Origin of the sequence: Pseudomonas sp. PS01270 (assembly GCF_029959775.1) — a bacterium.
Classification (GTDB): domain Bacteria; phylum Pseudomonadota; class Gammaproteobacteria; order Pseudomonadales; family Pseudomonadaceae; genus Aquipseudomonas; species Aquipseudomonas atacamensis.
On the sequence record NZ_JASCPT010000001.1, the window covers coordinates 1 to 199,703 of the forward strand.

The 199,703-nt window shown below is 60.7% G+C and carries 151 protein-coding genes, 2 tRNA genes and 1 riboswitch; of the genes, 89 read left to right on the top strand and 64 right to left on the bottom strand.

The window, feature by feature from the left end; all coding sequences use genetic code 11:
- Positions 1–358: 358 nt before the first annotated feature.
- The gene (locus tag QMX86_RS00005; RefSeq protein WP_282385729.1) at positions 359–2,806 is read right to left on the bottom strand and encodes a penicillin-binding protein 1A; all 2,448 of its coding nucleotides are present in this window, start codon (positions 2,804–2,806) and stop codon (positions 359–361) included.
- 216 nt (positions 2,807–3,022) lie between these two features.
- Between QMX86_RS00005 and QMX86_RS00010 the strand changes: the two genes are divergently transcribed.
- The 11 genes from QMX86_RS00010 (at position 3,023) to hemE (ending at position 19,098) form a co-directional block, all read left to right on the top strand.
- Entirely contained in the window at positions 3,023–4,087 is a 1,065-nt protein-coding gene (locus QMX86_RS00010) for a pilus assembly protein PilM (protein WP_024011266.1), read from the top strand.
- Positions 4,087–4,653, top strand: a complete 567-nt coding sequence (locus QMX86_RS00015; protein ID WP_056787334.1) for a PilN domain-containing protein — start codon at positions 4,087–4,089, stop codon at positions 4,651–4,653. The genes QMX86_RS00010 and QMX86_RS00015 overlap by 1 nt, the downstream gene beginning before the upstream one ends.
- Positions 4,650–5,273 carry a type 4a pilus biogenesis protein PilO gene (gene pilO, locus QMX86_RS00020; RefSeq protein ID WP_071174143.1) on the top strand — a complete coding sequence of 208 codons (624 nt, stop codon included), beginning with the start codon at positions 4,650–4,652 and terminating at the stop codon, positions 5,271–5,273. Before QMX86_RS00015 ends, pilO begins: the two co-directional genes overlap by 4 nt.
- A complete protein-coding gene (locus tag QMX86_RS00025) occupies positions 5,270–5,794 on the top strand; it encodes a pilus assembly protein PilP (RefSeq protein ID WP_073471601.1) in 525 nt (174 codons plus the stop codon). Before pilO ends, QMX86_RS00025 begins: the two co-directional genes overlap by 4 nt.
- Before the next feature lie 13 nt (positions 5,795–5,807).
- On the top strand, positions 5,808–7,886 hold the full coding sequence (pilQ, locus tag QMX86_RS00030) for a type IV pilus secretin PilQ (protein WP_282385721.1): 2,079 nt from the start codon (positions 5,808–5,810) through the stop codon (positions 7,884–7,886).
- A gap of 4 nt (positions 7,887–7,890) precedes the next feature.
- Positions 7,891–8,409 (top strand): shikimate kinase AroK, encoded by a 519-nt coding sequence (aroK, locus tag QMX86_RS00035; protein WP_024011270.1) that lies wholly within the window; start codon positions 7,891–7,893, stop codon positions 8,407–8,409.
- Positions 8,410–8,561: 152 nt separating this feature from the next.
- Complete coding sequence (gene aroB / locus QMX86_RS00040; protein ID WP_282385719.1) at positions 8,562–9,662, top strand: 3-dehydroquinate synthase; 1,101 nt, start codon at positions 8,562–8,564, stop codon at positions 9,660–9,662.
- Positions 9,663–9,672: 10 nt separating this feature from the next.
- Positions 9,673–11,265, top strand: a complete 1,593-nt coding sequence (locus QMX86_RS00045) for an AAA family ATPase (RefSeq protein ID WP_130928238.1) — start codon at positions 9,673–9,675, stop codon at positions 11,263–11,265.
- Positions 11,266–11,880: 615 nt separating this feature from the next.
- A complete protein-coding gene (gene gltB / locus QMX86_RS00050; protein WP_150638042.1) occupies positions 11,881–16,326 on the top strand; it encodes a glutamate synthase large subunit in 4,446 nt (1,481 codons plus the stop codon).
- 33 nt (positions 16,327–16,359) lie between these two features.
- Positions 16,360–17,778: an FAD-dependent oxidoreductase gene (locus QMX86_RS00055; RefSeq protein WP_007909438.1), complete on the top strand. Its 1,419-nt coding sequence runs from the start codon at positions 16,360–16,362 to the stop codon at positions 17,776–17,778.
- A 252-nt stretch (positions 17,779–18,030) separates the two neighbouring features.
- Entirely contained in the window at positions 18,031–19,098 is a 1,068-nt protein-coding gene (hemE, locus tag QMX86_RS00060; RefSeq protein WP_243241430.1) for a uroporphyrinogen decarboxylase, read from the top strand.
- A 176-nt stretch (positions 19,099–19,274) separates the two neighbouring features.
- On the opposite strand, the gene QMX86_RS00065 is transcribed toward hemE, so the two are convergent.
- A complete protein-coding gene (locus QMX86_RS00065) occupies positions 19,275–20,549 on the bottom strand; it encodes an MFS transporter (protein WP_282387874.1) in 1,275 nt (424 codons plus the stop codon).
- A 118-nt stretch (positions 20,550–20,667) separates the two neighbouring features.
- Between QMX86_RS00065 and QMX86_RS00070 the strand changes: the two genes are divergently transcribed.
- Positions 20,668–21,570 carry a LysR family transcriptional regulator gene (locus QMX86_RS00070; protein WP_076565243.1) on the top strand — a complete coding sequence of 301 codons (903 nt, stop codon included), beginning with the start codon at positions 20,668–20,670 and terminating at the stop codon, positions 21,568–21,570.
- 103 nt (positions 21,571–21,673) lie between these two features.
- Here QMX86_RS00070 and QMX86_RS00075 read toward each other — a convergent pair whose 3' ends face one another.
- From QMX86_RS00075 to QMX86_RS00180, 22 genes are all read right to left on the bottom strand, one after another.
- Positions 21,674–22,111 carry a hypothetical protein gene (locus tag QMX86_RS00075; RefSeq protein WP_024011278.1) on the bottom strand — a complete coding sequence of 146 codons (438 nt, stop codon included), beginning with the start codon at positions 22,109–22,111 and terminating at the stop codon, positions 21,674–21,676.
- Positions 22,112–22,646: 535 nt separating this feature from the next.
- Positions 22,647–23,090, bottom strand: a complete 444-nt coding sequence (locus tag QMX86_RS00080) for an excinuclease (protein WP_122705121.1) — start codon at positions 23,088–23,090, stop codon at positions 22,647–22,649.
- Positions 23,091–23,119: 29 nt separating this feature from the next.
- Complete coding sequence (locus QMX86_RS00085) at positions 23,120–24,346, bottom strand: beta-ketoacyl-ACP synthase (protein ID WP_024011280.1); 1,227 nt, start codon at positions 24,344–24,346, stop codon at positions 23,120–23,122.
- Complete coding sequence (locus tag QMX86_RS00090) at positions 24,346–25,074, bottom strand: 3-ketoacyl-ACP reductase FabG2 (RefSeq protein WP_110644845.1); 729 nt, start codon at positions 25,072–25,074, stop codon at positions 24,346–24,348. Before QMX86_RS00090 ends, QMX86_RS00085 begins: the two co-directional genes overlap by 1 nt.
- On the bottom strand, positions 25,067–25,531 hold the full coding sequence (locus tag QMX86_RS00095; protein ID WP_073471610.1) for a hotdog family protein: 465 nt from the start codon (positions 25,529–25,531) through the stop codon (positions 25,067–25,069). Before QMX86_RS00095 ends, QMX86_RS00090 begins: the two co-directional genes overlap by 8 nt.
- Positions 25,528–26,724 carry a beta-ketoacyl-[acyl-carrier-protein] synthase family protein gene (locus tag QMX86_RS00100; protein WP_282386843.1) on the bottom strand — a complete coding sequence of 399 codons (1,197 nt, stop codon included), beginning with the start codon at positions 26,722–26,724 and terminating at the stop codon, positions 25,528–25,530. The genes QMX86_RS00095 and QMX86_RS00100 overlap by 4 nt, the downstream gene beginning before the upstream one ends.
- Positions 26,721–27,191 (bottom strand): hypothetical protein, encoded by a 471-nt coding sequence (locus QMX86_RS00105; protein WP_348776304.1) that lies wholly within the window; start codon positions 27,189–27,191, stop codon positions 26,721–26,723. The genes QMX86_RS00100 and QMX86_RS00105 overlap by 4 nt, the downstream gene beginning before the upstream one ends.
- Before the next feature lie 122 nt (positions 27,192–27,313).
- On the bottom strand, positions 27,314–28,039 hold the full coding sequence (locus QMX86_RS00110; RefSeq protein ID WP_282386845.1) for a class I SAM-dependent methyltransferase: 726 nt from the start codon (positions 28,037–28,039) through the stop codon (positions 27,314–27,316).
- Complete coding sequence (locus QMX86_RS00115; RefSeq protein ID WP_282386846.1) at positions 28,036–29,283, bottom strand: NAD(P)/FAD-dependent oxidoreductase; 1,248 nt, start codon at positions 29,281–29,283, stop codon at positions 28,036–28,038. Before QMX86_RS00115 ends, QMX86_RS00110 begins: the two co-directional genes overlap by 4 nt.
- The gene (locus tag QMX86_RS00120; protein ID WP_282386847.1) at positions 29,270–30,433 is read right to left on the bottom strand and encodes a sodium:proton antiporter; all 1,164 of its coding nucleotides are present in this window, start codon (positions 30,431–30,433) and stop codon (positions 29,270–29,272) included. The genes QMX86_RS00115 and QMX86_RS00120 overlap by 14 nt, the downstream gene beginning before the upstream one ends.
- Positions 30,430–32,760 (bottom strand): MMPL family transporter, encoded by a 2,331-nt coding sequence (locus tag QMX86_RS00125; RefSeq protein ID WP_282390375.1) that lies wholly within the window; start codon positions 32,758–32,760, stop codon positions 30,430–30,432. Before QMX86_RS00125 ends, QMX86_RS00120 begins: the two co-directional genes overlap by 4 nt.
- Positions 32,744–33,346: an outer membrane lipoprotein carrier protein LolA gene (locus tag QMX86_RS00130; protein WP_071174163.1), complete on the bottom strand. Its 603-nt coding sequence runs from the start codon at positions 33,344–33,346 to the stop codon at positions 32,744–32,746. The genes QMX86_RS00125 and QMX86_RS00130 overlap by 17 nt, the downstream gene beginning before the upstream one ends.
- Positions 33,343–33,768 (bottom strand): acyl-CoA thioesterase, encoded by a 426-nt coding sequence (locus tag QMX86_RS00135; protein WP_071174164.1) that lies wholly within the window; start codon positions 33,766–33,768, stop codon positions 33,343–33,345. The genes QMX86_RS00130 and QMX86_RS00135 overlap by 4 nt, the downstream gene beginning before the upstream one ends.
- Positions 33,761–35,305, bottom strand: a complete 1,545-nt coding sequence (locus QMX86_RS00140) for an aromatic amino acid ammonia-lyase (protein WP_282384891.1) — start codon at positions 35,303–35,305, stop codon at positions 33,761–33,763. The genes QMX86_RS00135 and QMX86_RS00140 overlap by 8 nt, the downstream gene beginning before the upstream one ends.
- On the bottom strand, positions 35,286–36,233 hold the full coding sequence (locus QMX86_RS00145) for a glycosyl transferase (RefSeq protein WP_073471618.1): 948 nt from the start codon (positions 36,231–36,233) through the stop codon (positions 35,286–35,288). The genes QMX86_RS00140 and QMX86_RS00145 overlap by 20 nt, the downstream gene beginning before the upstream one ends.
- On the bottom strand, positions 36,230–36,964 hold the full coding sequence (locus tag QMX86_RS00150) for a glycosyltransferase family 2 protein (protein WP_151551123.1): 735 nt from the start codon (positions 36,962–36,964) through the stop codon (positions 36,230–36,232). Before QMX86_RS00150 ends, QMX86_RS00145 begins: the two co-directional genes overlap by 4 nt.
- The gene (locus QMX86_RS00155) at positions 36,957–38,636 is read right to left on the bottom strand and encodes an acyl-CoA synthetase family protein (protein WP_282384884.1); all 1,680 of its coding nucleotides are present in this window, start codon (positions 38,634–38,636) and stop codon (positions 36,957–36,959) included. Before QMX86_RS00155 ends, QMX86_RS00150 begins: the two co-directional genes overlap by 8 nt.
- The gene (locus QMX86_RS00160; protein ID WP_076565270.1) at positions 38,633–39,178 is read right to left on the bottom strand and encodes a hypothetical protein; all 546 of its coding nucleotides are present in this window, start codon (positions 39,176–39,178) and stop codon (positions 38,633–38,635) included. Before QMX86_RS00160 ends, QMX86_RS00155 begins: the two co-directional genes overlap by 4 nt.
- Positions 39,175–39,429 carry an acyl carrier protein gene (locus QMX86_RS00165; protein WP_016772026.1) on the bottom strand — a complete coding sequence of 85 codons (255 nt, stop codon included), beginning with the start codon at positions 39,427–39,429 and terminating at the stop codon, positions 39,175–39,177. The genes QMX86_RS00160 and QMX86_RS00165 overlap by 4 nt, the downstream gene beginning before the upstream one ends.
- Positions 39,430–39,438: 9 nt before the next feature.
- A complete protein-coding gene (locus QMX86_RS00170) occupies positions 39,439–39,714 on the bottom strand; it encodes a phosphopantetheine-binding protein (protein WP_024011294.1) in 276 nt (91 codons plus the stop codon).
- Entirely contained in the window at positions 39,692–40,504 is an 813-nt protein-coding gene (locus tag QMX86_RS00175; protein ID WP_282384880.1) for a lysophospholipid acyltransferase family protein, read from the bottom strand. Before QMX86_RS00175 ends, QMX86_RS00170 begins: the two co-directional genes overlap by 23 nt.
- Entirely contained in the window at positions 40,480–41,205 is a 726-nt protein-coding gene (locus tag QMX86_RS00180) for a beta-ketoacyl synthase chain length factor (RefSeq protein ID WP_282384878.1), read from the bottom strand. Before QMX86_RS00180 ends, QMX86_RS00175 begins: the two co-directional genes overlap by 25 nt.
- A 356-nt stretch (positions 41,206–41,561) precedes the next feature.
- Here QMX86_RS00180 and QMX86_RS00185 point away from each other — a divergent pair, with 356 nt between their 5' ends.
- Positions 41,562–42,332 carry a ParA family protein gene (locus tag QMX86_RS00185; RefSeq protein WP_024011296.1) on the top strand — a complete coding sequence of 257 codons (771 nt, stop codon included), beginning with the start codon at positions 41,562–41,564 and terminating at the stop codon, positions 42,330–42,332.
- Positions 42,333–42,462: 130 nt separating this feature from the next.
- On the opposite strand, the gene trxC is transcribed toward QMX86_RS00185, so the two are convergent.
- Complete coding sequence (gene trxC, locus QMX86_RS00190; protein ID WP_024011297.1) at positions 42,463–42,897, bottom strand: thioredoxin TrxC; 435 nt, start codon at positions 42,895–42,897, stop codon at positions 42,463–42,465.
- A gap of 236 nt (positions 42,898–43,133) precedes the next feature.
- Here trxC and QMX86_RS00195 point away from each other — a divergent pair, with 236 nt between their 5' ends.
- Entirely contained in the window at positions 43,134–43,403 is a 270-nt protein-coding gene (locus QMX86_RS00195; protein ID WP_008077592.1) for a hypothetical protein, read from the top strand.
- Entirely contained in the window at positions 43,403–43,765 is a 363-nt protein-coding gene (locus QMX86_RS00200) for a type II toxin-antitoxin system PemK/MazF family toxin (protein ID WP_041477600.1), read from the top strand. The genes QMX86_RS00195 and QMX86_RS00200 overlap by 1 nt, the downstream gene beginning before the upstream one ends.
- A 5-nt stretch (positions 43,766–43,770) precedes the next feature.
- Here the strand turns inward: QMX86_RS00200 and selO are convergent, their stop codons facing one another.
- The 4 genes from selO to QMX86_RS00220 all read right to left on the bottom strand — a co-directional run bounded on the left by selO (position 43,771) and on the right by QMX86_RS00220 (position 52,333).
- The gene (selO, locus tag QMX86_RS00205; RefSeq protein WP_273528415.1) at positions 43,771–45,234 is read right to left on the bottom strand and encodes a protein adenylyltransferase SelO; all 1,464 of its coding nucleotides are present in this window, start codon (positions 45,232–45,234) and stop codon (positions 43,771–43,773) included.
- Between the two features lie 48 nt (positions 45,235–45,282).
- Positions 45,283–48,636 (bottom strand): mechanosensitive channel MscK, encoded by a 3,354-nt coding sequence (mscK, locus tag QMX86_RS00210; protein ID WP_160768478.1) that lies wholly within the window; start codon positions 48,634–48,636, stop codon positions 45,283–45,285.
- A gap of 34 nt (positions 48,637–48,670) precedes the next feature.
- Complete coding sequence (locus tag QMX86_RS00215) at positions 48,671–50,413, bottom strand: potassium/proton antiporter (RefSeq protein WP_024011302.1); 1,743 nt, start codon at positions 50,411–50,413, stop codon at positions 48,671–48,673.
- Between the two features lie 294 nt (positions 50,414–50,707).
- Positions 50,708–52,333 carry a methyl-accepting chemotaxis protein gene (locus tag QMX86_RS00220; protein ID WP_122751660.1) on the bottom strand — a complete coding sequence of 542 codons (1,626 nt, stop codon included), beginning with the start codon at positions 52,331–52,333 and terminating at the stop codon, positions 50,708–50,710.
- 277 nt (positions 52,334–52,610) lie between these two features.
- On the opposite strand from QMX86_RS00220, the gene QMX86_RS00225 reads away from it, so the two are divergent.
- The 3 genes from QMX86_RS00225 to QMX86_RS00235 all read left to right on the top strand — a co-directional run bounded on the left by QMX86_RS00225 (position 52,611) and on the right by QMX86_RS00235 (position 55,177).
- Positions 52,611–52,841: a hypothetical protein gene (locus tag QMX86_RS00225; protein ID WP_016772015.1), complete on the top strand. Its 231-nt coding sequence runs from the start codon at positions 52,611–52,613 to the stop codon at positions 52,839–52,841.
- Positions 52,838–53,140: a cell division protein ZapA gene (locus QMX86_RS00230; protein ID WP_016772014.1), complete on the top strand. Its 303-nt coding sequence runs from the start codon at positions 52,838–52,840 to the stop codon at positions 53,138–53,140. Before QMX86_RS00225 ends, QMX86_RS00230 begins: the two co-directional genes overlap by 4 nt.
- Before the next feature lie 99 nt (positions 53,141–53,239).
- Complete coding sequence (locus QMX86_RS00235; protein WP_282384870.1) at positions 53,240–55,177, top strand: methyl-accepting chemotaxis protein; 1,938 nt, start codon at positions 53,240–53,242, stop codon at positions 55,175–55,177.
- 91 nt (positions 55,178–55,268) lie between these two features.
- Here the strand turns inward: QMX86_RS00235 and QMX86_RS00240 are convergent, their stop codons facing one another.
- Both QMX86_RS00240 and putA read right to left on the bottom strand, forming a co-directional pair.
- A complete protein-coding gene (locus QMX86_RS00240; protein WP_282384869.1) occupies positions 55,269–57,071 on the bottom strand; it encodes an acyl-CoA dehydrogenase in 1,803 nt (600 codons plus the stop codon).
- Positions 57,072–57,329: 258 nt separating this feature from the next.
- Positions 57,330–61,283, bottom strand: coding sequence for a trifunctional transcriptional regulator/proline dehydrogenase/L-glutamate gamma-semialdehyde dehydrogenase (gene putA / locus QMX86_RS00245; protein WP_282384844.1), 3,954 nt, complete (start codon positions 61,281–61,283; stop codon positions 57,330–57,332).
- A 458-nt stretch (positions 61,284–61,741) separates the two neighbouring features.
- On the opposite strand from putA, the gene putP reads away from it, so the two are divergent.
- The 4 genes from putP to QMX86_RS00265 all read left to right on the top strand — a co-directional run bounded on the left by putP (position 61,742) and on the right by QMX86_RS00265 (position 66,945).
- Positions 61,742–63,226 carry a sodium/proline symporter PutP gene (putP, locus tag QMX86_RS00250; protein WP_016772011.1) on the top strand — a complete coding sequence of 495 codons (1,485 nt, stop codon included), beginning with the start codon at positions 61,742–61,744 and terminating at the stop codon, positions 63,224–63,226.
- Between the two features lie 348 nt (positions 63,227–63,574).
- On the top strand, positions 63,575–65,590 hold the full coding sequence (gene tssI / locus QMX86_RS00255) for a type VI secretion system tip protein TssI/VgrG (RefSeq protein ID WP_282384842.1): 2,016 nt from the start codon (positions 63,575–63,577) through the stop codon (positions 65,588–65,590).
- Positions 65,580–66,293, top strand: a complete 714-nt coding sequence (locus QMX86_RS00260; protein WP_282384840.1) for a DUF4123 domain-containing protein — start codon at positions 65,580–65,582, stop codon at positions 66,291–66,293. The genes tssI and QMX86_RS00260 overlap by 11 nt, the downstream gene beginning before the upstream one ends.
- A 331-nt stretch (positions 66,294–66,624) precedes the next feature.
- Positions 66,625–66,945: a hypothetical protein gene (locus tag QMX86_RS00265; protein ID WP_122751665.1), complete on the top strand. Its 321-nt coding sequence runs from the start codon at positions 66,625–66,627 to the stop codon at positions 66,943–66,945.
- Positions 66,946–66,962: 17 nt separating this feature from the next.
- Here the strand turns inward: QMX86_RS00265 and QMX86_RS00270 are convergent, their stop codons facing one another.
- Positions 66,963–67,394 carry a hypothetical protein gene (locus QMX86_RS00270; protein ID WP_122705078.1) on the bottom strand — a complete coding sequence of 144 codons (432 nt, stop codon included), beginning with the start codon at positions 67,392–67,394 and terminating at the stop codon, positions 66,963–66,965.
- 424 nt (positions 67,395–67,818) lie between these two features.
- On the opposite strand from QMX86_RS00270, the gene rlmJ reads away from it, so the two are divergent.
- Positions 67,819–68,658: a 23S rRNA (adenine(2030)-N(6))-methyltransferase RlmJ gene (gene rlmJ, locus QMX86_RS00275; RefSeq protein WP_151552934.1), complete on the top strand. Its 840-nt coding sequence runs from the start codon at positions 67,819–67,821 to the stop codon at positions 68,656–68,658.
- A gap of 124 nt (positions 68,659–68,782) precedes the next feature.
- Here rlmJ and msrA read toward each other — a convergent pair whose 3' ends face one another.
- The 5 genes from msrA to aceE all read right to left on the bottom strand — a co-directional run bounded on the left by msrA (position 68,783) and on the right by aceE (position 78,893).
- Positions 68,783–69,448 (bottom strand): peptide-methionine (S)-S-oxide reductase MsrA, encoded by a 666-nt coding sequence (msrA, locus tag QMX86_RS00280; RefSeq protein ID WP_122705076.1) that lies wholly within the window; start codon positions 69,446–69,448, stop codon positions 68,783–68,785.
- 195 nt (positions 69,449–69,643) lie between these two features.
- Positions 69,644–72,340, bottom strand: coding sequence for a GGDEF and EAL domain-containing protein (locus QMX86_RS00285; protein WP_282384836.1), 2,697 nt, complete (start codon positions 72,338–72,340; stop codon positions 69,644–69,646).
- Positions 72,341–72,594: 254 nt separating this feature from the next.
- Positions 72,595–73,992 (bottom strand): alkaline phosphatase D family protein, encoded by a 1,398-nt coding sequence (locus QMX86_RS00290; protein WP_282384835.1) that lies wholly within the window; start codon positions 73,990–73,992, stop codon positions 72,595–72,597.
- Positions 73,993–74,268: 276 nt separating this feature from the next.
- Complete coding sequence (aceF, locus tag QMX86_RS00295) at positions 74,269–76,236, bottom strand: dihydrolipoyllysine-residue acetyltransferase (RefSeq protein WP_282384834.1); 1,968 nt, start codon at positions 76,234–76,236, stop codon at positions 74,269–74,271.
- Positions 76,237–76,247: 11 nt separating this feature from the next.
- A complete protein-coding gene (aceE, locus tag QMX86_RS00300; protein WP_024011316.1) occupies positions 76,248–78,893 on the bottom strand; it encodes a pyruvate dehydrogenase (acetyl-transferring), homodimeric type in 2,646 nt (881 codons plus the stop codon).
- A 262-nt stretch (positions 78,894–79,155) separates the two neighbouring features.
- On the opposite strand from aceE, the gene QMX86_RS00305 reads away from it, so the two are divergent.
- The 17 genes from QMX86_RS00305 (at position 79,156) to QMX86_RS00385 (ending at position 98,230) form a co-directional block, all read left to right on the top strand.
- Complete coding sequence (locus QMX86_RS00305; RefSeq protein ID WP_256205860.1) at positions 79,156–79,281, top strand: hypothetical protein; 126 nt, start codon at positions 79,156–79,158, stop codon at positions 79,279–79,281.
- Entirely contained in the window at positions 79,278–82,217 is a 2,940-nt protein-coding gene (gene glnE, locus QMX86_RS00310) for a bifunctional [glutamate--ammonia ligase]-adenylyl-L-tyrosine phosphorylase/[glutamate--ammonia-ligase] adenylyltransferase (protein WP_282384831.1), read from the top strand. Before QMX86_RS00305 ends, glnE begins: the two co-directional genes overlap by 4 nt.
- 192 nt (positions 82,218–82,409) lie before the next feature.
- A complete protein-coding gene (gene waaF / locus QMX86_RS00315; RefSeq protein WP_282385251.1) occupies positions 82,410–83,444 on the top strand; it encodes a lipopolysaccharide heptosyltransferase II in 1,035 nt (344 codons plus the stop codon).
- 1 nt (position 83,445) lies between these two features.
- Positions 83,446–84,507 (top strand): lipopolysaccharide heptosyltransferase I, encoded by a 1,062-nt coding sequence (gene waaC, locus QMX86_RS00320; RefSeq protein ID WP_282385252.1) that lies wholly within the window; start codon positions 83,446–83,448, stop codon positions 84,505–84,507.
- Complete coding sequence (locus tag QMX86_RS00325; RefSeq protein ID WP_110644871.1) at positions 84,507–85,628, top strand: glycosyltransferase family 4 protein; 1,122 nt, start codon at positions 84,507–84,509, stop codon at positions 85,626–85,628. The genes waaC and QMX86_RS00325 overlap by 1 nt, the downstream gene beginning before the upstream one ends.
- The gene (gene rfaP, locus QMX86_RS00330) at positions 85,628–86,434 is read left to right on the top strand and encodes a lipopolysaccharide core heptose(I) kinase RfaP (protein WP_282385253.1); all 807 of its coding nucleotides are present in this window, start codon (positions 85,628–85,630) and stop codon (positions 86,432–86,434) included. The genes QMX86_RS00325 and rfaP overlap by 1 nt, the downstream gene beginning before the upstream one ends.
- Positions 86,434–87,168: a lipopolysaccharide kinase InaA family protein gene (locus QMX86_RS00335; RefSeq protein ID WP_110644873.1), complete on the top strand. Its 735-nt coding sequence runs from the start codon at positions 86,434–86,436 to the stop codon at positions 87,166–87,168. Before rfaP ends, QMX86_RS00335 begins: the two co-directional genes overlap by 1 nt.
- The gene (locus tag QMX86_RS00340) at positions 87,165–87,917 is read left to right on the top strand and encodes a lipopolysaccharide kinase InaA family protein (RefSeq protein WP_110644874.1); all 753 of its coding nucleotides are present in this window, start codon (positions 87,165–87,167) and stop codon (positions 87,915–87,917) included. Before QMX86_RS00335 ends, QMX86_RS00340 begins: the two co-directional genes overlap by 4 nt.
- Positions 87,917–89,368, top strand: a complete 1,452-nt coding sequence (locus QMX86_RS00345; RefSeq protein ID WP_282385255.1) for a lipopolysaccharide kinase InaA family protein — start codon at positions 87,917–87,919, stop codon at positions 89,366–89,368. Before QMX86_RS00340 ends, QMX86_RS00345 begins: the two co-directional genes overlap by 1 nt.
- Before the next feature lie 174 nt (positions 89,369–89,542).
- Positions 89,543–89,878, top strand: a complete 336-nt coding sequence (locus QMX86_RS00350) for a YceK/YidQ family lipoprotein (protein WP_282385257.1) — start codon at positions 89,543–89,545, stop codon at positions 89,876–89,878.
- 172 nt (positions 89,879–90,050) lie between these two features.
- Positions 90,051–91,808, top strand: a complete 1,758-nt coding sequence (locus tag QMX86_RS00355; protein ID WP_282385259.1) for a carbamoyltransferase — start codon at positions 90,051–90,053, stop codon at positions 91,806–91,808.
- A complete protein-coding gene (locus tag QMX86_RS00360; RefSeq protein WP_282385261.1) occupies positions 91,792–92,922 on the top strand; it encodes a glycosyltransferase in 1,131 nt (376 codons plus the stop codon). Before QMX86_RS00355 ends, QMX86_RS00360 begins: the two co-directional genes overlap by 17 nt.
- Complete coding sequence (locus tag QMX86_RS00365) at positions 92,922–93,818, top strand: antimicrobial resistance protein Mig-14 (protein ID WP_073471650.1); 897 nt, start codon at positions 92,922–92,924, stop codon at positions 93,816–93,818. The genes QMX86_RS00360 and QMX86_RS00365 overlap by 1 nt, the downstream gene beginning before the upstream one ends.
- Positions 93,819–93,826: 8 nt before the next feature.
- Positions 93,827–95,227: a PIG-L family deacetylase gene (locus QMX86_RS00370; protein ID WP_282385275.1), complete on the top strand. Its 1,401-nt coding sequence runs from the start codon at positions 93,827–93,829 to the stop codon at positions 95,225–95,227.
- A gap of 81 nt (positions 95,228–95,308) precedes the next feature.
- Positions 95,309–96,265 carry a glycosyltransferase gene (locus tag QMX86_RS00375; protein WP_273528647.1) on the top strand — a complete coding sequence of 319 codons (957 nt, stop codon included), beginning with the start codon at positions 95,309–95,311 and terminating at the stop codon, positions 96,263–96,265.
- Between the two features lie 54 nt (positions 96,266–96,319).
- Positions 96,320–97,081 (top strand): hypothetical protein, encoded by a 762-nt coding sequence (locus QMX86_RS00380; protein WP_024011332.1) that lies wholly within the window; start codon positions 96,320–96,322, stop codon positions 97,079–97,081.
- A gap of 54 nt (positions 97,082–97,135) precedes the next feature.
- Positions 97,136–98,230, top strand: a complete 1,095-nt coding sequence (locus tag QMX86_RS00385; protein ID WP_282390376.1) for a glycosyltransferase — start codon at positions 97,136–97,138, stop codon at positions 98,228–98,230.
- Here QMX86_RS00385 and QMX86_RS00390 read toward each other — a convergent pair.
- The gene (locus tag QMX86_RS00390) at positions 98,225–98,791 is read right to left on the bottom strand and encodes a lipopolysaccharide kinase InaA family protein (RefSeq protein ID WP_224787295.1); all 567 of its coding nucleotides are present in this window, start codon (positions 98,789–98,791) and stop codon (positions 98,225–98,227) included. The genes QMX86_RS00385 and QMX86_RS00390 overlap by 6 nt on opposite strands.
- A gap of 150 nt (positions 98,792–98,941) precedes the next feature.
- Here QMX86_RS00390 and QMX86_RS00395 point away from each other — a divergent pair, with 150 nt between their 5' ends.
- The 3 genes from QMX86_RS00395 to hldE all read left to right on the top strand — a co-directional run bounded on the left by QMX86_RS00395 (position 98,942) and on the right by hldE (position 103,456).
- Positions 98,942–100,114, top strand: coding sequence for an O-antigen ligase family protein (locus QMX86_RS00395; protein ID WP_073471654.1), 1,173 nt, complete (start codon positions 98,942–98,944; stop codon positions 100,112–100,114).
- Positions 100,115–100,129: 15 nt separating this feature from the next.
- Positions 100,130–101,935: a lipid A export permease/ATP-binding protein MsbA gene (msbA, locus tag QMX86_RS00400; RefSeq protein ID WP_016771984.1), complete on the top strand. Its 1,806-nt coding sequence runs from the start codon at positions 100,130–100,132 to the stop codon at positions 101,933–101,935.
- A 99-nt stretch (positions 101,936–102,034) separates the two neighbouring features.
- Positions 102,035–103,456, top strand: a complete 1,422-nt coding sequence (gene hldE, locus QMX86_RS00405) for a bifunctional D-glycero-beta-D-manno-heptose-7-phosphate kinase/D-glycero-beta-D-manno-heptose 1-phosphate adenylyltransferase HldE (RefSeq protein ID WP_282385273.1) — start codon at positions 102,035–102,037, stop codon at positions 103,454–103,456.
- Positions 103,457–103,534: 78 nt separating this feature from the next.
- On the opposite strand, the gene QMX86_RS00410 is transcribed toward hldE, so the two are convergent.
- The 4 genes from QMX86_RS00410 to QMX86_RS00425 form a co-directional block, all read right to left on the bottom strand.
- Positions 103,535–104,503 carry a metal ABC transporter ATPase gene (locus QMX86_RS00410; RefSeq protein WP_073471655.1) on the bottom strand — a complete coding sequence of 323 codons (969 nt, stop codon included), beginning with the start codon at positions 104,501–104,503 and terminating at the stop codon, positions 103,535–103,537.
- Between the two features lie 32 nt (positions 104,504–104,535).
- Positions 104,536–105,348: an aldo/keto reductase gene (locus QMX86_RS00415; RefSeq protein WP_282387722.1), complete on the bottom strand. Its 813-nt coding sequence runs from the start codon at positions 105,346–105,348 to the stop codon at positions 104,536–104,538.
- Positions 105,345–106,520 (bottom strand): FAD-dependent oxidoreductase, encoded by a 1,176-nt coding sequence (locus QMX86_RS00420; RefSeq protein WP_217864530.1) that lies wholly within the window; start codon positions 106,518–106,520, stop codon positions 105,345–105,347. The genes QMX86_RS00415 and QMX86_RS00420 overlap by 4 nt, the downstream gene beginning before the upstream one ends.
- Before the next feature lie 202 nt (positions 106,521–106,722).
- Entirely contained in the window at positions 106,723–107,055 is a 333-nt protein-coding gene (locus tag QMX86_RS00425; RefSeq protein ID WP_150638310.1) for a multidrug efflux SMR transporter, read from the bottom strand.
- 107 nt (positions 107,056–107,162) lie between these two features.
- Here QMX86_RS00425 and QMX86_RS00430 point away from each other — a divergent pair, with 107 nt between their 5' ends.
- Both QMX86_RS00430 and waaA read left to right on the top strand, forming a co-directional pair.
- Positions 107,163–108,059 (top strand): LysR family transcriptional regulator, encoded by an 897-nt coding sequence (locus QMX86_RS00430; RefSeq protein WP_282385084.1) that lies wholly within the window; start codon positions 107,163–107,165, stop codon positions 108,057–108,059.
- A gap of 11 nt (positions 108,060–108,070) precedes the next feature.
- Entirely contained in the window at positions 108,071–109,345 is a 1,275-nt protein-coding gene (gene waaA, locus QMX86_RS00435) for a lipid IV(A) 3-deoxy-D-manno-octulosonic acid transferase (protein ID WP_130928210.1), read from the top strand.
- Positions 109,346–110,931: 1,586 nt separating this feature from the next.
- On the opposite strand, the gene QMX86_RS00440 is transcribed toward waaA, so the two are convergent.
- Entirely contained in the window at positions 110,932–112,365 is a 1,434-nt protein-coding gene (locus QMX86_RS00440) for a TolC family outer membrane protein (RefSeq protein ID WP_282385082.1), read from the bottom strand.
- Between the two features lie 204 nt (positions 112,366–112,569).
- Positions 112,570–112,675, top strand: a riboswitch (TPP riboswitch).
- A 144-nt stretch (positions 112,676–112,819) separates the two neighbouring features.
- Here QMX86_RS00440 and thiC point away from each other — a divergent pair.
- Both thiC and cytX read left to right on the top strand, forming a co-directional pair.
- Positions 112,820–114,709 (top strand): phosphomethylpyrimidine synthase ThiC, encoded by a 1,890-nt coding sequence (gene thiC, locus QMX86_RS00445; RefSeq protein ID WP_110644886.1) that lies wholly within the window; start codon positions 112,820–112,822, stop codon positions 114,707–114,709.
- A 140-nt stretch (positions 114,710–114,849) separates the two neighbouring features.
- Positions 114,850–116,142 carry a putative hydroxymethylpyrimidine transporter CytX gene (cytX, locus tag QMX86_RS00450; RefSeq protein ID WP_282385079.1) on the top strand — a complete coding sequence of 431 codons (1,293 nt, stop codon included), beginning with the start codon at positions 114,850–114,852 and terminating at the stop codon, positions 116,140–116,142.
- On the opposite strand, the gene QMX86_RS00455 is transcribed toward cytX, so the two are convergent.
- Positions 116,111–116,857, bottom strand: a complete 747-nt coding sequence (locus QMX86_RS00455) for an RsiV family protein (RefSeq protein WP_282385077.1) — start codon at positions 116,855–116,857, stop codon at positions 116,111–116,113. The genes cytX and QMX86_RS00455 overlap by 32 nt on opposite strands.
- Before the next feature lie 228 nt (positions 116,858–117,085).
- Here QMX86_RS00455 and QMX86_RS00460 point away from each other — a divergent pair, with 228 nt between their 5' ends.
- The 9 genes from QMX86_RS00460 to QMX86_RS00500 all read left to right on the top strand — a co-directional run bounded on the left by QMX86_RS00460 (position 117,086) and on the right by QMX86_RS00500 (position 126,585).
- Positions 117,086–117,703, top strand: a complete 618-nt coding sequence (locus QMX86_RS00460) for an NUDIX domain-containing protein (RefSeq protein WP_024011344.1) — start codon at positions 117,086–117,088, stop codon at positions 117,701–117,703.
- Positions 117,694–118,146 carry a DUF1249 domain-containing protein gene (locus QMX86_RS00465; protein ID WP_016771972.1) on the top strand — a complete coding sequence of 151 codons (453 nt, stop codon included), beginning with the start codon at positions 117,694–117,696 and terminating at the stop codon, positions 118,144–118,146. The genes QMX86_RS00460 and QMX86_RS00465 overlap by 10 nt, the downstream gene beginning before the upstream one ends.
- A gap of 97 nt (positions 118,147–118,243) precedes the next feature.
- Positions 118,244–119,059 (top strand): 3',5'-cyclic-AMP phosphodiesterase, encoded by an 816-nt coding sequence (cpdA, locus tag QMX86_RS00470; RefSeq protein ID WP_282385075.1) that lies wholly within the window; start codon positions 118,244–118,246, stop codon positions 119,057–119,059.
- 290 nt (positions 119,060–119,349) lie between these two features.
- Complete coding sequence (locus QMX86_RS00475) at positions 119,350–119,958, top strand: YqiA/YcfP family alpha/beta fold hydrolase (RefSeq protein WP_282385073.1); 609 nt, start codon at positions 119,350–119,352, stop codon at positions 119,956–119,958.
- Between the two features lie 41 nt (positions 119,959–119,999).
- A complete protein-coding gene (gene parE, locus QMX86_RS00480) occupies positions 120,000–121,907 on the top strand; it encodes a DNA topoisomerase IV subunit B (RefSeq protein ID WP_282385071.1) in 1,908 nt (635 codons plus the stop codon).
- Complete coding sequence (locus tag QMX86_RS00485; RefSeq protein WP_110644889.1) at positions 121,907–122,896, top strand: esterase-like activity of phytase family protein; 990 nt, start codon at positions 121,907–121,909, stop codon at positions 122,894–122,896. Before parE ends, QMX86_RS00485 begins: the two co-directional genes overlap by 1 nt.
- The gene (locus tag QMX86_RS00490; protein WP_024011348.1) at positions 122,893–123,417 is read left to right on the top strand and encodes a TIGR02281 family clan AA aspartic protease; all 525 of its coding nucleotides are present in this window, start codon (positions 122,893–122,895) and stop codon (positions 123,415–123,417) included. The genes QMX86_RS00485 and QMX86_RS00490 overlap by 4 nt, the downstream gene beginning before the upstream one ends.
- A gap of 7 nt (positions 123,418–123,424) precedes the next feature.
- Complete coding sequence (gene parC / locus QMX86_RS00495) at positions 123,425–125,689, top strand: DNA topoisomerase IV subunit A (protein ID WP_024011349.1); 2,265 nt, start codon at positions 123,425–123,427, stop codon at positions 125,687–125,689.
- Positions 125,690–125,874: 185 nt separating this feature from the next.
- Positions 125,875–126,585 (top strand): PqiC family protein, encoded by a 711-nt coding sequence (locus QMX86_RS00500; RefSeq protein ID WP_024011350.1) that lies wholly within the window; start codon positions 125,875–125,877, stop codon positions 126,583–126,585.
- Positions 126,586–126,932: 347 nt separating this feature from the next.
- On the opposite strand, the gene QMX86_RS00505 is transcribed toward QMX86_RS00500, so the two are convergent.
- Positions 126,933–128,444, bottom strand: a complete 1,512-nt coding sequence (locus QMX86_RS00505) for an AhpA/YtjB family protein (protein WP_110644890.1) — start codon at positions 128,442–128,444, stop codon at positions 126,933–126,935.
- Between the two features lie 134 nt (positions 128,445–128,578).
- On the opposite strand from QMX86_RS00505, the gene serB reads away from it, so the two are divergent.
- Positions 128,579–129,793 (top strand): phosphoserine phosphatase SerB, encoded by a 1,215-nt coding sequence (serB, locus tag QMX86_RS00510; protein ID WP_041477650.1) that lies wholly within the window; start codon positions 128,579–128,581, stop codon positions 129,791–129,793.
- Between the two features lie 104 nt (positions 129,794–129,897).
- On the opposite strand, the gene QMX86_RS00515 is transcribed toward serB, so the two are convergent.
- The 4 genes from QMX86_RS00515 to QMX86_RS00530 all read right to left on the bottom strand — a co-directional run bounded on the left by QMX86_RS00515 (position 129,898) and on the right by QMX86_RS00530 (position 134,988).
- On the bottom strand, positions 129,898–131,646 hold the full coding sequence (locus QMX86_RS00515; protein ID WP_110644892.1) for a molecular chaperone: 1,749 nt from the start codon (positions 131,644–131,646) through the stop codon (positions 129,898–129,900).
- 66 nt (positions 131,647–131,712) lie between these two features.
- The gene (gene asd, locus QMX86_RS00520) at positions 131,713–132,573 is read right to left on the bottom strand and encodes an archaetidylserine decarboxylase (RefSeq protein WP_024011354.1); all 861 of its coding nucleotides are present in this window, start codon (positions 132,571–132,573) and stop codon (positions 131,713–131,715) included.
- Positions 132,574–132,591: 18 nt separating this feature from the next.
- Positions 132,592–133,407: a thiosulfate sulfurtransferase gene (rhdA, locus tag QMX86_RS00525; RefSeq protein ID WP_110644893.1), complete on the bottom strand. Its 816-nt coding sequence runs from the start codon at positions 133,405–133,407 to the stop codon at positions 132,592–132,594.
- Positions 133,408–133,449: 42 nt separating this feature from the next.
- Positions 133,450–134,988 (bottom strand): HDOD domain-containing protein, encoded by a 1,539-nt coding sequence (locus QMX86_RS00530; protein ID WP_110644894.1) that lies wholly within the window; start codon positions 134,986–134,988, stop codon positions 133,450–133,452.
- A 166-nt stretch (positions 134,989–135,154) separates the two neighbouring features.
- Here QMX86_RS00530 and motA point away from each other — a divergent pair, with 166 nt between their 5' ends.
- Entirely contained in the window at positions 135,155–136,006 is an 852-nt protein-coding gene (gene motA, locus QMX86_RS00535; RefSeq protein WP_024011357.1) for a flagellar motor stator protein MotA, read from the top strand.
- Between the two features lie 3 nt (positions 136,007–136,009).
- Positions 136,010–137,050 carry a flagellar motor protein MotB gene (gene motB, locus QMX86_RS00540; protein ID WP_110644895.1) on the top strand — a complete coding sequence of 347 codons (1,041 nt, stop codon included), beginning with the start codon at positions 136,010–136,012 and terminating at the stop codon, positions 137,048–137,050.
- A 106-nt stretch (positions 137,051–137,156) separates the two neighbouring features.
- Here the strand turns inward: motB and QMX86_RS00545 are convergent, their stop codons facing one another.
- From QMX86_RS00545 to rsgA, 3 genes are all read right to left on the bottom strand, one after another.
- Positions 137,157–137,642, bottom strand: coding sequence for a toll/interleukin-1 receptor domain-containing protein (locus QMX86_RS00545; protein WP_016771960.1), 486 nt, complete (start codon positions 137,640–137,642; stop codon positions 137,157–137,159).
- Positions 137,642–138,601: a caspase family protein gene (locus tag QMX86_RS00550; protein ID WP_110644896.1), complete on the bottom strand. Its 960-nt coding sequence runs from the start codon at positions 138,599–138,601 to the stop codon at positions 137,642–137,644. The genes QMX86_RS00545 and QMX86_RS00550 overlap by 1 nt, the downstream gene beginning before the upstream one ends.
- A gap of 312 nt (positions 138,602–138,913) precedes the next feature.
- Positions 138,914–139,945 carry a small ribosomal subunit biogenesis GTPase RsgA gene (rsgA, locus tag QMX86_RS00555; RefSeq protein WP_110644897.1) on the bottom strand — a complete coding sequence of 344 codons (1,032 nt, stop codon included), beginning with the start codon at positions 139,943–139,945 and terminating at the stop codon, positions 138,914–138,916.
- Between the two features lie 107 nt (positions 139,946–140,052).
- On the opposite strand from rsgA, the gene orn reads away from it, so the two are divergent.
- From orn to QMX86_RS00585, 6 genes are all read left to right on the top strand, one after another.
- Entirely contained in the window at positions 140,053–140,595 is a 543-nt protein-coding gene (gene orn / locus QMX86_RS00560) for an oligoribonuclease (protein WP_110644898.1), read from the top strand.
- 102 nt (positions 140,596–140,697) lie between these two features.
- Positions 140,698–141,312 (top strand): trimeric intracellular cation channel family protein, encoded by a 615-nt coding sequence (locus QMX86_RS00565; RefSeq protein WP_174823854.1) that lies wholly within the window; start codon positions 140,698–140,700, stop codon positions 141,310–141,312.
- Positions 141,313–141,487: 175 nt separating this feature from the next.
- Complete coding sequence (locus QMX86_RS00570) at positions 141,488–142,522, top strand: hypothetical protein (protein ID WP_282383726.1); 1,035 nt, start codon at positions 141,488–141,490, stop codon at positions 142,520–142,522.
- 177 nt (positions 142,523–142,699) lie between these two features.
- Positions 142,700–145,222 (top strand): hypothetical protein, encoded by a 2,523-nt coding sequence (locus QMX86_RS00575; RefSeq protein ID WP_282383728.1) that lies wholly within the window; start codon positions 142,700–142,702, stop codon positions 145,220–145,222.
- 340 nt (positions 145,223–145,562) lie between these two features.
- Positions 145,563–146,549: a hypothetical protein gene (locus QMX86_RS00580; RefSeq protein ID WP_151551023.1), complete on the top strand. Its 987-nt coding sequence runs from the start codon at positions 145,563–145,565 to the stop codon at positions 146,547–146,549.
- 80 nt (positions 146,550–146,629) lie between these two features.
- On the top strand, positions 146,630–151,378 hold the full coding sequence (locus QMX86_RS00585; RefSeq protein WP_282383735.1) for an RHS repeat-associated core domain-containing protein: 4,749 nt from the start codon (positions 146,630–146,632) through the stop codon (positions 151,376–151,378).
- Between the two features lie 56 nt (positions 151,379–151,434).
- Here the strand turns inward: QMX86_RS00585 and queG are convergent, their stop codons facing one another.
- Positions 151,435–152,535, bottom strand: a complete 1,101-nt coding sequence (gene queG / locus QMX86_RS00590; RefSeq protein ID WP_073471674.1) for a tRNA epoxyqueuosine(34) reductase QueG — start codon at positions 152,533–152,535, stop codon at positions 151,435–151,437.
- 63 nt (positions 152,536–152,598) lie between these two features.
- Here queG and QMX86_RS00595 point away from each other — a divergent pair, with 63 nt between their 5' ends.
- From QMX86_RS00595 to hflC, 9 genes are all read left to right on the top strand, one after another.
- Positions 152,599–154,098: an NAD(P)H-hydrate dehydratase gene (locus tag QMX86_RS00595; RefSeq protein WP_282383741.1), complete on the top strand. Its 1,500-nt coding sequence runs from the start codon at positions 152,599–152,601 to the stop codon at positions 154,096–154,098.
- The gene (tsaE, locus tag QMX86_RS00600) at positions 154,086–154,556 is read left to right on the top strand and encodes a tRNA (adenosine(37)-N6)-threonylcarbamoyltransferase complex ATPase subunit type 1 TsaE (RefSeq protein WP_016771950.1); all 471 of its coding nucleotides are present in this window, start codon (positions 154,086–154,088) and stop codon (positions 154,554–154,556) included. The genes QMX86_RS00595 and tsaE overlap by 13 nt, the downstream gene beginning before the upstream one ends.
- Positions 154,557–155,987, top strand: a complete 1,431-nt coding sequence (locus QMX86_RS00605) for an N-acetylmuramoyl-L-alanine amidase (protein WP_024011366.1) — start codon at positions 154,557–154,559, stop codon at positions 155,985–155,987.
- The gene (mutL, locus tag QMX86_RS00610; RefSeq protein ID WP_041480730.1) at positions 155,984–157,891 is read left to right on the top strand and encodes a DNA mismatch repair endonuclease MutL; all 1,908 of its coding nucleotides are present in this window, start codon (positions 155,984–155,986) and stop codon (positions 157,889–157,891) included. Before QMX86_RS00605 ends, mutL begins: the two co-directional genes overlap by 4 nt.
- Positions 157,891–158,862 (top strand): tRNA (adenosine(37)-N6)-dimethylallyltransferase MiaA, encoded by a 972-nt coding sequence (miaA, locus tag QMX86_RS00615; RefSeq protein WP_071174239.1) that lies wholly within the window; start codon positions 157,891–157,893, stop codon positions 158,860–158,862. The genes mutL and miaA overlap by 1 nt, the downstream gene beginning before the upstream one ends.
- 95 nt (positions 158,863–158,957) lie before the next feature.
- Positions 158,958–159,224 carry an RNA chaperone Hfq gene (gene hfq / locus QMX86_RS00620; protein ID WP_016771947.1) on the top strand — a complete coding sequence of 89 codons (267 nt, stop codon included), beginning with the start codon at positions 158,958–158,960 and terminating at the stop codon, positions 159,222–159,224.
- Positions 159,225–159,236: 12 nt separating this feature from the next.
- Entirely contained in the window at positions 159,237–160,538 is a 1,302-nt protein-coding gene (gene hflX, locus QMX86_RS00625; protein ID WP_041480728.1) for a ribosome rescue GTPase HflX, read from the top strand.
- Between the two features lie 96 nt (positions 160,539–160,634).
- A complete protein-coding gene (gene hflK, locus QMX86_RS00630) occupies positions 160,635–161,801 on the top strand; it encodes an FtsH protease activity modulator HflK (protein ID WP_024011368.1) in 1,167 nt (388 codons plus the stop codon).
- Positions 161,801–162,670 carry a protease modulator HflC gene (gene hflC, locus QMX86_RS00635; protein WP_016771945.1) on the top strand — a complete coding sequence of 290 codons (870 nt, stop codon included), beginning with the start codon at positions 161,801–161,803 and terminating at the stop codon, positions 162,668–162,670. The genes hflK and hflC overlap by 1 nt, the downstream gene beginning before the upstream one ends.
- A 17-nt stretch (positions 162,671–162,687) precedes the next feature.
- Here hflC and QMX86_RS00640 read toward each other — a convergent pair whose 3' ends face one another.
- Entirely contained in the window at positions 162,688–162,894 is a 207-nt protein-coding gene (locus QMX86_RS00640) for a hypothetical protein (protein WP_150638270.1), read from the bottom strand.
- An 88-nt stretch (positions 162,895–162,982) separates the two neighbouring features.
- Here QMX86_RS00640 and QMX86_RS00645 point away from each other — a divergent pair, with 88 nt between their 5' ends.
- The 3 genes from QMX86_RS00645 to QMX86_RS00655 all read left to right on the top strand — a co-directional run bounded on the left by QMX86_RS00645 (position 162,983) and on the right by QMX86_RS00655 (position 167,588).
- The gene (locus QMX86_RS00645; protein ID WP_016771944.1) at positions 162,983–164,170 is read left to right on the top strand and encodes an ATP phosphoribosyltransferase regulatory subunit; all 1,188 of its coding nucleotides are present in this window, start codon (positions 162,983–162,985) and stop codon (positions 164,168–164,170) included.
- A 54-nt stretch (positions 164,171–164,224) separates the two neighbouring features.
- Entirely contained in the window at positions 164,225–165,514 is a 1,290-nt protein-coding gene (locus QMX86_RS00650; protein ID WP_016771943.1) for an adenylosuccinate synthase, read from the top strand.
- A gap of 139 nt (positions 165,515–165,653) precedes the next feature.
- Entirely contained in the window at positions 165,654–167,588 is a 1,935-nt protein-coding gene (locus tag QMX86_RS00655) for a methyl-accepting chemotaxis protein (protein WP_065615501.1), read from the top strand.
- Positions 167,589–167,678: 90 nt separating this feature from the next.
- Here the strand turns inward: QMX86_RS00655 and QMX86_RS00660 are convergent, their stop codons facing one another.
- The 4 genes from QMX86_RS00660 to QMX86_RS00675 form a co-directional block, all read right to left on the bottom strand.
- Positions 167,679–169,244 (bottom strand): iron ABC transporter permease, encoded by a 1,566-nt coding sequence (locus QMX86_RS00660; RefSeq protein ID WP_282383749.1) that lies wholly within the window; start codon positions 169,242–169,244, stop codon positions 167,679–167,681.
- Positions 169,244–170,254: an extracellular solute-binding protein gene (locus tag QMX86_RS00665; RefSeq protein WP_282383751.1), complete on the bottom strand. Its 1,011-nt coding sequence runs from the start codon at positions 170,252–170,254 to the stop codon at positions 169,244–169,246. The genes QMX86_RS00660 and QMX86_RS00665 overlap by 1 nt, the downstream gene beginning before the upstream one ends.
- A 311-nt stretch (positions 170,255–170,565) precedes the next feature.
- Positions 170,566–170,652: transfer RNA gene (locus tag QMX86_RS00670), tRNA-Leu, on the bottom strand.
- A gap of 180 nt (positions 170,653–170,832) precedes the next feature.
- Positions 170,833–170,919: transfer RNA gene (locus QMX86_RS00675), tRNA-Leu, on the bottom strand.
- Between the two features lie 225 nt (positions 170,920–171,144).
- Here QMX86_RS00675 and rnr point away from each other — a divergent pair.
- The 7 genes from rnr to dnaB all read left to right on the top strand — a co-directional run bounded on the left by rnr (position 171,145) and on the right by dnaB (position 178,436).
- Positions 171,145–173,775 carry a ribonuclease R gene (gene rnr / locus QMX86_RS00680; RefSeq protein WP_282383754.1) on the top strand — a complete coding sequence of 877 codons (2,631 nt, stop codon included), beginning with the start codon at positions 171,145–171,147 and terminating at the stop codon, positions 173,773–173,775.
- Entirely contained in the window at positions 173,772–174,536 is a 765-nt protein-coding gene (rlmB, locus tag QMX86_RS00685) for a 23S rRNA (guanosine(2251)-2'-O)-methyltransferase RlmB (RefSeq protein ID WP_024011372.1), read from the top strand. Before rnr ends, rlmB begins: the two co-directional genes overlap by 4 nt.
- A gap of 305 nt (positions 174,537–174,841) precedes the next feature.
- Complete coding sequence (gene rpsF / locus QMX86_RS00690; protein ID WP_016771938.1) at positions 174,842–175,264, top strand: 30S ribosomal protein S6; 423 nt, start codon at positions 174,842–174,844, stop codon at positions 175,262–175,264.
- Between the two features lie 29 nt (positions 175,265–175,293).
- Entirely contained in the window at positions 175,294–175,524 is a 231-nt protein-coding gene (gene rpsR / locus QMX86_RS00695) for a 30S ribosomal protein S18 (RefSeq protein WP_002551829.1), read from the top strand.
- A gap of 36 nt (positions 175,525–175,560) precedes the next feature.
- Complete coding sequence (locus QMX86_RS00700; RefSeq protein WP_016771937.1) at positions 175,561–176,454, top strand: hypothetical protein; 894 nt, start codon at positions 175,561–175,563, stop codon at positions 176,452–176,454.
- Between the two features lie 18 nt (positions 176,455–176,472).
- Complete coding sequence (gene rplI, locus QMX86_RS00705) at positions 176,473–176,919, top strand: 50S ribosomal protein L9 (RefSeq protein WP_003221136.1); 447 nt, start codon at positions 176,473–176,475, stop codon at positions 176,917–176,919.
- Positions 176,920–177,038: 119 nt separating this feature from the next.
- Positions 177,039–178,436: a replicative DNA helicase gene (gene dnaB, locus QMX86_RS00710; protein WP_016771936.1), complete on the top strand. Its 1,398-nt coding sequence runs from the start codon at positions 177,039–177,041 to the stop codon at positions 178,434–178,436.
- A gap of 38 nt (positions 178,437–178,474) precedes the next feature.
- Here dnaB and QMX86_RS00715 read toward each other — a convergent pair whose 3' ends face one another.
- The gene (locus QMX86_RS00715; protein WP_282385336.1) at positions 178,475–182,350 is read right to left on the bottom strand and encodes an NEL-type E3 ubiquitin ligase domain-containing protein; all 3,876 of its coding nucleotides are present in this window, start codon (positions 182,348–182,350) and stop codon (positions 178,475–178,477) included.
- 830 nt (positions 182,351–183,180) lie between these two features.
- Positions 183,181–185,820, bottom strand: a complete 2,640-nt coding sequence (locus QMX86_RS00720; protein ID WP_282385338.1) for a hypothetical protein — start codon at positions 185,818–185,820, stop codon at positions 183,181–183,183.
- A gap of 225 nt (positions 185,821–186,045) precedes the next feature.
- On the opposite strand from QMX86_RS00720, the gene QMX86_RS00725 reads away from it, so the two are divergent.
- The 4 genes from QMX86_RS00725 (at position 186,046) to QMX86_RS00740 (ending at position 195,489) form a co-directional block, all read left to right on the top strand.
- Positions 186,046–188,349 carry a YgiQ family radical SAM protein gene (locus QMX86_RS00725; protein ID WP_016771932.1) on the top strand — a complete coding sequence of 768 codons (2,304 nt, stop codon included), beginning with the start codon at positions 186,046–186,048 and terminating at the stop codon, positions 188,347–188,349.
- A 399-nt stretch (positions 188,350–188,748) separates the two neighbouring features.
- Entirely contained in the window at positions 188,749–192,024 is a 3,276-nt protein-coding gene (locus QMX86_RS00730) for a transglutaminase family protein (RefSeq protein ID WP_282385341.1), read from the top strand.
- An 88-nt stretch (positions 192,025–192,112) separates the two neighbouring features.
- Positions 192,113–194,599: a circularly permuted type 2 ATP-grasp protein gene (locus QMX86_RS00735; protein WP_282385343.1), complete on the top strand. Its 2,487-nt coding sequence runs from the start codon at positions 192,113–192,115 to the stop codon at positions 194,597–194,599.
- Entirely contained in the window at positions 194,599–195,489 is an 891-nt protein-coding gene (locus tag QMX86_RS00740; protein ID WP_073471699.1) for a transglutaminase family protein, read from the top strand. The genes QMX86_RS00735 and QMX86_RS00740 overlap by 1 nt, the downstream gene beginning before the upstream one ends.
- A 208-nt stretch (positions 195,490–195,697) precedes the next feature.
- Here QMX86_RS00740 and QMX86_RS00745 read toward each other — a convergent pair whose 3' ends face one another.
- The gene (locus tag QMX86_RS00745) at positions 195,698–195,886 is read right to left on the bottom strand and encodes a hypothetical protein (protein WP_016771927.1); all 189 of its coding nucleotides are present in this window, start codon (positions 195,884–195,886) and stop codon (positions 195,698–195,700) included.
- Positions 195,887–195,954: 68 nt separating this feature from the next.
- Positions 195,955–196,542 (bottom strand): TIGR00730 family Rossman fold protein, encoded by a 588-nt coding sequence (locus QMX86_RS00750; RefSeq protein WP_110602756.1) that lies wholly within the window; start codon positions 196,540–196,542, stop codon positions 195,955–195,957.
- Positions 196,543–196,884: 342 nt separating this feature from the next.
- Between QMX86_RS00750 and azu the strand changes: the two genes are divergently transcribed.
- A complete protein-coding gene (gene azu / locus QMX86_RS00755; protein WP_282387632.1) occupies positions 196,885–197,328 on the top strand; it encodes an azurin in 444 nt (147 codons plus the stop codon).
- Positions 197,329–197,452: 124 nt separating this feature from the next.
- On the opposite strand, the gene nadE is transcribed toward azu, so the two are convergent.
- On the bottom strand, positions 197,453–198,280 hold the full coding sequence (nadE, locus tag QMX86_RS00760) for an ammonia-dependent NAD(+) synthetase (RefSeq protein WP_071174248.1): 828 nt from the start codon (positions 198,278–198,280) through the stop codon (positions 197,453–197,455).
- A 4-nt stretch (positions 198,281–198,284) separates the two neighbouring features.
- Positions 198,285–199,508, bottom strand: a complete 1,224-nt coding sequence (gene pncB, locus QMX86_RS00765; RefSeq protein WP_024011382.1) for a nicotinate phosphoribosyltransferase — start codon at positions 199,506–199,508, stop codon at positions 198,285–198,287.
- Between the last annotated feature and the right edge of the window lie 195 nt (positions 199,509–199,703).

Genomic DNA, 199,703 nt, shown 5'->3' on the forward strand with positions numbered 1-199,703 from the left:
TACGAAGTTGCATGGTGGATGCCTCTTGCCAGGACACAGGTCATTTCCTTGATGATGAGCAATGTGCCTATTAAAAAGTGTCCACCATGTCTCCGAACACCTGTCCACCATGTGTCCGGTACATACACTCCCAGAGGGAGAGGGGACTGATTGGGGGACGCTTGGGAGCTACGCCGACCTGAATGTATGGTTTTGAATCCATAATCGACACCACACTTTCAGGTCGGTGTTTGACCCCAGACAACTCGGTAAGTCCCCTCTCCCTCTGGGAGAGGGTTAGGGTGAGGGGCTTTTGATCTTCGGGTAATAAAAAGCCCCGCACTTCTCACGAAGGCGGGGCCTTTTTGCGGCATCAGGATCAGAACAAATCGATCGGCGCCTGTTCATCCGCCGGCAGCGGGCTGCCAGGCACAACGCCGTTGCCCAGTTCGTTCACCGATGGCGGTGTGTCTTCGGCCTTGAACAGTTCAAAGTATGCCCCCGGTGTGCTCGGCGTTGCTGCACGGCCGCTGACCGGGTCCACCCGCAGGCTGAGCAGGCCTTCTGGCTCAGGCTGCACATGCGGCGGCTTGTCTTTCAGCGCGGCCGACATGTAATTCATCCAGATCGGCAGCGCCACGGTGCCACCGAACTCACGGCGACCGAGGCTTTCCGGCTGGTCGAAACCGGTCCACACCGTGGTTACGTAATCAGCGTTGTAGCCGGAGAACCAGGCATCTTTCGATTCGTTGGTGGTACCGGTCTTGCCGGCGATGTCGCTGCGGCCCATGGCCAGTGCGCGCCGGCCGGTGCCGAGTTTGATTACGTCCTGCAGCATGCTGTTGAGGATGTAGGTGGTACGTCCATCGACAATCCGCTCAGCGACGGCCGGCGCTTGCGGCACTGCCGGATTGCCCGACGCTTCACCGGCAACCGGAGCGGCATTGACCGTGAACGACTCGGTAGCCGGCGCAGCGATACCGTCGGTCGCCGCACCACCCTGTGGCACGGTCGGCGGGTTGGCGACGAACAGCGTGTCGCCGTTACGGCTTTCGATCTTGTCGATGATATACGGGGTGATCTTGTAGCCGCCGTTGGCAAAGGTGCTCCAGCCAGTGGCGATTTCCATCGGCGTCAGCGTTGCGGTGCCGAGTGCCAGCGACAGGTTCGGCGGCAGGTCCTGCTTGTTGAAGCCGAAGCGAGTGATGTAATCGATGGTCTTGCCCACGCCCATGGCCTGCAACAGGCGGATCGACACCAGGTTGCGCGACTTGTACAGCGCTTCACGCAGGCGGATCGGGCCGAGGAAGGTGTTGGTGTCGTTCTTCGGCCGCCAGACCTTGTCCAGGTACTCGTCGACGAACACGATCGGCGCATCGTTGACCAGGCTGGCAGCGGTGTAGCCGTTATCCAGCGCGGCGCTGTAAACGAATGGCTTGAAGCTCGAACCCGGCTGACGCTTGGCCTGCATGGCGCGGTTGTAGTTGCTCTGCTCGAAAGCGAAGCCACCTACCAGCGAACGGATCGCACCGTTTTGCGGATCCAGCGACACCAGCGCGCCCTGAGCCTGCGGAATCTGACTGAATTTCAGCGAATTGTCGGTCTGGCGCTGCACGCGGATCAGATCGCCGACCTGCGCGACATCCGACGGCTGGCGCGGGTTGGCGCCCATGCTGTTGGTATTGAGGAACGGTCGCGCCCATTTCATCGTGTCCCAGGCAACGTGCTCTTCACCGGTGCGGGTCAACACTTGCAGGCCGGTTTTATCGACTTGGGTAACGATCGCAGGTTCGAGGCTGCTGATGGTGCGCTGCTTGGTCAGTTCGCTGGCCCAGGCTTCGCGGGTCTTGCCTGGCAGGCGCGACTCGGGGCCACGGTAGCCGTGGCGCTGGTCGTAAGTCATCAAGCCTTCGTGCAGTGCGGTGTTGGCCATTTCCTGCAGATTGCTCGGCACTGTGGTGGTGACGCGGAAGCCTTCGGTGTAGGCCTCGCTGCCATAACGACCGACCATTTCGGCACGGGCCATTTCGGCGATGTACGGTGCGTTCACTTCCGGGGTCGGCACGTGGTAGCTGGCGTTCAGCGGCTCGTTGATCGCGGCGGTGTAGTCGGCTTCGCTGATCTTGCCCAGCTTGTACATGCGCCCGAGGATCCAGTCGCGGCGTTCTTTGCTGCGTGCCGGGTTGGCCAGCGGGTTGAAGCGCGACGGAGCTTTTGGCAGACCGGCAATCATCGCCATCTGCGCGAGGCTGATGTCACGGATCGATTTACCGTAATACACCTGCGCCGCCGCCTCGATGCCGTAGGCGCGGTTACCCAGGTAGATTTTGTTGACGTACAGCTCAAGGATCTCGTCCTTGGTCAGCTGCCGTTCGATCTGCAAGGCGAGGAGAATTTCTGTGGTTTTACGCGAGAAGCTGCGCTCGCTGGTGAGGAAGAAGTTCTTCGCCACCTGCATGGTGATGGTGCTGCCGCCGGACTGAATGTGCCCACTCTTGACCAATTGCGTTGCCGCGCGCATCAGGCTGCTCGGATCGACGCCATAGTGATTGGCGAAATTGTCGTCTTCAGCACTTAGTAACGCATTGATGAAATTGGGTGGAATGTCGGCGAAACGGATCGGTGTACGGCGCATTTCGCCAAATTCTGCGATCAACTTGTTGTCGCTGCTGTAGACGCGCAGAGGAATCTGCAACTGAATGCTTCTCAGCGCCTCCACAGACGGCAAACCCGGACTAAGGTAAAGAAAGGCGCCGCTGAGACCTAAGAGCAGTCCGCAGAAAACGGCGACGATGGACCAACCGAAAAATTTCAGCAGACGAATCAAGGCTTTTGGACATCCAGGGCAAAGAATGAATTTGGCACGGGGCTACGGTTACACACAGAGCCATCCGCGCTGGCAGTAAAAAGCGGAAAAAATCGCTGGGCATTATAAGCACTTTTCCGTCGGAGGCGTCATTGGCGCTTCTGTCAAGACGGGGGTGAAGGAACGCAATGCGTATTACAGAGTCCGTAACTCACGGAAAGTCATAGGGAATTGGTAGTGCTGGGACTCTTCAATAAAAAGACCAATGCGTTACTGGGGATCGACATCAGCTCCACGTCGGTGAAGCTGCTGGAACTGAGCCGTCAGGGCGAGCGCTACCGGGTCGAGGCCTACGCGGTGGAGCCGTTGCCGGCGAACGCTGTGGTCGAAAAGAACATCGCCGAACTCGAGGGCGTTGGCCAGGCACTGAGCCGCCTGCTGGTCAAGGCGCGTACCGGGGTCAAGAGCGTGGCAGTGGCGGTGGCCGGTTCGGCGGTGATCACCAAGGTCATCGAGATGGACGCCGGGCTGTCCGACGACGAACTGGAAAACCAGCTCAAGATCGAGGCCGACCAATACATTCCCTATCCGCTGGACGAAGTCGCCATCGACTTTGAAGTCCAGGGCGTCTCGCCGCGCAACCCGGAACGGGTCAACGTGCTGCTCGCCGCCTGTCGCAAGGAAAACGTCGAGGTGCGTGAAGCGGCGCTGGCGCTCGCCGGCCTGACCGCGCGGGTGGTGGATGTCGAGGCCTACGCGCTGGAGCGCTCGTTCGGCCTGCTGGCGACGCATCTGGCGGCCTCCCAGGAGCGCCTGACCGTGGCAGTGGTCGACATCGGTGCGACCATGACCACCCTCAGCGTCCTGCACAACGGCAAGATCATCTACACCCGCGAGCAATTGTTCGGCGGACGCCAGCTCACCGAAGAGATCCAGCGCCGCTACGGCCTCACGGTCGAACAGGCGGGCCTGGCGAAAAAACAGGGCGGGCTGCCTGACGATTACGTCAGCGAGGTCCTGCAGCCATTTCGCGAGGCGCTGGTGCAGCAGGTCTCGCGCTCGCTGCAGTTCTTCTTCGCCTCCGGCCAGTACAACGCGGTCGACCATATCCTGCTGGCCGGCGGCACCGCCTCGGTGCCCGGCCTGGACCGTCTGATCGAACAGCGGCTGGACACGCCGACGCAGGTCGCCAACCCGTTCGCCGACATGGCCTTGGGCAGCAAGGTCAATGCTGGGGCGCTGGCCAGTGATGCGCCAGCCTTGATGATTGCCTGCGGGCTCGCGCTCAGGAGTTTCGACTGATGGCGCGGATCAACCTTCTCCCCTGGCGCGAGGAGCGCCGCGAAGAACGGCGCAAACGCTTTCTGCTGGTCCTGATCGGCGTGCTGGCCGGCTCGATCGGCGCGGTGCTGATTGCTGACCAGATCATCACCGCAGCCATCGAGCGACAAATGGCGCGCAACGATTACATCGGCAAACAGATTGCCGTGGTCGACGAACGCATCAAACAGATCAGCGAGCTCAAGGCGCGCCGCCAGCAATTGGTCGAGCGCATGCGCATCATCCAGGACCTGCAGGGCAACCGGCAGATCAGCGGACGGGTCTTCGACCAACTGGCGCGTACCCTGCCGGACGGCGTGTATTTCACCGATGTGAAAATGGCCGGCAAGACCCTGTCCATCAGTGGCGCGGCGGAGTCGAACAACCGGGTCTCCGAGCTGATGCGCAATCTCGACGCGTCCGACTGGTTCGACGCGCCGAGCCTGAATGAGGTCAAGGCCACCAGCGCCGATCAAGTCGAACAGGCCAACGTCTTCCAGCTGACCGTTCGTCAGACCCAGCCCAAGGTTGTGGAGGACGAGCAATGAACGCCTCCGAGTGGCTGCAAAGCCTGCGCAACATCGATTTCAACGACCTCGACACCAGTAACATCGGTTCCTGGCCGCCTGCCGTGAAAACCCTGTGCGGTGCGCTGGTGATGGTGTTGATCCTCGCGCTTGGCTATTACTTCTTCATCAGCGACATGGAAAATCAGCTCGACCTCAAGCGCGAAGAAGAAATCACCCTCAAGGAACAATTCGCCAGCAAGGCGCGGCTGTCGGCGAACCTTGAGCTCTATACCCAGCAAATGAAGGAAATGGAAAACACCTTCGGCGTGCTGCTGCGGCAATTGCCCAGCGACACCGAAGTGCCGGGCCTGCTTGAAGACATCACCCGCACCGGTCTGGGCAGCGGCCTGGAATTCGAGGAAATCAAGCTGCTGCCGGAAGTGACCCAGCCGTTCTACATCGAGCTGCCGATCCAGATCACCGTAACCGGTGCCTATCACGACCTCGCCACCTTCGTCAGCGGCGTCGCCGGCCTGCCACGAATTGTCACTCTGCACGATTTCGAACTGGCGCCGGCCAATCCCGAGGGCGGGACGAAGCTGCGCATGAGTATTCTTGCCAAGACGTACCGCTATAACGACAAGGGGCTGGAGAAATGACCCCGATCCGTTATCTCGTCCTGCCCATGCTGCTGGCGTTGAGCGGCTGCGGTGGCGGCGATGACTTCAGCGACCTCGACGCGTACCTCAACGAAGTGCGCCTGCGCCCGGCGGGCAAGATTGAACCAACGCCGACATTCCGGTCTTACCCCACATTCACTTACAGCGCCGCCAACCTGCGCAGCCCGTTTTCGCGGCAGGCGCGGGTCGATCTGGCCGGGCAGAAACACGGTTCGCGCAACGTCAAACCCGACCCCAATCGGGTCAAGCAATACCTTGAAGGGTTCAATATCGAGCAGTTCGAAATGGTCGGCACGATTGCCAATGCCTCGGGCTCGTTCGCGCTGTTGCGCGGCGCAGGCGGGGTGCATCGCCTGAAGGTCGGCGACTACCTGGGCCGCAACGACGGCCGCATCGTCGCCATCAGCCCTACCCAGGTCGATGTCGTGGAGATCGTGCCCGACGGCGCCGGCGCCTGGCTGGAGCGGCCGCGCACCATTCCTTTGAAAGAGCACTCATAGTGGAAGTCGAATAATGAACAGGATTTTCTCCACCCTCGGTTTTTCGCTATGGATAGCGCTGGTGTCACCGATGGTAATGGCGGCCAGTCTGAAAGCGCTGGATGTTGCCGCGCTGCCGGGTGACCGCGTCGAACTGAAGCTGTCTTTCGACGGCCCGCCACCACAGCCCAAGGGCTACACAACCGAGTCGCCTGCGCGCATTGCACTGGATCTGCCGGGCGTGACCAGCCAGTTGTCCAGCAGGAATCTTGATCTGGGCAGCGGCAACGCGCGCACGGCCACGGTGGCCGAAGCCAAGGATCGCACGCGGCTGATTGTCAGCCTGACGCAATTGGCGCCGTACAGCACGCGGGTCGAGGGCAATAATCTGTTTGTGGTGGTCGGTCAGGGCGCCTCCACGACTGCGCCGCGCCCGGCTGCCGTTGCACCGCGTGCCGCCACGGCCGCTGAGGCACCTGCCAGACCAGCCGCGCAACGAAGCAGGGCGATTCGCGGCGTCGATTTCCAGCGCGGCACCGAGGGCGAGGGCAACGTGGTCATTGATCTCTCTGATCCGACCATCGCCCCGGATATCCAGGAGCACGACGGCAAGATCATCCTCAGCTTCGCCCGTACGCAATTGCCGGAAAAGCTGCGCGTGCGCCTCGACGTCAAGGACTTCGCCACGCCGGTGCAGTTCGTCAACGCAGCGCTCACCGGCGATCGCACCGTGATCAGCGTCGAGCCCAGCGGCACCTTCGACTACTCCACGTTTCAGACCGACAACAAGCTCACCGTCAGCGTGCGGCCGATGAGCATCGACGACCTGCAAAAGCGCAACGCCGACCGTCAGGCCTATGTCGGCGACAAGCTCTCGCTGAATTTTCAGGACATCGACGTGCGTTCGGTACTGCAACTGATCGCGGACTTCACCAACCTCAACCTCGTAGCAAGCGATACGGTGCAGGGCGGTATCACCTTGCGCCTGCAGAACGTGCCGTGGGATCAGGCGCTGGATCTGGTGTTGAAAACCAAGGGCCTGGACAAGCGCAAGATCGGCAATGTGCTGCTGGTCGCGCCGGCCGATGAAATTGCCGCTCGCGAGCGCCAGGAACTGGAATCGCAGAAGCAGATCGCCGAGCTGGCGCCCCTGCGTCGCGAGTTGCTGCAAGTCAATTACGCCAAGGCAGCGGACATCGCCAAGCTGTTCCAGTCGGTGACCAGTGCCGAGGCCAAGGTCGACGAGCGCGGTTCGATTACCGTCGATGAGCGAACCAACAACATCATTGCCTACCAGACCCAGGATCGCCTCGACGAACTCCGGCGGATCGTCGCGCAGCTGGATATTCCGGTACGCCAGGTGATGATCGAGGCGCGCATCGTTGAGGCCAACGTCGATTACGACAAGAGCCTGGGCGTGCGCTGGGGCGGTTCAGTGCAGAACAAGGGCAACTGGAACGCCTCCGGGGTCAACGGTTCATCGAGCACCATCGGTACGCCGGGCAGCACGAGTACCAACTCGCCGTTCGTCGACATGGGCACGGTCAACAATACCTCGGGGATCGGCATTGCTTTCATCACCGACAACGTGTTGCTGGATCTCGAACTGACGGCGATGGAAAAGACCGGCAACGGCGAAATCGTCTCGCAGCCGAAAGTGGTTACCTCGGACAAGGAAACCGCGAAGATCCTCAAAGGCACCGAGATTCCCTATCAGGAGGCCAGCTCCAGTGGCGCGACCTCGGTGTCGTTCAAGGAGGCCTCGCTGTCGCTGGAAGTCACTCCGCAGATCACTCCGGACAACCGCATCATCATGGAGGTCAAGGTCACCAAGGATGAGCCGGACTACCTGAACAAAGTGCAGGATGTGCCGCCGATCAAGAAAAACGAGGTCAACGCCAAAGTGCTGGTGAATGACGGCGAGACCATCGTAATTGGCGGTGTTTTTTCAAATACTCAAAGCAAGGTCGTAGATAAGGTGCCATTTCTTGGCGATGTGCCGTATCTTGGCCGCCTTTTCCGGCGTGATGTGGTTTCGGAGAAAAAATCCGAGCTGCTGGTATTTCTCACTCCGCGTATCATGAATAACCAGGCGATTGCTGTGAGTCGTTGATTCTGTGCGAAATTTGATACTTGTAGGACCGATGGGTGCTGGCAAAAGCACCATCGGCCGATTGCTGGCCAAAGAGCTGCGCCTGCCGTTCAAGGATTCCGACAAGGAAATTGAGCTGCGCACGGGTGCCAATATCCCATGGATCTTCGACAAGGAAGGCGAGCCCGGCTTTCGTGACCGTGAGCAGGCGATGATTGCCGAGCTGTGCGCGTTCGATGGCGTGGTGCTGGCGACCGGCGGCGGCGCAGTGATGCGTGATGCCAATCGCAAGGCCCTGCATGAAGGCGGGCGCGTGGTGTATCTGCACGCCTCCGTCGAGCAGCAGGTCGGCCGCACCTCCCGTGATCGCAATCGGCCGCTGCTGCGTACCGCCGATCCGGCGAAAACCCTGCGCGACCTGCTCGAGATCCGTGATCCGCTTTATCGGGAAATTGCCGATCTGGTGGTGGAAACCGACGAGCGGCCGCCACGCATGGTGGTGCTCGACATTCTCGACCGCCTCGCGCAGTTGCCGCCCCGTTAAAGCATCGTCCGAAATGCGCTATCCTCGGCGTCCTGTCAGCGTCCGCCGAGGGTGTGGCGGATGCCGGGCGAGCGGCGTCATACCGCTACAGGCCGCAGAACACCAATAATTTCAGGGCAGGACGCCTGCTTCCATCTTCACTGTGGGGACACATGCAGACACTCAAGGTCGATCTAGGCGAGCGCAGCTACCCGATTCATATTGGCGAAGGTCTGTTGGATCAGCCGGAACTGCTGGCGCCGCACATCCACGGGCGGCAGGTGGCAATCATCTCCAACGAAACCGTCGCGCCGCTCTATCTCGAACGTCTGACCCGCAGCCTTGCGCAGTTCTCGATGATCTCGGTGGTGTTGCCTGATGGCGAAGCCTTCAAGAACTGGGAAACCCTGCAACTGATTTTCGACGGTCTGCTGACCGCCCGTCATGACCGCCGCACCACCGTGATCGCCTTGGGCGGCGGGGTGATCGGCGACATGGCCGGTTTCGCTGCCGCCTGTTATCAGCGCGGTGTCGATTTCATCCAGATTCCTACCACGCTGTTGTCGCAGGTCGATTCCTCGGTCGGCGGCAAGACCGGCATCAACCATCCGCTGGGCAAGAACATGGTCGGCGCGTTCTATCAGCCGAACGTGGTGCTGATCGATACCGCATCGCTGAAAACCCTGCCGGAGCGCGAGTTGTCGGCGGGCCTGGCGGAAGTCATCAAGTACGGTCTGATCTGCGACGAACCGTTCCTGACCTGGCTGGAAAAAAACGTCGACGCTCTGCGCGCGCTGGACCAGACCGCGCTGACCTATGCGATCGAGCGTTCCTGCGCGGCCAAGGCTGCGGTGGTCGGTGCCGATGAAAAGGAAACCGGCGTACGCGCCACGCTCAACCTCGGCCACACCTTCGGCCACGCCATCGAAACCCATATGGGCTATGGTGTCTGGCTGCATGGCGAGGCGGTGGCGGCGGGCACGGTGATGGCGCTGGAAATGTCCGCGCGCCTGGGATGGATCAGCGAGCAGGAGCGTGATCGCGGCATTCGTCTGTTCCAGCGTGCCGGTCTGCCTGTCATTCCGCCTGAAGAGATGAGCGAAGCCGATTTTCTCCAACACATGGCAATTGATAAAAAAGTGATCGACGGTCGTCTGCGCCTGGTGCTGCTGCGCCGGATGGGCGAAGCGGTAGTGACCGACGATTATCCGAAAGAGGTTCTACAGGCCACGCTGGGAGCGGATTACCGCGCCCTGGCTCAGCTTAAAGGTTAAAACGATTCCGATGACTAGTTTGCATGCCGACGAGGCGTTTCTCGGCCATTTCCAGTTAAGTCACGACCCGTTCGCGCCACGGGTGCCGGGCTTCAAATTCTTCCCGGCCCAGCGCAAACCGGTGCTGGGTCAACTGCATCACTTGGCGCGTTACAGCCAGTTGCTGCTGGTGGTCACCGGCCCGCAAGGCAGCGGCAAGACCCTGCTGCGGCAGGCGCTCGTTGCCAGTACCAACAAGCAATCGGTGCAGAGCGTGGTGGTTTCCGCCCGTGGCGCCGGTGATGCGGCGGGCGTGCTGCGCCAGGTGGCGCAGGCGCTGGATGTCGCTCAGGCCGAAGTCGGTGCGATTCTCGAGCAGGTGGTGCAACTGGGTCTGACCGGGCAGGAAGTCTATCTGCTGGTGGACGATGCCGAGCAGCTCGACGAGTCCGCGCTGGAAGCGTTGATGGCGCTCGGCGCCGGCACGCCGGAAGGTCGTCCGCATGTGTTCCTGTTCGGCGAGTCGTCGCTGATCGCTCAGCTTGAGGCGTTGCAGCTCGAAGAAGAGCGTTTCCACGTCATCGAATTGCAGCCGTACACCGAAGAAGAGACCCGCGAATATCTCGACCAGCGGCTGGAAGGCGCGGGCCGGGGTGTCGAACTTTTCACCGCAGATCAGATCTCTGATATTCACGAAAGCTCCGAGGGCTGGCCGGGCAACATCAACCAGGTCGCTCGCGATGCACTGATCGAAGTCATGATTGCCAGCCGCTCCGCGGTCAAGCGTCCAAGTATGGGGTTCAACATGCCGAAGAAACACGTATTGGCGATTTCCGCCGTCGTTGTGGTCGCGGTTGCCGCCGCCTGGCTGATGCCGGGTCGCAGCAAGGCACCGACCACCGGTGCTCCGGCCAATGAACAGGCGCAACTGCCACTGGGTCAGGGTGCAGCGAATGGCGCCAACCCGTCCGTCGAATTCGCCGGCAACACCCAGCCGATGCCGCTGCCATTGGTCGGCAACTCGCAGCCGGTCATGCGGGGCCCGCTGGCGGAAGCGGCCGGTGGCATCACCGAAGGCGACGACGGCGTGCCGCTGGAAGGCTCCAGCGATACGCCGCCGACCGTAACCACCTCCGCGCCGCCTGCTGGCGTTCCGGCCGGTCCCGCGCCGACACCGGTTCCGACTCCTGCCGCCAAACCGGCACCAACCCCGGCACCGACGCAGATCGCCACAGCCAAGCCTGCTCCGGCCACCCCGGCGCCAGCTGCGAAACCTGCTCCTGCTCCTGCTCCGGCCAAGCCTGCCGACAAGCCCGTTACCGTGGCCAAGGCTGCCGGTGGCAGCTGGTACGCCGGTCAGCCGACCAGCAATTACGTGGTGCAGATCCTCGGCACCAGCTCGGAAACCGCCGCGCAGAACTTCGTCAAGGAGCAGGGCGGCGAGTACCGTTATTTCAAGAAAGTCCTCAACGGCAAGCCGCTTTACGTGATCACCTACGGCAACTTTGCCAATCGTGATGCGGCCGTTTCTGCCATCAAGGCCTTGCCAGCGAAGGTTCAGGCTGGTAAACCTTGGCCTCGCACTGTCGCCAGCGTCCAACAGGAACTGGCAACAACTCGCTGAAGATTCGGCGGCCTTACCCAGGCCGCCTCTCCCGGCACCTCAAAATCTCCATGAGTGCGCGCCGCCTCCAGGGACGGTTGGCGCTTGCTGACGACCGCGACGCCGCCCCATTTTTTGCTGGGCAAGGCGCGAGGAACGTAGTTTGGTTTTTCCAAATAAGTTCCGAGCAACGCTGCCCAGCGAAAAATGGGGCGCGTCCCTTCGGGTTGCGCCCCAACGTGTGCGAGGCTGCGTTGCGGGATTTGCCAAGGGAACAACCATTGGCAGCATCCCGCGCCTTGCCTCGCACACGTTGGCGTGCAACGCGGTTCGCCAGCAAGCGCCAACCGTCCCTGCGGCCGCGTGCCTTGTGGTGTCTGCGTCACAGTAGTTTTTGAGTCGTTGCGGTCAGAATTTAAAAAAGTTTTGACTAGCACAGCCGATCGCTTTAAACCTTTCACAAATGCGACATGAATTTACGACAGTTCGTCGTCAAATTTGTGAGCCTCTGTGTCGCTGTGTACAATGACCACCCTTTTGCCCCCGCTAAGCCGGCGTACGTTCGGCGCGGAACGCAAGTGGTTGAATTGAAAAGAAATTTGCCTCGAATAGAGGCAGCCTGGTGAGAAAGTGTCTATGAAAGCAGGTCTGTACCAACCAGATGAATTCAAGGATAACTGCGGTTTCGGCCTGATAGCTCATATGCAGGGCGAGCCCAGTCATACCCTTTTGCAAACGGCCATCGAGGCCCTGACCTGCATGACCCACCGCGGTGGGATTAATGCCGACGGCAAGACCGGTGACGGTTGCGGTCTGCTGATTCAAAAACCCGACGCCTTCCTGCGAGCCATTGCCCAGGAAAGCTTCGGCGTCGAAATGCCCAAGCAATATGCCGTGGGCATGGTGTTCTTCAATCAGGATCCGGCCAAGGCCGAAGCCGCTCGCGAGAACATGAACCGCGAGATCCTCGCCGAAGGCCTGCAACTGATCGGCTGGCGCAAAGTGCCGATCGACACCAGCGTCCTCGGCCGCCTCGCCCTTGAACGCCTGCCGCAGATCGAGCAGGTCTACATCGGCGGCGAAGGCCTGAGCGATCAGGACATGGCCGTGAAGCTGTTCAGCGCCCGTCGCCGTTCGTCGGTGGCCAACGCCGCTGACACCGACCACTACATCTGCAGCTTTTCGCACAAGACCATCATCTATAAAGGTCTGATGATGCCGGCCGACCTGGCCGCGTTCTATCCGGACCTGAGTGACGAGCGCCTGCAAACCGCGATCTGCGTGTTCCACCAGCGCTTCTCTACCAACACCCTGCCGAAATGGCCGCTGGCGCAGCCGTTCCGCTTCCTCGCCCACAACGGCGAAATCAACACCATCACCGGTAACCGCAACTGGGCGCAGGCCCGTCGGACCAAGTTCACCAACGATCTGATGGATCTGGAAGAACTCGGCCCGCTGGTCAACCGTGTCGGGTCCGACTCCTCGAGCATGGACAACATGCTCGAACTGATGGTCACCGGTGGCATCGACCTGTTCCGTGGCGTGCGGATGATCATTCCGCCTGCGTGGCAGAACGTCGAAACCATGGATCCGGATCTGCGTGCGTTCTACGAGTACAACTCGATGCACATGGAGCCGTGGGACGGCCCGGCCGGCGTGGTAATGACCGACGGTCGCTACGCGGTGTGCCTGCTCGACCGTAACGGTCTGCGTCCGGCGCGCTGGGTCACCACCAAGAATGGTTTCATCACTCTCGCCTCGGAAATCGGCGTGTGGAACTACCAGCCTGAAGACGTGCTCGCCAAGGGTCGCGTCGGCCCGGGCCAGATCTTCGCCGTGGATACCGAAACCGGGCAGATCCTCGATACCGATGCGATCGACAACCGTCTGAAATCCCGTCATCCGTACAAGCAATGGCTGCGCAAGAACGCCCTGCGCATTCAGGCGACCATGGAAGACAACGACCACGGTTCGGCTTTCTACGACGTCGATCAGCTCAAGCAGTACATGAAGATGTATCAGGTCACGTTCGAAGAGCGTGATCAGGTGCTGCGTCCGCTCGGCGAGCAAGGTTACGAAGCCGTGGGCTCGATGGGCGACGACACGCCGATGGCCGTGCTGTCCCAGCGTGTACGCACGCCGTACGACTATTTCCGCCAGCAGTTCGCGCAGGTCACCAACCCGCCGATCGACCCGCTGCGTGAAGCGATCGTGATGTCGCTGGAAATCTGCCTCGGTGCCGAGCGCAACATTTTCCAGGAGTCGCCGGAACACGCCTCGCGCGTGATCCTCAGCTCGCCAGTGATCTCGCCGGCCAAGTGGCGCTCGCTGATGAACCTCGACCGTCCGGGTTTCGAACGGGCGATCATCGACCTCAACTACGACGAAAGCCTCGGCCTCGAAGCGGCGATCCGCAACGTTGCCGATCAGGCTGAAGAAGCCGTGCGCGCCGGGCGTACCCAGATCGTCCTGAGCGACCGCCATATCGCACCGGGCAAGCTGCCGATCCACGCCTCGCTGGCGACCGGTGCCGTGCACCACCGCCTGACCGAGAAAGGCCTGCGTTGCGATTCCAACATCCTCGTTGAAACCGCGACCGCCCGTGACCCGCATCACTTCGCGGTGCTGATCGGTTTTGGCGCCTCGGCGGTGTATCCGTTCCTGGCCTACGAAGTGCTGGGCGACCTGATCCGTACCGGTGAAGTCCTGGGCGACCTCTACGAGGTGTTCAAGAACTACCGCAAGGGCATCACCAAAGGCCTGCTCAAGATCCTGTCGAAGATGGGTATCTCGACCATCGCTTCGTACCGTGGTGCGCAGCTGTTCGAGGCCATTGGTCTGTCTGAAGAAGTCTGCGAGCTGAGCTTCCGTGGCGTGCCGAGCCGGATCAAGGGCGCGCGTTTCGTCGACATCGAAGCCGAGCAGAAAGCGCTCGCCGTCGAAGCCTGGAGTCCGCGCAAGCCGATCCAGCAGGGCGGTCTGCTGAAGTTCGTCCACGGTGGCGAATATCACGCCTACAACCCGGACGTGGTCAACACCCTGCAAGCCGCTGTGCAGCAGGGCGACTACGCCAAGTTCAAGGAATACACCTCGCTGGTGGACAACCGTCCGGTGTCGATGATTCGCGACCTGTTCAAGGTCAAGACCCTCGACACGCCGCTGGACATCAGTGAAGTCGAGCCGCTGGAGTCGGTGCTCAAGCGCTTCGACTCCGCCGGTATCTCGCTGGGCGCACTGTCGCCGGAAGCTCACGAAGCCCTGGCCGAAGCCATGAACCGCCTCGGCGCGCGTTCCAACTCCGGCGAAGGTGGTGAAGATCCGGCGCGTTACGGCACCATCAAGAGTTCGAAAATCAAGCAGGTTGCCACCGGCCGTTTCGGTGTAACCCCGGAATACCTGGTCAATGCCGAAGTGCTGCAGATCAAGGTCGCCCAAGGCGCCAAGCCGGGCGAGGGCGGGCAACTGCCGGGCGGCAAGGTCAACGGGCTGATCGCCAAGCTGCGTTACGCAGTGCCGGGCGTGACCCTGATTTCGCCACCGCCGCACCACGACATCTATTCGATCGAAGATTTGTCGCAGTTGATCTTTGACTTGAAGCAGGTCAACCCGCAGGCGCTGGTTTCGGTGAAGCTGGTAGCAGAAGCGGGCGTCGGCACCATCGCCGCCGGTGTGGCCAAGGCCTATGCCGACCTGATCACCATTTCCGGCTACGACGGTGGCACCGGTGCTTCGCCGCTGACCTCGATCAAGTACGCCGGCGCACCGTGGGAACTCGGCCTGGCTGAAACCCACCAGACCCTGCGCGGCAACGACCTGCGCGGCAAAGTCCGGGTGCAGACCGACGGTGGCCTGAAAACCGGCCTCGACGTGATCAAAGCCGCGATCCTCGGCGCCGAGAGCTTCGGCTTCGGTACCGCGCCGATGATCGCACTGGGCTGCAAATACCTGCGCATCTGCCATCTGAACAACTGCGCCACTGGCGTCGCGACGCAGAACGAGAAATTGCGCAAGGATCACTACATCGGCACCGTCGACATGGTGGTGAATTTCTTCACCTACGTCGCCGAAGAAACCCGTGAGTGGCTGGCCAAACTGGGTGTGCGCTCCCTCGAAGAGCTGATCGGTCGCACCGATCTGCTGGAAATCCTCGAAGGCCAGACCGCCAAGCAGCATCACCTGGACCTGACGCCATTGTTGGGCAGCGATCACATCCCGGCGGACAAACCGCAGTTCTGCGGCGTTGAGCGCAACCCGCCGTTCGACAAAGGTCTGCTGGCGGAGAAGATGGTCGAGCTGGCCGCGTCGGCGATCAACGACCTCAGCGGTGCTGAGTTTGAGCTGGATATCTGCAACTGCGACCGTTCGATCGGCGCCCGGATCTCCGGCGAAATCGCGCGCAAGCACGGCAACCAGGGCATGGCCAAGGCGCCGATCACCTTCCGTTTCAAAGGCACGGCCGGGCAGAGCTTCGGTGTGTGGAACGCCGGCGGTCTGAACATGTACCTGGAAGGCGACGCCAACGACTACGTCGGCAAAGGCATGACCGGCGGCAAGCTGGTCATCGTGCCGCCGAAGGGCAGCGTCTACAAGACTCAGGAAAGCGCCATCATTGGCAACACCTGCCTGTACGGCGCCACTGGCGGCAAGTTGTTCGCCGCCGGCACCGCAGGCGAGCGTTTCGCCGTGCGTAACTCCGGTGCCCACACGGTTGTGGAAGGCACTGGCGATCACTGCTGCGAGTACATGACCGGTGGTTTCGTCTGCGTGCTGGGCAAGACCGGTTACAACTTCGGCTCTGGCATGACCGGTGGTTTCGCCTACGTGCTCGATCAGGACAACACCTTCGTTGACCGGGTCAATCACGAACTGGTGGAGATCCAGCGGATCAGCGGCGAGGCGATGGAAGCCTATCGCAGCCACCTGCAGAACGTGCTGAACGAGTACGTCGCCGAAACCGACAGCGAGTGGGGTCGTGAGCTCGCTGAGAACCTCGACGATTACTTGCGGCGTTTCTGGTTGGTCAAGCCCAAGGCTGCCAGCTTGAAAACCCTGCTTTCCAGCACTCGTGCCAACCCGCAGTGATATGCGCCTGAAGAGTTTGATGAGGTTTTAACAATGGCTGAACGTCTGAATAACGACTTCCAGTTCATCGATGTCGGGCGCAAGGATCCGAAGAAGAAACTGTTGCGTCAACGCAAGAAAGAGTTCGTTGAAATCTACGAACCGTTCAAACCCCAGCAGTCGGCCGATCAGGCCCACCGCTGCCTGGGTTGCGGCAACCCGTATTGCGAATGGAAGTGCCCGGTGCACAACTTCATTCCCAACTGGCTCAAATTGGTGGCCGAGGGCAACATCCTTCAGGCCGCCGAGCTGTCGCACCAGACCAACACCCTGCCGGAAGTTTGCGGCCGGGTGTGCCCCCAGGATCGCCTGTGCGAGGGTGCCTGCACCCTCAACGACGGCTTCGGCGCGGTGACCATCGGTTCGGTCGAGAAGTACATCACCGACACCGCGTTCGCCATGGGCTGGCGCCCGGACATGTCCAAGGTCAAACCGACCGGCAAACGCGTGGCGATCATTGGCGCAGGCCCGGCGGGTCTGGGTTGTGCCGACGTGCTGGTGCGTGGCGGCGTAACCCCGGTGGTGTTCGACAAGAACCCGGAAATCGGTGGCCTGCTGACCTTCGGCATCCCCGAGTTCAAGCTGGAAAAGACCGTGCTGAGCAATCGTCGCGAAGTCTTCACCGGCATGGGCATCGAGTTCCGTCTCAACACCGAAGTCGGCAAAGACGTGACCATGGAACAACTGCTCGCCGAGTACGATGCGGTGTTCATGGGCATGGGCACCTACACCTACATGAAGGGCGGCTTTGCCGGTGAGGACCTGCCAGGCGTTTATGACGCGCTGGACTTCCTCATCGCCAACGTCAATCGCAACCTGGGCTTTGAAAAGTCGCCGGAAGATTTCGTCGACATGAAAGGCAAGAAGGTTGTGGTGCTCGGCGGCGGCGACACGGCGATGGACTGCAATCGCACCTCGATCCGTCAGGGCGCCAAGTCGGTGACCTGCGCTTATCGTCGTGACGAAGCGAACATGCCCGGCTCGCGCAAAGAGGTGAAGAACGCCAAGGAAGAAGGCGTGAAATTCCTCTACAACCGCCAGCCGATTGCCATCGTCGGTGAAGACAAGGTCGAAGGCGTGAAAGTGGTCGAGACCCGTCTCGGCGAACCGGACGCCCGTGGCCGTCGCAGCCCCGAGCCGATCCCGGGTTCCGAAGAGATCATCCCGGCCGACGCCGTGGTCATCGCCTTCGGCTTCCGTCCGAGCCCGGCACCGTGGTTCGAACAGTTCGAGATCCAGACCGACAGCCAGGGCCGCGTTGTTGCGCCTGAGCAAGGTCAGTACAAGCACCAGACCAGCAACCCGAAAATCTTCGCCGGTGGCGACATGGTGCGCGGTTCCGACCTGGTGGTGACGGCGATCTTTGAAGGGCGCAATGCGGCTGAAGGCATCCTCGATTATCTGGGTGTCTAACCCCGGCGCCTGAGCCAAACGCAATACTCCTGTGGGAGCGAGCCTGCTCGCGAAAGCGGTCTGTCAGCCAACTTCAATGTTGGATGTGCCGGCCTCTTCGCGAGCAGGCTCGCTCCCACAGTTGTTTCTCGGTGTTGCTGATAGCGCATTCCAACGCAATAAATTGACCCGATAGACAAAAGGCTGACCCACATCCGTGCCTTTTGCCTCGCGCTCTGAGAAAATGCCCGCACTTTTTTTCCGGATGCCGACATGACTGCCCTGAAGAACGACCGTTTCCTCCGCGCCCTGCTCAAGCAACCCGTTGACGTCACCCCTGTGTGGATGATGCGCCAGGCCGGTCGCTACCTGCCGGAGTACCGCGCCAGCCGCGCCCATGCCGGCGACTTCATGAGCCTGTGCATGAATCCGGAGTTCGCCTGCGAAGTCACCCTGCAACCGCTCGACCGCTACCCGCAACTGGACGCGGCGATCCTGTTTTCCGACATCCTCACCATTCCCGATGCCATGGGCCAGGGTCTGTACTTCGAGACCGGTGAAGGCCCGCGCTTCAAAAAAGTTGTCAGCACCCTGGCCGACATCGAAGCCCTGCCGATCCCGGATCCGCACAAAGACCTCGGCTACGTGATGGACGCGGTCAGTACCATCCGTCGCGAACTCAACGGCCGTGTGCCGCTGATCGGTTTCTCCGGCAGTCCGTGGACCCTGGCGACTTACATGGTTGAAGGCGGCTCGTCGAAAGACTTCCGCAAGACCAAGGCGATGCTCTACGACAACCCGCAAGCCATGCACCTGTTGCTGGACAAGCTGGCGCAATCGGTGACTTCGTACCTCAACGGCCAGATCATGGCCGGTGCGCAAGCGGTGCAGATCTTCGATACCTGGGGCGGCAATCTGTCGGCGGCGGCGTATCAGGAATTCTCCCTGGCCTACATGAAGAAAATCGTCAGCGGCCTGATCCGCGAGAATGACGGGCGCAAAGTGCCAGTGATTCTGTTCACCAAGAACGGCGGCCTGTGGCTGGAAAGCATCGCCGAAGCCGGCGCCGACGCCCTTGGCCTGGACTGGACCTGCGACATCGGCAACGCCCGTGCCCGCGTCGGCGACAAGGTCGCGCTGCAAGGCAACATGGACCCGACCGTGCTCTACGCCAAACCGGAAGCGATCCGCACTGAAGTCGGGCGCATTCTGGCCAGCTACGGCAAGGGCAGCGGCCATGTGTTCAACCTTGGTCATGGCATCACCCCGGAAGTTGATCCGGAACATGCCGGCGCCTTCTTGCGCGCGGTGCATGAGCTGTCGGCGCAGTATCACGCGTGATCAGCGCACAATAAAAAACGCCCGGCCAATACCGGGCGTTTTCTTTTGCACGATCTAATGTCGTACCCAAATCAACTGTGGGAGCGAGCCTGCTCGCGAAAGCGGTGTGTCATCGAACACTGATGTTGCCTGACACAGTGCATTCGCGAGCAGGCTCGCTCCCACAGGGTTTTATGTCAGGCTTTGACACCCTGCAACGGCGGCAACTTCGCCAGCTTCAACGCCACCAGCAGCGCAATCAGCAACAACGCCCCAATAAACAGCCCGATCCCGTTCCACCCGCCCATATGCCAGAACACCCCGCCCGCCGTCCCGGCAATGCTCGAACCGGCGTAATAACTGAACAGATACAGCGACGACGCCTGACCCTTGGCGGTCAACGCGCGCCGGCCGATCCAGCTGCTCGCCACCGAGTGCGCGGCGAAGAAGCCGAAGGTGAACACCAGCATGCCGACGATCACCAGCAACAACGAGGTGAACATGGTCAGTGCCAGTCCGGCGAACATCAGTGCAATGGTCGCCCAGAGCACTCTGCGCCGCCCCAGTTTGTCCGCCAGCGAACCGATCTTCGCCGAGCTGTAGATCCCCGACAGGTAGACCACCGAGAGCAATCCGACAAATACCTGATCGAGGTTGTACGGCGCGCCCAGCAAGCGGTAGCCGATGTAGTTGAACAGCGTGACGAACGCGCCCATCAGCACGAACGCTTCAAGAAACAGCAGCGGCAGACCGGCGTCGCGAAAGTGCATGGTGAAGCCGTCGAGCAGGCTGCGCGGGTGCAGTGAGCGGGCGCGGAAGTTGCGCGACTCCGGGAGGATCTTCCAGAACACCGCCGCCGCGACCAGCGCCAGACCACCTATCACCAGCATCGCCGTGTGCCAGCTGACGAAGTCGATCAGCACGCCGGTTATCAAGCGCCCGCTCATCCCGCCGATCGCGTTGCCGCCGATGTACAAACCCATCGCCAGGCCGATGTGCTGTGGATGGATTTCTTCGCTCAGATAGGTCATCGCCACCGCTGCCAGGCCGCTCAACGACAGGCCGATCAGCGCGCGCATGATCAATACGCCGTGCCAGCTCGGCATCATCGAACTGGCGATGGTGCACAACGCGGCAGCGAACAGCGCCGCGACCATCACCGGTTTACGGCCGATGCGGTCGGAGATCGGCCCGGTGATCAGCAGGCCGAAGGCCAACATGCCGGTTGCCACCGAGAGGATCAGACTGCTCTGCGCCGCGTTGATCCCGTATTCGTGGGACAGCAGCGGCATCATCGGTTGTACGCAGTAGAGCAGGGCAAACGTCGCAAAGCCGCCACAGAACAGCGCCAGCACCGTGCGCATGAATGCCGGCGTGCCTTTTTCGATGTAGATCTCTTGCAGCTCGGCGAGGGTATCGTCGCCGGCAGCGGGCGGGATTTCGTGGGCAAGGGGCGCGACAGCAGTTTTCACTTCAGACCTCGGAAAGCACAGCCGGGCAGGCAATGAAAAAATCATATAGCTGGCTAATGTTTCTATCCAATATATTGTTCGACCTGTTTGATAGCTTCAGCGACCTAATGGAAATCCTATGGAACTGCGTCATCTGCGTTACTTCATCGCCGTCGCCGAAGAACTGCATTTCGGCCGGGCCGCACAGGTGCTGGGCATCTCCCAGCCACCACTGAGCCAGCAGATTCAGGCGCTGGAGCAACAGCTCGGCGCGCGCTTGTTCGAGCGCACCAATCGTCGGGTCGAGTTGAGCGAGGCCGGTCGCCTGTTTCTGCAGGAGGCGCGGCTGGTGCTGGCGCAAGTCGACAAGGCAGCGGATGTCGCCCGCCGTGCGCAACTTGGCGAGCTGGGTGAATTGAAGATTGGCTTCACCTCGTCGGCGCCGTTCAATTCGACGATTCCGCAGGCGATTTTTTCCTTTCGTCAGCGCTTTCCGGCGGTGCATCTGAACCTGCGCGAAATGAGCAGCACCATGGTCGCCGATGCTCTGGTGGACGAGTCTATCGAAGTCGGGATCATGCGCCCGCTCGGATTGCCGGATTCACTGAGTGTTGTGGAGTTGATGCGCGAGCCATTGGTGGCGGTGCTCAGTTCCAAGCATCCACTGGCCCAAAGTAGCGATGAAGGCCTGTTTCTATCGGCGCTGGCGCTGGAGCCATTCGTGTTTTTTCCGCGCAGCTATGGCAGCGGGCTCTACGCACAACTGCTCAGTCTGGCCCGTGACGCCGGCTTCAGTCCGCACTTTGCCCAAGAGGCTGGTGAGGCGATGACCATCATCGGCCTGGTCGCAGCGGGCCTCGGTGTATCGGTGCTGCCAGCGTCCTACCAACGCATGCGCATCGACGGCGTGGTCTACCGCCCGCTGCTCGATCCGGAGGCAATTTCAGCGGTATGGCTGGTGCAGCGCAAAGACCAGAAATCGCCGATGGCCAAGGCGTTTGTCGAACTGCTTACCCGCAAGGTTGAACCGCTGACGGTGTGAAGGCGGCTGGCGCTTTCGCGAGCAGGCTCGCTCCCACAGGGAAACGCATTCCAAGGTGGGAGCGAGCCTGCTCGCGAAGGCGTCGGCCCAAACATCACAGATTTCAGGGCAACCGCACCAAATCCCCCTTCAAAGCCACCCGGGTAACAAAAACTCCTGCCCGGCACTCGTACGTATTCAAATCCTTGCGCACATGCTGGTCGTAGTAACTGACGATATTCACAACCGCATTCGCCCCGACCCGCTTGGCATCAGCCTGCAATTTGATCAGATTCGACTGCAACACCCATTCACACGAAGCCTGGTCGCTCTTGTTGAAACCGTTGGTTTTCAAATCACTGACCACCCCTTGGCGCAGCAACTGCTGAGTGCCCTGCGGCCCGTTGCCGATCAGGTAGAACTTCACACTGCCATCCAGCCGACCGGCGCGAATGGCGTCCGACAGCACGGTTTCGAAAGGCATGTACATGAGGTTGGTGGCATGGCTGGCACTGGGCAGCAGGGCGATAAGCGCAGCGGCCATCAGGGCTTTCACTTGCATGGTCATCTCCTTTGACGGTGAAAGGGAACTGCGAGGGCAGGTACTGAGCCGGGACCTGCTTAAGCGAGTGTAGATGGTGCAAGGGAGCGAGGGGATTGCAGAGAGCTACATTTCCCGTTACGGATCTGCCTTAGGGGAACGCTCGATTTTTGCGCAAACTCGCCTCTTTTCCAGTGAGTGCCACGGATGCCTCTTCGATACCAGCCCAAGGAGGGCAGCGTGCTGATTTGCGATTTCAGAGGCTATGAAGTGCCTGAGACGTTAAAGTCAGGCCTGTTGTCGTTATGCGTAAACACCGCAGCAATAGTCTGTTGGTGGGGCTGTGATGGCGCTGGATATCGCGCCGAGAGGCGAAACGCCAGCCGTTGTCTGCCGATGCATTTCAAGCAATACTGCCTGCGTTCCCGAAAGGGGCTTGTGAGACTCTGAGGATCCTGGGCAACCAGCCATCGCAGAGCCAGGCAGGTAATCGGCGATGACAAGCCAACCTGTCTGTGAAAGGGCGCCGAATGGCGCCCTTTGTCATTTCTGGCGCTTACTGAACCTTCGCCAGATCACCCTTCAGCGCAACGCCCGCCATGATCGCGCCGGCGTGGCATTCGTAGGTTTGCGCGTCCTTGCGCTCGTTGCGCTTGTAGAAGCTGACGATGTTGGTCACGGCGTTGGCGCCGGCGTTTTTCGCGGCCTGGTGCAGGCTGATGATTGCCGATTGGGCGACCCATTCGCAGGCGACTTCGTCGGACTTGTTGAAGGCGTTGGTTTTCTTGTTGGTCACAGCGTCGGGGCTGACCACGGTGACTTTGCCGGCCGGGGTGTTGCCGGCCAGATAGAATTTCACGCTGCCATCGATCTTGCCGGAGCGGGTGGCTTCGGCGACGGCTTTGTCGAATGGCAGGTAGACCGCCGTGTCGCGTGCCTGGCTGACCGCTGGCAGGACGCAGAGCAGCAGGGTAAAGGCGGCGAATTTCTTGAAGTGCATGTAGGTCTCCTTGACCTGGATTGATTCGGTTATGCCCAGCGGCGGAAGATCAACGAAGTGTTGACGCCACCGAAAGCGAAGTTGTTGTTCATCACGTAGTCGTGGTGCATCTGACGAAACTCGCCGCGCAGGTAATCGAGCTTGCCGCAGTGCGGGTCGACCTCGTCGAGGTTGAAGGTGTGCACGTAACGGTCGCTGTTGAGCATCTCGATGCTGAACCATGACTCCAGCGCACCGCAGGCACCGAGGGTGTGGCCGAGAAAACTCTTCTGCGAGCTGATCGGCATGTGCTCACCGAACAGGCTGCTGGTCGCCAGCGTTTCGGCGATGTCGCCCTGTTCAGTCGCGGTGCCGTGGCCGTTCACATAGCCGATGGCGTCCGGGGTGAGGCCGGCATCTTCCAGGGCCAGCTCCATGGCGCGGCGCATCGTGACCTGTTCCGGGCGGGTGGTGTGCTGGCCGTCGGCGTTGCTGCCGAAACCGACGATTTCCGCGTGAATGTGCGCGCCACGGGCGAGGGCGTGTTCCAGCTCTTCAAGCACGAGCATGCCGCCGCCTTCGCCGATCACCAGACCGTCGCGGCCCTTGTCGTACGGGCGTGGGCTGGTCTGGGGTGCATCGTTTTTCAGGCTGGTGGCGTAGAGCGCGTCAAACACCATGGCTTCAGTCGGGCACAGCTCTTCGGCACCGCCGGCGAGCATCAACGGCAGGCGGCCAAACTTGATTGCTTCGTAGGCGTAGCCGATGCCCTGGCTGCCGCTGGTGCAGGCGCTGGACGTCGGAATCAGGCGGCCGGTGAGGCCGAAGAAAATGCTGATATTGGCGGCGGTGGTGTGCGGCATCATCCGCACATAGGAGTTGGCGTTCAGGCCCTCGGCCACCGAGTTGAGCAGCATGTTGCCGAACGCTTTGATTTCGTCAGTGCTGCCAGTGGACGAACCACAAGCGACGCCCATGCGCCCGTCCTTGATCGATTCGTCACCGAGCAGGCCAGCATCGGCCAGAGCCTTTTCTGCTGCGCCGACCGCCAGTCGCGAAACCCGGCCCATGCTGCGCAACTGCTTGCGGGTCCAGTGCGACGGTACGAGAAAATCATCGATAGGCCCGGCCAGACGCGTGTTCAGCTCAGTGAAGCGATCCCACTCGTCCATGCGGCGAATGCCGCTGCGATTGGCCGCGAAATTGCCGGCAATGGTCGGCCAGTCGCTGCCCAGCGAGGTGATGCCGGCCATGCCGGTGACGACGACGCGCTTCATCAGCACAGGCCTCCGTTGACCGCCAGCACCTGGCGAGTGATGTACGAGGCTTCCGCCGACATCAGGAAATTCACCGCAGAGGCCACTTCTTCCGGGGTGCCCATGCGCTGCGCGGGGATCATTTTCATCAGTTCCTCCACCGGCACGTTTTCGTCGAGCATGGCCGTGTCGATCAGGCCAGGGGCGACGCAGTTAACCGTAATTTTGCGCTTGCCCAGCTCGATCGCCAATGCCTTCGCGGCGCCAATCACCCCGGCCTTCGAGGCGCTGTAATTGACCTGGCCACGGTTGCCGATCAGGCCCGACACCGAGGTGATGCAGACGATGCGCCCGGCGGCGCGACGACGGATCATCGGCATCATCACCGGGTGCAGGACGTTGTAGAAACCGTCGAGGTTGGTGCGCAGGACCACGTCCCAATCGTCATCGCTCAGCGCCGGAAACGCGCCGTCGCGGGTCAGCCCGGCGTTGAGCACCACGCCGTAATAGGCGCCATGGTTTTCAACGTCGGCTTCGAGAATGCTTCTGCAGGATTCGCGGTCGGCGACGTCGAATTGCAGGATGCGCGCGCGGCGGCCCAGCGCTTCGATTTCGGCCTGCACCGCTTGGGCTTCGGTCATGCCGCTGCGGCAATGCAGGACGATGTCATGCCCGGCCTGCGCCAGACGCAAGGCAATGGCGCGGCCGATGCCCCGGCTGGAGCCGGTGACCAGTACGGATTCAGTCATCGTGCGACTCCTTTGTCTGTTGCAGATATTGGTTGGCTTGCGGCGGACGGAACACGTTCAGGCGGGCGCTGGCATGAATGCCGTCGCCGTGGATGTGACATTCGAATACGCCCATGCCGTTGTCGTCTTCCAGTGAGCGCAGGCCGTGGATGGTCAGCTCGCTGCCGGGCGCAAAGGCTTCGACGTTGCACTCGAATTTGCGCGTGCCGAGGAGAAAGCCCAGCTCCGGCGGATTGCCTTTTTGCCGGGCGTGGCAACCGGCGAAAGCGGCGACGCTCTGCGCCATCAGCTCGACGCCGACCCACGCCGGCAGGCTGCCATCGGGCAGGTTGAACAGGCCATCGGGCTTGACCGTGAGGCGAGTGAAAATCTGCTCGTCATCGAAGCGCTCGATGGCGTCGATCAGGATCATGTCGCCGGCATGCGGCAGCAGTTCGGCGAGCGGCCAGTGGCTCATGGGGCGTCTCCGATAATCAGGCTGACGTTGTTGCCGCCGAAGGCAAACGAGTTGCTCATCAGGTAGCGCGGTGCAATGGACGTCAGGCGTTCGCTCGCGGTCACCCACTTGAGTGGCGGCAGCGCGGGATCGGCCTGGCCGTCCCAGATGTGTGGCGGCAACGCCTGTTCAGGGTTTTCGGCACTCAGGCTCAGCCAGCAGAACGCCGCTTCCAGCGCGCCGGCCGCGCCGAGGGTGTGACCGGTCAGCGGTTTGGTCGACGAGCAGGCGACGCCTTCGGGAAAAAGCGCCGCGACCGCCAGACTTTCCATCGCGTCGTTGTGCTGGGTCGCGGTGCCGTGCAGGTTCAGGTAGTTGATTTGCCCGGCTTGCAGATGCGCGCGGCCAAGGGCTTTCTGCATCGCTTGCAGAGCGCCGCGACCGCTCGGCTCCGGCGCGGAAATATGGTGCGCATCCGAGCTGGCGCCCGTCCCCAGCAGGGCGATGCCCGGGCCTTCGCCGCGCTGTTTGCTCATCACGAACAGCACCGCTGCTTCGCCGATATTGATGCCTTTGCGGTTGGCGGAAAAAGGATTGCAGCGTTCGTCTGAAACGGCTTCCAGCGAAGAGAAACCGTTCAGCGTGAGCTTGCACAGACTGTCGACGCCGCCGCACAGCACCGCATCGCACAGACCCAGATCGAGCAGACGCTGAGCGCTCATCAGCGCGCGGGCGCTGGAAGTGCAAGCGGTAGAAATCACGTAGGCCGGGCCGCTCAGGCGCAGCCACTCAGCGAGGAAATTCGCCGGGGCGCCGAGTTCCTGCTGGCGATAGTCGTACTCGGGAGGAAATTGCTGTTCGCGGATGTAATGCGCCAGACCCCGGCTGGCCTCGTCGATACCCGAGGTGCTGGTGCCTAGCACCACGCCTATGCGCTCGCGGCCGAAGGTCTGGATCGCACGATCGATGTCGTCTCGAATCTGCAGCGCTGCTTCCAGCAGCAGCTGATTGTTGCGGCTGCTGTGCTCGATCAGTTCGACCGGGATCGGCGCCAATTCACCGTGTACGCCGGCCACAGGCAGCTCACGCTCGGCGACCCAGCCGGACTCGCGGCGCATGCCCGAACAGTCGCCGGCAAACAGATTGCGCGCGACTTCAGACTTGTCGCGGCCCAAAGCGCAGATCACGCCGAGGGCATTCAGGTAAGCGGTCATGGCGTCGATTCACCTAACTGGGAAACGCGATAGTGCGGGCCTTGGGGCAGATTCAATTGGAAGCTCAACGGTTGTGAATAGCGGATGTTCCAGCGCGCCGGCAGTGAACGCTGATCGGCCTGTTGCCGGGCGTCGGGATAATTGCGCAGCAGTTCGGCGGAAGGCGTCAAAGCGAACAGCAATGCGGCGAACAGCTCCCGAGCTTCCGGGTTCGGCGGCAGCAGACCGTCGGCCTGCCAATGCCCGTCGATCAGTTGCTGGCGGGCCTGGGGAATGCCCAGCGGATCCATCATCGACCAGCGCGTGCCGGCGCCTTCGCGCTGGATCACCAGCAGCCAGTCCTGACGTTGCCCGGCCTGCTCGCGCTCGATGTGCAGTTGCAGCGGCAGAGGCAGTGTCGGGTTGGCCGCTGGTAGCGGTGGCTGGCTGGCGCAGGCACTGAGCAATAGGGCGCAGAACACCATCATCAGCCACACTGAAATCCCTGTGGGAGCGAGCTTGCTCGCGAATGCCGTCTCACATTCAAATTTTTTGATGGCTGAAGCACCGCTTTCGCGAGCAAGCTCGCTCCCACAAGTGATGTGTGGCATCAGGAAACTTCCACTTTTGGTTTGCGCGCGACGACATTCACCAGCGTCTCTTCACGCTCACCGAACTGCTTGGGCTTGCTCAACCCCAACCGCTCCAGCAAACCAAAATCCTTCGACCGGCTCCACCACAGATACGGGTAGGAAACATTGCGCTCGGCAAACTCGAAGCCCTGCTCGCGAATCATCTGCAGGTAGCCGGCGGCGCTCTTCTGCACATGCATCGGATGGCGGAACAGCCAGCGAATCACCCAGGTATCAATGTAAGCCTCGGTGGACTCGGCGAACAGCAGATAGCCGCCCGGTTTGAGCACGCGATAGAACTCGGCCAAGGCCTTTTCCTGCTCGACCAAGTGGTGGAAGGTCTGGTGGCAGAACAGCAGGTCGACGCTGGCATCGGCGACGTTGAGCGTGGCGCAATCGCTGCCGATCAAGTCGACTGGCATGCCCAGGCGCGTGGCCTCTTCGGCGCTGAGTTGCAAACTGTGCGGGTCGGCGTCGACGCCGATCAGGCGCTGCGGGGCGAAGGTCTGGCGCAGGTGGCCGAAGGACTTGCCCTGACCGCAACCGGCGTCCAGCAGCACCGGGTGTTCCGGCAGCGCTTCACTGAACAAGCCACGCAAATCGTTGATCGCCACGCGCAGCACGTGGTGCTGCCAAGTGTGGCTGCGCAGGAACCAGAGGCCGAAGCGGGTTTCCTCGACGTAACTGTCGCTCAGGTAATTCATGAGGCGTCCTGCGCGCAGAGTTGGGAAATCATCTTCAGCCGGCGCCGCGCTTCGCTGACGAACGGGTTGCGCTCGTCCCAGGCGTAACCGGCGAGGATCGAGCAGATCATCCGGCGAATCTCCGCCTGGCTGTCCTCGTAGAAAATCACGTCCTGGAAGGTGCCGGCGTACCAGCCTTCGACGTAGCAGCGGAAGGTGTCGACGCCGCGTTTCAGTGGCTCGGCAAATTCGCTTTGCCAGTCGACCGTTTCACCCTGCAACTGACGGTGCAGCACACCGGCGGCCATGCTCGCCGAACGCATGGCGATGGTCACGCCGGAGGAGAACACCGGGTCGAGGAATTCTGCGGCGTTGCCCAGCAGCGCGAAGCCCGGGCCATGCAGGGTTTTCACATTGGCCGCGTAGCCGCCGAGGGTGCGCGCCGGGGTGTCCCAGACCGCGTTGTTCAGAACCCCGGCGAGGCTCGGCGTCTCGGCGATAAAACTGCGCAGGCAGGCATCCAGGTCGCTGTCGCGGCCCTGAAAGTGTTCCTCAGCCGCGACCACGCCCACCGAGCAGCGGCCATTGCTGAACGGGATGGTCCAGAACCACACATCGCGATGCTCGGGATGGGTGGTGACAAGGATCTTTTCGCGGTCGAACGCCGGATTGTCGATGTGATCTTCAACGTGGGTGAACACCGCTTGGCGCACCGGGAAATTCGAAGGCGCTTCGAGGTCGAGCAGACGCGACAGCACGCGGCCGTAGCCGCTGGCGTCCAGGACGAAATCGGCTTCGACACGGTACTCGCTGCCGTCTTCGCGACGCACATCAAGGAGTGGTTTCGCCTGATCGAAATCGACGCTGACGATCGCATCGCCATAACGGATTTCCGCACCTTGCAATGCCGCTTGATCGGCCAGCAACTTGTCGAAATCAGCGCGCTGCACCTGGAACGTGGTCGGCTTGCCGGCGGTGAAGGTGTCGCCAAAATCGAAAGCGCTGTAGCGCTCGCCCCAGGCAAACGCCGCGCCGGTCTTGCGCTGGAAACCGGCGGCGTTGACGGCGTCGAGCATGCCGGCTTCTTCGACGAAATCCAGGCAGTGGCTGAGCAGGCTCTCGCCAATGGAGAAGCGCGGGAAGTGCTGGCGCTCGAGCACCAGCACATCGTGGCCCTTGCGTTTGAGCAGGGCTGCGGCGATAGCACCGGACGGGCCGGCACCGATGATCACGACCTGACGGGATTCCATTTCAACGATTGGCACGTGAGCTCCGGGGCAAGGGACTGTTCAGATTCAGGGGCGCGCGATGCAGGCCGATAAGGGCCGGCAGTAGCGTCGCGATCAGGCCCATCAGCATCAGCGCGAAATACAGCGCCGGGGTGATGAGCTGTTGTTGCAGCAACAGATTGAGAAAGACGATTTCGCTCAGGCCGCGAATGTTCAGCAGTACGCTTTCGCGCCAGCGGCTGGCACCCGCGAACGAGGCTCCAGCCCAACCGAGGCCGAGCCAGTTGCCGAGCAGTTTACTGGCAATCGGCAACAGCAGCAGCGCCGCCCACTGCCCGGCGCCAAGGCTGGCGAGGGCGCTGTGCACGTCGATCTGGACGATACCGAACGTGAGGATCAGCGGGATCGCGATCCACGTCTGCAAGCGGCTCATCCAGCGTGCCGGCAACGGCAGCACCAACGGCACTTTCAGCAGCGCCATGCACAGCAGATAGCCGATGCCGAAAATCAGCGCGTTGAGTTTGTAATGCTCGGCCATGACCAGCAACGCGAAGAAGCCGAGGCTGTAAGTCAGCGGGCGACGCACGCGCAGCAGGTGCAAAAGCAGCGGCGCGCCGGCCATGGCTACAGGCAGCAACAGGCTGCTCAAGTGCAGGCTGCCCTGGGCGAGGCCGAACAGCGTCCAGCAGGTCAGGTCGATAAGGATCGCGGTTTGCACCAGACGCCGGGTGGCAGCGGGCGGGTAATCGATGTGACGCAGATACAGGTACAACACCGGGATCGCCGTTATGGCGAAGACCAGTCCGATGGCCAATGCGCTGAGCCACGGCTGCGCCGGCAGCAACAAATACGCGACCGCCAGTCCGCAAGCGAACGGCACAGCGAAACTCGGTACAGCGATTTTTACGCTTTGGCGATCCAGACGCAGATCGATGACATCGCTGAGGATGTGCCCGAGCAGCAAGGCGAAGCTCAGGCTGTAGAGATCTTTCAGCCAGTGCGGCGCGATCAGTTGTGCGCCGCTGAGCTGCCAGCCCGGCTCGATCCAGAAGTACATCAGCAACGGCAAGCCGAAGCTCGCCAGCAGTAACTGGCTGACGATCGGAATCAGGCCGAAGTGACGGCCGACCCGGGTCGCCAGGGCGAACAGCGCCAAGGCCAGCAACCAGAAGCCGAAGACCATCATGCGGCTGGCTCCGCAACCGGATCATGGCGCCCGGCCCACGGCGCGAGCATGAAGCTGAACGCCAGGCCGAGGCTCACCGACAGGCCGAAATTGCTCACCGCCGGGGTGCTGGACACCGCCAGCAGGCCGAACGACAGCCACGTCGTCACCGCTGCGAGCAAGGTGCCGAGCAGGCTCACCGCCGCGCCGCCGACCTGTTCACGCATGAGGATTGCGTAATCGACGCTGATCGCCGTCACCAGCAACAGGCCGAACAGGCTGAACAGGGTCAGCGGCTGACCGAGCCAGCCAAGGCTGGCCAGACTGCACAGCGCCGCCAGCAGCGGCAGGGCGACGATACGCAGGGCGCCGGTCAGGCCGAACGGCAGCATCAGCACCAGCACGATCAACACGCAGGAGGCCAGTTTCAGTTCGGCGGCGCTGATCTGCGTGGCGGCAAAGACCGTGTTCAGGTCACCGAGGCGATCGACCAGCACCACCCCCGGCAAATCGAGCGCTTGCACGCGCAACAACGACGGATTGTTCAAGCCCTGCAAACTGGTCATCGCTGCGACGCCGTCTTCAGTCGGTCCAAGCCACAGTGTCCGATACGGCTCACCGAGCGGGCCGGCCAGCGCGGCGTCGATGTCTTCGGCGGGCAGGGTCTGCAATTGCTGCAATTCATTTTGCAACGCAGCCACCGGCACGCCGAGATCGAGCAGCGGTTGCCAGAACGACGGCAGCTTGTTCAGTGATTCACGCACTTGCTGTTGCTGGCTCGGCGCGCTGACCAGTTGATCGAGGGCCATATAACCTTGCAGTTTGTCGAGGTTGACCAGTTGCTGCAGGCGCTCGCTCAGCGCTGCCTGGCGCTCGAGCAATTGCTCCTGATTGGCCGCACGGACGAGGAAGAACTGGCTGGTCGGTTGATACCCGGTGATGCGCGCGATGGTCTGCGCTTCGTCGGTCAGATGCTGCGGCGCGCCGACCCATTGGCGGATATCGTTTTTGCTCTGCAACTGCATCAGGCCGCCGACGCAGAAGGCGATCAGCAGGGCCAGCAGCGCGGGCGTGCGAATGCAACCGAGCAGCGCCTCACGCAGATGAATCAGGCGTTCGGCCAGGCGCAGCGGCCATTGCGCCGGGCGCAGTTGGACATTTTTCAGCAGCGCCGGCAGCAGGCAGACCGCCGACAGATAGGCACCGAGCAAGCCGGCAGCGGAGAACACGGCGATCTGCGTCAATGCCGGGAACGGCGTCCACGCCAGCGCCAGGTAGCCGATAACGCTGGTGATCAGGCTCAGGGTCAGCCCCGGCAAGGTCAGGCGCAGGGCCGGCCAGCTGCGCCAAGGCTTGAGACTCCAGCTCTTGGACAGATAGTGCAGCGGGTAATCGACGGCAACGCCGATCAGACTCGAGCCGAGCACCAGCGTCATCACATGCATGTGGCCGAACAGCGCAACGCAGGCCACCGCGCCGAACAGCATGCCGACCAGCACCGGGACGAACGCCAGCAACACGCCCCAACGGCGAAACGCCAACAGCAGCAACAGCAGAATGCCAACCGTCGCACCACCGCCGACCCAGGTCATTTCGCGGGTGGCTTGTTGCTGGCCGTTGGCGGCGTAGAGCAGGCCACTGGCGGCGAGCAACTGCACGTCGCTTTTCGCCGCTTGTTCGCGGCTGTGCTGGAGCAGCTCTGCCACTTGCAACGGCAGGTTCATGTCGAAGGCATTGCCGGTGGTGCGCGCACGCAGCATCACCCAGCTCTTGCCGTCGGCATCGGCGACCAGTGCGCCGCTGCCGATGTCCAGTTGCACTGCGCCATGTTTCGGCTGGCTGTTCTGGATGCGCCCGGTCAGGCCGAGCCAGTCGTCCTGGCTCGGCACCAGGGTGAAGCCGTTGAACGGATCGAACAGCGCCTGCACCCGCTGCTGGATGAACGCGTCGGGGTGCTCGCTGAGTAGCTGCCGATCATCCGCCGAGAGCATCGCCAAACGCCCTTGCAGCAATTGCTTGCGCAGCGCCGGCAAGTCGGCTTGCAGGTTCCATTGCACGGTTTCGAACAGACCGCTGGCCTGCCATTGTTCGCCCAGTTGCTGAGCCATGTTCAGTGCTTGCTGGCGATCGGCGTGACCGACCAGCACCAGCATTTCGCGATTGAGCGGTTCTTGCATGCGCTGTTCGGCGCGCGACTCCAGCGCATCGGGACTGGTCCCGGGTACCAGCTCCATGAGATTGGCCGACAGCGGCGCACCGTCGCGCCACTGCCAGGCAGCCAGCGCGACGACGGCCAGCAGCAGGCTCAGAAACAGCCAGGGCAGCTTGCGTTCACTCGGCAAAGTCATGTTGCTCCGCTTCGCTCAGGGGTTGCTCGGCCGTGCTGTCCTGCATGCGCAGCAGGGTGCTGTCGCCCTGGGTTTCCAGCAGCTCGATGGTTTGCACAAGGGCGCCGCCATCGATATTGATCTGCTTGAACACTTGCTTGAGCAGCATCGAACGCGGCGTCAGGGTCAGTTGCCACTGCTGCGCCGTGCCGCTCAGGGCCAGTTCGAAATCGCGCTGCAAACCGCTGCTGTCACCTTGCAGCACGGCGAGGAACAAACGGTTCTGCTCGGCGCCGGCGCTCTTGTTCGGCAGCAGTTGCCAGCCGTTGCTGTCACGGCGGGCGATGCCATTGGCGGTGATGCGGTAATCCTGTTGCAGCGGAGTTTTCAACAGCCACAGCAAGCCATGATTTTTCGCGAGGACGAAGCTGCCCTTGCTGATCAGCGGCTGCGGCAGGGCGCGCAGGTGTTTTTCCTGGATGAACTGGCCGTGGATAACATCCGGTTTCGCCAGTTGTTCACTGAGTTGTTGCAGGTCGAAGGCATTGGCCCATGACGACAAGACCAGCAGCGTCAACGCGCCGAGGCTTCTGAAAAACACATTCATCGCAGCATCCTTTCTACGGCATCGGTGAAGACTTTGGGTGAAGCCAGTTGCATCTCTCGGCTGCTGACTTCGACAGCGACCTGCACGGAGCTTGCGCGGGTCAGGCGTTCGCCGGTCTGCAGGTCGCTGATCAGATAGTTGATCTTCAGACGGTTTTCCCACTCGACCAGGCTGGCGCGCACGTTCAGCCGCTGGCCGAACACCGCGCTGCGCACGTATCGCAGTTGCAGGTCGATGATCGGCCAGGCGTAACCCGACTCGACCATGTGCGTGTAGTTATGGCCGATCTTGTCCAGCAGCGCACAGCGCGCCACTTCGAGGTATTTGACGTAATGGCCGTGCCAGACCACGTGCATAGTGTCGACGTCGAAAAACGGCACCAGAATCTCGGTATCGGCATGAAGCACTCCGGCACTACGCATGCAGCCTCCAGTGTTGCGCGGCGATGCGTTGCAGGCACAGGCGCAGTTCGCCTTCCAGCGCACGGTCTTCGATGACCGGCGGGAAGTCTTTGCCGAGTTCTTCGTGCATCGCCGCCAGTGCCGGCGGCAGCGGACGCGCATCGAAGGCTTGAGCGCGCAGCCACACGCCCTGGTTGGCGGCGAGCAGGGTGGCGGCGGCGACCTGTTCGGTCAGCTCCAGCACGCGAATCGCATCACGGGCGGCGATGGTGCCCATGCTCACCTTGTCCTGGTTGTGGCATTCGGTGGAGCGCGAGAACACGCTGGCCGGCATGGTGTTCTTCAACGCTTCGGCGGTCCAGGCGCTGGTGCCGATCTGCACCGCCTTGAAGCCGTGATTGATCATGGCCCGATCGGCTGGCGCGCCGGATAGGTTGCTCGGCAAGCCATGGTTGTAGCGCTCGTCGACCAGCAACGCCAATTGCCGATCGAGCAGATCGGCGACGTTGGCCACGAGGTTTTTCAGGCTGTCCATAGCGAACGCAATGTGCCCGCCGTAGAAGTGCCCGCCATGCAGAACGCGCTCGGCTTCGGCATCGATGATCGGGTTGTCGTTGGCGCTGTTCAGCTCGGTTTCGATGAAGCCGCGCAGCCAGTTCAGGCTGTCGGCCAGCACGCCGAGCACATGCGGCGCGCAACGCAGCGAATAACGATCCTGCAGACGATGCAGTGGCGCGGTCGGCGCGTCGATCGCCAGATCCTTGCGCAGCCACGCGGCGACCTGCATCTGCCCCGGGTGCGGCTTGGCGGCGAACAGGCGTTCGTCGAAGTGCTCCGGATTGCCTTGCAGCGCGACGACGTTGAGCGCGGTGATGCGCGTGGCCAGTTGCAGCAGATAATCGGCGCGAGCGAAGGCGAGGCAGGCGAGGCCGGTCATCACCGCCGTGCCGTTCATCAGCGCCAGCGCCTCTTTCGGGCGCAGCACCAGCGCTGTCCAGCCGAGCTCGCGATGCACGTCGGCAGCCTGACGACGTTCGCCACGGAACAGCACTTCACGCTCGCCGGACAGGGTTGCGGCGACATAGGAAAGAGGCGTCAGATCGCCGCTGGCACCTACCGAACCCTCTTCGGGAATCAACGGCAGGATGTCGTATTCGAGAAACGCATGCAGACGCTCCAGCAGTTCGACGCGCACCCCGGAAACGCCGTGACACAACGACTGCAAACGCGCCGCCAGCACCGCGCGGGTTGCCTGCGCGTCGAGCAGTTTGCCCAGGCCACAGCCGTGGAAGGTGTAGAGATGACGCGGCAGCGCCTCGACGTGATGCAGCGGCACCGCGACCACGCAGGAATCGCCGTAACCGGTGGTGACGCCGTAGATCACACCTTCCTTATCCAGCAGCGAATCGAGAAACCGCGCGCCCTTGGCGATGCGCTCGCGATAGTCGGCGTCAGCCTGCAACTGCACGGGCGCCTGACGGTTGGCCAGGGCCAGCACGTCTTCGATGCGCAAAGGGCGTTCGCCGAAGGTTACCGGCTCATGGGTTGGCGTCGTCATCGGTCTTCCAGAAAGGGTAAAAGTTGAACCATTGCTGCGGGGCTTCGAGGCAATAGTGACTCAGGCGCTGCGCGTAGCGAGTGGCCCACTGATGAATGACCTGCTCGCGCTCGCGGCGTGTCCACACCACCGCGTCGGCGAACGGTTCGAGGGTCAGGCGATAGTGGCCGTCGGGTTGCTTGAGACACATCAGCAGGTTGACCGGGCACTTGAGCAGGCCGGCCAGCAACCATGGGCCTTGCGGAAATGGCGCCGGATGGCCGAGAAAATCCACCGTCACGCTGCGCCCGCCATGCAGTGGCACGCGGTCGCCGGCAATCGCCAGCCACTCGCCGCGTTCCAGTCGTTCATGCAGTTGCAGCATGATCACCGGGTCGAGTTCGCTGACCTGAATCAGGCGCAGATTGGTCGCCCCGGCCTCGCCAAGCAAGCGGTTGAATTGTTCGGCGTGCTTGGTGTGCACCAGCACGTTCATGGTGACCTTTTCGCCGATCTCCGCCAGCGCCCGGCACACTTCGAGATTGCCCAGATGCGCGCCGACCAGCAGTTGCCCGCGACTGCCGCGCAACTGCTTGCGCAGCAGCGCCGGGTCGATGATTTCGATCTGCTCGATGCTCAGCTTGCCGTTCCACACATCGAGCTTGTCGAGCAGCGAATCGGCAAAGGTCATGAATTGGCCGAACACCCGCCAGTGGCTCGGGCGCAGGTCGTCGCGCCGGCTCCACGCGGCCAGCCGCTGCTGGTACTGCCAGGCACTGCGCCGGGCGATCCGGCCGAACAAAAAGAAATACAGGACGATGCCGTACAGCAACGGACTGAGCAGGCGCCGGCCGAGGACTTTGGCGGCGAATGCAGTGAATTTCATCAGCAGGAAACTGCCGCGCTCTTCGCGGTCGGCCCAGTGCTTCTTGTCGACTTCTTCACTCATGGTTTCCACCGCCGCCAGAGAATCAGCGGCCAACGCAGCAACATGCCGAAGAACAGCCGCGTGTGCATGCTGGAAATCAGCGCGTTGTCATGGAACAGGCGAAAGTGCGATACACCGTCCAACGGGTAATGCACGCTGGTCTGCAGCCAGCGCATCGGCTGATTGCGCCAGGCCAGCCGCACAAGGATGTCCGAGTCGAAATCCATGCGCTTGCCGACCTTGGCCGAATCGATCACCGCCAGAGTCGGCGCCAGCGGATAAACACGGAAGCCGCACATCGAATCGCGAATCTGCAACGACAGGGTGTTGATCCACACCATCACGTGGGTCAGGTAGCGTGCGTACAAACGCCCTTTCGGCACGCTCTCGTCGAACAGCGGATAGCCGCAGATCATCGCCTCGGGATGAGCGCGGGATTCGCCGACGAAGCGCGCGACGTCGTGCAAATCGTGCTGGCCGTCGGCATCGACCTGCAAAGCATGGCTGTAACCCAGACGCGAGGCTTCACGCAGACCGGTCATCACCGCGCCGCCCTTGCCCTGATTGGCTGTGAGACGCACCAGGAAAACCCTGTCGCGCTCGGCCAGAGTGTCGAGCACCCGTGCGCAGGACTGCTCGCTGGCGTCGTCCACCAGAATGCACGGCAGACCTTGTGCAAGCAGGGCATCAACCACGGTGGTGATCGCGGTTTCGTGGTTGTACACCGGGATTACGGCGCAGGGGTTATGCATGGGCAGGCCCCAGGAGAATGCGTCCGCTGGAACACGTCGCCGTGTCGTTGCGATAGGCGAAGTACAACTTGCCGCGCTCGGCATCGAAACGCAGATGCAGCTGGATTTCATCACCCGGGCGCACCAGTTGCTGGAATTTCAGCACTTCCATTCCGGCAAACGCGCCGTCCAGCTTCAGCAACTGCCGACCCAGATTCAGCGCCCACTCCACCTGCACCACACCGGGCAACACCGGTGCCTTGGGAAAGTGTCCGCTGAAGTAGGCCAGATCCGGCGGCACGCTGAGTTGCAGGCTCCATTCGCCGTCGCTTGCGCTCTGCTCCAGCACTTCGGGGGCTTTCGGCCGTGCGGCCAGCAGCAGCGCTTCGACGTCGGCTTGCGCCAGTTTGCCCTGGCTGTTCAACGGCATCTGCCGCAGCAGGCGCCAGCGCCGGGGCAGGGCGAGGGCTTCGCAATGCTGGCTCAAATGTTTGCGCAGGGTTTCGGTCAGGTCGCGGCGACCGTGCTCGCGCAGGGCGAACAGGCCCGATTCGCTGAGCACCAGCAGCGCACCGAGCGAAGCGCGGTTTTCCTGCACGACACCGAGGCGCGCTTCGGCGACCCAGTCATGGGCTGCCAAGGCCTGCTCGAGCATCGGCAGCGAGATGCGTTTTTCTTCCAGTTTGACGATGCGGTCCAGTCGCCCCAGCAGTTCGAAGCGACCATCGGCGGCAATGCGTGCGGCGTCGGCGCTGTGTTCGACATGGCCGGCAGGCAGGTAAGGCGAAGAAATAAGCAGGGCGCCGTCGCTGTCCTGGCTCAGTTCGACGCCAGCAAACGGCCTCCACAACGAATCGCCCTGACGCCAGGCGATGCCGCCAGTTTCCGAGCTGCCGAGGATTTCCGTCGGCCATTGCTGCAAGCGCTGTTGCAGACTTTGCGCCGCTTCCGACGGCAACGCGCCCCCGGAGGAAAACACCCGGCGCACCGCGCTCAGGGCCGGCCAGTCGAGGTTGTCGCCCATGCGCTTGAGCAGCGCCGGGCTGGCGACCCAGGCAAAGGCCGGATGCTCGCGGCTGGCGCGTTGCAGGTCTTCGGAAAAGGCCAGTTGCCGGCGCACGAACGGGCGCCCGGCGCACAATGGCCACAACACGCGAAACAGCAGGCCATAGATGTGTTGGGTGGCGACACTGCCGATGATGCAGGCTTCACCGAGGTCTGCGCCCCACAACAGCTCCAGCGCTTCGACCTCGTTGGCCAATTGGCGCAGGGTCTTGTCGATGCGCTTGGGTTCGCCGCTGGAGCCGGAAGTGCACAGGCTCAGGCGGCATTGATCGAGATCCAGTTCTGCACCGGGCAGGCCGGGCTGAGTGAAGTCGTGCAACTGGGCGTCGCCGGGTTGATCGGTCAGCCATAGATCGACTTCCTGCGACCAGCGCTGACGCGTCTGCGCTTGCAGATCCGCCGGCAGCAATACGCTGACGCCGGCACGCCAGGCACCGAGCAGGGCGATGGCAAGGTCGGCGGCATCTTCCAGCTGCACGGCCAGCCTTTTCACGCCTCGGCTTTGCAGACCCGCGGCGACGCTCAAGGCCTGCGCTCGCAGTTGCGTGTGATCGAGTGCCGGCGCCTGGCAGATCGCCCGTGCCGGCAGTGCCTTGAGCAACAGCTGCTCAAGTTTTATCCAATTCATGTACGGCCTCTTACCCGTTGTCGTATCAGCCATTCAATGGCAAACATCAGGCCGATCAATCCGTAGGAGATCAGGCCGGTGTACAACATCCACCAATCCAGCGGCGCCCACAGGGTGAGGAGGGCGGCGCACAAACCGTTGCAGAAGAAAAACACGCTCCAGGCCAGCGTGACCTTGCGCGTATAGCGAATGGCAACCTGCGGCAGTTCCGGCTCGCGCAAGCGCGCCAGACGCTCGACCATTGGCGGGCCGTATTTCAGGCTGGCGCCGAACAGCACCAGCATGAATGCGCTGATCAGCACCGGGTACCAGCGCAGCAGCTGCGGGCTGTCGAACACCGCCAGCAGCAGGCAGAACACCATCGCCACGCACGCCATCCACAGGCTGCCGGGCTTGCGTTCGCCGGTCAGGGCGCGCGCCAGCCACAGGCTGCCCAGCAGCAGCGCAAATTGCCACGGGGCGAAATGCTCCATGCCGAAATACACCGCAAAGGGGTACAGCAGACCGGCCAGCAGCAGGCCCAGGCCGATCAGTCGGCTCATGCGGCCGGTTGAACCAGACGGAACACCGCCTCGACCACGTCACCGACGGTGCGCACCGATTTGAATTCTTCGGCGGCGATTTTCTTGCCGGTCTGGCGTTTGATGTGATCGATCAGGTCAACCGCATCGATGCTGTCGATTTCCAGATCCTGATACAGATTGGCGTCCATGCTTACGCGGGCCGGATCCAGCTCGAACAGCTCGACCAGGGCATCGCGCAGGGTGTTGAAGATATCGTCACGAGTTTGCATGGTCCGGTCTCAAGCTGCCTGTTTTGCCGTGACGAATGCCGCAAGGCTGGCCACGTTGGTGAAATGGTTGCGGGTGTCTTTGGCATCGGCGTCGATCTTGATGCCGTATTTTTTCTGGATCGCCAGGCCCAGTTCGAGCGCGTCCACGGAGTCCAGGCCGAGGCCTTCGCCGAACAATGTCTGCTCGTCGCCGATGTCCTCGGGGCTGATGTCTTCGAGGCCCAAGGCGTCGATGATCAGCAGTTTGATGTCACGCATCAGGCTAGCGGTGTTCTGATCGCTCATCTGCGGCGAGCTCCTTAATGAAATAGTCATGCAAATAATCGTTGAGCTTGCGCGAGGCCTGCGGTGCGGGGCCTTGCGCGGCGAAGGTCTGTGGGTCTATATCGGCCCCCACGCGAAAACTGAAGTGCACGCGGCGATGGGGGATGCGATACCACGGCTCGGCTTTGGTCAGGGTGGTCGGGCTGACCTTGATGATCACCGGGGTAACGATTTTCGCACCGCGCAGGGCAATTGCCGCCGCCCCCCGATGAAAGGCCGGCGCCTGCCCCGGCTGGGTGCGCGTGCCTTCGGGGAAGATGATCAGGGTCTGGCCGTCCTGCAACGACTGCGCGGCGGCGTCGAGCATATCCATGCTGCCGTCGTTGCTGATGTACTCGGTACGGCGCAGCGGGCCACGGGTGAACGGGTTTTCCCAGAGGGTTTTCTTCACTACGCAATTGGCGTGGCGCACCAGACCGATGAGAAACACCACATCGATCAGCGACGGGTGGTTGGCGATGATCATCTGCCCAGGTCGGCCGAGGCGCTCGGCACCCTCGATGGCGTAGGTGAGCACGCCGGTGCGGGCCATGAAACGCACGAAAAACCAGAACAAGCGACTGACCGTACGCCGCGCGCGCAGGCGATGGACCAACGCGTCACCGGGCAGGCAGGCGAGCAGCGGAAATACCAGCAGGCGCAGACACAGCCCGCCTAGCCCGAACAAGGCGAAGCTCGCAGCAGTGGCCAGCAGGCGCCAGTAGTAGGCGTCGCGGTGTTTGGCGGTCACGGGTTGCGATGCCAGGTCCATACACGATTTTTCCACGCATGTTGGCAGTCAGGTTGCTGGCCGAGCAGGGTTCGCAGCAGGTTGAGCGCGTGCGGCCAGTGCGCCTTTGACCGGGTTTCGGTGCTGCTGTTCAGGGTCAGCCGCCAGTCGGTACCGGGCGTGAGCAATAAACCCAGCGCATAAGGGAACGGCACATCATCGACCCACTGCGAATACGCCTCGGGCGGCTGCTCTTCGGTGATCACCAGCAGCACCGCCGGGGCGCCTTCATCAAGCAATGCCGCCGCTTCGAGCATGCCATGTTCCAGACCATCGCCAGCCGCCGCGAGGGCGGTCATTTCGCTGGTTTCACCGCGCATGATCGACCACAAACCAATGATCGCGTTATGCACTGAAAGGCTGAATTGGGTCGGCGACAAGGGCTGTTCGGTGGCCAGATCGCGGAGGATTTCAAACGTGCGTGGGGTTTCGCCGTGCCGCGAGACGAACACCAGTGGCAGATGGCCCCGGCCTTCGGCCAGCGGCCAGCCAACGCTGAAGGCCATCCGCGCCAGGCGGCTGAGGCGACGGCGTTGCATGGCCGGCAGAAACGACACATCGGGCGCGGCATCACTGCTCTGCAGCACGACCGGTTGTCGGCTCCAGGCCTGCCAGGCGTCCACGCTGTCGAGCCCCGGGGCCCACGCGCGCCATTGGGCGATGTTGAAGTTGATCACGGACATTCATCCCGCCCCTGCGGGCTTTCGTTGACGCGTTGAGTCGCCAGCGCCGCAGCAGGCTTGGCTTGGCGCAGGGCGCCGGGTGGCGCGCATTATCCCGGTGCGACGGGTGTGTAGCAAATGTTGGTTACATTTTGCCCAACAAAATGTACCGAGCGGTTCGCTGCATGGCTATCACTTGGCCATTATCCAGATTTGACGCGGCGTGTCTGTCAGGTGTCTCTGCGATGGCTGGCGGTTTTTTCCATGCCTGGGCGTCGATTTTTACACCTGACGGCGTAGTCCATGTCCGTGAAGGTAGCGAAGCGCGGTCACCGCCAACTACACTCGGTCATTCTTTGATACACGGAGGTTTGGTCATGCGGCGCGTGGTGTTCAATCAGAAAGGTGGCGTGGGCAAATCCAGCATCGCCTGCAATCTGGCGGCGGTCAGCGCCAGCGAGGGTTATCGCACGTTGTTGGTCGACCTCGATGCCCAGGCCAACTCCACTCAGTATCTGACCGGGCTCACCGGCGATGACATTCCGATGGGCATCGCCGATTTCTTCAAACAGACGCTGTCGTCCGGGCCGTTCTCGAAAAAGAATCAGGCGGACATCTACGAAACCCCGTTCGATAACCTGCACATCATTACCGCCACCGCCGAACTGGCCGACCTGCAGCCCAAGCTCGAGGCGAAACACAAGATCAACAAGCTGCGCAAGTTGCTGGACGAATTGTCCGAGGACTACGACCGAATCTATCTCGACACCCCGCCTGCGTTGAATTTCTACGCGGTATCGGCGCTGATTGCCGCGGATCGCGTGTTGATTCCCTTCGACTGCGACAGCTTTTCCCGTCAGGCCCTGTACGGCCTGATCGCCGAGATCGAAGAGTTGAAGGATGACCACAACGAAGGACTGGAGGTGGAAGGCATCGTGGTCAATCAGTTTCAGGCGCGGGCCAGCCTGCCGCAGCAGATGCTCGATGAGTTGATCGCCGAAGGCTTGCCGGTACTGCCGGTGTACCTGAGCAGTTCGGTGCGCATGCGCGAGTCGCACCAGGCCAGCATGCCGCTGATCCACCTCGACCCACGGCACAAGCTGACGCAGCAGTTTGTGGAACTGCACAATCTGCTGGAAGACCACTGATTCCCCGACTCACACGCAAATCCTGTGGGAGCGAGCCTGCTCGCGAAGAGGCCGGCACATTCAACATCGGCGCTGAATGATCGACCGCCTTCGCGAGCACGCTCGCTGCCACAGGGTGGTCTGTGTTGGGTCAGATGCCTTGGCTACGCAGCCACGCCATCAACTGCGGCAATGGCAACGCACCGCTCTGCCGCGCCACTTCCCTGCCGTTTTTAAACAGAATCAGACTCGGAATCGAGCGAATCCCCAACTGCGCCGACAACTGCTGATTCGCTTCGCTGTCGAGCTTGGCCAGCCGACACTTGCCCGCCAGCTGCGCCGCAGCCTGTTCGAACACCGGCGCAAACGACTTGCACGGCCCGCACCAGTCCGCCCAGACATCCACCAGTAACGGCAGATCGCCCTTGATCTGACTGGCGTAATCGCCCTGCTTGAGTTCGAAGGGTTTGCTCAACAACACCGCAGACTTGCAGCGCCCGCATTTGGGCTGGTCAGCCAGGCGCTCGGCGGGGATGCGATTGAGGCCGTTGCAGGTGGGGCAGGGGATGAGGAGTGGGGTGGTCATGATTGGTTCTCTGATAGGCAGTCTATAGAACTGATTTGGAGTCGATCTGCTAACTTATCAATGTCGCAACTGCTCACATTTTTCTTAAAACCGTTCCGGGATCGATGGCTAGTCTGAAGACCAATTCGGCGTTTTACGCTTGTCGTGAGGAGATCGCTTTGTCTTTATCTGCGTGCTACTTTTGTTGCACTAATCCAGGAATCGATGATTCCTATGCATCAAATCGGAGCGACATAATGTCCGTAACTTCCAAGATACGCCGCCAAGGCGGCGCTGCCGTCATTACGATTCCGCCCACGCTTTTAAAGTTGTTGCATCTGGAGGTTGGCGCACAGCTAGAGCTGAATGTGGTCGATGGCGAACTGATTGCTCGTCCAGCCGTAGCCGCTACCCGTAAGCGTTATAGTTTGTCAGAGCTACTCGAAGGCGCAGAAGAATTGCAGAAACTTAACGCCCAGACTAGCGAGACCCTTGAAGGTGATTCTGTCGGCCGGGAGCTGGGTTGATGGTGCGCCGACAGCCCCCTCAGCGGGGTGACGTTTACTGGATTGATCCAAACCCAGTGGCGGGGCGGGAGATGATGAACAGACATCGCTTTGTGGTGATCACGCCCAGAGAGATCAACGCATTGGGCGTGAGCATGACGGTGCCTGTTACTAGCGGTGGGAATTTCAGCCGGAATATGGGTTTGGCGGTCGCCATTACTGGCCACGAAACCAATGGTGTAGCGGTGTGTAATCAGGTTCGCAGTTTTGACATAGAACAACGGGTACGAGACGGCACGGCCAAATTCATCGAGCGACTGGATGACGTGACAATGTCTGACATCGTCGACCGTGTAATCAGTGCAATCGACCCGCTAAGCTGAAGCGCCTACGACGAACAACTGATCTCCATATGCTTGCCCCACTCTGGCGGTCGCTCGGCGTAATTTTCCATCCCCGGCTGCTCATCGAACGGTTTGCTCAGCACCGCATGCAGCCGGCGCACCTCGGAATAATCGCCTTGCTCAGCCGCATCAATCGCTTTTTGCGCAAGGTAATTGCGCAGGATGTACAGCGGATTGACGGCATGCATCCGTGCGCGGCGTTGTTCCTGATCGGCATTGCCGTCGCGGCCGACCCGGGCGACGTAGCGCTCGCCCCAGGCATCGAACCCTTTGATATCGACAAAGTCATCGCGCAGGTAGGCGATGGCCTGTTCGGCTGACTCTTCACCGAGGCGGCGGAAGAACAGCGTGTAGTCGACGCCGCTGTTCTGCATCAGTTGCAGCAGGTTTTCCAGCAGTTGCTGATCGTCGTCCTCGGCGGTGGTGAAGCCGAAGCGGCGGCGCATCAGGTCGAGGTAGTGCGCCTGGAACAGCGGCAGGTACAAGTCGAGGGTTTCACGCAGGGCCTCGACGCTGATGAACGGCGTCAGCGCTTGGGCGAGCGCGCTGAGGTTCCACTGGCCCACCGGCACCTGATTGCTGAACGAGTAGCGGCCCTGATCATCGGAGTGGTTGCAAATGAAATGCGCGTCGAAGTCATCGAGGAAGGCAAACGGGCCGAAGTCGAAGGTGATGCCGAGGATCGACATGTTGTCGGTGTTCATCACGCCGTGACAGAAGCCGTAGGCCTGCCACTTGGCGATCAGCTCGGCGTTGCGCTCGACGATCTCGCGAAACATCGCCAGATACGGTTCCGGTTGCTCCAGGCATTCGGGGAAGTGCATCGCCAGCACGTGCTCGCCGAGCTGTTTCTGCTGCTCGGGGCGTTTGGTGTAGTAGAAATATTCGAAGTGGCCGAAGCGGATATGGCTCGGCGCCAGACGCAGCACCATCGCCGCGCGTTCCTGCTTTTCCCGCCAGACCGGCGTGTCGGAGCCAATCACGCAGGCGGCCCGCGAAGACGGGATGTTCAGCGCGTACAGCGCTTCGGAAGCGAGAAACTCGCGAATCGATGAGCGCAGCACCGCGCGACCATCGCCCATGCGCGAAAAGGGCGTTTGCCCGGCGCCCTTGAGGTGCAGGTCCCAGTGCTCACCAGCGTTGTTGTACACCTCGCCCAGCAGCAGGCCGCGCCCGTCACCCAGTTGCGGGGTATAACCGCCGAACTGATGGCCGGAATACACCATCGCCCGTGGCTCGGCGTCGGCCCACAGCTTGTGGCCGCCAAACAGTTGCGCGAATTCTTCGGTGTCGGCGCTGGCCGCATCGAGATCGAGCAAGGCCAGAGCGGCCGGGCTGGCGACCACCAGACGCGGGTTGTCGATCGGCTCGGGCAGCACGTGCGCAGAGAACGCGTCGCCCAGGCGGGCAAAGCGGTTGTCGAAAGTCAGTTCGTCGAGGGCTTTCACGGGCCGGCTCCAGCAGAATGTCCGAGCATTCTGCTGGGACCATGTCGGTTAGTCGAGTTTGCTCGGTGGCGGTTCCTGCGACGGTTTCTGCCCGTCGACGATCGGCACGATGGTTTTGTTCTCGGGTTCCACCGGCACCATCTTGTATTCCTGGCCGTGAAGGTTCTTCAGATAAACCTCCATCTGCCGGAACGAGATGTTGATGTGCTGCTTCTTGAACTCGCGATTGATGAAGCGGTTGACCTCATCCAGCACCGGGTTGCGGTCGCCAAGATCGCGCACATGCATGCGCAGTTCGTGGTCGAGGGTACTTTCGCCGAAGTTGAGGAAGTACACGTGCGGCTCTGGTTCTTTGAGCACACGCGGGTTTTCCCGGGCCGCTTTGAGCAGCAGTTCCTTGACCAGATCCAGATCCGAGCCGTAATCGACGCCCAGTTTCAGCGTGACGCGGGTGATGGTGTCGGTCAGCGACCAGTTGATCAGTTGCCCGGTGATGAATGTCTTGTTCGGGACAATGATGTCCTTGCGGTCGAAGTCGGTGATGGTCGTGGCGCGGATGCGGATCTTGCTTACCGTGCCCGAGAGGTTGCCGATGGTGATGGTGTCGCCGATCCGCACCGGGCGTTCGAAGAGGATCATGATGCCGGAGATGAAGTTGGCGAAGATCTCCTGCATACCGAACCCCAGGCCTACCGACAGCGCCGCCACCAGCCACTGCAACTTGTCCCAACTGACGCCGAGGGTCGATAGCGTGGTGACGAAACCGACGCCCGCAATCACGTAGGACAGCAGCGTGGTTGTCGCATAAGCGCTGCCCTGAGCCAGATTGAGTTTGGACAGCACGAACACTTCGAGCAGACCGGGCAAGTTGCGCGCCAGCGCGAAGGTGATGCCGATGATGATCAGCGCGCCGAGCATGTCGCCGATGCTGATCGGCACCATGCTCATGTTGGCGCCGGTGCCGCTGGTGTATTCGTAGAGGGTGATGTTGTCCAGATACGAGAACACCGAAATCAGGTCCGACCAGACCCAGTACAGCGCCGCGATGAAGCCGCCGAGCAGGGCCAGACGAATCAGGCGCAGGGACTGCTCGTTGACCTTTTCGATGTCCAGGGTCGGCTCTTCGATCACCGCTTCGCCGTCGCCGGCCTCTTTCGCCGCCTGCCGCTTGGCCAGCGCGCGCTGGTAAGCCAGACGCCGCGCGGCAACGCTCAGGCCCCGCACAAAGGTGGCCTCGATCACCAGCCAGAACATCAGCAGGTACAGGGTGTTGATCAAGCGATCGCTGAGTTTCAGCGCGGTGTAGTAGTAGCCGAAGCACACCGCGACAAACAGGGCGATCGGCAGCAGGGTGAACATCACTCCGACGGCTTTGCGGAACAGCGAGGCATTCTGGTGCGTCGGGCTGCTGATCAGCAGGCGACTGAGCAGCCATGCCATCAAGGCGTAGCAGGTCAGCACCACCGGCATGCCGAGCACGTCATCGGCCAGCGCCGCCGGTTGCAACTCGGCGACGGCCACCACGGCGACCAGCGCCATTACTACCAGGCCGAGTCGACGCACCCAGCCCTGAAGGAACTCGACCTGCGGTTTTTCCCAGCGGAAGTGCAATTCCGCCACGCCACCCGGCGCGAGGATCCGGTACGCGGTGTAGAACACCAGCCAGGCCTGGCCCATCTGCAACAGCGCCGCGCCCATGTTGGCGTTCTGCCCCCGCGCGTCAATCTGCAAGGCCAGGCCGCACAGCGCCAGACCCAACGCCACCGGCATCGCCAACAGGATGTTGATCAGAATCGCCTGCGGCGTGTGCCACTGGCTGTCGCGCTTGAAGTGGCCGATGTCCTGGTGAACCTTGTTGAGTCGTCCGTACAGCGCCTTGCGGCGCCACAACAGGGCGCCGATCAGCAGCGCCAGAGGCAAGAACAGCAATGGCCGCTGGGTCAGGCCGTCAGCCAGTTCGCTCAGGCTCGATGCCCAAGGCAGGGTGTTGACCTGTCGCTCGAGACGCTCGGGCACACCGCGCATCCATTCCACATCCAGCGGTTTGTTGCTGGGGATCCAGAACATCTGTTCGTCGAGGGTCGCGCGCAGGCTTTGCGCGGTGCTCAGCAATTGTTTCTGGTTGAGCTGCAGGGTGATCGATTCATTGAGCATCGCGCTCAACTCGCGGTTCAGCCGCTCGAGCAGATCAGCGCGGGTGTTAGCCAGATCGAGCAGGCTTTTGCGCAATTGCGGCGTGACCTGCTCCGGCGGCTGCGTGGCCAGCAAATTGTCGACGTAGGTCGCCGGATTGCTCAGCAGCTCCCGCTGTTGGCTGACATCGAACTGATACAGGCGAATATCGGCAATCTGGTCGGCGAGGTCGCGGTCGACCTTCAAGTGCGGCAGCGCCTGCTTCTGTTTGTAGAGGATTTTCGACAGCAGCAGGCTGCCCTTGAGCACGTTGATTTGCTCGTCCAGTGCCGAATCGCTCTGGGTCAGGGTGTCGAGTTGCTGTTTGGTCTGCAGGTTCTGCTGCGTGACTTCGTTGAGACGGTCGGTGCTCTTGAGCAAATAGTCGGAAAGCTTGAGGTTGGTCGCGCTCTCGCTCGCCAGCAGGCTGCTGCCGCCGGCCTTCTGCGCTTCGATCGATTGCTGGGTAACGGTTTCCTGCGACTGCGCCAGACGTTTCTGGTTGATCAGGGTTTGCAGTTCCTGGATCTCGCGGTCGAGGCGGTCGGATTTCTCCGAAAGCAAGTCGTGCTGGGCATTGCCGAGATCCTGCAACTGGGTGTTGCCGGCCAGTTCCTGGCGGCGCAGCGGAATCAGCGCATTGAGTGCGGCCAGTTCGGCGTTCAACTGGTCGCGCTGTTCGGCGGTGACCGTTTTGCCGGTGTCCTTGCCGGATTTGAGGATGGTGTTGATCTGCTGGATGCGCGTCTGGCTGGCGGAAATTTCCGCCTGCGCACGCTCGGGGCGAGTCTGTGCGGTGATGATCAGGCTGTTGGCTTCGGCCAGGGCTTTTTGCAGATCGCTCTGCTGGGTCGAGCGATCGGTAAGGATCTGCTCCAGTTGCTGAATCGACTCCTTAGGAAAACGCTGCGCGACCGGCACCGGTGCGGTGGCCTTGAGGCGGCTCAGTTCGCGGGTATTTTCAATCGTCTGCTTCGGCGCGTTGGCCAGCTGACGCTTGAGATCGATCAGTTTCTGCTCGTAATCACGCTGGTTGTTCAGCTGATTGAGGGTGTTCTGCAGCACGGTCTGCAGGGTCTTCTTGTCGGCGTCCGGCAGTTTGCTGTCGGCCAGCTTGTCGAGGCTGGCCTGCACGGCATCGCTGGACGGTGGTTCGGCAGCATGCAGCGGGCCGACGACAAGACTGAGGCCCAGCAGGGCCGCGGCGAAAAAGGAGCGCAGGGTAGGCATAGAGACCGGTCAAGCAAGTGAGAGTGGGAGCAGTTTAGAGGAAGAGTCCGGGGCCCGGGCGACTTCCTTCGGGGAATCTGACGCCCACTTTGCCGATCTTGTTCCCGTCCATGACCGCCACCGTCCAGTGGGTGTTGTTCCACTCCACCTGGTCGCCGACGATGGGAGCACCCCCGACTTTTTGCGCAATGAACGCACCCAGGGTCATGTCCGGATCGATGCCTTCGGCCGGCAAGCCATACAGCGCTGCAACCGCTTTAAGCTGGGCGTCTCCTTCGAGCACGAAGTCGCCGAAGAAACGCAGATCGAGGCCGCGTTGCGGTGCCTGGCTGAACAGTTTGCCGAGGGCCGGCAAGTTGTGTTCATGGCCAATAACACACAGCAAATCATCGACTTCCAGCACCGTACTACCCGACGGATGGAGCAGTTGCTGGCCACGAAACAGCGCCGCGATGCGTGTGCCCTCGGGCATTTTCAGCTCACGCAGGGGCGAGCCGATGCACCATTTCTCCGCGCCGAGCTTGTAAACGAACAGTTCCCACTCGCTGGTGACGTGCACTTCCAGTGCCGCCCGGGAAATCGGCGCGGGTTCTGGCGGCACCGTCACCTTGAGCAATTTGGCCACCCACGGCAGGCTTGTGCCCTGCACCAGCAGCGACACCAACACGATGAAGAACGCCAGATTGAAATACAGCTGCGCTTGCGGCAGCCCGGCCATCAGCGGGAACACCGCGAGAATGATCGGCACCGCGCCGCGCAGGCCGACCCAGGAAATAAAGGCTTTTTCGCGACCGTGGAAGGCCTTGAACGGCAGCAGGCCGACCATCACCGACAGCGGCCGCGCGAACAGAATCATCCACAGCGCCAGACCGAGGGCGGGCAGGGCGATCGGCAGCAGATCGTGGGGCGTGACCAGCAGGCCCAGCACCAGGAACATGCCGATCTGCGCCAGCCAGGCCATGCCGTCGAGCATATGCAGAATGCCGTGGCGGCTGCGCACCGGGCGGTTGCCGATCACCAGACCGCACAGATAGACAGCGAGGAAGCCGCTGCCATGCAAGGCGTTGGTCAGCGCGAACACCACCAGACCGCCAGCAATGATCAGGATCGGATAGAGCCCGGCGGCGAGATTGATGCGATTGACCAGTTGCAGCATCACCCAACCGCCGCCCAGACCGATCACACCACCGATGCCGAATTCGCGGATCAGGTGGGTCAGCAGGCTCCAGTGCAGGCCGGTTTCGCCGCTGGCGAGCATGTCGATCAGGGTGACGGTGAGAAACACCGCCATCGGGTCGTTGCTGCCGGATTCGATTTCCAGACTGGCGCTGACCCGTTCGTTGAGGCCTTTACCGCCGAGCAGCGAGAACACCGCAGCGGCGTCGGTCGAACCGACGATGGCGCCGATCAGCAGGCCCTGAATCAGATTGAGGTCGAACAGCCACGCTGCGGCCATGCCGGTCAGCCCAGTGGTGATCAACACCCCGACCGTGGCCAGCGACAGCGCCGGCCACAAGGCCACGCGGAAACTCGACACCCGCGTACGCAAGCCGCCGTCGAGCAGGATCACTGCCAGGGCGAGGTTGCCGACCAGATAGGCCGTCGGGTAGTTATCGAAAATGATCCCGCCACCATCGACCCCGGCAGCCATGCCGACCGCGAGAATGATGACCAGAATCGGAATGCCGAGACGTGAAGAAAGAGAACTGACAAGAATGCTTGCGCCTACCAGCAACGCGCCGATCAAGAACAGGCTGTTGATGGTCGTCGCATTCAAAGGCAGTACTCCAGAAGCGTAAAGACGAGGCACAAACTGACCATGCAGTCTGCGTGCCAGCGATTCTAACCTGTTGAAATGTGATGCTGTCAAAAAGCTTTTCTGCAGAATCACCCTGGAAATGCGGCGAGTGATGACTGTGGCGAGGGGATTCATCCCCGTTCGGCGGCGCAGCCGTCGTAAAACCGCTGTACGCGGATCCTTAAAGGGAACCGCATACGCTGCTTTTGGGGCGGCTTCGCCACCCAACGGGGATAAATCCCCTCACCACAGGGGAAGCTCCAGCGAGGTGTGTTACAGGCTGAACCGCCCAACCATGTTGTTCAGATCCAGCGCCAAGCGCGACAGCTCATTGCTCGCCGCGCTGGTCTGATTCGCGCCGGTCGCCGATTGCACCGACAGATCGCGGATGTTGACCAGATTGCGATCGACTTCCCGCGCCACCTGCGCCTGCTCTTCGGCGGCGCTGGCGATGACCAGGTTGCGCTCGTTGATTTCGACGATGGCGCTGTTGATGGTGTCCAGCGACATCCCGGCGCCACGGGCGATGTTCAGCGTCGATTCGGCGCGCTCGGTGCTGTTGCGCATCGAATCCACGGCGTGTTCGGTGCCGCTCTGGATGCTGCCGATCATGCGTTCGATTTCGCTGGTCGACTGCTGGGTGCGATGGGCCAGAGCGCGCACTTCGTCCGCCACTACGGCGAAACCACGCCCGGCCTCACCGGCGCGCGCCGCTTCGATCGCTGCGTTCAATGCCAGCAGGTTGGTCTGATCGGCGAGGCCACGAATCACGTCGAGCACCTTGCCGATGTCGCGGGACTCATTGGCCAGGTCGCCGATCAGCGACGCGGTGCTCTGCACATCGGCGCTCATGCGTTCGATGGCGCTGACGGTTTCCTGCACCAGATCACGACCGTCGCCCGCCGAAGTGGTGGCGTTTTTCGAGGCTTCCGAAGTGCTGACCGCGTTGCGCGCGACCTCTTCGACAGCGCTGGTCATCTCATTGACCGCAGTGGCGGCCTGCTCGATTTCGTTGTTCTGCTGAGTCAAGCCGCGAGCACTTTCGTCGGTGACGCTGTTCAGCTCTTCCGCAGCAGACGCAAGCTGTGTGGCCGAACCGGAGATGCGCTGCAGGGTGTCGCGCAGCTTCGATTGCATCTTCGCCATCGCCGCCAGCAGGCGCCCGGCTTCATCTTCGCCGTCGACATGGATCGGCTGGGTCAGGTTGCCTTCGGCGATGGTTTCCGCCGCCTCCAGTGCCTTGGAAATCGGCTTGGTAATGCTCACGGTCAGCAACCAGGCGAACAGCAGGGTCAGGCCGCTGGCGATCACCAGCAGGGTCACCACCAGATTGAACGACAGCGAGTACTGATCCTTCGCGCCCTGATCAGTCTCGGCGATCTGCTGGGTGTTGATCTCCAGCAAGCGCGCCAGCGCGGTATTCACCGCTTCCGAATTGCTCAGCAAATCGCTGTTGAGCATCTGCCGCAACTCGTCGATCTGATTGTTGCGCGACAGGGTTTTCATGCGCTCTTCGAGCTGACGGTACTGCGCCAGCAATTGCACGTACTGATCGTACGCCGCACGTTCTTCAGACCCGGAGATCAGTGGCTCGTAGGCGCGTTGCGCATCGGCGATCTGGCGGTTGCGCATGTCGAACAGTTCGATGGTTTTCTGCTGCACGTCGGGCTCGCGGTTGATCAGCAAACGGTAGGACAGCACGCGCAGGCGCAGGGTCAGCTGGGTGAATTCGTCCAGAGCCTTGATCGACGGCACGCTGGCGGTAGCGATGTCTTCGCCGGCCGCGCGGATCTTGCTCATCTGGTTCAGCGCAAACACGCCGAGGATCAACATCAGGCCGCCGATCAGGGCGAAGCCGGTGAACGCCCGTGGGGCGATATTCATATTGCGAAGGGACATGGGCGGATACCGAAAAGGGCCGCATCCATGCGGGCTGAGACTGCTGTATGGGTGACTTATCGGTCATACGACTAAAGTCTTGAGGTGGTGTGCGTATTTGTCGCAGACAGGCTTGAGCGACGAAGTGCAGGAACCAGATCGATCAATCACAGTCTTTTAAACTCGCGAGAAGCTTCGCCACCCAGGAAAATCAAGGCCTTGCGCCGGTTTAACCCTGGCATCCGTGGTGACTTTTCTTTATCGTACGCGCCCTTTGAAAAACGCTTGGAAGATCAAAATGTTGGAAGCATCCCTCAGCCAATTGGAACAGCTCGTCAGCGACCTGGTGCAACAGAACCAGACCTTGCTGCAGACCAACCAGACCCTGTCCACGGAACTGGCCCAGGCCAAGGATGAAAACGAAAACCTGCAGCTGAACCTGATGGAGCAGGAAGAAAAACACGGCGCCACCGCCGCGCGCATTCAGGCGCTGGTTGATCGCGTCAATGCCGGTCCTGTCAGCGCATGAACCACGGCACAGCAGGGGTAAAAGTCATCTCCATTCTCGGCGAGGACTATTCGATCAAGGCACCGGCCGGGGAAGAACAGACCCTGCTGGACGCGGCGATGATGCTCAAGGCCACGCTGGAAGACACCAAGCGCAAATACCCGACGCTGATCGGCGACCGTTTGCTGGTGCTGGCGGCGATGAATCTGTGCTCGCAGCAGATCGAAATGAAGAAGCAGCACAAAGAAGAACTCGAGCGTTATCAAGAGCAAGTCAGCGCCACGGTCGAGACGATTGCCAAGACCATCAGTCAGGGCTGATGGGGTTGCGCACAACCAGGGAATAGATTGTCGGTTGGCTTGTATACAATCGGCACGGCTGTTGCAGTATTTCGGCCACTTATTCCTTGGGGGTGCTCCATGCAGTGGTGGCGACGCAGTATTCAGTGGCAGTTGATTCTCGGCATGGGCGCGGCCCTGCTGATCAGCATCGTGATTGTGGTTGGCATTTATACCCTGGTGGTCAACCGCCTCGCCCAGAGCTATCTGGTCGAACAAGCGCTGCCGTCGAGCATTGAAGCGACGCGCAACGATATCGAACGCATCCTCGTGCAACCGCTCACCGCCGCCAAGGACATCGCCAGCAACACCATGGTGCGTGACTGGCTGGCGACAGGCGAGGACAGCAGCAAAACTGCGCTCTTCGCCCAGTATCTGGAAGGCATCCGCGCCGAACACAAGGCCTTCACTGCGCTGATCATCGGCACCGAATCCAACCACTACATCACCGAAAAAGGCCTGGATCGCACCCTCAGTCGCGCGAAACCGGCCGACGCCTGGTTCTATTCCTTTCTCGACAGCAATCAGCCGCGCACCCTCAATATCGACAACGACGCCGCCACTGGCGAGCTGGCCCTGTTCATCGATCTGAAGGTCGAGCAGGCCGGTAAAGTCGTCGGTGTCGCCGGGCTGGGGCTGAGCATGAAAGAGCTGTCGGAGCTGATCCACAATTTCAGTTTCGGTGAACGCGGCAAGGTCTATCTCGTGCGTTCCGACGGTCTGATTCAGGTCCATCCTGAGGCGCAGTTCAGCGGTAAACGCACCTTGACCGAGCAGATCGGTGCCAATGCGGCGCAAGCGCTGATGGGGCACAAGGATGCAGTCAACAGCAGCTTCCAGCGCGACGGTGAAGACTTCCTCGCCTTCAGCCTGCCGCTGCGCGATCTCGGCTGGACGCTGGTGGCCGAAGTGCCGCAGTCGCAGATCTACGCCGAAGCACGGAAAGCGATGTGGATGAGTGGCGGCATCGGTCTGGTGGTGGCGTTGGTCTGCCTGGCGTTGGTGGTGTGGCTGGCGCAGGGGCTGGTGCGACCGATTCGACAAGTAACACGGGCGCTGGTGGCCATCGGTAGCGGTGGTGGAGATTTGACTCACCGGTTAGATTCCAGCCGTGCCGATGAGCTGGGCGACCTCGCGCGCGGCTTCAACCGTTTCCTCGATAGCCAGCGCGCGATGATCGGTGAAGTGCTGACCACCAGCGAGCGCCTGCGCACGGCCGTAGGGCAAGTGGCGACGGTGGTGGACAACACCGCCGAGCGTTCCGGCCGGCAGCAGGAAATGACCGACATGGTAGCCACCGCCGTCCACGAAATGGGCCTGACCGTGCAGGAGATCGCCCAAAATGCCGGCAACGCCGCGCTTGCCTCGCAAACCGCGCGCGATGAGGCGTTGCAGGCACGGGAAGTGGTCGGTGGCTCGATCCGTCATATCGAAAGCATGTCCGACGAGATCGGCGTGGCGGCAGGGGCGGTGGGTGAGCTGGCGCAGCAAGTGGCGTCGATCGATTCGGTGCTGGCGGTGATTCGTGGCGTTTCCGAACAGACCAATCTGCTCGCGCTCAACGCCGCCATCGAAGCTGCCCGCGCCGGCGATATGGGCCGTGGCTTCGCGGTGGTCGCCGATGAAGTGCGCACCCTCGCGCGCAGGACCCAGGCCTCGACCGACGAAATTCAACTGATGATCGGCAGCCTCAAGCAAGGCGCGGAAAACGCCGTGTCATCGATGCGCACCGGCCAGGCCGCGACCGGCACCGGGGTTGAATCGAGCCAGCGTACCGGCGCGTCGCTGACGGCGATCACCGGCCAGGTTGAGCGCATCAGCGATATGAACCATCAGGTGGCGACGGCGACCGAAGAACAGTCGGCGGTGACCGAAGAGATCAACCGCAACGTGCAGGGGATTTCCGATCTGGCGCGGGCGACGGCGGGGGAGGTCAGGGCTTGTCGCGAAGACTGCCAGATGTTGCAGAAACTGGCGGATGATCTGGCGCGGCAGATGGGTGGGTTCAAGTTGAGCTAAAGGATCAAGATCAAAAGATCGCAGCCTTCGGCAGCTCCTACATTGGAATGCGTTTCCTGTAGGAGCTGCCGAAGGCTGCGATCTTTTGCTTTTAGAACCACGCGTCCTGCATCGCCAGACACGTATCATCCCGCGCCTCCAGCAAGTCCAGCTCATGCTGGCAACCCGGCACTTCCCATGTCAGGAAATACCGCGCCGCCTGCAACTTGCCCTTATAGAAGTCGACATCCGCCGCATTCCCTTTGGCCAGGCCTTCCTCGGCGCGAATCGCCTGCTCCAGCCAGCGCCAGCCGATCACTGCGTGGCCGAACACTTTCAGGTACAGCGCCGAGTTCGCCAGGCTGCTGTTGACCTTGCCTTGGGCCAGATCGGTGAGCAGGCCGATGGTCACGGTTTGCAGGCGGGCAACGAGTTTTTCCAGTGGTTCGCGCAGTGCGCTCAGCGAGTCGTACGCAGTCGCGCGTTCGGCCGTGTTGGCGATCAACCGAATCAGTTGCTTGAGACCGGCGCCACCGTTCTGCGCCAGTTTGCGCCCGAGCAAATCCAGTGACTGGATGCCGTGGGTGCCTTCGTGGATCGGATTCAAGCGGTTGTCGCGGTAGTACTGCTCCACCGGGTACTCACGGGTGTAGCCGTGGCCGCCAAGAATCTGGATCGCCAGTTCGTTGGCTTTGAGGCAGAACTCCGAAGGCCAGGATTTGACGATCGGCGTCAGCAGGTCCAACAGCTCATGAGCCTGTTTGCGTTCGGCTTCGGTTTCCAGCGTGGTGGTGTCATCGAACAACCGCGCGGCATACAGGCCGAGGTCAAATGCCCCTTCGACGTAGGACTTCTGCGTCAGCAACATGCGTCTGACATCGGCGTGCTGAATGATCGCCACCGGCGCTGTGCTTGGATCCTTGCTGTCCGGCACCCGGCCCTGCGGCCGCTCACGCGCATATTCCAATGAGTACAGGTAACCCGCATAACCGAGCATCACCGCGCCCATGCCGACGCCGATTCGTGCTTCGTTCATCATCTGGAACATGTAGCTCAAACCATGGTGCGGTTTGCCTACCAGATAGCCGACGCACTCGCCGTTATCGCCGAAGTTAAGCGCCGTCGATGTGGTGCCGCGCCAGCCCATCTTGTGGAACAAGCCGGCGAGCAGCACGTCGTTGCGCTGGCCGAGGCTGCCGTCGTCGTTGACCAGAAACTTCGGCACGATAAACAGCGAAATACCTTTCACCCCCGGTGGGGCGTCGGGCAGTTTGGCCAGAACCATGTGCACGATGTTTTCCGACAGCGGATGGTCGCCACCGGAAATGAAAATCTTGTTGCCCTTCAGGCGATAGGTGCCGTCGGATGCAGGCTCGGCGCGGGTACGAATATCCGACAGTGACGAACCGGCATGCGGCTCGGTCAGGGCCATGGTGCCGAAGAAGCGTCCGTCGATCATCGGTTGCAGGAAGCGCTGTTTCTGCTCTTCGCTGCCGAAGCTCTCGATCAGATTGGCCGCGCCCATGGTCAGGAACGGGTACGAGGTCGACGCTGCGTTGGCGGACTGAAAATGCGCGAAGCAGGCTTGCGACAGCAGGGTCGGCAATTGCATGCCGCCGGCCTCGAAGCTGCGTGCGGCGTTGAGGAAGCCGGCCTCGAGAAAGGCATCCACCGCCGGTTTCACTTCGGGAATCAGAATGGCCTGGCCATCTTCATAGCGCGGCTCGTTTTCATCGCCCTTGCGGTTGTGCGGGGCGAAATACTTTTCGGCGATGTTGCGCGCGGTGCCGATTGCGGCGTCGAAGGTCTCGCGATTGTGCTCGGCAAAGCGCTCGCGCCGGGTCAGGCCCTCGGCATCGAGGACTTCGTACAGCTCGAAAGCCAGATTGCGGGAACTGAGCAGCGTCTCGGACATGGCGGCTTACCTGGAAATTGGGTTGGGCCGAGTCTAGGCGTGCTGATAAAGACTGAACAGGATGATTGATAAGCGTGATGTTGGAGCCGCGCGCGGACTTAACAAACACCGAAAACAACTGTGGGAGCGAGCCTGCTCGCGAAAGCGGTGGGTCAGACAACATTGATGTCGACTGAAACGCCGTCTTCGCGAGCAGGCTCGCTCCCACAGAGTATTGCGTACCAGGCGACCATCGGGGTCGCCTGGATTTACAGCGGTTTAACCGATCGTCATCAAGCTGGCATTACCCCCCGCCGCAGCGGTGTTCACGCTCAATGCCCGTTCGATCACCAGACGCTCCAGGGCAATGTTGGTCTCGCCCTGGGACAGGCCCTGAACGCCAACGATTGCACCGCCACGCTGGGCGATCTGCTGGCAGACGCCGCGCAACTGGTCGGAGTGGCCGTGATGCAGCACGGCATCGAACACCACTTCGTCCTTGTTCCAGTCGGCAACGCGTTTGATCCGCGCCTGCACTTCCTTCGGCAGACGGGCGAACAACGACTTGGTCAGCTCGGTTTCCGGCCACACCGCCGAACCGCCCACCGCCAGCACCGCCGCCAGTTGCGTCAGCAGATCACCTTCAACTTCCGCCAGGCACAGCACGTGCTCGCGCGGCAGGATCGCGTAGCTGTTTTTCTCGCCGGTGGGACCTGCCAGCACGCGGGTGATGCCGCTCTGCGATTGCGCTGCGTATTGCACGCACAGGGTGCTCAGGTCGGCGAACTTGTTGTTGTCGGCCCAGGCTTTCAGCGCGTTCAACGATTGGCTCATGGCATCGCGCAAACGCACGTCCGGGGCGACGATGGCATCACCGCGGGCGAAGGATTGTTCGATGGCGTCGGCAGGACGCGTCGACAGCAGGCGGTACAGATACAGCGGGCCGCCGGCTTTCGGGCCAGTACCCGACAGGCCTTCGCCGCCGAATGGCTGCACGCCGACCACGGCACCGACGATGTTGCGGTTGACGTAGACGTTACCGGCGTTGACGTTGTCGATCACCTTGGCGATGGTCTCGTCGATGCGCGTGTGCACGCCCAGCGTCAGGCCATAACCGGAGGCATTGATCTGGCCGATCAGTTGATCCAGCTCTTTGCGCTTGTAGCGCACCACGTGCAGTACCGGGCCGAAGATTTCGCGTTGCAGTTCGTCGAAGCTTTCCAGCTCGATCAGGGTCGGCATGACGAAGGTGCCGCGCTTGACCTCTTCGCTGTCGGCAATCGCCACCTGGTAAACATTGCGACCTTTGTCGCGCATGCCCTGGATGTGCTTGTCGATGCCCGCCTTGGCTTCGGCGTCGATCACCGGGCCGATGTCCACGGACAGACGCTCCGGGTTGCCGAGACGGCTTTCGGCCATGGCACCTTTGAGCATTTCGATGACGCGATCGGCGGAATCTTCCTGCAGGCACAGTACCCGCAGCGCCGAGCAGCGCTGACCGGCGCTGTCGAAGGCCGACGACACCACGTCGATCACCACTTGTTCAGTCAGTGCCGAGGAATCGACGATCATCGCGTTCTGGCCACCGGTTTCGGCGATCAGCGGAATCGGACGGCCCTGGCTGTCGAGACGGCCAGCGATGTTGCGTTGCAGCAAGCGCGCGACTTCGGTGGAACCAGTGAACATCACGCCTTTGACGCGTTCGTCACCGACCAGACCGGCGCCGACGGTTTCACCACGGCCCGGCAGCAGTTGCAGCACGCCTTCCGGGATGCCGGCTTCGAGCATCAGGCGCACAGCCTGAGCCGCTACCAGCGGAGTCTGCTCGGCCGGTTTGGCCAGTACCGGGTTGCCTGCGGCCAGAGCGGCAGCGACTTGACCACTGAAAATTGCCAGCGGGAAGTTCCACGGGCTGATGCACACCACCGGACCGAGTGGGCGGTGGGCGTCGTTGCTGAAATCGTTGCGCGCCTGCACTGCGTAATAACGCAGGAAATCGACGGCTTCGCGGACTTCGGCGATGGCGTTGGCGTAGGTCTTGCCGGCTTCGCGAGCCAACAGGCCCATCAGCGGCTGGATCTCGCCTTCCATCAAGTCAGCGGCACGTTCCAGAATTGCCGCACGTTCGGCCGGCGGGGTGGCCTGCCAGATCGGCGCGGCGTTCAGCGCGCATTGAATGGCGTTGTCGACGTCTTCGACGGTAGCTTCTTGAACGTGACCGACCACATCGCGGTGATCGGACGGGTTCAGCACCGCAACCGGCGTTTCGTTGCTGGAAGCGCAACCAAGCATCGGCGCGGCTTTCCAGTCATTGTGCGCGGTGGCGAGCAGGGCGCAGGACAGCGAGGCCAGGCGATGTTCGTTGGCCATGTCGATGCCGCTGGAGTTGGCGCGCTCGGCACCGTACAGATCACGCGGCAGCGGAATGCGCGGGTGCGGCAGGCCGAAACCGCCTTCCACGGTGGCCATCTGCTCGATCTGTGCCACCGGATCGGCCACCAGTTCCTGAATCGAAATCGACTGGTCGGCGATGCGGTTGACGAACGAAGTGTTCGCGCCGTTTTCCAGCAAGCGACGTACGAGGTAAGCCAGCAGGGTTTCGTGAGTGCCGACCGGTGCGTACACGCGGCACGGACGGTTCAGCTTGCCCTCGGAAACCTTGCCGACAACCTGTTCGTAGAGCGGTTCGCCCATGCCGTGCAGGCACTGGAATTCGTACTGGCCCGGGTAATAGTTCTGACCGGCGATGTGGTAAATGGCCGACAGGGTGTGGGCGTTGTGCGTAGCGAACTGCGGATAGATGACTTCCGGTACCAACAGCAGTTTGCGTGCGCAAGCAATGTAGGAAACGTCGGTGTACACCTTGCGGGTGTAGACCGGATAGCCTTCCAGGCCTTCGACCTGGGCGCGCTTGATTTCGCTGTCCCAGTACGCACCTTTTACCAGACGGATCATCAGGCGATGACGGCTGCGGCGGGCCAGATCGATCACGTAGTCGATCACGTACGGGCAACGCTTCTGGTAAGCCTGGATGACGAAACCGATGCCGTTCCAGCCGGTCAGTTGCGGCTCGAAGCACAGACGTTCGAGCAGATCCAGCGACAGCTCGAGCCGGTCGGCTTCTTCGGCGTCGATGTTCAGGCCGATGTCGTATTGCTTGGCCAGCAGGGTCAGCGACAGCAGACGCGGGTACAGCTCGTCCATCACCCGCTCGTACTGCGCACGGCTGTAACGCGGGTGCAGTGCCGAGAGCTTGATGGAAATGCCCGGGCCTTCATAAATCCCACGGCCGTGGGACGCTTTGCCGATCGAGTGGATCGCCTGTTCGTACGAGGCCAGGTATTTCTGTGCGTCGACTTCGGTGAGTGCCGCTTCACCGAGCATGTCGTAGGAATAGCGGAAGCCTTTGGCTTCGAACTTGCTCGCATTGGCCAGCGCTTCGGCGATGGTTTCGCCGGTAACGAACTGCTCGCCCATCAGGCGCATGGCCATGTCGACGCCCTTGCGGATCATCGGCTCGCCGCTCTTGCCGATGATGCGGCTCAGCGACGAAGTCAGGCCGGCTTCGTTGTGGGTGGAGACCAGTTTGCCAGTCAGCAGCAGGCCCCAGGTCGCAGCGTTGACGAACAGCGAAGGGCTGTTGCCCAGGTGCGGATGCCAGTTGCCGGTGCTGATCTTGTCGCGGATCAGCGCATCGCGGGTGCCTTTGTCCGGGATGCGCAGCAGCGCTTCGGCCAGGCACATCAGCGCCACGCCTTCCTGGGACGAGAGGGAGAATTCCTGCAACAGACCTTGAACAATACCGGCACGACCGCCGGCACTTTTCTGGTTACGCAGTTTTTCGGCGATGGTCGCGGCGAGTTTGTTGGTGGCTTCGGCCATCGGTGCCGGCAGGCGCGCCTGCTCGATCAGCATCGGCACCACTTCCGGCTCAGGGCGGCGGTAGGCGGCGGTGATCGAAGCACGCAGAACCGATTGCGGCAGGATGCTTTCAGCGAATTCGAGGAAGCATTGGTGAGCGTGATCGGTCTGCACTTCGCCTGCGTCATCGGCGTCTTTGGCGGTCAAACCGTTCAACTCGGTCAGGGTTGCACCACCCTCGAGTTTTTCCAGGTAATTGAAAATTGCCTGCTTGATCAGCCAGTGCGGCGTGCGATCAATCGAGGTTGCGGCAGCCTTCAGGCGCTCGCGGGTCGGGTCATCGAGTTTGACCCCAAGGGTGGTGGTAGCCATATTTTTATCCTCATGGTTGCCACAGTTGCGTGGCATCAGCTGGCCGCAAGATTAGCCGTGCGTTGAATGAGGTGCAACCGGGTGCAACCCTTTTTTTGCCGGAATAATACGCAGCTCGTCAGGAAATAATTTCTGGTACGAAAGTGCTGCTCCTGCTTGGTGCTTTTGCTTCTAGCAAAGAGCCATGACTGCCACAAAAGGGAGCAAAAACGGGGCGATCGTCGATTAATCCGACTGGGTGCAACTAATTCTCGCGAAACTGGTTGCACCTTATTTGCTTTGTTGCATAGCATTCGCCGCCAAGGTGCAACCGGGAATAACCCGGTGCATCGGCTGATGGCTTTCCTGGGGAAACATCAGTCTTAAATGCGCGGAATCCCGGATCGTCTGCCAAACGTCGTCGTTTGCGAGCGGTTCACCACCGCCGCTACATAAAAACAAAGCCAGGGCGTAACTCAATGAGCGTAAGCAATCCAACCCTGATCACGTTCGTGATCTACATCGCAGCAATGGTGCTGATCGGCTTGATGGCCTATCGCTCCACCAACAACCTTTCCGACTATATTCTCGGTGGTCGCAGCCTCGGCAGCGTAGTCACCGCGCTGTCTGCCGGTGCCTCCGACATGAGCGGCTGGTTGCTGATGGGCCTGCCGGGCGCCATCTACATGTCCGGTCTGTCCGAAAGCTGGATCGCCATCGGCCTGATCGTCGGTGCCTACCTGAACTGGCTGTTTGTCGCCGGCCGTCTGCGTGTGCAGACCGAGCACAACGGCGATGCCCTGACTCTGCCGGATTACTTTTCCAGCCGTTTCGAAGATAAAAGCGGCTTGCTGCGGATTATCTCGGCGATCGTGATTCTGGTGTTCTTTACCATCTACTGCGCTTCCGGCATCGTCGCTGGTGCCCGTCTGTTCGAAAGCACGTTCGGCATGACCTACGAAACGGCGCTGTGGGCCGGTGCTGCGGCGACGATTGCCTACACCTTCATCGGCGGTTTCCTCGCGGTGAGCTGGACCGACACCGTCCAAGCCACGCTGATGATCTTCGCGCTGATCCTTACGCCGATCATCGTCCTGCTGGCCACAGGCGGCGTTGACACCACGTTCCTCGCCATCGAAGCGCAAGATCCAAGCAACTTCGACATGCTCAAAGGCACCACCTTCATCGGCATCATCTCGCTGATGGGTTGGGGTCTGGGCTACTTCGGCCAGCCGCACATCCTCGCGCGTTTCATGGCGGCGGATTCGGTGAAATCGATCGCCAAGGCGCGTCGCATTTCCATGGCCTGGATGATCCTGTGCCTGGGCGGCACCGTTGCGGTGGGCTTCTTCGGTATCGCCTATTTCTCGGCGCACCCGGAAGTCGCCGGTCCTGTGACCGAGAACCCGGAGCGCGTGTTCATCGAACTGGCGAAAATCCTCTTCAACCCATGGGTAGCCGGTGTACTGCTGTCGGCCATTCTGGCTGCGGTGATGAGCACCCTGAGCTGCCAGTTGCTGGTGTGCTCGAGCGCCCTGACCGAAGACTTCTATAAAGCCTTCCTGCGCAAATCCGCTTCGCAACTGGAGCTGGTCTGGGTCGGTCGTGCCATGGTGCTGCTGGTAGCCCTGATTGCTATCGCGCTGGCTGCCAACCCGGAAAACCGCGTATTGGGCCTGGTGTCCTACGCCTGGGCCGGTTTCGGTGCTGCATTCGGTCCGGTGGTGCTTATTTCGGTGGTCTGGAAAGACATGACCCGCAACGGCGCACTGGCCGGTATTCTGGTCGGCGCGATCACCGTGGTGGTCTGGAAGCATTTCGAACTGCTGGGTCTGTACGAAATCATTCCGGGCTTCATCTTCGCCAGCCTGGCCATCTACTTTGTCAGCAAGGCGGGTGAGCCGACTCGCGGCATGGTTGAGCGTTTCGAGGCAGCGGAAAAAGACTTCCATCTGAACAAGTGATGGACTGAGCTTCGGCTCACATGAAAACGGCCCGTTTCCTACAGGAAGCGGGCCGTTTTTTGTTGCCTGTAATTCTTCAACAACACTGGAGAACCCTGTGGGAGCTGGCTTGCCAGCGATGACGGAGTGTCAGTCAGCGATAAGTTGAATGTGCCGACCTCATCGCTGGCAAGCCAGCTCCCACAGGGTGGGTGGCAGGTTTGATTGAATTGTCTGTAGTCGAACGGCCGAATTAACAAGGTCCTTTCAGCAATCCACGTAGGGCAAATCTGAATTTCCCGTCACCTGCTCAGCACCCCTTGCCCCTCATGCAGAATCGCCCGCCCTCACACTGCAGAGAGACATCGGATGTTCGCGCCTGCCAATCAACCGCGTTTCACGTTGACACTCGAAGGCGCCCGGCATGACCTCAAAGTCCTTGAGTTCACGGGCAGGGAAGCCATCAGCCAACCTTTTCGCTTCGAGCTGGAACTGGTCAGCGAGCGGCCGGACCTGGATCTGGAAAGCCTGCTGCATGGTCAGGCGTTTCTAAGTTTCGATGCTCAGGGTTGCGGTATTCATGGTCAGATTTATCAGGTCGGGCAGGGCGATTCCGGGAAACGTCTGACACGCTATCACCTCAGCCTTGTCCCGCGTCTGACGTATCTGGGGCATCGCATCAACCAGCGGATTTTTCAGCATCAGAGCGTGCCGCAGATAGTCACGCAGATCCTCAAGGATCATTCGATCCTGCGCGATGCCTTTGAATTTCGCCTGGGCAGCGAATACCCGGAGCGCGAGTACTGCGTGCAATACGCCGAAAGCGATCTGGCCTTTATCCAGCGCCTGTGTGCCGAAGTCGGCATTCATTACCACTTTCAGCACAGCCCCGAAGGCCATTTGCTGGTGTTCGGCGACGACCAGACTGTGTTCCCCAAGCTGCCCGAGCCGACGCTGTATTTGCCGGGCAGCGGCATGTCGGCTGGCGCGCCGGCGATTCAACGGTTCAACGTGCGCGTGGAAACCCGCACCAGCGTCGTCACCCGGCGCGACTACAACTTCGAAAAACCACGCCTGTCTCTGGAAAGTCGCAGTGACGGCGAGCAGCGTCCGGTGCTGGAGGACTATCACTTCCCCGGCCAATTCAGTGATCGTGAAACCGGCAGACACCTGACGCGCCGTGCGCTGGAACGGCACGTTGCCGATTACCGTCAGGCCGAGGGCAGCAGCGACGAGTCTTCATTGGTCTGCGGGCATTTTCTGCAACTCACCGAGCATCCGCGCAGCGACTGGAATGATCTGTGGTTGCTCACCTGTGTCGAGCATCGCGGCCGTCAGCCGCAGGTGCTTGAGGAATCGGTGACCAGCGATGGCGAATCCTTCCAGGGCTACCGCAATACTTTCGTCGCCACGCCGTGGGACGTGGTCTTTCGTCCGGCGCTGTGCCTGGAAAAACCGCGCATGTCGGGCTATCAACCTGCCGTGGTCACCGGCCCGAAAGACCTGGAAATCCATTGCGATGAATATGGCCGGGTCAAAGTGCAACTGGCCTGGGATCGTGATGGCGAACTCAATGAGCACTCCAGTTGCTGGCTGCGCGTCGCGACCGGTTGGGCTCACGATCACTATGGCAGCGTGTTGATTCCGCGAGTCGGCATGGAAGTGCTGGTCGGCTTTATTGATGGCGATGCCGACAAGCCGCTGGTCATGGGTTGCCTGCCGAATGCGGCAACCCCGGTGCCGCTGGATCTGCCGGCAGACAAGACCCGAAGCGTGTTCCGCAGCCAGAGCAGTCCCGGCGGTGGCGGTTATAACGAACTGCGCATCGAGGATAAAAAAGGCGCCGAGGAAATCTACCTGCGTGCCCAGCGCAACTGGACCCAGCATGTGCTCAATGACCAGCAGTTGCAGGTTGATAATCAGCGCAGTGTGGTGGTCACAGGGACTGCCCGCCATGAACTCAAGGCCGACGAACAGCGCATCACCCACGGCCAGCGCCAGACCGAGGTCCGACAGGATGATCATTTGTCCGTGCTTGGCGACCGACAGGTTCGGGTAAACAGCCAGGCCACCAGCGCCTCGGCGCAGATCCATATCAGCGCAGGCCAGCAAGTGGTCATTGATGGCGGCGCGAGCGCGACGATTCAGGCCGGCGGACAGTGGATCAACATTGGTCCCGGCGGAATTTTCAGCAGCGTGCCGATTGTTGTGGGCGGCGCGCCAATGGCGGCAACGAGTGCGGCACCGGTGGTGCCGGGATTGCCGGAGAAACTGGCCGCTGCGCCGACGGCGATTCTCACCGCCGCACAGATCATGAGTCTCAAAGGTGATGCGCCATTCTGCGAGGAGTGTGAGCGTTGTAAGGATGGTGTTTGTGCAGCGTGAGGAATTGACGCCCGAACAATGGCTGGCCCGGCAGCCGCTGCATGCGTCGGAACAACTGTTCGCCATTTTCAGTCGCGCCAGCGACGCCGATGCCTTCAAAGCCTGGCAGGGGATAGCGAATCCGGTCTGGGCCGAGACCATTTATGCCGAGTGGGACGCGGTGATGCCCTACGTGGGAATTGTCGCTGCAGACAGTGAGTTTTTACGTTGGGTGGCGGAAACAGAATCCCGGGATTGGGGATGGTTGGCGGTGTCTTCGGCGGATCTTGACGTGCTGGTCGAGCATTTCCGCAGCCTCACTCAGGTGCTGATGCCGGACGGTAAAACCGTGTTTTTCCGCTTTTGGGATGGTCGGTTTCTGCTGCCTCTTTTGCACTCTGACGAGGTCATTCCCGCGCAATGGCTGCCAGTCGTTTCACGAGCCTTGATCAATGGCCAGGCCATTGAAATCGGGGGCCGTGCGCTGGTTTCGGGGCGGGTCTTTCCGTGGTGGAGCGTGCCGCAATCGCTCTTGGCGCAGACTGATGCAAGCGTACGCATCGCCAATGCTTTGCAATGGCTGAGCGAGGAGCAACCGGCCGTGTTCGAGGCGTTTCCCGAGGCTGTTTTGCGCTGCAAGGTCGGGCAGTTTTTCAAATTATCGATGTCGGAAGATTCGTCACGATCGGCGCTTCTGGAGTTTTTGCTGGCAGAGACAGAGTGAAATTTCGGGGCAAACGCTTCGGACGTTTCCTTCGAATCGCGGCGGTTTTCATGAACTGGTGCGTGGTGGGTTGCAGGGATAGTCTTTTCATTGTCACCGCGAGAGTGGTGGCAGGGTGAAGGATTCCCGCATTCATGACGTTACAGTTCGTTGGCTTTTTGCGGCACTTGGTTCAAGTCCGTAAGATCGTTCGCGGTGGCTGTGCGTGGGGCACGCTTCGGCGTGGCCGAGGTCCATGATTGCTCGGTTCCTACTCCCGCGCACAGCTGCCACCCTAACCCGTAGGAAGGTGTGATGGCGGCTCACGTTTATCAATCATGGGACCCGGAAAATGACCAATATGCATACTGATTCACCCTACGAAAAAATCACTCCTCACCCCGACAACCGCTTCATGGCCCTCACCGGCAATTGCAGCGACATGCCCAGCCTGTTCGTCGACACCCACGTGCCCCTCGACATCCTCATGGACGCCGCCAACCATCGCATCCGCGCCGTGGTCCAGGTCCTGGAAAACATGTGCATGCGCGGCTCGATCGAATGCGACTCCGTGATCCTCAGCGACTTCGCCCTGCTGTGCGCCATCCCATTGCGCGATGGCTGTGATGTGCTGGATGTCATCGGCAAGCGCTTGCGCAGCTTGCCCGCCTGAAAAAGATCAACAGATCGTTAATAGATATCAACGCGTCGGTCGGAAATGTACGCATCCTGAGTTTTGATAAAAATGTTGAACGCCTCGGAGTTGTAGACATGCAGGCACCCAAGAAACACTACTTTTTCATTCGAGTATTTGCTGTTTGAAGGTGTCTGCTCGTAAGCCGCCAACACGTAGTTTCGGGTTTCTTTATAGGGATCGTGCAGCACCTGCAGCGTGTCTTCATTTTGCAGGATGGTATGCATGCCTTTGCCCATGAACGAATAGGCATTGGCGGACAGTGCAATGTCTTTTTCCAGCGCTGAGCGTTCGTTGAATGGCTTCAGGATGCAGTGGCTCAGCCCGTAGTTCTTTAGTGTCTGGCGTGCCTGTTCAATGTGGGTTTCGTCGGCAAGGGCGAGGTATGGACTAAGAAGGCTGAGTAAACAGATGATCAGATATCGCATGAGTTTTTGACTTCCTGTCGTTCATGGTTTGCCAGTTTAACGCTATAAAAGCAAAGCCCCTCACCCTAGCCCTCTCCCAGAGGGAGAGGGGACTGACCGAGCTGTCTGGGTGATGTATCCCGACCTGCGACTTCAGGGGTGAACTTCGCTTGGCCAAGCCTGGATGGTGGTGTTCTTTCGGGGGACTGACCGAGTTGTCTTGGTGTTGTACGCCGACCTGCGACTTCAGTGGTGAACTTCGTTTGGCCAAGCCTGAGATCAAGTCGATCACTCAGGTCGATGTAACTCGCAAGATCACCACCGTCAGTCCCCTCTCCCTCCGGGAGAGGGTTAGGGTGAGGGGCAGGCTTTTGTCCGCTCAGCCGCCAACCCCTGACTTGCCGCCCGGTAAAAGGTAAACTTTGCGGCCCTCGCAGGAGCAGCCATGAATTATCGTCACGCCTTCCATGCCGGCAATCACGCCGATGTGTTCAAACACCTGACCTTGACCCGCCTCATCGCTCTGATGTCGCGCAAGGAGCAGCCGTTTGCCTATCTCGACACGCACGCCGGCATTGGTCTGTATGACTTGCACGGCGATCAGGCCAATCGCACCGGCGAGTACCTGGAGGGCATTGCGCGGTTGTGGGATCAGCCGGACCTGCCGGCGCTGACCGCTGATTACATGAAGGTGCTGCACGAGATGAACCCGGATGGCCAGTTGCGCTACTACCCGGGTTCGCCGGAGCTGGCGCGGCGCCTGACGCGGCCGCAGGATCGGGTGACGCTCAACGAGAAGCATCCCGAAGATGGCGTGTTGCTCAAGGACAACATGGCCGGCGATCGTCGGGTAAAAGTGCATCTGGGCGAGGGCTGGCACGTGGCGCGGGCGATGTTGCCGGTGCAGGAGAAGCGCGCGGTGATGCTGATCGATCCGCCGTTCGAGCAACTGGACGAGATGCAGCGTTGCGCGGCGTCGATGAAAGAAGCCATCGGCCGCATGCGCCAGACCGTGGCAGCGATCTGGTATCCGGTGAAGGATCAGCGTGCACTGCGGCGTTTCTATCAGGACCTGGCAGGCACGGGTGCACCGAAGTTGCTGCGTGTGGAGCTGCTGGTGCATCCGCTGGACACGCCGAACAGCCTGAACGGTTCCGGGCTGGCGATCGCCAATCCGCCGTGGGGGCTGGAAGAAGAATTGCGTGAGTTGCTGCCGTGGTTGTCGAAGAAGCTGGGGCAGACTCAGGGTGGCTGGCAGATGGATTGGCTGATTGCCGAGAGCTGATCGCCGAGCGATCGTTCCCACGCTCCGCGTGGGAATGCCTCAATGGACGCTCTGCGTCCGCTGTCAGGACGCGGAGCGTCCCGGGCTGCATTCCCACGCAGAGCGTGGGAACGATCAGGCGGGGTTAGTTGCCCGCAAGGCTTGCTGGCATGCAAACGCCGGTGCCGCCAATCCCGCAGTAACCTTCAGGGTTTTTCGCCAGATACTGCTGGTGATACGCCTCGGCAAAGTACACGGGCGGGGCCTGGTCGATCTCGGTGCTGATTTCACCCAGACCGGCCTTGGCCAGTTCCGCCTGATACACGTCTTTGCTTTTCAGTGCCGCATCCAGTTGCTCCGGGGTGGTGGCGTAGATCACTGAGCGGTACTGAGTGCCGATGTCGTTGCCCTGACGCATGCCCTGAGTCGGGTTGTGCAGTTCCCAGAACATCGCCAGCAGCTCTTCATAGCTGACCTGGGCCTTGTCATACACCACCAATACCACTTCGGCGTGCCCGGTCAGGCCCGAGCAGACCTCTTCGTACGTCGGGTTCGGCGTGAAGCCGCCGGCGTAACCGACGACTGTGCTGACCACGCCTTCGCGCTGCCAGAAACGTCGTTCCGCGCCCCAAAAGCAACCCAGACCGAAGATTGCAAAGTCGACGTCCTGAAAGAATGGACCGAGCAGCGGGGTGTCTTCGAAGACGAAGTGTTTTTCCGGCAGGATCATCGGGGTTTCGCGGCCGGGCAGGGCTTGTTCTTTGGTTGGAAGCACGTTTTTGTTCACCAGAATTTCCGAGCGCAGAACCATGAGCGTTCCTCTCAGTCAGGTTGGAGGTAAAAAGTCAGACCGCCAGTGTGCCGAATGATGCCGGAATTCGCACTATCCAAAATGTGGGAGCGAGCTTGCTCGCGAAAGCGGGGTGTCAGGCGAAGAAGATGCCATCGGATTTATCGCCTTCGCGAGCAGGCTCGCTCCCACAAGGGATCTTCATAGAAGCCGGCGTTAAAGACAGAGCGGCCCACGCGGATAGCGCCTGAGCGCTTTGATCAGTTCATCACCGGGAATCGGTCGGTCGAACAGATAACCCTGACCGACGTCGCAACGATGCCGGCGCAGGAACGCCAGCTGCTCGGCGGTTTCGATGCCTTCGGCGACAACTTTGAGTTTCAGGTTGTGGGCCATGGCGATCACCGCAGAGGTGATTTCCATGTCGTCCTGGTTGTCCGGGATTTCATGGATGAAGCTGCGATCAATCTTGATGATGTCGATCGGAAATTTCTTCAGATAGCTCAGCGACGAGTACCCGGTGCCGAAGTCATCCATGGCCAGGGTCAGGCCCAGGCGCTTGAGCTGGTCGAGTTGCAAATGCGTGTCTTCGGTGGCTTCCAGCAGCAGGCCTTCAGTCAGCTCGAGTTCGAGCAGATTGGCCGGCAGCGCTTCTTCCCTGAGGATGTTGGCGATCGAGGCGACCAGATCCGGATCGGAGAACTGTTTCGGTGACAGATTGATTGCCACTTGCAGGTTGCCCAGGCCGGCAGCGGTCAGGGATTTGCTCATGCGGCACGCCTGACGGGCGATCCATTTGCCGATCGGAATGATCAGGCCGGTTTCCTCGGCGACGCTGATGAACTGGTCCGGGCGAATCATGCCGCGTTCCGGATGGTTCCAGCGCAACAGCGCTTCCATGCCCAGCAAGCGACCGCTGCGCAGGCACAGTTTCGGCTGGTAAAACACGTCCAGCTCGTTCTGGGTCAGGGCGCGGCGCAGGTTGTTCTCGACGAAAAGTTTGTAACTGGCTTCGGCGTTCAGCGCTTCAGTGAACACCTGCAACTGGTGTTTGCCGTTGGCCTTGGCCTTGTGCAGTGCCAGACCGGCGTTGCGCATCAGGGTCTGCGGGTCGCGCCCGTGTAGCGGCGCGCAGGCCAGGCCGACGGAGCCGGTGACGCTGATCAGCTGGTTGTCGACGAACATCGGCTTGTCGAGGGTCATCAGCAACTGACTGGCGATCTGCTGCCCGGCTTCAAGATCGGTGTCGTCGAGCAACACGGCGAACTCGTTACTGGCAAAACGCGCCAGGCTGCCACTCGGGCTGAGGCTGTTGCGCAGGCGCCGGGCGAGGCTGATCAACAGTTTGTCGCCGGTCTGGTGGCCGAGGCTGTCGTTGATCCGCTTGAAATTGTCGATGTCCACCAGCAACAGGCTGATCGGCGTGTCGCTGTCGCGGGCGAAGCGCTCATCGAGATTGCGGATGAATGCCGGACGGTTGCCGAGGTTGGTCAGGTTGTCGGTATAGGCCAGGCGCTCGATACGTTGCTGCGCGAGTTTGGTCTGGGTGATGTCTTCGTAGATGCCGATGTAATGCGTCAGCTCACGGTTATCGCCATAGACCTTGGAAATCGACAGCTGGCCCCAGTACGGTTCGAGGTTCTTGCGGCGGCTTTTGAATTCGCCCTGCCAGCTGTTGCTCTGGGCCAGCGCCGAGGGCGCGTCGAACAGCAGTTCGCTGAGGTTTTCCAGCGCCGGCAACTCCGACAGGCGCTGACCGTGGACTTCCTCGGTGGTGTACTGGGTGATCGCGGTGAAGCTCGGGTTGACGTACTCGACCACGCCGTCGCAGTTGACCAGCAAGAAGGCGTTGGCGCTTTGCTCGACCGCGCGCTGAAACAGGTGCAGGGCGCTGGTGGCGGTGCGCCGGTTGTGATTGTTGATCACTTGTGCGAACTGGTCGGCCAGTTCGCCGGCAAAGGCGATTTCGTCGGACTGCCAGGCGCGGGTGACGCCGGTCTGTTCCAGGCACAACACGCCGACTACCTGGCCGTCGACGCGAATGCTGGCATCGAGCATGGCGTTGACGTCACGCGGACGCATCGCCTCGGCCATCTCGCGGGTGCGCGGGTCGTGCATGGCGTTGTGCGCATCGATGGCGCGGCTGCTGTGCAGCGCTTCCATGTAATCGGGGAAGCCGCTGATATCGATCGGCTCCGGCAGCAGGTATTCCTGAGTTGCGCGGTGGTAGGCGGAGATCGGCAGCAAGCGCTGGCCTTCGAGGTTCCACAGGCTGGCGCAGTCGATTTCGTAGATATCGCAGGCGCAGCGGGTGATCAGCTCGGCGGCTTCCTGCAGCGAGTTGTGCGTGCTGTAGCGCTGGCGTGCGAGCAGCAGAATCAGATCCTGCTGAGCGCGCACGCGTTCCAGATGCTGCAGTTGTTCCTGCTGGGCACGCTGGTTCAGCTTAAGGGCGATTTGCAGGCGCGAGTTCTGGGTTTCCAGATCCACTGAAGGCAGCGCCTGGGTTTCGTCGAACACCTCGTCGACGGCCAGCAGGTAGCCGCGCAGCAAATGCCGGTTGTGCTGTTTGTAGGCTTCGCCCAGCTCGAGCATGTTCAACGCGCCGGCGGCGGTGTGCAGGGTGTAGCGCACCACGTAATGCGCGCTTTTGCTTAGTTGCTGCTGGATCGCGTCATGCAGTTGATAGCGCGCTTCGGGCTCCATCAGGCTGGCGTAGGGCGAGCCGACCAGTGCGCAGAGCTCGACGGCCGGCTGGCCGAACTGGCGTTCGCAGTTGGGATCAAGGAACAGCATCGCCCAACTGGCTTCATTCAAGCGCTCGAAACGCAGCATGCCGAGCCGCGAGGGCACAGGCAACTGCGTCACTACCTCGGCCGCCATACGGCTGGCGGCATCGGGCTGGCTCTTCATGAAGGAAACTCGCTTGGAAATATGCTGAATGCGCCGGGCTCTCGCCCTCTTGTCTGTTGGCTGCGGCAAGGTTGCATCATTGCGGCACCGACTGACAAGAGAGATGAAGGCCAAGTGCTATAAGAATATGTCGGCTGCAGTGAACATTTCTCCAGTGCACAACTGAAATGAGCAGAAGATCGCAGCCTTGAACAACTCTTGCAGGCGCCACGTAGCCATATAGGAGCTGCCAAAGGCTGCGATCTTTTGGTGTTTCAACGCAATTTCATACTGATCGACTGCAACTTCTTGCCATCGCGGTCATGGTAATTGACCAATATCTGATCAGCCTCAACGACCACATGCGCAAAATTGTCCTGACTCACCACCGCACTGGTGAGCTCGTGCCGATAATCCCCGGCTGCCGTGCGCACCAGCGGTTGATCGAGGATAAACGTTGAAGCCTTGGCATACGGCAGCAATTTGCTGTTGTGCAACGGCGAGGACACGATGGTGTGCACCTCGAAATCGGCGTCCTCGCTGTGACTCAAGCGACTGGTCAGCGAGCCATGGACGTCGCCGGAGACGAACACCACGTTCTTGATCCGGTGAGTGCGGATGGTTTCCAGCAGGCGCAGACGCTGCTCGGGAAAAGCTTTCCAGGCATCGTCACCGTTGAACTTGCGATCGGGATAGAACATCACGCTGGTCACCACGAACTTTACCCGTGCCGGGCTATGGATCAGCCATTGCAGCAGGGCCTGTTCCTGCTCGATGTCGAGAATGCGCCGGTCATCCTTCGACAAGTTGCGTCGGGTGCGGCTGTCGGTGACGAACCAGGCGATATCGCTGTCGCCAAACTGATACCAGTAATGCTTCAACGTATCCCGGTCTATCTGACCCTTCTCATTACATGCATAAACCGGGCTGTGGCTGGCTTGATAAAGTTCATAAGCGGCCATGGCGTTGCGATATAAGTCCTCGTCCGCTGCGGTGGCATTGGCGGGCCAGTTATCTTCTATTTCATGATCGTCGAGCATCATGTAAGTCGATGTATTAGACATCAATCGTTGAATATTCGGTTGCGAGAATGCCGTTCGATACTTCTTCAGAATGTCTTTGGCTTCGCGATCCGGTGCAATGATATTCAAATCATCTACATACACTTGATCGCCGGTCATGATCACTGCGCTGACGGGTAGATGACTGTTCTCGACAAGTTGATTGATCGAGCCAAAGATGCGATCGCCCAGTTGCGGCAACGAAGCGATGCCTGCGGTAATCCGCAGATAACGGCAAGATCCGACGATAAAGCCCCGGGGTTGGCTGGCTTGCGCGGTGCGGGTACGAAAGCGATAGAGCTGTCGCGGCCATTGCAGTGGAAACTCCACCACTGTGTCGATGGTGTGTACCGGATTCATCGGGCTTAACCAGCCGGCTTGATATTCGTATTCACAATCGGCGTCCAGATCCTGTAATACCAGTACGCCCGACATGTCGTTGGCTGAATGCAAAAGTGTAAATACGCTGTTGGACCATTTTTCCGTTCCTGCCTTGCGAACGCGAACTCCGGCAAATACGCGTTTTTTGTCCTGTTGTTCGCCGCGCATGAAAATGCGAACTTCGTTAGTTGTGGCGTGGCCCACGATGGGGCCGATAGTCGGTTTGAACATGATCGATTCCGTTCGAGATTTTAATAAGATGAATTAAATAAGCGGAGCGCATTGAAGCAACTTTCCTGAGCAGAGGTTAGTTGGCCGGCGGCAGAAAATATTGGCGTTAAGTGGACCAGACCTGTGGCCGATGTCAGCGCAGGTTGTAGGAAAGAGGCGCGATCCGGTTTATTTCAGGCAAAAAAAAGCCCCGTCAATTGACGGGGTTGAGGTACGAGCGTGTGGCGCTCGAAAGGGTGCAGCAAGCGGCCCTCCGTCGCCGGAGGGCCGTTTGGGTTACAGCAGGATGGTGCGGATGTCGCCCAACAGGCTGCCCAGACGCTGAGTGAAGCGTGCAGCAGCAGCGCCGTTGATCACGCGGTGATCGTAGGACAGCGACAGTGGCAGCATCAGCTTCGGCTGGAAGGCTTTGCCGTCCCAGACTGGCTGGATGGTTGCCTTGGAAACACCGAGGATCGCCACTTCCGGCGCGTTGACGATCGGCGTGAAGCCGGTGCCGCCAATATGACCGAGGCTGGAAATGGTGAAGCAGGCGCCCTGCATCTCGTCCGAGGACAGCTTCTTGGTGCGGGCTTTTTCAGCCAGCGAAGCCGCTTCAGCAGCCAGTTGCAGCAGGCTCTTCTGATCGACGTTCTTGATCACCGGCACCAGCAGGCCATCCGGAGTGTCGACGGCGAAGCCGATGTTCACGTATTTCTTGCGGATGATCGCCTTGCCGCTTGGTGCCAGCGAACTGTTGAAGTCCGGCAGTTCCTTGAGCAGGTGCGCGCAGGTCTTGAGCAGCAGCGGCAGGATGGTCAGCTTGACGCCAGCCTTCTCGGCCACGGCTTTTTGCGCAACACGGAAGGCTTCCAGCTCGGTGATGTCCGCCGAGTCGAATTGCGTGACGTGTGGCACGTTCAGCCAGCTGCGGTGCAGGTTGGCAGCGCCGACCTGCATCAGGCGGGTCATCGGCACTTCTTCGATTTCGCCGAAACGGCTGAAATCGACCACCGGGATCGGCGGGATGCCTGCGCCACCGGTAGCGCCGCCAGCAGCGGCCGGTGCTTCCTTGGCCTTCTGCATCATCGCCTTGACGTAAACCTGCACGTCTTCCTTGAGGATGCGACCGTGCGGACCGCTGGCGCCAACGGCGCTCAGCTCGACGCCGAACTCACGAGCCAGTTGACGCACGGCAGGGCCGGCGTGAACTTTGGCGCCCGGTTTCGCTGGTGTAGCAGTCGGCGCTGCGGCTGCAGCGGCAGCAGGTGCAGCGGCAGCCGGAGCAGCAGCGGCAGGTGCCGGAGCGCTCGGTGCAGCAGCCGCAGCCGGGGCAGCAGCAGGGGCCGCGCCTTTGACTTTGAGCTTGAGGATCAGGTCGCCGGTACCGACTTCGTCATCCAGCTTGATCGAAACGCTTTCGACCACGCCAGCGGCAGGCGATGGAATTTCCATGCTCGCCTTGTCGGATTCCAGGGTGATCAGCGACTGGTCGGCTTCGACGGTATCGCCGGCCTTGACCAACACTTCGATGATCTTGGCTTTGCCAGCCGAGCCGATGTCCGGAACGTGGATGTCCTGAACGCTGTCGGCAACCGGTGCAGCCGGAGCAGCAGCCGGGGCTGGCGCAGCGGCAGCAGCAGGCGCAGCAGCCTGAGCCGGAGCGGCCGCAGCAGGGGCCGCAGCACCCGCCACTTCCAGATCCAGAATCAGATCGCCAGTGCCGACTTCGTCGTTGAGCTTGACGCTGATGGCTTTGACCACGCCAGCGGCAGGCGACGGGATTTCCATGCTGGCCTTGTCGGATTCCAGGGTGATCAGCGATTGATCAGCTTCGACGCTGTCGCCGACCTTGACCTGAATCTCGATGATCTGTGCCTTGCCCGACGAACCGATGTCCGGCACGTGCACTTGCTGTACCGAAACGGCAGCAGGAGCAGCGGCAGGCGCGGCAGCAGCAGGTGCCGCAGCCGGTTTCTCTTCGGCTTTCGCAGCAGGAGCGGCGGCAGGTGCCGGGGCCGCTTCAGCGGCGCCCTCGACTTCCAGCTCGAGCAGTTCGTCGCCTTCTTTCAGACGGTCGCCCAGCTTCACTTTCAGGCTCTTGATGACGCCGGCTTTCGGGGCTGGCACTTCCATGCTGGCCTTGTCCGATTCCAGGGTCAGGATGCTCTGGTCGGCTTCGATGCGGTCGCCGACCTTCACAAACAGTTCAATTACTTCACCTTCACCGCTGCCGATGTCAGGTACGCGAATGAGTTCGCTCACAAAATGTCTCCTCAGCAGTCCAGTGGGTTGCGTTTTTCCGGGTCGATGCCGAACTTGGCGATGGCTTCGGCCACAACCTTAGGTTCGATATCACCACGGTCAGCCAGTGCTTCCAGGGCTGCCAACACCACGAAATGACGGTCGACTTCGAAGAAATGACGCAGTTTCTTGCGGCTGTCGCTGCGGCCGAAACCGTCGGTGCCCAGGACTTTGAATTCCTTGGACGGTACCCACTGACGGATCTGCTCGGCGAACAGCTTCATGTAGTCGGTAGAAGCAATGACCGGACCTTTACGGCCGTTCAGGCACTCTTCGACGTAGCTCAGCTTAGGCTTCTGGCCAGGCTTGAGACGGTTGCTGCGCTCTACGGCGAGGCCGTCGCGACGCAGTTCGTTGAAGCTGGTAACGCTCCACACGTCAGCGCCGATGTTGAACTCTTCACGCAGGATCTTCGCCGCTTCACGCACTTCACGCAGGATGGTGCCGGAGCCCATCAGCTGAACGTGGTGCGCCGCATCGCGGGTGTCTTCCTCGAGCAGGTACATGCCTTTCTTGATGCCTTCTTCGGCACCGGCCGGCATGGCTGGCTGCTGGTACGACTCGTTCATCACGGTGATGTAGTAGAAGATGTCCTGTTGCTCTTCGGTCATCTTCTTCATGCCGTCCTGAATGATCACCGCCAGCTCGTAGCCGTAGGTCGGATCGTAGGTGCGGCAGTTCGGGATAGTCGCGGCCAGCAAGTGGCTGTGACCGTCTTCGTGCTGCAGACCTTCACCGTTCAGGGTGGTACGGCCAGCGGTGCCGCCGATCAGGAAGCCACGGGTACGGCTGTCGCCAGCGGCCCAGGCCAGGTCGCCGATACGCTGGAAGCCGAACATCGAGTAGAAGATGTAGAACGGCAGCATTGGCTGGTTGTGACTGGAGTACGAAGTACCGGCAGCGATGAACGAGCTCATGGCGCCTGCTTCGTTGATGCCTTCTTCAAGGATCTGACCTTTCTGGTCTTCCTTGTAGAACATCACCTGGTCTTTATCGACTGGCTCGTAGAGCTGGCCGACGGAGGAGTAGATGCCCAACTGACGGAACATGCCTTCCATACCGAAGGTACGGGCTTCGTCCGGGATGATCGGGACGATGCGCGGGCCGATTTCCTTGTCCTTGACCAGCTGCGCGAGGATCCGCACGAAAGCCATGGTGGTGGAAATTTCACGGTCGCCCGAGCCATCGAGGATGGCTTTCAGGGTGTCCAGATCCGGGGTCGGTACGCTGAAGCTCTGCGCGCGGCGCTGCGGCACGAAACCGCCCAGTGCGGCACGGCGCTCGGCGAGGTAGCGGGCTTCGGCGCTGTTTGGCTCTGGCTTGAAGAACGGCAGGTTCTCCAGCTCTTCGTCCTTGACCGGGATGTCGAAGCGGTCGCGGAACAGCTTCAGGCTGTCGACGTCGACTTTCTTGGTGTTGTGCGCAGTGTTTTTCGCTTCGCCGGCACCGGTGCCATAACCCTTGATGGTCTTGGCGAGGATGACGGTCGGTTGTTCCTTGTGGTTGACCGCTTCGTGGTACGCCGCGTAGACCTTGTACGGGTCGTGGCCGCCACGGTTGAGTTTCCAGATCTCGTCGTCGGACAGATCGGCAACCATTGCCTTGAGTTCAGGCGTGTTGAAGAAGTGCTCGCGAACGAACGCGCCGTCTTTGGCTTTGTAGTTCTGGTACTCGCCGTCGATGACTTCGTCCATGCGACGTTGCAGGATACCGTCGACGTCTTTGGCCAGCAGCGGGTCCCAGAAACGGCCCCAGATGACTTTGGTCACGTTCCACTGAGCGCCGCGGAACACGCCTTCGAGTTCCTGGATGATCTTGCCGTTGCCGCGAACCGGGCCGTCGAGGCGCTGCAGGTTGCAGTTGATGACGAAGATCAGGTTGTCCAGCTTCTCGCGGCCGGCCAGGGAGATCGCGCCCAGGGATTCCGGCTCGTCGCACTCGCCGTCGCCCAGGAAACACCAGACTTTCTGTTTGCCCGGCTGGATGAAACCGCGGTGCTCCAGGTACTTCATGAAGCGCGCCTGGTAGATCGCCTGGATCGGACCCAGACCCATCGATACGGTCGGGAACTGCCAGAAGTCAGGCATCAGCCAAGGGTGCGGATAGGACGACAGGCCTTGACCATCGACTTCCTGACGGAAGTTGTTCATCTGGTCTTCGGTGATGCGGCCTTCCATGAATGCGCGGGCGTAAACGCCTGGCGAGGTGTGGCCCTGGAAGTAGATCAGGTCGCCGCCGTGTTCGTCGGTCGGGGCCTGGAAGAAATAGTTGAAGCCGATGTCATACAGGGTCGCACTGGAAGCGAAGCTGGAGATGTGACCACCCAGGTCCGAATCTCGCAGGTTCGTGCGCATTACCATGGCCATCGCGTTCCAGCGTACCAGCGAGCGAATGCGGCGTTCCATGAACAGGTCGCCAGGCATGCGTGCTTCGTGGGTAACGGGGATCGTGTTGCGGTAAGGCGTGGTGATCGCGTAAGGGAGCTGCGAGCCGCTGCGGGTCGCGAGTTCGCCCATACGGGTCATCAGATAGTGAGCACGGTCTTCGCCTTCTTTGTCGAGAACCGATTCCAGGGCGTCCAGCCATTCCTGGGTTTCGACGGGATCGAGGTCTTGCATGGCTTGCTCCAGGGCGGAAAGGCTTCCAGAATCGGTTGCCTGAGTTTGCGACTGGCCTTGTGGGCAGACGATTTAAAATTCTTGGATTGCCGACAGGTTGTTCCGGCGGCGTGTAGTTTTACTACAAATCTTCCGGCATTTCAGCCTTTCGAATGTATAGACGAGTAGTAAAACTACAGATGAAAGGCTTGTGGCCTCCGACTGCGTTGTGAGAATAATCGTTAAGGCGGGTCGATTTCCATCCGAATAAGGTGAAAGTTTGATGCTGGATGCCAAAGAAGAAGAAATTTCAGCTATTTCTAACTTTTGTTCGACAGTCCTTCACGTAGCGGGTTTTCATCATTCACTACAAGCGGCCCTCAATACGCCGATCAAGGATAGACCATGACCCTGCCCGTGCCTGCCGAACTGCCCGCCATTCTCCTGCCGTTGGTCAGCCGATCCGAGCAGTCGTTCCGTACGTCCGTCGCCGCCCTTGAAGACGATCATGGGTTGTCGAACTGGTCGCCTGAACGCTGGGCGCAGTTCGCCCGCGTCAGCGCCGCCAGCGAATTTGTCATTGAACAGAGCATTCGTGACCCTTTGATGTTGTTGTCGCTGGTCGCGTCCGGCGAACTTGATCGAGCGTTTGCGCCCGGCGAGCTGTGCGCACAGATCGCCGCCGCCGTGAACAGCGCGCAGAGCGAAGACGAACTCGGCCGCGCCTTGCGCCGCCAGCGCGCACGCCATCAGGTGCGGATCATCTGGCGCGACCTGACCCGTCAGGCCGATCTGGTGCAGACCTGCCGCGACCTCTCGGACATGGCGGACGCCACCATCGATCAGGCTTATCAATGGCTGTACAGCCGTCATTGCGAGCAATTCGGCACGCCTACCGGGCGGCGCAGCGGTGAGCCGCAGCAGATGGTGATCCTCGGCATGGGCAAACTCGGCGCGGTCGAGCTGAATCTGTCTTCCGACATCGACCTGATCTTCGCCTACCCCGAAGGCGGCGAAACCGTCGGCGTGAAACGCTCGCTGGATAATCAGGAATTCTTCATCCGCCTCGGCCAGCGTCTGATCAAGGCGCTCGATCCGATGACCGTCGACGGCTTCGTCTTCCGCGTCGACATGCGCCTGCGTCCATACGGATCGTCTGGTGCGCTGGTGCTCAGCTTCAACGCGCTGGAGCAGTATTACCAGGATCAGGGCCGCGACTGGGAACGCTACGCGATGATCAAGGCGCGGGTGGTGGCTGGCGATCAGGTCGCCGGCGCGCAGTTGCTCGATATGCTGCGGCCGTTCGTTTATCGGCGCTATCTGGACTTCTCGGCGATCGAAGCGCTGCGCACCATGAAGCAGTTGATCCAGCAGGAAGTGCGGCGCAAGGGCATGGCCGACAACATCAAGCTCGGCTCCGGCGGCATCCGCGAGGTCGAGTTCATCGCTCAGGCCTTTCAGTTGATCCATGGTGGCCGCGATCTGAGCCTGCAACAGCGTCCTCTATTAAAGGTGTTGAGCACGCTTGAAGGGCAGGGCTATCTGCCGCCGGCGGTGGTCAGTGAGCTGCGCGAGGGTTACGAGTTTCTGCGTTACACCGAACATGCCATTCAAGCGATTGCCGACCGTCAGACGCAGATGCTGCCGGACAGCGCTCAGGATCAGGCGCGGATCGCCTTCATGCTGGGCTTCGCCGATTGGTCGGCGTTCCATGAACAACTGATGTACTGGCGCGGGCGCGTGGCCTGGCATTTCGCCCAGGTGATCGCCGATCCCGATGAGGAAGAGGGCAGCGAAAGCGAAGTGGTGGTCGGTGGTGAGTGGCTGCCGCTGTGGGAGGAAGAACAGGACGAGGAGGCCGCGTGCCGGCAGTTGCAGGAGGGCGGTTTCGTCGATGCCGGCAAAGCGCTGAAGGCGCTGGCAGGTTTGCGCGGCAGTCCGCAACTGCGCGCGATGCAGCGGTTGGGACGTGAACGTCTGGATGCCTTTATTCCGCGACTGCTCGCGCAAGCGGTGGAGCATGACAATCCCGATCTGGTGCTCGAGCGCGTGCTGCCACTGGTGGAAGCGGTGGCGCGGCGTTCGGCGTATCTGGTGTTGCTCACGGAAAACCCCGGCGCGCTGCGCCGCCTGCTGACTTTGTGTGCGGCGAGCCCGTGGATTGCCGAGCAGATCACGCGCTTCCCGCTGCTGCTCGACGAATTGCTCAACGAGGGTCGGCTGTTCAAGCCGCCGCTGGCGCCGGAACTGGCGGCCGAGTTGCGCGAACGCCTGACGCGAATTCCCGAGGACGACCTCGAGCAGCAAATGGAAGCCCTGCGCCATTTCAAACTGGCGCACCGCTTGCGCGTCGCCGCCTCGGAAATCGCCGGCAGTCTGCCGTTGATGAAAGTCAGCGATTACCTGACCTGGCTGGCCGAGGCGATTCTTGAACAAGTGCTGGCCCTGGCCTGGCGGCAGACCGTGGCCAAGTACGGCACGCCGCTGCGCACCGACGGTACGCTGTGCGATCCCGGCTTCATCATTGTCGGTTATGGCAAAGTCGGCGGTATCGAATTGGGGCATGGTTCCGATCTGGATCTGGTGTTCATCCATGACGGCGATCCGCAGGCGGAAACCGACGGGCCGAAATCCATCGACGGCGCGCAGTTCTTCACGCGCCTGGGGCAGCGGATCATTCACCTGCTCACAGCGCAGACCAACTCCGGTCAGCTGTATGAAGTGGATATGCGCCTGCGGCCGTCCGGCGCTTCCGGGCTGTTGGTGAGCTCCCTCGGCGCATTCGCGCGCTATCAGGAAAACGAAGCCTGGACGTGGGAGCATCAGGCTTTGGTGCGCGCGCGGGTGCTGGTGGGCAGTCAGGATGTTGGCCACGCTTTTGAAAAAGTCCGCGCGCAGGTGTTGGGCAAACCACGGGATCTGGCCAAACTGCAACAGGAAGTCAGCGAGATGCGCGCGAAGATGCGCGACAACCTCGGCACCCGCAGCACCGCAGCCGGCACGGCGGCGAATGCGTTCGACGCGGGCGTGCCGTTTGACCTCAAGCAGGACGCCGGAGGTATCGTCGATATTGAATTTATGGTGCAATACGCGGCCCTTGCGTGGTCGCACAGCCATCCACCGCTGCTGCGCTGGACCGATAACATCCGCATTCTGGAAGAGCTGGAACACGAACGGCTGATGCCCGCCGAAGATGCCAGTCTGTTGCGTGAGGCCTACAAGGCCTACCGCTCCGCCGCCCACCGGCAGGCCTTGCAGAAGGACGCCGGGGTGATACCGGGCGACCAGTTTGCCGACGAACGCCTGCAGGTTTTGCGGATATGGAAAGAGATGGGGCTAAGCTGAAAGCGGTTTATGCAGCACCCAATACCCTGTGGGAGCTGGCTTGCCAGCGATAGCGGAGTATCAGACGACAATAATGTTGAATGTGAAGACCCCATCGCGGGCAAGCCCGCTCCCACAGTAGATCTACAGTGTTTGTAGAATTATCGAGGCGGGGAGGCGTAAATGCCTCCCCGGTTCGTTTTTGGAAACCACATGAATATTCTGATCGTTGGGCCCAGTTGGGTCGGTGACATGGTGATGGCGCAGACACTGTTTCAGTGTCTCAAACAGCGCCACCCGCAATGCGCAATCGACGTGCTGGCGCCCGAGTGGAGCCGGCCGATCCTCGAGCGCATGCCCGAAGTGCGCAAGGCCTTGAGCTTCCCGCTCGGCCACGGCGCGCTGGAACTGGCGACGCGCCGACGCATCGGCAAGGCCCTGCGCGGTCAGTACGATCAGGCGATCCTGCTGCCCAACTCGCTGAAATCGGCACTGGTGCCGTTTTTTGCCGGCATCCCGAAACGCACTGGCTGGCGTGGCGAGTTCCGCTATGGCCTGCTCAACGACGTGCGCACTCTCGACAAAGAACGCTACCCGCTGATGATCGAGCGTTTCATGGCGCTGGCCTATGAAGCGAACGCCGAGCTGCCGAAGCCGTACCCGCGCCCGAGTCTGCAAATCGACCCGGTGACCCGCGAAGCGGCACTGGCCAAATTCGGCCTGACTCTCGATCGCCCGGTCCTGGCTTTGTGCCCCGGCGCCGAGTTCGGCGAATCCAAGCGCTGGCCGTCCGAGCACTACGCCAAGGTCGCCGAAGCGCGCATCCGCGAAGGCTGGCAGGTGTGGCTGTTCGGCTCGAAAAACGATCACGCGGTCGGCGAAGACATTCGCGCCCGGCTGATCCCGGGCCTGCGCGAAGAATCGGTCAACCTCAGCGGCGGCACCTCGCTGGCCGAGGCCATCGACCTGCTGTCCTGTGCTGATTCGGTTGTATCCAACGATTCCGGCCTGATGCACGTCGCTGCGGCATTGAATCGTCCGCTGGTCGCGGTGTACGGCTCGACCTCGCCGGGCTTCACCCCGCCGCTGGCCGAGCAGGTCGAGATCGTGCGCCTGGGCATCGAATGCAGCCCGTGCTTCGATCGAACTTGCCGGTTCGGCCATTACAACTGCCTGCGCCAGCTGATGCCGGACGCGGTCAACGATGCCTTGCAGAAGTTGCAGGGCTCCGTGGTCGAGGTTCATTAACTTGCGGGTATTGCTGATCAAGACTTCATCGCTGGGCGACGTGATTCACGCGTTGCCAGCGCTGACCGACGCCGCACGGGCGATCCCGGGCATCAAGTTCGACTGGGCGGTGGAAGAGGGTTTCGCCGAGATCCCGAGCTGGCATCCGGCGGTCGATAAAGTGATTCCGGTGGCGATCCGCCGCTGGCGCAAGAATCTGTGGAAAACCATCACCAGCGGCGAGTGGAAACGCTTCAAGCAAAGCGTGCGCGCCAATAAATACGATCTGGTGATCGACGCTCAAGGCCTGCTGAAAAGTGCCTGGCTGACCCGCTACGTCAAAGCCCCGGTGGCCGGCCTCGATAAAACTTCCGCGCGCGAGCCGATGGCTGCGCGCTTCTACGATCGTAAACTCGCTGTCGCCCGAGGCCAGCACGCCGTCGAGCGCGTACGCCAGTTATTCGCCATCGCTCTGGGTTACGACTTGCCCAAAGGCCTCGGCGATTACGGCCTCAACGTCGAGCGACTGGTCGAGTTGCCACGTAAGAACGCTTACGTGGTGTTCCTCCACGGCACCACTTGGGATACCAAGCACTGGCCGGAAATCTACTGGCGCGAGCTGACCGAGCGGGTCGGCTACCTCGGCGTTGGCGTGAAGCTGCCGTGGGGCAACCCGCAGGAAAAGGCCCGCGCCGAACGCATCGCTGCCGGCTTCAAACACGCCGAAGTGCTGCCGAAGCTCAATCTGGCCGGCGTCGGCAAAGTCCTCGCCGGCGCGCAAGCCTGCGTGGCGGTGGACACCGGGCTCGGCCATCTGGCCGCTGCGCTGGATGTACCGACGATTTCGTTGTTCGGCCCGACCAACCCGGGCCTCACCGGCGCCTACGGCAAGCTGCAGATTCATCTGGCCAGCGACTTCCCGTGCGCGCCCTGCATGCAGAAAAAATGTACCTATCAACCGACCGAGCAGGATGCCCGTCAGTTTGACCTGAAACGCGAGCAGCCTTTGTGCTTCACGCGTGTGAACCCCGAGCGTGTCGCCAGCCGACTGAGCACGTTGTTAATGGCTGAGGAGTTGCGCTGATGCAATTGGCATTTGTCCTGTACAAATATTTCCCGTTCGGTGGCTTGCAGCGCGACTTCATGCGCATCGCCCTCGAATGCCAGAAGCGCGGCCATCAGATTCGCGTCTACACGCTGATCTGGGAAGGCGACGTGCCGCCTGGTTTCGAGGTGCTGGTGGCGCCGGTCAAGGCGTTCTTCAATCACCGTCGCAATGAAAAGCTCAGCGCGTGGATGGCCGCGGATCTGGCCAAGCGTCCGGTCGATCGTCTGATCGGTTTCAACAAGATGCCGGGCCTGGACGTCTACTACGCCGCCGACGGCTGCTTCGAAGACAAGGCGCAGAACCTGCGCAACTCGCTGTATCGCCGCTGGGGCCGCTATCGCCATTTTGCCGAGTACGAGCGCGCTGTGTTCGCCAAGGACGCGAAGACCGAAGTGCTGATGATTTCCGAAGTGCAGCAGCCGCTGTTCATCAAGTATTACGACACGCCGCTCGAGCGCTTCCACCTGCTGCCGCCGGGCATTGCCCAGGATCGTCGGCGGCCGGCGGATGCCGATGAGATTCGCGCCGGTTTCCGCGCTGAATTCAATCTCAAGGACGACGAGTTGCTGCTGGTGCAGATCGGCTCCGGCTTCAAGACCAAGGGTGTCGATCGCAGCCTCAAGGCACTGGCCGCCCTGCCGGCCGAGTTGAGAAAACGCACCCGGCTGTTTGTAATCGGCCAGGATGACCCCAAATTGTTCCAGATGCAGAGTGCGACGCTGGGCCTGGGCGACAATGTGACCTTCCTCAAAGGGCGCAGCGATATCCCGCGTTTCCTGCTCGGTGCCGACCTGTTGATTCACCCGGCCTACAACGAAAACACTGGCACCGTGCTGCTTGAAGCGCTGGTGGCCGGTTTGCCGGTGTTGGTCAGCGCGGTCTGCGGTTACGCCCATTACATTGCCGAGGCCGATGCCGGGCGCGTGCTCGACGAGCCGTTCGAGCAGGCGCAGCTGACGCAATACCTGACCGAGATGTTGAGCAACGACGCTGCACGTGCGGCCTGGAGCCGCAACGGTCTGGCCTTCGCCGAGACGGCCGACCTCTACAGCATGCCGCAGCACGCGGCGGATGTGATTCTGGCGGAGCACGCTTAATGAAGTTGATGCTGGCTGAACCGTTCAAAAGCCTTTGGGCGGGACGCGACCCGTTCGCCGAAGTCGAAGGCTTGCAGGGCGAGGTGTACCGCGAGCTGGAAGCGCGCCGGACATTGCGCACGGAAGTCGACGGCCATGGTTTTTTCGTCAAGATCCACCGTGGCATCGGTTGGGGCGAAATCTTCAAGAATCTGCTGACCGCCAAGCTGCCTGTGCTCGGCGCCGGGCAAGAGTGGAAGGCCATCCAGCGCCTTCAGGAAGTCGGCGTGCCGACCATGACCGCCGTCGCCTACGGCGAGAAGGGCGGCAACCCGGCGGATCAGCATTCGTTCATCGTCACCGAAGAGCTGGCGCCGACCATCAGTCTCGAAGACTTCAGCATTGACTGGGTCAAGCAGCCGCCGCAGCCAACACTCAAGCGCGCATTGATTGCCGAAGTCGCGCGGATGACCGGGATGATGCACCGCGCCGGGGTCAATCACCGCGACTGCTACATTTGCCATTTTCTGCTGCACACCGACAAACCGGTCACGCCGCAGGATTTCAAACTCTCGGTGATTGACCTGCACCGTGCCCAAACCCGCGCGAAAATCACTCAGCGCTGGCGCAACAAGGATCTGGCGGCGCTGTACTTCTCCGCGCTGGACATCGGCCTGACTCGCCGCGACAAGTTGCGTTTCCTCAAAGGCTATTTTCAGCAACCGCTGCGGCAGATTCTGGCGGAGGAAGCACCACTGCTGAGCTGGCTGCAAGGCAAGGCCGACAAACTCTACGCGCGCAAACAGCGTTACGGGGATGCGCTCTGATGGCGGGCTGGACACTTGAGCCGCAGTACGGCGAACTCGCGGAAGATTTCGGCAGCCTCGAAGCGGTGTTTGCCTTGCAGGGCGAACGCCTGACCCGCGATCCGCTGTCGGAGGTGGTTCGGGTGCAGCGCGACGGGGTCAATTATTACGTCAAACGCTACGTCGGCGCCGGTAAGGGCCTGCGCCGTTACCTCGGCAAGCCGCGGGTAAAAATGGAATGGCAGAACCTCAAGCGCTTCGCCAAGTGGGGCATCCCCACTGCCGAGGTGGTGGCCTGGGGCCTGGAGCGGCGGGGGGCGGCCTACGATCGGGGTGCGATGATCACCCGTGAGCTGCCCAATACCGAAGACCTTTCGGCGCTCGCCGAGCGCAAGGATCCCAGGCTCAAGGATCGCGCTTGGGTCGACGGTGTCAGCCGGCAACTGGCTGGCTACACCCGGACCATGCACGACCATCGGTTTACGCATAACGATTTGAAATGGCGCAACCTGCTGATCGACGATCAGGCGCGCATTTTCCTCATCGACTGCCCCAACGGCGAATTCTGGCGTGGCTTCTGGCTCAAGTACCGGATCACCAAGGACCTCGCCTGTCTCGACAAACTGGCCAAATATCACCTGTCCAACACCCAGCGCCTGCGCTTCTACAAGCAGTATCGCCAGTGTGATCGGCTCGATGTCGCCGACAAGAAACGGATTCGCCACGTGGTGAGATTTTTTGAGGGGCGCGAATGACTGATTTTCTTGCCGAACAGGACCGCGCACTGCTGGAGCGCCACGGTCTCGGCAATTTCGACGCACTGTGGGCCAAACAGCTTGAAGCTGTGGATGAGCCCAACACTGCCGGTGGCGGCTGGAGCAGCGTGTTCCGCCTGGATCTTGAAGGCCAGGGCTATTACCTCAAGCGACAGAGCAATTACCTGACGCGGACCTTGCAGGCGCCGTTTGGCGAACCGAGCTTTGCCCGCGAATTTCGCAACATCAGCCGTTATCGCAAGTTGGGCATACCGGCATTGCAGGCGGCATTTTTCGGTGAGCGCAAGGTCGCCGGGGAAGTGCGCGCCATTCTGCTCACCCGCGCCCTGGATGGCTGGAGCGACCTGGATTCGTTGCTGGCGCGCTGGACGCAGCTCAGTGCCGCGCAGCATTCGGCCGTTCTCACCGCTTGCGGGCTGTTGGCGCGGCGGCTGCACGGCGCGCGTCAGGTGCATGGCTGTTTCTATCCCAAACATATTTTCCTGCGCGCCACCGGCGACGGCTATGAGGCGCAACTGATCGATCTGGAGAAAACCCGGCCGCTGCTGTTCGGCATGCGTGATCGGGTCAAGGATCTGGAACCGTTGCAACGTCGCGCGCCGCAGTGGAGCGAGGCCGACTTGCGCCAATTGCTCGCGGCTTATCTCGATCAGCCGACTGACAGCTCGCTGCTCGACAGCTGGCTGAGCCGACTGACAGCGCGGCGCAGCCACAAGGAGACCCGTTGATGCAATTGTCTGAGCTGGCCCGCTCCGGGCGCGCACCCACACTGCCGCTGACCGTGACCCTGGCGGACGCTGCCGGCGCGGCGGATTTGCAGTTGCTGAGTCTGCTGAGGGTGTTGCCCGGGCAGCGTTACGTTGGCGCAGGTGTCTGGCGCGGTCGGCCGGTGCTGGCCAAGTTATTGGTCGGCAGCAAAGCTGCGCGGCATTTTCAGCGTGAGCTGCAAGGCGTGCGCTTGCTCGCTGCGCAGGGTATGACCACGCCGCTGTTATTGGCCGATGGGCTGAAGGACGGCGAGGGTGGCTGGCTGCTGTTCAAATTTATCGAGGGTTCCGAGAGCCTCGGTGATGCCTGGGCCGAGGTCGAGTCTCTGCCGGCGCTGGCCGATGAGCAGACCGCTGTTCTGGCCGAAGCACTGGATGCTATCGGTCGGCTGCACGGCAAAGGGCTCTGGCAGGAAGACTTGCATCTGGACAATCTGCTGCGCCACGGCGGTCAGTTGTACCTGATCGATGGCGCCGGCGTTCGTGCGGAAACGGCGGGGCAGCCCTTGTCCCGGCAGAAAGTGCTGGAAAATCTCGGCGTGTTTTTCGCCCAGTTGCCAAAATCACTCGAACCGTTCACCGAAGAACTGCTGGTGTATTACCTGCTGAGCAACAGCGAGCATGCGTTGCCGCTGGAGGCGTTGCAAAAACAGATCGACAAGGTGCGCAACTGGCGACTCAGGGATTACCTGATCAAGGTTGGCCGCGACTGCACGTTGTTCGCCGTGCAGCGCGGCGCATTTGCCCTGCGCGCCGTTCGCCGTGAAGAAGAAGCGGTCATGCTGCCGGTGCTTGAGCAGGCTGACGCCTTGCTTGATCAGGGGCACCTGTACAAGACCGGCGGCGCGGCCAGCGTCGGCAAAGTCGAGATAGCCGGGCGGGCTCTGGTTATCAAGCGCTACAACATCAAGAATTTCGCCCATTGGCTCAAACGCTTCTGGCGCCCGAGTCGGGCCTGGCATTCCTGGCGTGAGGGCAATCGCCTGGCGTTCCTTGGCATCGCCACGCCGAAACCGCTGGCGGTACTGGAGAAGCGCTTCTTGTGGCTGCGCCGCAGTGCCTATCTGGTCACCGAATACCTGCCCGGGCCGGACATTATCGAGCGCTTTGCGCCGTACGTGGAAAATGGCCAGGCGCCGGAAGCCGAGTTGCTGGCGCTTGATCAATTGTTTGCCCGATTGATCGCCGAGCGCATCAGTCATGGCGACTTCAAGGGCCACAATCTGTTCTGGCAGACGGATCGCTGGGCGCTGATCGATCTCGACTCGATGCGTCAGCACGCATCGGTCGGCAGTTTTGCCCCGGCCTACGCCCGCGATCGCGCGCGGTTCATGCGCAACTGGCCTGAAAGCAGCGCGTTGTACCAGGTCATTGATCAGCGGTTGCCGAAAGAAGTCTCCAGCGCAGGGTGATTCCCTCTCACGAGCAGACTCGTTCTTGCAAAGGACCTGGTCCACTGCGAAACGCAGTCTGTGGGCAGTAGCGGACAAAATACAGCGATCTGTCCTACAACTTCTCCAGAAGCCATGAACTGTGCCCTGCTCGGGCTCGATGCTAATTTGCCTGACGATCTCGGAGGGCGAATCTTGAGCATGAAAAAAATTCTGATGCTGGGCGTAATTTCTGTGGTGCTCTCAGGCTGTGGCAGTGTCTCAACCGTGTTACAGGCCGACGCCGATGCTGCCCGCGACTTGCGCAAAAAGAAGACCTACTGCCAATCGATTCCGCGCATCTACAGTGGCGTGGCCTTCGATTTTTGCACTTTGAATGCGCCGCCCGATCCTACGGGTATGCTGGCGCCCTTCGTGTTGTTCGATCTTCCGCTGTCCGCCGTGTTCGATACGCTTTCGCTGCCTTACACGGTCTATCGGCAGATTACCGATTCAAATCTGAGTATTTACTGGCGCAAAGACGGCTATTGAGTCGTTGAACCTGTTGATTCGGACCAATCGTGCAGGTGGCAATTCGCACAAGGTAATTCCCGTCATGTTTACGCTATAATCCCGCCCTTTAGCTGTCACTCGCCCTGTGCGAGGGCACATCAATTTTCAAGGCGCATCGCGCCTGCATGCAGACTAAAGAGGCTAGACCCCTGTGGCATTGACGATTCTTGGCCTGTCCGGCGCCCTTAGCCATGATCCCTCCGCAGCCTTGTACGTCGACGGCAAGCTGGTCGCGGCGGCTGAGGAAGAGCGCTTCGTACGCGATAAACATGCAAAGAACCGCATGCCCTACGAATCGGCGAAATTCTGCCTCGAGCAGGCCGGTATCAAACCTTCCGACGTTGATGTGGTGGCGATTCCTTTCGCTCCGATCAGCCTGTTCGGCAAGGCCCGCTGGCACTACGCCAAGCGCTACTGGTACGCCCCGGATCGTGCTCTTGATGCGATCCTGATGGGCAACCGTCGCTACAAGCGCTATCGCAACAAGATCGTCTGGTGCCTCGAACAACTGGGCTTCGATCCGAAGAAAATCAAGATCGAGCCGGTCGAGCATCACCTGGCACACGCCTCCAGTGCTTATCACTGCTCCGGTTTCAAGGAAAAAACCGCAATCCTCGGCATCGACGGTAAAGGCGAATACGCCACGACCTTCTTCGGTTACGGCGAAAACGGCAAGATCCACAAGATCAAGGAATTCTTCGACCCGGATTCCCTCGGTGGTTTGTACGGCGCGATCACCGAGTTCCTCGGTTTCGAGATGCTCGACGGCGAGTTCAAGGTCATGGGCATGGCGCCATACGGCGATGCCAGCAAGTACGATTTCTCGCGTCTGGCCTCGTTCGAAAATGGCGAGCTGGTGATCAACACCGACTACGCCAACGTGATCGGCCTGCGTCGCTATAAAGAGAAGGGCAAAGGCTTCTACTTCTCGCCGAAGCTGATCGAGTGGCTGGGTCCGAAGCGCGAAGGCGACATCGCCGACGAGCCTTACATCCACTACGCCGCGAGCATGCAAGCGCTGTTCGAGAAGCTGGCGTTGCAGATGATCGACTACTACCTGGGCGACGTGCTCAAGGAAACCGGCAAGCTGGCTTTCGCCGGCGGCTGTGCGTTGAACGTCAAGCTGAACCAGAAAATCATCGCCCGCGACGACATCAAAGAGCTGTTCGTACAGCCTGCGTCCGGCGATGCCGGCACCGCAGTCGGCGCTGCCGCTTACGTGTCGCACGCCCGTGGCGTGCCGGTCGAGAAGATGGAACACGTCTACCTTGGTCCGTCGTACAGCAACGAGGACGTGATTGCCGCCTGCGCCCGTCACGAGAACAAGCCGACCTGGCGCAAGCTCGACAACATGCCCGAGCAGATCGCCAAAATCATGGTCGATGGCAACCCGGTAGCCTGGTTCCAGGGCCGCATGGAATTCGGCCCGCGGGCGCTGGGTGGCCGTTCGATCATCGGTTGCCCGAGCGTGGCCGGTGTCGCCGACCGCATCAACCACCAGATCAAGTTCCGCGAGCGTTGGAGGCCTTTCTGCCCGTCGATGCTCGACACCGTCGCGCCGCAGATGATCAAGATCGATCACCCGGCGCCGTTCATGACTTTCACCTTCGAAGTCGCCGAAGAATGGAAAACCCGCGTGCCGGAAGTTGTCCATGAAGACGGCACTTCCCGGGCCCAGGTGCTCAAGCGCGAATACAATCCGCGCTACTACGACATGATGAAGGCGCTGGAAAACCTCACCGGTAACGGCGTGTCGCTGAACACTTCGCTCAACCGTCGTGGCGAGCCGATGATCTGCTCGCCGACCGACGCCCTGAACATGTTTTTCGGCTCTGACCTGCAATATCTGATCATGGAAGACATTCTGGTGGTCAAAGAGGGCGCGAACGCTTATGACTCGCTCGGCTGAACGCCATGTGCTGCAGTTCTGTCACGGCTATGACGGGCCGTTCCTGGACTGCGCACGGCAGTACGCCAGCCTGTTCGCCGGCACCGGCTATCGGGTGACCACGGTGTTTCTGACCGGGGCCGCCGATAGCGAGGTGGCCGCAGCCTGCGCTTCCGATGAAGTGTTGTTCATGGAGTACAGTTCCAAGGCCATTCGGGGCCTGAAACTGGGGGCTATCGGCGATCTGCGCAAGATCGTCGCCTCACGCAATTTCAGTCTTTGCATCGCCCATCGCTTCAAGCCGATCTATATCGCCTTGCTCGGCACATCGCTGCCAGTGATTGGTGTGCACCACGCATTCGGCGATTACCAGCGTGGCACGCGCAAGCTCTTCGCACATATTTTCCGCAAGCGCCTGAGCCTGCTCGGAGTGTCGGATGCGGTGCGCGACGACATGCGGCGCTGCCTGCCGAAATGGCCGGCAAGCCGAATCCAGACGTTGTACAACCGCATCGATGTGCCTGCACTGCAAGCCCGTCAGGTACCTTCCGAAGAAGCGCGGCAGATCCTCGGGCTGTCGCCGCATGCCTGGATCGTCGGCAACGTCGGCCGCCTGCACCCGGACAAGGATCAGGCCACGTTGCTGCGCGGGTTTGCCCAGGCGCTGCCAGGCCTGCCGGACAACAGTCAGCTGGCCATTCTCGGGAGCGGTCGTCTGGAGCAGGATCTCAAGGCGCTGGCGCGCGAGCTGGGGATTGCCGATCGAGTGCTGTTTCTCGGTCAGGTGCCTGATGCGCGCAACTACTTTCGCGCCTTCGATGTATTTGCCCTGAGCTCCGATCACGAGCCGTTCGGCATGGTGCTGCTGGAGGCCATGGCCGCCGGCTTACCGTTGCTGGCCACCGCATGCGGCGGGGCGAAGGAAGTGGTGGAGGGGGTGGGCATTCTGTTTCCACTCGGCGATGCCGAACATCTGGCTCAAGGGTTGCAACACCTGGCCGCGATGGATGAGCCGCAGCGTCGTCAATGTGCACAGATGATGCTTGAGCGACTGCATGAGCGTTTCTCCGACCGTGCGGTGCGCGAGACCTTCTGGCGCCTGCCGCCAGTTACCGATCTGGCAACGAGGGGCTGATGCTCAACCGATTTCAAGGCTGGCGCGAACGTGGCTGGTCGCCCGTTGACGCCTCGACCTACGCCACTGCCTGGCAACGTTATGGCGGCAGTGTCGCGACGCATCCGCTGGTCATCGAGCGCCTGGCGGACCTGGCCGGGATCCCGGTGCGTTATCTGGCCTGGCAGCCGCAGGGCGAGGTTAAAGCCGCCATCGCTACCTGGGGGCGCGACCTGGCTCTGTCCAAGGACGTGCTCAAACGCAACGGCAAGAAAGGCCTGTTCGACCTCGGCAATGCCGAGCTGATTCTGCCTGCCGCCGTCGATGCTCAGGCACCGCTGCGTCATCGGGCGCGCTATTTGTCGGCGCTCAACGAAAGCCGTTTCAGTGGCCTGAAGTTGCAGGCAGAACAGCTGGCTATGGCCCGCACGCCGGAAGAATTGTCGAAAAAATTCCGCTATAACCAGCGTCGCGAATTGCGCCTGCTGGAAGAAGCGGGCGGCGTGGTGCGAGCGGTCAGCGAGTTCTCCAGCGTCGAGCTGGCCGCGATGTATTGCGATCTGTTCCAGCGCCGCTGGGGTTTTCCGGCCACCGGCGCGGCGCGCATGGCCGAGGTCATCGAGTTGCTGCGCGAGCTGTTGATCGGCTCGGTCATTTTCCTCAACGATGCGCCGATTGCGATTCAACTGGTCTACCGCGTCGAGGCGCCGGAATGGATCAGTGTCGAATATGTGAATGGCGGCGTGGATCCCGAAACCCGCGAGTTCAGCCCCGGCAGCGTGCTGAGCTTTCTCAATACGCAAAGCGCCTGGGAACACGCACGGGCACTCGGCAAGCCGCTGCGTTTTTCATTCGGGCGCGCTGACCGTGAGTACAAGGACCGCTGGTGCAACCCTGTGCCGGTGTTCACCGTATGAGCCAGACCATGAGCCGCAAACAGCAATTGCTCAAGCGCCATCGACGCAACAAGCGCGTGGCTATGTTGGTCGCGCTGGCCGCAATCATCGCGCTAAGCGTGCTGGTCGCCTGGTGGCTGGCGCCGGTGTTGCTGATCGGCGGCTGGATCGCCCATGAAGCGTGGTTTGCCGATCATCTGTTCTACGCCCCGAGCGACGATTATCAGTACAGCTTCCCGCCCTATACGCCGCAGCCGAAGGTTCATCTGCACGGCGAGCAGTTGCGTCTGGATGAAGGTGTGATGCTGGCCGATGACGCTACGCTGATCCTGGCGGTGCGGGTCAAAAGCACCTGGCTGGGGCGCTTTCTCGATCCTTGTATCGCGTTATCGGGCGGCGCCAATCCTGACGTGCAAACCTTTGAGCGCGGTGTCGGCGGCCTGCGCTATCTGAACCTCAGCGGTCAGGCGCAAGCGTTGTCCGAAGGAGTGTTGCGTCTGCGTGGCCGTTTCTGTCGAGTGTCGGGCGAGCCGGTGCTGTGGGCGCTGGAACACGCCGATTACCGTCGTCAGCGGGTCATGGTCATCGCCCCTCACGCGGATGATGCGGAACTGGCGGCGTTCGGCTTGTACAGTCAGGCCGATGAAGCCTGGATCGTTACCCTGACTGCTGGTGAAATCGAGGCCGAACACTATCAGCAGATGGGCATGAGCAAGGTCGACGCCGCGCAGCTGAAGGGCCGTTTGCGCGCCTGGGACAGCCTCACCGTGCCGCAATGGGCCGGTGTCCCCCAGGAACGCTGCGTGCAGTTGGGCTATTTCTGCCTGCAACTGGCCGCGATGCGTGACAACCCGAATCAACCGGTGGGCTCGCGCGAAGCGGACTTGAGCGATACCCGCCTGTTCCGTCAATTCAATCCATTTGTGCTCCCGGGGGACGCCGATGGCGCGCCGACCTGGAACAATCTGCTGGCCGATCTGCGCGAAACGATGCTGCGCGCGCGTCCGGACGTCATCGTGCTGCCGCATCCGGCGCTCGACCCGCATCCTGACCACATCTGCGCGCAGCAGGCTGTGCTTGAAGTGTTGAAAGGTCTGGACTGGCAGCCGACGCTGCTCGGTTATGCCAACCACCTGCACGATAACGACCGGTGGCCGATGGGTAATAGTGGTGAAGGCGTGGCTCTGCCGCCAGCCTTTGATGCTGGCGTGCCGGTGCAGCCTGTATGCCTGGCGTTGTCCGCAGAGCAGCAGCGTGACAAAGCCATGGCCCTGGGCATGATGCATGACTTGCAGCCGCCTGCGCCGTTCAAGCGTCGCTTGCGTCGCAGCCTGCAGCGATTGCTGGCTGGGCGCTCCGGTTCGCCTTATGGCGAAAACGAATTTTTCCGCAAGGCGGTTCGGCGACATGAACTGTTCTGGCGTTTGTAACGACACAGGCGCCCGCGCAAGACTTTCTTGCGGGCGGGCATGTTCAGGTTTGCTCGGGTTGCTGTTGCGGCAAGGAAGACAATGAAAGTTCTATTTCTGGTGCAGAAAGATCAACGGGCCATTCTCGATCGGTTGTACGAGGGTGTCGCCGCCCATTGTGAGTGCGATCTGCGCTGGTTGAGCGGTGACGAGCAGCGCAATCTGCGTCGATACTTTCGCCGCGAAGTCGACGTTTCCCGTTATGACCGCATCGTGTTTTTCTTGCGCTTCAAGCAGGAGATCCGTCAGGTCGGATTTATTCGCACCATCCCCAATCTGGTGATTCTGGAGCACGACGCCTATCAGAATTACATTCCCTGCAAGTACACCGGCAAGTTCAGTGCGCACTATCGGCGTTTGCCGTGGGCACGCGTGATCAGTTCTGGTTTCGTGGTGACCGAGCGCCTGCGCTCGGAGGGCTTCGACGCCGTGTTCGTGCCCAAGGGCTACGATCAGACGCAATTGCAGGACCAGAGGCGCGAGAGGGATATCGAACTTGCCTTCGTCGGCAGTACCAACAGTGTGGCCTACAGCGGCCGCAAGGCACTGCTGGATGAATTGGGCCAGGTCGAGCCGCTGCTGGTGACGCGGACCAAGTCCGGGGCTGAATACCTGGAAACGCTCAACCGTATCCGCTTTTTTGTCAGCGCGGACGTGGGCATGGGCGAGTTCATGATCAAGAACTTCGAAGCCATGGCTTGCGGCTGCGTCCTGCTGGCCTATGATCAAGGCGCCGCCGAAGCTGCGGCGCTGGGTTTGCAGGACATGCACAACGTGGTGTTCTATCAGACGATCGCGCAGTTGCAGGAAAAGCTGGCCACGCTGCGCGAGGATCCGCAACTGGCGCAACGCATCGCTGACAACGGTCGCGAACTGGCGGTGGAGCAATTCAGCTTCGCGCGGATCGGTCAGCGCATCGTTGAAGAGCTTGAGCCACCGCTGCGTGAGCGGGCGCCGCTGAGTCTGCTGGAAAAAATCCGCCTGAAAGTGGGCATTTGACAAGTGTCATATAGCCAGTGATATTGCTGGCGACTTCTGATTAACGAGATTTCGGTGCAATTTTCCAAAGAAAGCCAGATTACATTGGTGGTTACCAGCTGCGGTCGACTCGATCTGCTCAAGGCCACTCTCGATAGCTTCGACCGGTACAACACGGCACCCATTCGTGAAGTGTTCATCACCGAAGATGCCGGCGACGAAGGCGTTGCCGGGATTCTGCCTGCCCACTGGAAAGAGCATTGCACGATCTTCGTCAATCGTCCGAAGCTGGGCCAGTTGGCATCGATCGACCTGGCCTACGGGCAGGTCAGCACACCCTATATCTTTCATTGCGAAGACGACTGGGAGTTCTACCGTCCAGGGTTCGTGGAAGACTCGATGACCGTTCTGCAGGCCCGGCCGGAAATTCTGCAGATCTGGTTGCGCAGCTATAATCACGATCTGCGGGTTCACAGTCCTTACATCCATTTGGGCGCGCGCGAGATTGTCGATGGCGTTGCGTGTTATCCGCTGATTTCCGACAAGCCGGAGTGGCAGGGGTTCTCGCTGAACCCTGGGTTGCGTCGACTCGAGGACTATCGGTTGTGTGCGCCTTTCGCCGGCCATGGTGGCGAGAAGGCCTTGTCACAGCGCTACTCACAACTGAACAGGGACGCCTTGATACTCGAGGCAGACGCGGTCATGCACACCGGTTTCGGTCTGCATGTGCAAACGGATGTCGAGCGTGAACGCAAAGCGCGCCGCAATCGCCGCGAACAGATCAAATTTGCCTTGTTTCTGTTGCTGGGAGTCTGCATTGGCTGGTTCATCAACTGAGTTCGAGTACCGCGCAGCTTGTCCCCGCAAATCCGTGCAACGGCTTTCTGCCCTATGAATATTCTCAATATCATGTGGGCCGGTGGCGCTCCGTTCGCATCAATCCATAAAGTGCATCAGCAGATACTCTCTCAGGCTGCGCCGTCGGCGGTGGTCAAAACCTGGCTCCTCCAGGGGCAGGGAGCCGAGTGCGGCGTGGATGTCGGTGAGGTCCGGGAGTGGCAGTTATCGTCAGCCCGCCTGAAGGGCCGGCATTTCTGGCGTTTGGCCAAACCCGTGATGCGGGCGAGGTTTCGCCAGGCGCTCGTGGACAGTGACGCTCGATTGCTGCTGCTGGACGGCATGGGTGTCGCACGCACGTTGTTACCGGTCCTCAAGAAACTGCCGCATATCCGCGCGGTAGTGATCTTCCACGGTTCGGCGCGTTTGAATGCCGGCGACCAGGCTCTATTCCAGGCAATCCCTGCGTCCCGGCTGGCATTGGTTGCCGTTTCCAGCACCCTTGCCGATTCACTGGCCCGCGATCTGCAGATGCCTGTCACCGCGCTGCGAAGTGCGTTCGATCCTGAGGCTTTTCGCGCTGACCTGTTCACCCGCGAGCAAGCCCGGACACGGTTGGGTTTGCCGCAAGGCGATGCGCCAGTATTGGGCGCCGTAGGGCGGCTGGTCTCGGAAAAAGGTTTCGGCTATCTGCTGGATGCCTTTGCCGCAGCACTCGACAGCCGCCCGAACTTGCGCCTGGTCATTATCGGCGAAGGCTCCAAGCGCGCGGCGCTGGAGCAGCGCATCGACGCGCTTGGCTTGCACGACAAGGTCTTGCTGACCGGGCATCTGAACGAAGCAGCGCAGCTTTATCGTGCGTTCGACTGGGTGGCGATCCCTTCGCTGGAGGAGGGTCTGGGTCTGGACATGCAGGAAGCGGTGATGGCCGGCGTACCGGTGTTGTGCAGCGATCTGGAGGTGTTCAGCGAACAACTGGGCAGCGCCGGCTGGTATGCCCCGGTCAATGACACAAAGGCCTGGTCCGAGACCATCGACCGCGCCTTCGGTGCCTCATCTCAAGCGATCAATGCCGAGCAGTACCGGATGCTCGCTCCGGACGAGGCCTGGTCGAGCTTCAGCCAGGCTGCCCGCGCATTGTTTTCATGACGACAAGACCGCGCGCTCAAGTGCCTGCATCGGAAAGCTGTCGTTCAGCTTTTCGCGCGCAATATAGCGGGCGAAATGTTGCAGGTTGCGTTTGATCAAGCGCTTTGGCAACGGTCCGCGGGTAAAGCGCATGTCGGCAACATCGATAAGGCCCATGCGGTTGTCTGGCGTGACCACGATGTTGCCAAGATGCAGGGAGCGGAAATAGATGCCCGAGCGGTGCAAGCTGCGTATCAGCTCGGCCAGATCCGGCAATGCCTGAGTCCAGTTGAAACCTTGTTTTGCGGCGATCTGGCGCAGCGTTTGCCCTGGCAGAGGCTCATACAGCACGGCGGTCATGCCTGGTTTCTCAAGGCGAAAGAACTGGAGGATCTGCAAGGTCGGCACGCCGAGTTTGTGCAGCTCGACGGCATTGTCGATGAATCGCTTCGAGTAGGGGCGAAACAAGGCGGATGAAAAAAACCTTTTGCGACGAAACAGTTTGAGAATTTTCCCATCCTGCAGCAGGTAGACTTTCGGCCCATAGCTGTCCGCTTCCAGCACTTTGGCGGCGTCGATCATTTGGTCTAGAGCGGCTTGTGAGAGCCGGGAGCATCGCATCGTAGGAAGCCTTGTCGAAAGTGCGGGGTGTTGTAGCGGGCAATGATGCCGAAAAGTTTCGATTTTAACCATGCCGCGTCGCATGGGCGAACCCTTGTCAGGAGCAGATTGATGCAGGAAACACGCTGGGCGCAACTATGGATGGCGACGGGGCTCTTGTGGTTTTTACTGGCCATTGCCGTAGCGCCCACCAACAAGGTTTACCAGCAGGGGCTGGTCGCTCTCGTCTGGTTGCCGGCGCTATTGCTGGGCTGGCCTGCGCGGCATCGCGTCAGGGAAGTGCTTTACGAGCAACGCTGGATCTACCTGCCGTTGCTCGGATTGCTGGTCTGGTCGCTGATCAGTCTGGCATGGACAAACGCACCGGAAACGGGTCGCGAGGCCAAGCGTCTGTTGTACATCGTGGTGTTCCTGCTGTTTTTTCCGGTGTTTGCCAGCGGACGCCCCGAGCGGTTGATTCGCCTGATGCAGTGGGGCGGGCTGGGATTGGCGGTGACGGCGCTGGTGGCGATTGTCAGGTTCTACGTCATTGACGGCAACGCCTGGTCTGCGCGGGTGGAAGGTCTGGGTGAACTGGCGCATCCGATCCTCGGCGGCTATGTCATCGGCCTCGCGGCCGTGTGGCTGGCCCTGTGGGCGCCGCGTGATTTGATGCGGCAAGGGATCTGGGCACTGGCGTTGACGGTGCTGGTTGTTTTTGTCCTGATGAGTCAGAGCCGCGGTGCGGCGTTGGCGCTGTTTCTGACCATCCTGGCCATGCCGATCTGGTGCCGTGACCGGCACAGCCGAATCGTCGCAGCCGTGGCACTGGTGGTGGCGATTGCGGCGCTGTGGCTGTTCGAGCCGTTGGTGCTGGCGCGCGGGGTCTCGTATCGTCCGCAGATTCTGATGGCTTCTCTGGATATGATCGCCAAGCACCCCTGGGGCGGGCTGGGTCTGGGTGGGGACTATCGGGTGCTCTGGTCTGGAATGACCTTCGATCACGCCCACAACCTGTTCACCCATGTCGCGATCGTGCTGGGTCTGCCGGGACTGCTGTTATGGTCTGCCGTCTGGTTCGGCGTGATTTTCCAGGCGTGGAAAGTTCGGGAAACGCTGTATGCCCGGGGGATCATCGGTATCTGGCTGTTCTCGACATTGGCGATGCAGTTCGACGCTGCCAGCCTCACCGGCACTCCGCGCGCCGAGTGGTTCATCAGCTGGCTGCCGTTGGGGCTTGCCAGCGTTTTGGTATGGGCGCGGGCCAATGGCGGCGCTTGTGATAAAATTTCGCGTTCTTCTTAACCAGTGAGCTCTACGATGACTGACGCACCGCCCAAAGCGGAACAGGAATCCAGCCTGAAAATCTACTTTCGGCTGTTGGGGTACGTAAAACCCTATATCGGTCTTTTCCTGCTGAGTATCGTGGGCTTCGTGATCTTTGCTTCCACGCAACCGATGCTGGCCGGGATTCTCAAGTATTTTGTCGATGGCCTGAGCAATCCCGAAGCGGTGCTCTTCCCCAATGTGCCTTATCTGCGAGACGTGCAGCTGTTGATGGCTGTGCCGTTGCTGATCATTTTGATCGCAGCGTGGCAGGGCCTTGGCTCGTTTCTCGGCAACTATTACCTGGCGAGGGTTTCGTTGGGGCTGGTGCATGACCTGCGTATCGAATTGTTCAACAAACTGTTGGTACTGCCCAACCGCTATTTCGATACCCACAACTCGGGTCATCTGATCTCGCGCATCACCTTCAACGTGACCATGGTCACCGGCGCCGCCACCGATGCCATCAAAGTGGTGATCCGCGAAGGCCTGACCGTGGTTTTCCTGTTCGCCTATCTGCTGTGGATGAACTGGAAGCTGACTCTGGTGATGCTGGCCATTCTGCCCGTGATCGCGTTCATGGTCGGCAACACCAGCAAGAAATTCCGCAAGCAGAGCAAGAAGATTCAAGTGGCCATGGGCGACGTCACCCATGTGGCTTCCGAAACCATTCAAGGCTATCGCGTCGTGCGCAGTTTTGGTGGCGAGGCTTATGAGCAGCAGCGTTTTGCGGCGGCCAGCCAGAGCAACACCGACAAACAGTTGCGCATGACCAAGACCGGCGCGGTGTATACGCCGATGCTGCAGCTGGTGATCTACACCGCCATGGCGGTGTTGATGTTCCTGGTGTTGTTCCTGCGCGGTGATGCAACGGCCGGTGATCTGGTCGCGTACATCACGGCTGCCGGTTTGCTGCCCAAACCGATCCGGCAATTGTCCGAAGTCAGCTCGACCATTCAGAAAGGCGTGGCCGGTGCTGAAAGCATTTTCGAGCAACTCGACGTTGAACCGGAAATCGATACCGGCACGATCGAGCGTGATCGGGTCAGTGGCCATCTGGCGGTGAACAACCTCAGCTTCACTTACCCGGGCACTGAACGGGAAGTGCTGAAAAACATCAGCTTCACCGCGTCGCCAGGTCAGATGATCGCCCTGGTCGGGCGTTCCGGCAGCGGCAAATCGACGCTGGCCAGTCTCATTCCGCGCTTCTATCACCACGAGACCGGCGAAATCCTGCTCGATGATGTCGAAATCGAGGACTATCGTCTGCGCAATCTGCGCCGCCATGTAGCGCAAGTGACCCAGCACGTGACGCTGTTCAACGACACCATCGCCAACAACATCGCTTACGGCGATCTTGCAGGCGCGCCTCGCGAAGATATCGAGAAAGCCGCCAGGGATGCATTTGCCATGGACTTCATCGCGCAAATGCCTCAGGGCCTGGATACCCAGGTGGGCGAGAACGGTGTGTTGTTGTCTGGCGGACAGCGTCAGCGTCTGGCGATTGCCCGGGCCTTGCTGAAAAACGCCCCGCTGCTGATCCTCGACGAGGCGACTTCGGCCCTTGATACCGAGTCCGAGCGGCACATTCAGGCAGCACTCGACCATGTCATGAAAGGCCGCACCACGCTGGTGATTGCCCACCGTTTGTCGACCATCGAGAAGGCCGATCTGATCCTCGTCATGGATCAGGGCGAGATCGTCGAACGCGGCACTCATGCCCAATTGCTTGCTCACAATGGCTATTACGCGCGGCTGCATGCGATGGGGCTGGATGCTCCGGCCGAAGACATTGCCTGATCTGCGGACCAGGGTGAGCCAGCCTCACCCTCGTGTATTCCCGGTGCGCGCGATCCTGTTAATATCGCGCCCCTGTTCATTTTGTATGTGGGTTGCTCCATGAAATTGTCGATGCCGCGATTCGATCAAGCCCCTGTCTTGGTGGTCGGCGATGTCATGCTCGACCGTTACTGGCATGGCGGAACCTCACGGATTTCCCCTGAGGCACCGGTGCCGGTGGTCAAGGTCGAGCAGATCGAAGATCGCCCGGGCGGTGCCGCCAACGTGGCGCTGAACATTGCCGCGCTGGGTGCACCGGCATCACTGGTGGGCGTGACCGGCGATGACGAAGCCGCCGACAGCCTGAGCAACAGTCTCAAGGGCGCCGGCGTGCGCGCCTTGTTCCAGCGCATCGCCCATCAACCGACCATCGTCAAGCTGCGGGTCATGAGCCGGCATCAGCAACTGCTGCGTATCGATTTCGAAGAGGTGTTCGCCACCGATGCGCTGGCACTGGCCGCGCAGGTCGACGAACTCCTGGAAGGCATCAAGGTGCTGGTGTTGTCGGATTACGGTAAAGGCGCACTGAAAAATCACCAGGCGCTGATCCAGGCCGCTCGTGCCAAGGGTATTCCGGTATTGGCTGATCCCAAGGGCAAGGACTTTTCGATCTACCGCGGTGCCAGCCTGATCACACCGAATCTCAGCGAGTTCGAAACCATCGTCGGTGGTTGCGCCGATGAGCACGAACTGGTGAGCAAGGGCGCCGTCCTGATGCAGGAGCTCGACCTCGGCGCGCTGCTGGTGACCCGTGGTGAACACGGCATGACCTTGCTGCGTCCGGATCATCCGGCGTTGCATCTGCCGGCCCGCGCCCGCGAAGTGTTCGACGTGACCGGTGCCGGCGATACGGTGATTTCCACCCTGGCCGCGGCCATTGCCGCAGGCGAAGAACTGCCGCACGCCGTGGCGCTGGCCAATCTGGCAGCAGGCATCGTCGTCGGCAAGTTGGGTACCGCAGCGATCAGCGCCCCGGAACTGCGCCGCGCCATTCAGCGCGAAGAAGGTTCGGAGCGAGGTGTGCTGGGTCTTGAGCAACTACTGCTGGCGGTTGACGATGCCCGTGCGCACAACGAGCGGATTGTCTTCACCAATGGCTGCTTCGACATCCTCCATGCCGGCCACGTGACCTATCTGGAGCAGGCCCGCGCTCAAGGCGATCGTCTGATCGTCGCGGTCAACGATGACGCCTCGGTCAGCCGCCTGAAAGGCCCGGGCCGGCCGATCAACAGCGTTGACCGACGCATGGCGGTACTCGCCGGTCTCGGCGCGGTGGACTGGGTGATCAGCTTTTCTGAAGGCACGCCGGAAAACCTGCTGCGCGAGGTCAAGCCGGATGTGTTGGTCAAGGGTGGCGATTACGGCATCGATCAGGTAGTCGGCGCCGATATCGTCACCGCCTACGGCGGCACGGTGAAAGTGCTGGGGCTGGTGGAAAACAGCTCGACCACAGCAATCGTGGAAAAGATCCGCGGCCAATAAGCTCAAGAGATCGCAGCCTGCGCCAGCGCCTGCACAATTCTGTTCAGGCGCTGGCGCAGGCTGCGATCTTTTTGCTTTTCAGGAATTCACTTTCTTGCGCGGTACGATTTTCTTCAGCAGCTGCCTGGCCTTGCCGCGCAGGCGTGCCAGTCCAGTAGCCTTCTCGGGTGGCGTCAGACCCTGTTGGCGCAACCAGTCCTTCCAGCGAATCCGCTCATCGCGCACCAGCCAGCCATCCTGTCGCGCGAAGCTTTCGGCCAGATACAGACCGCGGGTACTGGCCGGATACAGTTGATCCTTTTTCAGGGTGTACAACTCGGGCAGCGGCTGACCGTCGTGCAATGGCATCAAATACAGGTCAGGCCGTTTGCGATCGAGCCGCGCCACCAATTGATCACCCTCCAAGCGTTCATCGACATGAAACAGGCTCAAGGACTTCGCCTCCTTGGGCACATCCAGGCGCAAGTCATAGATCAATTGCAGGGACGCCGTCGGCAGATGCACGTACGCCCTTGGTCGCTCCAGCAATTGCAGGTTGGCGCAGCGCACCGGCCGTGCCGAACCGGACAGCGGTGTCAGGCGAAACGGCAGCGCTTCGCGGTAATGCAGCGCGGCGGAGTAGGGCGCCGGCAACCAGGTGTCGTTGAAACGCCCGCCGAGCCAGCCTTCCGGGGTTTCCAGCAGGCACTCTTCGGCAATTTCCTGAATCGCCGTGTGCAGCGGAATGTTCAGCTCATGGGCCGGTACGTAGCCGGAAATCAGCTTCAGTACCACGTCGCCGCGATCCTGGCGACGCTGGCGCACCAGCACCCAGTAATCGCGATTCTGCCAATGCAAGGTCAGGCGCACGGACACGCCGAGGTTGGCCAGTTCCAGGGCGAAGCGCTCGCTGTCGGCGACGCTGACCGGTTTGCGCCGTTGCAGGGTCTGGGCGAAGTTCAGCGGCATGCCGACGCTCTGATAGCTCAGGCCTTCGGGCGTGGCTTCGACGAACAGTGGCAGCGTCTTGAAGTTGCTCGGGTTCTTGCGGATGAGCGTGCGCGGCATATCGGCTCCTGGCTTAAGGCCGCGGGGCGGCGTCAGTGACTACGCAGGACCTGGGCAACGGTCGCTACGTTATGGGCGAGGTGCAGCGGATTGATTGTGCCGACAATAGCACTGGCGACGCCGGGATGAGTGAACAGCAACTCGAAGCTGGCGCGCACCGGATCGACTCCCGGACTCAGACAGACATGACCGCTGGCCAGGGCTTTTTTCACCAGAATGGCTTTGCCGTGGGCAGCAGCATAGTCAATGACTGTCTTTTCGTTTTGTTCGTTCAGATTGTAGGTGACCATCGCGCAGTCGCCTTGCTCCAGCGCTTTCAGCCCACCTTCGACGGTTTTCCCGGAAAAACCGAAGCCGCGAATCTTGCCCTCGGCCTTCAGTGCGGCGAGGGTGGCGTAGACCTCTTCGTGCTCAAGGATGGCCATGTCGTTGCCGTCCGAGTGCACGAGGACCAGATCGATGAAATCCGTTTCCAGACGTTGCAGGCTGCGCTCGACCGACATTCGCGTGTGCGCAGCGCTGAAGTCGTGGCGCGACACGCCATCGGCAAACTCTTCGCCGACCTTGCTGACAATCACCCAAGCCTGTCGCTGGCCGCGTAGCAGCGGGCCGAGGCGTTCTTCGCTGCGACCATAGGCCGGCGCGGTGTCGATCAGGTTGATGCCCAGATCCCGCGCCTGGCGCAGCAGCATGCGCGCCTCGTCGTCACCGGGAATCTGAAAGCCGTTGGGGTATTTCACCCCTTGATCGCGGCCGAGTTTGACCGTGCCCAGACCCAGCGGCGACACCGACAGGCCGGTGCTGCCCAGCGAGCGATGCAGTTCGTGCAGAGTGGCGATGGTCATGGCAGCAGTTGCTCCCACGCGGGTACACCGAGCGGTGGTTTCGGCAGCGGCGGCAGCGGTTCAGTCGCCTGCGGCTGGATGCCGTCGCGTTGCAGCGAGGCGATAACGCGGTCGGCGAAGTCCGGCGCCAGTGCCAGTTTGGTCGGCCAGCCGACGAGCAAGCGACCTTCCTCGGCGAGGAACGCGTTGTCCGGGCGGGTCAGGCCGGTTTGCAGCGGCTCGGCGCGATCGACGCGCAGGGTCGCCCATCGCGTGGTGCTGAGGTCGATCCACGGCAGCAACTGGGCGATTTCCTTTTGCGCGGTGGCGATCTGTTCCGCCGGTTCGCGGGCCACGCCTTCGCTTTCGGCAATGTCGCCGCCCATGTACCAGACCCACTGGCCGTCAGCGGCCGGGTGCGTGGTCACCGTGATGCGCGGCTTGGTGCCGCCGCCCAGGCAGTGCGCGTACAGCGGTTTCAAGCCGGGACCTTTGGCGAGGATCATGTGCAGGGGGCGGCGCTGCATGGCCGGACGGCTCAGGCCCAAGGCTTCAAGCAATTCGGCTGTACCGGCGCCGGCGCTGAGGACGATGCGCTGGGCGCGGATCTCACGGCCGTCGACTTTCAGGCCGACCAGCACGCCGGCTTCCAGCAGCGGTTCGATCACCTTACCGGCGAGCAGACCGTCGCCGGCCAGCTCGGCCAGACGCTGGATCAGGCTCGGGACATCCACCACCAGTTCGGCGAGGCGATAGACCTTGCCCTTGAAACGCTTGTCTTGCAGGGCCGGCGGCAGTTCATCGCCCTTGACCTGATCGACCCGGCCACGCACGGCTTTACTGGCGAAGAAACTGGTCAGGTTGCCGGCCAGCGTGCCTGGCGACCATAGGTAATGCGCTTCGGACAGCAGGCGTACGCCAGACAGATCCAGCTCGCCATTGCCGGCCAACGCCTCGCGCCAGCGTCGCGGCATGTCGGCGATGGCTTCCGAGGCGCCGGTCAGCGCGCCGTGCAGCGCGTACTTGGCGCCGCCATGGATGATGCCCTGGGACTTCACGCTCTGCCCGCCACCGAGGCTGGCGCTTTCCACCAGCACGGTCGAAAAACCCTGACCGCGCAGGCGCGCATTCAGCCAGAGGCCGGCGACACCAGCGCCGACAATCAGAACGTCGGTGGAAATAACGGATGGCATGCAACGACCTCAGTGCTCAAGACGAGGGCGCAGTATACAGACTCGGGAAAGGGGCGGATTTGTCGATGATCAACATGCCGAACATATGGGCCAATGTGGGAGCGAGCCTGCTCGCGAAGAGGGAATGCCAGTCGACATATGTGTTGACTGATGTACCGCATTCGCGAGCAGGCTCGCTCCCACAGGGGATTGTGTCTGGCAGTTAATGGCCGGCGGTTTTCGAGAACAATTGAATCACCACCACGCCCAGCACGATCAACGCCATCCCCAGCATCGCCGGGATATCCAGCTTCTGCCCATAGATAAACAGTGCCGCCACGCTGACCATCACAATGCCCATACCGGCCCAGACCGCGTAGGCCACGCCGACCGGAACGGTGCGCACTACCAGCGTCAGCATCCAGAATGCAATCCCGTAGCCGACAATCACCAGAATCAGCGGTAGAGGAGTGCTGAAGCCCTTGACCGCTTTCATCGAAACGGTGGCGATCACTTCGGCGCAGATGGCGATGGCCAGATAGACGTAGGCGTTCATGGCTTGATCCTCAAATAAATCATTGCTTGCTGGAGTGACATTTTAGGGACTGTTCAGATGGGGTAAAGTCATTAGCTATCTGTTCAGTAGATAGGTTGAAAAATCGTATGCAATGGAATCTCGAGCAGCTGCGGGTATTTGTCGACGTCGCCGAACAGCGATCGTTCTCCGCCGTGGCACGCCGACAACGCAAGGCGCAATCGGCGATCAGCAGTGCTGTCGCGATGCTCGAAGAGGATTTGCGCGTGAGCCTGTTCGAGCGCAGCAGTGGCCGTCAGCCCAGTCTCACCGAGGCGGGCGAGGCATTGCTGGAAGAGGCGCGGGAAGTGTTGCGCCAGTGCGAGCGCCTCAACGGCCGCGCGATGGCCATGCTGCGCGGTCAGGAGGCGCAGTTGCGGGTGGCTCAGGACGAGGCGATGCCGTATCAAGCGCTGGTGGAAAGTTTCGGCGAACTGGCCGAGCAGTTTCCCAGCCTGGAAGTGCAACTGACCAGCGCCGCCCAAGGCGAAGTTGCGCGCAAACTGGTCGAGCGCCGCGCCGATCTTGGCTTGTTGTTCTATCACGATGAAATCCCCGAAGCCCTTGAGCGGCGCGTACTGGGTCGAGTGGAAATGGTCACGGTCTGCGGTGTCAATCATCCGCTGGCGCAGCAGGCCTACGTGACCTGCCAGCAACTGGCGCAGCACCGGCAATTGCTGATGTCGACGCAGACCAGCGTCTATCCCGGCAACGAGCCGGCCAGCCCGCAGGTGTGGCGCGCCGACAGTTTTTACGTGATGTCCGAATGGCTGGTGCGCGATCTCGGCTGGGCGTGGTTACCGCGCCACGTTGTGCAGTACTCGGCGTATCAGGGCCAAATGGTTGAACTCGATAGCGAATGGACGCCGCCGGCGTTGGTGGTGGAACTGGTCTGGCGCCGCGACGAACCGCTCGGCCCCGCCGCGCGCTGGCTGGCGGAACGTTTTGCCGTGCACTTGCGGGCGATCGGCGACAAAAGCCGATAAACTCCGCCGCCATGAATAGAACTCTGTACACCGCGCTGTTTTACCTGGGGCTGCCATTGGTGGCGATTCGGCTGTGGCTGCGCGCGCGCAAGGCGCCGGCGTATGCCAAGCGCATTGGCGAGCGCTTTACTCTTGGCATGCCGACCTTGCAGCCCGGCGGCATTTGGGTGCACGCGGTATCGGTGGGCGAAAGCATTGCCGCCGCGCCGATGATCCGCGCGCTGCTGGAACGCTATCCGGCGCTGCCGATCACCGTGACCTGCATGACCCCGACCGGTTCGGAGCGGATTCAGGCACTGTTCGCCAACGAATCGCGCATTCAACACTGCTATCTGCCGTATGACTTGCCTTGTGCGGCGGCGCGTTTTCTTGATCGCGTGCAGCCGAAACTTGCGGTGATCATGGAAACCGAGCTGTGGCCCAACCACATTCATCAGTGTGCCAAGCGCGGAATTCCGGTGGCGCTGGCCAATGGACGGTTGTCGCAGCGTTCCGCCAAAGGCTATGGCCGTTTCAGCAAACTCACCGCGCCTATGCTTGCCGAGATGAGCCTGTTGGCGGTGCAGACCGAAGCCGAGGCCCAGCGCTTCCGCGATCTCGGCGCGCGTTCGGAAACCGTTGACGTCACCGGTTCGATCAAGTTCGACCTGACTATCGACCCGCAACTGTTGCAGCGTGCAGCCGATCTGCGTAGCCAGTGGCAGGCACAGGATCGTCCCTTGTGGATCGCCGCGAGCACTCACGAAGGCGAAGACGAAGTGGTGCTCGACGCCCATCGTCGCCTGTTGGCCAATCATCCGGATGCATTATTGATTCTGGTGCCGCGTCATCCGGAGCGCTTCAATTCGGTGTTCGACCTGTGCCAGCGCGAAGGTTTCGCCACGGTACGTCGCTCGACCGGGGCCAATGTCGATGCGCAGACGCGCGTGCTGCTTGGCGACACCATGGGCGAGTTGCTGTTTCTCTATGCCCTGGCCGACAGCGCATTTGTCGGCGGCAGTCTGGTGCCGAATGGCGGGCACAACCTGCTCGAACCCGCCGCGCTGGCGAAACCGGTACTCAGCGGCCCACACCTGTTCAACTTCCTCGACATCGCTGCGCAACTGCGCGAAGCCGGGGCGTTGGCCGAAGTGGATGATGCCGAAGGCCTGGCAGTCGAGGTGCAGCGCTTGTTCGAACTGCCGCGTGATGCGCAGCGCATGGCCGAGGCCGGGCTGGCGGTGATGCGGCGCAATCAGGGCGCATTGCAGCGCTTGCTGGATGGCTTGGCGCGGCTGATCCAATAGTCGCTTGGAATATTACTGTGGTGAGGGGATTCATTCAGATTGTTTATGGCCGGGACTTACTGTGGCGAGGGGATTCATCCCCGCTGGGTTGCGAAGCAGCCCCAAAACCATTCAGCGCGGTGATTCAGTCAGATCTGGCAAGCAGGATTTACGACTGCTGCGCAGCCGGACGGGGATAAATCCCCTCACCACAGGGGATTCATTCCAGATTTTTCATGGCCGCGCCTTTGGCTGGATGGTCTGGCGCGGCTGATCCAATAGTCGCCTGGAATATTACTGTGGTGAGGGGATTCATCCCCGCTGGGTTGCGAAGCAGCCCCGAAACCACTCAGCGCGGTGATTCAGTCAGATCTGGCAAGCAGGATTTACGACTGCTGCGCAGCCGGACGGGGATAAATCCCCTCACCACATGGGATTCATTCCAGATTTTTTATGGCCGCGCCTTTGGCTGGATGGTCTGGCGCGGCTGATCCAATAGTCGCCTGGAATATTACTGTGGTGAGGGGATTCATCCCCGCTGGGTTGCGAAGCAGCCCCAAAACCATTCAGCGCGGTGATTCAGTCAGATCTGGCAAGCAGGATTTACGACTGCTGCGCAGCCGGACGGGGATAAATCCCCTCGCCACAGGGGATTCATTCAGATTGTTTATGGCCGGGACTTACTGTGGCGAGGGGTTCATCCCCGCTGGGTTGCGAAGCAGCCCCGAAACCACTCAGCGCGGTGATTCAGTCAGATCTGGCAAGCAGGGTTTACGACTGCTGCGCAGCCGGACGGGGATAAATCCCCTCACCACATGGGATTCATTCCAGATTTTTAGGGCCGCGCCTTTGGCTGGATGGTCTGGCGCGGCTGATCCAATAGTCGCCTGGAATATGACTGTGGTGAGGGGATTCATCCCCGCTGGGTTGCGAAGCAGCCCCGAAACCACTCAGCGCGGTGATTCAGTCAGATCTGGCAAGCAGGATTTACGACTGCTGCGCAGCCGGACGGGGATAAATCCCCTCGCCACAGGGGATTCATTCAGATTGTTTATGGCCGGGACTTACTGTGGCGAGGGGATTCATCCCCGCTGGGTTGCGAAGCAGCCCCGAAACCATTCAGCGCGGTGATTCAGTCAGATCTGGCAAGCAGGATTTACGACTGCTGCGCAGCCGGACGGGGATAAATCCCCTCACCACATGGGATTCATTCCAGATTTTTTAGGGCCGCGCCTTTGGCTGGATGGTCTGGCGCGGCTGATCCAATAGTCGCCTGGAATATTACTGTGGTGAGGGGATTCATCCCCGCTGGGTTGCGAAGCAGCCCCGAAACCATTCAGCGCGGTGATTCAGTCAGATCTGGCAAGCAGGATTTACGACTGCTGCGCAGCCGGACGGGGATAAATCCCCTCGCCACAGGGGATTCATTCAGATTGTTTATGGCCGGGACTTACTGTGGTGAGGGGATTTATCCCCGCTGGGTTGCGAAGCAGCCCCAAAACCATTCAGCGCGGTGATTCAGTCAGATCTGGCAAGCCGGATTTACGACTGCTGCGCAGCCGGACGGGGATAAATCCCCTCGCCACAGGGGATTCATTCCAGATTGCTTATGGCCGGGCCTTGAGCTGCGCTTCAGCCGCCGACGCCAGATCCGGTGGCAGGAAATCCTTGTCCGGGTTGTAGTCGGCTTTCAGATAGCGCCGCAGATCTTCCAGATCACCCGGGTTCAGCGTCCCCGCTGCCTGTTTCAGGCGCAGGTTGTCGAGGATGTAGTCGTAGCGGGTGTTGTTGTAGTTGCGCACCGAGGTGTACAGCTGGCGCTGCGCGTCGAGCACGTCGACGATGTTGCGTGTGCCGACCTGATAACCGATTTCCGTGGCTTCCACCGCGCTCTGGTTGGAGATGATCGACTGGCGGCGCGCCTGCACCTGCTCGACGTCGGTGTTCACCGCGCGGTGCAGATTGCGGGTGTTTTCCACCACTTGCCGGCGCAGCGATTCGCGCTGCTGTTCGCTCTGATCCAGTTGCGCATAGGACTGACGCACTTGCGAACTGGTCAGCCCGCCGCTGTAGATCGGGATGTTCAGTTGCAGGCCCAGCGTGCTTTGCTCGACGTTGCCGCCATAAGGCGCGCCGAACGAGTTGGGGTTGGCGAAGCCGAGGGCGTCGTTGTCGCCTTTCTCGTATTTCGCCACGGCGTCGAGGGTCGGCAAGTGGCCGGCCTTGCGCTGCTTGAGTGTCTGTTCGGCAGAGCTGACCGCGTAGTTGCTGGCGAGCAGATTGAGGTTCTGCCGCGCCGCCGTGTCGACCCAGGATTTCGCATCGTTGGGCGCCGGTGGCAGGATCGGCAGCGTATGAACGATGCCCTGAATCGAGTTGTACTGACGGTTGGTCAGGGTGATCAACGCCTGGAACGCATCATCGACCTGACGCTGGGCGACGATGCGGTTGGCTCGCGCGGTGTCGTAACTGGCTTGCGATTGCAGCACGTCGGTCTTGTCCGAGAGGCCGACATCGAAGCGCTCGTTGGACTGATCGAGCTGACGTTTGAACGCGGCTTCTTCAGCCTTGGTCGAGGCCAGGTTGTCCTGGCTGCGCAGCACGTTGAAGTAGCTTTCAGCGCTCTGCAGGATCAGGTTCTGCTCGGTGGCCGACAGCTGCAGAGCGGCCTGCTCGTTGACGTCCTTCGCCGCTTGATACTGGAACCAGCGATCGGCGCGGAACAGCGGCTGCGCGAGGGTCGCCTGATAGGAATGCGCGCTGCGGTTGGCGATGGCTGAAGGCTGGTCGATCGAGGTGCGCACGTCAGCAACTTCGGCGCCACCGGACAGGTTCGGCAGCAGACCGGCGCGGGCCTGCGGCACCACTTCTTTCTGCGCGCCATACTGGGCGCGGGCCGCCGCGAGGTCGGCGTTGTTGTCGACCGCTTCCTGATAGACGCTGACCAGATCGGTTTTGGTCGACAAGGGTGCTTCCGCTGCCCAGGCCATTGTGCTGGACGCACAGGACACGGCAACAGCCAATGAAAGTTTGCGCAGCATGAGGCGATCCCTAGCATGAATATTATGGAAGTAATCCGGGCGCCAAAGGTAAGGCGCAGCCCGCACAGCGTCAAGGCTGAGCAGGCCCAGCGAGTGTAGTTGCGCATTGCTCCGGCAACAATCGGCCAACCTGGGTATTTACGCCATTCATCATGGCGTTCGCTGCGGTGTTGGCGTTCCTTGATGGTTGTGTCTAGACTGGCCGGGTTCTTGTCGGGGTGCCTTGCTATGAGGCTGAGATCGAATAATTTCGGATCCCGTTGAACCTGATCAGGTTAGCGCCTGCGTAGGGAACAAGATTTCTCGTCACCCGGCGAGTCCTCTTGTGCTTCGTCCGGGATATTGTTCGACAATCGAACGCCATGACGAATGCACAGCACCGGTCCTGGTGCGTCCGTGCCTTTCAGGTTCTGCTCCGACAATCCACTGCTGGATGCCGTCTGGAGAGCCTGTGATGACAACAAAAGAAAAAAACGCGATCAACCTGAGTGACTCGGCCAAGGTCGACGAGCAATCGGTCAAGCCGTTCACCCGTTCGCAAAAAGTCTACGTTCAGGGCTCGCGCCCGGACATTCGCGTGCCGATGCGCGAAATCAGCCTCGATGTAACCCCGACCGATTTCGGCGGCGAGATCAACGCCCCGGTCACCGTCTACGACACCTCCGGCCCGTACACCGATCCGAACGTGGTCATCGATGTGCGCAAAGGTCTGGCCGATGTGCGCTCAGCGTGGATCGATGACCGTGGCGATACCGAGCGCCTGCCGGGCCTGAGTTCGAACTTCGGTCAGCAGCGTCTGGCCGATGCCGAACTGACCAAACTGCGCTTCGCCCACGTCAACAACCCGCGCCGCGCCAAGGCCGGGGCCAACGTCAGCCAGATGCACTATGCGCGCAAAGGCATCATCACTGCCGAGATGGAATACGTCGCCATCCGCGAAAACATGAAGTTGCAAGAAGCGCGCGCGGCCGGCCTGCTCAAGCAGCAACATGCCGGCCACAGCTTCGGCGCAAGCATTCCGCAAGAAATCACCCCTGAATTCGTCCGCGAAGAAATCGCCCGTGGCCGCGCGATCATTCCCGCCAACATCAACCACGTCGAACTGGAACCGATGATCATCGGCCGTAACTTCCTGGTGAAGATCAACGGCAACATCGGCAACAGCGCCCTGGGTTCTTCGATCGAAGAAGAAGTGGCGAAACTGACCTGGGGCATTCGTTGGGGCTCGGACACGGTGATGGACCTGTCCACCGGCAAACACATTCACGAAACCCGCGAGTGGATCATCCGCAACTCGCCGGTGCCGATCGGTACCGTGCCGATCTATCAGGCGCTGGAGAAGGTCAACGGCGTCGCTGAAGACCTGACCTGGGAGTTGTTCCGCGACACCCTGATCGAACAGGCCGAGCAGGGCGTCGACTACTTCACCATTCACGCCGGCGTGCTCCTGCGTTACGTGCCGCTGACCGCCAAACGCGTCACCGGCATCGTCTCCCGTGGCGGTTCGATCATGGCCAAGTGGTGCCTGGCGCACCACAAAGAGAACTTCCTCTACACCCACTTCGACGAAATCTGCGAAATCATGAAGGCCTACGACGTCAGCTTCTCGCTGGGCGATGGCCTGCGTCCGGGCTCGATTGCCGACGCCAACGACGAAGCGCAATTCGGCGAACTGGAAACCCTCGGCGAGCTGACCAAGATTGCCTGGAAGCACGACGTGCAATGCATGATCGAAGGCCCGGGCCACGTGCCGATGCAGTTGATCAAAGAGAACATGGACAAGCAGCTCGAATGCTGCGACGAGGCGCCGTTCTACACCCTCGGCCCGCTGACTACCGACATCGCTCCGGGCTACGACCACATCACCTCTGGTATCGGCGCGGCGATGATCGGCTGGTTCGGTTGCGCGATGCTCTGCTACGTGACGCCGAAGGAGCACTTGGGCCTGCCGAACAAGGATGACGTGAAGACCGGGATCATCACTTACAAGATCGCCGCACATGCGGCGGACCTGGCCAAGGGACACCCGGGCGCGCAGATCCGTGACAACGCACTGAGCAAGGCGCGTTTCGAATTCCGCTGGGAAGACCAGTTCAACCTCGGCCTGGACCCGGACACCGCACGTTCCTATCACGACGAAACCCTGCCGAAGGACTCGGCCAAGGTCGCGCATTTCTGCTCGATGTGCGGGCCGAAATTCTGCTCGATGAAGATCACCCAGGAAGTCCGTGAATACGCGGCCAACCAACGCATCGACGCGGTTGACGTGGACGTCGCCAAAGGTCTGGCGGAGCAGGCCGAGCGGTTCAGGCAGGAAGGCAGTCAGCTTTACAAGAAAGTTTGACCCCGTACTGATCGTTCCCGCGCTCCGCGTGGGAATGCAGCCCGTGACGCTCCGCGTCACTGGACGCGGAGCGTCCCGAGAGGCATTCCCACGCAGAGCGTGGGAACGATCACAACAAATGTCCCTTTGAGATAACACCCTTGAGCATTCAACCCGGCACCTATTCTCCCGATCTCGCCGTCCCCGCTGCAAAGCGTGTGTTCGGCGGTCGCGATCTGTTTTCCCTGTGGTTCTCCCTCGGCATCGGCCTGATGGTTTTGCAGACCGGCGCATTGCTCGCGCCGGGTCTGGGTCTGTCCGGTTCTTTGCTGGCGATCTTCCTTGGCACGCTGGTGGGCGTGCTGTTGCTCGCTGCAGTCGGCGTGATCGGCAGCGACACCGGCCTGTCATCGATGGCGGCGCTGAAGCTCAGCCTCGGCAGCAAAGGCGCGAGCCTGCCGGCGCTGCTCAATCTGCTGCAACTGATCGGCTGGGGCTCGTTCGAAATCATCGTCATGCGCGACGCCGCCAGCCTGCTCGGCAGCCGCGCGTTCAGTGAAGGTTCGCTGTGGTCGAACCCTGTCTTGTGGACACTGGTTTTCGGCGCATTGGCAACGTTGCTCGCGGTGAGCGGGCCGTTGACGTTCGTGCGGCAGATTCTGCGCAAGTGGGGCATCTGGCTGTTGCTCGCGGCGTGCCTCTGGCTGACCTGGAACCTGTTTGCCAAAGCCGACCTCGCGGCACTGTGGGCGCGCGCCGGTGACGGTTCGATGCCGTTTGCCGTGGGCTTCGACATTGCCATCGCCATGCCGCTGTCATGGCTGCCGCTGATTGCCGACTACTCGCGTTTCGGCAAACGCGCGAAGAATGTTTTCGGTGGCACGGCTGTGGGTTTTTTCATCGGTAACTTCTGGCTGATGAGCCTTGGGGTGGCCTACACCCTGGCGTTCGCGCCGAGCGGTGAAGTCAATGCGTTGCTGCTGGCCTTGGCAGGCGCCGGTCTGGGCATTCCGCTGTTGCTGATTCTGCTCGACGAGTCGGAAAACGCTTTTGCCGACATTCACTCGGCGGCGGTATCGAGCGGGATTCTGTTGCGTCTGAAAGTCGAGCATCTGGCCTTGGCCATCGGCGTGATATGCACGCTGATCGCACTGCTGGCGCCGTTGGCGCAGTACCAGAATTTCCTGCTGTTGATCGGCTCGGTGTTCGCGCCGCTGTTCGGCGTGGTGCTGGTGGATCACTTCATTCTGCGCAAACGCAGTGCTCAGGTCGCGTCAGCCGCATTGCGCTGGCCGGCGTTGCTGGCCTGGCTGGGTGGTGTGAGCACCTACCACTTGCTGGCGAATCTGTATCCGGATGTCGGCGCAACCCTGCCGGCGCTGGTGCTGGCAGGGTTGCTACAACTGGTGCTGGGCCGGGCCTTCAGTTACGGCCGGGAAACAGCTCGGGCTTGAGAATGCCGTTCAGGCGCGGGTAAGGAATCTTCAGTTCGACGTGGCCCAGCGCATAGGGCGCGATGGTGGTCACGTCGTACTTGAGGATCACGCCACCGTAGGTCAGCGCCACGTGCGGGGTTTTCACGAACGGCCAGTTCGCGACGAATTCCGCCTCCTGATCGAGCTTGGTGCTGATCAGCCAACTGTTGTGCGCCACTTGTGCGGCTTTCCAGAATGCCTCTTCCTGACCCGGCAGCAACATGTCGGACAGGTTCAGCACCTTGTGCTGCTGGCGCGAATAGTTGATGAAACCGCGACCCGGCGTGCCGTGGGCGCCGCCGGTGTCGAGGTAGCTCGACAGCTCGATGATCACCAGTCCGTCATGCTGCTCGCGTACTTTCGCTTGCAGATAGCTGCTGTTGCGCGGGCCGGCGCTGGCGAGGAACTGCTCGCGGTAGGCGGCCAGGGTTGGCGCTACCGGTGCGTTCTTCTCGGTGCGGGTCATTTGCAGCAGACGTTTTTCGATGATGCCGTCCAGTGCCGGCTCATCCGGGAAACGCAGGGTGTCGATGTTCAACAACGGGCAATCGGGGTTGGAACAACCGGGTTTGAGTTGTTCCGAGGCGTCGCGGGTGGTTTCCAGCGGCGTGCGATAGTTGGGCTGGAACAGGCTGGCACAAGCGCCCAGAGTCAGGGCAATAGCGGCCACAGAGGCAATTTTGAAAAGCGACATGGGCGTCCTTTCGAAAGCAGGGGAAGGCGAAAAAGTTACCGCTTCGACTCTCAACGAAGCAGTCAGTTCGCCACTAAGCTGATTAGAGTGTGTTTCAGCTTCACCGTCCATCCCGCTGACGGTAAAGGGGCTGCATCAAACGGTGCGAGCGCGTTAGGATGGCGCGAAGTCGAGGTTGCCGGTTGTACGCGGAAACCCCGTAAAGGATATGCAGTAAAGAGGATGATCATGACTGACTTTGCCAACGCCATTCCGACCGCCGTGGATATCGTGCGGCGCGAAAAATGCTACGAGGGCTTCTACAAGCTCGACCGTGTGCACTTGCGCCATGAGCTGTTCGCCGGGGGCATGAGCCGCGAGATCAACCGGGAAATCTTCGTGCGCCACGATGCCGTGTGCGTCCTGCCTTACGATCCGCAGCGCGATGAAGTGGTGCTGATCGAGCAGTTTCGTGTCGGCGCCATGGGCAAGGCCGACAACCCGTGGCTGGTCGAACTGGTCGCCGGTCTGATCGACAAGGATGAGCAACCGGAAGAAGTTGCTCACCGCGAGGCGCAGGAGGAAGCTGGGCTGGACATCAAGGCGTTGTGGCCGATGACCAAGTACTTCCCATCGCCGGGTGGCAGCAACGAATTCGTGCATTTGTATCTGGGGCGTTGCAGCACCGACGGTGTCGGCGGTCTGCACGGGCTGGAAGAAGAGGCCGAAGACATTCGCGTAACGGTCTGGGCCTTTGAAGATGCCTTGCAGGCCGTGCGTGACGGACGTATTGCCAACGCGGCGAGCATCATCGCCTTGCAGTGGCTGGCGCTGAACCGCGCCGAAGTGAGGGGGCTATGGTCGTAAACAAGCTGCGCGATCGTTATCGGGTTGACCTCGTGGGGCTGCAAGCCGCCTGCGAGGCCAACTACGCGCGCCTGATGCGACTGCTGCCGGACATGCGCAACGAACCCGAGGCGCGGCGCATCGCCGTGACTCAGGGCGAACAGATGCTCGGCGTGCTCGCCCTCGAAGTGCTGCAGACCTGCCCGTACACCACGACCTTGCAGGTACGCCAGGAGCACAGCCTGCCATGGTTGCCGGTGCCGCAACTGGAAGTGCAGGTCTACCACGACGCGCGCATGGCTGAAGTGGTCAGCGCCGAGCATGCACGACGCTTTCGCGGCATCTATCCTTATCCGAACGCCGCCATGCACCAGCCCGATGAAAAGGCCCAGCTCAATGTGTTTCTGGGCGAATGGCTGAGTCATTGCCTGGCGTTGGGGCACGAGTACGAAGTCGTTCGCTAGTTGTGAACTGCGTCCGCTTCGGCGGTTTCCCCTTTGTGTCATCCCCCAGCATAATTGCCGCACCCATCCATTGCGTGCCTAGCCCCGGGAGAGCGCCTTGCCCAGCGTATCGACAATTACCAACGCCGACCCGGCGCTGCTGGTGCAGTTGTCCGACAGCCACCTGTTCGCTGAAGCGCACAGCAAGCTGCTGGGCATGAAGACCCGCGAGAGCCTGCAACAGGTCATCGACCTGGTGTTGGCGCAACAGGCGCAGATCGACCTGCTGCTGGCCACCGGCGATATTTCCCAGGACGGCACGCTGGAGTCGTATCAGGCCTTCCGCCAGATGAGCGCGCAGATCAATGCCCCGGCGCGCTGGATTCCCGGCAATCACGACGAGCCGATGGTCATGGCCGAGGCGGCGGTGCAGAGCACCTTGCTCGAATCGATAGTCGATATCGGCAATTGGCGGGTGACGATGCTGGATTCGGCGGTGCCGGGTTCGGTGCCGGGTTATCTGCAGGATGATCAGTTGCAGCTGCTGGCCCGCGCGCTGAGCGAGGCGCCGGAGCGTCATCATCTGGTGTGCCTGCATCATCATCCGGTGTCGATCGGCTGCGCATGGATGGAGCCGATCGGCCTGCGCAACCCGGAAGCGTTCTTTGAAGTGCTGGATCGCTTCCCGCAGGTTCGCGCGGTGTTGTGGGGGCATGTGCATCAGCAAATCGATCGCGAGCGCAATGGCGTGCGCTTGATGGCTTCGCCTTCGACGTGCATCCAGTTCGAGCCGGGCAGTGCGGATTTCAAGGTGGGCGAGCAGGCGCCGGGGTATCGCTGGCTGCGATTGTTGCCGGACGGGAAATTGGAAACGGGCGTCGAAAGAGTCACCGACTTCGAGTTCATCGTCGATTACGGCTCCAAAGGTTACTGAACTGACAATCAAAGACCCTCACCCCAGCCCTCTCCCAGAGGGAGAGGGGGCCGACCGCGGTATCTTTGGCTGTGCATCGACCTGAAACAGCGATATCGATTATGGATTCGCAGCAAAACGTTCAGGTCGGTGTAGCTCTCGAATATCCCCCAGTCGGTTCCCTCTCCCTCCGGGAGAGGGTTAGGGTGAGGGCAGCTTGTGCTGTCACACCAATTTATTGAACCCACCCCCAATCCCGGTCCTTCTCCCTGTAAACTCCGCTATCTTTCGCCGACAGCCAGGGAGCTCAAATGTCCGGTTCGATCCTCTATATCCACGGTTTCAACAGCGCGCCGGCCTCGAAGAAGGCCTGTCAGCTGGTCGCGGTCATGGAGCGGCTGGGATTGAGCGGGCAATTGCGCGTGCCGGCGCTGCATCACCATCCGCGCGAAGCCATCGGTCAGCTCGAGCAGGCAATCGCCGAGCTGGGCCGGCCGTTGCTGGTGGGAAGTTCGCTCGGCGGCTACTATGCGACTCACCTGGCCGAGCGCCATGGCCTGAAAGCCCTGCTGGTCAACCCGGCGGTCAGCCCGCACCGGATGTTCGATGGTTATCTGGGCACGCAGAAGAACCTCTACACCGATGAAACCTGGGAACTGACCCACGACCACGTCACGGCGCTGGCCGAACTGGAAGTGCCGCCACCGCAGGATCCGCAGCGTTATCAGGTCTGGTTGCAAACCGGCGACGAAACGCTGGATTATCGCCTCGCCCAACAGTATTACCGCGCCTGTGCCTTGCGCATCCAGGCGGGCGGCGACCACAGTTTCCAGGGCTTTGCCGGGCAATTGCCGGCGTTGCTGAGTTTTGCCGGCATGGCTGCCGATATGTATCAGGCAATCGATTTCATCACGCTGTGAAGTCTTGCCCCTCTTTCATGAATGACTGACGACGAGACCTTATGGCCACTCCCAGCGCTAGTTCTTATAACGCCGACGCCATCGAAGTCCTCTCGGGCCTCGACCCGGTGCGCAAACGCCCCGGCATGTACACCGACACCAGTCGGCCGAACCACCTCGCCCAGGAAGTCATCGACAACAGCGTCGACGAAGCCCTGGCCGGCCACGCCAAATCGGTGCAGGTCATCCTGCACGCCGACCATTCGCTGGAAGTCAGCGACGACGGCCGTGGCATGCCGGTCGACATCCACCCGGAAGAGGGTGTGTCCGGCGTCGAGCTGATCCTCACCAAGCTGCACGCGGGCGGCAAGTTCTCCAACAAGAACTACCAGTTCTCCGGCGGCTTGCACGGCGTGGGTATTTCCGTGGTCAACGCGCTGTCGACCGAAGTGCGCGTACGGGTCAAACGTGACGGCAACGAATACCAGATGACCTTCAAGGACGGCTTCAAGGCCTCCGAGCTGGAAATCGTCGGCACCGTCGGCAAGCGCAACACCGGCACCAGCGTGTACTTCGCGCCGGACCCGAAATACTTCGATTCTCCCAAATTCTCCATCAGCCGCCTCAAGCACGTGCTCAAGGCCAAGGCTGTGCTGTGCCCGGGGCTGCTGGTCAGCTTCGAAGACAAAGGCACCGGCGAGAAAGTCGAGTGGCATTACGAAGACGGCCTGCGCTCTTATCTGGTCGATGCGGTCAGCGAGTTCGAACGGCTGCCGAACGAGCCGTTCTGCGGCGCTTTCGCAGGTAATAAGGAAGCGGTCGACTGGGCGCTGCTGTGGCTGCCGGAAGGTGGCGACGCGGTGCAGGAAAGCTACGTCAACCTGATCCCGACCGCGCAGGGCGGTACCCACGTCAACGGTCTGCGTCAGGGCCTGCTCGACGCGATGCGCGAGTTCTGCGAATTCCGCAGCCTGCTGCCGCGCGGCGTGAAGCTGGCGCCGGAAGACGTCTGGGAGCGCATCGCGTTCGTCCTGTCGATGAAAATGCAGGAACCGCAATTCTCCGGTCAGACCAAAGAGCGTCTATCGTCCCGTGAAGCGGCGGCGTTCGTCTCCGGTGTGGTGAAAGACGCTTTCAGCCTGTGGCTCAACGCCAACCCGGAAACCGGGCTGGCCTTGGCCGAACTGGCGATCAACAACGCCGGCCGCCGTCTCAAGGCGAGCAAGAAAGTCGAGCGCAAACGCGTCACCCAAGGTCCGGCGCTGCCGGGCAAACTGGCTGACTGCGCCGGGCAGGACCCGATGCGTTCCGAACTGTTCCTGGTCGAGGGTGACTCCGCCGGCGGTTCGGCCAAGCAAGCGCGGGACAAGGAGTTCCAGGCGATCCTGCCGTTGCGCGGCAAGATCCTCAACACTTGGGAAGTCGACGGCAGCGAAGTGCTCGCAAGCCAGGAAGTGCACAACATTGCCGTGGCCATTGGCGTCGATCCGGGTGCGGCGGACATGAGCCAGTTGCGCTACGGCAAGATCTGCATCCTCGCCGACGCTGACTCCGACGGTCTGCACATTGCGGCCTTGCTGTGCGCGCTGTTCGTCCAGCACTTCCGCCCGCTAGTGGATGCCGGTCACGTCTATGTGGCGATGCCGCCGCTGTACCGCATCGACCTCGGCAAAGAGATTTACTACGCTCTCGACGAGGCCGAGCGCGACGGTATTCTCGATCGCCTGGTCGCCGAGAAGAAACGCGGCAAGCCGCAGGTCACCCGATTCAAGGGTCTGGGCGAAATGAACCCGCCGCAACTGCGTGAAACCACCATGGACCCGAACACTCGGCGTCTGGTGCAGTTGACGCTGGGCGAAGACTTCGCCGAAACCTCGGAAATGATGGACATGCTGCTGGCGAAGAAACGCGCCGGCGACCGCAAATCCTGGCTGGAATCCAAAGGCAACCTCGCCGAGGTGCTGGCCTGATGCAGTTTGGCTGGGCCTTGGCGGGTGCGTTGCTGCTGAGTGCGCTGAGCGTGTCGGCCGAGCCGCTGCAACAATTGCGGCTGCTTTCCGAACACCCGGTCGAAGGCATGCGCGGCGGTAACCTGTCGGGGCTGGCCATGTGCGGCAATGAGCTGTGGACGGTTTCCGATCGCGATGACGAGCAGATCTATCGGCTCGATACCCGCGATCCGGTCTGGCAGGCGCAAACCGTGCACATCGACGTGCCGCCCGTGCCCGAGAGCGGCTTGCCGTGGGGTTTGAGTTCGCGCACCTGGGCTGCATCGTTCATTCGCGGTGGCGATCTGGATTTCGAAGGCATCAGTTGCGACAGCGTAGGCAATCGCTACATCGTCAGTGAGGCCCATGCGGCGGTGTTGCAGGTGCCGGTCAGTGGCCCGGCTAACTGGCTGAAAATCTCGCCGCTGCTGGTTCGCGAAGCGCGGGCGAGCGGCATGCTGCTCAAATTCAATTCGATCTTCGAGGGCCTGGCGATCAACCCGGCCGGTGATCAGATGTGGCTGGCCGCCGAACGGCAAAAACGCGGTTTGCTGCTGATCAAGCGCCAGCAGACGGTGTGGGATTGTGACGGTCGCTGCGTGCTGCTCAGTGAGGGCGGCAAGGAGATGCAGCCGCCGCAGTTTCCCAAGGCGAAAGCGGTTCATCGCGACTTTTCCGACATTTCGTTGTTTAACGGCAAGCTGTTTACCCTTGAGCGCAACGCTTTCGAGATCTGCCGTCGCGATGCACAGACGGCCAAAGTCGAGCAATGCTGGTCGTACGCCGGCGAACTGTTGCAGGAAAATCGCCGCTACTCGCAGAACTACGGACTGGAAGAAGCGCTGATCATTGATGCCGAAGGTGCGTGGGTCGGCGTCGACAACAATTTTGGCCCGCGTGCCGACGGCGAAGTCCGCCCGGTGGTCTGGCGCTTCGCCGCGCCGGACGGTGGCTGGAGCGCCAGGCCATGAGCCAGCAGCCACCGGGCAAGCGTGCCGGTCGGGTGTTGATGATCCTCGCCTGGTGCGCGGCGCTGTTTCTCGCGACGCGGTTTTTCGGTCAGTGGGAGCAGCGCCAGCAGAATCCGAACATCGTGGTCACGTCGGAGCAGGGCGAAGGTTTTATCGAAGTGAAACTGGCGAGCAATGCCCAAGGGCATTTTGTCGCCAGTGGCCAGATCAACGGCGAACCGGTCGAGTTCATGCTCGATACCGGCGCGACCGATGTGGCGATCCCGGCGGATCTGGCCAAGCGTTTGAAGCTGCAAGAAGGTTTTGGCGTGACCCTGAGCACGGCCAACGGCCTGAGCCAGGGCTATCGAACGAAGATTGCCCGCCTGCAATTGGGCGACATCGTCCTGCGGGATGTGCGCGCACTGGTGGCGCCAGGGCTGCATGGCGATCAGGTGCTGCTCGGCATGAGCGCCCTGAACAGACTTGAATTTACCCAGCGCGGTGGCACCATGCTGCTGCGCCAGACAACGAACCGATGAGGCCCGCATGAGCGACTCCCTTGATCTCAGCCTGGACGGTGTAGAACGCCGATCGCTGGCTGACTTCACCGAAAATGCCTACCTCAACTACTCCATGTACGTGATCATGGACCGCGCCTTGCCGCATATCGGCGACGGCCTGAAGCCGGTACAGCGGCGTATTGTCTACGCCATGAGCGAACTGGGGCTGGACGCTGATTCCAAGCACAAGAAATCGGCGCGTACCGTCGGTGACGTGCTCGGCAAGTTCCACCCCCACGGCGATTCGGCGTGCTACGAAGCGATGGTGCTGATGGCGCAGCCGTTCAGCTATCGCTACACGCTGGTCGACGGCCAGGGCAACTGGGGTGCGCCGGACGATCCCAAGTCCTTCGCCGCCATGCGTTACACCGAAGCGCGGCTGTCGCGCTATTCCGAAGTGCTGCTCAGCGAACTGGGCCAGGGCACCGCTGACTGGGGGCCGAACTTCGACGGCACCCTGCAGGAGCCGCTGGTGTTGCCAGCGCGCCTGCCGAACATTCTGCTCAACGGCACCACCGGTATCGCCGTGGGCATGGCCACCGACGTGCCGCCGCACAACCTGCGTGAAGTCGCCACCGCCTGCGTGCGTCTGCTCGATGAGCCGAAAGCCACGGTCGAGCAGCTCTGCGAACACATTCAGGGGCCGGACTATCCGACCGAAGCGGAAATCATCACGCCGCGTGCCGACCTGCTGAAAATGTACGAAACCGGCAAGGGCTCGGTGCGCATGCGCGCCGTGTACCACGTCGAGGATGGCGACATCATCGTTACCGCGCTGCCGCATCAGGTCTCCGGCGCCAAAGTGCTGGAGCAGATCGCCGCGCTGATGCAGGCCAAACCGTCGAAAGCGCCGCAGATCGCCGATCTGCGTGACGAATCCGACCACGAAAACCCGTGCCGCATCGTGATCATCCCGGTCAACAGCCGCGTCGATCACGAAGCGCTGATGCAGCACCTGTTCGCCAGCACCGAGCTGGAATCGACCTACCGGGTCAACGTCAACATCATCGGTCTGGACGGCAAGCCGCAGCTGAAAAACCTCCGTGCGCTGCTGGTCGAATGGCTGGAGTTCCGCGTGCTGACCGTGCGTCGCCGCCTGCAATTCCGCCTCGACAAGGTCGAACGGCGCCTGCACCTGTTGGACGGTTTGCTGATCGCCTACCTCAACCTGGATGAAGTGATCCACATCATCCGCACCGAGGAACACCCGAAAGCCAAGCTGATCGAGCGTTTCGCCCTCAGCGAGATTCAGGCCGACTACATCCTCGACACCCGCTTGCGTCAGTTGGCGCGACTGGAAGAGATGAAGCTGCGCGACGAGCAGGACGAACTGCTCAAGGAACAGGCCAAGCTGCAAGCCCTGCTGGGCAGCGAAGCCAAGTTGAAGAAACTGGTGCGCACCGAGCTGCTCAAAGACGCCGAAACCTACGGCGACGACCGCCGCTCGCCAATCGTCGAGCGCGCCGAAGCCAAGGCGTTGAGCGAGCACGACCTGCTGCCGAACGAGAAAGTCACCGTCGTGCTGTCGGAAAAAGGCTGGGTACGTTCGGCCAAGGGCCATGACATCGACGCCACCGGTCTGTCGTACAAGGCCGGCGATGGCTTCAAGACCTCGGCGGCGGGGCGCTCCAACCAGTTTGCCGTGTTCATCGATTCCACCGGTCGCAGCTACTCGGTTGCCGCGCATACCTTGCCGTCGGCCCGTGGTCAGGGCGAACCCTTGACCGGCCGTCTGACGCCGCCACCGGGTGCTTCGTTCGAATGCGTGCTGATGCCCGAAGACGATGCGCTGTACGTGATTGCGTCCGATGCCGGTTATGGCTTCGTGGTCAAAGGCGAAGATCTGCAAGCGAAGAACAAGGCCGGCAAGGCCCTGTTGAGCCTGCCGAACAACGCCAAGGTCATCGCGCCGCGCCCTGTGGCCGATCGTGAGCAGAACTGGCTGGCCTCGGTCACGACCGAAGGTCGCCTGCTGATCTTCAAAATCAGCGATCTGCCACAATTGGGTAAGGGCAAAGGCAACAAGATCATCGGTATCTCCGGTGAACGCGTGGCCAGTCGCGAAGAATATGTCACGGACATCGCCGTCCTGCCGGAAGGCGCCACCCTGGTGTTGCAGGCTGGCAAACGGACCCTGTCACTGAAAGCCGACGACCTCGAGCACTACAAAGGTGAGCGTGGACGGCGCGGAAACAAACTTCCGCGGGGCTTCCAACGGGTCGATGCGCTGCTCGTCGAAAACCTCAATTAGGCGAGAACGCCTTCCTAGAGCGTTCGATCTGCGATTAAACGCGTAGATCGACGCTTTGGCGCTGGAGTCGGAACGCATATTCACGGATGATATGGCCTTTCAAGCGCCGGCGTGGCCGAGCGTTCTTCATATTTATTGAGTATTTTCACTGTGGTCAGCCTTGTGGCGGCCACCTGGACGGGATGATGACTGCTCTACGCCCCCTTATTTTGTTGCTCGCCGGCGTTCTTGGCCTGGCGGGTTGCAGCGTTCACCAGCCGGTGTCGCTGTACCAACTGGACAGCGGAAGTCCGGTTCAGCCTGCGCAAAGCGCGGGCATGGCGGTTTTGCTGGGGCCGGTGGTTGTAGCCGATTACCTGCAACGCGAAACCCTGCTGCAACGTCAACCCGACGGCAGCCTGCAAGCGGCGACCGACGGTCGTTGGGCTGGCAGCCTTTCGTCGGATATCGATCAGTTGCTGATGCGTCAGGTCGCCGGTCACCTGGACAGCCAGCGTGTGGTGCTGGCGCCTGCTACCGCCGGGTTCACACCGGATGTGCAGGTGTTGCTGACCATCACCCGTCTGGATTCCGGAGCGAAACAACCGGCGATTCTCGATGCGCAGTGGCGTTTGATCGATCGTCGCGGCAAGGTGCGTGATAACCGCATCATTCACCTGCAGGAGACGCACGCTGGCAGCACCGCGTCCCAGGTGCAGGCACAAGGGGTTCTGTTGCAGCGTCTGGCCGAGCAGTTGTCGGTGGCGCTCAAGCCACTGGCCAACCAGCCGCCCGTGGCCGAGGCACCGCGTAAAGCCGCGCCGAAACCCGCAGCGCCTGCGGCGGATGCCGAGAAGCAGCCGAAGATTCCAATGGCCTCGCCGATTCGTACCGATATGGAAGTGTTTCGCTTCTGAGGCTGGAACGAGTCACAACAGAGCCCGCCTTGTGCGGGCTTTGTTGTGTCTGGAGGTGGGGTGGAAGATCAAAAGCCCCTCACCCTAACCCTCTCCCGGAGGGAGAGGGGACCGATTGGGGGATATTCGATAGCTACACCGACGTGAACGCGCGGAGGTGAATCCATAATCGCCAAGATCTGTCAGGTCGATATATGGCGCCAGACACCTCGGTCGGTTCCCTCTCCCTCTGGGAGAGGGCTAGGGTGAGGGGCTTTTCAGGGATGCACACATTCCAGTAACGCCGCGCACAAAAAAGCCCGCAGACAATCACTCGTCTGCGGGCTTTTGCGTATCGGGCCTAAGCCTTACGCCCGGCGCTCATGCATCCGCGCCAGTTGCCGCTCCAGCATCGACGGATACGGCTCCATCAACCGCTCCACACAGCACGCGCCCTCAGGGCTGGCGATCGGCCGGATCCTCGCACGTTGGCGGATCAACGCGTCATCGCTGATCTTGCGTTCAACCAGTAGCAGATTGCGGCTGTGTTGCGACAAGGCCAGTGCATCCTGGGCCGAATCGGTCAGCAGCAGATCAATCTGGCTCAGACCGAACAACTCATCGCCCAGGGTCAGGCCCAGCTGCAATTGCAGGGTGATGCCGCTGTCTGCGACCTCGATCTGCAACTGATGACCCAGAGCACGCAGCAGTTCGCCGCAGCAGATGGCATTGGTCAGGTAATCGTCGCCGCAATCTTCGGTGTGGAACAGCAACAGCGTGCTGCCATCGTTGAGGGTTTCGATTTCGCCCTGATACAGCGACGCGGCCTGCTCGAGGCAGTCGCGATAGCGTTCCTGCAATTCTTCCAGACGTGCGCGAGGCAAGCGGCGCAATTGTTCCTGCGAACCCAGTTGCACGGCCAGTACGGCGGTATGCTGCGGAACGTCAGGGCTCGGTTTGCGCGTGAGCGGTTGGGCGGCGCCGTTGAGCGATTCGTCGCGCAGGTCGGCGAAGGCGTCATCGTCATCATCGTCTTCGACGGTGCTGACCAGGTGACGCGGCGCCGGTTTCTTCGCGGCCAGCGGGCGGCTTTCGTCGAAGCTCGGATCGCGCAGGTTGCGCACCTCGAATTCCGGCTCGTCTTCTTCCTCGGCGAATTCCGGCTCGGGTTCAGGCTCGGGCTCCGGTTCCGGGGCGTAGCTGGCGTGCAGCTGGCGCGCCAGATCGCCGATTTCGTCCTGACGATCGATGCCCGGGGTGTGCGCGTCGATGCGGCGCAGCCACACGCGCAATTGCAGCAACGGCGTCGACAGATAACGGCCCATGCGCAGGCTCAGAGCCAGCGACAGTGCCAGCAGAATCGCACTCAGAATGCCCATGCTTTGCAGGCTGATGGTCATTGGCTGCTGGAACTGATCCATGTCCAGGCTGATGCGCAGTTGCCCGGCCGTCACGTCCTGGAAAGTGATCTTGCTCTCATACATGCCCTCGGCTTCGCCCAGCAGGCTGTGCTTGGGACGCTGACCGGACTCGGCGAGGATGCGGTTGTCCACACTGTAGATCGCCGCGTGGGCGACCAGTTTGTTCTTGGTCAGGTTGTTGAGCAGCACGTTGAGGCTGAGGATGTCGTTGGACACCAGCAGCTCGGTGGCCGACGTGGCAGTCTGCGTGGTCAGGCTTTCGCCCAGCGCATCGGCCTGCTCGTGCATGGCCTGCTTGAATTGCAGACCCATCACCCCGGCATAGATCACCAGGGCCAGAGCGACCAGGATCACGTTGTGGCTGGCAATGCGCAATGCAATCGGTACACGGCGATGGCGCAGTGCACGGAAGATCAGCAGGAAGAAGTTATCGGTTTTGACTGGCGTGGGCCGGTTCACTTGAGCTCGGCTCTTTGTCCGTGAAGTTGACGCGCAGTATAGCGACAGGCCCCAGACCGGCAAAGCGCTCGCGGTGCCCGATGGTCACTGAAAGTGGGTAGAATGCGGTTTTTTTCCAGTTGCGGGGGTGCGCGTTGCGCGAAATCGTCCTGATTAACATCACGGGAGTCGACCGTCCGGGTCTGACGGCGGCCATCACCGGTGTTCTGGCACAAGGTGGTGTGAACATTCTCGACATCGGTCAGGCGGTGATCCACGACACCCTGTCGTTCGGCATCCTGGTTGAAATTCCCGATTCCGAGCAAGGCAAATCGGTGCTCAAGGACATCCTGTTCAAAGGCTACGAACTGGATCAGCAAGTGCGCTTCACCCCGGTGTCCGAAGAGGACTACCAGCAATGGGTGGGCAATCAGGGCAAGAAGCGCCATATTGTTACCCTGCTGACGCGCAAGGTCACTGCCGGCCAGTTGCAGGCGGTCAGCGCGATCACCGCCAAATATGGCCTGAACATCGACCATATCGACCGTCTGTCGGGGCGCATGCCGCTGGACACACCGGCCGACAAGGGCAAGGGTTGCATCGAGTTTTCCGTGCGCGGCGAAGCTGCCGATCCGCAGGCCTTGCGCGCCGAATTCCTCAGCGTTGCCCAGGAATTGAACGTCGATATCGCCTTCCAGGAAGATTCGCTGTTCCGTCGCAACCGACGTCTGGCCGTGTTCGACATGGACTCGACGCTGATCGAAGCGGAAGTCATCGATGAGCTGGCCAAGGCGGCCGGCGTGGGTGATCGAGTGTCTGAAATCACCGAGCGCGCCATGGCCGGCGAACTGGATTTCCGCGCCAGCTTCAAGGAGCGTCTGGCGCTGCTCAAGGGCCTCGACGTCAGCGTGCTCGACTCGATCGGCGCCTCGCTGCGCCTGACCGAAGGCGCCGAAACCCTGTTCGCCGAACTCAAGCGCCTCGGCTACAAAACCGCCATCCTGTCCGGCGGCTTCACTTATTTCGCCAAGCAGTTGCAAGCCAGGCTTGGCATCGATTACGTGTTTGCCAACGAGCTGGAAGTGGTCGACGGCAAGTGCACCGGCGTGGCGATCGAGCCGATTGTCGATGCGCAGCGCAAGGCTGACTTGCTCAAGGAACTGGCGCACAAGGAAGGTCTGCGTCTGGAGCAGACCATTGCCGTCGGCGACGGCGCCAACGACTTGCCGATGCTGGCGATTGCCGGGCTGGGCGTGGCATTCCGCGCCAAACCACTGGTCAAGCAGTCGGCGAAGCAGGCGATCTCAACGCTGGGGCTGGATGGTGTGTTGTATCTGCTGGGTTTCCGCGATCGCGACGGGCAGCTCTGAGATCTCGATAAGCTGATCTGGCCTCTTCGCGAGCAAGCTCGCTCCCACATTTGAAATGCATTTGAATGTGGGAGCGAGCTTGCTCGCGAAGGCCGCACCTCGGTCTAAAGTGAATTCCACAACGAATCAAAATCCTCCTCACCTCCGCCATTCTGCGCAGGATCCAGCGAGCGGTAGGCGAACTGGTTGAAGCTGTGCGTACTCGCCACCCGCCGATCCAGCCCGGCGCGGTGCTCTTCGCCCTGGGTGTTGATCAACACCTTGTTGCCTTCCTGAAACGGCAGGCGCGGCGCAAGCACGGTTGCCGGCAAATCGATTGCGCTGATTTCCGGCAGCAGTAAACCGCGCAGATAATGGCTGTGATCGTCCTTCGAACGCACCAGTTGCAGACCGCACGGCTGCGCGTGTGGCGCGACCAGTTCAATGCCCATCTGTGTGCCGCTGCCGCGCACTTGGCGGATCCAGCGAATCACCGCAATGCTCCAGCCTTTGCCCTCGCTGTCCTGAATGCCGAGCATTTCCCCGGCCTGCAACTCCGGCGGTACTTCGCTGGGCCAGGCCAGGCAATAACCGCCAGGACTATGGTTGATCACCGGCAAGGCGTAAGTCGGATAATTCGGCGCGGTGCCGGGGCCGTCGTCCTCGGTCAACTGGTCGTACTGGATTTCCTCGTACGGCAACAGCTCATCGTTACTTTGCGGGGCAGCGTCGAACGCCTGACTCCAGCTGTCCTTTTCGCCGCTGGCCACGACGCTGCTGAAATTTGCCGCGCGGGCACCGGGATGTTTGAGCAATTCGCTGAAGGTGCGCTCGCCGCCGAGGTAAAAGTGCAGGGCGCTCATGCCGACGCACACGGTTAATGAGCCTTGGCCGGCGATGCGTTGAAAGCTGCGTTCCGCCGCTTGGCCCCAAGTAGCGTGCAGATGTTGCAGGGTGTCGACGCTGAGGCCGGCGGAAACGGGCAGTGGGGTCGAGGTGGACTGGTGCAGCAGGTGCGTTTCGAGCTGTTTGACCAGCGGTTGCGGATCGAAGCCCAGCAGCCCGTTCTGTTGTTCGCTGCGAAACATCTTGCGGTATCGGGGGCCGACATCGAGTTCCGGACTGACCGCAAACAAACCGTCGTCGGCGCTGCCGGGATGCAGCTTGAGCAGGGCGCTCCACGGCTCGATCACCTCGGCCAGCCGGGCAATCTGGCTTTGACGCAATTGGTTGCAACGGGCACTGCCCAATAGCAGTGCGGCGATGTAGGTCTGTTCGACGCTCAGTTCGCTGGTCAAAAACGCCAGATCATCGCGTAGCCGCCGTTGTTGCAGCTGCAATTGCGCCGCGCTGCGGTACAGATGATGCAATTCCAACCACACGTGTTCCGGCGGTGGACTGTACAGCTGCGTGGCGCGCACCAGTTGCGCCTTGAGGGCATGCGCCGCGCGTTGCAATGCGGTGCTGACCAACGTCGCGCGGTCCTTGCTGTATTTGGGCAGGATGCGCAGAACGATCTGTTTATAGCCGATGGCCAATTGGCCTTGCAGCGCCTGGCACAGGTTGCTGACTTTGCGCGAGCGCTCATCGAGCATGATCGCCTGATGCAGAAAGTGCCGCTCCAGATGCTGGCAGACGAAATACACCTCGGGCCGCAGCAGTTCCAAGAGTTGCAGGCGATTGTCGCTGGGGGTAAGCAACAGGTTCAGTTCGCCGAGGCCTTGATACAGCAGGCGGGCGGTTTCGCCGATGTTGGCTTTGGGCAGGCTGGCGATCCAGCGCTTGAGATCACGCGGGCTGGCGTCGCAGAACGACAGGCGCGTTTGCGTGGGAGTCGGAGCGCGCAGCTTGGGAGATAAGTTGGTCTGGCTCATGAGCAAAACCATAGCAGCAAATGCCGCGGTTTGCGGAAGCAGCCTCGGCTGCTTCCGCAAATTGGGTCACGCTTTTGGCAGTGCCAGGCCTTGGCCCATCTGCACTGGCGAGCCGGCGACCAGCTCTTCAGCCCACTTCACCTGATCCGGGCCAAACAGCACGATTGCCGTCGAACCGAGCTTGAAGCGCCCCAGTTCCGCGCCTTTTTCCAGATGAATCGGTGCGCGTGCGGCTTCGTCGTAGCGGAAGGTTTTCAGCTCGCGCTTCGGTGGGGTGACCAGACCGGCCCACACGGTTTCAATCGAAGCGACAATCATCGCGCCAACCAGCACCACGGCCATCGGCCCGCGTTCGGTGTCGAAAATGCACGCCACGCGCTCGTTGCGGGCGAACAGCTCCGGGACGTTTTCGGCAGTAGTCTGGTTCACCGAGAAAATGCGGCCCGGGATGTAGACCATTTCGCGCAGGGTGCCGGCCAGCGGCATGTGCACGCGGTGGTAGTCCTTCGGCGACAGGTAAATGGTGGCGAAGTCGCCGCCCATGAATGGCGCTGCGTTGGCCGCATCACCGCCGAGCAATTCGAGCACGCTGAAACTGTGGCCCTTGGCCTGGAACACGCGACCGTGCTCGATCGGGCCGAGCTGACTCACCGCACCGTCGGCCGGGCTGAGGATCGCGCCCGGAGTTTCGTCCAGTGGACGCGCGCCGTCTTTCAACGCACGCGTGAAGAAGGCGTTGAAGTGCTCGTAAGCGGTCAGGTCTTCGACCAGTGCTTGCGACATGTCCACTTGATAACGCTTGGCGAACCATTGGGTGAAGGCATTCTTGAACCAGCGCACACGGCATTCGGCGATGCAGCCGGCCAGGCGCGACAGCAGGTGATGCGGCAGCAGGTACTGGCTGAGGATAAACAGACGCTCTTTCATTAGTTGTCCTTAAAAACCTTAAATCTCGACTGGCGTGTCAGGGTGGTTGCCCCATTCGCCCCAGGAACCGGCGTAGCCCTTGACCCGCGGATAACCGAGGGCTTTGGCCACCAGATAAGTGAAGCCCGACCGGTGATGGGTCTGGCAGTGGGTAATGATTTCTTTGTCCTTGGTGATCCCGAGGTCTTCGAGGATCTGCGGCATGTCGCTGCGGATACGCAGCTGACGCGTCTGGTCCATGCCGGCGGTCCATTCGAAATTGACCGCGCCGGGGATGTGTCCACCCTTGGCAGCGAGGACTTTCTCGCCGGAATACTCCAGCGGCCCACGCGCATCCCAGATCGCCAGATCGGCGGCGCCGAGACGGCTTTGCAGGTATTCGCGGGTGGCGGTCGGTTCATCGTGCAGGGTCAGCGAGACCGGGCCACCGACGGCGGCCGGCACCTGAATCGACATCGGCATACCGTCCGCCAGCCAGGCCGGCAGACCACCGTCTATATAGTGGTACTTGTCGTGGCCAATGACATCGAGCAGCCAGATGAAACGCCCGGCCCAGCCGCCGCCCTCATCGTCATACACGACGTAGACCGCGTCTTTGCGATGACCGAGCTCACCAAACAACGCTTCCAGATCGGCCTTCGCCGGCATCAGCCCGGGCGCCGGTGGCTGGCCGAGCTGGGTGCGTTTCGGGTCGATAAAACGTGCACCGGGCAAGTGACCTTCGGCATACCGGGCAGGGCTGGTCAGGTCCACCAGGATCAGTTCCGGGGACTCCAGACGCGGCAGCAGGTCGCTCGGCTCGATGACAAGCGGCAAGCCAGAGAAGTCAGACATGTGAGGTCTCCAGAGCACAAAGGGGAGGATTGTAGCGCAGGCTCATTGGCCGCGGCTGCTAAAGCTGTGCAGGGCTTTTTCGATGCACTGCGCGGTTTTGCCGAAGGCTTGTACGGTGATGTCGGCGAACGGCCCGCCGCCCTGATCGGCAACTACGATCATGATCACCCGGCCGTTGTTGACCAGCGAACGCAGGAACAGATGCTCACCTCGAAACAGCGTGCGCAGGCTCGCTGGCAATAAGGCAGAGAATTGCCCGTTGTTCTCCGGCGTGATCCGCACCTGCGCCTGCTGAGCGAGCAGGCGTTGCAGGACTTTGCTCTGGCTGACGACAAAACTCAGCGCCGCCGCATCCTTCGGCAAACCGGCGGTCTGGTGCACGCGCAGGGTCGAGTGCGTGCGGTCGGCCATCAGAATCATGACCCGGCGCATGCCGCTGGCCACCAGTGCCTCGCGGGCGGCGACGGTCAGGCTCATGGCATTGGTGAAGCGGCTGGGTTCGGCGAGCAGTTCGGCGCATTGCCGACGCCACTGGCCCAGATCATCCGCATTCGGCGCTGCTGCCGGGAGCATGCCGGCCGGCAAGCGGCGAGTGCCCCACGGCCAGATCAGCGAAACCGCCGGGTGCCACAGATCGGGCATTGCATGCTGACGCGCGCTGTTCGCCGCTTGCTGGTGCAGCTGTTGCTGCACTTCGTCCATGGAAATCTGCAGATACAGGCTGGTCAGGTACTGCCAGCGCTTGCTGTGCGGACTGTCCCAGGCCTGTTGCGCCGACAGCGCCAGGCCGTTGGCCAGCAGCACGGTATTGGCGGGTTGATTGAGCCAGCGGCGTAGCGTCGGGTCTTCGTCGAGGCGATTCTGCTGGCGCAGCGGGTGCTCGCTGTCGCGGGCGATGCGCAGCACTTTGACCAGTTCGCGTTGTTCGCTGAGCAGCAATTTGTAGCCTTGCTCGACCCAGATCGGCAGATGCCAGGCCTGGACCAGTGCCTCGGCAATCTTCAACAGGCGCACGCCGAACAATTGCTTTTCGACCACACGTGCCGACTCGCCCTTGTGGATCACCCGCAGTTCCCATTCTTCGAGCAACTGCGGATAGGTCAGCGCCAACGGCCACAGCGGCGACAAAAACAGCAGACTGCCCCAGTGGATGTCCTGCCACAGCCGCGCCAGGCGACTGGCAAAAAAGCCGTTGGCCTGCTGTGTTGCGTGTTGGCTGATCAACTGCAATTGGCGCAAAGCCTTGGGGATCTGCCGGTGCGGTTCGGAGGGCAGGCGCGCGAGCAATTCTTCGGTGCGGGCAAGGCCCAGGCGATTGATTGCCACCTCAAGATTTTCCGCCGGCGCGGCCATGGTGCCGTGGGTGTGACGATTCGCCTCACGGATGACGCTCAAGGCCAGCGCCGGGCTGTCCTGCATCAGATCGGCGATGTCGCGCAGCGAGCTGCGGTTGTCGCGGATCGCCCGGCAGACTTTGTCGTGAGCCTCTTGTGGTACGGGCAGGCGGACGCTGTCGAGCAGCTTGACCCAAGCCTGGAGGGTGCTCGGTTTTACCGATGGAATGTTCGTTTCATTAGCCATGTCTGGACGAGATCTTCACTGACTGTAGACGCGCCCGGCATGGGCTAAATTGGCTTTTCGCCTGAACTGGCTATAGTCTGGCGCAGTTTTGCCGATAAGTAGAAGAAGAGATTTTTTAACTTCCGAATATGACCTTGAACCCGACTTAAACAAGTACCTTCTACCTATGGCTAAAATTATCGGCATCATCGTCGTATTCGCGAGCGTGCTCGGCGGATACGTGCTCTCCCACGGCAAGATTGCCGCCCTGATCCAGCCCTTCGAGGTGATGATCATCGGCGGTGCGGCCCTCGGCGCATTCCTCCAGGCCAACCCCGGTTACATGACGATGCACGTGCTCAAGAAATCCCTGAGCATGTTCGGTTCGCGCTTCACTCACACTTTCTATCTGGAAGTGCTCGGGCTGATCTACGAGATCCTCAACAAGAGCCGCCGCGAAGGCATGATGGCCATCGAAGGCGACATCGAAGATGCCGCCGCGAGCCCGATCTTCGCCAAGTACCCGGCGGTGCTCAAGGATGAACGCATGACCGCGTTCGTCTGCGATTACCTGCGCATCATGTCTTCCGGCAACATGGCTCCGCACGAACTCGAAGGCCTGTTCGACATGGAGCTGTACAGCCTCAAGGAAGACCTCGAGCACCCATCCCACGCAGTCAACGGCATCGCCGACGGCATGCCCGGTTTCGGTATCGTTGCGGCGGTACTCGGTATCGTGGTGACCATGGCTTCGTTGGGCGAGGGCGACCAGGCGTCGATCGGTCTGCACGTGGGTGCGGCACTGGTCGGTACCTTCTTCGGTATTCTCGCGGCGTACGGTTTCTTCGGTCCGCTGGCGCATTCCCTGGCCCACGATGCCAAGGAAGAGCTCAACGTCTACGAAGCCATCAAGGCCTCGCTGGTGGCTTCGGCGTCCGGCATGCCGCCGTCGCTGGCGGTCGAGTTCGGGCGCAAGGTTCTGTACCCGGCGCACCGTCCAAGCTTCGCCGAGCTGGAACAAGCGGTTCGCGGTCGCTAAGTCATGGAAAATAATCAGCCGATCATCGTCAAGCGCGTCAAGCGCATTGCTGCCGGGCACCACGGCGGGGCGTGGAAAATCGCCTTCGCCGACTTTGCCACGGCGATGATGGCGTTCTTCCTGGTGCTGTGGCTGCTGTCCACTGCTACGCCGGAACAGAAGATCGCCATCGCCGGTTATTTCAAGGACCCGGTCGGCTTCTCCGAAAGCGGCACGCCGTACATCATCGACCTCGGCGGTACACCGACCCTGGCGCCGGAAAACACCCTAAACCCGGAAGTGAAGTCGCAGCCGCAACCGGACAAGGTCACGGTCGACACCGATCAGGTTGAAGGCATGGCCGAGCAGGTCGAGAAGGAGCGTCTCGAACTGCTCCTGCAAGAACTGCAGAACAAGGTCGACGAGAACCCGCAACTGCAGAAATTCAAGGATCAGATCCTCTTCGAAATCACCCCGAACGGCTTGCGCATCCAGATCATGGACGCCGAGAATCGGCCGATGTTCGACTCCGGATCCGCACGCCTGAAACCGTACTTCGAAGACATCCTGCTGGCCATGGCCGACACCATCAAAGCGGTGCCGAACAAGATCAGTATCAGCGGCCACACCGACGCCAAGCCGTACATTGGCACTGGCGATTACGGCAACTGGGAACTCTCGGCCAACCGTGCCAACGCCGCGCGTCGTGCATTGGTGGCGGGCAGCTATCCGGATGCACAGGTGGCGCGGGTGGTCGGTTATGCCTCGTCGGCGTTGTTCGATCGGGAAAATCCGTTCAACCCGGTCAACCGCCGCATCGATATTGTCGTGCTGACCAAGAAAGCCCAGGCTGCCATCGAAGGTGCGCAAGGGCCTGATGCAGCGAAACCGGCGGATCAGGGTCAGAACGGTGCTGCTCCGGCAGCCCCGGTTGATCCGAATGCGCTGCCGGCGGACAAACAGCCAGTGCCGGCTCACGAGTTGCGCGAGCGGTTGAATCTGTTTGACGATGCGGCGCCGAAACCGGCCGAGCCGGGGAGTGCAGCGCCTGCGCCGAAGCAGTAAGTGAAAAAAAGCCGACAGTGATGTCGGCTTTTTTGTGGCTATCGCTTCATGCCCCCGACCATTTTCTTCGCGTTACTAAAATAATCGGGGACAGGCCGGTACAGTCTCAGAATCCCCGACGAATCCGGTTCTTCAACTGTTCATGAAACATCTCCGCATCGCGCTTGTAAGCCCCTTTCACCGATTCGCTGATCGAATCCAGTGCCATCGACCGCTTGTTCGACACCTCATCACGATACGCGTCGATGAAGAAATCCAGATCGCTGGCCGTGCTCAGCTTCGGCCACTTGTCCAGATAGATCGGCAATTGCGCCGGCCCGGTCTTGAACGTACAGATCCGCCGGTTGCTGATCGTCGCCTCGCCAATCTCGAACGGCACCCACCAGGACTGCGCAGTCTTCTCCGATACCACCGCCAGCAGATGCGTGCACTCGGTGATGTTGCGGGTAATGACCCCGGTGATGTCGTCGGTGGTCTGCGATTCCGGATCCAGCACGTCGAGGTAAGTCCTGATCTTCGCCTGGGTCAGGCGGGTGTTGATGGCGATCGCATGGGCGCGATCCATGTGGCGATAGCTGATAAAGACTGGCATCAGAAATGTCCTTTAAGGGCGAGTTCGCGGTAATAGGCGCCGAGTGCCGTCAGGCGGCAGCCGGTCGAGTGAATGGCGGCGTAGTACATGTGCTCGGCGTCGACCGGTTCGATCAGGCTGTGGCGGTTGCACTTCTGCAACTGGGCGAAGACCTCGCCGTGCTCAGGCACGAACGCCTTTTCGGTGGGTTCGTAGCTGGGGTCGAGCGGCAAGACCGATTCGGCTTCGGCAAACCAGTCGGGCAATTTGCGCAGGATCTCCTTGGGAATCAGCGGCGAGACTTCGCGCAGGGAAATGAACTGCGACACATTGGTCTTGAACACCGGACGCTGTTCCCAGGCACCGAGGGCGTTGTCGACGAAGGAATACAGACTGCCGGGGGTGATTTTGCCGAGGATATTCGCCGCGCCGCCGTGCAGCGCTTGCAGGAGCAGGCCGGTGAACACGCCGTGCTGCGCGCCCTCCATTGCCGGCTCGGCTTTTTTGCAGGCGGTGAGGATGGTCATACCCTCGCTGACCATGCTGCTCTCGCTGCGCAGGGCGCGCACTTCTCCGGCTGAACCGCTTTCGCAGCAGTCGAGGATGATCATTTTGTTTTTGATCCGCGTGGCTTTGTCCGCCCAGTTGATAATGTCGCTGATGCGGATGCCGTTCTGGGCGTTGCGGTAGTCCTGCGGGATCAACATGCCTTCGTTTGTGTCGGCATCGAAACCGCCATGACCGGCGAAATACAGCAGGGCGACGTTGCAGTCACCGGAAAACAACTCGCGGATCTGGTCTTCGAGTTTTTCCCGGCTCAGGTAATCCTCGGCAGACGTCAGTACGACATTTTTGAAGTTGGGGTCGCCGTTGGCGTTGCTTTTCAATACCGAAGCCATAGCCATGGCGTCGTTGCAACAGCCGCTCAGCCCGCCGATATGCGTGTAATCGTTGATACCGATGAACAATCCTTTGCGCATGGTCACACCGCCTTGTGCAGGCGGATCGCGCCGGGGGTTCTGTGGGTATTGCTCGGGCGGGCGCAGCGAGACAAATGGCTGATGAACACAAGATGTTTTTTCATGGCTTTCCTCGATGGTCGCTGTGAGCGAAGGAGGAAAGAAATGTAGGCCGCTGGCTCAGGCCTACAAGGTCTGCGCGGCAAAACAGAAAGGTCCTGCAAGCAGTCGCGCAAGTGCCTACAGAAGAAGCTGACGTTTAAGAGGAGAGGGGTGAGTCAGATGCAGTCCGACAGCCGGCAACCCATGGCACAGGGCTGCCGGCGTGGCTGTTTAATAGCCGTTTTCAGGCAGGCTGGCGATGATCGAGCGATAGCTGTTCATCCGTTGCTGCTGGATGCGGCCATCTTCCAGCGCCTTGAGCAGTGCACAACCCGGTTCGCGATCGTGCTTGCAGTCGCGGAAGCGGCAAGTGCCAAGCAGGTCGTCGAACTCGATGAAACCGGCTTCGACGTCGGCGCGGCTGACATGCCCCAGACCGAATTCGCGGATGCCCGGGGAGTCGATCAGTTCACCGCCACCGGGGAAGTGGAACAGCCGCGCAGTGGTGGTGGTGTGCGTGCCCTGACCGGACAGCTCGGACAATGGTCCGACGCGGGTTTCGACTTCCGGCAGCAGGCTGTTGACCAGCGACGACTTGCCGACGCCGGACTGGCCGACGAACACGCTGATGCGTCCGTCGAGCTGCTTTTGCAGCTGCTCCATGCCATCGCCGTGGTGCGCCGAGACTTCCAGCACCGGGTAACCCAGCGTGCGGTACACCGCCAGCAACGCGTTCAGCGCCGGGGCGTTCTGGTCGTCGATCAGGTCGAATTTGTTCAGCAGCAGAAGCGGGCGGATGCCGGCATGTTCGGCGGCGACCAGATAGCGGTCGATCAGGTTGGCGTGAGGCTCGGGCAGCGGCGCGAACACGATGACGATCATGTCGACGTTGGCAGCAACCGGTTTGAGCTGGCCACGGCTGTCGGGGCGGCACAGTTCGGTGCTGCGCGGCAGTTGCGCGACGATCACGCCGATGCCTTGGTTGCCGGCGCGCCAGACGACTTTGTCGCCGGTGACCAGCGCCGGCAGGTTGGCGCGCAAGTGGCAGCGGAACACTTGGCCGGCGAGTTCGCCGTCAACAGCTTCGACTTCGACCTGCACGCCGAAGTGGGCGATCACCAGGCCGTGCTGCTCAGGGCCAAGGTCGCCGCCCTCGAGGGCCTCGACCGCCGAGGACTCGCGTTTGGCGGCGCGTGCGGCGCGCTCGCCCTGAATCTTTTCGATGCGCCAGTTTTGACGACGATTGAGTTGGCGTTTGGCCATGGGTGTTCCGTCTGAAGAATGCAGCGATTAGGTAAAACGGCCGCGAGTTTAGCACGCCCGGCCACCGGCCTAGGCTAAACTGGGCAGCATTGCCTAGGAGCCCGAATATGCAAAACCCGCAGAACCTGATCTGGATCGACCTGGAAATGACCGGTCTGGACCCGGACAACGATGTCATCATCGAAATGGCCACCATCGTCACCGACAGTGAGCTGAATACATTGGCCGAAGGCCCGGTGATCGCCATCCATCACAGCGACGAAGTGCTCGCGCGCATGGACGAATGGAACACCCGCACCCACGGTAATTCCGGCCTGACCCAGCGTGTACGTGAAAGCCGCATCAGCATGGCTGAGGCAGAAGCTGAGACCATCGCCTTCCTGGAAAAGTGGGTGCCGAAGGGCAAATCGCCGATCTGCGGCAACAGCATCTGCCAGGACCGTCGCTTCCTTTATACCCACATGAAGGCGCTGGAAAGCTACTTCCACTACCGCAACCTCGACGTCTCGACGCTCAAGGAACTGGCCGCACGCTGGGCTCCGGACGTGCGCGACAGCTTCAAGAAGGGCAGCACGCATCTGGCGCTGGACGACATTCGCGAATCGATCGCCGAGTTGCAGCATTACCGCAAGCACTTCATCAAGTTCTGAGGGAGCGGCTTTCCGCCTTCGCGAGCCTGCTCGCGAAAGGCGCGCCCTCTTCTGGTGCGGCGCTGAAATGGCTAGACTGCGCGCCTTCCTGCCTGGACTGCCATCATGTTGCTGATGCTCTATCTGATCGCCATTACCGCCGAAGCCATGACTGGCGCGCTGTCCGCCGGACGACGAGGCATGGACTGGTTCGGCGTGGTGCTGATCGCCTGCATCACCGCGCTCGGTGGCGGTTCGGTGCGCGACGTGCTGCTCGGGCACTACCCGCTGACCTGGGTCAAACATCCGGAATATCTGGTGCTGACCTCGGTGGCAGCGATGTTCACCGTATTCGCTGCGCGCTGGATGCGCCACCTGCGCTCGCTGTTTCTGGTGCTCGATGCAGTTGGACTGGTGGCATTTACCTTGATCGGTTGCATGACCGCGCTGGAAATGGGTCACGGCATGTTGGTGGCTTCCGTCAGCGGAGTCATCACCGGCGTCTTTGGCGGTATTCTTCGCGATATCTTCTGCAACGATATTCCCTTGATCTTTCGCCGCGAACTTTACGCCAGCGTCTCATTTGCTGCGGCGTGGTGCTACATGCTGTGTCTTTATCTCAATGTGCCAGGTGAACAAGCCATTCTGATCACTTTGTTTGGCGGATTCCTGTTGCGTCTGCTGGCCATTCGTTTCCATTGGGAAATGCCGAAGTTCGTTTATAACGACGAACACTGATAGATCGTGCGTCCTTGTCATTGAAGTTGATTAATGGCAAATATGTTGTTTGTGACTGGCGCGCGCATATTTCTTACACTTTTCACTTTGATCTTCGCTTGATGGGTATGTAGTTTTTCCGCTGACATATTTTCGATGTCAGTAGCAAATTACATTCTTACAAAGGAGCTGCATTGTGAGTGAAAGCATGGATGTTACAGATAATCAAAATGACAATCCGCCTACTCTGGCGGGGCTGTCCAGTTTAAAAGTCAAGTTTGATGCCGGTAATAATACTCAAAGCAGGGCACTTGTCGCTAATGGCCGAATGCAGGTCAAAGTTCAAGTACTCGTTGCCGGAGTAGACGCCGACGGCAACGCAATGCATGTACCCGCAGATGTAATGGAAAGCATCCAGCTTATTCATTACGCGACCGGCAAGACCTTGCGCGATGGCTGGGTCGCGAGCGCAGTCCAAGGGCGGTTTACGCGTGAGGCACGTCCTGCACCTGACGCCGAAGACAGGCACGACGATGATTTTGAGAATGACAGCGTTCATCCACAGGTTCGTACGTTCTGGGTTTCCTCATCGAGCGCCGGAACGACTGAGATCGGTGCGCGCCTGTCCGTGAACGGGGAGACGATCCTCAGTAACGGAACCACGCCTGCCAGTGTTCATTACAGCAGCGTGACTGTAGAAGCGGAAGCGCCTTCGACATATGGTGTAGACGGAGTATTTCGGTTGTACCAGACCAGGATTGGTAATGAGTCGCCCGGTAACCGTATCTGGAAGTACCATTTGGGACTGTACCCGGGTGGGAAGCAGATCCGGCTGGTCGATTGGATTGCAGAGGGAGCAGAAGAGGGCAAGGATTACGATTTTGCGGGTGGTAACCGGCTTAACGAAATAAAAACAAATTACATGGAATGCATTTTCGTGCGTCCCGAGCAATCCAGTGTCGTCGTCTCTTTGCCTGACAGGGGGGATCCGTTTGCATACGCTTTTACCAGTGATGCGCAAACATGGAACTCGAAGCATTATCACGTAAATACTCAAAGCGACGGGGAGTTGACCATCGTCCAGGCTCTATCTGAATACTCGAAAAACACCGGGCCACAAAAATATGGCGGCGTCCTCCACTTCATCGCCATCGATGAATATGGTACCGAGCATAAACTGGCAATCCGCGTGAATTTTCACGAGCGTAATTTATATCTTCAACGAGGCTGAGTTCGTTCGCTGATGCAATGTCGGTGAATGTAGTAAATGTATATGCGTTTGGCATTTCGACTGCAGATAAGCTGCCATGTCGATGATCAGGCATATGCACGAAAGTGCTTTTCTGATGACTCGCGTTGGCCCTGCACTCTGTGTGGCCAGCGCACCCCCTCTCAAGGATGAGCGATCATGACTGGCAAACCGCCGAAGATCAAACCTGTATCTGTCCCAACCAAACCCTCCGATTCCAGCATCGATGTCTCCCACCGACCGTTGTCCTCGTCTTCGACAGTGGCACATTTGACTGTTGCACATCATCAGGAACCGATGCGTTCGCCATCTTCATCAGATCCGCTGGCGATAACGTCTGGCATCAATGTGAGCACGACCACGACGTATTCCACATTCGACGAATTCCCAAGGTTTTCCGTGAACGATTCCCTGGAAAGCTACTGGATACCCTCGCAAGAGGGTCTCGATGAGTCCGTTGCTCTGGGTATCAAAACCTTGAAGCATCGCCAGTATGTTGCCGTGGCTGATAACCACATCGTGCAAGTGGTCCGAGACGCTGAGAGCGGTCTGCTTCGCGCCACGCATGCCAGAGAACTGCATCCTTCCGGTCCGCTGTTGAGGCCTGACAGCGAGGGCCGGTTGTGGCACCCGCTGGACGACCCTGAGTCGACCAATCCGCTTGCAACTGTCTATTCCGAACACAAACGCGCGGCAGAGCTGCTTACCGGCGCGGAATATTCAATAGAAGATTTTTCTCCATTGATGATCAAACGCTTGCTCGCAGTGAGCGGCGTAAGCACAACGATGCTGCACAGGTCCGGGATTCATCCCACCTCGCTGGCATTGCTGCAGGACACAGCGAGGCGTTTTGCCCTCGATCAAAAGATCCAGCTGTTCATCACCCAGGTGCAACATTCCGACCCCGCCGTGCGGGCGCAGGCCGATTCACGACTGCAGGCTTTGTTGCCGCCACGGGCAGATGATCTGAGCGAGCGCGTTATCGAACAATCCAGCGCCTTGCTTTTTGAGCAGAGTGAGCGGGCGTTCGAACTCGATTGCGATGACAACACATTGAAGATGCGGCAGATTTTTCCTGACCTGCCCAAGACAATCGCTCAGGCGTTGTGGCGAGAGGCCAGTGCCGCCGACCATATGCATTTGCGCCTGCGGCCGGGAATGCCGAGGCACATGGCAGAAAAGACGCTGGTGGCGCTGCGCGAGGTGCGTCTCGCCAGGGCGTGCGCAGGAATCTATCTGGATTCGGTAGCCACTCTGGACAGTGATCTGCTGGCATTGCAGATGATCGGCCAGCTTGAACTGTGGCCGCGACAGATTCGTATCGAGATTCGTCGGCAAGCGTCAGAGGGTGAGTTATTGAGTGCTATTGGCGATGCTCGGTCGCCAGTGCGTCACACATTTATTCGTCAGCATGAAGGCTACGTTATCCAACTCAGCGGCGTCCCGTCACCCCAAGGTCGGACGGATCTGTTTGCCGCCGTCTGGCTCCTTTTACTGCCCGGGCAGCGCCAGTTGCTCGGTGTAGCGCAGGGCGGTGGTGCGGCTCTGCGGCAGCTGGTACGTGCACAGCCATTGCCGTCGCGCCAACATGTGAGCGAATTGCTGGGACTGGCACCGGTGCAGGTGACGGCGATTCCGGCCAGCGCCCAATACGTGCAAGCGGGGCTGCGAGGGGGCGGCGATGTCAACCCGGCGTCGACAAAATCCGTTGAAGAGCGTGTCCGTGATCTTTATCCGCAGCTTGCCGAACAAGAACTGGCCATGTTCATTTCCGAGCGTCTGAAGTCGGACCCAGTCAGGGTCTTGGCTCGCCTGGAGACAGAATTGGCAACACTGCGTAGTGAGTTGGCGATCTGGAGTGCTGAAGAATTATCGACTCAAGCGGATGCATCGCAGGACCCAGCGCAATTCGCAGAACAACGCCAGGCTCGCGAGCGGTTCAGCGCAAAGCTGCAAGATATCTGGCAACGCAAGTCGGTTTCGAGGTGGGGGTACGGTGACTATCATTTTTCCCATCATGTCGATTTTTCCGCTGAGTTACCAAAACTATCCGCCAGGTTCGACTACGTAACAGAGTTGATACTGACTGTGGAAAAACCAGGCGCACGCATCGGCGCTTTTTTTGACAGTTTTCCCAATGTTCAATATTTGATGGTCACTGGTATAAAGATGGAGGACTTCCCGTCAGGAGTACTCCAAATGCGCCAGCTGCGTCAGCTTGTGCTGAACGATTGCTCGCTTGAATTATCTGAAGCCACGGCTGAAGGTTTGTCCAGGATCGAGACGCTCACTTTGTTGAATCTTGCCAACAACCCTCTCACTGTTGCTCCGCATGTAGGCTTCATGACAGGTTTGACCGAGTTGATGCTATATAACGCAAATCTTTCCAGCCTGCCCTCCGGTATAGACAGGCTTGGAGACCTTCGTGTCATGGCGTTACAGGGTAATAATATTTCGCACGTAGGAGACGATCTGTTCGATATTCCGGATACGCAAGACCTATACATTGGTTTGTTGAATAATCCGCTGAGTAACGAGTCGATGCGGCGGATTAATCAATATCTTGAAAATTCCAGTATGGACCGGAAGGTAGAAATCCAAACGGTCGAAGCAGTTTCAGACGTTGATTCCGAAAGTGATTCGTCGGAGAGCGGTTTTTCAACAGGTTCAGATAGCGACTGAGTGTTGTCGAAAGTAACGGGTCGATCACCCTTCTAACATGATTTGGCAAACATAAACTACTCGCTAACTCCCCTTCTGATTCGGTTTGATTGAATTCGGAAGGGGTAACAGGCCATCTTGGGCAGAATCAAAGGGGTCGAAGGTTTAGTGTTGAAGTGCGTAACATTCAGATCGCATTTTTTGAAGTTGTTAGCATCTGTGTGAATTATTCATGATGATGTTGAAAGATTACTTCTTCACAAAATGTCAAATGTCGCGACTTCTTATATTCAGGTTCGATGTTAATACTCTGCTGAGCCCTTAAGGGGTGAAATATATTAATCAGCTGAGGTGTTATCAAATGTTTTACGAGGAAGTAGGTATATCCCGTATCGAGGTAAAACTCGACACCACGAATCATGGTCAGCACAAAGTGCTTTATGCCAACGGTCGCATGCAGGTGCGTGTGTTGGTGCTGCTACACGGGATCGATAACAATGGCGACGGCGTATCGCTGCACGGACATCCCGCATTGCAGTCACTGCGGCTGATTGCCTATAACGGTGCTCGCCCATTGGAGGGAGAATGGAATGTATCGATTCAGGAAAATCGTTACGCTCACGAAATGTCGGGCGGCGCAACGCGACTGACAGAAGTCCCGCGGGTCATTGACAACCGGATCAGCAGCGCCGCAGATCCGGTACAGATTTTACAATTCTGGGTTTCGGCTTCCCGACCTGGAATCATGGAAGTGGCTGCCGAGATTTCCTTGAACGGCGCGGTATTGCGAAGTAATGGGGTTGGTTTCGACAGCAGTGTCACGCTGGAGGCGATTCCGCCGAAAGAGTACTCGCTGAGTGACTTTTCGTTGAGCAAGTATGACAAGAAGCAGAATCGGGGCCTGTATGAGTGGGTTCAGCACTATCATATTGGCCTGCGAGCGGATGGCAGGCAGGTTCACCTTCTTGACTGGTACAGCAGTGAAGTGAAACTTGATCCTTATGATTCCGAAGATGCGGTGCAGGTTTATGTGTCCGGGAATATTCCCGGTGAACAAGGTAGTCGCAAAACTTTTTATGGATATATGGCGCCTATATATGGCCTGCAGGCAACATTTCGCAGTCCCCATGGCTACGTCACCGTACCTATCAACAAAGTGCCTGGACAGTTGACGCTCGTTCAGTATGTTTCCGCTGACCCGCAAGCGGCGCGGGAAAGTGATAGCGCCTTCGAATTTGCCGTGATTGATGAATTCGGTTCGGAGCACCGGCTAAGTGTCGATGGTGATAAAAAGCAGCTCACTTTTATTCTGGATCAATCCAGGCGGTCAATGAAGCGACTTGTCTGACTTCTTGTCTGGTCAGCGTACTTCGCTGGCCAGTGTTGACTGCCAAAATCTGAGTCTGGAAATAAAAGGACGATTTAATAATGGAAAGTAATTTCTCTCCCTCTGTTCATTCGAACGCTTTCAACTTCGGTGAGTTTGTTTCGGGAGGCGTTGATCCCCGTACGGGCATGTATACGTGTGCATTTTCGCTTGGCAAGTTGCACTCGGCAGATCTCAATGGTCCGGAGCTTGCACTTTCAGTGAGTTTCAATCCGCTCAATCAGGCCGATAGTGGTTTCGGCGTTGGCTGGTCTTTGACCCTGACCAATTATGACTTGCGCAGCAAAGTCATGACCTTGTCCAACGGTGAACGCTACAAGGCTGTCGAGACGTCTAGCGGCCTGAAGTTCAAGGAAATGAAACTGCAAACGGCGAAGGTGTCAGTCACTGGAGCAGGGCGCTATGAAGTTCGATACAAGGATGGTCGGCGGGAACTGCTCAAAGTGTTGGCCGGTACTCAGGTCGCTGTCGCGGAAAAAATAATCGCGGCGAACGGCGTGAGCATTACGCTGAAACATGAGTTGTTCAACCAGTCTCCCCGTTTGGCCGAAGTCCGTGATGCCACGCGCTGCCTTTTGAAAATTTCTCGTACGGCAGGTCAGGTGACGTTGTCGCGACATCCCGACATTACTTCGAGCTCCAACTTCAGGCTGATTCTGAAAAACAGTCGGGTAACGGCCATCGAGCTTCCGGTGGGTAAAGGTTGGGAACTCGAGTATGAAGTCATCGCTGGGGCCAGCTATGTTCATCGCATCGTCAACCCGCTGCGCGGGGTCGAAATCGTTCGCTACAAGCGGCACGGCCACCGCTTCATCAGCGGTGTGGAACAGACACTGCCGTTTGTTATCGCTCACGATGTCTACCCAGGGCGCGGCCAGCCCAGAGTGTGCAAGACATACACGTACTCCGACCATAACTTCCTTGGGCAGGGCCTCCTTCCAGCCAAGGATAGTGACCTGGATCCGCTCTATCTGGCGCCCAGCAACTACGTCTACACCTCGGACGAGCACTTGCTGGTCAGCGGCAAAGTACATACCCGCATTAAACGCACCTACAACAAATTCCATCTGTTGGTGGCTGAGGTTACGAGCTGTGGCGACGCGCAGATCGCCACTGCCACGGAGTATCACTGTTCCGTTACCAAGCCGTTCAGTGAGCAGGTGGCCCAGTTCCGCATGCCTAAAGTCCATACGGTGACGTACCTCGATCGGCGCACCCAACAGCAGCGTGTGGAAACCACGATCACTGAGTTCGATGGCGAAGGTAACTTGCTCAAGCAGGTGGAGCCCACGGGGGTGACGACTACGACGGAATACTATCCGGCCAGTGGCGGGGATAACTGCCCGGAGGATCCGCTGGGCTTTTCCAGGTTCCCGAAAAAGAGGACGGTGATTGCTGCCGCATCGGAAGGTGCTTCGACAGTCACCTACTACGACTACGCTTTGCATCCGGCGCTGGAGGGTGCCGAACTGGCCTCTGTGTTACCGATCGAGGAGCGTTTTTTCGAAGTGGTGGAGGGTGTAGAGGTGTTGCGTTCGAAAACCGCACGCAGCTATCTGAATACGCCCCAGGATCCACTCAAGCATGGAGCCACAAAAGAGCAAAGTGTCACCCTGAATGATAAAAAAACCGCTATCGAATTTTCCTATGAGCTTGAGGGTGACAGGCTGCGAGTCAGGTCCAGCACGCGCGGATTCGACGGCGTGCTGCAGACCAGTGAGAAGGTGCTGTCGACGCTGACCGGATTACAGGTCTCTGAAGTCGGTGTCGATGGCGAGCACATCGAATATGAATACGATGCAATCGGCCGGGCCGTGGGCAAAACGGTTGCTGCCGGCACCCCCTATGCGGCCGCTACCCGGTGGGCCTATCTGGCCGCCAGCAAACAGCAGCCGGCGACAATGGTGACCACGGATCCTGCTGGCGGCGAGCAAAAAGTCGCCTATGACGGACTGGAGCGGGTGATCACCGTTCAGGAAAAGGACTGCGACCATCCCGACAAGGACGGTCTCATTCAGACACGCACGCTTTATTCTGCCCTGCATGATTCGGTCGGTCACAAGGTGAAAGTGACGCTGACTGATTGGCGTGATGGCAAGCCTTGTCCGGTCAGTACCCGCTACGAATTCGATTCCTGGGGCCAGGTCAGCAAGACGCTGCACGATGATGGGCGTATCGAACACAGCGAAGCGGATCCGGTGCTTCGCCAGCAAACCAATTGGCTCCAGGGCATGGGCAAGACGATCACCCTCGTCAATGATTTCGGTAAACCGCTGAGTGTCGAGAGCTTCAATCTGAAGAACAAGAGCCTGGGCAAAACCGTTTACACCTATGACGGTTATGGGCGCACAGCCAGCCAGACAGACCCTGTCGGCAACACCAGCCGATATGAGTACGACGTTTTTGACCGAATGACCCGCAATGTACTGCCCGACGGCAGTAAGGTCGTGACCGAGTACGCCGAGCATAGTGATGAAGGGCTGGCGATCGACATCAAGGTCGGTGACAAAGTGCTGGGCCAGCAAACGTATGACGGTTTGGGGCGGTTGATCCAGAGTACTGTGGGCGGGCGAAAGTCCGAGGCTGGCTATGAAGCGGGCTTCACTCAGCCACAGTGGTACAAGAGTGCTGATGGCAAAAAAACCGAATTCACTTATTTGCGGGAACTGGGCGGTTTGCTGACTGAGCGCAAGGCAGAGGACCTGGTCACAACCATGACCTATGACCCCGTCAGTGGCAAACCCTTGACCTGTACCGAAAGCGGCAGGAGCCGCAGCTTCGCTTATCACCCTTCCGGGCGCCTGAAATCCGAAACGACGACCTTCGGCGCTGTCACGAAAGCAATGTCCAGTACCTGGTCCCTGCAGGGGCGACCGATCAGCCACGTTGATGTGCTCGGTACCGACAACAGATCCGAATACGATGAGTTCGGCCGCCTTCTATCCGCCTCGCAAGGCTTGCTGACAACCGAGTTCCACTACAACGCCCGGACGGGGATGCTGGAGTGGACGAAAACCGAAGACACCTCGATCAAGCGTCAGATGATCACCCGGTTCGCCTATGACGATATCGGTCGTGAAACCAGGCGTACATTCGAGATTCAGGGTCAGCCTGACCAGACCCTCGAATCGGCTTACACGCTGGCTGGCAAACTGGCGCAGAAAGTGTCCAGACGTGGCACTCAACTCTTACGTGATGAACAGTTCACCTACGACGTGCGCGGGCGCTTGATCCAGTACGACTGTGCTGGCACCCAAAAGCCCCGTGACCCGTATGGCAAGGAAATTATCCAGCAGACGTTCACCTTCGATGCGCTGGACAACATTCTTACCGTGCAGACGAAGTTCCCGCTGGGCGTGAATCTGACCACATTCAGTTATGACAATCCCGATCCGGTACAGCTCAGCGCAGTCAAACATTCCCATGCCGACTATCCACCAGCAGCGACGCTGGAATACGACGCCAACGGCAGGATGATCAAGGACGACCAGGCGCGAACGCTGGCCTATGACGCGTTCGGACGTCTTGAGCAATTGTCCGACGCGGGGGGATCAGTGTTCCGTGGCTACCATTACGACGGTTTCGACGATCTGGTTGAACTGTCGCAACCCGATAAGGCGACTGTGCAGCGTTACTACCACGCAGGCCGGGTCGCCAATGAGGTCAGTGGTGAAAATTCATCCAGTGTCGTGCGTCACGGTGGCGCGCTTGTGGGACAGCGGCAACTCGGTCTGAACGGCAGCGCGCAGCTGTTTGGCACCGATCAGCAGCAAAGCGTGCTGGCAACACTGGGTAAGGAGCACCTCACCGATTGCGCCTACAGTCCTTATGGGCACCGTCCTGCCGACGGCGGATTGTTCAGCCTGGCGGGGTTCAACGGCGAACAGCTGGATCCGGTTACCGGGCTGTATCTGCTGGGCAACGGTTACCGGGCCTATAGCCCGACACTGATGCGTTTTCTTTGCCCCGATAGCATGAGTCCGTTCGGTGCGGGCGGATTGAATGCCTACAGTTATTGCCTGGGGGACCCGGTCAATCGGGTTGACCCTACCGGGCATGTCTCCTGGCAATCGATCCTGGGCATCGGCCTCAGTATTCTCGGGATTGTTGCCAGCGTGGTGACGATGGGCGCGGCGACGCCATGGGCAGTGACGGCACTGGGGCTGGCGGTTGCTTCAGGCCTGGCGGGTATTGCCAGCGAGGTGGTCAATGAACTCGCACCGGGTTCTCAAGCGGGCGAGATATTGGGCTGGATCAGTTTTGGTCTCGGGCTGGCTTCGGTGGGGGCAGGGCTGGCAGCTGGTGCCAAAGCGGGCATCAATGCTGGCAGGAAACTGGCTGGCGCCTTCAAGCAAGGCCTGAGTAGTAAAGGCTCCAAAGCAGCGGGTCGAGAGATGGCCCGAGGTATGATCAAGGGCAAGGGAAACAAGGCGGCGGCCAAGGCTAAGGCGAAGGCCAGCGCGGCCGTTCAGGAAGAGGCCGAAAAACCATGGTCACTCGTCAGGGTCAATCCCAAAAATAACATGCTTGAGAAAAGGGGGCTTACGGGCTTGCTTGAAAAGGCCGAAACCTTCATGCAGCACATTGAGGCGGGTAACTCCCCAACGTCTTCTGCAGCGCTGATTCATGCCGAATACACGCCAATGTATGGCCCATCCGGATCAGCATCAAAGTCGATGCATCTCTATCTGTCGCAAGGAGACCGAATATATATGACCGAAAACGCTAAGGAGAGGATCGCGGTCATCAACCAGCTGGGTGGTCATTTAAAGGAAAAAAAGAAAGGGTAAGCCTGGAACACGCAGCGAAACGATACAAAGCGAAAGCAGGAACACTCAAGGTCCGGCTACGACTTGAACATCGCGCTCGCCGGTTTCGCAAGCTCGCGGCGGGCGTGCCGTTCCAGTGCCCACTCGACATGTTCCCTGACCAACTCTGACGGATAATCCCGTCGCGCCTTCAATGCTTCCAGCACCGGAATCGTTGAAGGCGCATTTCCCAGTCCCACCGCCAGATTGCGCAACCAGCGCTCATACCCGGCGCGCCGCAATGGCGAACCTTCGGTGCTACTTAGAAACTTCTCTTCATCCCACAAAAACAACTCGGCCAACTGTGCGTTATCCAGATTGTGCCGTGGCTTGAAATCGTTTTCACCGGTCGGCCGGGCGAAGCGGTTCCACGGACAGACGATCTGGCAATCGTCGCAGCCAAACACGCGATTGCCAATCAACGGCCGCAACTCTTCGGGAATCGCGGTTTTCAGCTCGATGGTCAGATAGGAAATGCAGCGCCGCGCGTCCAGCACATAGGGGCCGACGAAGGCGTTGGTCGGGCAGATGTCCAGACACGCAGTGCAACGGCCGCAGTGTTCGCTGCTGTGCGGTTCGTCCACCGGTAGCGGCAGGTCGACGAACAACTCACTGAGGAAGAAATAGCTGCCGGCCTTGCGGTTGAGCACCAGGGTGTTTTTGCCGATCCAGCCCAGCCCGGCCTGTTCGGCGATGGCTTTTTCCAGCACTGGCGCACTGTCGACAAAGGCACGAAAACCGAACGGGCCGATCTCTGCCTGGATCCTGTCGGCCAATTGTTGAACGCGTTTACGGATCAATTTGTGGTAATCGCGGCCCAAGGCATAACGCGACACGTAAGCCTTTTCCGGTTCAGCCAGGCGTTTGGCCATTTCGGTATCGCCCGGCAAGTAGTCCATGCGCAGGGAAACCACGCGCAACGTGCCCGGCACCAGCTCGTCGGGGTGCGAGCGTTTGCTGCCATGGGCGCCCATGTAGTCCATTTCGCCGTGATAGCCGGCGTCGAGCCAGCGTTGCAGATGCTGCTCGTGCTCGGCCAGGTCCAGACCGCTGATGCCGACTTGCTGGAAGCCCAGCTCGCGGCCCCAATCCTTGATCGATTGGGCGAGGGCGGGCAGGTCTGTAGTGATGGCGGACATGAGGCGAGAGAAACCGGAGCTGAGGTGCGTATAATTCTGCCAGACATCGGAGCCCGAAGACGCATGCCGCAGACGAAAGATGAATTACCCGACGCGCTGTACCGCGCCGCGCAGGTGCGCGAACTCGACGCGCGGCTGATTGCCGCCGGCACGCCGGGCTTCGAATTGATGCAGCGCGCCGCCCGCGCGACATGGCGCGCACTGGTGCGCAAGTGGCCGGCAGCGAACGAACTGACGGTGCTCGCCGGGCACGGCAACAACGCCGGCGACGGTTATTTGGTGGCCGGGTTGGCGCTGCGGGCCGGTTGGACGGTGCGCGTTCTCGCCGTCGGCGATCCGCAGCGTTTGCAGGGCGATGCCGCACTGGCCCATGCCGAATCGGTGGCTGCTGGTGTTGTGGTGCAAGGCTGGCAGGCACAAAGCGAGCTGCGCGGTGTCGTCCTCGATGCGTTGCTCGGCACTGGCCTGAGCGGCGAAGTGCGTGAGCCCTATGCATCGGCGATCAGGGCGATCAACGCCTGCGGCTTGCCGGTAGCGGCGGTCGATATCCCGTCCGGGCTATGTGCCGATACCGGGCGTGAACTGGGCGTCGCGGTCCACGCCGATCTAACGGTGACATTCATTGCTATGAAGATCGGGCTGTTGACTGGCGACGCGGCGGATCATATCGGCGAACTGGTCTTCAGCGATCTGCAAGCCGCCGACGAAATTTTCAGTGACATTCCTGTCTGCGCTCAGCGCCTGAGCGCCGCTAATCTCCCAGCACTTGCGCCGCGTGCGCCGACCTCGCACAAGGGGCGCTTTGGTCATGTGTTGCTGATCGGCGGCGATCACGGGTTCGGCGGAGCGATTCTGCTCAGCACGGAAATGGCCTTGCGCGGCGGCGCGGGCATGGTTTCGCTGGCGACTCGCCCAGAGCATGTGCCGGCGGCGCTGACTCGGGTGCCGGAGGCGATGGCGCTCGGCACCTCGTCAGCCAATCAACTGATGGGTCTGCTGGAAAAGGTTTCGGTGCTGGTAGTCGGACCGGGTCTCGGTCAGGCCAGTTGGGGCCGTGCCCTGTTGTCGGCGGCCGCCAATGCTGCGTTGCCGCAAGTGTGGGACGCTGACGCGTTGAACCTGCTGGCCAGCGATTTTGTCCAGTTGCCCAAGGATTGCGTGATCACCCCGCATCCGGGGGAAGCGGCGCGCTTGCTTGGCGTCAGCACCACCGAGGTGCAGGCCGATCGCCCGGCCGCTGCTCTGGCGTTGAGCAAAAAGTATTCAGCGGTAGTGGTTCTGAAAGGTGCCGGCAGTCTGATCGCCCATCCAGATGGGCGTCTGGCCCTCTGTCATCAGGGCCATCCGGCGATGGCCACAGGCGGGTTGGGTGATGTGCTGGCCGGTCTGACCGGCGCATTGCTGGCCCAAGGCATGGACGCGTTCGATGCGGCATGCCTGGCTGTCTGGCTGCACGCCAACGCGGGTATGCAACAAGGCAAATTCGGCCGTGGGCTGGCGGCCAGTGATCTGATTCCAGCCATTCGTCAGTTGTTGGAGGAGCAAGCACCGTGTCTGAAGTAACCCTGTACCTGGCCGATGAACAGGCGATGAGCGACTTTGGCGCACGGATCGCCCGCGTCACCCAGGGCCATGGCCTGATTTTTCTCGAAGGCAATCTGGGTATGGGCAAAACCACCCTGTCGCGGGGCATCATTCGCGGTTTGGGGCATGTTGGCGCGGTGAAAAGTCCGACCTTCACATTGGTCGAGCCCTACGAGATCGGTGACATTCGTGCCTTCCACTTCGACCTGTATCGCCTGGTCGATCCCGAGGAGCTGGAGTTTCTCGGCATCCGTGACTACTTCGAAGACGATGCCCTGTGCCTGATCGAGTGGCCCGATAAAGGTGCAGGCTTTTTGCCAAAGCCCGACCTGACCATTACCATTAGCCCGCAAGACAGCGGGCGTTCGCTGAAAATTTTAGCCCAGGGCTCGCGTGGCGAGGCCTGGTGTGCCGCTTTGGCATTGGAATCCAATTAAATGATGGGGTTTGGTATGCGCTTTCGCGCGTTGGTGGCTGCCGCTGGACTGATGTTGATGGCAGTAACCGTCAACGCTGTGGCCGATTCAAAGGTCAACAGCGTGCGCCTGTGGCGGGCGCCGGACAACACGCGACTGGTCTTTGACCTCAGTGGCCCGGTGCAGCACAGCGTTTTCACCCTGACAGCCCCGGACCGGCTGGTGATCGACATCAACGGCGCCACCCTCGGCGCGCCGTTGAACGTGCAGACCGCCAACACGCCGATCACTGCGATGCGCTCGGCCCAGCGCACCCCGACCGACCTGCGCGTGGTCATCGACCTGAAAAAAGCCGTCACCCCGAAAAGCTTCTCGCTGGCGCCGAACGCGCAGTATGGCAACCGTCTTGTGGTCGATCTGTTCGACAACCCGGCCGATGCCGCGCCGCCGCCAGCCCCGACGCCATCGGTGGCGACCGTGCCGGCAGTGCCGGTGACCCCGACCGAACCGGCGATCAAGCTGCCGCCAGCCCCGGCCGGCAAACGCGACATTATCGTGGTGATCGACGCCGGCCACGGTGGCGAAGACCCGGGCGCGTCCGGTTCGCGCGGCCAGCGTGAGAAAGACGTGGTGCTGCAGATCGCTCGCGAGTTGCAGCGCCAGGTCAACGGCATGAAAGGCTTCCGCGCCGAGCTGACCCGTACCGGCGACTACTTCATTCCATTGCGCGGGCGTACCGAAATCGCCCGCAAGAAGGGCGCTGACCTGTTCGTCTCGATCCACGCCGACGCCGCGCCGTCCGCAGCCGCGTTCGGTGCTTCGGTGTTCGCTCTGTCCGATCGAGGCGCTACGTCCGAGACCGCCCGTTGGCTGGCCGACAGTGAAAACCGTTCCGACCTGATCGGCGGTGCCGGCAACGTCAGTCTCGATGACAAAGACCGCATGCTCGCCGGCGTGTTGCTCGACCTGTCGATGACCGCGTCGCTGACTTCCAGCCTCAACGTCGGCCAGAAGGTGCTGACCAACATCGGTCGCGTTACGCCGCTGCACAAACAGCGTGTGGAACAAGCCGGGTTCATGGTGCTGAAGTCGCCGGACATTCCGTCGATCCTGGTCGAAACCGGCTTCATCTCCAACGCCAACGAAGCGAACAAACTGTCCGCATCGAGCCACCAGCAAGCGCTGGCCCGTTCGATCAGCAGCGGCGTGCGCCAGTTCTTTCAGCAGAATCCGCCACCGGGCACCTACATCGCCTGGCTGCGTGATTCCGGCAAGATTGCCCAAGGCCCGCGCGACCACCGTGTCGGCCCGGGGGAAACCCTGGCGATGATCGGCGTGCGCTATCAGGTTTCGCCGGCCACCTTGCGCGCCGCCAACAATCTGAAAAGCGACGAGCTGAAAGTCGGTCAGCACCTGACCATTCCAGGCACCGAACTGGCGTCCAAAGAATGAACCAGGTAATGAACACGGCGCGCATCGAGCTGCTCAGCCCCCGGCTGGCGAACCAGATTGCCGCCGGTGAGGTGGTTGAGCGCCCGGCTTCGGTGATCAAGGAGTTGCTGGAAAACAGCCTCGACTCCGGCGCCAAGCGTATCGACGTCGATGTCGAGCAGGGCGGCGTCAAGCTGCTGCGCGTGCGCGATGACGGCAGCGGTATTTCCGCCGATGACCTGCCGCTGGCCCTGGCCCGTCACGCCACCAGCAAGATTCGCAACCTCGAAGATCTCGAGCAGGTGATGAGCCTGGGTTTCCGTGGCGAGGCGCTGGCGTCGATCAGCTCCGTGGCGCGTCTGACCCTGACCTCGCGCACCCGCGATGCCGACCAGGCCTGGCAGGTCGAGACTGAAGGCCGTGACATGGCGCCGCGCGTGCAGCCGGCGGCGCATCCGGTCGGCACTTCGGTGGAAGTCCGCGATCTGTTTTTCAACACCCCGGCCCGGCGCAAATTTCTCAAGACCGAAAAAACCGAATTCGATCACCTGCAAGAAGTGATCAAGCGTCTGGCGCTGGCGCGCTTCGACGTGGCTTTTCATCTGCGCCACAACGGCAAAACCATCCTCAGCCTGCACGAGGCCCACGATGATGCGGCCCGCGCACGGCGTGTGGCGGCGATCTGCGGTTCGGGTTTCCTTGAGCAGGCGCTGCCGATCGAGATCGAACGCAATGGCTTGCACCTGTGGGGCTGGGTCGGTTTGCCGACCTTCAACCGTAGCCAGGCTGACTTGCAGTATTTCTTTGTGAACGGGCGGGCGGTGCGCGACAAACTGGTGGCCCACGCGGTACGCCAGGCTTATCGCGACGTACTGTTCAACGGTCGGCATCCGACCTTCGCGTTGTTTTTCGAGGTCGATCCGGCAGCAGTAGACGTCAACGTGCACCCGACCAAGCACGAAGTACGCTTCCGTGACGGGCGCATGGTCCACGATTTCCTGTACGGCACGCTGCACCGTGCGCTGGGCGATGTGCGTCCGGAAGATCAATTGGCCGGCTCGGTCACCACGGCGATCGTTCGGCCGAGCGGGATCGAGGCGGGCGAGTTTGGCCCGCAGGGCGAGATGCGTCTGGCCGCCAATGCGCTGCTGGAGCAGCCGCAGGCGCAACCGGCGTTCAACACGTCATCCGGCGCCAGCGCTGGCGGCGCTTATCAGTATCAATACACGCCGCGTCCGCAATCGGCGGTGCCTGCTGCCGAGGCGCAAGCCGCATACAAGGAATTTTTCGCGCCGCTGCCTGAAGCCAATGCCAGCGCACTGCCGACCGGTCAGGAAGATATCCCGCCGCTCGGCTATGCACTGGCGCAGCTCAAGGGCATCTATATTTTGTCCGAGAACGCCCATGGTCTGGTGCTGGTGGACATGCATGCCGCCCACGAGCGGATCATGTACGAGCGCCTGAAAATCGCCATGGCCAGCGAAGGTCTCAGTGGCCAGCCGTTGCTGGTGCCGGAGTCGCTGGCGGTCAGTCAGCGCGAGGCCGATTGCGCTGAAGAACACGCCGCGTGGTTCCAGCGCCTTGGTTTTGAATTGCAGCGCCTGGGTCCGGAAACCCTGGCGATCCGGCAGATTCCCGCATTGCTCAAGCAGGCCGAAGCCAATCGACTGGTCGGCGACGTGCTTTCGGATTTGATGGAGTACGGCACCAGCGACCGTATCCAAGCGCACCTCAACGAACTGCTCGGCACCATGGCCTGCCACGGCGCGATCCGCGCCAATCGACGCCTGGCCCTGCCGGAAATGAACGGCCTGTTGCGTGATATGGAAAACACCGAGCGCAGCGGTCAATGCAACCATGGCCGACCGACCTGGACCCAGCTAGGTCTGGACGATCTGGACAAACTGTTCCTGCGCGGTCGTTGATGAGCCAGCTTCCTCCAGCGATTTTCCTGATGGGCCCGACCGCTGCGGGCAAGACCGATCTGGCCATCGAGCTGACTAAAGTGCTGCCGTGCGAATTGATCAGTGTCGATTCGGCGCTGGTCTACCGCGGCATGGACATCGGCACGGCCAAACCTTCGAAAGAACTGCTCGCCGAATATCCGCACCGGCTGATCGACATTCTCGATCCTGCTGAAGCGTATTCCGCTGCCGATTTTCGTCGCGACGCGTTGCAGGCCATGGCCGAAATCACTGGGCGAGGAAAGATCCCGCTGCTGGTCGGCGGCACCATGCTCTATTACAAGGCTTTGATCGAAGGTCTGGCAGACATGCCGGCGGCCGATCCTGAGGTCCGTGCGCAGATCGAGGAAGAAGCTGCACGCCTCGGCTGGCAAGCCCTGCACGATCAACTGGCGCAAATCGATCCGGTGTCGGCGGCGCGCATTCATCCCAATGATCCGCAGCGCTTGAGTCGGGCGCTGGAAGTGTATCGAGTCAGCGGGCAGAGCATGACCGCCCTGCGCGAGCAACAATCTGCGCAAAGTACTGAAGCAGCCGCTTCGGGACGCCAACAATTGCCCTATACTGTCGCGAACCTGGCCATTGCTCCGGCGAATCGTCAGGTTCTGCACCAGCGAATTGAACAAAGATTCACAAATATGTTGGAACAGGGATTCATCGACGAGGTCGTAGCCCTGCGTAAAAGAAGTGACCTGCATTCCGGGTTGCCGTCTATACGTGCGGTAGGCTACCGCCAAGTCTGGGATTACCTGGACGGCAAGCTGACATTGGCCCAGATGCAGGAGCGGGGCATCATCGCCACGCGCCAATTGGCCAAACGCCAGTTTACCTGGCTGCGCAGCTGGGACGATTTGCATTGGCTGGACAGTCTTGATTGCGACAATCTGCCACGCGCCTTGAAATACCTTGGGACCATCTCCATATTGAGCTGAGTCCTTGCAATTGCCGTCTATCCTTGGGGGTGTGACGGCCGAAGCCATCTGAATTTACCTGTTTTTATTATTGAATCCTTAAAGGAGTGCGGCACATGTCAAAAGGGCATTCGCTACAAGACCCTTACCTGAACACTTTACGTAAAGAGAAAGTCGGGGTTTCCATCTACCTGGTCAACGGTATCAAGCTGCAAGGGACGATCGAGTCGTTCGACCAGTTCGTGATCCTGCTGAAAAACACCGTAAGCCAGATGGTCTACAAACACGCTATCTCGACCGTCGTGCCGGTTCGTCCAATTCGTCTGCCTAGCGCAACCGAAAACGAACAGGGCGATGCCGATGCAGCGCCGGGTAACGCCTGATAGGAGTCTCCTTTGTTCTTTGAGCGCCACGGTGGTGGTGAACGAGTCATCCTCGTTCACTTGGATGGACAGGACCCTGAGGCGCGCGAAGATCCGCAGGAGTTTCAGGAGTTGGCAAATTCGGCTGGCGCCGAGACCGTCGCGTTTTTCAACGTGCCGCGTCATCGGCCAACCGCCAAATATCTGATCGGCAGCGGCAAGGTCGAGGAACTGCGCGACCTGGTCAAGGCTGAAGAAGCCGATCTGGTGATTTTCAATCACATCCTCACGCCCAGTCAGGAACGCAACCTCGAACGTGTTTTCGAGTGTCGCGTGATCGACCGTACCGGGCTGATTCTCGATATTTTCGCCCAACGCGCACGCACCCATGAGGGCAAGCTGCAGGTCGAACTGGCCCAGCTTGACCACATGAGCACGCGGCTGGTTCGCGGCTGGACTCACCTTGAACGTCAGGGTGGCGGTATCGGTATGCGCGGTCCGGGTGAAACCCAGCTGGAAACCGACCGCCGTCTGCTGCGGGTTCGCCTGCGCCAGATCAAGGGGCGGCTGGAGAAGGTGCGCAGTCAGCGCGAGCAGTCGCGCCGTGGCCGATCCCGTGCGGACATCCCTACCGTTTCGCTGGTGGGATACACCAACGCCGGCAAATCGACACTCTTCAACAACGTGACGAAGTCCGAGGTGTACGCGGCCGATCAACTGTTCGCCACGCTCGACCCGACCCTGCGCCGGCTGGAGCTTGACGACCTCGGTCCGATCGTCCTGGCCGACACCGTGGGTTTCATTCGTCACCTGCCACACAAGCTGGTCGAGGCATTTCGGTCTACGCTCGAAGAGTCGAGCAATTCCGACCTGCTGCTGCACGTGATCGATGCGGCCGAACCGGATCGCATGTTGCAGATCGAGCAGGTGATGGTGGTGCTGGGCGAGATTGGTGCCCAGGACTTGCCGATCCTCGAGGTCTATAACAAACTCGATTTGCTTGAGGGCGTCGAGCCTCAGATCCAGCGCGATGCCGATGGCAAGCCGCAACGGGTCTGGCTCTCGGCGAGGGATGGCAGCGGTCTGGAACTGCTTGAACAGGCCATCGCCGAGTTGCTCGGCAGTGATCTGTTCGTCGGTACCTTGCGCTTGCCGCAACGCTTCGCTCGGCTGCGTGCGCAGTTCTTCGAACTCGGGGCGGTGCAGAAAGAAGAATACGATGATGAAGGTGTCAGCCTGCTGGCCGTTCGTTTGCCCCGGATCGAGCTGAATCGATTGGTAAGCCGCGAAGGATTGCAGCCGATGGAATTCATCGAGCAACACACTTTGCAATAAAAGCCTGACAAAGCGGTTGTGCCGCAACGGCAGGCATTCTGTAGCATTGGTCGGCGCGCCGTGGGTGCGTCTTTGCTTTATCAGATGGAGAGCGCTATGGCTTGGAATGAGCCGGGTGGCAACTCGAATAATCAGGATCCCTGGGGTGGCAAGCGCCGCAATAACGGCGACCGCAAGGGGCCACCGGATCTCGACGAGGCCTTCCGAAAGCTGCAGGAAAGCCTGAACGGGTTGTTCGGTGGTGGTAAGAAACGCGGTGATGACGGCGGCGGGTCGGGGCGCAGCAGTGGCGGCTTCGGCGGTCTGCTCGGCATCGGCCTGGTCGTGCTGGCGGCTGTCTGGCTGTACAGCGCGGTCTACGTGGTGGACGAGCAGGAGCAAGCCGTGGTGCTGCGCTTCGGCAAGTACTACGAGACTGTCGGCCCGGGTCTGAACATCTACTTCCCGCCGATCGACAAGAAGTACATGGAGAACGTGACGCGTGAGCGTGCGTACACTAAGCAGGGCCAGATGCTGACTGAAGACGAGAACATCGTCGAAGTGCCGCTAACCGTGCAGTACAAGATCAGCAACCTGCAGGACTTCGTGCTGAACGTCGATCAGCCGGAAATCAGCCTGCAGCACGCGACTGAAAGTGCACTGCGTCACGTGGTCGGGTCCACCGCCATGGACCAGGTGCTGACCGAAGGTCGTGAATTGATGGCCAGCGAGATCAAGGAGCGTCTGCAACGTTTCCTCGATACCTATCGCACCGGTATCACCGTCACCCAGGTCAACGTACAGAGCGCAGCGGCACCGCGTGAAGTGCAGGAAGCCTTCGATGACGTGATCCGCGCCCGTGAAGACGAGCAGCGTTCGCGCAACCAGGCTGAAACCTACGCCAACGGCGTGGTGCCGGAAGCCCGTGGTCAGGCCCAGCGCATCATCGAAGATGCCAACGGTTATCGCGACGAGACCATCTCGCGCGCCAAGGGTGAGGCCGATCGCTTCACCAAACTGGTCGCCGAGTATCGCAAGGCACCTGAAGTCACCCGCGAGCGTCTGTACCTGGACACCATGCAGGAAGTCTTCAGCAACACCAGCAAGGTCCTCGTGACCGGCAACAAGAACGGCCAGAGCAATCTGCTCTACCTGCCGTTGGACAAGATGATCCAGAACAGTTCGGGTAATGCACCGGTGACCGGTTCGGCCGCCAGCAACAACACGGACGTCACGCCGCATGTCACTGACGTGCCGCAGACGCGTACAAGGGAGACCCGCTGATGAGCAATAAATCGCTGATCGCCCTGATCGTTGGCGTCGTTGTGGTACTGGTGGGCTGGAATTGCTTCTACATCGTCGCTCAGACCGAGCGCGCGGTGCTGCTGCAATTCGGTCGTGTGGTTCAGGCCGATGTCCAGCCGGGTCTGCATGTGAAAGTGCCTTACGTCAACCAGGTGCGCAAATTCGATGCGCGTCTGCTGACGCTGGATGCACCGACGCAGCGCTTCCTGACTCTGGAAAAGAAAGCCGTGATGGTCGATGCCTACGCCAAGTGGCGGGTGAAAGATGCCGAGCGCTTCTATACCGCGACTTCGGGTCTGAAGCAGATCGCCGACGAGCGTTTGTCCCGTCGTCTCGAATCGGGCCTGCGTGACCAGTTCGGCAAGCGCACCCTGCACGAAGTGGTGTCGGGTGAACGTGATGCGCTGATGGCTGACATCACTGCGTCGCTGAACAAGATGGCGGAAAAAGAGCTGGGTATCGAAGTGGTCGATGTCCGGGTCAAGGCCATCGATCTGCCGAAGGAAGTGAACCGCAGCGTGTTCGAGCGTATGAGCACCGAGCGGGAGCGTGAAGCTCGCGAGCACCGCGCCAAGGGTAACGAGCTGGCCGAAGGCATCCGTGCCGACGCCGATCGTCAACGCCGCGTGCTGCTGGCCGAAGCCTATCGTGAATCCGAAGAGGTTCGCGGTGACGGTGACGCCCAGGCTGCTGCGATCTACTCCAAGGCCTACGGCCAGGACCAGGAGTTCTACGGTTTCTACCGTAGCCTGCGTGCCTACCGTGAAAGCTTCGCGAACAAATCCGACGTCCTGGTCCTCGACCCAAGCAGCGACTTCTTCCGTTATCTGGAAAAAGCCAAACCTTGATACGACGTTGACCTGAATCAGTCCGCCCGGCGGCTAAAACCTCGGGCGGGGTGATCCTTTCGGAAAACGTGTGTATGATGCGGCAGCCGGGAAATTCCCGGCTTTTTTGCGTCTGCACGTTTGATTGCTGTTTTTGTTGCAGGCATCGGGTTTGAATAGCCCGAGCGTTTTTCGAGGAAAGTGATGGGCGAAGCCGCCAGCCGGCCTTTCGCTGCGTCGTTCATGCGCGTGCGTTTTGAACGCTCCGGTCATTTTCTGCTTCACTCAAGGCTCGCCTAGTGCTGGCCGCCCGGATCAAAGGGGAATGGCGTAATGGCAACGGTAGACCGCTGGCTGCTGCCAGATGGCATCGAAGAAGTACTGCCACCGGAGGCGGCGCGCATTGAAGTCGCGCGTCGTCAGGTGTTGGATCTGTTCCAGAGCTGGGGTTACGAGTTCGTCGTGACTCCCCATATCGAGTACCTGGAATCCCTGCTGACCGGCGCGGGCCAGGACCTGGATCTGCGTACCTTCAAGGTCATCGACCCGCAATCGGGCCGGCAGATGGGTTTCCGTGCCGACATCACGCCGCAAGTGGCGCGCATCGATGCGCACACCCTGCGTCGCGAAGGCCCGAGCCGTCTGTGCTACGCCGGCAGCGTCCTGCATGCCCAGCCGCGTGCATTGTCGTCCTCGCGCAGCCCGATCCAGCTGGGCGCCGAGCTGTACGGCGACGCCAGTCCGAGCAGCGATGTCGAAGTCATCAGCCTGATGCTGGCCATGCTGCAGCTGGCCGATGTGCCGGACGTGCACATGGACCTCGGCCATGTCGGCATCTACCGTGGTCTGGCGCGCGCCGCCGGTCTGTCCGGTGAAGTCGAGCAGCAGTTGTTCGATGCCCTGCAGCGCAAGGCCATCGATGAAGTGATTACCCTGACCGAAGGCCTGCCGGCCGATCTGTCGGGCATGCTGCGCGCACTGGTTGATCTGTGTGGCGGCCGTGAAGTGTTGAGCGCTGCCCGCGAGCGTCTGGCCAACGCGCCGGCGCCGGTGCTGGCGGCGCTGGAAGATCTGCTGGCGATCGCCGAGCGTCTTTCCGTGCGCTTCCCGCAGCTGCCGCTGTATTTCGACCTCGGCGAGTTGCGCGGCTACCACTACCACACCGGTGTGGTGTTCGCGGTGTTCGTGCCGGGCGTTGGCCAGTCCATCGCTCAGGGCGGTCGTTACGATGACATCGGTGCCGACTTCGGTCGCGCCCGTCCGGCGACTGGTTTCTCTACCGATTTGAAAACCCTGGTGACCCTGGGGCGTGCTGAGATCGAGCTACCGTCTGGCGGTATCTGGATGCCTGACAGTACGGATGCGGCACTCTGGCAGCAGGTTTGCCAGTTGCGCAGTGAGGGTCAGCGTGTCGTTCAGGCCTTGCCTGGACAACCTTTGGCCGCCGCCCGTGATGCGGACTGCGACCGGCAATTGATTCAGCAGAACGGGCTTTGGCAAGTATCGCCACTGGCTTCTTGAGTTTTCCTGCCGGCCATCGCCGGCACCAAGTTTGCGCGAATGAGGACAAGTGTTATGGGTAAGAATGTCGTAGTCCTGGGCACCCAGTGGGGTGATGAGGGCAAAGGCAAGATCGTTGATCTGCTGACCGAACATGCTGCCGCCGTAGTGCGCTACCAGGGTGGCCACAACGCGGGTCACACGCTGGTGATCGACGGCGAGAAAACCGTCTTGCACCTGATTCCGTCGGGCGTGCTGCGCGAAGGCGTGCAATGCCTGATCGGCAACGGCGTGGTGGTTGCACCTGACGCCCTGCTGCGCGAGATCACCAAGCTGGAAGAGAAAGGCGTACCGGTGCGCGAGCGCCTGCGTATCAGCCCGTCCTGCCCGCTGATCCTGTCCTTCCACGTCGCGCTGGACCAGGCCCGTGAAAAGGCCCGTGGCGAGCTGAAGATCGGTACTACCGGTCGCGGCATCGGCCCGGCTTACGAAGACAAGGTTGCCCGTCGTGGCCTGCGTGTCGGCGATCTGCTGAACATGCCGCGCTTCGAAGACAAGCTGCGTGAACTGGTGGATTACCACAACTTCATGCTGGTCGGTTACTACAAAGAGCCAGCCATCGAATTCGAAAAGACCCTGGCCGAGTGCAAGGAATACGCTGAGCTGCTCAAGCCGCTGATGCTCGACGTGACCGCCGAGCTGCACGACCTGCGTCGTGCCGGCAAGGACATCATGTTCGAAGGCGCGCAAGGTTCGTTGCTCGACATCGACCACGGCACCTACCCGTACGTGACCAGCTCCAACACCACCGCGGGTGGCGTGGCGACCGGTTCGGGCGTTGGTCCGATGTTCCTCGACTACATCCTGGGCATCACCAAGGCCTACACCACTCGCGTCGGTTCCGGCCCGTTCCCGACCGAGCTGTTCGACGAAGTCGGTGCGCACCTGGCCAAGCAAGGTCACGAGTTCGGCGCTACCACTGGCCGCGCCCGTCGTTGCGGCTGGTTTGACGCCGTCATCCTGCGTCGCGCTATCGACGTGAACAGCATTTCGGGCATCTGCCTGACCAAGCTGGACGTACTCGACGGTCTGGAAACCATCAACATCTGCGTCGGCTACAAAGACGCGCAGGGCAATGCCGTTGCGCCGACCGATGCTGACAGCTACGTCGGCCTGCAGCCGGTGTACGAAGAAGTGCCGGGCTGGAGCGAATCGACCGTGGGCGCCAAGACCCTGGAAGAGCTGCCGGCCAATGCTCGTGCCTACATCAAACGCGTTGAAGAGTTGATCGGCGCGCCGATCGACATTATTTCGACGGGCCCGGACCGCAACGAAACCATCGTTCTGCGTCATCCGTTTGCTTGATAAGTCGTTGATGTAAAAAACAAAGGCCCCTTAATCGGGGCCTTTGTCGTTTATGCCTGTTGGACGGCATGACCTTTGCTGTGAATCTGTCTACAAGAGTGCCATCAAATTAATGGCGTCAGAAGTAGAGGGATTTAAAGTGTCAGCCGTTCTCTCACTGTTACAAAGCCGTTTGTTGCGGCCGGTGTTCGTTACCCTTGGTATCGCCCTTTTGGTGCAGGTGTTGGTGGCGGTTGCCCTGACGCGGAGCACGGTCACGGCGCTCGAAGCTGATCTGGCCGTGCGCCTGGGTGCCGACAGCCAGAAGCTCTCCGGTGAGCTGGAGCAGGCCGGGCGTGAAGTCACTTCAAGTCTTGATGCGTTATCGGCCAGCACTCGTCAGCGCCTCACGGCTGGCCTGTCCGCACGCCTCAAAGAAGAGCAGGCGCAACTGCGGGCGACGCTGGAGAAGGATCTGAAGGATTCGGCCAACGACATGGCGCAGTTGCTTGCATCCGTAGCGCCGCGTGCGATGTGGGACAGCGACGTGCCGACGCTGTCGGAGTTTGCCCGCCGCGCCCAGCGCAATCCCAACGTGCTGTTCGTGGTGTATGACGACGCCACCGGCCAGCATCTGACCCGTTATCTCAATCGTGAAAACCCGATCAACAAGGCCTTGCTGGAAAAGGGCCAGGGCGAGCGTGCGCTGGATAAGGTGCTGGATGCGGCGAAAAACGATCCTTCGGTTTACTACCTCGAAGCCTCGATCAATCCCAATGGCGTGGAGATCGGCAAAGTGCTGATGGGCGTTTCCACAGCCTCGGTGGAAACCGATCTGGCCGAGCTCGACAAGCGCTTCCTGGCGCTGATTGCCAGCAGCGATCAACTGGTCGGCGACAGCCTCAAAGGCGCAGCGGCGGACAGCGCCAAGGCAATGCAGGCGCGCCTGCAATCGGCGCAGGGCACCGCTGGCGAAATGAAAGCCAACACCGCACAAACCGTTCAAGAGGCTGCCGCCACGCTGCGCTGGCGCATCGGCCTCGGCTTGGCGCTGGTCGGTTGCGGCGTGCTGCTGTTGCTGGCCGTGGTCCTCGGTCATCGTGTGGTCAATCGCCTGAAAATGCTCAATGCGGCAATGGACGATCTGGCAGCGGGCGAGGGCGATCTGACCAAGCGTGTGCAGATCAACAGCAAGGATGAAATCGGCGACATGGCCTCAGCGGTCAATCGCTTTGTGGATAAATTGCAGCCGATCGTACGCGAGGCGGGTGATGTCGCTCAGCGCACTGGCGTGGAAATCGGCGCGATGACTTTGCGCAACGCTGGCGCCGATGCGGCTGCCGGAATGCAGCGCGATGAAGTTGCAGAAAGCCTGCGCGCGCTGTCGCAAATGGCAGACGAGGCGCAGTCGGAAAGTCAGGCAATGCAGGCGGCGCTGAAGCAGGTTGTCGATATTCGTCAGGCCACCGATGAGAACACTCGTACTTCCGCCAAGGTCGGCAGCCTGATCGAAGCGCTGGCCGGGCAGGTCGATACCGGGGCGAAGGTCATCGAGCGACTGGCGCAGCAGAGCGAGCAGATTGAGGTGGTGCTGACGGTGATTCACGGCATCGCCGAACAGACCAACCTGCTGGCATTGAACGCTGCGATCGAGGCGGCGCGGGCCGGTGAGACCGGGCGTGGGTTTGCCGTGGTGGCGGATGAAGTGCGTGCACTGGCGAGCAAAACGCAGAGCTCGACGGGCGATATTCAAGCGCACATCGTCGCTTTGCAGCAGGGCGCACGTGAGGCCGTCGAGGCGATTGGTCAGGCCGGACGGCAGGCCAGCGAAGGTTTGCTGGTTTTGCGCGACAGTGCACGCTTGCAGCAGTCGGTGCAGGCTTCGGTTGAGCAGGTGCATGCGGCGATCGGTCTGGCGACGCAAGCAGCAGCGCATCAGGCGCAGGGTGCACAGGCAGTGCGTGGGCGCGTCGAAACGATTCATGCGCAGGCCGAGAAAGCGGCGCAGGCAGTGGTGGAAACCACGGCCAGTGGCAAGGTGCTGGATGGTCTGGCTGCGCAATTGAAAGCCAGCCTGGGGCAGTTCCGCGCTTAGTGTTATCCGGGCTGGCCTCTTCGCGAGCAGGCTCGCTCCCACAGGGAAACTCAACCCATTGTGAGAGCGAGCCTGCTCGCGAATACGGTATCAGCGGCTCAGATACATCCGCGTCGTCAGCAGATAAACCGGCAACCCCGAGACCACAATCAACAACGCCGCATAAGGCGCCGCCGCCGCAAACTCGACATTCGCCGTGTGCGCCCAGACTTCGGTCGCCAATGTATTGAGTCCGGTTGGGCTGAGCAGCAACGTTGCCGTCAATTCCTTCATCGCATCAAGAAACACCAGCGCAAACGCTGCGCCCAGTGCCGGGAAAATGATCGGCAAGGTCACCCGGCAAAACGCCGTGAACGACGATGCGCCTAATGTCCGCGCCGCTTCTTCCAGCTGCGGTGCAGCCTTGTTCAGCGCGGTACGGATCGGCGCCTGCGCCAATGGCAGGAACAGCAGCGCATAGGCGATCAGCAGCAAGCCCGACGTCTGATACAGCACTGGCACGTAATGCAGGGCGAAATACACCAGCGTCAACGCAATCACCAGCCCCGGCAGCGCGTGCAACAGATAAGGCAGGCGTTCGGCCCAGATTGCCAATCGGCCTTTATAGCGCACCACCAGCAACCCGACCGGCACCGCCAGCACCAGACACAGCGCGGCACCGCCCAATGACAATGCCAGCGATGACAGCAGCGCCTCGGTGATCGCCGCTACCGGGAACGCCGCCGATGAGCCGACCGCCAGCCAATACGCCAACATCCCCAGCGGAACGCCACTGCCGATAATTGCCAGCAACAGGCAATACAACTGACCAAGCGCCGCCCACGCTCCAAGCTTTACTTGTTCAGCCTGTCGCGCCGCGCCTTGGCCGGTGCGCACATGCCGGCCCTTGCCACGCACGCGCAGCTCCAGCCACAACAACAGCAGACACAGCGCCAGCAACACCGCCGAAAGCATCGCGGCGTTGGCATTGCTGAATTCCAGTTCGAATTGCTGGTAGATCGCCGTGGTGAAGGTTTGCAGGCCAATGATCGACAGCGCGCCGAATTCCACCAGCATGTGCAGGGCAATCAGCAGCGAACCGGCCAGCAGCGATGGCCACAGCAGCGGCAGGGTGACGCGGAAAAATACGCCCCAGCGATTCTGTCCCAACGTGCGGGCGGATTCTTCGAGGGAGGGATCGAGATTGCGCAGGGTCGCCGCAACTGGCAGGAAGATCAGCGGATACTTCGACAGGCTCATCACCAGAATCGCCCCGCCGAGGCCTTCGAATTGCGCGCTGAGCGAGACCCAGGTGAAGCTGCTGACAAACGCCGGCACCGCAAACGGCAGGCACAGGATCACGCCCCACAGGCGCCGCCCCGGCAGATTGCTGCGCTCTAGCAGCCACGCCAGCGACAGACCTATCAAGGCGCAGGTAACCGTCACGCCGACCATCAATGCCAAGGTGTTGCGCAACAGGCCGAACACATACGGGCGCCACAGCAAATGCAGCGCCTCGGCCCAGCCGGCCTGCCAGGCTTTCAGTCCGACATAGGCCAGTGGCAGCAGGCTCATGACCACCAGTAGCAATACCGGCAGCACCAGCCAGATTGACGGTCTTTTGCGTCGTGGCACGTAACCCGCGCGCGCGGCGGGGGCCGATAACGATGCTGCCATCAGTTCAGGCCAACTTCGCGTTCCAGCTCCAGCGCTTCTTCAGCATTGCCCAGGTCCGCCGGAGTGACATTCGGCGCTTCCAGTTCGCTGAACGGCTTGAGGCCGCGATCCGACTCCATGCCTTTGTGCAGCGGGTATTCAGCGGTGGTCTGAGTGATCACCCGCTGACCTTCTTCGCTGGCCATGAAGGCGAGGAATTGCTGGGCTTCTTTTGGATGTTTGCTGGATTTCAGCACGGCAGCGCTGGACACGGTGATCAGGCCGCCAGCGTCGCCGCCGGTGAAATAATGCAGCTTGGAGTCGAGCTTGCCTTTCTCGCGTTGCAGGGCGAACCAGTAGTAGTTGTTCACCAGTACGGTGGCGACTTCGCCGTTTTCCACCGCTTTGAGCGCGACCATGTTGTTGCTGTAGATCTTGCCGAACGCACGCAGGCCGGTCAGCCATTCTTCGGCAGCGTCACGACCGTGCAGTTTGATGATTGCTACGGCCTGTTCCTGGAAGGCGCCACTGGTCGGAACGAAGCCGACCTTGCCTTGCCATTGCGGCTCGGAGAATTCCATCACCGATTTCGGCAGGTCTTTTTCATCGATCAGTTTCGGATTGAACGCGACCACGCGGACGCGGGCGGTAACGCCGATCCAGGTACCGTTGGCGGCGACGTATTTTTCCGGCAAAACCGCTAGGGTGGCGTCATCGGCCTTGGCCAGCAGACCCTGTTCGCCGAGGTTGTTCAGCGGCGGCGACTCTTCGGTGTAGATCACATCGGCGGGCGAGCGGTCGCCTTCTTCGATGATCTGGCTCGCGAGCTGGTTGCTGCTGCCTTTGCGCACGTTGACGTGGATGCCGGTCTTGGCTTCGAAAGCCTTGGCAATCGCGTCGCCGACTTCCTTGTGCTGGCCGTTGTAGAGAGTCAGGGAAACCGCATCGGCAGCCTGGGTGAGGGGAGTGGCGAGTGCCAGGCCGAGGAGGGTGAAGGTCAGGCCTCGGCGCAGGGTATTTCGAAACGTCATTCGCAGGGTTCCTCACTGTCGCATTGCAAAAACTTGCAACAATGATAAACGATATTGTTTCTCAAGTGCGCCTTATGCGGGACAAGGGGATCGGGTAGGAGCTGCCGAAGGCTCGGGCCGCGTTCGGACGATCTTTTGATCTGCCTCCTGCGAGTTGCGGGGAAAAGCAAGATCAAGAGATCGCAGCCTCGTTGCACTCATCAGCTCCTACAAGCTCCTACAAGACCTGCGGAAATTCAGGAAGCCAGAAACGCAAAAACCCGCTTTCGCGGGTTTTTGTGAAATCCAAGGCCTGAACCTTGAATTTGAATTGGTGCCCAGAAGAAGACTCGAACTTCCACGACCGTAAGGTCACCAGCACCTGAAGCTGGCGTGTCTACCAATTTCACCATCTGGGCAATCATCGCAAGCGTTGCCGCTGTTGATGTGGCGCACTATACGGAGGCCTTTTTGATCTGTAAACCCCTGATTTGGTTTTAATAAATCAGTGTGAGCAAAAGCTTTCCCGCAAATGCAAAAAACCCGCTTTCGCGGGTTTTGTGTGAGTGTTGAAACTGATCTAGTCTCAAACTCGAAATTGGTGCCCAGGAGAAGACTCGAACTTCCACGACCGTAAGGTCACCAGCACCTGAAGCTGGCGTGTCTACCAATTTCACCACCTGGGCATCATCGAAAGCGCTTGTGCGTCGTCGATGGCGCGCACTATACGGAGCGTCTTTTTAACTGTAAACCCCTGCCGCAGAAAAAACTGAATTTTTTTACCAGCGGCGTTCAAAACGGTCTCCGAGCGTCGATACAAGGCCTTGCACAGCCTTATAGAAGCGGAAATTTCCCGTTTCCCGGCGCCTATGCCAAACTAACCCGTATATAGACAAGGTGAAAACTCTCTAATGGCCGATTGGCAGTCCCTCGATCCCGAGGCCGCTCGTGAAGCGGAAAAATACGAAAACCCTATTCCCAGCCGCGAACTGATCCTGGCGCACCTCGCCGATCGGGGTTCGCCTGCTGCCCGCGAGCAACTGGTCGAAGAGTTTGGTCTGACCACAGAAGACCAGATCGAGGCCCTGCGCCGCCGCTTGCGCGCTATGGAGCGCGACGCTCAACTGATCTACACCCGCCGTGGCACTTACGCGCCGGTCGACAAGCTCGACCTGATCCTCGGCCGCATCAGCGGTCACCGTGACGGTTTCGGTTTCCTCGTGCCGGACGACGGCAGCGACGACCTGTTCATGAGCCCGGCGCAAATGCGTCTGGTGTTCGATGGTGACCGTGCGCTGGCCCGGGTTTCCGGGCTCGACCGTCGTGGTCGCCGTGAAGGCGTGATCGTCGAGGTGGTGTCCCGCGCTCACGAAACCATCGTCGGTCGCTACTTCGAAGAAGGCGGCATCGGTTTCGTCGTTGCCGACAACCCGAAGATCCAGCAGGAAGTGCTGGTGACGCCGGGCCGCAACGCCAATGCGCAGATCGGTCAGTTCGTCGAAGTGAAAATCACCCACTGGCCAACGCCGCGCTTCCAGCCGCAAGGCGATGTGGTCGAAGTGGTCGGCAACTACATGGCGCCGGGCATGGAAATCGATGTTGCCCTGCGCACTTACGACATTCCGCACGTCTGGCCTGAAGCGGTTGTGAAAGAAGCTGCCAAGCTCAAGCCGGAAGTTGAAGAAAAAGACAAAGAGAAGCGCATCGACTTGCGCCATCTGCCGTTCGTCACCATCGACGGCGAAGACGCCCGCGACTTCGATGACGCGGTCTACTGCGAAGCCAAACCGGGCAAACTGCGCCTGTTCTCCGGTGGCTGGAAGTTGTACGTGGCGATTGCCGACGTTTCCAGCTACGTGAAGATCGGCTCGGCGCTGGACAACGAAGCTCAGGTTCGCGGCAACTCGGTGTACTTCCCCGAGCGCGTGATTCCGATGCTGCCCGAGCAACTGTCCAACGGCCTGTGCTCGCTGAACCCGCAAGTCGATCGTCTGGCCATGGTTTGCGAGATGACCATCTCCAAGTCCGGCGAAATGACCGACTACTGCTTCTATGAGGCGGTGATCCATTCCCACGCTCGTCTGACCTATAACAAGGTCAGCGCGATGCTGGAAACGCCGAAGGCGACCGAAGCGCGCAAACTGCGCGGTGAGTACACCGACGTCGTGCCGCACCTCAAACAGCTCTACGCCTTGTACAAGGTGTTGCTGGCTGCCCGTCACGTACGTGGCGCGATCGATTTTGAAACCCAGGAAACCCGGATCATCTTCGGCTCCGAGCGCAAGATTGCCGAAATCCGTCCGACCGTGCGTAATGATGCGCACAAGCTGATCGAGGAGTGCATGCTGGCCGCCAACGTGGCCACTGCCGAATTCCTCAAGAAGCACGAAATTCCTGCGCTGTATCGTGTTCACGCCGGTCCGCCGCCAGAGCGTCTGGAAAAACTGCGCGCGTTCCTCGGTGAGCTCGGCCTGTCCCTGCACAAAGGCAAGGACGGTCCGTCGCCGAAGGATTATCAGGCCCTGCTGGCGAGCATCAAGGATCGTCCGGATTTCCACCTGATCCAGACCGTCATGCTGCGTTCGTTGAGTCAAGCGGTGTACAGCGCTGAAAACGATGGCCACTTCGGCCTGAATTACGAAGCCTATACCCACTTCACCTCGCCGATCCGTCGCTACCCGGACCTACTGACGCACCGTGCGATCCGCAGTGTGATCCATTCGAAACAGGACACCCCGCACGTCCGTCGTGCCGGTGCGATGACCATTCCGAAAGCGCGCATCTATCCGTACGACGAAGCGGCGCTGGAGCAGCTCGGCGAGCAGTGCTCGATGAGTGAGCGCCGTGCCGACGAGGCGACCCGCGACGTGGTGAACTGGCTCAAGTGCGAGTTCATGAAGGATCGCGTGGGCGAGTCGTTCCCGGGCGTGATCACCGCAGTGACCGGTTTTGGTCTGTTCGTCGAGCTGACCGATATCTACGTCGAAGGCCTGGTGCATGTCACCGCGCTGCCAGGCGATTACTACCACTTCGATCCTGTGCATCACCGCTTGGCGGGCGAGCGCACCGGTCGCAGTTTCCGTCTTGGCGACACCGTTGAAGTACGCGTCATGCGCGTCGACCTAGACGAGCGCAAGATCGACTTCGAGATGGCCGAGAAAACCATCAGCGCGCCGATTGGTCGCAAGAAACGTGGCACCGAAACTGCTGCGCCTGCTGCCAGGGCTGCGGAAGAAAAGGCTTCAGCGAAAACCGCCAGCCGTCGTCCGGCCAAGGAAAAGGTCGCCGAAGCCTATCGCCCGAGCGACGCCGTGGCGAAAAACGCCGAGCTGCGCAAAAGCCGTGAATTGAAGAAGGCCTTGCTGGCCGATGCGAAAAACGGTGGTAAAGCGGCGTCCGGGGGAAAGACCGGACGGTCGGCGCCTGACAGGGCGACCGACGGCAAGCCAGCCAAGCCGAGCAAACACCGTAAGGGCCCGCCAAAAGCGGGTTCCGCTCCAGCCAAAAGTGGCGGGGCGCGTAAACCGAAGGCGAAGTCATGAGTCAGTTGGAAAAAATCTACGGCGTTCATGCGGTAGAAGCGTTGCTGCGTCACCACCCCAAACGCGTCAAGCAGATCTGGCTGGCGGAAAGCCGTAACGATCCGCGCGTGCAGACGCTGGTCGAGCTGGCCAATGAAAACCGTGTTCAGGTCGGCCAGGCCGAGCGTCGCGAAATGGACGCCTGGGTTGAAGGCGTGCACCAGGGCGTTGTCGCTGAAGTCAGCCCAAGTCAGGTGTGGGGCGAGGCGATGCTCGACGAGTTGCTCGATCGCACCGAAGGCGCGCCGCTGTTGCTGGTGCTCGACGGCGTGACCGATCCGCACAACCTCGGCGCCTGCCTGCGTTCGGCCGATGCGGCCGGTGCGCTGGCGGTGATCGTGCCGAAAGACAAGTCGGCCACGCTGACCCCGGTGGTGCGTAAAGTCGCCTGCGGCGCCGCGGAAGTGATTCCGCTTGTGGCCGTGACCAACCTGGCGCGCACGTTGGAAAAACTCCAGCAGCGCGGTTTGTGGGTAGTCGGCACCGCTGGTGAAGCCGAGGTCAGCATTTATGACCAGGACCTGACCGGCCCGACCATCCTGATCATGGGCGCCGAAGGCAAAGGCATGCGTCGCCTGACCCGCGAGCACTGCGACTATCTGGTGAACCTGCCGATGGCCGGCAGCGTCAGCAGCCTCAACGTGTCGGTCGCCACCGGCGTGTGCCTTTTCGAAGCCCAGCGCCAGCGCGGTGCGAAGGCCAAGGCTGCCGCGAAGAAATAAGCTTCACGCAATCAACTGTGGGAGCGAGCCTGCTCGCGAAGAGGAGTGTCAGTCGACGTCATTGTTGCCTGACAGGCCGCATTCGCGAGCAGGCTCGCTCCCACATTCGGTTACGGTGTCTGGAAGATCGGTGGTTGTTCAAATAATCACCAATTGCCTTGCGCCCCCGCAGTCCCTTCTCTACAATTGCGCCCCTTGCTGTGACGGCAGGCACGCATGTGCCCCGCGCCAGCAAGTCCATAAGTGTCATTCACTCCTTGTCTGACCGTTTTTGAGCGGCAGGCTACAACCCGTAAGGAGCATTCATGCGTCATTACGAAATCATCTTTCTGGTCCACCCGGATCAGAGCGAGCAAGTCGGCGGCATGGTTGAGCGTTACACCAAGCTGATCGAAGAAGACGGCGGCAAAATCCACCGTCTGGAAGACTGGGGCCGTCGTCAACTGGCCTACGCAATCAACAATGTTCACAAGGCTCACTACGTGATGCTGAACGTTGAGTGCACTGGCAAGGCCCTGGCCGAGCTGGAAGACAACTTCCGCTACAACGATGCAGTGATCCGTAACCTGGTCATCCGTCGCGACGAAGCCGTTACCGGCCAGTCCGAGATGCTCAAGGCTGAAGAAAACCGCAGTGAGCGCCGTGAGCGTCGCGACCGTCCTGAGCACGAAGGCGCCGAAGGCACCGACAGTGATGACAGCGACAACAGCGATAACGCTGACGAGTAATCCACGGACCTTATTAAGGAGCCTATCAAATGGCACGTTTCTTCCGTCGTCGTAAATTCTGCCGCTTCACCGCTGAAGACGTGAAAGAGATCGACTACAAAGATCTCAACACTCTGAAAGCTTACGTATCCGAGACCGGCAAAATCGTTCCAAGCCGCATCACCGGTACCAAAGCTCGTTATCAGCGTCAGCTGGCCACCGCTATCAAGCGCGCCCGCTTCCTGGCCCTGCTGGCCTACACCGACAGCCACGGCCGCTGAGACCGGGCAGTCGACAAGTAGCAAAGGATTGAATGCATGCGCGCCTTAGCTGAGTTCATCATGCGAGGCCGAATGCAGGCCACTCTCGTGGTGGCCGGATGTGCAACATTGCCGTTGTTGTATTGGTTGGGTGCTGCCGCCGGGAGCCTTGTGCTGCTGCGGCGCGGATTGACGGACGCCCTTGGCGTTCTGTCGCTGGGACTGCTGCCGGCCTTGATCTGGTGGCTGTATGCCGACGACCCACGGGCACTTCTGGTGCTGCTGGGGTCTTCGGGGCTTGCGTTGGTTTTGCGCGCAAGCGAATCCTGGGTCCGCACGCTGCTGGTCAGCGTAGTGATCGGAGTGGTGTTTTCAGTGGTGCTCGGGGTCGCGTTTGCGGCCCAGATCGAGATGCTTGCACAGGCCCTTATAAAGGTCATGCCGGCACTTCTTGGTGAGACCTACAAGCAATTGTCGGTCGATGAGCAAGCGCGTTTCGCGTCCCTGATTGCACCGGTTCTGACCGGACTGATTGCGGCCTTGTTGCAGATCGTCAGCGTGCTGAGCCTGATTGTCGGGCGGCATTGGCAGGCGTTGTTGTACAACCCGGGTGGTTTCGGTCGCGAGTTTCGCGCCATCCGCATCCCGCTGGGGCCGGCGATGTTACTGCTGGCGTTGATGCTTCTGGGCCCGAATCTCGGTGCACAGATGGCCATGTTGACGCCGTTGTGCAGTGTACCGCTGGTGTTCGCCGGGCTGGCCCTGATTCACGGGCTGGTCGGGCAGAAGCGACTGGCCGGTTTCTGGCTGGTGGGGTTGTACGTCACGCTGCTGTTGTTCATGCAGCTGATCTATCCGTTGCTCGTGGTTCTGGCCATTGTCGACAGCCTGATTGATTTTCGCGGTCGTCACGTGTCGAAAGACACCGACAGCGCGAACGGTGAAGGTTAAAAGTTAGAGGATTTTCACATGCAACTGATCCTTCTGGAAAAAATCGCCAACCTGGGCAACCTGGGCGACAAAGTAAACGTTAAGGCCGGTTACGGCCGTAACTACCTGCTGCCTTTCGGCAAGGCTACCGCTGCGACCGCTGCCAACCTGGCTGCGTTCGAAGAGCGTCGCGCCGAGCTGGAAAAAGCCGCCGCAGACCGTAAGGCATCGGCTGAAAGCCGTGCTGCCCAACTGGCCGAGCTGGAAGTGACCATCACTGCCACCGCTGGCGACGAAGGCAAGCTGTTCGGTTCGATCGGTACTCACGACATCGCTGACGCACTGACCGCCTCCGGCGTTGAAGTGCAGAAGAGCGAAGTTCGTCTGCCGAACGGCACCATCCGCAACGTGGGTGAATTCGACGTGGCCGTGCACCTGCACGCCGAAGTTGAAGCCACCGTACGCGTTGTCGTGGTAGCAGCTTAAGCAACACGGATCGGCTGGCGGCTTGTCCGTCAGGCGGTTAACATCGGGCACGATCCTGTTTACAGGTCGTGCCCTTTGTCTTTCTGAATTCCCTGCTTTTCACTAATACTCAAGTGGCCATGAACGATATCTCCGCTCCCGAGCAATACGATCTGCAAACCGCTGCCCTGAAGGTGCCGCCGCATTCCATCGAGGCTGAACAGGCTGTACTCGGTGGTCTGATGCTGGACAACAACGCCTGGGAACGCGTGCTCGATCAAGTCTCCGATGGCGATTTCTATCGACATGACCACCGTCTGATTTTCCGCGCGATCGCCAAACTGGCCGATCAGAACTCGCCGATCGACGTCGTGACCCTTGCCGAACAACTCGACAAGGAAGGCCAGACGTCGCAAGTCGGCGGCCTCGGCTATCTTGGCGAACTGGCAAAAAACACCCCGTCCGTCGCCAACATCAAGGCCTATGCGCAGATCGTCCGTCAGCGTGCGACGTTGCGCCAACTGATCGGCATCAGCACCGAGATTGCCGACAGCGCCTTCAACCCCGAAGGCCGCACCGCCGAAGAGATCCTCGACGAAGCCGAACGGCAGATCTTCCAGATCGCCGAAGCGCGGCCCAAGACCGGCGGCCCGGTCGGCGTCAATGAGCTGCTGACCAAGGCCATCGACCGCATCGACACGTTGTTCAACACCGCCGACGCGATCACCGGTCTGTCTACGGGTTACACCGACCTCGATGAGAAGACCAGCGGCTTGCAGCCGTCCGACCTGATCATCGTCGCCGGCCGTCCGTCGATGGGTAAAACCACCTTCGCGATGAACCTGGTGGAAAACGCCGTGTTGCGCAGCGAGAAGGCTGTCCTGGTTTACTCGCTCGAGATGCCAGGCGAATCGCTGATCATGCGTATGCTGTCTTCGCTCGGCCGAATCGACCAGACCAAAGTGCGTTCCGGCCAACTCGAAGACGACGACTGGCCGCGCCTGACGTCGGCGGTCAACCTGCTCAACGACCGCAAACTGTTCATCGATGACACCGCCGGCATCAGTCCTTCGGAAATGCGCGCGCGCACTCGTCGTCTGGTGCGTGAGCACGGCGATGTCGGCCTGATCATGATCGACTACCTGCAACTGATGCAGATTCCCGGGTCCAGCGGTGACAACCGCACCAACGAGATTTCCGAGATCTCGCGATCCCTGAAAGCCCTGGCCAAGGAATTCAACTGTCCGGTAGTGGCGCTGTCGCAGCTCAACCGTTCCCTCGAACAGCGCCCGAACAAACGCCCGGTGAACTCCGACTTGCGGGAATCCGGAGCGATCGAGCAGGACGCCGACGTAATCATGTTCGTTTACCGAGACGAGGTGTATCACCCGGAAACCGAGCACAAGGGCATCGCCGAAATCATCATCGGCAAGCAGCGTAACGGCCCGATCGGTTTCATTCGGCTGGCGTTCATCGGTAAATACACGCGCTTCGAAAACCTCGCACCGGGCAGTTACAACTTCGACGACGACGAATGACAGTAGGCCGGATCATCCGGCTGCTGTCGTGGCCTGCTTCAATCGGCCGAAACTGCCGTCTCGCTGCTGGCAGGTTTTTCAACTGCCTCACCGGGGCGAATTTCCTCGCGCGTCAGTGACTGGATCAGCGTCGCTTCGCTAATGGCCAACTGTGCAGTGACGTCATTGGTTTGCGCGTCGTATTCGGCCTGGGTCAGTACTTTTTTCGCGAATTGCTCGTCCAGTGCCGCCTGTCTTTGTTGATAAGGCTGACGTGCAGCGTCGAACCGGGACGGATATTTGTGCGTGATGAAGTCCTGCCAGAATTCCATCGACACCAGAGCCTGAAACTCTTCGGGAGAGCCGTTCAAGGCGATGACTTTACGGTAGGCGACTTCCAGCATGGGCGGTGTGACGCCGGCCATGCCGATAAAGGACAGCGTCTGCGGCTGAAACGGCAACTGCAGCCGATCCTTGAGGCCAAAGCGGTAGGCCATGGTCATTTCATGCGGGTCGCTCAGGCGCAGGCGCTGGGTATTGCGCTCACGCGCTGGAGCCTGTGGATCGTTGGCGATTGTCCTGCTCGCAGCGATATCTGCTGCGGCCAGTTCATCGACCTGCCTTAGCCTGAACAGACTTCTGGACAGGTCCACCAGGCGAGTGCCATCCCCGTCTTGCCTTGCCTGCACTCTGGCCGTATGCGTCATGGTCAGCACTTGCAGGTCAGTAAACGTGGCGGCGGCAAGGTCAGTGCAGCCGGCTTCACAGGCGCGATCGAAAACATCTCTGCGCAGAGCGCGTGATTGCACGTTGTTCTCGCTGATGGCATCGACCACGTCCCAGACCTGCCGACGGAAATCGGCGTGGTGGCCGAGTCGGGAAATGATATTGAAAAATCCATCCGAGCCGTCCTGTGCTTTCAGTCTGTCCAGCTGCGCGGTGCGTTTCGTCGCCTCGGTTGCCGTCATACCGATGGTCAACTGCGGATAGGCCGACGCAGCGTTCATTAGCGCCGGCTGCGGGCGGGCTGCCGGGGCAGAAGTGGTCAGCAGGTTCAGAGGATTGTAAAGCGATGTTGCGGAGTGGCGCAGCCGCTCACTGTAGCCGGCCAAGCGTTCTCGGGTGTATTCGTTCAGGGGGTTATCGCTTATCTGAGTGCCGCTGTTGACCTGAATCGAATGCCTCAGGCGATCCGCTGCCGGTGCGACGACAAAGCTGGGCAGGTTCGTGATCCGGTTGTTGTTCAGAAGTATCCTGCCCAACAGGGGCTGATCGAACAGTCCGGCTGGCCAGCTTCCGATGCCGGTGTTTGACATGTCGACTTCGCGGATATCAGTGATCGCGCTGAAATCCGGGCTCACGTTCAAGTGCGGGTTGTCGTGTATCCACAAGGCCCTCAAGGTCGTTCTTCCGGCCAGTATCTGCGCTGTCTCGGCGGTCAGTTCGAGTTGATTCCCCTGAAGGAACAGACGGGTCATCCCGTGCATTTCGCCGATGGCCGGCGGGAGATCCCTGAGACGATTGTTGGCCATGTTCAGCCAGCGCAGATGGCGGAAGCGGGTCAGAAAGCCTTCCGGGGATTCGGTGAGATTCATGTTGTTGAGTTTGAGCGAGCCGACATGGCTGAAATCGGTGTTCAGATCCGGCAGGGTCGGCAACGTGAGGCCGCTCAAATCCAGTTCCAGACCTATCGGCGTGCCGTCGAAGGCGTGTTTCTGCGGCGTTTCACGTCGCCAGCAACTGATGATCCGATCCCGTGCCTCGATGCGCTCATTGCGGGTTTGGGTGTTGATCTGCAACTGATTGACGCGGATATAGCGCAGAGGATTGCTGCCTCCCGAAAAAACCCAGTTATCCAGCTGGTTTTTCAACACGGCAAAATCCTGCTCGAGCTCCAACAGCCTGGTCGCGACAGTGGCCTTGTCATGGTTCCAGATAAACTCCCGGCATTCCTTGATGCTTTTGCTCGGAAACAGTTTTCGGTAGCGCTGCGCGCGCGAGTTCTCACTGTCGAATACAGCGGGGTGGGCCGGAGTCATCAACTGCGGATGCAGTTCGTTGAGTTTTCGCCAGTAGCGATCGAACTTCCTCCAGTAAGGCGAAGGGAAGTCATTGCCTTCAAGCAGCGTGTGGTTGTTGATCCGCGCGACCACAGCCAATTGATCGGCTGGCGGGTTGATGTGTGCGTCGGGGACTTCGCGCAATTTATTGTTGCTGAGATCGAGGCCGGTCAAGGTGATCTTGTCAGCCAGGCCGGTGGGCCACTCACTGATGCCGGTGTTCTTCAGGTCCAGTGTCTGCAGCCCGGACATCGCACTGAAATCGGGCAGCATCTGGAGTGGGTTGTTCGACAGGTCGATGCTGACCAACTGATGCAATGCACTCAATGCACCAGCGCTGTTCTCATCGAGTTTTATCTGGTTTGAGGTCAGATTCAGGTGGGTGAGCCGGCTCATCGCGCTGATGTCTGCGGGCAATTTTTCCAGACCGCAATGGCTGATCGTCAAATTCTCCAGATTCGGCAACCGCGACAGGAACGTGTCGGCAGTGTCGGACCAGACGACGCTATCAAGAGTGAGCAACGTCAACCGACTGAAGTCGGCAGTCAGTGGTGGTAGCGGTCCTTTCAGTGGTGGCAGCGCAAGGTACGGCGATTGCTGGAGCCAGCAGTCCTTGATGATCCGGGCAATGTGTTCTGCCCGAGCCTTTTCCCGGCCGGCCACGCTGGATGTTCCCGGCTGGCTGTCGGCGACGTAGGCCAGCAGTTGCGCATCGAGCGCCTTGAACTCTGCGAAACGCTGGCTGATCGTGGCTTCTGCACTGTCCCCCAGGCCAATCAGGTATTCCCGGGCGGTTTGTGGCGTTTTGTCCGGATACATCTGCAGCAGCATGGCGACTTCAGGGATGTCGCCATCAATCCGGAATGCACCTGTGCGGGCGCTGGTGATCAGGGCAGGATATTCGGCCGTAACCCGCTGCCAGTAGACTTCCAGCCGCCGCCAATAGCCGCTGGCAAAGGGGTTGCCTTCGATCAGGGTGATGCGGTTGATGTTGGCTATGGCGAGCAATTGATCACTCGCCGGGCTGATGACTGTCTGCGGAATTTCACGCAATCGGTTATTGCGCAGATCGAGCGACTCCATCGCCAACTGATGCTGCAATCCGGTTGGCCAGTCATCCAGTTGTGCATTGCGCAGACCCACGGACTTGAGCTCAAGCATGCCGCTGAAATCCGGGGCCTTGCCCAGCGGGTTGTCCGACAGGTCGAGTGTTTCCAGTTGGCTGAGCGAAGCCAGCTCGCTGGCGGTCTGGTCGCTCAGTTCAATGTGGTTCGCTCGCAGGTCCAACTCCTTGAGGGCTGGCATTTGCGCAAGGTTCGCCGGCGGCCTGGCGAGCGCCGAGGCGTTGATTTTCAGACGCTCCAGGGCAGTGAACCCCTTGAGGAAGTTTTCGCCCCCCTCCGACCAGGCGACCGCCTGCAGGTGCAGCGTGCGTACATGGCTGAAATCTGCGGACAGCGGAACAATGCCGGCGTCGCCAAGATCCAGTTGCAACGTTGTACCTGTCTGACGTTTCCAGCAGCGCTTGATCTCTTGCGCGGCGCGCTCCACCGAGGGATGGGTCGCCCCGCCGGCCAGCTCACTGGTTTTCAACCAGGTCGCCAGCTCCAGCTTCAGGGTCTTGTATTCATTCTCGAGGCGCGTCAAAAAGCTTGGTACATCGTCACCCTGGGTGCGCAGCAGCGTGCGGATTTGCTCGCTGTCCAGAGATGGGTAGAGTTTTCGCAGTCGCGACTGGGGCGTTCGCAGTCGGTTGACCGCAGCATTGAGCCGCTCGCGCAGCCCCGGTGAAGCAGGTTGGTCGGCACCGCCGCGCTGCATCCCGCCGGCCCCGCCGACCACAATGCCCTGCCAGCCCTGATCGGCATCGAACACGACAGGCTCTGATCTGCCCGGGCGCGTAGCGCTGTAGATGTTATCGACGTCAGCGGCGACAGGATCTTCAGGGCGGACGATGCGCATCACCTCGGCCAGAGGCGTCGAAGCATCGTGATCGTGCAGGACCTGATAGCTGTGATTGTCGATCACTGCGTAGAGTTTGCCGTCATGGCGGTACAGCCCATCGCTGTCGCGTGAGCTATGACTGAAGTCGAACGGCGTGCGAAACGCTTGCAGGCGTGTCACCGATAAAGCGAAGGTGCTCGGCGGCGAGAACTCCAGCGCATGCCACCTGCCACTCTCCGGATCGTGCAGCATCAGCGGTCCGGAGGGCTTCGATTCGCTCGCCAGCCCGGCGCGCCAGAGGCCGCTCGGCGAATCCTTGCTCACCTGCACGAAACCGCCGTCGGCCATTTCCACGTAGTGACGACCCTTGAATGTCCTCAGGCCTTCGGTGTCGGCGTCAGGCAAGCCGGTTGCGACAGCGAGGCGGTAATGCTCGACGGGGTGGCCTGTGTTGACCATGGTTTGCAGCGCTGATGCAGCCGCATGCACTGTGACATTCGGCGCCGGGATGATCGCATCAGGATCGTTGCTCTCCGTGCGCCGGCCCGCGCGGATTGGCGGGCCGCTCAACGCGGTTGGGTCAAGACTGGGGCGCGGCGTGAGGAGGGGACGCTGCGGGATGGCATCGGCGGATGTATCCGGCCGAAGATGAAAATTACCGGGGGGAGTAACTGGGTGCGGCGTTTTGCTGCGCATGTCTTACGTTCCTTGTAGTAATTGAGCGGTCGCGTCCGCAACGGACGCTGCCGGCCGGTTCGGCGTCATGCCTGATGATGTGTCTCGGGATGGAAAGAGGTGGCGGCGAGGTCGAAAATTTTCTGCGCTGCGTGGCCATCGAGGGCGGCGCGCCAGATAGGTTTGTGTGGCCGCTGCGCCAGTTCTTCCCGGCGCTGCGAACGCACGCCCATGCGGCTTTGCTCAAGGGTTTTCAGGTGCCCGCCGGAAACATTGAAGTTGAGATCGGGCGTATCCGGTTTCGCGTAATGAAAGTGCGCGTGCCAGAGGGGGTCGTAGGTGTGCGCATCCGTCAGTAGATAGACGTCGATGAAGTCTCGATTCTGCCCCTTGCCGCGTTTCAACCGGGTCTCGATTTTCTGCGCACGTACTTCGCCCTTGTCGATCAGATACAACAATCGGTCGGGGCTCAGAAAATGTTTGTCCTTGTAGATCCGGACACGAATGTTTTCGCCCTCGCTGCGCAGGCGTTCACTGGTGTCCTCCAGGCGTTGGATCAGCGCATCTGTTTCGCCATCGGTCGGCTCCTGTCGCCGAAGCTGGAGTGCGATCTCATCCATTGCCCCGGCCTTGCGCTCAAGCATCTCGACAATGTTGTCCGGATGGTTTTTGCGCGACTCTTCGCGCCGGGCTTCGCGCACATGTGCGTCGGTTTGCTCAAGGTGCTGATTGGCTCTGAGAGTCAGGTCGGGCAGGGTTGTGTCCTGCGTTGCGCGGACGGGGTGCCACTCACCAGCCCTTTGTTCATAGGTCTGCACTGGCTGTTGCGGGTCGTGCAGACTGCGTACATCGATGACTTCTTCGTTGTGCGCGGTACGTCGGGACTCGCCGACATGGATCTTGTAAATACCGTGTTTCTTTGCCTTGAAAATGCGCTTGGGTGGCGGTTGGAAGCCGGATCTGTCCTGCTCCGGAACATACTCGAAATCAATGGCCTGATCGTTGATCGGCAGCGCCGGGAGATCAGGCTGGCGTTGATATTGGAACAGGCGATGAGTCAGCGTCTCTTCGAATATTTTCAGCTCCGCGGTGATAGCCGTGCGTGACGTTGCGTGCTGCTCATCGGGTGCCAGATCAAGGCGCTCGTACCAGTAGCGAAGGGCTGTGCATTCCTGGAGCAGATCACGCAATATCGCAGGGTGCGAAGTCTCCGGAATTTTACCCAGCGCTCCATACACGAAAGTTACCTGACCAAATCTGGTCGCCAGTTCGGAGGCCTGAGGGTAGTTTCCGCCTGATTGATGGTCGTCCAGCATCAGGCTTTTGGCCAATACCCACGAAGCCACGACGTCGTGAGTGTCCATTGGTGTCAGAGCGTATGCACTGAATTCGTCCGGCGCGACCCGCCATGTGTTCACCAGATTGTCGGCAATGTGCTGGCGCTCTCGCATATGGCCGAGAATTTTCCCCAGGACGTTGACTGTTCGCGGGAGCCTGTCGATGTCGATCAGTGGCCCTCCCAGCGCATGGCGGGTCAAGCCGCATTCGACCAATTGATCGTAAAAGCTCATTTGAATCTTGTGCATCGCAATCATTTTTTTGTCGTAGTCTTCCTTCTTTATGAAGTGCCGTACCGCGGGTTTTTGCTGCTTATGGAATTTTATTGCTTTTGCAAGGGACCTCAGCGCCTGGTGGCTGTGTAATTCACGATCAAGCAGCGCAATCGTTTCGCGCTTGACCGCTTCCGGGCGCTCGCCCCCCGCTTCCCTGATGCTGCGCCACACCTCCTTCAGGTGTTCACTTTTAGCGGTGTCCTGCTCGATTCGCTTGTTGAAGTGGTCAAGTCTGATTCCGACTTCCACCCGCTGCCATAGCTCTGAGGGCGCCACTCCTGTCCCTCTCTGCATCCCGGCTGCCCCCGTTACACTGGTCCCTCGCCAGCCGTAGCGAGCGTCGAAAATGATCGGTTCCGACCTGCCTGGACGGGATGCGACGTAGACATTCGTGGCATCGCTGGCGATGGGATCGTCGGGGCGAACGATGCGCATGACCGCCCTCTGCGGCGCTGATGCATCAAGATCATGCAGGACCTGATAGGCCTGATTCTCGATCTGCACATAGAGTTTGCCGTTGAAGCGCAACAGGCCATCGCCGCCCGGCTCGGTCGTGCTGAAATCCAGATCGGTGCGAAACGCTTCCAGCCGGCTCGGGGATAGCGGGTAGGTCGATGGCGCCCAGGTATCGACGGGTTGCCAGAGACGGCTCTCGACATCGAACTGCAACAGCGGACCAGACGGGTGTAATTCGCTGGGCAATTTCGCCCGGTAAAGACCGCTGGCGGGGTCCAGACCGACCTGCACGGTGCCACCCTCAGGCACTTGGACATACTGACGTCCCTTAAGCGTCGAAATGCCTTCGGCATTGGCTGATGGCAACACGACCAGCGAAGTGATCCAGTAATCTCCCAAGGGCCGCTCATGCACAACTGCAGCCGATTCGGCGGCCGCTGTCGTGCTGACCGTTGCCCGCGCAGGCACGGAGGTAATGCGGTTGAGTCCGTGATCGATCGATGTCGATACCGTTGTGGGAGTCGGGCGTGTAGGAATTCTGTGCCCCGGTCCGCCATCGAAAAGCGCCGTGAAACCAGGCCGGGTGATCGAATAATCGGGTCGCGGATGATGAACCGAGACGGTCGTGATGCCTCTGGTTGGCGGTTTGGGTGCCATTGCCTGTCTTCCTTTACGTTAATGCCCCGCTGCTCTTGGGAGTGCGACGGGCGGGCGGCTTCCTTGCCGTTTCGTGCGTCGTGCGTTCAACAAAAACGCGTAATGTGTGGCGGGTTGGCGGCGCGAGAGCAGCGCACAGAGAAACCGACCACCGTCGTCGGAATTGGTCAAAATTTGTGCTATATTCCGCGCCCGCGATTTTTCACTTCAACACCGGTCGTCGACATGCAAGCAGCCAAGCCGTTATTTGACTATCCAAAATATTGGGCCGAATGTTTCGGGCCAGCGCCATTCCTGCCGATGAGCAGGGAGGAGATGGATCAGCTCGGCTGGGATTCGTGCGACATCATCATTGTTACCGGTGATGCCTACGTCGATCATCCGTCGTTCGGCATGGCGATCATCGGCCGGCTGTTGGAGTCGCAAGGCTTCCGCGTCGGGATCATCGCGCAGCCGAACTGGCAGTCCAAAGACGACTTCATGAAGCTCGGCGAGCCGAACCTGTTCTTCGGCGTCGCGGCGGGCAACATGGACTCGATGATCAACCGCTACACCGCGGACAAGAAAATCCGTTCCGATGACGCGTATACCCCCGGCGGCATGGCCGGCAAGCGTCCGGATCGCGCCAGCCTGGTTTACAGCCAGCGCTGCAAGGAAGCCTACAAGCACGTGCCGATCGTGCTCGGCGGCATCGAAGCCTCGCTGCGCCGCATCGCCCACTACGACTATTGGCAGGATCGCGTGCGCAACTCGATCCTGATCGACGCCAGCGCCGACATTCTGCTGTACGGCAACGCCGAGCGCGCGATTGTCGAAGTTGCCCAGCGCCTGTCGTGGGGCCACAAGATCGAAGACATCACCGATGTGCGCGGCACCGCGTTCATCCGTCGCGACACGCCGCAGGGCTGGTACGAAGTCGACTCCACGCGCATCGACCGTCCGGGCAAGGTCGACAAGATCATCAACCCGTACGTGAATACCCAGGACACCCAGGCCTGCGCCATCGAGCAGGAAAAAGGCCCGGTGGAAGATCCGCAGGAAGCCAAGGTTGTGCAGATCCTCGCCAGCCCGCGCATGACCCGTGACAAGACCGTGATCCGCCTGCCGTCGATGGAAAAGGTGCGTAACGACCCGGTGCTGTACGCCCACGCCAACCGCGTGTTGCACCTGGAAACCAACCCGGGCAACGCCCGTGCGCTGGTGCAGAAGCATGGCGAGCTCGATGTCTGGTTCAACCCGCCGCCGATTCCGATGACCACTGAAGAAATGGACTACGTGTTCGGCATGCCTTACGCCCGTGTGCCGCACCCGGCGTACGGCAAGGAGAAGATCCCGGCCTACGACATGATCCGTTTCTCGGTGAACATCATGCGTGGCTGCTTTGGTGGCTGCACCTTCTGCTCGATCACCGAGCACGAAGGCCGCATCATCCAGAACCGTTCCGAAGAGTCGATCATTCGCGAAATCGAAGAGATCCGCGACAAGGTGCCGGGCTTCACCGGTGTCATTTCCGACCTCGGCGGTCCGACTGCGAACATGTACCGCATCGCCTGCAAGAGCCCGGAAATCGAATCCGCCTGCCGCAAGCCGTCGTGCGTGTTCCCCGGTATCTGCCCGAACCTGAACACCGACCATTCGTCGCTGATTCAGCTGTATCGCAGCGCCCGTGCCCTGCCGGGTGTGAAGAAGATCCTGATCGCCTCCGGTTTGCGTTACGACCTCGCCGTCGAGTCGCCGGAATACGTCAAGGAGCTGGTGACTCACCACGTCGGCGGTTATCTGAAGATCGCCCCGGAGCACACCGAGGAAGGTCCGCTCAACCAGATGATGAAACCGGGCATCGGCAGCTATGACAAGTTCAAGCGCATGTTCGAGAAGTACACCAAGGAAGCCGGCAAGGAGCAGTACCTGATTCCGTACTTCATCGCCGCCCACCCGGGCACCACCGACGAAGACATGATGAACCTCGCTCTGTGGCTCAAGGGCAATGGCTTCCGCGCCGACCAGGTGCAGGCGTTTTACCCGTCGCCGATGGCCACCGCCACCGCGATGTACCACTCGGGCAAGAACCCGCTGCGCAAGGTGACGTACAAGAGCGACGGCGTGACCATCGTCAAGAGCGAAGATCAGCGTCGTCTGCACAAGGCATTCTTGCGTTATCACGACCCGAAAGGCTGGCCGATGCTGCGTGAAGCGCTGATCCGCATGGGCCGCGCCGATCTGATCGGCCCGGGCAAGGATCAGTTGATCCCGGCGCATCAGCCGGCCACCGACAGCTACCAGAGCGCCCGCCGCAAGAACTCGACGCCGGCCGGCAGCCACAAGGTCGCCAAAGAGAAGACCACCAAAATTCTCACCCAGCACACCGGTCTGCCGCCGCGTGCCAGTGATGGCGGTAATCCGTGGGACAAGCGTGAACAGGCCAAGGCTGCTGCGTTCGCCCGCAACCAGCAGGCGGCCAAGGAGCGCAAGGATGCGGCCAAAGGCAAAGGGCCGAAGCCGACACGCAAGCCGGTCGTGCCGCGCTAAACACTGCTTGAGCTGAACAGAACGCCAACCTTCGGGTTGGCGTTTTGCTGATCGTTCCCACGCTCCGCGTGGGAATGCCTCTCGGGACGCTCCGCGTTCCAGCCGTTACTCGCAGTGTTGTCGAACATGGTTGTGACGCGGAGCGTCACGGGCTGCATTCCCACGCAGAACGTGGGAACGATCAAGTTGTTGCCGCTGGCCTGCTCGCGAAAGCGTCCGATCAAACACCGCAAGAATCAGCGTCCGCAACATTTGCGTGCAACTGAGCCAAAGCATTTCCTCGCATCGCCCGGTTTTGGTGCTGTACTGCCTTGAGCATTTCGCGAAAGCGCGCAAGCCTGTGCATGGCATAAGTCTTGCGCGCTTTCCCATACGCCCAAGGCTCGCAGGAGGCACGCCGTGTCGATTCATGTCGCATTGCATCACGTCACGCATTATCGCTACGACCGCGCTGTCGAACTCGGCCCGCAGATCGTCCGCCTGCGCCCGGCGCCCCACAGCCGCACGCGAATTCTTTCTTATGCGCTGAAAGTCTCGCCCGAGCAGCATTTCATCAACTGGCAGCAGGACCCCCAGGGCAATTACCTGGCACGTCTGGTGTTCCCGGAAAAAACCGCAGAGCTGCGCATCGAAGTCGATCTGGTAGCGGAAATGGCGGTGTTCAATCCGTTCGATTTCTTCCTCGAACCGTACGCCGAGCGAATTCCGTTCAGCTACGCCGCCGACGAGCGCAAGGAGTTGGCGCCGTACCTCGAAACCCTGCCGCTGACGCCAACGTTCAAGGCTTACCTGGACAGCATCGACCGCACGCCGCTGCCGGCGGTGGATTTTCTGGTGGCGCTCAATCAGCGCCTCAGCGAAGACATCGGCTACCTGATCCGCATGGAGCCCGGCGTGCAGACTCCGGAGCACACACTTCAACACGCCTCCGGTTCCTGCCGAGATTCGGCATGGTTGCTGGTGCAGCTGTTGCGCAATCTCGGTCTGGCGGCGCGGTTTGTTTCCGGCTACCTGATTCAACTGACCGCCGATTTGAAAAGCCTCGACGGCCCGTCAGGCACCGAAGTTGACTTCACCGACCTGCACGCCTGGTGCGAGGTGTATTTGCCGGGTGCCGGCTGGATTGGCCTTGATGCGACGTCCGGGTTGTTCGCCGGGGAAGGGCATATTCCGTTGGCGTGCAGTCCCGATCCGTCCTCGGCGGCGCCGATCAGTGGTCTGGTCGAACCTTGCGAGACACAGTTCAGCCACGAAATGTCGGTCGAGCGAATCTGGGAAGCGCCACGTGTCACCAAGCCCTACACCGATGAACAGTGGCGGGCGATCCAGGCGCTGGGGCGGCAAATCGATGCCGACCTGCTTGAAGGCGATGTGCGCCTGACCATGGGCGGCGAGCCGACCTTCGTTTCCATCGACGACCCGGACGGCGCCGAATGGAACACTGCCGCGCTGGGGCCGGACAAGCGTCGGCTGTCCGCCGAACTGTTTCAACGCATGCGCAAGCAATATGCACCGCAGGGGCTGGTGCATTTCGGTCAGGGCAAGTGGTATCCCGGCGAGCAATTGCCGCGCTGGTCGCTCAATTGTTACTGGCGCCGCGACGGTCAGCCGATCTGGCACAACGACGCATTGATCGCCGACGAACAGCAGGACTATGGCGCCGACGGCGAACTGGCCGGACGCTTTCTCGCCAGCGTCGCCGAGCGTCTGAAGTTGCCTGCACGCTTCGTCTTCCCGGCTTACGAGGATCACCTCTATTACCTCTGGCGCGAGGGTGCGTTGCCCGGCAACGTCAGCGCCGAAGATTCGCGTCTGGAAGAGCCATTGGAGCGCGCGCGATTGCGCAAGGTCTTCACTCAGGGCCTGAACAAGGTGATCGGCCAGGTGCTGCCGCTGGCGCGCACGGCCAAGGGCGATCAATGGCAGAGCGGCCGTTGGTATCTGCGCGATGAGCACTGTCGCTTGGTGCCCGGGGATTCGCCGCTGGGTTATCGCTTGCCGCTGGCGTCGCAGCCGTGGGTGAAAGCGGCGGAATATCCGTTCATCCATCCCAACGATCCGAATCAGGACTTCGCTGAACTGCCGGATCCTGCGCAGCTTGGTGTTCACGGCGAACCTGCTGCGCTGGATGAGCGGGTGCCGAAAATCGATGAGTCCGCCGACTGGCTGACCCGCACCGCATTCTGCGCCGAAGCCCGCGAAGGGCGGCTGTATCTGTTCATGCCGCCGCTGGAGCGGGTCGAGGATTATCTGGAACTGGTCTCGGCCATTGAGGCCACCGCCGAAGAACTGCATTGCCCGGTACTGCTGGAAGGCTATGAGCCACCGAGTGATCCGCGCCTGAGCAACTTCCGTGTCACTCCGGACCCGGGCGTGATCGAGGTCAACGTGCAGCCATCGGCAAGCTGGGACGAGTTGGTCGAGCGCACCGAGTTTCTCTATGAACAGGCGCGGCAAACCCGCCTGACCACCGAAAAGTTCATGATCGACGGGCGCCACACCGGCACCGGCGGCGGTAATCATTTCGTACTCGGCGGCGCGACACCGGCGGACTCACCGTTTCTGCGGCGGCCGGATCTGCTGCGCAGTCTGATCAGCTACTGGCACAACCATCCTTCGCTGTCGTACCTGTTTTCCGGCCTCTTCATCGGCCCGACGTCCCAGGCGCCACGGGTCGACGAGGCGCGTAACGACGCCTTGTACGAGCTGGAAATCGCCTTTGCGCAGATGCCGGAACCGGGCGAGGAATGTGCGCCGTGGCTGGTCGATCGACTGTTGCGCAATCTGCTGATCGATGTCACCGGCAATACCCATCGCGCCGAATTCTGCATCGACAAACTGTACTCACCGGACGGCGCCACCGGGCGTCTTGGCTTGCTGGAACTGCGCGCTTTTGAAATGCCGCCCCATGCGCGCATGAGTCTGGCTCAGCAGTTGCTGCTGCGGGCGCTGGTCGCGCGCTTTTGGCGCGAGCCTTACGCGCCGGCGAAACTGGCACGCTGGGGCACCGAGCTGCACGATCGCTTCCTGCTGCCGCACTTTATCGAAGAGGATTTCGCCGACGTCATCGTCGAGCTCAACAACGCCGGCTATCCGTTGCGTGCGGAGTGGTTCGCGGCGCATCTGGAGTTTCGTTTTCCCAAGGTCGGTGACTACGCCGTCAATGGCATCGAGCTGGAGCTGCGTCAGGCGCTCGAACCCTGGCACGTGCTGGGCGAGGAGGGCTCGGCGGGCGGCACGGTGCGCTACGTCGATTCATCGCTGGAGCGCTTGCAGGTCAAACTCAACGGCTTGCCGCCACAGCGCTATCTGCTGACTTGCAATGGCGTCGCGGTGCCGTTGCACCCGACCGGGCGGGTGGGTGAGTTTGTCGCCGGGGTGCGCTTTCGGGCGTGGCAACCAGCCAACTGTCTGCATCCGACCATACCGGTGCACGCGCCGCTGGTGTTCGACCTGCTCGATACCTGGATGGGGCGTTCGCTGGGTGGTTGCCAGTACCACGTCGCCCATCCCGGTGGGCGCAATTACGAGACCTTGCCGGTCAATGCCAATGAAGCGGAGAGCCGGCGCATGGCGCGGTTTTTCCGCCTCGGACACACGCCGGGGAAACTTCCCGTACCCAAGGTACAAATCAATGACGAGCTACCGATGACCATCGACCTGCGCCGTTACTAGAGCCTACGCAACACGCGGATTTTTCGTATATCCGCGTGTCATGTGCCTGCGTTAGTCTGACCGTTCCCTGCTGTCTGCCGAGCTTTCCATGCCTGACCTGTTAGACCGCTACCCGCTGACTGCGGGCACCTATCACGAACTGCTCGACGGCAGCGGCGCGGTGCGCTCGCATTGGCAGCGCCTGTTCGATCAGTTGCAGCGCAGCAGTCCAGCGCAACTGGTGCAGCGCCAAGCCTTGCTGGCGCGGCAGATTCAGGAAAACGGCGTCACCTATAACGTCTATGCCGATCCCAAGGGCGCTGACCGGCCGTGGGAGCTGGATCTGCTGCCCCATGTGATCGCGGCTGATGAATGGCAGCAATTGTCCGCTGGCATCGCTCAGCGTGCGCGCTTGCTCAATGCAGTGCTGGCGGATCTGTACGGCCCGCAGCGGTTGATCAGCGAAGGCCTGCTGCCCGCCGAGCTGGTATTCGGGCACAACAATTTTCTCTGGCCCTGTCAGGGCATTGCCCCGCCCGAGTCAGCCTTTCTGCATTTGTATGCCGTGGATCTGGCGCGCACGCCGGATGGTCGCTGGTGGGTCACTGCCGATCGCACCCAGGCGCCGTCCGGGGCCGGCTATGCGCTGGAAAACCGCACCATCGTCTCCCGCGCCTTTCCCGATTTGTACCGCGATCTGAAGGTTCAGCATCTGGCCGGTTTCTTCCGCACATTGCAGGAAACCCTGGCCCGTCAGGCACCGCAGGGCGATGACGCACCGCTGGTGGTGCTGCTGACACCGGGGCGGTTCAATGAAAGTTATTTCGAGCACCTGTATCTGGCGCGCCAGCTCGGTTATCCGCTGGTCGAGGGCGGCGATCTGACGGTGCGCAATGCCACGGTGTACCTGAAAACCCTCAGCGGCCTGCGCCGGGTGCACGCGATCATGCGCCGCCTCGACGATGATTTCTGCGACCCGCTGGAACTGCGTACCGACTCGGCGCTCGGCGTCCCCGGTCTGCTTGAGGCGGTGCGTCAGGGGCGGGTGCTGGTCGCCAATGCGCTAGGCAGCGGGGTGCTGGAATCGCCGGGCCTGCTGGGTTTTTTGCCGAAGATCAATCAATACCTGTTCGGCGAAGAACTGATCCTGCCGTCGATCGCCACCTGGTGGTGCGGTGAAGCGCCAGTGCTGGCGCAGGCGCTGGAAAAACTCCCGGAGTTGTTGATCAAACCGGCGTTCCCGTCGCAGAGTTTCGCGCCTGTTTTCGGCCGTGACTTGAATGAAAGTCAGCGCCTCGAGCTGGCGCAGCGTATGCAGGCACGGCCTTATGCCTACGTCGCGCAAGAGCTTGCGCAACTGTCGCAGGCGCCGGTCTGGCAAGCCGAAGACGGTCATCTGCAACCCCGCGCGATCGGCATGCGCATGTATGCGGTGGCCAGCCACGATGGCTACCGCGTATTGCCGGGTGGTCTGACTCGAGTGGCGGCCGACGCCGATGCCGAGGTGGTGTCGATGCAGCGCGGCGGGGCGAGCAAGGACACCTGGGTGCTCAGCGACCGTGCGCCGAGTGGCGAGCAGTGGAAGGCGCAGCGCAATGTCGGCGTGCACGATCTGGTGCGGCGCGATCCGTACCTGCCGTCGCGGGTGGTGGAAAATCTGTTCTGGTTCGGTCGCTACTGCGAACGCTGCGACGACAGCGCGCGGCTGCTGCGCATCATGCTCACGCGTTACGTCGATGGCGATGATCCGCAGGCGCTGCAAGCAGCGGTCGATCTCGGCGAGCGGCTGGCACTGTTGCCGGATGAGGGCGAACTGCCGCAGCGCCTGCTCGCTGCGTTGCTGGGAGAGGATTGGTCGTTCAGCCTGCGCTCCAACTTGCAACGCCTGCAATGGGCCGCCTCGCAAGTGCGCGGCAAGCTGTCCCGGGAAAACTGGCAGGCGCTGGTCGAATTGCAGCGCGAGGCGCTGGAGCTGGAAGTCGATGAACCGGACTTCGGCGAACTGCTGGATTTCCTCAACCGTCTGGTGATGTCGCTGGCAGCGCTGTCGGGGTTTGCGCTGGATGACATGACCCGCGACGAAGGCTGGCGTTTTCTGATGATTGGCCGGCGCATCGAACGCCTGCAATTTCTCAGCAGCAGCCTCGCCGCATTTCTGCGCGGTGCGGGTGCTTTCGATCAGGCCGGGCTTGAGTGGTTGCTGGAGTTGGGTAACAGCAGCATCACCTATCGCTCGCGCTATCTGGCGGTGGCGCAATTGATTCCGGTGCTGGATTTGCTGCTGCTGGATGAGCAGAACCCCCACGCAGTGTTGTTTCAGCTGAAACTGGTCACCCGCACGCTGAAACGCCTGAACGACGATTTCGCCGCGCCTCGGGAAACCGCGCTGCCGCAACTGGTCGAGCGCCTGTCGCGGTTTGATCTCGGTTGTCTGGAAAATCCTTTGTTCGGCAAATCCAGCGTACGTGCCGCGCTGGATGGTCTGGCCGATCTGTTGCAGGAAATCGCCGAAGCCAGCGGCCAGGTATCGGATCGTCTGGCCCTGCGCCATTTCGCCCATGTCGATGATGTTAGTCAGCGTACGGTGTCCGTGTGATGAGCGCTCAATATCAGATATTTCACGACACCTGTTATCACTACGACAGCCCGGTCTCCCTCGCGCAGCAACTGGCGCACCTGTGGCCGCGCGAATGCAGCTGGCAGCGCTGCACCGAGCAGCAGTTGCTGATCAGCCCCGAGCCGACCATGCGCCGTGACGAACTGGACGTGTTTGGCAATCCGTTGACGCGTCTGGCATTTGAACGGCCCCATGACCAATTGCAGGTCAACGCCCGGCTGACGGTCGAGGTGCTGGCGCGGCCGGCGCTGGAATTCAACCAGTCGCCAGCGTGGGAGCAGACCCGCGATGCGCTGACTTACAGCAGTCAACCGTTGTCCGCCGACTTGCTCGAAGCCTGTCGCTACCGGTTCCAGTCGCCTTATGTGCATTTGAAGCGCAGCTTCGTCGAGTTCTCGCAAAGCTGTTTTCCGCCAGGGCGACCGTTGTTGCTCGGGGTGCAGGCGCTGATGCAGAAGATCTTCAGCGAATTCACCTTCGATGCCGAAGCCACCCAGGTGGCGACGCCGCTGGTGGAAGTGCTGGAGCGTCGACGCGGCGTCTGTCAGGACTTCGCTCATCTGATGCTGGCCTGTGTGCGCTCGCGCGGTCTGGCGGCGCGTTATGTCAGCGGCTACCTGCTCACCCAGCCGCCGCCGGGGCAGCCACGCCTGATCGGCGCCGACGCCTCGCATGCGTGGGTATCGGTGTTCTGTCCGGTATCGGGCTGGGTGGATTTCGATCCGACCAACAATGTGCAGCCGGCGCTGGAACACATCACGTTGGCGTGGGGAAGGGATTTCTCCGATGTGTCGCCGTTGCGGGGGGTGATTCTCGGTGGCGGTAATCACGACCCGGAAGTGCGGGTTACGGTGATGCCTCAGAATTGATGAGTTTTCAGATGTGGGAGCGAGCCTGCTCGCGATAGCGTCAGGTCAGCCAATGGATTTGTAACTGATACACCGCTTTCGCGAGCAGGCTCGCTCCCACAGGGATTTTGGTGTGTCAGGGAAATCAGGGCTGTGAGGGCCGGCAGCAGAACTGCCAGCCCCGTCACAAATCCGCAGGGTCTGATTCGATCATCAAACCCGGTGGGGCTCAGGCGTCGGGCGTCTGATCTTTCGGTGCATCGGATGCATCAACATCATCATCGGTCGCCACTTCACCGTCAGGGTTCAGTGCCGCTTCTTCAGCGGTTTGCTTCTTGCGCTGAAGCTTTTCCTCTTTCTTCTGTTCCTTTGCCAGGTCTCGTTGACGTTTGGCGAAGGAGTAATTGGGTTTGGCCATGGGCGATCCTCTGGGGTCGAAGGTGAGGTTGAGCGGCGCGTATTCTGCCCTGTATCGGTGTCCGGGGGTTAACCGGGTTTTTGGTCGACCCACTTGGGCGTGACGGTCGGCTGCCACTGATCGAGGGCGTCGAGCAGGGAATCTGGCGATTCGCTCACTTGCAGCATGTCACGGTGTGGCGCGCGAACGAAGCCTTCGCCGACGATATGATCGAGAAAAGCCGTGAGTTTGCTGTAGAAACCGTTCACTTCCAGCAGCCCCAAAGGCTTGCCGTGGTAGCCGAGCTGGCCCCAGGTCCAGACTTCGAACAGCTCTTCCAGCGTGCCGAGGCCGCCGGGCAGGGCGATGAATGCATCGCTGAGTTCGGCCATCCGCGCCTTGCGCGCATGCATGCCGTCGACCACTTCCAGGCGCGTCAGGCTCTTGTGGCCGATCTCCTTGTCCATCAGGCTTTGCGGAATGATGCCGATCACTTCGCCGCCAGCCGCCAGCGCGGCATCAGCGACAATGCCCATCAAACCGACGGCACCACCGCCGTAGACCAGCGTCAGATTACGCTCGGCCAATGCCCGGCCGAGGGCCACGGCAGCTTCGGTGTAGGCCGACACGGTACCGGCGTTGGCACCGCAAAACACACAAACGGATTTCAGCGACATGCGTTACTCCTGAGTCGATCAGTCGCACAGGGTAACGGCTGGCACGCTGCGCTCCAAGGACTAGACTTCGCGTTCGGGTGATTCAAAAGTGCCGCTGGCGCCACAAGCGTAGGCGGCGAGCAAGCTGCACAACAGGCCGTTAAAGAACATGACTGGCACTCCGTTTCAGTAGGTGGACCGATCATAGGCCTGGCCCAACGAAATGGCCGTTAGATTGTGTCGATGAGTGTCATAGCCTGAAAGTTGTATACAATTTTTGACTCAAGTCATATGAACTTGCGATGATTTCAGGCAGTCTTTCCACCACTAGTGTTTTTGTTAACCATGCCTTGGAGATTCACCATGTTTTCCAAAGTTGTTGCGGTATCCCTGCTGGCGCTGGCCAGCAGCCAATTGATGGCTGCCGAGTGCAAAACCACCGTTGATTCCACCGATCAGATGTCCTTCAACACCAAGGAAATCGTGATCGACAAGAGCTGCAAGACCTTCACCGTCGAACTGACCCACTCCGGCAACCTGCCGAAGAACGTCATGGGTCATAACCTGGTGATCAGCAAAGAAGCTGACATGCAGCCGATCGCTACCGACGGCCTGGCAGCCGGTATCGACAAGAACTACCTGAAGGACGACGACGCCCGCATCATCGCCCACACCAAGATCATCGGCGCCAAGGAAACCGACTCGGTGACCTTCGATGTGGCCAAGGTAGCTGACGGTGGCTACGGCTTCTTCTGCTCGTTCCCTGGGCACATCTCGATGATGAAAGGCACCATCGTCGTCAAGTAATCAGGGCCAATGTGGGAGCGAGCCTGCTCGCGAAGAGGCCATCCGCTTCACCGAAAGACTGATGGCCAAAGAAAAAGCCCGCTGAGGATCAGTCCTCCGCGGGCTTTTTCATGCCTTTGAAAAATCAAGGCGCAAACGGCATGACCCGCTTGTGATGAGTCTTGTTGTACGTATCGACGATGATCTTCGCCGCCTCGTCCCGCACCGTTTCCCCGTGCAGAAACGCATCGATCTCGGCATAGGTCACGCCGTGCGCCGCTTCGTCCGGCTTGCCCGGTGACAAGTCTTCGAGGTCAGCCGTCGGCACTTTCTCGACCAATGACTCCGGCGCGCCAAAACTGCGGGCAATGGCGCGCACCTGATTTTTCACCAGGCCGCTGAGCGGGGCGAGGTCGCAGGCGCCATCGCCGAATTTGGTAAAGAAACCCATCACTGCTTCCGCCGCGTGGTCGGTGCCAATCACCAGGCCGCCCGCCACCCCGGCAATCGTGTACTGCGCCACCATGCGCATACGCGCCTTGGTATTGCCCAGCACGAAGTCGACCGACGCCGCCGGTTTGCCTTCGAACGCCGACACCTGAGCTGCCAGCGCCTTGACCGCCGGGCCGATGTTCACGGTGTGGATTTCGTCAGGGGCGATGCAGTCGAGCGAGGCCTTGGCGTCGTGCTCGTCGAACTGGGTTTCGTAGGGCAGGCGCACGGCGATGAATTTGTAGCGGTCGTCGCCGGTTTTTTCGCGCAGTTCACGTACCGCGCGCTGGGCCAGCAGGCCGGCGGTCAGTGAGTCGACGCCGCCGCTGATGCCCAGCACCAGGGTCTTGAGCCCGGAATTGACCAGACAATCCTGAATGAACGTCAGGCGCCGGGCGATTTCGGCCTGCAGGGCCTGGTCGTCGGCGAACGGTGGTTGCACCTTGAGCTGCTCAGCAATCTCACGCTGTACGGCTTGCATGAATTCACTCCTTGCTAGATAGACTGGATTCGGCAGGAACCTGAAACACATGTCGCAAATAGGCGACGAAATTCGGATCTTTGCAGTGGGTCTTGCCAGGCTCGTCGGAGATCTTCGCCACCGGCTGGCCGTTGCAGGCGGTCATTTTAAGCACGATGCTCATCGGTTCGACACCCGGGATATCGCAGGTGAGGTTGGTACCGATGCCGAAGCTCACATTGATGCGACCGTGCAGCGCGCGGAAAATCTCCAACGATTTCGGCAGGGTCAGACTGTCGGAGAACACCAGGGTCTTGCTCATCGGGTCGATGCCCAGCTTGTGGTAGTGCGCGATGCACTTTTCGCCCCACGCCACCGGGTCCCCGGAATCGTGGCGCAGACCGTCGAAGAGCTTGGCGAAGAACAGATCGAAATCGCCAAGAAACGCATCGGTAGTGATGCAGTCGGTGAGGGCGATGCCGAGCAGACCGCGATACTCGCGCACCCAGCAATCGAGCGCGGCGATCTGGCTGTCGATCAGGCGCGGGCCAAGTTGCTGATGGGCCATGATCCACTCGTGAGCCATGGTGCCCAGCGGTTTCATGTCCAGCTCGCGGGACAGATGCACGTTGCTGGTACCGACGAAACGACCCGGGAAGTCGTGCTTGAGTACGTTGACCACTTCGGCCTGCACGCCAAAGGAAAAGCGCCGGCGCGTGCCGAAATCGGCAACCTGCAGTTGCGACAGCTCATCGGCCGAAGCATTGGCGGTCAGCCAGTCGAACTTGCGATACAGCTGTTCGCGTGCCTGCTCCAGCGAGGTCTCCCGGTAGCGATAGCGATTGCGCACTTCGCTGACGATCGCCAGCAGCGGCACCTCGTAGAGGATTACGTGCAGCCAGGGTCCGCGCAGGCGGATAAACAACTCGCCATTCTCGATGCCGGTGTGCAGGTAGCGCAGGTTGAAGCGAAACAGGCCAAGGAAGCGCAGAAAATCCGGTTTCAGGAAGCTGATGCGCTCAAGGAAGCTCAACTGATCGGCACTCAGGCTCAGCTCGGCCAGACGCTCGATCTGATGACGGATCTCGGCCAGATACGGACGCAGATCCTCGGCATTGCGGCAACGGAACTCCCATTCGACTTCGACGTTGGGGTAGTTGTGCAGCACCGCCTGCATCATCGTCAGCTTGTAGAAGTCGGTGTCGAGCAGGTTCTGCACGATGCGATCGGCAAACACACTCTCGCTCATAAACGGGTCTCCAGTTGCGCCGCGCCTGGCGCGGTCTATATCGATGGCGCTAGTGGCGCATATCGGCGGTGGGGATTGCCAGCATTTTTTCAGAGCGCCGCAGATCCACTGTGGGAGCGAGCTTGCTCGCGAAAGCGGTGTGTCAGATAAAGATGATGTGGCTGACCTAACGCTTTCGCGAGCAAGCGCGCTCCC

Excerpts from the sequence above, each read along its gene's own strand:
- QMX86_RS00365 (WP_073471650.1), top strand. The coding sequence starts at position 92,922 with ATGCTCAACCGATTTCAAGGCTGGCGCGAACGTGGCTGGTCGCCCGTT.
- QMX86_RS00420 (WP_217864530.1), bottom strand. The coding sequence starts at position 106,520 with ATGCCATCCGTTATTTCCACCGACGTTCTGATTGTCGGCGCTGGTGTC.
- QMX86_RS00305 (WP_256205860.1), top strand. The coding sequence starts at position 79,156 with ATGCTGGATGCCAAAGAAGAAGAAATTTCAGCTATTTCTAACTTTTGT.
- QMX86_RS00125 (WP_282390375.1), bottom strand. The coding sequence starts at position 32,760 with ATGACTTTGCCGAGTGAACGCAAGCTGCCCTGGCTGTTTCTGAGCCTG.
- QMX86_RS00465 (WP_016771972.1), top strand. The coding sequence starts at position 117,694 with ATGGTCGTAAACAAGCTGCGCGATCGTTATCGGGTTGACCTCGTGGGG.
- QMX86_RS00105 (WP_348776304.1), bottom strand. The coding sequence starts at position 27,191 with ATGATGGTGTTCTGCGCCCTATTGCTCAGTGCCTGCGCCAGCCAGCCA.
- QMX86_RS00750 (WP_110602756.1), bottom strand. The coding sequence starts at position 196,542 with ATGTCGCTGAAATCCGTTTGTGTGTTTTGCGGTGCCAACGCCGGTACC.
- QMX86_RS00485 (WP_110644889.1), top strand. The coding sequence starts at position 121,907 with ATGCAGTTTGGCTGGGCCTTGGCGGGTGCGTTGCTGCTGAGTGCGCTG.
- QMX86_RS00270 (WP_122705078.1), bottom strand. The coding sequence starts at position 67,394 with ATGCGATATCTGATCATCTGTTTACTCAGCCTTCTTAGTCCATACCTC.
- QMX86_RS00455 (WP_282385077.1), bottom strand. The coding sequence starts at position 116,857 with ATGTCGCTTTTCAAAATTGCCTCTGTGGCCGCTATTGCCCTGACTCTG.
- QMX86_RS00645 (WP_016771944.1), top strand. The coding sequence starts at position 162,983 with ATGGCAACGGTAGACCGCTGGCTGCTGCCAGATGGCATCGAAGAAGTA.
- putP (WP_016772011.1), top strand. The coding sequence starts at position 61,742 with ATGAGCGTAAGCAATCCAACCCTGATCACGTTCGTGATCTACATCGCA.
- rhdA (WP_110644893.1), bottom strand. The coding sequence starts at position 133,407 with ATGTCTGACTTCTCTGGCTTGCCGCTTGTCATCGAGCCGAGCGACCTG.
- QMX86_RS00475 (WP_282385073.1), top strand. The coding sequence starts at position 119,350 with ATGTCCGGTTCGATCCTCTATATCCACGGTTTCAACAGCGCGCCGGCC.
- QMX86_RS00265 (WP_122751665.1), top strand. The coding sequence starts at position 66,625 with ATGACCAATATGCATACTGATTCACCCTACGAAAAAATCACTCCTCAC.
- QMX86_RS00735 (WP_282385343.1), top strand. The coding sequence starts at position 192,113 with ATGCCTGACCTGTTAGACCGCTACCCGCTGACTGCGGGCACCTATCAC.
- aroB (WP_282385719.1), top strand. The coding sequence starts at position 8,562 with ATGCAGACACTCAAGGTCGATCTAGGCGAGCGCAGCTACCCGATTCAT.
- QMX86_RS00500 (WP_024011350.1), top strand. The coding sequence starts at position 125,875 with ATGACTGCTCTACGCCCCCTTATTTTGTTGCTCGCCGGCGTTCTTGGC.
- QMX86_RS00385 (WP_282390376.1), top strand. The coding sequence starts at position 97,136 with ATGAATATTCTCAATATCATGTGGGCCGGTGGCGCTCCGTTCGCATCA.
- QMX86_RS00185 (WP_024011296.1), top strand. The coding sequence starts at position 41,562 with ATGCGGCGCGTGGTGTTCAATCAGAAAGGTGGCGTGGGCAAATCCAGC.
- QMX86_RS00340 (WP_110644874.1), top strand. The coding sequence starts at position 87,165 with ATGACTGATTTTCTTGCCGAACAGGACCGCGCACTGCTGGAGCGCCAC.
- hfq (WP_016771947.1), top strand. The coding sequence starts at position 158,958 with ATGTCAAAAGGGCATTCGCTACAAGACCCTTACCTGAACACTTTACGT.
- rlmB (WP_024011372.1), top strand. The coding sequence starts at position 173,772 with ATGAGTCAGTTGGAAAAAATCTACGGCGTTCATGCGGTAGAAGCGTTG.
- QMX86_RS00370 (WP_282385275.1), top strand. The coding sequence starts at position 93,827 with ATGAGCCGCAAACAGCAATTGCTCAAGCGCCATCGACGCAACAAGCGC.
- QMX86_RS00490 (WP_024011348.1), top strand. The coding sequence starts at position 122,893 with ATGAGCCAGCAGCCACCGGGCAAGCGTGCCGGTCGGGTGTTGATGATC.
- QMX86_RS00120 (WP_282386847.1), bottom strand. The coding sequence starts at position 30,433 with ATGATGGTCTTCGGCTTCTGGTTGCTGGCCTTGGCGCTGTTCGCCCTG.
- QMX86_RS00360 (WP_282385261.1), top strand. The coding sequence starts at position 91,792 with ATGACTCGCTCGGCTGAACGCCATGTGCTGCAGTTCTGTCACGGCTAT.
- QMX86_RS00235 (WP_282384870.1), top strand. The coding sequence starts at position 53,240 with ATGCAGTGGTGGCGACGCAGTATTCAGTGGCAGTTGATTCTCGGCATG.
- QMX86_RS00195 (WP_008077592.1), top strand. The coding sequence starts at position 43,134 with ATGTCCGTAACTTCCAAGATACGCCGCCAAGGCGGCGCTGCCGTCATT.
- QMX86_RS00015 (WP_056787334.1), top strand. The coding sequence starts at position 4,087 with ATGGCGCGGATCAACCTTCTCCCCTGGCGCGAGGAGCGCCGCGAAGAA.
- rsgA (WP_110644897.1), bottom strand. The coding sequence starts at position 139,945 with ATGGCCAAACGCCAACTCAATCGTCGTCAAAACTGGCGCATCGAAAAG.
- QMX86_RS00070 (WP_076565243.1), top strand. The coding sequence starts at position 20,668 with ATGGAACTGCGTCATCTGCGTTACTTCATCGCCGTCGCCGAAGAACTG.
- QMX86_RS00165 (WP_016772026.1), bottom strand. The coding sequence starts at position 39,429 with ATGCAAACTCGTGACGATATCTTCAACACCCTGCGCGATGCCCTGGTC.
- QMX86_RS00025 (WP_073471601.1), top strand. The coding sequence starts at position 5,270 with ATGACCCCGATCCGTTATCTCGTCCTGCCCATGCTGCTGGCGTTGAGC.
- QMX86_RS00075 (WP_024011278.1), bottom strand. The coding sequence starts at position 22,111 with ATGCAAGTGAAAGCCCTGATGGCCGCTGCGCTTATCGCCCTGCTGCCC.
- rnr (WP_282383754.1), top strand. The coding sequence starts at position 171,145 with ATGGCCGATTGGCAGTCCCTCGATCCCGAGGCCGCTCGTGAAGCGGAA.
- orn (WP_110644898.1), top strand. The coding sequence starts at position 140,053 with ATGCAAAACCCGCAGAACCTGATCTGGATCGACCTGGAAATGACCGGT.
- waaF (WP_282385251.1), top strand. The coding sequence starts at position 82,410 with ATGAATATTCTGATCGTTGGGCCCAGTTGGGTCGGTGACATGGTGATG.
- azu (WP_282387632.1), top strand. The coding sequence starts at position 196,885 with ATGTTTTCCAAAGTTGTTGCGGTATCCCTGCTGGCGCTGGCCAGCAGC.
- parE (WP_282385071.1), top strand. The coding sequence starts at position 120,000 with ATGGCCACTCCCAGCGCTAGTTCTTATAACGCCGACGCCATCGAAGTC.
- motB (WP_110644895.1), top strand. The coding sequence starts at position 136,010 with ATGGAAAATAATCAGCCGATCATCGTCAAGCGCGTCAAGCGCATTGCT.
- pilO (WP_071174143.1), top strand. The coding sequence starts at position 4,650 with ATGAACGCCTCCGAGTGGCTGCAAAGCCTGCGCAACATCGATTTCAAC.
- QMX86_RS00175 (WP_282384880.1), bottom strand. The coding sequence starts at position 40,504 with ATGGACCTGGCATCGCAACCCGTGACCGCCAAACACCGCGACGCCTAC.
- QMX86_RS00740 (WP_073471699.1), top strand. The coding sequence starts at position 194,599 with ATGAGCGCTCAATATCAGATATTTCACGACACCTGTTATCACTACGAC.
- pncB (WP_024011382.1), bottom strand. The coding sequence starts at position 199,508 with ATGAGCGAGAGTGTGTTTGCCGATCGCATCGTGCAGAACCTGCTCGAC.
- glnE (WP_282384831.1), top strand. The coding sequence starts at position 79,278 with ATGACCCTGCCCGTGCCTGCCGAACTGCCCGCCATTCTCCTGCCGTTG.
- QMX86_RS00225 (WP_016772015.1), top strand. The coding sequence starts at position 52,611 with ATGTTGGAAGCATCCCTCAGCCAATTGGAACAGCTCGTCAGCGACCTG.
- gltB (WP_150638042.1), top strand. The coding sequence starts at position 11,881 with ATGAAAGCAGGTCTGTACCAACCAGATGAATTCAAGGATAACTGCGGT.
- QMX86_RS00425 (WP_150638310.1), bottom strand. The coding sequence starts at position 107,055 with ATGAACGCCTACGTCTATCTGGCCATCGCCATCTGCGCCGAAGTGATC.
- QMX86_RS00375 (WP_273528647.1), top strand. The coding sequence starts at position 95,309 with ATGAAAGTTCTATTTCTGGTGCAGAAAGATCAACGGGCCATTCTCGAT.
- QMX86_RS00110 (WP_282386845.1), bottom strand. The coding sequence starts at position 28,039 with ATGAATTACCTGAGCGACAGTTACGTCGAGGAAACCCGCTTCGGCCTC.
- QMX86_RS00230 (WP_016772014.1), top strand. The coding sequence starts at position 52,838 with ATGAACCACGGCACAGCAGGGGTAAAAGTCATCTCCATTCTCGGCGAG.
- QMX86_RS00720 (WP_282385338.1), bottom strand. The coding sequence starts at position 185,820 with ATGGCACCCAAACCGCCAACCAGAGGCATCACGACCGTCTCGGTTCAT.
- QMX86_RS00335 (WP_110644873.1), top strand. The coding sequence starts at position 86,434 with ATGGCGGGCTGGACACTTGAGCCGCAGTACGGCGAACTCGCGGAAGAT.
- QMX86_RS00440 (WP_282385082.1), bottom strand. The coding sequence starts at position 112,365 with ATGCTGCGCAAACTTTCATTGGCTGTTGCCGTGTCCTGTGCGTCCAGC.
- QMX86_RS00640 (WP_150638270.1), bottom strand. The coding sequence starts at position 162,894 with ATGAACGACGCAGCGAAAGGCCGGCTGGCGGCTTCGCCCATCACTTTC.
- trxC (WP_024011297.1), bottom strand. The coding sequence starts at position 42,897 with ATGACCACCCCACTCCTCATCCCCTGCCCCACCTGCAACGGCCTCAAT.
- QMX86_RS00545 (WP_016771960.1), bottom strand. The coding sequence starts at position 137,642 with ATGCCAGTCTTTATCAGCTATCGCCACATGGATCGCGCCCATGCGATC.
- mscK (WP_160768478.1), bottom strand. The coding sequence starts at position 48,636 with ATGCCTACCCTGCGCTCCTTTTTCGCCGCGGCCCTGCTGGGCCTCAGT.
- QMX86_RS00220 (WP_122751660.1), bottom strand. The coding sequence starts at position 52,333 with ATGTCCCTTCGCAATATGAATATCGCCCCACGGGCGTTCACCGGCTTC.
- QMX86_RS00150 (WP_151551123.1), bottom strand. The coding sequence starts at position 36,964 with ATGCATAACCCCTGCGCCGTAATCCCGGTGTACAACCACGAAACCGCG.
- queG (WP_073471674.1), bottom strand. The coding sequence starts at position 152,535 with ATGTCCGCCATCACTACAGACCTGCCCGCCCTCGCCCAATCGATCAAG.
- miaA (WP_071174239.1), top strand. The coding sequence starts at position 157,891 with ATGAGCCAGCTTCCTCCAGCGATTTTCCTGATGGGCCCGACCGCTGCG.
- waaA (WP_130928210.1), top strand. The coding sequence starts at position 108,071 with ATGAATAGAACTCTGTACACCGCGCTGTTTTACCTGGGGCTGCCATTG.
- QMX86_RS00410 (WP_073471655.1), bottom strand. The coding sequence starts at position 104,503 with ATGCCGCGCACGCTCATCCGCAAGAACCCGAGCAACTTCAAGACGCTG.
- QMX86_RS00180 (WP_282384878.1), bottom strand. The coding sequence starts at position 41,205 with ATGTCCGTGATCAACTTCAACATCGCCCAATGGCGCGCGTGGGCCCCG.
- QMX86_RS00140 (WP_282384891.1), bottom strand. The coding sequence starts at position 35,305 with ATGACGACGCCAACCCATGAGCCGGTAACCTTCGGCGAACGCCCTTTG.
- QMX86_RS00700 (WP_016771937.1), top strand. The coding sequence starts at position 175,561 with ATGCGCGCCTTAGCTGAGTTCATCATGCGAGGCCGAATGCAGGCCACT.
- rpsR (WP_002551829.1), top strand. The coding sequence starts at position 175,294 with ATGGCACGTTTCTTCCGTCGTCGTAAATTCTGCCGCTTCACCGCTGAA.
- aceE (WP_024011316.1), bottom strand. The coding sequence starts at position 78,893 with ATGCAAGACCTCGATCCCGTCGAAACCCAGGAATGGCTGGACGCCCTG.
- QMX86_RS00665 (WP_282383751.1), bottom strand. The coding sequence starts at position 170,254 with ATGACGTTTCGAAATACCCTGCGCCGAGGCCTGACCTTCACCCTCCTC.
- QMX86_RS00725 (WP_016771932.1), top strand. The coding sequence starts at position 186,046 with ATGCAAGCAGCCAAGCCGTTATTTGACTATCCAAAATATTGGGCCGAA.
- QMX86_RS00285 (WP_282384836.1), bottom strand. The coding sequence starts at position 72,340 with ATGAAGAGCCAGCCCGATGCCGCCAGCCGTATGGCGGCCGAGGTAGTG.
- asd (WP_024011354.1), bottom strand. The coding sequence starts at position 132,573 with ATGAAAGAGCGTCTGTTTATCCTCAGCCAGTACCTGCTGCCGCATCAC.
- QMX86_RS00580 (WP_151551023.1), top strand. The coding sequence starts at position 145,563 with ATGTTTTACGAGGAAGTAGGTATATCCCGTATCGAGGTAAAACTCGAC.
- QMX86_RS00160 (WP_076565270.1), bottom strand. The coding sequence starts at position 39,178 with ATGAGCCGACTGATCGGCCTGGGCCTGCTGCTGGCCGGTCTGCTGTAC.
- QMX86_RS00745 (WP_016771927.1), bottom strand. The coding sequence starts at position 195,886 with ATGGCCAAACCCAATTACTCCTTCGCCAAACGTCAACGAGACCTGGCA.
- rlmJ (WP_151552934.1), top strand. The coding sequence starts at position 67,819 with ATGAATTATCGTCACGCCTTCCATGCCGGCAATCACGCCGATGTGTTC.
- QMX86_RS00155 (WP_282384884.1), bottom strand. The coding sequence starts at position 38,636 with ATGAATTGGATAAAACTTGAGCAGCTGTTGCTCAAGGCACTGCCGGCA.
- QMX86_RS00595 (WP_282383741.1), top strand. The coding sequence starts at position 152,599 with ATGCCGCAGACGAAAGATGAATTACCCGACGCGCTGTACCGCGCCGCG.
- mutL (WP_041480730.1), top strand. The coding sequence starts at position 155,984 with ATGAACCAGGTAATGAACACGGCGCGCATCGAGCTGCTCAGCCCCCGG.
- QMX86_RS00290 (WP_282384835.1), bottom strand. The coding sequence starts at position 73,992 with ATGTTCAAACCGACTATCGGCCCCATCGTGGGCCACGCCACAACTAAC.
- QMX86_RS00585 (WP_282383735.1), top strand. The coding sequence starts at position 146,630 with ATGGAAAGTAATTTCTCTCCCTCTGTTCATTCGAACGCTTTCAACTTC.
- hflK (WP_024011368.1), top strand. The coding sequence starts at position 160,635 with ATGGCTTGGAATGAGCCGGGTGGCAACTCGAATAATCAGGATCCCTGG.
- nadE (WP_071174248.1), bottom strand. The coding sequence starts at position 198,280 with ATGCAAGCCGTACAGCGTGAGATTGCTGAGCAGCTCAAGGTGCAACCA.
- QMX86_RS00170 (WP_024011294.1), bottom strand. The coding sequence starts at position 39,714 with ATGAGCGATCAGAACACCGCTAGCCTGATGCGTGACATCAAACTGCTG.
- QMX86_RS00240 (WP_282384869.1), bottom strand. The coding sequence starts at position 57,071 with ATGTCCGAGACGCTGCTCAGTTCCCGCAATCTGGCTTTCGAGCTGTAC.
- QMX86_RS00550 (WP_110644896.1), bottom strand. The coding sequence starts at position 138,601 with ATGCGCAAAGGATTGTTCATCGGTATCAACGATTACACGCATATCGGC.
- QMX86_RS00605 (WP_024011366.1), top strand. The coding sequence starts at position 154,557 with ATGATGGGGTTTGGTATGCGCTTTCGCGCGTTGGTGGCTGCCGCTGGA.
- QMX86_RS00045 (WP_130928238.1), top strand. The coding sequence starts at position 9,673 with ATGACTAGTTTGCATGCCGACGAGGCGTTTCTCGGCCATTTCCAGTTA.
- hflC (WP_016771945.1), top strand. The coding sequence starts at position 161,801 with ATGAGCAATAAATCGCTGATCGCCCTGATCGTTGGCGTCGTTGTGGTA.
- pilQ (WP_282385721.1), top strand. The coding sequence starts at position 5,808 with ATGAACAGGATTTTCTCCACCCTCGGTTTTTCGCTATGGATAGCGCTG.
- QMX86_RS00130 (WP_071174163.1), bottom strand. The coding sequence starts at position 33,346 with ATGAATGTGTTTTTCAGAAGCCTCGGCGCGTTGACGCTGCTGGTCTTG.
- QMX86_RS00100 (WP_282386843.1), bottom strand. The coding sequence starts at position 26,724 with ATGACCGCTTACCTGAATGCCCTCGGCGTGATCTGCGCTTTGGGCCGC.
- parC (WP_024011349.1), top strand. The coding sequence starts at position 123,425 with ATGAGCGACTCCCTTGATCTCAGCCTGGACGGTGTAGAACGCCGATCG.
- QMX86_RS00575 (WP_282383728.1), top strand. The coding sequence starts at position 142,700 with ATGACTGGCAAACCGCCGAAGATCAAACCTGTATCTGTCCCAACCAAA.
- QMX86_RS00145 (WP_073471618.1), bottom strand. The coding sequence starts at position 36,233 with ATGAGTGAAGAAGTCGACAAGAAGCACTGGGCCGACCGCGAAGAGCGC.
- QMX86_RS00660 (WP_282383749.1), bottom strand. The coding sequence starts at position 169,244 with ATGGCAGCATCGTTATCGGCCCCCGCCGCGCGCGCGGGTTACGTGCCA.
- QMX86_RS00460 (WP_024011344.1), top strand. The coding sequence starts at position 117,086 with ATGACTGACTTTGCCAACGCCATTCCGACCGCCGTGGATATCGTGCGG.
- rplI (WP_003221136.1), top strand. The coding sequence starts at position 176,473 with ATGCAACTGATCCTTCTGGAAAAAATCGCCAACCTGGGCAACCTGGGC.
- dnaB (WP_016771936.1), top strand. The coding sequence starts at position 177,039 with ATGAACGATATCTCCGCTCCCGAGCAATACGATCTGCAAACCGCTGCC.
- msbA (WP_016771984.1), top strand. The coding sequence starts at position 100,130 with ATGACTGACGCACCGCCCAAAGCGGAACAGGAATCCAGCCTGAAAATC.
- hemE (WP_243241430.1), top strand. The coding sequence starts at position 18,031 with ATGACTGCCCTGAAGAACGACCGTTTCCTCCGCGCCCTGCTCAAGCAA.
- QMX86_RS00085 (WP_024011280.1), bottom strand. The coding sequence starts at position 24,346 with ATGAAGCGCGTCGTCGTCACCGGCATGGCCGGCATCACCTCGCTGGGC.
- QMX86_RS00415 (WP_282387722.1), bottom strand. The coding sequence starts at position 105,348 with ATGACCATCGCCACTCTGCACGAACTGCATCGCTCGCTGGGCAGCACC.
- QMX86_RS00055 (WP_007909438.1), top strand. The coding sequence starts at position 16,360 with ATGGCTGAACGTCTGAATAACGACTTCCAGTTCATCGATGTCGGGCGC.
- QMX86_RS00095 (WP_073471610.1), bottom strand. The coding sequence starts at position 25,531 with ATGAGCCACTGGCCGCTCGCCGAACTGCTGCCGCATGCCGGCGACATG.
- motA (WP_024011357.1), top strand. The coding sequence starts at position 135,155 with ATGGCTAAAATTATCGGCATCATCGTCGTATTCGCGAGCGTGCTCGGC.
- rfaP (WP_282385253.1), top strand. The coding sequence starts at position 85,628 with ATGAAGTTGATGCTGGCTGAACCGTTCAAAAGCCTTTGGGCGGGACGC.
- QMX86_RS00395 (WP_073471654.1), top strand. The coding sequence starts at position 98,942 with ATGCAGGAAACACGCTGGGCGCAACTATGGATGGCGACGGGGCTCTTG.
- QMX86_RS00650 (WP_016771943.1), top strand. The coding sequence starts at position 164,225 with ATGGGTAAGAATGTCGTAGTCCTGGGCACCCAGTGGGGTGATGAGGGC.
- QMX86_RS00390 (WP_224787295.1), bottom strand. The coding sequence starts at position 98,791 with ATGATCGACGCCGCCAAAGTGCTGGAAGCGGACAGCTATGGGCCGAAA.
- rpsF (WP_016771938.1), top strand. The coding sequence starts at position 174,842 with ATGCGTCATTACGAAATCATCTTTCTGGTCCACCCGGATCAGAGCGAG.
- QMX86_RS00135 (WP_071174164.1), bottom strand. The coding sequence starts at position 33,768 with ATGCGTAGTGCCGGAGTGCTTCATGCCGATACCGAGATTCTGGTGCCG.
- QMX86_RS00530 (WP_110644894.1), bottom strand. The coding sequence starts at position 134,988 with ATGGCTAATGAAACGAACATTCCATCGGTAAAACCGAGCACCCTCCAG.
- QMX86_RS00080 (WP_122705121.1), bottom strand. The coding sequence starts at position 23,090 with ATGCACTTCAAGAAATTCGCCGCCTTTACCCTGCTGCTCTGCGTCCTG.
- hldE (WP_282385273.1), top strand. The coding sequence starts at position 102,035 with ATGAAATTGTCGATGCCGCGATTCGATCAAGCCCCTGTCTTGGTGGTC.
- thiC (WP_110644886.1), top strand. The coding sequence starts at position 112,820 with ATGACAACAAAAGAAAAAAACGCGATCAACCTGAGTGACTCGGCCAAG.
- putA (WP_282384844.1), bottom strand. The coding sequence starts at position 61,283 with ATGGCTACCACCACCCTTGGGGTCAAACTCGATGACCCGACCCGCGAG.
- msrA (WP_122705076.1), bottom strand. The coding sequence starts at position 69,448 with ATGGTTCTGCGCTCGGAAATTCTGGTGAACAAAAACGTGCTTCCAACC.
- QMX86_RS00325 (WP_110644871.1), top strand. The coding sequence starts at position 84,507 with ATGCAATTGGCATTTGTCCTGTACAAATATTTCCCGTTCGGTGGCTTG.
- tssI (WP_282384842.1), top strand. The coding sequence starts at position 63,575 with ATGTTCGCGCCTGCCAATCAACCGCGTTTCACGTTGACACTCGAAGGC.
- QMX86_RS00430 (WP_282385084.1), top strand. The coding sequence starts at position 107,163 with ATGCAATGGAATCTCGAGCAGCTGCGGGTATTTGTCGACGTCGCCGAA.
- QMX86_RS00345 (WP_282385255.1), top strand. The coding sequence starts at position 87,917 with ATGCAATTGTCTGAGCTGGCCCGCTCCGGGCGCGCACCCACACTGCCG.
- QMX86_RS00090 (WP_110644845.1), bottom strand. The coding sequence starts at position 25,074 with ATGACTGAATCCGTACTGGTCACCGGCTCCAGCCGGGGCATCGGCCGC.
- QMX86_RS00515 (WP_110644892.1), bottom strand. The coding sequence starts at position 131,646 with ATGAGCCAGACCAACTTATCTCCCAAGCTGCGCGCTCCGACTCCCACG.
- QMX86_RS00200 (WP_041477600.1), top strand. The coding sequence starts at position 43,403 with ATGGTGCGCCGACAGCCCCCTCAGCGGGGTGACGTTTACTGGATTGAT.